Consider the following 226464-nt stretch of genomic DNA (forward strand, 5'->3'; position numbering starts at 1 on the left):
TCACCGCCAGGAGGGTCGTAACATCGGTCTGCTCAATAAGATCCGCGCGTATGCGTTGCAGGATCAGGGCTACGATACCGTTGAAGCGAACCACCAGCTGGGCTTTGCTGCCGACGAACGCGATTTCACCCTGTGCGCGGATATGTTCAAGCTGCTGGGCGTGGACGAAGTACGTCTGCTGACCAACAACCCGCGTAAGGTTGAGATCCTGACCGAAGCCGGTATCAATATCGTCGAACGTGTACCGCTGATTGTGGGCCGTAACCCGAAAAACGAACACTATCTGGATACCAAAGCGGCGAAGCTTGGACATCTGCTTAACAAATAACATCAACAGCCCGGCAGCGTATGCGTGCCGGGCTGGTTTTCTTTTTAAGTCAGCATATTACGAATGACATAGTGCAAAATGCCGTCGTTCTGGTAGTAAGTGAGTTCTGTTGCGGTATCAATACGGCAGCGGCAGTCAACAACTTCGGTTTGCCCATCGGCTCGCGTCAGCTTGACCGGTACCGTTGCACCAGGCGTCAGATTTTGCAGGTCCGCAATATCAATCCGCTCCTCGCCTGTCAGCCCCAGCGTTTTACGTGATGCCCCCTGCGGGAACTCCAGCGGTAAAATCCCCATGCCAATCAGGTTTGAACGGTGGATACGCTCGAATGATTCGGCGATCACCACCCGTACGCCGAGCAGTCGTGGTCCTTTCGCCGCCCAGTCGCGGCTTGAGCCGGAGCCGTACTCTTTCCCGGCTATCACCGCCAGCGGGGTGCCTTCCTGCTGATACTTCATCGCCGCATCGTAGATGGAGATCACTTCTGTTCCAGGCAGATGACGAGTCATCCCGCCTTCCACGCCCGGCACCATCTCGTTGCGAATACGGATATTGGCGAAGGTACCGCGCATCATCACCTCGTGGTTGCCACGACGCGAACCGTAGGAGTTGAAGTCACGACGCTCCACGCCACGGCCCTGGAGATAACGCCCTGCCGGGCTATCGGCTTTAATACTGCCCGCCGGGGAGATGTGGTCGGTGGTTACCGAGTCGCCGAGAATGGCCAGCACGCGCGCGCCGTGAATATCTTCCAGCGGTTTGGGCTGTGCCAGCATGTCATCAAAGAAGGGTGACAGACGAATATAGGTGGAATCATCCTGCCAGCTGTAGGTGTCTGACCGCGCCACCTCGATGGTTTTCCACTCCGGCGTGCCTTCAAACACTTCGGCGTACTCTTTGCGGAACATGTCGGTAGAGACTTTTTCAACCGCAAGGGCAATCTCCTGCGCCGACGGCCAGATATCTTTCAGATAGACCGGATCGCCTTTACGATCGTGTCCCAGCGGATCGGTTGCCAGATTGATGTTCATATTGCCCGCCAGAGCATAAGCTACCACCAGCGGTGGAGAGGCCAGCCAGTTAGTTTTTACCAGCGGGTGAATACGTCCTTCAAAGTTGCGGTTGCCCGAGAGCACCGCCCCTACCGTCAGGTCGCCCTGCTTGATTGCCGTCTCGATAGGATCCGGTAGCGGCCCGGAGTTACCAATACAGGTTGTACAGCCGTAGCCTACCAGGTTAAAGCCCAGCTCATCCAGATAAGGCGTCAGGCGGGCCTGCGCCAGATAATCGGAGACGACTTTGGATCCCGGTGCCAGCGAGGCCTTGACCCACGGCTGGCGTTTCAGGCCAAGCGTAACGGCTTTTTTCGCCAGCAACCCAGCCGCCATCAGCACGCTGGGGTTCGAGGTGTTGGTGCAGGAGGTAATGGCCGCGATGACGACCGCGCCGTCCGGAAGCTGATACTGGTGACCATTCATCACGTAATCAATAGGCCGCCTGTCTTTCTGCGCGGTGTTAACTTCCAGTTCATTGCTGGCAGCAAAGGCTTTGGGCACATCCGCCAGGGCCACGCGGTCCTGAGGACGTTTTGGCCCGGCGAGACTGGCTTCAACTTCGCCCATATCCAGCGCCAGCGTGCTGGTAAACACCGGCTCATCGCCCGTGTTACGCCACATGCCCTGCGCTTTGGCATAGGCTTCCACCAGCGCGACCTGCTCGCTGCTGCGCCCGCTGAGGCGCATATACTCCAGCGTCACACCATCGATCGGGAAGAAACCGCAGGTGGCGCCGTATTCGGGAGCCATATTGGCGATAGTGGCCCGGTCCGCCAGCGGCAGGGAGTCGAGCCCGTCGCCGTAGAATTCCACAAATTTACCCACCACGCCGTGCTTACGCAGCATCTGGGTGACGGTGAGCACCAGGTCGGTGGCGGTGATCCCCTCGCTCAGCTTGCCTGTCAGCTTGAAGCCGACCACGTCCGGGATCAGCATGGAGACCGGCTGGCCGAGCATTGCCGCTTCGGCTTCGATCCCCCCTACTCCCCACCCCAGTACGCCAAGGCCGTTGATCATGGTGGTGTGTGAGTCGGTACCGACCAGCGTATCCGGGTAGGCCACCCACTCTTTATCCTGCAATTCACTCCATACCGCTTTGCCGAGATACTCCAGGTTGACCTGGTGGCAGATGCCGGTGCCGGGTGGGACGACGCTGAAGCGGCTGAACGCCTGCTGGCCCCACTTCAGGAACACATAGCGCTCGTGGTTACGCTCCATCTCAAGCCGTACGTTCTCTTCGAAGGCATCATCATCGCCAAAATGGTCCACGGTCACCGAGTGATCGATAACCAGATCGACCGGAGAGAGCGGGTTCACTTTAGCGGTATCGCCGCCAAGGCGCTTGACCGCTTCACGCATCGCCGCCAGATCGACCACCGCCGGAACGCCGGTAAAATCCTGCATCAGCACCCTGGCGGGACGATAGGCTATCTCCCGGTCGGCATGGGCGCTCTGCAACCATCCGGCCAGGGCATGAATATCTTCAGCCGTAACAGAGACTTCATCCTGCCAGCGCAGGAGATTTTCCAGTAACACTTTAAGCGACTTGGGTAAGCGCGCGATATCCCCAAGTTCCTTTGCGGCCAGCGGCAGGCTGTAGTAGTGATAGGTTTTGTTCTCAGCCTGCAATGTGTCCTTACTGGCTTCGCGTAGGGTTAACGACATAAGCTCCTCCTTAATTACCGGGATTGCGATACCCTGACTTTGATCAGGGCCGTAATTAAAGATAACACATCGTCACCGTAACGATTTGATAACAACTCAAATAGACAAATTCGGCGGGAAAACAAAAAGCCCCGCCGGAGCGAGGCTTTCGTCATTCACTGGAGGGTGAGCCAGATCAGCTGGCACCAGAAGAGGATCGAGAGGGAAAACGCGGCCATCCACGACCAGTATTTAGCTCCGGATATATTATTCATCATTGCGACACCACGCTTTATTTATTCTTTGACAGCTGAGTTTGCCTCAGTTCGATATTGCTGATGTGTATTTATTAAAGAGTACAAAAGCGCATCAGATTATTATCACGCTACGCTGATAATACGAATTATTGTTTTTTGGCTTCGTCTTCTGCGAACAAATCAATAAAGGCTTGCTGCTGCGGTGACAACTTCCAGGACGCCGGAACGTTACCTGTAGCGTCATTACGGACTTTGCGACGCGTGTCACGCTGCTGACACACAGGCTTCACTGCTTCACTACGCCCCTGAACCGCCATAATTAACCCCAGAATTTCCAGACCAGAAACGCCACCACGACCCAAAACAGCGTGGAACCCAGAAACACCGCCAGCCAGGCTTTACGCTTAAGTCCTGGGTCCCTTTGCGGCTCGTGACTTCCTGACGGCATTGCTAACCTCATACAATCGATTTCGCTTATCATTTTGATACCAAACAATTGGTATAAGTAATCGTGACTGAGATAAATCCTAAAGAAACTTTAGTCGAAGATCCAGCGAATTTACGAATCCTGTGGCGTCAAATATTTAATCTTTTGAGCGGAAATATATAAATGAAACGTGGAATTTGCGTAGCGGTTAATTATTTTCTATTTTTGTCAGCTTTGCTGAGCAGTTTCAGGAAAAAAACGCCGTAACCCCATGGTTAATGAGGCATGAGAGAAAACTGGAGGGGATTTTAATTCAGAACGACAACTGAGAAGGGTATCTTTCCCGAGGGAAAGATACCGAAGGTTATTATTTTTCCGGCAGCTTGATATCTTTAAACATCGCTTCGATATCTTCGTTCGAACGTAGCGCCACCGCGGTATCGACCACGTCGCGGGTCAGATGTGGTGCGAATCGTTGAATAAAATCATACATATAGCTACGCAGGAAGGTGCTGCGACGGAAACCGATTTTGGTGGTGCTGTGGCCGAACACCCCCTGGGTATCCAGTCGCACTAAATCGGGATCGGCGACAGGATCCACCGCCATGCTGGCGATAACCCCTACCCCCAGGCCAAGGCGTACGTAGGTTTTGATCACATCGGCGTCGGTGGCGGTAAAGACAATCCTTGGCGTCAGCCCTGCGCGGTTGAAGGCGGTATCCAGCTCCGAACGGCCCGTAAAACCGAAGGTGTAAGTCACCAGCGGATACTGCGCCAGCTCTTCAATGGATACCGAAGTTTTCGCCGCCAGCGGATGCTCTGGCGTCACCACAATCGAGCGGTTCCAGTGATAGCAAGGCAGCATCACCAGATCGTCATACAGATGCAGCGCTTCGGTGGCGATAGCGAAGTCCGCGTTGCCCTTAGATACCGCCTCGGCGATTTGCGTCGGCGAGCCCTGATGCATATGCAACGACACGCGAGGATAGCGCTCGATAAACCCTTTGATGACGCCCGGCAGAGCGTAGCGCGCTTGGGTGTGGGTGGTGGCGATATACAGCGAGCCTTTATCCGGCCAGGTGTGCTCCCCGGCAACGGATTTAATGGCATCGACCTTCGACAGCACTTCGCGGGCGATACGAATAATCTCCTGCCCGGCAGGCGTAACCTGGGTAAGGTGTTTACCGCTGCGGGCGAAAATCTGGATCCCCAGTTCATCTTCAAGCATACGGACCTGCTTGCTGATGCCAGGTTGCGAAGTATAGAGACCTTCTGCGGTGGAGGAAACGTTAAGGTTGTGGTTGACCACCTCAACGATATAGCGGAGCTGCTGTAGTTTCATGCCAGACCATCCGATTTAGCGCACACGGGCAATCGCTTAAGACGATTTGATAATAAGAAAAGGGTTAACTATAACCACTATATCACTTATATCTTTGCTGTATAGTCCGTAACAAAAAATAATAACCGGGCAATAAAAAAGGGCCGGAACCCCGGCCCTTTAAAGGTAACTTACAGTAAATTAAGGTTATTTCTTACCTTCAACCCATTTACCGTCAACATAAAATGCTGACCAACCTGTCGCTTTACCGTCTTTTTCAGCAGCAACATATTGCTGCTTAGTTTTACGGCTAAAGCGCACAACGGTCTTATTACCCTCTGGATCCTGCTGAGGAGCATCGGCCAGATAGCGCAGTTTTTCTGCCAGACGATCGCGGAAGCGATAAAGCTCTTCGACCAGTGGCGCACGCGTTTCACGAGATTTCGGGAAGGTGTTTGCCGCCAGGAAGACGCCCGCAGCGCCATCACGCAGAACAAAGTAGGCATCGGACTTTTCACACGGCAGTTCCGGCAGCGGAACCGGATCTTCCTTCGGCGGTGCCACTTCACCATTACGCAGGATCTTACGCGTGTTTTTGCAGTCGTCGTTGGTGCAGGCCATGTACTTACCAAAACGCCCCATCTTCAGGTGCATTTCAGAACCACACTTCTCACACTCCACAATCGGACCGTCATAGCCCTTGATGCGGAACTCGCCCTCTTCGATCTCGTAGCCGTCGCAGGTCGGGTTGTTACCACAGACATGCAGCTTACGTTTCGGATCGATCAGGTAGCTGTCCATCGCCGTGCCGCATTTGGTGCAGCGACGTTTGGCGCGCAGGGCGTTGGTTTCCGCATCGTCGCCTTCCAGCACGTTCAGCACTTCGTTTTCCGGCACCAGGTTGATGGTGGTTTTGCAGCGCTCTTTAGGCGATAACGCATACCCTGAGCAACCGAGGAACACACCGGTGGTGGCGGTACGAATACCCATCTTACGGCCGCAGGTCGGGCAGTCGATGCTGGTCAGCACCATCTGGTTCGGCTGCATGCCACCCTCTTCAGGGTCTTTTTCCGCTTTGTCCAGTTGCTTGGTGAAGTCGCTGAAGAAGCTGTCCAGCACCTTCTTCCACTCGGCTTCGTGGTTAGCCACCTGGTCAAGGCTGTTTTCCATCTGCGCGGTAAAATCGTAGTTCATCAGCTCGCGGAAGTTATCTTCCAGGCGATCGGTGACGATTTCACCCATTTTCTCAGCATAGAAACGACGGTTTTCGGTCCGCACATAGCCGCGATCCTGAATGGTCGAAATGATCGACGCATAGGTAGATGGACGACCGATACCGCGTTTTTCCAGCTCTTTCACCAGCGAGGCTTCGCTGAAGCGTGCCGGCGGCTTGGTGAAGTGCTGTGCCGGGGTCAGCTCAACAAGGGTGAGTTCATCCCCGGTGTTGACCGCTGGCAGGGTTTTATCTTCATCACCCTTACGCAGCGCAGGCATCACTTTGGTCCAGCCGTCGAAACGCAGGATACGTCCACGCGCTTTCAGGCGGAAATCACCGGCACCCACGGTCAGGGTGGTGGAGTCATACTGCGCAGGCGTCATCTGACAGGCAACGAACTGGCGCCAGATCAGCTGATAGAGTTTCTGCGCGTCGGCTTCCATATCCTTCAGGGATTCCGCCAGTACAGCGACGTCCGAAGGACGAATAGCTTCGTGCGCTTCCTGCGAGTTTTCTTTGCTGTTGTACTGATTTGCGCTCTCAGGCAGGTATTTCTTACCGAAGTTATCGCCAATGTAATCACGCACCATGTTAACGGCGTCCTGGCTCAGGTTGGTTGAGTCAGTACGCATATAGGTGATGTAACCCGCCTCATACAGACGCTGAGCCATCATCATGGTTTTTTTCACGCCATAGCCCAGACGGGTGCTGGCCGCCTGCTGCAGCGTGGAGGTAATAAACGGTGCGCCGGGCTTGCTGCTGGTCGGTTTGTCTTCACGATCCAGTACCTGATAGCGGGCTTTTTCCAGCATCGCCACCGCGGCCATAGTCTGATCGCGGTTTTCAGGGCGGAACGGTTTATCGTTCTGATGGGAGACTTCCAGCGGCAACGTATCGCCGCCTGGCGTCGTTACGCTGGCGTCAATTTCCCAGAACTCTTCCGGCACAAACGCTTTGATTTCGCGTTCCCGTTCAACCACCAGACGTACGGCAACAGATTGCACGCGGCCAGCAGAAAGACCACGCGCAATCTTTTTCCACAGCAGTGGAGAGACCATATAGCCCACGACGCGGTCCATAAAGCGGCGCGCCTGCTGGGCGTTAACGCGATCGATATTCAGCTCGCCCGGCTTTTCAAACGCCTGGCGGATCGCATTTTTGGTAATTTCGTTAAACACCACGCGGCTATAGCGTGTGTCATCGCCCCCGATCACTTCCCGCAGGTGCCATGCAATGGCCTCCCCTTCGCGGTCAAGGTCGGTTGCGAGATAGATGTGGTCGGCTTTTTCCGCCAGCTGTTTCAGCTCGGAGACGACTTTCTCTTTACCCGGCAGTACTTCGTACTGTGCCTGCCAGTTATCCCATGGGTTAACCCCCATGCGATTTACGAGCGCGCTACGTTCATCCTTTTTAGGCTTTTTGGCCCCTTTGGTGGAGGTAGAGTCGGCGCTCTTCTTGGCTGAGCCACTGGTCGGCAGATCGCGGATGTGACCGACGCTGGACTTAACCACGTAGTCACTACCCAGATACTTATTGATCGTTTTGGCTTTTGCCGGGGACTCAACGATAACGAGAGCTTTACCCATATTCACCTTTACCTAATTTGTTTCTTCCAGGAATACGTCGCGTGAGTTCACCTTCCACTGGCGACGAGACAGTTATATAGCGACGCCATCAGTGGATATCAACCCTCTTTTCAGTTCAGTCGCAAAAACGACGTCACACAAGCGGTTGAGATAACGCGCTTTTTCTCGCTTCAGTGTGACTGCACGACGAGACTTAGGTCGAATGTCAAGCAAATCTGTTGCCAGAATGACGAAAGCGCACACTCTACCTGATAAAATCCGTTACGCAACTTTATTAGCATGCAAAAGCAAATCACGCCAGCGCTGTCCGTCTTGCCCGACATGCGCCAAAATGGGGAAAATTTGCTCCCGGGACCGCTGCGGCGTAGACTAATAACACTGTTTAAGGAGTGGATAATGCAGCAAACTACCCAACCAATTGACCGCATAACATTGCTTGCTGAAGCAAATAAACTCATTCGTGAACATGACGACACCATGGCAGGGATCGAAGCCACAGGCGTAGAACAGCGCAATGGTGTGCTGGTGTTCAGCGGGGAATACTTCCTGGACGAACAAGGTCTGCCGACCCCGCGCAGCACGGCGGTATTTAACATGTTTAAATACCTGGCCCATGTGCTCTCCGAAAAGTACCACCTGGTTGATTGATGCGAAAACGCGAGGCAAATGCCTCGCGTTTTTATTCAGAGCAGCGGTTTTTGCCCGCGCTGCAACCAGCGCAGCAGCAGACGATCCGCGCTTTCAGCGGCGCTATTGGTAAAGCGATCCATCAGCTTTTTACGACGCATATAGCGCACGCCAACCAGTTCGCGCCCTTCCATCAGAGATAGCAGCAGATCGTCGCTGGTGCCCACCTGATCCACCAGCCCCTTGTCCAGCGCCTGGGTGCCGTACCAGTGTTCGCCGGTGGCGACCTGGTCGATATCCAGTGAGGGTCGCATCTCTTTCACGAACCCTTTAAAGAGCTGGTGGGTATCATTGAGATCTTCACGGAACTTCTGTCGCCCCTCTTCGGTGTTTTCACCCAGCAGAGTCAGCGTGCGTTTGTACTGGCCTGCCGTATGAAGCTCCACATCAATATCTTTATTTTTCAGGAAACGATTGAAGTTCGGGATCTGTGCTACCACGCCAATCGAACCAATAATAGAGAAAGGCGCCGCGACAATTTTATCGGCCACGCAGGCCATCATGTAGCCTCCGCTGGCAGCGACTTTATCCACCGCGACCGTCAGCGGGATCTGCTTATCGCGCAGTCGTTGCAGCTGGGAAGAAGCCAGTCCGTAACCATGCACCACCCCACCCGGGCTTTCGAGACGCAGAACAACCTGGTCTTCAGCTCTTGCCACCGCCAGCACCGCTGTCACTTCTTCACGCAGAGATGACACTTCATGGGCATCCATGCTGCCTTTAAAATCCAGCACATAAACGCGCGGTTTCGGCACTTCAGGGCGATGCTCCTGTTTTGCTTTCTGCTTTGCCGCTTTCGCTTCAAGCTTGTGCTTTTTCTTCTGCGCTTTGTGCCACAGCTTCTGCTCATGAGCATCAAGCAGCGCCACTGACATCTCTTCCTTCATATCAGTGTACTGCTCGCTTAAGCGGGTAATGCGCAACTCGCCGCGCTGGCGTTTGCGCTGCGTCAGGTTAACAATCAGAACGGCGATCACCGCAATGGCAATCACCACCGTCGCAATTTTGGCCAGAAATAATCCGTACTCAGAAAGTAATTCCACGCGTCCACCTTGGTTTAACCACTTGTTTTCTCACTCAGTGTACAACAGCCTTCAGCAGGCGTCTCTCAGCTGACGATACCCTTGCGAGCCGTCTTCAGAAATGTTTATTTGTGGATGAAATATTTGCAAATTGTTAATTTTACAGCGAACTCACCGGTAGACTGATTGTAATCAGCCGCGCTTTCGGGCATAAAGCCGAAAAGAGACCGCACAGCATGGGCCGCGCCAACGCGCGCCAGAGGAGTGACCTTGCACTATCAACCTAAAAAAGATCTTCTGCAAAATCGTATTATTCTGGTCACGGGAGCCAGCGACGGCATTGGCCGCGAAGCGGCATTGACCTACGCCCGCCACGGTGCGCGCCTTATCCTGCTGGGCCGTAATGAAGATAAGCTGCGCGATGTTGCTCAGGCTATCGCCAGTGAAGGCGGAGCCCCCACCCGCGAGTACATTCTCGACCTGTTAACCTGCACCCCGGAGAGCTGCCGGGAGCTTGCCGGGCGTATCGCCACCGAGTATCCGCGTCTGGACGGCGTGCTCCACAATGCGGGCCTGCTTGGCGAAGTCCGCCCAATGGATGAGCAAAACCCGGAGATCTGGCAGCAGGTCATGCAGGTGAACGTTAACGGCACCTTTTTCCTTACCCAGGCCCTCCTTCCTTTATTACTGCAGTCCGATTCCGGCTCGCTGGTCTTTACTTCATCAAGCGTCGGACGCCAGGGCCGGGCAAACTGGGGCGCGTATGCCGCCTCGAAATTTGCCACCGAAGGGATGATGCAGGTGCTGGCTGAGGAGTACCAGAGCCGCCATCTGCGCGTGAACTGCATCAACCCTGGCGGGACGCGTACCAGCATGCGCGCCAGCGCGTTCCCGAGCGAAGATCCGCTTAAACTAAAAACCCCCGCCGATATCATGCCGCTCTATCTGTGGCTGATGGGCGACGACAGCCGCCGGAAAACCGGCATGACCTTTGATGCCCAACCCGGCCGTAAACCAGGAATATCGCAATGAGTGATGAACGTCATCAACAGCGCCAGCAGCGCCTGAAAGAACAGGTTGATGCCCGCGTTGCCGCAGCTCAGGACGAGCGCGGGATTATTATCGTCTTTACCGGCAACGGCAAAGGCAAAACCACTGCGGCTTTTGGCACGGCAACGCGCGCCGTCGGTCACGGTCAAAAGGTGGGCGTCATTCAGTTCATTAAGGGCGAGTGGCCAAACGGCGAGCGTAATCTGCTGGAACCGCATGGGGTGGAGTTTCAGGTCATGGCCACCGGCTTTACCTGGGATACTCAGAACCGCGAAACGGACACTGCGGCCTGTCTGGCCGTCTGGGAGCATGCGAAGCGTATGCTGGCGGACCCAACGCTGAACATGGTTCTGCTGGATGAGATCACCTATATGGTGGCCTACGATTATTTACCGTTGCAGGAGGTGGTTGAGGCGCTGAACAGTCGTCCGGCACACCAGACGGTGATTATCACCGGGCGCGGCTGTCATCGGGATATTATGGAGATGGCGGATACGGTTAGCGAGTTACGACCGGTCAAACACGCCTTCGATGCAGGTGTTAAAGCGCAAATCGGCATCGACTATTAACAAAAAACCCGGCGTTGCCGGGTTTTTTATTTTTAGCCGTTGTTGTTACGGCTGCCAGAGCGGCGATTGCTGCTGACTTGGCTATGACGTTTAACCGCCCGACGGATCTGGTTCGCTTTCATGCGACGACGATCTTTCTCCACCGCCACTTTCGAAGTGGTTTCCGGGGTCAGTTCCACCAGCTCACGCAGATAGTTGGTCTGGGTTAAATCCAGCTCCGTATAGCCGCCACGTGGCAGGCCCTTCGGCAGAAGGATGTCACCGTAACGGACACGGATCAGACGGCTAACCTGCACGCCAACGGCTTCCCACAGACGACGCACCTCGCGGTTACGACCTTCGGTCAGGGTCACGTTGTACCACTGGTTAATGCCTTCGCCACCGGTGAACTTAATGGTTTTAAACGCTGCCGGGCCATCTTCAAGCTGCACGCCGCGAGACAGTTCACGGATCTTATTGTCGTCAACTTCCCCGAACACGCGGACCGCGTATTCACGTTCCACTTCACGGCTTGGGTGCATCAGACGGTTTGCCAGTTCACCATCGGTAGTGAACAGCAGCAGACCGCAGGTGTTTACGTCCAGACGACCTACCGCGATCCAGCGCGCGCCGCGCAGTTTTGGCAGGCGGTCAAACACGGTTGGACGACCTTCCGGATCGTTGCGGGTGCAGAGTTCACCTTCCGGCTTGTAGTAAGCCAGCACGCGGCAAATCTGCTCGGCAGACTCTTTCACGGAGATCAGGTGGCCGTCGATACGAATTTTCAGGCCAGGTACGATGTCAACACGATCGCCCAGGGTGGCGATTTTACCGTCCACGCTGACACGACCTGCTGCGATAATGGTTTCGATTTCACGGCGTGAACCGTGGCCGGCGCGGGCCAGCACTTTCTGTAATTTCTCGCTCATTGAGCTTCCTTCAGGTGTCGCCTTCACAGGCGTCTGGTGTACTTTATGAAATAATGAGCTAACTTAAAAAGCATCTCATTGTCATGTAAGTACTTATTACATTAAAGGGTGTCTCATTTAGTACACCCGCACAAACGTGACCTGCCATATTACATTAACTTCGAAAGGAATGCTTCTTCACGTTTCATTTGTTTAAGTCTGGCTGCTGATAGTCTGGGCCATGAATCATTGGTTATGAACCTGGTTTCCCTAAACATCCCTCTTGTCCGAAAAGAGTGAACGAGCCTTTGCTACAATTTTACTTTAGTTCGACCATTATTGCTCATGAAGTAATTGTATGTAAAATAGTCACCTCGTTAATATCCATTAAGAATAGAGGGATTTATGGCAATGGGTTTTTACCTTCGGGTGGGTGACCCGACTACCTGCAGAGGGAAGATACTAACTGGGGATGAAACGCTAAGTTGGTATGGTGTAGCCGGAGCGCGGGAAGGTGACCTGGTGTCATGCGGCAATCATCCGGGGACATATAAAATATTAGGAGGCACATCTGAAACGTGGGCCGATGGTAGAAGACTGGCGGGAACACTGGGCAGCGTCAGTTCCTGTCCGTGTAAGGCCACGTTCGTCCCTACTATTCCTGACCGTTATGAACAAGATACCCTATTTTCGTTGAAACATTCAGGTATCACAGAAAAGATCCTTACATCAACATTTCTCCCACAGTCAGATCCTGAACAACATGCACAGGCAGCGAAGAAGCAAAATAGCTTCGCTGACATCTGCAAGCCAGAAGATAACCCGCTACTTAACGGCGTTTACCTCTGGACTGAAACCACAAGTGCAGGTCATGCTTTCGTTTCGGTGCATGAGCATAACAGCATCTATCTCTACACCTATGGTCGCTATGGACGCACTGATAAAAGTACCTTCACTGGGGATGGGATTTTAGACTTTTTCCAAGATGAAGATGCGCGAAAGTATTACCGATACGAACTTTATGAAATGGGTGCTCGTGCTTTCCGCATTGATGATGCTGATCCTAAAAGAATCCGTAAATTCTTCGAAAACCTTTGGATTAGCGGTGTAGCACCAATTCAAACGCCAAACATGCAAGACGGTACAAAGCGAAGAGGCCGCACGATTGATAAGTATGATGTGACTGGTAGCAACTGTACCACCCACTCAGTTGAGGGGATAAAGTTTGCTGGCTCAAAGTTATTCGATCACGGTTACACATCCACGACAACACAGCTACCAATCAACATAGAAGAAGATTTTACTATTCCGGTATCACTGCAAAATTATCTTCAATCAAAGAGTGCAGACTTCTCCTCAATGCTCGTTGTCGAAATGACTAATACATTCAAACAGCAGTACCCTAACACCGAGAACAAAAGCCCTCAACCAATGGGAGGGAGTGCAAAAATTGAACAATCTGCTGCCAATTCCGCTGCTGTTGTAGGCTCAACATCCCCATACTCAGGCGGTACAGTAGGCGGTTCATTGGGAAGCACTTACGATGATGAATAAGAAGTTCTGGATCAGGTGGATGAGTATCGCGCTGATCTGCGTAGCGTATTACGTTATCGTGCTTTATTTCGATCTGGTCTTCGCTCTTAACTTTTCAGAGACAATGAGCCAAGGCGGAGAATTTACCCCTTCTCAATGCACCTGGTTTGTTAAGGAGCTATCGCAAAATCACTCTGATTCGGCTTTAACCTCTATCATTGGTTTCGCTGTCTGCGTCCCTCTGATCCTGCTTGTCTTCAAAAAAGTGAGATGATGCCAAAGGCTGGAGAGATCCAGCCTTTGGCCCTTTTCCGTGATTTTAGACAATAGAAGCTATAAAGGCCCTTTTGCGATACAGCTACATACGGAGTTGTTGAGCAAAAAACGAAGGAAAAGGTGTAAACTCATGATGAGAATCGAGATGTGGCTAATGGTTGTTACGCAAGCTGGTAACAACCACTAATCAAAATAAACTAACTCATTGATTTCAAATGAATTAATATTTATCTTATACGCCTTCACAGGCGTCGAATAGGGTCATTATAGCGGAGAAATTACCGCTAAACTGATGGCCGCGTAGTATAGCGGCTTACACCGTTACAGGAAAGGCTTAACATCCCCCACGCCTTCACGCAGCACGACCGGCGCATCTTCCGTTAAATCAATTACCGTGGTCGGTTGTTGGCCGAGATAGCCGCCGTGAATAATTAACTCCACCTGCTTCTCGAGGCGGTCTTTGATCTCATCCGGATCGGATTCGGTAAATTCGCTGCCCGGCAGCATCAACGAGGTGGAGAGCATCGGCTCGCCGAGGGTTTCAAGCAGCGCCTGGGCAATCGGGTTGGACGGCACGCGCATCCCGATGGTTTTGCGTTTTTCCTGCAGCAGGCGGCGCGGCACCTCTTTCGTCCCTTTAAGGATGAAGGTGTAGTTGCCCGGCGTGTTGTTTTTGATCAACCGAAACGCGACGTTATCCACGTAGGAGTAGGTGGATAACTCAGAGAGATCGCGGCACATCAGGGTAAAGTTATGCCCGTTCGGGATGTGGCGGATCCGGCAGATACGCTCCATCGCGGATTTATCTTCGATCTTACAGCCCAGCGCGTAACCGGAATCGGTTGGATAGACGATAACCCCGCCCTTACGCACGATCTCCACGGCCTGATTAATCAAACGCGGCTGCGGATTGTCAGGATGGATATAAAAAAATTGGCTCATACTACCCTCTCTTCAATTGGCGTTGGCTGCTCCCAGAGTTGCCACACCGGCTCGACGCCAGCAGGTAACCAGAGCTTGCGTCCCAGCTCTATCCAGGGACAAGGCTGATGAAAATCAGAGCCCTGGGAGGCAAGGAGTCCATACTGGCGGGCATATTCAGCCAGCTGACTGCGCTCGTTGGGTGCCTGCTGACACTGGGCGACTTCCATCGCATCTCCGCCGTGTTCGGCAAAGTAAGCCAGCAGACGTTTCAGCCATTTGGCGGAGAGGTTATACCGCCCCGGATGGGCCAGTACCGCCTTGCCGCCAGAATGATGAATGACATCAATAGCTTGTTCTATTGTACACCACTGGGGAGGAACGTATCCGGTTTTCCCGCGGGCGAGGTATTTTTTAAATACATCCGCAATGTTATTTGCCTTACCGGCTTCCACCAGATAACGGGCAAAGTGGGCGCGGGTCACCGCCCCGTCTTTCGCCAGCCGCATGGCCCCTTCCCAGGCACCGGGAATATGGGCTTTCTCCAGGCGTTCGGCGATCATCTCGGCCCGCAGCACGCGCCGCATTTTTTGCTCATCCAGAAACGCGCGCATCTCCGGGTTTTCAATATCGATGTTTAACCCGACGATATGAATCTCATGATTTTCCCAGACGGTGGATATCTCCACGCCGGTTATCAGGGTCAGGGGCAATCCGCTGCGGGTAATCTCTGCCCGCGCGGCTGCAATGGCCTCGGTGGTATCGTGATCGGTAATGGCCAGCGTGCCCACTCGCATCTCATGGGCGCGATGGACAAGCTCTTCAGGCGTAAGCAGGCCGTCAGAGGCCTGCGTGTGGCTGTGTAAATCATAAATCACTGCGTAATTCGTGTCGCTCAAAGCGGCTCCCGTCACTGCTCGTCAATATCTGCGCGGCCATAATAACGGTATGTGGTGAAATTCTGAAATCGGGGGGTTGACAATAAGCCATCGAACTAGTTAACTAGTACGCAAGTTCACTCAACGAGGTATCTGAAAATGACCGCACATTTTACTCTGCACAGCTGGTGGCGCACTTCCTGATTAACGGGCAGTGTCGTACGTCTGCGTCATGCATTCAGATACCTGGCCCGCCACTGAGCGGGCTTTTTTATGAACAGAATAAAGAGAACAACATAATGCAAACAGCCAAACCGAACCTCGAACTGCTGACCCGCGAGGCGGCGTATCGCCACAACCCCACCGTCCTGTTCCATCAGGTGTGCGGCGCGCGTCCCGCCACTCTGCTGCTGGAGTCTGCGGATATCGACAGTAAAGACGATCTGAAAAGTCTGCTGCTGGTCGACAGCGCCCTGCGCATCACCGCGCTGGGCGATACAGTAACCCTGCAGGCGCTTTCTGAAAACGGTGCGGCCCTGCTGTCGCTGCTGGACGATGTCCTGCCTGCAGGCATTGAGAATGAACATCGCCCTGACCAGCGCATCCTGCATTTCCCGCCGGTCAGCCAGCTGCTGGATGAAGATGCCCGCCTCTGTTCTCTGTCGGTGTTTGATGCCTTCCGCCTGCTGCAAAACCTGGTTAATGTGCCGGAAAGCGAGCGCGAAGCGATGTTCTTTGGTGGGCTGTTTGCTTACGACCTGGTGGCCGGTTTTGAAGATCTCCCTGAGCTTGAGCAGGGAAACCGCTGCCCGGACTACTGCTTCTATCTGGCGGAAACCTTACTGGTGATCGACCACCAGAAAAAGTACACCCGTATTCAGGCCAGCCTGTTCACCCCGATTCTGGCGGAGAAGCAGCGTCTGGAGCAGCGCATTGCCCAGCTGCAGGCGCAGATGGATGAAGCCCCGCCGGAACTGCCGGTGCAGCGCGTGGAGCAGATGCGTTGCGACGTCAGCCAGACGGACGATGAGTACGGCGTGGTGGTCCGTCAGATGCAGAAAGCCATTCGCGCCGGCGAGATTTTCCAGGTAGTGCCGTCCCGTCGCTTCTCCCTGCCCTGCCCGTCCCCGCTGGCGGCCTATGACGTGCTGAAGAAGAGCAACCCGAGCCCGTACATGTTCTTTATGCAGGATAACGATTTTACCCTGTTCGGCGCCTCGCCGGAGAGCTCTCTGAAGTACGACGCCACCAGCCGTCAGATTGAAATCTATCCTATTGCCGGTACCCGCCCGCGCGGTCGTCGTGCCGACGGTTCGTTGGATCGCGACCTCGACAGCCGCATCGAACTGGAGATGCGCACCGACCAGAAAGAGATGTCCGAACACCTGATGCTGGTTGACCTGGCCCGTAACGATCTGGCCCGTATCTGCACCCCGGGCAGCCGCTACGTCGCCGACTTGACCAAAGTGGACCGTTACTCCTTCGTGATGCATCTGGTTTCCCGCGTGGTGGGCGAACTGCGTCAGGATCTGGACGTGCTGCACGCCTACCGCGCCTGCATGAACATGGGCACCCTGAGCGGCGCGCCGAAAGTTCGCGCCATGCAGCTGATTGCCCAGGCCGAAGGCCGTCGTCGCGGCAGCTACGGCGGTGCGGTGGGCTACTTTACCGCCCACGGCGATCTGGATACCTGCATCGTGATCCGCTCCGCCTACGTCGAAGAGGGGATCGCCACCGTCCAGGCGGGCGCGGGCATCGTTCTCGACTCTGTTCCGCAGTCTGAAGCTGACGAAACCCGTAACAAGGCCCGCGCAGTACTGCGCGCCATTGCGACTGCCCATCACGCACAGGAGATTTTCTGATGGCTGACATTCTGCTGCTCGATAATATCGACTCCTTTACCTATAACCTGGCGGATCAGCTGCGTGCTAACGGTCACAACGTGGTGATTTACCGTAACCATGTTCCGGCTCAGACCTTAATCGACCGTCTGGCCACCATGCAAAACCCGGTGCTGATGCTCTCCCCGGGGCCGGGCGCGCCAAGTGAAGCGGGCTGTATGCCGGAGCTGTTGACCCGTCTGCGCGGCAAACTGCCGATCATCGGGATCTGCCTGGGCCATCAGGCGATTGTTGAGGCCTACGGCGGTTACGTCGGCCAGGCGGGAGAGATCCTGCACGGTAAAGCCTCCAGCATTGAACATGACGGTCAGGCGATGTTTGCCGGGCTGATGAACCCGCTGCCGGTGGCGCGCTATCACTCGCTGGTGGGCAGCAACATCCCGGCGGGCCTGACCATTAACGCCCATTACAACGGGATGGTGATGGCCGTGCGTCACGATGCGGACCGGGTTTGCGGCATGCAGTTCCACCCGGAATCTATTCTGACCTCCCAGGGCGCTCGCCTGCTGGAGCAGACCCTCAACTGGGCGCTGCAGAAACTGGAGCAGACCAACAGCCTGCAGCCGATCCTGGAAAAACTTTATCAGGCGCAGACCCTGAGCCAGCAGGAGAGCCACCAGCTGTTCTCCGCCGTGGTACGCGGCGAGCTGAAACCCGAGCAGCTGGCCGCCGCGCTGGTAAGCATGAAAGTGCGTGGTGAACAGCCCCAGGAGATTGCCGGTGCCGCCACCGCCCTGCTGGAAAACGCCGCCCCGTTCCCGCGCCCGGACTATCTGTTCGCGGATATCGTCGGCACCGGCGGTGACGGCAGCAACAGCATCAACATCTCCACCGCCAGCGCCTTTGTCGCTGCAGCCTGCGGGTTGAAGGTGGCAAAGCACGGTAACCGCAGCGTCTCCAGCCGTTCCGGCTCGTCGGATCTGCTGGCCGCCTTCGGTATCAATCTGGATATGAACGCGGAGAAATCCCGCGATGCGCTGGATGAGCTGGGCGTCTGCTTCCTGTTCGCGCCGAAGTATCACACCGGATTCCGCCATGCGATGCCGGTGCGTCAGCAGCTGAAAACCCGCACCCTGTTTAACGTGCTCGGGCCGCTGATCAACCCGGCGCACCCGCCGCTGGCGCTGATTGGCGTCTACAGCCCGGAACTGGTGCTGCCGATTGCCGAAACCCTGCGCGTGCTGGGTTATCAGCGGGCGGCGGTGGTGCACAGCGGCGGGATGGATGAAGTCTCCCTGCATGCACCGACCCTGGTGGCCGAACTGAACAACGGTGAGATCAAAAGCTACCAGCTTGAAGCGGCCGACTTTGGCTTAACGCCGTATCACCAGGAACAGCTGGCAGGCGGCACCCCGGAAGAAAACCGTGACATTCTGACCCGCCTGTTACAAGGTAAAGGTGAGCCAGCGCATGAGGCCGCTGTTGCCGCCAACGTCGCCATGCTGATGCGTCTGCACGGCGAAGAAGATTTACAGGTCAACGCGCAGAAAGTGATTGAAGTGTTGCGCTCTGGCGCAGCCTACGACCGGGTTACCGCATTAGCGGCAAGAGGATAAACAATGCAGACCGTATTAGCGAAAATCGTTGCCGATAAGGCCATCTGGGTTGAAGCGCGGAAACAGCAGCAGCCGCTCGCCAGTTTCCAGAATGACGTGGTGCCGAGCAGCCGTCGTTTTTATGATGCCCTGCAGGGCGCGCGCACCGCATTTATCCTGGAGTGCAAAAAGGCCTCGCCGTCAAAAGGGGTGATCCGCGACGATTTCGACCCGGCGAAGATCGCCGCCATCTATAAGCACCACGCTTCGGCGATTTCGGTGCTGACCGATGAGAAATATTTCCAGGGAAGTTTTGATTTTCTGCCCATCGTCAGCGGCATCGCGCCGCAGCCGATTTTGTGCAAAGACTTTATTATCGACCCGTATCAGATCTGGCTGGCGCGTTTTTATCAGGCCGATGCCTGCCTGCTGATGCTCTCGGTGCTGGATGACGAACAGTACCGCCAGCTCGCTGCGGTGGCGCACAGCCTGAAGATGGGCGTGCTGACCGAAGTGAGCAACGAAGAGGAGCTGGAGCGTGCTATCGCGCTTGAGGCCAAAGTCGTCGGCATCAACAACCGCGACCTGCGCGATCTCTCCATCGACCTGAACCGCACCCGCCAACTGGCGCCGCGTCTGGGCGCAGGCGTGACGGTGATCAGCGAGTCCGGCATCAACAATTATGCCCAGGTTCGCGAGCTGAGCCATTTCGCCAACGGCTTCCTGATTGGTTCGGCGATGATGGAGCAGGACGATCTCAGCGCGGCGGTACGTCGCGTGTTGCTGGGTGAAAATAAGGTATGCGGCCTGACGCGCCCGCAGGATGCCGCAGCGGCTTATGAAGCAGGCGCTATCTATGGCGGGCTGATCTTTGTTGATACCTCCCCGCGCAATGTGTGCGTTTCGCAGGCGCGCGAGGTAATCGCCGCAGCCCCCTTACAGTACGTGGGCGTGTTCCGTAATGCCGCGATCGACAGGGTGGCAGAGGTTGCAGACCAGCTCTCCCTCACCGCCGTTCAGCTGCACGGTAGCGAGGACCAGAGCTATATCGATGCCCTGCGCGAGACGCTGAAACCGCAGGTGCAAATCTGGAAAGCCCTGAGTGTGGCGGACACCCTGCCGCCGCGCACGCTCAATCATGTTGATAAATATGTTCTGGATAACGGCCAGGGCGGAACCGGGCAGCGTTTTGACTGGTCGCTGCTCAACGGTGAGAAGCTGGATAACGTCCTGCTCGCCGGTGGTTTAAGCCCGGACAACTGCGTTGAAGCCGCCAAAGCAGGCTGCGCAGGTCTCGATTTTAATTCAGGCGTTGAGTCGCAGCCGGGCATAAAAGATGCCAGCAAACTGGCTTCGGTGTTCAAAACGCTGCGTGCATATTAAGGAAGAGAAGATGACCACATTATTAAATCCCTATTTTGGTGAGTTCGGCGGCATGTATGTGCCGCAGATCCTGATGCCCGCCCTGCGCCAGCTGGAAGAAGCCTTTGTCAGTGCACAAAAAGATCCGCTCTTCCAGGCTGAGTTTACCGACCTGCTGAAAAACTACGCCGGTCGTCCAACGGCCCTGACCAAATGCCGTAACCTGACGGCGGGCACCAACACTACGCTGTATCTGAAGCGTGAGGATCTGCTCCACGGCGGCGCGCATAAAACCAACCAGGTGTTAGGCCAGGCATTGCTGGCAAAACGGATGGGTAAAACTGAAATCATCGCCGAAACCGGTGCCGGACAGCACGGCGTGGCGTCGGCGCTGGCCAGCGCCCTGCTCGGTCTGAAATGCCGTATCTACATGGGGGCAAAAGACGTTGAACGTCAGTCACCTAACGTCTTCCGTATGCGTCTGATGGGCGCGGAAGTGATCCCGGTGTACAGCGGCTCGGCCACCCTGAAAGATGCCTGTAACGAAGCGCTACGCGACTGGTCCGGTAACTATGAAAACGCGCACTATATGCTGGGCACCGCTGCGGGTCCGCACCCGTTCCCGACCATCGTGCGTGAATTCCAGCGCATGATCGGGGAAGAGACCAAAGCGCAGATCCTCGAAAAAGAGGGGCGTCTGCCGGATGCGGTGATTGCCTGCGTGGGCGGCGGTTCAAACGCCATCGGCATGTTTGCCGATTTCATCGATGACACCAGCGTGGGGCTGATTGGCGTTGAGCCTGCCGGCCACGGCATCGAAACCGGTGAACACGGCGCGCCGCTGAAACACGGTCGCGTGGGCATCTACTTCGGCATGAAAGCGCCGATGATGCAGACTGACGAAGGCCAGATCGAAGAGTCGTACTCCATCTCCGCCGGTCTGGACTTTCCGTCCGTCGGACCACAGCACGCCTATCTGAACAGCATTGGTCGCGCCGAGTACGTCTCTATTACCGATGACGAAGCGCTGGAAGCGTTCAAAACCCTGTGCCGTAAGGAGGGGATCATCCCGGCGCTGGAGTCTTCCCACGCCCTGGCCCATGCCCTGAAAATGATCCAGGACAACCCGGAAAAAGAGCAGCTGCTGGTGGTAAACCTTTCCGGTCGCGGTGATAAAGACATCTTCACCGTTCACGATATTCTGAAAGCACGAGGGGAAATCTGATGGAACGTTACGATAACGTGTTTGCTGAACTTAAGGCCCGCAAGGAAGGCGCGTTTGTTCCCTTCGTAACGCTGGGCGACCCCTCTCCTGAGCAGTCGCTGAAGATTATCGACGCCCTGGTTGAGGCGGGTGCCGACGCGCTGGAGCTGGGCATTCCCTTCTCCGATCCGCTGGCTGACGGCCCGACCATCCAGAGTGCCACCCTGCGCGCCTTTGCCGCAGGCGTAACACCCACCCAGTGCTTCGAGATGCTGGCGACCATTCGCCAGAAATACCCGGCTATTCCCATTGGCCTGCTGATGTACGCCAACCTGGTCTTTAACCGTGGGATCGACGAGTTTTACGCTGAGTGCGCCCGCGTGGGCGTGGATTCGGTGCTGGTCGCCGATGTGCCGGTTGAGGAGTCTGCGCCGTTCCGCCAGGCGGCGATGCGTCATAACGTCGCGCCGATCTTTATCTGTCCGCCAAACGCCGACAACGAACTGCTGCGCCAGATCGCGTCTCATGGTCGCGGCTATACCTATCTGCTGTCGCGTGCTGGCGTAACGGGCGCGGAAAACAAAGCCGCCCTGCCGCTGCACCATCTGGTGGAAAAACTGGCGGAATACAACGCCGCACCGCCGCTGCAGGGCTTTGGCATTTCGGCACCTGAGCAGGTTACTGCCGCACTGGGTGCCGGAGCTGCCGGGGCTATTTCCGGTTCAGCGATTGTCAAAATTATCGAGAACAACGTCGATAAGCCCGAGCAGATGTTGAGCGAGCTGAAATCCTTCGTCAGTGCCATGAAAGCAGCCACCCGTCCGCAATAATGGAATCGCCGTCTGGTTTTGCCAGACGGCTTCATGCATAAATTGATCCCTTCGAGCTTTAACGCATTTAACACTTTCCAAAATAGTTTCCCGGCGTATTATCCCCCCGTCTTATAAGTCTTCCTCCTTAATCCTTCTGAGTTCAGAGGTTTAACTATGTCATGGCACCACTTTAAGCAGGCTTATTTAATTAAGTTCTGGTCACCTGTTCCTGCGGTTATCGCTGCGGGGATCCTCTCCACCTACTATTTCGGCATTACCGGCACCTTCTGGGCGGTCACCGGCGAATTTACCCGCTGGGGCGGACAACTGCTGCAGCTGGCTGGCGTTCACACCCAAGAGTGGGGTTATTACAAACTGATTCACCTTGAAGGTACTCCGCTCACCCGCATCGACGGCATGATGATAATCGGCATGTTCGGCGGCTGTTTTGCTGCAGCGCTGTGGGCAAACAACGTCAAGCTGCGCATGCCGCACAGCCGGATCCGCATCGCCCAGGCGGTTATCGGGGGCATTATCGCCGGGTTTGGCGCGCGTCTGGCGATGGGCTGCAACCTGGCCGCCTTCTTCACCGGGATCCCGCAGTTCTCCCTGCACGCCTGGTTCTTTGCTCTGGCCACCGCCGTGGGCTCGTACTTTGGCGCGCGCTTTACCCTGCTGCCCCTGTTCCGAATTCCCGTCAAAATGCAAAAAGTGAGCGCCGCTTCGCCGTTAACCCAGAAACCGGATCAGGCGCGCCGTCGTTTTCGCCTCGGGATGCTGGTCTTCTTCGGCATGCTGGCCTGTGCGCTCTGTACCGCACTCAATCAGCCTAAGCTGGGGCTGGCGATGCTGTTCGGCGTCGGCTTTGGCCTGCTGATTGAACGGGCGCAGATCTGCTTTACCTCGGCGTTTCGCGACATGTGGATCACCGGCCGTACCATGATGGCGAAAGCGATCATTGCCGGGATGGCGGTGAGCGCCATCGGGATCTTCAGCTACGTCCAGCTGGGCGTTGAGCCGAAGATCATGTGGGCTGGACCGAATGCCGTCATCGGCGGACTGCTGTTTGGCTTCGGGATTGTGCTGGCAGGCGGGTGTGAAACCGGCTGGATGTATCGCGCGGTCGAAGGCCAGGTGCACTACTGGTGGGTCGGTCTGGGTAACGTCATTGGCTCCACCCTGCTGGCCTATTACTGGGATGATTTATCGCCCGCGCTGGCGACGAACTGGGATAAGGTGAACCTTCTCAACACCTTTGGTCCACTGGGGGGACTGCTGGTGACCTACCTTTTGCTGATGATCGCCTTTTTACTGGTGCTGGCGCAGGAAAAGCGCTTTTTCCGTCGCGCTGCCGTGAAAACTGAAATCCGTGAGGAAGCCGCATGAAAGAGATCGTACCCGACTACCGCCTCGATATGGTGGGTGAACCCTGCCCTTACCCGGCTGTCGCCACTCTTGAGGCGATGCCGCAGTTGAAGAAAGGCGAGATCCTGGAGGTGGTGAGCGACTGTCCGCAGTCCATCAACAACATCCCGCTCGATGCGAAAAACCACGGCTATACGGTGCTGGATATTCAGCAGGATGGGCCGACTATCCGCTATCTGATCCAGAAGTAATGTCAGGGTGGTGACAGGCCACCCCTTTAAGTATTAATCCCATTTTATTCAGCATCTCCCCGTGGCGTCTATGCTTTACATTGACTACAAAAGGAGAACGTTATGTCAGACCATAATCTTGATAATGATGCACAATATGCTGGTGAAAAGGCCAAGAACAAGCTGGATGAAGCGGCCGGTGCTGCACAGCAGCAGTTTGGTGAATTTGTTGATTCACCAAAACATCAGTTGAAGGGTGCCGGACGTAAATATGCTGCACAGGCCAGCGACGTGGTGACTGAGGTTACCGACGCGGTGAAAAATAATCCGCTTACCGGCCTCATTGCCGCAGGTGCGGTGGGTATTGTCCTTGGCCTGTTGTTGGGTCGTAAATAAAAGACAGAAGGCCCTTCGGGGCCTTCTTTACGTCAGAAGCGATATCCCGCCGAGAACATAAACACCCAAGGATCCAGACGGGTGCTGATACTTTGTTGCTCCCCACCTGCTTTGAAACGGACGTCGGTATCAATATCCATGTACCAGACCGAGGCGTTAATTAACCAGTCGCGGTTAATCAGATAGTCCAGCCCCACCTGACCCGCCATACCCCAGGAATCCTTCAGGCTCAGGTCAGAGAGGCCCGCCGCTTTACCGGTGTCGTTAAACTTCTCATCAAAGAAGGTGGTGTAGTTGACCCCGGCACCCACATAGGGGCGAACCTTGCTCCCGGCATCGCCGAAATACCACTGCGCCATCAGGGTGGGCGGCAGATGGTGAACCGTGGCGATATCTCCGGTTGGGCCCGTCCCGACCCGGTGACGAAACGGCGTGGCCGCCAGCAGTTCAACGCCGACGTTGTCGGTGGCCATCCAGGTGAAGGTCATCCCGGCCTGGGTATTGTTACTGACGTTAAAACCGCCTAAACCCAGAACATTTTCCGAGCCTTCCGTAGGACGTACCGTGGCGGTCCCCAGGCGGAAGAAGAACTCACCTGCTTCGTGGGCAATTGCACTGCCGGAAAGCGTACCCAGAATCAGTGCTGCGAGCGCTGCTTTTTTCATATCCATTCCCTCGTTATGGTTTTATTGGCGACGGGAATATACCTACAAATGATTAATCATGATCCAATCGGGATCACATTGAATTCAGAGATTTAACATTCATTGATCTAAATTAATTTTTTCGGTCGCGGGCAAAAATTGGTAGTAGCCGCCTGGATCAATTTTGCTTTTTCAGGCAAACAGAGCACAGTGCGATAACAACCGCGCAAAATTACAGCGGGGGATTACGGGCGCTTTACAAAGATATGCTTTTCCATACAAGGCTTGATACTGCCACCGTACAGTTATCCAGGGTACAATTGCCCGCTAATTAACACCTGCAATACTCAAGGAGAGTGCATGTCTATCACGGCGAAGTCTGTCTACCGTGACACGGGGAATTTTTTCCGCAATCAGTTCCTTACCTTTTTACTGATTGCCTTGTTGTGCGCATTTATCACGGTGGTACTTGGTCATGCCTTTTCGCCGAGTGAGGAGCAGATTGCCAGCCTGAGCGAAGGCGATCAGATTGCCAGCAGCGTCGGGCTGTTTGAGATGGTGCAGAACATGACCCCTGAGCAGCAGCAGATCCTGTTGCGGGCTTCGGCGGCCTCGACCTTTTCAGGCTTAATCGGTAATGCCATTCTCGCCGGCGGCGTGCTGCTGATGATCCAGCTGGTGTCTGCCGGACAGCGCGTCAGCGCACTACGGGCCATTGGGGCCAGCGCGCCGCTGCTGCCAAAACTGTTTATCCTGATCTTTTTAACCACCATGCTGGTGCAGTTAGGGATTATGCTGGTGGTAGTGCCGGGCGTGCTGCTGGCCATCGTGCTTGCCTTCGCGCCCGTGATGGTAGTACAGGACCGCATGGGGATTTTTGTCGCCATGCGTAGCAGCATCCGGCTGGCATGGTCTAATATGCGTCTGGTTGCCCCGGCGGTGATGAGCTGGCTGCTGGCTAAAACCCTGCTGCTGCTGTTTGCACCGAATCTTGCCGTTCTGACGCCTAACGTCGGTGCTGTGGTGGCAAATACGCTGAGCAATCTGATCTCCGCAGTCCTGCTCGTCTATTTGTTCCGCCTGTACACGTTAATCCGCCAGTAATTTTTCTGATGGCCTGGGCATCACGCGCAGGCCATCGCTGATGATGGAATCGAAGAATGAAGCAGTTTCTTGATTTTTTACCCCTGGTTGTCTTTTTTGCCTTCTACAAGCTGTATGACATTTACGCGGCCACTACTGCCCTGATCGTCGCCACCGCGGTGGTGCTGATTTACAGCTGGGTGCGCTACCGCAAGGTGGAAAAGATGGCCCTGATCACCTTCGTGCTGGTGGCCTTCTTTGGCGGACTGACGGTCTTTTTCCACAACGACGAGTTCATCAAGTGGAAAGTGACCGTCATCTACGTACTGTTTGCCGGTGCGCTGCTGTTCAGCCAGTGGGTCATGAAAAAGCCCCTTATTCAGCGCATGCTGGGTAAAGAGCTGGCGCTTCCGCAGGTCGTCTGGTCACGTCTGAATATCGCCTGGGCGGTGTTCTTTATTCTTTGTGGCCTGGCGAATATCTATATCGCCTTCTGGTTGCCACAGAATATCTGGGTCAACTTCAAAGTGTTCGGTCTGACCGCACTGACGCTGATTTTCACCCTGCTGAGCGGTATCTACATCTATCGTCATATGCCGCAGGATGATAAGAACTGATCTTCCGGCCAGCACAACTCACGCGCTGGCCACATCGTTACAAGCAGAGAAAAGAATGACTACACAAGAAGCCCCTCAGGGTGAACTGGTTTTACGCACACTTGCAATGCCCGCCGACACCAATGCGAACGGCGATATTTTTGGCGGCTGGTTGATGTCGCAGATGGATATGGGCGGGGCCATCCTCGCTAAAGAGATTGCGCACGGCCGCGTGGTGACGGTCCGGGTCGACGGGATGACCTTTTTACGCCCTGTGGCCGTGGGAGATGTGGTCTGCTGCTACGCGCGCTGCGTGAAGCGTGGGAATACCTCGGTGTCGATAAATATCGAGGTGTGGGTGAAGAAGGTCTCTTCAGAACCTATCGGTCAGCGTTATAAAGCCACCGAAGCGCTGTTTATTTATGTGGCGGTGGACAGCGAAGGTAAACCTCGCCCGTTACCTCAGGCATAAAAAAAGCCTCCCGATGGGGAGGCTTTTTTATTATTCCATCTGTGCCCCGCCATTCAGGCGGAAGACAATATTCACGATCATTCCGCTGCCTGGCTTACCGGCTTCGTAACGCCATTTGCGCATCGCGGTTTTCACTTCACGCTCAAACATATTCGATGGCTGCGCGGAGAGGATCTGCACATTATCCACGCGTCCGTCGGCGGTGACGTCAAATTTCACCCGTACACGGCCTTCAATACGTAATGCCTGAGCTCGCGCCGGGTATTGCGGCTGGTTACGGCTCAACGCGCGTGGACCTGCCGGGGCCGCTGCTACCGGCTTCGCGGTGGCGGGCGAAGAGTTCATGACCGGGCGAGCCGGGGCCGCTCGCTCAACGGGCTGGGTGGTGCGAGGCTCAACCGGGCGCTCTTCACGCTTCGGACGCTCCTCCACCTTTTTCACCGGTTTTGGTTTTGGCTTCGGTTTTGGCTTGGGCTCCGGCTTATGAATCACTACAGGCGCTTCTTTAGGCGGTTCAGGAACGATTTCAGGTTCCGGTTCCGGCTCGGGTTCAGGCTCTGCAACAGGTTCCGGTGGTGGCGCCACCTGCACGGGCTCCAGCTCCGCAGGTGTTACCATGGTCACAGAAATCGGCTGCGCGGGCGCTGGCATTTCAATAACCTGATGTACCGATGTGTAAAGCAGACCCGCCACGACGGCTCCGTGAATGCCGACGGACAACAGCGTCGGCCAGGGAAAGCGGCGAGGTAAATCAAGGGTCATTGAAGTCATAATCGTTTCAGTTAAAAAGCCAGGCCTCGATTTTAAATGCAAATAGCAATCATATTCAATAAGCCAGTTAAACTTCGCCCGATTTAACCGTTCAGCTGGCGAAAAAAGGCACGTGTTGAGAAGGGTTTTAACATTGTCGCTATCTTTGCGTTGCAGTCACCTGTACTTTCACATAACGTAATTCCCACTTTTATCGGTTAAGGAGCTCCGCTGTGCTTTATGTGATTTTTGCTGCAGATGTTGCTGATTCTCTTGAAAAACGCCTCTCCGTACGCCCTGCCCATCTTGCGCGCTTACAGCTGCTGCATGACGAAGGCAGATTACTGACCGCAGGTCCAATGCCTGCCGTAGACAGCAACGATCCGGGTGCGGCAGGATTTACCGGCTCGACGGTAATTGCCGAGTTTGAATCTCTCGAAGCGGCACAGGCCTGGGCCCAGGACGACCCCTATGTGGCAGCAGGCGTGTATGATAACGTCGTGGTGAAGCCTTTTAAAAAAGTTTTCTAGGATAAAAAAAGGCTCCGCAAAGGGAGCCTTTTCTCGTCAGTTCAGCGATGCCAGCCGCGCCGCGAACCCAACAAACAGTAAACCAATCAAGCCATTTCCCAGCTTCGCCAGTTTCTTTTTGGTTTTCAGGTAGCGCGTCACAAAGGCTCCGGAGAAGATCAGGAAGCTCATATAGACAAAACTGATGATTTCCAGCGTGACCGCGAGGATCATAAAGGCTACGCCGGTATGCTTCGCCTGAACATCAATAAACTGTACGAAGAACGAGACATAGAACAGTATCGCCTTCGGGTTGGTCATGCTCAGCACCAGCGAGCGTTTCATTATTGTTTTGGCTGGTTCAAGACCGCCCGCTTCGCCCTGCTGATTATGCCTTATCACTGACCAGAGCATCTTGCCGCCCAGCCATAACAGATAGAATGCCCCAAGATAGCGAACAATATTAAACAGCATCGGTGTGGTCTGGATCAGCGCAGCCACGCCCGCCCAGGCCAGAAACATCAGCACCGCATCGCCGATAAACACGCCGCTGGCGGCCAGATAGCCCTTTTTCACGCCGTGACCAATACCGGTCTTTAAGACAAACAGGGTATTTGGCCCTGGCACCAGCACGATAAAAATAGCCCCAACGACATAAGTCCAGAAATTCAGTACACCCAAATCCGCAAACACCTCATCCTCCTTTTCGAAATAGCGAATCATATAAAAACATCGGGCACCTCTGAGGGTGCCCTTGTGTCATTCAGTAATCCTGAACGGCGAACAGCAACGCATTGCGATGACGGTTCATACTGCACTTTCTGATGGCGTGGATACGCATATTACGGCGGGATTGTGCTTCCAGCCAACGCGCTTTGCGACGACCTGTCTGTCGCAACATGCGCCAGCGCCCTACTTCTGTTCTACTGCGCTTCATGTTAACAACTCTTCCCAAAACAGAACGCTCATTATAGTCCCTTGCCTGCGTCAGACCAGTGCTTTTATCTGGCGTTTTTATTTGCCAGAAAAATCCTGACGCGTAAACTCATAACAATACGCTTTCAAAAGGATTTTTTATTATGACAACCTTCTACACCGTGGTGAGTTGGCTGCTCATTCTGGGATACTGGCTGCTCATCGCGGGGGTAACATTACGCATCCTGATGAAGCGCAGAGCCGTTCCTTCTGCCATGGCATGGCTGTTGATTATCTATATCCTGCCGCTGGTCGGTATTATTGCGTATTTATCCTTTGGCGAACTTCACCTCGGCAAACGTCGGGCAGAGCGCGCACGGGCGATGTGGCCTTCGACTGCGAAGTGGCTTAACGATCTCAAATCCTGCAAACATATCTTCGCCGAAGAGAACAGTGACGTCGCCGCGTCGTTATTCAAGCTTTGCGAACGCCGCCAAGGCATTGCCGGGGTGAAAGGCAATCAGCTGCAGCTGATGACCACCTCCGATGACGTCATGAACGCGCTAATCCGCGATATACAGCTGGCGCGGCATAATATTGAGATGGTGTTCTACATCTGGCAGCCCGGCGGCATGGCCGATCAGGTAGCGGAATCTCTGATGGCCGCCGCGCGTCGCGGTATCCACTGCCGCTTAATGCTCGACTCCGCCGGGAGTGTGACCTTTTTCCGCAGCAACTGGGCATCAATGATGCGCAATGCTGGTGTGGAAGTGGTCGAAGCCTTAAAGGTCAATCTGATGCGTGTGTTCCTGCGCAGGATGGATCTGCGTCAGCACCGCAAAATGGTGCTGATCGACAACTACATTGCCTATACCGGCAGCATGAATATGGTCGACCCGCGCTTCTTTAAACAGGATGCCGGCGTGGGCCAGTGGGTCGATCTGATGGCGCGCATGGAGGGCCCGGTCGCCACCGCGATGGGGATTGTCTACTCCTGCGACTGGGAAATCGAAACCGGCAAACGCATTCTGCCTCCGCCGCCGGATGCCAACATCATGCCGTTTGAGCAGGCCAGCGGACACACTATCCACACCATTGCCTCCGGCCCGGGCTTTCCGGAAGATCTGATCCACCAGGCGCTGCTGACCGCAGCCTATTCCGCCCGTGAATACCTGATCATGACCACCCCCTACTTCGTGCCGAGCGACGATCTGCTGCACGCCATCTGTACCGCCGCCCAGCGTGGGGTCGATGTGAGTATCATCCTGCCGCGCAAGAACGATTCGGTGCTGGTGGGCTGGGCCAGCCGGGCGTTCTTCAGTGAACTGCTGGCGGCCGGGGTGAAGATTTACCAGTTCGAAGGTGGGCTGCTGCACACCAAGAGCGTGCTGGTCGACGGCGAACTCAGTCTGGTAGGAACCGTGAACCTGGATATGCGCAGCCTGTGGCTCAACTTTGAGATCACCCTGGTGATCGACGATGCCGGTTTTGGCGGCGATTTGGCCGCCGTGCAGGACGACTATATCTCCCGCTCCCGCCTGTTGGATGCCCGTTTGTGGATGAAAAGACCGCTGTGGCAGCGAATTGCCGAACGACTGTTTTACTTCTTTAGTCCGTTGCTGTAAAACGTGCCCAACGATGTTAAAAGGTAGTCATCATGGAAATGGATCTGAACAATCGCCTGACCGAAGACGAAACGCTCGAGCAGGCCTACGATATCTTTCTTGAACTGGCCGTCGATAATCTCGATCCGGCTGACGTCATTCTCTTTAATCTGCAGTTTGAAGAGCGTGGCGGTGCCGAGCTGTTCGACCCGTCTGAAGACTGGGCTGAACATGTCGATTTCGACCTGAACCCGGATTTCTTCGCCGAGGTGGTGATTGGCCTGGCGGATACCGACGGCGGTGAGATCAACGACATCTTTGCCCGCGTCCTTCTGTGTCGCGAGAAAGACCACAAGCTGTGCCACATACTCTGGCGTGAGTAAAAATCTGGCGCGAATAAAAAAAGGCTGCAAATGCAGCCTTTTTTATTACCTGTTATCCACTCAGAGCGGGTCGACCTTCAGGCAGGAGACCGCATGGCGGAAGCTGCCTTCCAGCACCGGACGCGTCTTCGCGCACTCCGGCCCGGCAATCGGACAGCGGGTACGGAACACACAGCCCGACGGCGGATTGATCGGCGACGGCAGTTCCCCTTCCAGCAGCTGAATAGTTTTATTCTGCTCGAGGTCAGGATCCGGCACCGGCACCGCAGACATCAGCGCTTTGGTGTAGGGGTGTAACGGGTTGTGATAGACCTCATCATAGGTGCCCAGCTCAACCGCATGGCCGAGATACATCACCAGGACGCGATCGGAGATGTGCTTCACTACCGCCAGGTCGTGCGCGATGAAGATCAGCGACAGGCCCATCTCTCGCTGCAGCTTTTGCAGCAGGTTAACTACCTGCGCCTGGATGGACACGTCCAGGGCGGAGACCGGTTCGTCGCAGATGATCAGTTTCGGCTCGAGGATCAGCGCGCGGGCAATACCGATACGCTGACACTGGCCGCCAGAGAACTCGTGCGGATAGCGGTTGATGAGGTTAGGCAGCAGGCCCACTTTCATCATCATCGCCTTAACGCGGTCACGCACTTCCGTGCGCGGCATCTTCGGATGATAGGTGCGCAGCGGCTCGGCGATGATCTCACCGATGGTCATACGCGGGTTCAGTGACGCCAGCGGATCCTGGAAAATCATCTGGATGTCGCTGCGCACTTCGCGCCACTCATCCGGTTTCATCCCCAGCAGATCTTTACCCAGCCAGGCCACTTTGCCGTCGGTGGCTTTCACCAGGCCGATAATGGCACGGGCGAAGGTGGATTTACCGCAGCCCGACTCACCCACCACGCCGAGGGTTTCCCCTTCGTACAGACGCAGGGTCACGCCGTCCACCGCTTTCAGGGTTTTGGCTGGCTGCCAGAACCACTGCTTGCCATCCTTGATGTCGAAATGCACCTTCAGATCGGCGATTTCGAGCAGAACATTTCTTTTTTCGTCGGTCGCGTTCATACCAGCTCCTCGTACGGCTTAAAGCAGGCGCGCAGACGGCCTGGGGCAAACTCTTCCAGCGGCGGAGCGCTGTTGCAGATTTCCATCGCGTGCGGGCACCGCGGCTGGAACGGACAGCCCTTCGGCAGACGCAGCAGGTTTGGCGGGTTGCCTGGAATGGTCAGCAGCGACTCCCCTTCCGCATCAAGACGCGGTACCGCATTCAGCAGGCCAATAGAGTACGGGTGCGCCGGATGGTAGAACACATCGCGCGCTTTACCGTACTCCATAGTACGACCGGCATACATCACCAGCACCTTGTCGCAGATCCCGGCCACGACGCCCAGATCGTGGGTAATCATGATGATCGCGGTGTTAAACTCGCGCTTCAGCTCATTCAGCAGGGTCATGATCTGCGCCTGAACGGTCACGTCCAGTGCGGTGGTGGGTTCATCGGCAATCAGCAGTTTTGGCCGGCACAGCAGGGCCATGGCGATCATCACGCGCTGGCGCATCCCGCCGGAAAACTCGTGCGGGAACATGCGCATGCGCTTACGCGCTTCCGGCATTTTCACCGCATCCAGCATCTTCACCGACTCTTCAAAGGCTTCGCCTTTGCCCATCCCTTTGTGCAGCATCAGCACTTCCATCAGCTGCTCGCCCACACGCATGTACGGGTTCAGGGAGGTCATTGGATCCTGGAAAATCATCGAGATCTGCTCGGCGCGCAGCTTGTTCAGCTCGTTTTCCGGCAGGTTAAGGATCTGTTTGCCGTTAAAGAGCGCAGATCCGCCGATAACACCGTTTTGTGCCAGCAGGCCCATCAGCGCGAACGCCGTCTGGGATTTACCGGAACCGGATTCACCCACGATACCCAGCGTTTCGCCAGCACGCAGGCTGAAGTTAAGATCGTTTACCGCGGTCACGTCGCCATCGGGCGTTTTGAAGGTAACGCGCAGATCTTTCACATCCAGCAGAAGGTTGCTCTGCTGATGCGCTTGTGGGGCAGATGCCGTTTCAATAATAGTCATGGCGGCACTCCTTAACGGTCTTTCGGATCGAGGGCATCACGCAGGCCATCGCCGATAAAGTTGAAACAAAACAGTGTCACCACCAGGAAACCCGCCGGGAACAGCAGCAGCCACGGTGAAACTTCCATAGAGTTGGCGCCATCACTCAACAGCGCACCCCAGCTGCTCAGCGGCTCCTGGGTACCCAGGCCGAGGAAGCTCAGGAAAGATTCAAACAGGATCATGCTCGGCACCAGCAGGGAGGCATACACCACCACTACGCCCAGCACGTTCGGCACGATGTGGCGAACCACGATATTGCCGGTAGAGACCCCGCCGACCTGCGCCGCTTCGATAAACTCTTTGCGCTTCAGACTCAGGGTCTGACCGCGAACGATACGCGCCATATCCAGCCACGACACCATGCCGATGGCCACGAAGATCAGCAGAATGTTCTGGCCAAAGAAGGTCACCAGCAGGATGACGAAGAACATAAACGGGAAGGAGTTGAGGATCTCCAGAATACGCATCATCACCGAGTCGACTTTACCGCCGAGGTAGCCGGACAGCGATCCGTATAAAGTCCCCAGAATTACCGCAACGAAGGCCGCCGCGATCCCGACCATCAACGAAATGCGTCCACCGATGGCCACACGCACCAGCAGGTCACGCCCGGAGGAGTCGGTACCAAAGTAGTGGCCCGATTCGGTATCCGGCGCGCTGGACATCATGCCCCAGTCGGTATCGAAGTAGGTGAACTGAGACAGCATCGGCGCCAGCGTCACAAACAGGGCGATAACCACCAGCACAATCAGGCTGGCAACCGCGGCACGGTTGTGCATAAAGCGACGGCGGGCATCCTGCCAGAGACTACGCCCCTCGACTTCGAGTTTTTCACTGAAGTTTTCCAGCGCCTCGCTGTTTTTCTTACTTAACATCATGGCGAGCTCCAGTGTCAGTAGCGAATTTTCGGATCGATAACGGCATACAGCACGTCGACGATCGCGTTAAAGAAGATGGTGAGCGCGCCAACCAGAATGGTCAGACTCAATACCAGAGAGTAGTCGCGGTTAAGAGCGCCGTTAACGAACAGCTGGCCGATTCCCGGCAGACCATAGATGGTTTCGATAACCATTGAACCGGTGATGATCCCGACAAATGCTGGGCCCAGGTAAGAGAGCACCGGCAGGAGCGCTGGCTTTAACGCGTGACGGAAGATAATGCGGCGCATCGGCAGCCCTTTCGCACGGGCGGTACGGATGAAGTTAGAGTGCAGCACTTCAATCATCGAACCACGGGTAATACGCGAAATACTGGCGATATAGGCGAGAGACAGCGCCACCATCGGCAGGATCATGTACTGCAGCGCCCCGCCGTTCCAGCCGCCGCCGGGCAGCCATTTCAGGGTGATGGCAAATATCATTACCAGTAAGGGTGCGACGACAAAACTCGGTATGACGACGCCGGTCATTGCCACCCCCATCACAGCGTAATCCCATTTGGTATTTTGATTAAGCGCGGCAATAACGCCCGCCGTCACGCCAAGAATAACGGCCAGTAAAAATGCCGCGGCGCCTAATTTTGCCGAAACGGGGAAGCTCGAAGCTACCAGGTCGTTTACGGAATAATCTTTGTATTTAAATGACGGACCAAAATCACCGTGGGCCAGCTGTTTCAGATAGTTGAAATACTGGGTGGAGATAGGATCGTTTAAATGATATTTCGCTTCGATATTCGCCATGACTTCTGGTGGCAGCGTACGTTCACCGGTGAAAGGACTTCCCGGCGCGAGACGCATCATAAAGAAGGAGATCGTTATAAGAATAAATAGCGTTGGGATCGCTTCAAGACAGCGACGTAGGATAAATTTCAACATTGCCCGTACCTTCTGGCGTGTGCCTATATAGTATTACGATGAGTAGACACCGTGGGGCAGGCATCGCCCGCCCCACTCATTGCCATTAATGCTTGATAATATACAAGTTTTTAACGTAGATATTATCCATCGGGTCTTTCCCGGTATATCCACCTACCCACGGTTTCACCAGACGGGCGTTCACGTAGTAGTAAACCGGCACGATTGCAGAGTCTTTATCGAGCTGCTGTTCTGCTTTCGCATACAGGTCAGCACGCTGCGCTTCGTCAGTGACTTTCAGGGTATCGCCAATCAGCTTGTCGAACTCTGGGCTTTTATAGTGCGCAGTGTTGTTCGAGCTGTCGCTCAGCATGGTGTTCAGGAAGGAGGTCGGTTCATTGTAGTCCGCACACCAGCCTGCACGCGCCACATCAAAGGTGCCCTGATGACGGCTGTCGAGGAAGGTTTTCCACTCCTGGTTTTCCAGCTTCACGTTCGCACCCAGGTTTTTCTTCCAGATGGAGGAGACGGCGATAGCCAGTTTCTTATGCAGGTCAGAGGTGTTGTACAGCAGGTTAAAGGTCAACGGTTTCTCAGCGGTATAACCGGCTTCGGCCAGCAGTTTCTTCGCTTCTTCGTTACGTTTTTCCTGTGACCAGCCGAACCACTCTGGCTGGGTCAGTTTTGCGCCATCGGTATACGGTGGGGTGTAGCTGTACGCCGGCAGGTCGCCCTGGTTTTTCACTTTATTAACGATGATGTCGCGATCCAGTGCCAGTTTCAGAGCGGTACGAACGCGAACGTCATTGAATGGCGCTTTCTGGTTGTTGATCTCGTAGTAATAGGTGCAGAGGTACGGGTCAACGTGTACTTCAGCCGGGATCTCTTTTTTCAGCTTCTGGAACAGTTCAATCGGCATGTTGTTATAGGTCATGTCGATTTCGCCGCTGCGATAGCGGTTAACGTCGGTCACTTCAGAAGAGATTGGCAGGTAGGTTACCTGATTGATAACGGTTTTTGCGTTATCCCAGTAGTTGGTATTACGTTCGAGGTCGATACGTTCGTTAACAACCCAGGCTTTCAGCTTATAGGCGCCGTTGGTCACGATATTGGCAGGCTGAGTCCACTTCTCGCCGAATTTCTCAACCGCGGCTTTCGGAACCGGGGAAACGGACGGGTGAACCAGCAGCTTATAGAAATACGGAACCGGCTCGCTCAGGGTCACTTCGAAGGTGTTGTCATCGATCGCTTTTACGCCGAGGTCGGTAACCGGTTTTTTGCCGGTGATGATGTCGTCGATATTGGCGATATGGCCATACTGCAGATAGCTCGCATAAGGAGAGGCGGTGTTTGGATCCGCCAGGCGCTGCCAGCTATAAACGAAATCTTGTGCGGTGACCGGGGAACCGTCAGACCACTTTGCGTCTTTACGCAGGTGGAAGGTCCAGACTTTACCGTCTTTGTTTTCCCATTTTTCAGCCACGCCCGCAACCGGGTGGCCGTCTACGTCAGAGACCAGCAGACCTTCGAACAGATCGCGGTTAACGTTAGACTCAGGTACACCTTCAATTTTGTGCGGGTCCAGAGACTGGACTTCAGCACCGTTGTTACGGACCAGCGTTTGCTTCTCCGCCAGTTGGACCCCAGCAGGTACGTCAGCAGCCATTGCAACGTTGCCTGCGATTAGCGCAGTTAAGATCCCCGCAGCGACCAGACTTTTTTTTGTGATGATGGACATTGTGTTGATACTCCACTCTTTATAATTACTGGTTTTTTACCAGCCTGTTTAATTCCCCTTTTTGGGGTTCCCTGACAACGTAGGAGTTTATGCTGCCGTCAGGCGTTTTTTTACTTCTTGCTATCACCGACTTTACTATTACTGGCGACTCGTCTGGCCGCCTTGCGTCGATTTGTGACACGCCTCCCCTGTCGAGGCGTGTATTAATTCTTATAGGTCAGAATCGTTAATGAAAAAGATTCTCAACTAAAGGAATTACGCTGAAATGGAATGGCCGGAAAGTACCAAATGGCTTACTTAGGTGCCAATACATTTTGCAAATTTGTTAACCAATTCTCTTTTACGAAAGTTACCGTAACGCTGTGGGCTACCCTGCCGCGCATCAAAAGCGGGAAAAGTTACCGCTATTCAATGGGATGTTGAAAATGTTGTCGATGACTGCCTGGCGCTGCCAGAGACGAACCGTTATTTGTACAAAAAATTAACAACTGTCTATTATTTAGCACATTCATCTAAATCATTCAGCAAATTACTAATATCATCTCAGTAATCTTGCAGCAAGCCCCAGAGTATCGTGTGAGTAAAATAACAGTCGCATTGCGCGGATTATGACCAGCACAGGAGGGTGATGGAAGGCAAGTTATTGAAAGTTATAACAACAAAATTATTAATAAAATTTATTATAGATAGAGCGATTTTCAACTTTCATTATATGATTTGCTGATAATGACAAAAAAAACGGAGCCACAGGCTCCGCTCTTTCGTTTGAAATGGCTAACTGAGTAAACCCGGGAAAATGGATTTCAGACCGGTAACAATAAATTCGATCCCCAACGCCATCAGCAACAGACCCATAATTCGGGTAATAACGTTAATGCCGGTCTGCCCCAGTAGACGCACCAGCCAGGGTGCGAGACGGAATACCCCCCAGCAGCAGAACGCAAACAGCGCGATGGCTACCGAGAAGCCAACCAGATGCATCAGATTATGGTAGCGCGTTCCCCATACGATAGTGGAGCTGATTGCCCCCGGTCCCGCCATTAATGGCAGCGCCAGCGGTACTACACCAATACTCTCGCGGATGGCGGTTTCTGATTTCTCCTGCTTGTTTTGTTTGTCCTCACCCAGCTTGCCGCTGATCATTGACATTGCAATAGTCACCACGAGGATCCCGCCAGCAATTCTGAACGAATCAATGGAGATGCCAAAAATTTGCAATATTGAATCGCCAAGATAGAGCGAGGTCAGCAGGATGATTGCCACCGACAAATTTGCCGTCAGGTTGGTTTTATTCCTGGCCACAGCGGTTTGATAGCTGGTCATACTGATAAACACGGGGATGATGCCCACCGGGTTCACCAGCGCAAACAGGCCGATGAAAAACTTAAAATAGGTTGGAAAATCAAAGAGCGATAGGCTCACTGTTAGCTCCGCTGATAAGCAAGACGTAATATAAAATGTGGCAACAACAATAACCGCGCAGAAGATACGCCTTTTATGCCTGCCTTTCATCACATTAATGCTAAATATAGTGATGTTGCACTGTTAAATATTTGTGTACTTTATAGGTGCTTATGGTTCAATTACTTTTGCAATTATTTAACATCTGACGAAATGCCCCAAAATACCCCTGCTGAAAGGTATCAGCTTATGGATAAATTGATACAGATCATGTTTTCGGTACTCAGAAGTGAGTAATCTTGATTACGCCACCACGGAGATGCAGAGTCTGAACCCAGGCTACTGATAGGAGGCTCTTTTAGTAAATCAGGGGAAAGATAAAAACGTTAACACCTTGTTTTTACGTAATTAAAGCAAGTGGCAATGACGCTGACTATACTGTTTTCTTGTCGAGCAGCTGATTTACTAAAAGAGTTTAACATTATCAGGAGAGCATTATGGCTGTTACTAATGTCGCTGAACTTAACGCACTTGTAGAGCGCGTAAAAAAAGCCCAGCGTGAATATGCCAATTTCACCCAAGAACAGGTTGATAAAATCTTCCGCGCCGCCGCCCTGGCTGCTGCAGATGCTCGAATCCCTCTCGCTAAAATGGCCGTTGCCGAATCCGGTATGGGTATCGTTGAAGATAAAGTGATTAAAAACCACTTTGCTTCTGAGTATATCTACAACGCCTATAAAGATGAGAAGACTTGTGGCGTCCTGTCAGAAGATGACACCTTCGGAACCATCACCATCGCTGAGCCAATCGGTATCATCTGCGGTATCGTTCCAACTACCAACCCAACTTCTACCGCTATCTTCAAATCGCTGATCAGCCTGAAGACGCGTAACGCAATCATTTTCTCTCCACACCCACGTGCTAAAGATGCAACCAACAAAGCTGCGGATATCGTTCTGCAAGCGGCGATCGCTGCAGGTGCACCGAAAGATCTGATCGGCTGGATCGATCAGCCTTCTGTGGAGCTGTCTAACGCACTGATGCACCACCCGGACATCAACCTGATCCTTGCGACCGGTGGTCCAGGTATGGTTAAAGCAGCTTATAGCTCCGGTAAACCGGCTATCGGCGTAGGTGCGGGTAACACCCCTGTTGTTATCGACGAAACCGCCGATATCAAACGTGCTGTCGCTTCTGTACTGATGTCTAAAACCTTCGATAACGGCGTAATCTGTGCTTCCGAGCAGTCCGTTGTTGTTGTTGACTCCGTATACGATGCCGTTCGCGAACGCTTCGCCAGCCACGGCGGCTACCTGCTGCAGGGCAAAGAGCTGAAAGCTGTTCAGGACATCATCCTGAAAAATGGCGCACTGAACGCCGCCATCGTCGGTCAGCCAGCGTACAAAATCGCTGAACTGGCTGGTTTCACCGTTCCAGCCAGCACTAAGATCCTGATTGGCGAAGTGAAAATCGTTGACGAAAGCGAGCCGTTTGCGCACGAAAAACTGTCTCCGACCCTGGCAATGTACCGCGCGAAAGATTTTGAAGACGCGGTCGTTAAAGCTGAGAAACTGGTTGCGATGGGCGGTATCGGTCATACCTCCTGCCTGTATACCGACCAGGATAACCAGCCAGAACGTGTTGCTCACTTCGGTCAGATGATGAAAACTGCCCGTATCCTGATTAACACCCCTGCTTCTCAGGGTGGTATCGGTGACCTGTATAACTTCAAACTCGCGCCTTCCCTGACTCTGGGTTGTGGTTCATGGGGTGGTAACTCCATCTCTGAGAACGTTGGTCCTAAGCACCTGATCAACAAGAAAACCGTTGCTAAGCGAGCTGAAAACATGTTGTGGCATAAACTTCCGAAATCTATCTACTTCCGCCGTGGCTCCCTGCCAATCGCGCTGGATGAAGTGATTACTGATGGCCACAAACGTGCGCTCATCGTGACTGACCGCTTCCTGTTCAACAACGGCTACGCAGACCAGATCACCTCTGTTCTGAAAGCAGCTGGCGTAGAAACTGAAGTGTTCTTCGAAGTTGAAGCTGACCCTACCCTGTCCGTTGTGCGTAAAGGCGCAGAGCTGGCAAACTCCTTCAAACCAGACGTGATCATCGCGTTGGGCGGCGGCTCCCCAATGGACGCAGCCAAAATTATGTGGGTAATGTACGAGCACCCTGAAACGCACTTCGAAGAACTGGCGCTGCGCTTTATGGATATCCGTAAACGTATCTACAAGTTCCCGAAAATGGGCGTGAAAGCGAAAATGATCGCCGTCACCACCACTTCCGGTACCGGTTCTGAAGTGACTCCGTTTGCCGTTGTAACCGACGATGCAACCGGTCAGAAATACCCACTGGCCGACTATGCGCTGACTCCGGATATGGCGATTGTCGATGCCAACCTGGTTATGGAGATGCCGAAATCACTCTGTGCATTCGGTGGTCTGGATGCGGTAACTCACGCCCTGGAAGCCTATGTTTCTGTACTGGCGTCTGAGTTCTCTGACGGTCAGGCTCTGCAGGCACTGAAACTGCTGAAAGAGAACCTGCCAGCGTCCTATAACGAAGGCTCTAAAAACCCGGTTGCCCGTGAGCGTGTGCACAGTGCTGCCACCATCGCCGGTATCGCGTTTGCTAACGCCTTCCTGGGCGTGTGTCACTCCATGGCGCACAAGCTGGGTTCACAGTTCCACATTCCTCACGGTCTGGCGAACGCCCTGCTGATTTCTAACGTTATCCGTTACAACGCGAACGATAACCCAACCAAGCAGACTGCATTCAGCCAGTACGACCGTCCACAGGCTCGTCGTCGCTACGCAGAAATCGCTGATCACCTGGGTCTGAGCGCTCCTGGTGACCGCACTGCAGCGAAGATCGAGAAGCTGCTGGCATGGCTGGAAAGCCTGAAAGCTGAACTGGGTATTCCTAAGTCAATCCGTGAAGCAGGCGTTCAGGAAGCTGACTTCCTGGCTCACGTTGACAAGCTGTCTGAAGATGCCTTCGATGACCAGTGTACTGGTGCGAACCCGCGCTACCCACTGATTGCCGAGCTGAAACAGATCCTGCTGGATACCTACTACGGCCGTGAATACTCTGAAGGTGTGGTTGCTGCACCTGCAGTGGAAGCCCTGGTGAAAGCGGATAAGAAAGCGAAGAAAAGCGCTTAATTAATCGCTCAATAAAAAACCCGCTTCGGCGGGTTTTTTTATGTCTGTTAAGAAACAGGGATGTTAGCGACGAAAGGCGTCCTGAATCGCCGTCAGAGAGCCTGTGACCAGCGCCTCTTTGTAATGCTTACGACAGACGGATACATAGCGCTCATTGCCGCCAATAACCACCTGCTCGCCTTCCGCATAGGGTTTACCCGACTGATCGAGGCGCAGCACCATACTCGCTTTACGCCCGCAGAAGCAGATGGTTTTTAATTCCACCAGTTTGTCTGACCAGGCTAGCAAATACTGGCTACCGATAAATAACTCGCCGCGAAAATCAGTACGCAAGCCATAACAGAGCACCGGTATATCCAGTTCATCAACCACTTCTGAAAGCTCATGTACCTGCTGACGCGTTAGAAACTGGCTTTCATCTACCAGCACGCAATGCACCGCCCGATCGGCGGCTTCTGCTCGAATTTCATCCAGCAGATTGGTTAGTGGATTAAATAGCCTGGCGGGTGAAGAGAGGCCAATTCGGGAGCTGACCTTCCCGGTGCCAAAGCGGTCATCGATTTCAGCGGTGTACACCACCGTGCGCATCCCACGCTCCTGGTAATTGTAGGAGGATTGCAGTAATGCGGTCGACTTACCTGCGTTCATTGCTGAATAGTAGAAATACAGTTGTGCCATTGGCCCTTAAACCCTAATCAATGTGTATTATTACCGATGCGCGATTGTACCATATTTTGTCGGGTCTTCCGTGCTCCAGCGCTGTTTACCGGGATTTCAGAAGATTTTATCCCTTAACAAGGATATAGGGATCATACTAAAAAGAGGAAATATCTGAGCTTTATCACCGTGCTAAGTTCAGGAAAAACCTCTTATTTTAATGTCGTCACAGGGTTCAAAATGAATCAATAATAATTAACCATTTTGGCGAGAAACCGTGTTTTCAGTACTAATACGAAAGGTTGATATTTATCCTGAGAAACAATAAACCCTGACAAAATTGCAGACGAAAAAGAGTTCACCGTCAGGTTTACAACGCATCATTGGATAACCGGGGTTACCTTTTGCCCTACCAAATTTAAGTTGGCTTAATTATTAATAGCGTCGAATATTAGGTATTTTTGAATTCCTTACATTATGACCTATTGCATATATCAATTTATGCCTCTATTATTACTTCAACAAACCCCCCACATTATAAGTTTGAGATTACTACAATGAGCGAAGCACTTAAAATTCTGAACAACATCCGTACTCTCCGTGCCCAGGCGAGAGAATGTACTCTGGAAACGCTTGAAGAAATGCTGGAGAAATTAGAAGTCGTTGTTAACGAGCGCCGTGAAGAAGAAAACGCTGCTGCTGCTGAAATCGAAGAGCGTACGCGTAAACTGCAGCAATATCGTGAAATGCTGATCGCAGATGGTATTGATCCAAACGAATTGCTGAACAGCATGGCTGCCGCTAAAACCGGTACTAAAGCTAAACGCGCTGCGCGTCCTGCTAAATATAGCTACATCGACGAGAACGGCGAATCTAAAACCTGGACTGGCCAGGGTCGTACTCCAGCTGTTATCAAAAAAGCCATGGATGAGCAAGGTAAACAACTGGACGACTTCCTGATTCAGGAATAAGTCAGAAACTTATCCGAAAAATCCCGCTTAATGCGGGATTTTTTATGCCTTTATTTTATACAGTGTGACATTCTGTTACATGCTGTCATAACGATTGAACCAGATTATTCTCGTGTCCTGGTAAGAAACGCCTTAAAAAGGCCATAAAAAAACCGGTGTAGCCTGGCTATCACCGGTTTTTGCTTAGCGCGTCATCGCAAAATTAGTTTTTAATGCCCAGCGTATCTTTCAGCCAGCCTTTAAATTCCTCACCCAAAGACTGGTGACGAATACCATATTCAACGAATGCCTGCATGTAACCGAGTTTATTACCGCAGTCATGGCTCTTACCTTTCATGTGGTAAGCTTCAACGGTCTCTTTTTCGATCAGCATATCGATGGCATCGGTCAGCTGGATTTCATCCCCAGCGCCTGGAGGTGTTTTAGCCAGCAGTGGCCAAATCTCCGCGCTCAGGACGTAACGCCCTACTACAGCGAGATTAGACGGCGCTACGTCGGCTTTTGGCTTCTCAACCACGCCGACCATTGGCACGCTGTCACCCGGGTTCATGCCAACGCCTTTGCAGTCAACCACGCCATAAGCGGTAACGTCTTCAACCGGCTCAACCATGATCTGGCTGCTGCCCGTTTCGTCGAAGCGCTTAATCATTTCTGCCAGGTTATCCTGTGAGAGATCGGATTCAAACTCATCGAGAATAACGTCAGGTAAAATAACCGCTACCGGCTCGTTCCCGACGACCGGGTGTGCACACAATACGGCATGGCCCAGACCTTTTGCCAGACCCTGACGAACCTGCATAATAGTCACGTGCGGCGGGCAAATAGACTGAACTTCCTGCAGAAGCTGACGCTTAACACGTTTTTCCAGCATAGCTTCAAGTTCAAAACTGGTATCGAAATGGTTTTCGATAGAGTTTTTGGATGAATGCGTTACCAGCACAATTTCAGTAATGCCAGCGGCAATACATTCGTTGACCACATACTGGATTAATGGCTTATCAACGAGTGGCAGCATCTCTTTTGGAATTGCCTTCGTTGCCGGCAGCATCCTGGTTCCCAACCCGGCAACCGGGATAACGGCCTTTGTCACTTTCGAATTTACGGCAGCCATTGAAACTCTCCTGAACTGTTCATGTTTTGAACTTTTGTCTGCATTAATAACGCGTTCAGTATATCAGCCTGAAGATGGTGTCCGGGTCTGAAAAGGACGCGCTACCGCTTAATTAGGATAAATACGAATGAAAACAGGCACCGATAGTAGCATTGCCCGTAAAACGACGGTAAAGCTATCTACCGTTTAAAATTCAACTGACTATTCTGTGGACAACATTAAGCGCAACCGTCCCCCTGTCCCCCAAATTTGGCATTGCCATGAGGTGCAGCGGTGGCTTATTTGATTAAGATAAGTATTACCTAACGTGCCTAACGGAACGCCGTTACTGACCTGAATATGATGCTCACCTGTATTAAGCGTGGCATTAAGTCCGGCAGACACCAGAATCAAATTTTTCAGGCCGCTGTGGTAATAACCGACCAGTAAAGGAAATTGACCAGGCAGACTGGCTTGTCGCAGCAGCTGGTTAACCTGTTTCAACAAGCTGCCCAACTCAGGCAGACGCTGCCCCTGGTGAGAAAGTTGTTCCTGGAGCAGGCCATTAAATAATGCCCGCAATAATAACGCCGCCAGCACGCCATTATCGCCTGCCCGGGTGACGTCCAGACAATAAAATGCCAGATCGTTTTCAGACAACGGTGCGATATCCAGCACCAGACCTGGTTGATCGGCCGCCATCAGCTGGCGGTAATTCACCTTGCACCCGGAGATGGTCTGTTGCACTGGCGGCTGAAGTTCCTGTAACAGCTTTGCTGCCGCAGATGGGTTATTGACCAGCGCATCCCAGTCCTGAAAAAGTCGCTCTTCTTCTTCAACGCGCGAATTGAACATATTGGGATAGAGGCAGGCGAGCACGGTTTCACGCAGGCGATTGAGATCTTTTACCGGCTTAAGCAATACATCCTGGACTCCAAGACGTAACGCTTTTGCGATATCGGCCATATTTTCCGTCGCGGAAATAACCAGAATCGGAAGCTGGTTACCTGCGTTACGCAGATGCTCCACCAGCTTCAGGCCATTCATACGCGGCATGGCGATGTCGCAAATCATCAAATCGGGCTTAAGCCCTACCATTATTTCCAGAGCGTCGATCCCATCAGCTGCAAGCGCGGTGGTCGCCCCCAGCGATGATAGCCATGAATCCAGTAAAGAGCGGAAAACAGGCTCGTCTTCAACTATCAGAATTTGTTTTCCGGCTAGTGGTTGTGTCATGGTCTCTCCCGGCGCTGACAATAGATAAATAGTGGCATGCTATCGGTACTATCGCCTGTCAGATTTTGCTGAAGTAATCAAAAAAAACGTGCTCAGGCTGTTGCCCGCACTAAAGGTAATAATTCATCCATTTTCTTTTCGACTGCCTGCGCGCCTGCGGTAATGGCCGCCTCTGCACGATGGAAATCGAGCGTTGAAATTTGTGGACAAAAAGGTTGGATCAATATATCCGGCGGATCTCCCGCCATTCGATTGCGCTTCAGGCGATTTTCCAGCACCTGAATTGACGTCGTCATGATTTCCATGGCGGTAGGCGCAGTGACCAGCTTACGGGTAGTCCGCGTGAAGCGTCCTCGCAGGCGTTTATGCCAGGCGAGATCTTCTGGCGCGCCCTCATCAGTATGGGTATTGACCGGCATAAGATCCTGCTGCATCAGGTGGGCATCATGCTGGAGGTCGACGGCAATGACGATATCCGCCCCCATCGCGCGGGTCAGTGAAATGGGCACCGGATTAACAACGCCGCCGTCAACCAGCCAGTAGCCATTATGCGGAACCGGCGCCATCAGGCCAGGCATACTGCAGGAGGCACGTACGGCAAGATGAAGATCGCCTTCGGTGAACCAGATTTCCCTGCCGGTGCTGAGATTGGTAGCTACCGCACCGAAAGGCATCTGACAGCTTGAGAATTCGGTCAGGGGCATGACCTGGCGAAAACGGTTAAAGACGCGCTCACCGCGTAATAACCCGCCACGTTGCCAGGAGAGATCCATCAGGCGCAGGACGTCCCAGTAGCTAAAGGAACGAACCCAAGTTTCCAGCTCCGGGAGCTTGCCACACGAGTAGGCGGCCCCCACCAGTGAACCTATTGAACAGCCTGCAACAATATCAATTTCGATACCTAAACGTTGTAAGGCGTTGATCACGCCAATATGCGACCAGCCCCGGGCTGCACCTGAGCCCAACGCCAGTCCAATTTTTACTTTTCTCATTAGCCCTGTTTAACGTCCCCTGGATTCCTGGCATAGCGTCATTGCACACGCTCAGTTAACATAGTGCCACCCTGGCGTTGTCAGCCATTCATATTTTAATTTCAGGAAGAGAATCGTGTCTCAACTCTGTCCCTGCGGTAGCGCCCTCGAGTATAGCCTATGTTGCCAGCGATATCTTACTGGTGAACAGGTTGCACCGGACCCGGCATCACTTATGCGCTCCCGATATGCCGCTTTTGTGACGCGGGACGCAGACTACCTGATCAGGACCTGGCATCCATCCTGCCATGCTACTGATTTTCGTCAGGAGATCGAGGCCGGATTTGCAAATACGCAGTGGCTCGGCCTGACTCAGTACGAAACGGCAGCAGGCCGGGATGAAAATGAGGGGTTCGTCAGTTTTGTCGCGCGCTTTACCGAACAAGGAAAAGCGGGTGCCATCATCGAACGCTCGCGTTTCTTAAAGGAGGGCGGACAGTGGTACTATATTGACGGTACGCGTCCACAGTTCGGTCGTAATGACCCCTGCCCCTGTGGTTCAGGTAAAAAATTTAAAAAGTGTTGCGGCCAGTAAGGCCTGACGACACCATTTCAGCAAACACTTAAGGATTTTCCGGCAATGCAATCAACACAACGCAAAGTGCTGCGCACCATTTGTCCCGACCAGAAAGGGCTGATCGCCCGTATCACCAATATTTGCTACAAGCATGAACTGAATATCGTGCAGAACAACGAGTTTGTTGATCACCGTACCGGCCGCTTCTTTATGCGTACCGAGCTGGAAGGGATTTTCAATGACGCGACGCTGCTTGCCGATCTGGACGGCGCCCTGCCGGAAGGCTCGGTACGTGAACTGACTCCTGCCGGTCGTCGCCGCGTGGTTATCCTGGTCACCAAAGAGGCGCATTGCCTGGGCGACCTGCTGATGAAAGCCAACTATGGCGGGCTGGACGTGGAGATCGCTGCGGTCATTGGCAACCACGAGACGCTGCGTACTCTGGTTGAGCGTTTTGATATTCCGTTTGAGCTGGTCAGCCATGAAGGCCATACCCGCGAAGAGCATGACAATTTAATGGCTCAGGCCATTGAAGCGCATGATCCGGACTACGTGGTGCTGGCGAAATACATGCGCGTTCTGACGCCGTCATTTGTTGCCCGTTTCCCGAACAAGATTATCAATATTCACCACTCGTTCCTGCCGGCGTTTATTGGCGCGCGTCCTTATCACCAGGCGTACGAGCGCGGCGTGAAGATCATCGGCGCAACGGCCCACTACGTGAATGACAATCTGGATGAAGGTCCAATCATTATGCAGGACGTGATTCATGTCGATCACACCTACACGGCGGAAGATATGATGCGTGCCGGCCGCGACGTCGAAAAAAATGTATTAAGCCGCGCGCTGTATCAGGTGCTGGCTCAGCGTGTCTTCGTGTACGGTAACAGAACGATTATTCTTTAATCCTTTATAAAATGAATTGATTAGCTTTGCGTCTTTATGCGTAAAAATCAGGCAAACGATTCAATTTAGCAAAGGAAGTCTTTACAGAGGCGCGTCATTTGATATGATGCGCCCCGCTTCCCACAAGGAAGCAGGCCAGTAAAAGCATTACCCCGTGGTGGGGTTCCCGAGCGGCCAAAGGGAGCAGACTGTAAATCTGCCGTCATCGACTTCGAAGGTTCGAATCCTTCCCCCACCACCATCTCTCAGCTTTACCTCAAAATTTGAATTACCCCTGGTGGGGTTCCCGAGCGGCCAAAGGGAGCAGACTGTAAATCTGCCGTCATCGACTTCGAAGGTTCGAATCCTTCCCCCACCACCATCTCTCCTGAATCGCTCAAAACCGCATATTTGCACCATGTTCTATATTCTTCCGATGCAGGGAAGGATGAGAAGCTTCGACTAAGGTTCGATTCGAGCGCAGCGAGAAAGCGTTGCCGCAGGCAACGACCCGAAGGGCGAGGCGCAACGCGCCGAGTAATCCTTCCCCCACCACCATCACTTCCTTCATCATAAAAACAAAACCTTCATTATTATCCAACTCCCGCGCACCTGTATTCCCCGGTGGCGCTGCGCTTACCGGGGCTACAAAACGACAACACCGCACCGTATCCGTAGGCCGGGTAAGGCGCAGCCGCCACCCGGCAAAAAACACTACACCGGCGGCAACCGGCGCGTTACCGGTGAACTTTTCACTATCGACGTGTTGCACTGCGCGTGTTCTGCCAGCCCATCCAGCAACGTATCCAGCTGTTCAATCGAACGCACCACCAGCCTGATAACAAAGCAGTCTTCGCCGGTCACTTTGTCGCTCTCTATACATTCGGGCATCTGCTGGATGTATTTATCCACCTTATGCAATAACCCCGGCAACGGCCGCACGCGGACAAGCGCCTGCAGCGTATACCCCAGCGCAGCCAGGTTTACCCGGGCACCGTACCCCTGAACAATCCCCCGCTCCTCCAGCCTTTTTAAACGCTCCGCCGTACTGGGTGACGTGAGTCCAACCCGGGCGCTCAACACCTTCAGCGACATACGCGCGTCTTCTACCAGACAGCGCAGAATATGGCGGTCGATCTCATCAATAACGTAATCCATAGCATCCACCTAATTTATAAAAGCAAATCCTGACTATTACCTTACTTCAGCACTGTAAAACCGGACACGATTTTTGAACAATAAAGGCATTAATCAGGAGGTGTGTGATGAGTGACATTCGAAAAGGCGTCTGGCAAATGAGCCTGGCAATGCTGATATCCGGCTCCATCGGCGCGTTTGTATTGCTTTCCGGTTTACCGGTGACCGAAGTAGTGTTCTGGCGCTGCCTGATCGGTGCCGTTGCGCTGTTTCTCTTTATCCGTTTCAGTAAACACCCTTTCAGCCCCTTAACTAAAGTCACTCTGGGGCTGGCCGTGCTCGGCGGCGTTGCGCTGGTCATTAACTGGCTGCTGCTGTTTGCCGCCTTCGACCGCATCTCAATCGGGCTTTCAACGGTGGTTTATAATACCCAGCCCTTTATGCTGGTGCTGATGGGCATGGTGATGGGTGAACGGGTGAGCCTGGTGAAATGGGGCTGGCTGTTCCTCGCCTTTGGCGGCGTGGTGATACTGCTCTCCAGCGAACTGACCGGCGGGCATAACGCACAATGGCTCACGGGGATCGCCCTCGCGCTGGGCGCAGCCTTTTTCTATGCCCTGACCGCCATCATCACGCGCAAATTGAAGACCATCGCGCCGCAGCATATCGCCTTTATTCAGGTTTTAACCGGGGTGGTGATGCTCCTGCCGCTGGCAACTATGCCAACTTTCTCCGGCGATTTTCCTTGGGCGATTTTACTCACGCTGGGGATTGTGCACACGGGGGTGATGTATCAACTGCTCTACAGCGCCATTCAGAAACTCCCTACGCCCATTATCGGCTCGCTGTCGTTTATCTATCCGGTTGTGGCATTGATTGTCGATAACCTGGTGTTTGGTCACGCGCTGAATCTCACCCAACTGGCCGGTGGGGCGCTGATCCTGTTTGCTGCGGCGGGGAATAATCTCGGCTGGGGCGAAAAAAAACCCCGCGAGTGCGGGGTTCAGATTAAAACGGCTGATTAGCGACGGGCACGCACAATCTGATATCTGCGCGTCAGGTACTCTACCGGCGCGCTCCAGATATGCACCAGACGGGAGAACGGGAACAGCAGGAACAGGGTCATGCCCAGCACCAGATGGACGCGGAAGACAAACGCCACGCCGTCCAGATGTTCAGATGCCCCGCCGTGGAAGGTCACCACCGACTGCGCCCAACCCACCAGCTTCAGCATTTCGCTGCCGTCCATGTGCTGCGCAGAGAACGGAATGGTCAGCAGACCCAACGCACACTGCACCATCAGCAGGGAGAGGATCAGGATATCTGCCCCGGTGGTGGTGGCGCGAACGCGTGGGCTGAACAGACGACGCTTCAGCAGCAGCAGGCCGCCGACCAGGGTCATCACGCCGCAGGCGCCCCCGGCAATCATCGCCATCTTCTGCTTCACGTCCATCGGCAGGAAGGATTCATACATCCAGTGCGGGGTCAGCATTCCGAGGAAGTGACCGGCAAAGATGCCCAGAATACCGATATGGAACAGGTTCGACGCCAGGTTCATCCCTTTGCGATCCAGCATCTGGCTGGACGCGGCGCGCCAGGTGTACTGACCGTAGTCATAACGCAGCCAGCTACCAATCAGAAATACCGAACCCGCAATATACGGATAGATATCGAAGAAGAACATATTCAGGAAATGCATTATTGCTGTCCTCCGTTAGAGATATTCAAATATTGCGGGGCAACGGCACCGGCAAAACGACGCTGGTGAGCGGCGATCTCCGACTCACCGCAGCTCTGGTCAGCAAAGAACTTCACCTGCTCCTCTTCCCAGACCGCATCCAGCGCCTGTGGGGTATCATCGCGCGCTTCATCGGCGATTTTTTCCGCCACTTTTTCACTGTCGACCGATGCGTTTGCCAGTTTCACCAGCAGATCGAACAGCACCGCGTAGCGGCTTTCACGCTGTTGCAGACGCGCGCTCAGTAACGCCAGAATCGGAGCGATATCCTGCAGGCCGCCCAGCGCCTCTGCTTTCGGCAGCTGCGCCAGATACTCCAGGTACAGCGGCAGGTGATCCGGCAGCTCGCGGCTGTCGAGATGCAGGCCGTGCTGCTCGTACTGCGACATCAAATCGACCATCGCCTGACCCCGGTCTCGGGATTCACCGTGAACGTGCTCGAACAGCAGCAGCGAAGTGGCGCGGCCGCGGTCGAACAGCTGACTGTAGTCAGACTGCACGTCCAGCAGATCCCGGGAGAGCAGATCGCGGAGGAAAACGCCCAGGGTCTGGGCATCCTCTTTGTCCAGGTTTTCCGATGACGCGAGTGCATCAAAGAGTTCCTGTTGATGCTGCGCCAGGGCAGCATCCGGGTACTCGAGCAGACGCGAAACAATGACGAGTTCAATCATTGGTGCGGCTCCGTTTTGCTGGTCACATCCATCGCGTCGATGCGACGGCTGTTGAACAGGTTGAATTTGTTGTCTGAACCGTGGCAACCGTCGCCGAAGGTAAAGCCACACCCGCTTTTTTCCGGGAAGGCTTCACGGGCCAGCTCACGGTGGCTGCTGGGTACCACGAAACGATCTTCGTAGTTGGCAATCGCCAGATAGCGGTACATCTCCTGAGCCTGAGCTTCGCTTAAGCCCACCTCTTCCAGCGCGCGGGTGTCGATGACGCCGTCAACGGTTTCCGCACGTTTGAAGTGGCGCATCGCCAGCATACGTTTCAGCGCCAGCAGTACCGGCTGGGTGTCACCCGCGGTGAGCAGGTTCGCCAGATACTGAACCGGGATACGCAGGCTTTCGACATCCGGCAGAATGCCGTTGCTGCCCAGCTCGCCCGCGTCAGCCGCAGACTGAATCGGAGACAGAGGCGGCACATACCAGACCATCGGCAGCGTGCGGTATTCCGGATGCAGCGGCAGGGCCAGCTTCCAGTCCATCGCCATTTTGTACACCGGCGACTGCTGCGCAGCGTCAATCACGCTCTGCGGAATGCCGTCTTTCAGCGCCTGGGCGATCACTTTTGGATCGTTCGGATCGAGGAACACGTCCAGCTGTCGCTGGTACAGATCTTTCTCGTTCTCGGTGCTCGCCGCGTTTTCAATGGCATCTGCGTCATAGAGCAGCACGCCGAGGTAACGGATACGGCCTACGCAGCTTTCAGAGCAGACGGTTGGCATCCCGGCTTCGATACGCGGATAGCAGAAGATGCACTTCTCGGACTTGCCGCTCTTCCAGTTGAAGTAGATTTTTTTGTACGGGCAGCCGGTGATGCACATACGCCAGCCGCGGCATTTGTCCTGGTCGATCAGCACGATACCGTCTTCTTCACGCTTGTAGATGGCACCGCTCGGGCAGGTGGCGACACAGGCCGGGTTGAGGCAGTGTTCGCACAGGCGCGGCAGATACATCATGAAGGTGTTTTCGAACTGGCCGTACATCGCCTTCTGCATGTTTTCGAAGTTCTGGTCTTTGGCGCGTTTTTCGAACTCGCCGCCCAGAATTTCTTCCCAGTTGGGCCCGCTGGTGATCTTGTCCATGCGCTGACCGGTGATCAGCGAGCGTGGACGGGCGATCGGCTGGTGTTTACCTTCCGGGGCGTTGTGCAGGTTCTGGTAATCGAAGTCAAACGGCTCGTAGTAGTCATCGATGCCCGGCAGGTGCGGGTTAGCGAAGATCTTACCCAGCAGCAGCGCTTTGTTACCCATGCGCGGCACCAGCTTGCCGTTGATTTTACGGATCCAGCCGCCCTTCCATTTCTCCTGGTTTTCCCAGTCGGTCGGGAAGCCGGTGCCCGGCTTGCTTTCCACGTTGTTGAACCAGGCGTACTCCATACCTTCGCGGCTGGTCCAGACGTTTTTACAGGTGACTGAGCAGGTATGACAGCCGATGCATTTATCCAGATTCAGCACCATGCCGACTTGTGAACGAATTTTCATTTTACGCTCTCCTGTACCTGGTCATTACCTTCGCCATCTAACCAGTTAATGTTCTTCATCTTACGTACCACCACGAACTCATCGCGGTTCGATCCTACGGTGCCGTAGTAGTTAAAGCCGTAGGCCAGCTGCGCATAGCCGCCGATCATATGGGTCGGTTTCGGCGTAATACGGGTCACGGAGTTATGAATACCGCCGCGCTGTTCGGTTATCTCGGAACCCGGCAGGTTCACGATACGTTCCTGGGCGTGGTACATCATGGTCATCCCGGCCGGTACACGCTGGCTCACCACCGCACGGGCGGTCAGGGCGCCGTTGCTGTTGAACACTTCGATCCAGTCGTTATCTTCAATGCCCAGATCTTTGGCATCCGCTTCACTCATCCAGACAATCGGGCCGCCGCGCGACAGCGTCAGCATCAGCAGGTTGTCGCTGTAGGTGGAGTGGATACCCCACTTCTGGTGCGGCGTCAGGAAGTTCAGCGCCTTCTCCGGGTTGCCGTTGGATTTCGCACCCATTACGGCTTTCACGGAGCGGGTATCAATCGGCGGACGGTAGACCAGCAGGCTCTCACCGAAGTCACGCATCCACTGATGATCCTGATACAGGGACTGACGGCCGGACAGGGTACGCCATGGGATCAGCTCGTGAACGTTGGTGTAACCGGCGTTATAAGAGACGTGCTCATCTTCCAGACCAGACCAGGTCGGGCTGGAGATAATTTTGCGCGGCTGAGCCTGAATATCGCGGAAGCGGATCTTCTCGTCTTCTTTGTTCAGCGCCAGATGGGTATGGTCGCGACCGGTAAACTCGCTCAGCGCCGCCCAGGCTTTCACCGACACCTGACCGTTGGTTTCCGGGGCCAGGGTGAGGATCATCTCTGCTGCATCAATCGCCGTGTTCAGCATTGGCTGGCCTTTGGCCGGGCCGTCCGCTTTGGTGTAATTGAGCTTACGCAGCAGATCCATTTCGCTCTGGGTATTCCAGGCAATGCCCTTGCCGCCGTTACCGATTTTCTCCATCAGCGGGCCGATAGAGGTAAAGCGCTCGTACGTCGCCGGGTAATCACGTTCCACCGGAATAATGTGCGGTGCAGTGACGCCCGGGATCAGGTCGCACTCGCCTTTTTTCCAGTCCTTCACGTCCAGCGGCTGCGCCAGTTCGGCGGCAGAGTCGTGCTGGATTGGCAGGGTGACCACGTCGGTCTCTTTGCCCAGATGCCCTACGCACACTTCGGAGAATTTCTTCGCGATATCTTTGTAGATATCCCAGTCGCTTTTGGATTCCCATGCAGGGTCAACGGCAGCAGACAGCGGATGAATAAACGGATGCATATCCGAGGTATTCATGTCGTCTTTTTCATACCAGGTAGCGGTTGGCAGCACGATATCGGAGTACAGGCAGGTGCTGGACAGACGGAAGTCCAGGGTCACCACCAGATCCAGCTTGCCGTCGAGACCGTTGTCTTTCCACTCCACCTCTTCAGGCTTCACGCCGCCCTGCTTGCCGAGATCTTTCCCCTGGATACCATTTTCAGTACCGAGCAGGTATTTCAGCATGTACTCGTGACCTTTACCGGACGAGCCCAGCAGGTTGGAGCGCCAGATGAACAGGTTACGCGGATGGTTTTTACCGTTTTCCGGCTGCTCAGCGGCGAAACGGATAGAGCCCTCTTTCAGGGACTTGACGGTGTAGTCCGCTGGCGTCATGCCGGCTTTCTTCGCTTCCTCTGCAATGCGCAGCGGGTTGGTCCCCAGCTGTGGCGCAGACGGCAGCCAGCCCATGCGCTCTGCGCGCACGTTGAAGTCGATTAAGTGGCCGCTGTAGCGGGATTTGTCCGCCATCGGCGACAGCAGCTCCTGCGCGGTAACCGTTTCGTAGCGCCACTGGCTGGAGTGGTTATAGAAGTAAGAGGTGCTGTTCATGTGACGCGCCGGACGCTGCCAGTCAAGGGCAAACGCCAGCGGCTGCCAGCCGGTCTGCGGACGCAGTTTTTCCTGGCCCACGTAGTGTGCCCAGCCGCCGCCGCTCTGACCGACGCAGCCGCAGAAGATCAGCATGTTGATCAGCCCGCGATAGTTCATATCGAGGTGATACCAGTGGTTCAGGCCGGCACCGACGATGATCATTGAACGACCATGAGTCTTATCGGCGTTATCAGCAAACTCACGCGCGGTACGGACGATCTGCGCCCGCGGTACGCCGGTGATCTGCTCGGCCCAGGCCGGGGTGTAGGCTTTTACGTCGTCATAGCTGGTAGCGCAGTTTTCGTCGCCAAGACCGCGCTCCAGACCGTAGTTGGCCATGGTCAGGTCATAGACGGTGGTGACTAACGCGGTAGAGCCGTCGGCCAGCTGCAGGCGTTTCACCGGCAGTTTGTGCATCAGGACGTTTTGCAGCTCAACCTTGTTGAAGTGTTCAGATCCTTCGCCGCCAAAGTACGGGAAGCCGACATCGGCGATCTCGTCCTGGCTGCCCAGCATGCTGAGGCGCAGTTCGGTCTCTTCACCGGTCGTGCCGTTACGCTGCTCGAGGTTCCATTTGCCCTTCTCACCCCAGCGGAAACCGATGGAGCCGTTAGGGGCAATCATGTCGCCATTGCTGGTGCAGGCAACGGTTTTCCACTCCGGGTTATTTTCCTGGCCCAGCGCATCCACCAGGTCGGCGGCACGCAGCATACGGCCTGCGGCGTAGTAACCGTCGCGCTCTTCCAGCATCACCAGCATTGGCATGTCGGTGTACTTGCGTACGTAGTCGGTGAAGTACTGGCTTGGTTTGTCGAGGTGGAACTCACGCAGCATGACGTGGCCCATCGCCAGCGCCATCGCGGCATCGGTACCCTGTTTAGGGGCCAGCCACAGGTCGCACAGCTTGGCGATTTCGGCGTAGTCCGGGGTAACGGCGACGGTTTTGGTACCTTTGTAACGCACTTCGGTAAAGAAGTGGGCGTCCGGGGTACGGGTCTGCGGAACGTTGGAGCCCCAGGCAATGATGTAGCTGGAGTTGTACCAGTCTGCGGATTCCGGCACGTCGGTCTGCTCACCCCAGGTCTGCGGGGAGGCAGGCGGCAGGTCGCAGTACCAGTCATAGAAGCTCAGGCAGGTACCGCCGATAAGCGACAGATAGCGCGCGCCAGAGGCGTAGGAGACCATCGACATCGCCGGGATCGGCGAGAAGCCCGCCACACGGTCCGGGCCGTAGGTTTTAACGGTATAGACGTTGGAGGCGGCAATCAGTTCGTTCACTTCCTGCCAGGAGGAGCGCACAAAGCCACCGCGTCCGCGAGCCTGTTTGAAGCTCTTCGCTTTGTCGGCGTCTTCGATAATAGAGGCCCAGGCCAGCACCGGATCGCTGTGCTGCGCTTTCGCTTCACGCCACATCTTCATCAGGCGTTTACGCATCAGCGGGTATTTCAGGCGGTTAGCGCTGTACAGATACCAGGAGTAGCTGGCGCCACGTGGGCAGCCACGCGGTTCGTGGTTTGGCATATCCGGGCGGGTGCGTGGGTAGTCGGTCTGCTGCATTTCCCAGGTCACCAGACCATTTTTGACGAAAATCTTCCAGCTGCAGGAGCCGGTGCAGTTTACGCCGTGGGTAGAACGCACCACTTTGTCATGTTGCCAACGCTGACGGTAACCGTCTTCCCAGTCCCGGTTAGTCTCCAGAACCTGGCCGTGCCCATCGGCAAAAGTTTCACCCTTCTGTTTGAAGTAGCGAAACCGGTCCAAAAATTTGCTCATCGGGTATCTCCTGTGTGGAGCCTGTGGCTCTCTAAATCGACATTGCTGATTTGCTGCGAAGGTAACGCTCTGAAAGATGGCGGGAATTGATAACGATCAAGGGGGATGGGTGTGGGAAGGCTGGATAGAACCGGGATTACCACCATTTAGGTAGTAAAGATAAAATTTTAAACTTCTGTTTTAAAAGAAAATTTACATAATCACATCATTACACTCCGATGACTCAGGGCGTATTAGTTATTAAGTGGTAGGCGTTGTTGGGGTGTTTAAGAACAGTGCATGAGTCTCATTTTTTATTTCTGATCTACAGTCAGATTATCTTCCTGCCGCTGGGTCTGAGGCAAAAACATGAACACTTTTAAATGTAGAAAATGGCCCTTATTACCCTGCAAAAGTGAAAACGATGCGGTTAATATCCGCCGAACATCCGTTGACCTCCCGCTGGATTTAAAGAAACAGCCGCTCTACGCTTTAGCCCTTTCTGGCGGCGGTATCAGAAGTGCAACCTTTTCTCTTGGTCTGGTTCGGGCAATGGCAACAAATCGGGTCTTCAAACGCTTTGATTATATGTCGACCGTATCGGGTGGCGGTTATCTCGGGGGCATGGTGGGCAAGCTCTACAGTCCTGCGAATAACGCAAACGCTGTAGAAGCAGGACTCAGCTCTAAAAACAGCGTCTTACTGTGGTGGATACGCAATAATGGTCGATATCTCACCCCGGCAGGAGCCAGAGATACCTTGATGGCATTGACCCAGATGCTTCGCGCCTTTTTCTTCAACTTTCTGTTAATGACCTGGATGGCAACCCTGGTATGTGCCCCTGCGCTCTGGACAGGTGGAATAGTACAGCCAGAACAGTTTGGCTTTTTCGAATGCGTCCTTTCCGTGGTTATTCTCTGGACGGGTACGATCTACTGGTTTACTGGATTCAACAAAGGGATCTGGGCGCTGATCGCACTTTCTTTATTGTTTCTCCTGTACTGGATATATCGCGAGGGATGGTTATCGCCATTCTCGATTTATGCGTGGTTTTCCGTCCAACTGGCATATGAGCCTTACGCAAAACACATTCTTGCAGGAGCCGGGATATACTCTCTTATCCTCCTGATTCATTGCCTGTGCGTTGACCAGTCCAGACAGAGGAATTTGCTGACGCGATATTTACTTTGTACCTCGCTCTTCGCTATAGGTACCGGTATTTTTTATGGACTCGGTCGAATCGGGGAAGTTTTTTCAAATAAATGCGCTGTCATTGTCATTATCACCACCTTGGTTGCCGGCAAGCTGATAACGATCCTGTTAAACAAAATAGAGCGCGCCAGGAAAACACTTAAGAAAGCGAAACATAATCCCCACACGTTAGGATTTGCCAACCTGGCGGGGCTAGTCGTTGCGGCTATGCTGCTTATCGCTGGCACCATCGGGTTAAGCTGGCTGCAAAATAACCTGGCTCACGATGACAAAAACTGGTCGGGTTATCTGGGCGCTATCGCCTGGCTCGTGGTCATCGCGCTGACCCCTCTCAAGGTAATACCTTCATTATTGAATTTAAGTTCAATGCACAACTTCTATCGCGCACGTCTTGAACGCGCCTGGTTATCTGTCGGCAATACCTCAGCCACTACCAAAAAAGAGCCTCGTTTCCCCCTCAATATTCTTGATCCTTACGATCGCGTTAGTGCAGCACAAATCAATCAAGTTACTGATGTAATGAAAAGCGATGAGACGCAACTTAAAGACTATCAACCCTGGATCAATGGCGGCCCAATTCATCTGATCACGTGCTGTATCAACCAGACCATTGATGACCGTACGGGAATGTATAACGCGGACAGAAAGGGACTTGCGTTAACGCTGGGTCCGCTGGGTGTGGAAACCGGCACGCAGTTACCGCTGATAAATAACCTGGGTGAAATGGGTAAAGAATCGCTCGCTCAGTGGATTGCTATATCCGGCGCCGCTTTCAGTACAGGGCTGGGATCGCGCACTGCACCAGGTATTTCCTTTCTCAGCTTTCTTTTTGGCGTCAGGACGGGATTCTGGCATTCCAACCCTTTACCCCATAAGACCCCCTTCAGTTTATTAAATATTGCCGGGGGCGCGGGTTATATAACGGGAGAAATGTTTGCCCGTTTCCCTGATTTAAAGAGCAAACAACTTTACCTTACTGACGGCGGCCATTTTGAGAATACCGGTGTGTACCCACTGCTAAAACGCGAAATTCCTCTTATTGTGGTAGCTGACTGCGGAGCCGATCCTGAGTTCATCTTTGACGATCTCGAAAACCTGGTTCGTAAAGCCCATATCGATTACGCCGCTGCAATAAATTTTTATGATTTCCGTTATCGCTACGATCGCCGCAAACGCAAATTCACCAGTATGAAAAGAGTGCGTGAGAGCGACGAATCGCCGCCTTATCTGTTGGCACGAATTACCTACAGGTCTGGAATGATTGGGACATTGCTGGTCGTTAAACCACATAAAATTGGCGGTTTATCACTGGATACGCTGGCATACGGTGAGCGCGAAGTTGAATTTCCTCAGCAGACCACGCTTGATCAATTTTTTGATGAATCGCAATGGGAAGCCTATCACCAGCTAGGTTTGCAGATGGGAGAACATATTACCGCTCGACTGTTACGCCATTTAATGGCTTTTACGCAGCGTTTTAAACCCTGAAAAAAAAGCGCGGCCTCAGGCCGCGCAAACGGATAATCAAACTTACTTACTTTTTATTAGAATTCCGTCCGTATACCAGCCAGGTGACAAACACGCAGGCGATATAGAAAACAAGGAACACTTTCATGGCGCCTGCCGGTGAGCCGGTCAGGTCCAGAGAGATACCAAAGGCTTTCGGGATAAAGAACCCGCCAATGGCGCCGATTGCTGAGATAAAGCCCAGCGCGGCTGCGGTATCGGTGGCCGCTTCACGCATTGCCTGCTCCTCAGAGCCGCCCTGCGCTTTAACGCGATCCATCGTCAGTTTACGGAAGATCACCGAAATCATCTGGAAGGTTGAGGCGCTACCCAGCCCGGCGGTCAGGAACAGAACCATAAACACCGCAAAGAAGGCACCGAAGTTGCCGCCCGCACCGTTAACCGGCAGGGTCATGAACAGCAGCGCACAGAAGAGAGCCATCACCACAAAGTTCACCAGCGTGACGCGGGTGCCACCCAGACGGTCGGAGATCATCCCGCCGGTAGAACGTGCCAGCGCGCCAATGAACGGACCGAAGAAGGCGTAGTGCAGGATCTGCACATCCGGGAACTGGGTTTTCGACAGCATTGCGAACCCGGCGGAGAAGCCGATGAACGAGCCGAACGTGGCCAGATAGAGCAGCGCCATGATCCACAGATGGGCACGCTTAAGCACCGGCAGCTGTTCGCTCAGGGAGGCTTTCGAGGCCGCCAGATCGTTCATGCCAAACCAGGCCGCCAGGGTGAAGACCACCAGGAACGGCACCCAGATCCACGCGGCGTTCTGCAGGAACAGGTACGAACCGTCGGCCTGCTCAACGCCTGCGCCACCAAAGGCGGCAAAGATACCGACTGAAATCGCCAGCGGTGCGATCAGCTGCATAACGCTGACGCCCATGTTGCCCAGGCCGCCGTTGATCCCCAGCGCCCCGCCCTGCTTCTGTTTAGGGAAGAAGAAGCTGATGTTCGCCATGCTGGAGGCAAAGTTCGCTCCCGCAAAGCCGCACAGCAGAGAAATAATCACGAAGGTGCTGAATGGCGTAGAGGTATCCTGTACCGCAAAGCCCAGCCACACGCATGGGATGATCATGATCCCGGTACTGAACGCGGTCCAGCGGCGGCCACCGAAAAGCGGCACCATAAAGGCGTAAGGCACGCGCAGCAGCGCGCCGGAGAGCGCAGGCAGTGCGGTTAACATAAACAGCTGGTCGGTGGTAAACGTGAAGCCCACTTTCGGCAGGTTGACGGCGACGGCGCTGAACAACATCCAGACGCAGAACGCCAGCAGCAGGCAGGGAACGGAAATCCACAGATTACGACTTGCTACACGTTGGCCCCGCTGTTGCCAGAACGCTGGATCTTCCGGACGCCACTCGGTAATGACTGCGCCAGAATCCCTTTCGGGGGTAGTTGAGTGACTCATAGACACCTCTGATTCTTAAAAGATGCTACAAAGATCAGGGTTTTAAGCTGGCGGGAAGTTGATATAAATCAATGGGAAGGTGAGCAAATTTCTGGCCCGAAATTCGCCATCCTCCAAAGTGAGTAGCGTTTTTCGCTAAAAAAGGTGTGGTTTTTCACGGCGCTGCTACCCCCGATGCCCCCTCTCCTCCCATTCACCCCTTCAATGGCAATTAGTAGGTAATCCTTTTGGGGTATGGGTATACTCCAGGGGTTGCCTGAGAATAGAGCCCTTGCCGAGTCCAGGCATTGTCAGGAGCCAGACTGCCCTATGTTTAAACGCTGTTTTTCACCCTTAACGCTGGTTAACCAGCTGGTGCTGATTGTCATGCTGTCTACCGCCATCGGGGTGACAGGGATGGCGATCTCCGGCTGGCTGGTGCAGGGCGTACAGGGCAGCGCGCACGCCATTAATAAGGCCGGTTCGCTGCGCATGCAGAGCTACCGCCTGCTGGCGGCAATCCCGCTGGAAGACAAAGATCGGGCATTACTCGACGAAATGGAAGCCACGGCGTTCAGCCCTGAGCTGGAGCTCGCTGCGCGTCGGGATAATCAGCAGGCCCAGCTGAAGGCCCTGCAGACCTACTGGCATACCCAGCTGGCGCCCGGGCTGCGTCAGGCGCGTAACCCGGATGCGGTAGCCGCAGACGTATCGGGTTTTGTCAGCCGTCTGGATAATCTGGTCTCGGCGTTCGATCACAGCACCGAACTGCGTATTGAGCGGGTGGTGCTGATGCAGCAGCTGATGGCGGTCTTCATGGGCCTGCTGCTGGTGTTCACCATCCTCTGGCTGCGCGCCCGGCTGCTGCACCCCTGGCGGCAGCTGCTGGCGATGGCCCGCGCCGTGACCCAGCGTGATTTTACCCAGCGCGCGCATATCAACGGGCGCAACGAAATGGCGATGCTCGGCGAGGCGCTGAACACCATGTCCGGCGAGCTGGCGGAGAGCTATGCGGTGCTGGAGCAGCGGGTTCGCGAAAAAACCGCCGGGCTGGAGCAGAAAAACGAGATCCTCTCCTTCCTCTGGCAGGCCAACCGCCGCCTGCACTCCCAGGTGCCGCTGTGCGAACGTCTTTCGCCGGTGCTCAACGGGTTGCAGAACCTGACCCTGCTGCACGACATCGAATTACGCGTCTATGACCTGGAAGACGAAGAGAACCATCAGGAATTTACCTGTCAGTCCGATGCCAGCTGCGATGAAATTGGCTGTCGCCTCTGCCCGCGCGGCCTGCCGCCGCTGACCACCAGCGGCACCACCCTGAAGTGGCGCCTGGCGGACAACCTGACGCAGTACGGTATTTTACTGGCGACGCTCCCCGCCGGACGCCATCTCAGCCACGATCAGCAGCAGCTGGTCGATACGCTGGTAGAGCAGCTGACCGCGACCCTGGCCCTCGACCGTCATCAGGAAAAACAGCAGCAGCTGATTGTGATGGAAGAGCGCGCCACCATCGCCCGGGAGCTGCACGACTCTATCGCCCAGTCGCTCTCCTGCATGAAGATGCAGGTCAGCTGTCTGCAGATGCAGGACACGGACCTGCCGGAGAGCAGCAAACAGCTGCTGAGCCAGATCCGCAACGAGCTGAACACCTCCTGGGTGCAGCTGCGTGAACTGCTGACCACCTTCCGCCTGCAGCTGACGGAGCCCGGGCTGCGTCCGGCGCTGGAAGCCAGCTGCCAGGAGTTCAGCGCCCGCCTCGGCTTTACCGTCTCGCTGGATTACCAGCTGCCGCCACGTTTTGTGCCGTCGCACCAGGCCATTCATCTGCTGCAGATCGCCCGGGAAGCGTTGAGCAACGCGCTGAAACATTCCGGGGCGACGGCGGTCTCGCTCACCGTGAGCCAGCATGACAACCAGGTCAGACTGGTGGTCCGTGACAACGGCTGCGGGCTCCCGGAGAACGCCGAAAGAAGTAACCATTATGGTCTGATTATTATGCGTGACCGCGCACAAAGCCTGCGTGGTGATTGTCAGGTCCGCCCCGGCGAATCTGGCGGAACTGACGTCATCGTCACCTTTATTCCCGAAAAGCCTCTTTTCACTGCTCAAGGAGAACATCATGTCTAATCAGGAGCCCGCTACAATCCTGCTGATCGACGACCATCCGATGCTGCGCACCGGTGTTAAACAACTTATCAGCATGGCGTCGGATATTACCGTCGTGGGCGAAGCCAGCAACGGGGAACAAGGTATTGAACTGGCCGAGGCCCTCGATCCTGATTTAATCCTCCTCGACCTGAACATGCCCGGCATGAACGGCCTCGAAACCCTGGATAAGCTGCGGGAAAAATCCCTCTCCGGACGCGTGGTGGTCTTCAGCGTCTCGAACCATGAAGAGGACGTGGTCACCGCCCTGAAACGCGGCGCCGACGGCTATCTGCTGAAGGATATGGAGCCGGAAGAGCTGCTGAAATCGCTGCAACAGGCGGCGGCTGGCGACATGGTGCTGAGCGAAGCCTTAACCCCGGTGCTGGCTGCCAGCCTGCGCGCCAACCGCGCCACTTCCGATCGTGACGTCAGCCAGCTGACCCCGCGCGAGCGCGATATCCTGAAGCTGATTGCCCAGGGGCTGCCGAACAAGATGATTGCCCGCCGTCTGGACATCACCGAAAGTACGGTCAAAGTGCATGTGAAACATATGCTGAAGAAGATGAAGCTGAAGTCTCGCGTGGAAGCGGCGGTGTGGGTGCATCAGGAACGCATTTTCTGAGTTTACTCGTCCGGCAGCAGCGTCCAGCGCGGATCGTCCTCTGGCAGAGCCAGGAGCGGCTGCGTCAGCATAAGCGTGATCTCATTGGACGAGACACGCTGCCCCGCCTCATCTTCCACCACCACCGACAGCCGCCAGCGGTTGCTCGCCCCTTCACTGCTGTCCCACGCCGGCAGGATAATGCTCCAGCCCTCGGTATCACTGGCTTTCGCCGGTGAGGTCAGGCTCAGGGCCTGAACATCCCCCTGCCAGTGCAGCGAGCGCACCCCGTGACGGCTGCGAATGTCCAGCTTCAGCATCACCGTTTCACCCGGCTTAAGATCCCAGGGCGGCGTTGCCAGCCAGACGGATAGGGTTTTGCGCTGGCGGAACTCCAGCACCGGCAGATTCTGGCGCTCGGGCGGATCGTAGCGGCTGCCGCGCAGGGAGCGGCTTTCGGCCACTTCGCCGGCGGAGAGTTGTTTTTTAAGCGGCACCCCGAAGCGGTAGTTGAGCTTCAGGCCGAGGTTGTTCTGGCTAACCCCGCTCTCCCCCTGCTTATGCCCGGCGGAAAAGGTCACCAGCGGCACCGGGGTATAATCCAGACCAAGGTTTACCGCCAGCGGGTTGTGGTATCCGGTGCCGGTCTGGAACAGATCCACGCTGTCGCCAAAATATTGCTCAAAGCTGACGCTGGTGTTGAGGTGATGCCAGAACGGCAGCCAGGCTTTGGCGGTGACATCATATCCGCGCGCCATGCGCTGCTCCTGCACCTCTGAGCTGTCACGCCAGCTGGCAAACGGCTGATAGTAGTTAGCCGACAGGCGCAGGTATTCCCCCCAGGCTTCGGCGCCCAGCCCGGCGCGCTGGAGATTTTCATCAAGCAGATTGTCGTAAAAGGTGTTGTAACCGAGCAGCCATTTGCCCGCCACCCAGCGCTGGCCGATGCCCGCATTGCTGACCAGGCCGTCCTCCTGCTGGGTCAGGCCAAGCTGACTCCAGGTAAGGTAGTGGTTGTTATCCTGCCAGGGGATAAACCAGCTGCCTTTACTCCCGGTGAAGCGCCCTTCGTCGTTGACCAGCAGATCGACGCTGGCATTGCCCCACGGCGAGAGCCATGACTCAATGTGCTGGTTCACCTGCTGGCTGACGGCCTCCCGCACCTGGCCCAGGGCAAACTGCCGGGCCTGCTCCTCGGTGGTCAGGCCGTTGTCGGTCATGCTGGCTTCGCCGAACGCTTTCGCCATCTCCGCCAGATGCTTTTCGCCTTCTCCCGTCAGGGTCGCCATGCCTAAGTCCGGCAGGCTGTCGCCATTGTTATCGAACGGGTTTTGCGCCTGATGGATGAAGGAATTCGGGGCACCGTGAACGGCTCCGGCATAACAGAGGAGGAGGAACAGCGAACGAATGCGGGGAGATACAACCATCACCGTCGTGAAAGGTAGCCTGTGTTGTCGGAAACAGAGTTAATACCTTAACGTGATTGAGGAAAAATGACAGCCCAAAGGGAAATTTCAGGAATATCCTGAAGTCTTGTTGCCGGGTGGCGCTGCGCTTACCCGACCTGGGGGGACGGTGCATGATTGTCGGGTGGCGCTGCGCTTACCTGACCTGGGGGGACGGTGCATGATTGCCGGGTGGCGCTGACGCTTACCCGGCCTACGGTCTGCCCTTGTAGGCCTGATAAGCGCAGCGCATCAGGCGTTTACACCCGCACGGAAACCATCGCTTTTAGCTCCGGCACGCAGGAGCCGCAGTTGGTGCCGCAGCGTAGCTTCGCGCCCAGCGCGGCGGCAGAGTCGCATCCCCCGGCAATCGCCTCGCGAATGGCGTTTTCACCCACGCTAAAACAGCTGCAGATAATCCGCCCCTGCTCCACGCGCTCGCCAGGGCTCTGGCCGTTCAGCAGGGCGTGCCGTTCCGCCAGCTCTACCGTCGCGGTGTGAAACGCCGCTTCGATAAAACCATGCGCCAGCGCGGGCACCTGAGTGCCCTGCCAGAAGCCGAGCATCAGAGCCCCCTGATGCCAGGCGAGCAGGCTGCTGCGCTCCCCCGTTTGCGCGATTTGCAGCTGCCAGCCCTGCCCGGTGCAGTGCGCCAGCAGCCACTCCAGCAGCGGCTTATCCCCGGCCAGCGTCAGGCGTGAGACTCCGGTCACCGCCTTGCGCCACCAGTGGACGAACATCGGCAGCGTCATCTCTTCCCGGCTCCAGAGCTCCCCCTGCCAGGCGGGCTGCCACGGCATCAGCCGCACCGCCGTCTGCTTGCTCTCCGGCTGACCGGAATGGGGATCGCAGCGCCCCTCCACCAGAGCGTTCACCTTGCCCTGGCGGGAAAAGCAGCTGTTCCAGTGCATCGGAACGAACAGTTGTCCGACGCGCTGGCCCTCGTTGATCCGCGCCCGGGCCACCATCAACCCGCGCGGGGCGCTGATCCGCGCCAGCTGTCCCTCCTGCAGCCCCAGCCGGGCGGCATCCTGCGGCGAGATATCCACCGTCGGCTCATCGCTGTGCTGCATCAGGCGCGGCACATAGCCGGTGCGGGTCATGGTGTGCCACTGATCGCGAATGCGTCCGCTGTTGAGCGTAAAGGGATAGAGCACACTCCCGGTGGCGCCGTGGGGCTGCGGGTTAACGGGGATCTGGCGTCCACGGGTAAAGGCTTCGCGGTTGACGGGCCACTGCCAGGGCGTCAGCCCGTCCCACTCCTCGCGGGTAAGCTGTGCCAGCGCCGCGAGGTTTAGCATCCGCTCGCCCTGATTTTCGAACGCCGTCAGGGCAGCGTGTTCGGAAAAAATGGCGTGGGGATGGTCCCAGGCGAACGCCGCGCCATGGCCGAGCCGCTCAGCGATGCGGGCGATGATCCACCAGTCGGGTTTTGCCTCCCCAGGTACTGGCAGAAAGGCGCGCTGGCGCGAGATACGGCGCTCGGAGTTGGTGACGGTCCCGTCTTTCTCGCCCCAGCCCAGCGCCGGGAAGCGGATATGGGCGAAGCGGCTGGTGTCGGTGTCGCGCATCACCTCCGAGACTATCACCAGTGGACAGGCGGCCAGGGCCTGACACACCGCATGGCTGTCCGGGAGCGACACCGCCGGGTTGGTGCCCATGATCCACACCGCCTTGACGTCGCCGCGGGCGATGGCCTCAAACAGCTCCACCGCCATCAGTCCCGGCGTCTGCGCCAGCCGCCCGGTTCCCCAGAAACGGGCCACGCGGCTTAAATCATCCGGGGTGAAATTCATGTGCGCCGCCAGCTGATTCGCCAGCCCGCCCACCTCGCGCCCGCCCATCGCATTGGGCTGACCGGTCAGCGAAAACGGCCCGCAGCCCTCGCGGCCGATCTTACCGCTCGCCAGGTGAACGTTGATGATGGCATTGCACTTGTCGCTGCCGCTGGCGGACTGGTTGATCCCCATGGTGTAGAGCGTCACCGCCCGCGGGGCGGCAGTAAACCAGGCGTAGAACGTCGCGACGTCGTCAGGCAGCAGGCCGCAAAATTCGGCCACCCGTTCGGTCGGCCAGTCGCTGGCACGCCCAGGATCGATGGCGTTCAGCAGGCCGACAAACAGCCCCGCATCGCTGCCGGGCGTCAGGGCCAGATGCAGGTCGGCGATATCGCAGGTAGCAGTGCGGCGCGGGTCGATCACCACCACCTTCAGCGCTGGATTAGCGGCGCGCGCCTGCACCAGCCGCTGATACAGCACCGGATGGGTCCAGGCGGCATTGGATCCCACCAGCACCACCAGATCGGTCTTTTCAATGTCCTCGTAGCTGCACGGCACCACGTCTTCACCGAAGGCCCGCTTGTAGCCCACCACCGCCGAAGACATGCAGAGCCGGGAGTTGGTGTCGATATTGGCCGCGCCGATAAAGCCCTTCATCAGCTTGTTGGCGGCGTAGTAATCCTCCGTCAGCAGCTGGCCGGAGGCATAAAAGGCCACCGCCTGCGGCCCGTACTGGTCGATAATGTCCCTCAGCCGCTCTCCGGCGCGATCCAGCGCCTGATCCCAGCTCACCGGCTGGTCGTCCACCTCCGGGTGCAGCAGGCGGCCCGTCAGGCCGGTCGTCTCCCCTAACGCCGAGCCTTTCACGCACAGGCGGCCAAAGTTGGCCGGATGGCTGTCGTCGCCGCGCACGCTCACCCCGCCGTTCTCAACGCGGGCGATCACCCCGCAGCCCACGCCGCAGTAAGGACAGGTTGTCCGGGTTTCCGTCATGAGGCCTCCGCGCGCATCACCAGTTCTTCGCTGCCCACCAGCACGCGGTTGCCATCCACCTTCACCGGCCAGGCGCGCACCGCCACTTCGCCGGTGTCGACCAGACGTCCGTCGCGCAGACGGATCCGGGTTTTATACAGCGGGGAGATCACCACCGGCTCGCCGCCGGCATCCCCAAGAATGCCGCGCGACAATACGCTGGCGCTGCCGCCCGGCTCCCTGTCTTCCAGGGCATAAATCGACTTGCCGAAGCGGAACAGCGCAATCTGCTGCGAACCCAGACGGGCGCCTATCCCGGCCTCCTCGGGGATGTCGTCCAGGTTGCAGATATCCTGCCAGCGTTTTGCTGGTGCCGGGGCGGCGTCGAGCGTGCGGAACTGCGCCAGACGGCCCGGATCCTGCAGCGTGGTCTGCCATTCGCACTGATAGGTATCTACCACCCGCTGCATCTCCAGCTCCAGCTCACCGGCAATGCCCAGGCTGTCGTCGATGATCACCTCGCGCAGATACTCCAGCCCGCCTTCCAGGTTATCCCGCCAGGTGCTGGTGCGCTGCAGGCGGTCGGCGGTGCGGATATAGAACATCAGGAAGCGGTCGACGTAGCGCAGGAGCGTGGCGTCATCGAGATCGCTGGCAAACAGATCCGCATGGCGCGGCTTCATGCCGCCGTTGCCGCAGAGATAGAGGTTCCAGCCCTTGTCGGTGGCGATCACCCCCACATCCTTGCTCTGGGCTTCGGCACACTCGCGGGTGCAGCCCGACACCGCCATCTTGATTTTGTGCGGGGCGCGCAGCCCCTTGTAGCGGTTCTCCAGCGTCACCGCCAGCCCGGTGGAGTCCTGCACCCCGTAGCGACACCAGGTAGAGCCGACGCAGGATTTCACCGTGCGCAGGGATTTACCGTAGGCGTGGCCGGTTTCAAACCCGGCATCAATCAGCTGCTGCCAGATCTCCGGCAGCTGCTCCAGCCGGGCGCCAAACAGGTCGATACGCTGCCCGCCGGTAATTTTGCTGTACAGCTGATAGCGTTTGGCGATCTGGCCGATGGCGATCAGCCCGTCGGCGGTCACCTCCCCGGCAGCCATACGCGGCACAATGGAGTAAGTCCCGTCTTTCTGGATGTTGGCGAAGTAGCGGTCGTTGGTGTCCTGCAGCGGCAGATGGGCCGGTTTCAGCAGGTATTCGTTCCAGCAGGAGGCCAGCACCGAGCCCACCAGCGGTTTGCAGATCTCACACCCGTGACCCTGACCGTAGCGGCTGATGAGTTGCTCAAAGGTGTGGATGCGATTGACGCGCACCAGGTGATAGATCTCCTGCCGGGAGTACGCGAAGTGCTCGCAGATGTCCTTTTTCACCTCCACGCCCTGGGCCGCCAGCTGGAACTCCATCACCTGTTTCACCAGCGCGCTACAGCCGCCGCAGCCGGTGGCCGCTTTGGTGCACTGCTTCACCGCCCCGATGTCGGTCGCGCCGTTGCTCACCGCCTGGCAGATATCGCCCTTGCTGACGTTATGACAGGAGCAGATCTGCGCGCTCTCCGGCAGGGCCGCCACGCCCAGCGCTTTCGGAGCGCTGCCGGCTACCGCAGGTAAGATCAGGGTTTCAGGATCGTTGGGCAGGCTGATGCCGTTAAGCATCATCTGCACCAGGGTGGCATATTCGCTGGCATCCCCCACCAGCACGCCGCCGAGCAGGGTTTTGTTATCGGCGCTGACCACGATCTTCTTGTAGATCTGCTGCGGGCCGTGGGTCCACTGGTAGCTCTGCGATCCGGCCGTGCGGCCATGGGCATCGCCAAACGAGGCCACGTCCACACCCAGCAGCTTGAGTTTGGTGCTCATGTCCGCCCCCATAAAGGCGTTCTCTTCCCCTGCCAGCGCGGCACAGGCGACGCGCGCCATCTGGTAGCCGGGAGCCACCAGGCCGAAGATTTTGTTCTCCCAGAGGGCGCATTCGCCAATGGCGAACACATCCGCATCCGAGGTGCGGCACTGGTTGTCGATAATGATGCCGCCGCGCTCGCCAAGCCCCAGACCGCATTCGCGGGCCAGCGCATCCTGCGGGCGGATCCCGGCGGAGAAGACCACCATGTCGGTGGCCAGTTCGCTGCCGTCGGCGAAGCGCAGCACCATTCCGCCGTCGGTTTCGGCGATCTCCGTTGTCGCTTTGCTGGTATGCACGCCCACGCCGAGCGCCTCGATTTTGCGTCGCAGCATGGCGGCCCCGTCGTTATCGAGCTGCACCGCCATCAGGTTGGGGGCAAACTCCACCACGTGGGTCTCCAGCCCAAGCTGTTTCAGGGCGTTGGCCGCCTCCAGCCCCAGCAGCCCGCCGCCGATCACTACCCCGGTGCGCGAATCTTTGGCGCGGGCGGCGATGTTATCCAGATCGTCGAGGGTACGGTAAACAAAGCAGCCCGGCAGGTCGCGGCCTGGCACCGGAGGCACGAACGGGTAGGACCCGGTGGCGAGCACCAGTTTGTCCCAGTGGGTCTCATGCCCGCCCGCCGTGCGGATCACCCGGGCGTCGCGATCGATAGCCACCACCTGCTGAGAGAGGCGCAGCTCAATGCCATTTTCCGCAAAGAAATCCCCGGCGACCATCGACAGCGAGTCGGCGCTGCGTCCGACAAAGTACTCCGAAAGATGGACGCGATCGTAGGCGGCATAGCGCTCTTCACCGAAGACCACGATCTGATACTGCTGATGCAGACCGCGGTTGACGCAGTCTTCAAGAAAATGGTGGCCGACCATACCGTGTCCAACCACAACCAGAGTAGGTTTTGTCATAGCGTTCTGTCCTGCAACCTGCGGCTGCGTAGTGAATCGATCGAACAGCCAGTCCGCCCGGGCGGGTTCTGACGTTGCCAGTAAATCGGTGAGGGTGGCCGCGCTGCGACACTCCCCCATCAGCAGCACGCCTGCCAGCGTGCCGTTACGAACCAGTAAGCGGCGGTAGTGACGGGTCAGCGGATCCCAGCTGGTCCACACCGCGTCATCCTGTTGCGCGCTCACCTCTCCGGCGCTGAACAGCTCAATGCCAGTGACCTTCAGGCGCATGCCGTTTTGGGTCGGAATGAACGGGGTGACGCAGTCACCGGCGAGACGGGCGGCGAGGATCTCCGCCTGGGCCAGACAGGGCGCCACCAGCCCCCACGTCTGCCCGTCGATTTCGCAGCACTCGCCGATGGCGCTGATGCCCTCAAACGCGGTGCGCATCTCGTTATCCACCAGGATCCCGCGCCCGCACGGCACACCGCTTGCCTGCGCCAGGGTGATGTTGGGCATGACGCCCGTGGCCAGCACTACCCGGGTGGCGGCCAGAGTGCGTCCGCTGCTGAGGGTGACGCTGTCGGGGGTTATCTGCGCAATACCGGCGTTAAGCTCGCAGCCGATACCGCGCGCCGAAAGCGTCTCCTCCAACAGCAGCCCGGCGTGCTGATCCAGCTGTTGCTCCATGAGCCACGGGCCGCGATGCACTAACGTGACGTTGTCACACTGGAGACGTAACGCCGCGGCCGCTTCCACGCCGAGCACGCCGCCTCCCAGAATCACCGCCGGGCCGGACGTCGCCAGAATGGCGTTCACGTCATCCAGGGTGCGGAAGGTAAAGACGTGGGGCAGATTGCTTCCGGGGATCGGCGGCACGAACGGCTGCGATCCGGTGGCGAAGACCAGTTCATCCCACCCCAGCAGGCGTTTATCGGTGCGCAACATCCGCGCCGCGCACTCCACCCCCAGCACCCGTTCGCCGCACAGCACCGTGACGCCGCGCGCCCGATACCAGGCGTCGTCATGCAGCTGCGTCGCCGCCGCCGCTTTCTCGCCCCCCAGTACCGGCGAAAGCTGGATGCGGTTATAGGCGTGCGCCCGTTCGTCACCGATGACGGTGATGTCGAAGCGCCCGGGGGCGCGGTCGGTCAACGCCTCGATCAGCCGCGTTGCCGCCAGTCCGTTTCCAATGATGACCAGGCGCATGGTGGTGCTCCTCAGGCCGCTTTCGGCTGTTTTTCGTAGAGGAAGTGGAGGATCTGCTGGCGCATATGGTGATAGCGGCTCTCTTCCGCCAGCTGCACCCGGTTACGCGGCCGCGGCAGATCGACGCGCAGGATCTCGCCCACCGTCGCCGCCGGGCCGTTGGTCATCATCAGCACCCGGTCCGAGAGCAGTACCGCCTCGTCCACGTCGTGGGTGATCAGCACGATGGTGGTGTTCAGCTCCTGCTGGATGTGCATCACCGAATCCTGCAGATGGGCGCGGGTCAGGGCGTCGAGGGCGCCGAACGGCTCATCCATCAGCAGCACTTTTGGCTTCATCGCCAGGGCGCGGGCAATGCCCACCCGCTGCTTCATGCCGCCGGAGATCTCCCCCGGGCGCTTGTGGATGGCGTGCCCCATCTGCACCCGCTCGAGGTTATGTTCGATCCACTCCCGGCGTTCCGCTTTGCTCATGCTGCGGCGGAACACCTGATCCACCGCCAGCGCCACGTTGTCGAAGCAGGTCAGCCACGGCAGCAAGGAGTGGTTCTGAAACACCACCGCCCGCTCCGGCCCCGGCCCGGCGATCTCGCGGTTATCGCAGAGAAGCCCGCCTTCGGTTGGCAACGTGATGCCCGCGATCAGGTTAAGCAGCGTGGATTTGCCGCAGCCGGAGTGACCAATCAGGCTGATGGTCTCCCCTTCGTGAATATCAAAAGAGACGTTCTGCAGTGCCAGAAACTCGCCGCTGGCGGTGGAAAAACGCTGGCTGACGGCCTGGACCTGAATTAATGGTTTCATGTGCGCTCCTTATTTTTCCTGCCAGCTGAAACGACGGGCGATCAGCATCAGCCCCTGCTCCAGCAGCAAACCCACCACGCCGATAATGACGATGGCGATGAGAATGTTTTCAACGTTGAGGTTGTTCCACTCGTTCCAGATCCAGAAGCCGATCCCCAGGCCCCCGGTGAGCATCTCGGCGGCGACAATCACCAGCCAGGCGATGCCGATGGAGAGCCGCACCCCGGTCAGCACCGCGGGCAGCACGGCCGGGAAGAGAATGCGGCGCATCACCGTCCACTCGGAGAGTTGCAGCACCCGGGCGACGTTGAGGTAATCCTCGGGGATGCGGCGCACCCCTTCGGCGGTGTTAATGACCATCGGCCAGATCGAGCAGATAAAAATGGTCCAGCTGGAGGCGGGCTCCGCCTTCTGGAACAGCAGCAGGCCAATGGGCAGCCAGGCCAGCGGGCTGACCGGGCGCAGCAGGGCAATCAGCGGGGTGAACATGCGCGACATAAAGGTGAAGCGGCCAATCATAAAGCCCAGCGGAATGCCCACGATGGCCGCCAGGCCAAAGCCGATGGCAACACGCTGCAGCGAGGCCAGCACGTTCCAGCCCACCCCCATGTCGTTTGGCCCGTCGCGATAGAAGGGATCGGCAAACAGAGTGAGAGCAGAATCCAGCGTGCTGAGCGGCGTCGGGAAGCCTTTGCTGTTGATGGCCGCCAGCTGCCAGGCAATCACCAGCAGCCCCAGGCCGAGCAGCGCCGGGATCAGGCGTTGCAGCAGGTCGTTAATCCGGCGGGCAAACGCCGGGGTGCGACGGCGCACCTGCACCGGCGGGAGGGTAATCACTTCACCGCTGACCGGCTCGGCGGGTGCGGCTTTGGTGTTAACGTTTTTCATATCAGGCCCCTGTACGGTGAATAGCGAAACTGTTGGCGTAACCCTTCGGATCGGTGCCGTTCCAGACGGTGCCGTCCATCAGGGTGCTGCTGCGCAGCGGCGAAGATGGCGCGCGAATGCCCCCTACTGCGGTGGCGGCGTCCTGCCAGACGTCGGTGCGGTTGATGCGCTGCGCGATGGCGGCGTAGTCAGGATCGGTTTTCAGCAGCCCCCAGCGGCGGAACTGGGTCAGGAACCACATCCCGTCGGAGTGCCACGGATAGCTCACCGCCCCGTCCTCAAAGAAACGGATCGGGTTGGCATCCTGCCAGCGGTGGCCGGTTCCGTTGTCGTACTCCCCCAACATGCGGCCGGTGAGGTACTGCTCCTTGGTGTTGAGCCAGGCGCGACGGGCCAGCAGCTGAGCGGTTTCTTCTTTGTTCTGCGGCGAGGCGTCGATCCAGCGCTGGGCCTCCAGCAGGGCGCTCACCAGCGCCCGGGCGGTGTTCGGATGCTGCCCGACCCACTCGCTGCGGGTGCCCAGCACTTTTTCCGGGTGTTCCGGCCAGATCGACTGAGAGGTGGCGGCGGTAAAGCCGATGCGATCGTTAATGGCGCGGGCGTTCCACGGCTCGCCGACGCAAAAGCCGACCATATTGCCGATGCGCATGTTCATCACCATCTGCGGCGGCGGCACCACCACGGTGCGCACATCGTCAAACGGGTTAATGCCTGCGCTCGCCAGCCAGTAGTAGAGCCACATGGCATGGGTGCCGGTGGGAAAGGTATGGGCGAAGGTATAGCTGCCCGGCGCCTGCCGGGCGATAAGCTTTTTCAGCCCCTCAACGTCGCGCACGCCCTGCTGAGCCAGATCGCTCGAGAGAGTGATCGCCTGCCCGTTGCGGTTGAGGGTCATCAGGTTGGCCATCGGTTTGGGTTTACCGGCGATCCCCAGCTCCAGACCGTACAGCAGGCCATAGAGAATGTGTGCCGCGTCCAGCTCCCCGGCGACCAGCTTGTCGCGCACCGCCGCCCAGCTGGCCTCTTTAGTGGGCACCAGGGTGAAGCCGTATTTTTTATCGAAACCTTTATATGCCGCGATGGCCAGCGGCGCGCAGTCGGTCAGCGGAATAAAGCCGACGCGCACGGTATCGAGTTCCGGTTTATCGGAGCCTGCGGCCCACGCAGCCTGCATCACGCCCGGCAACATGAGCGCCCCGCCGGCCAGCGCGCTGGCCTGTAAAAAACGCCGTCTTGTCCATTCCACCATGCTCACTCCCGAAAAAATGCCAAAAAAAAGCGCCCGGCAGTGCCGGAGCACTGCAGGACGCCTTTATCCTTCGTCACGACCCACCGCCGTTGGCGCGTCGTTAAAATTGTTATGTTGATTAATGCAAGGGTGATGCCAGGTTTTAAACGCTTAAATGACGGGCCTTTTCTGCCTGCGGGCCAGGAAAACGCACCTCAACCATGCAGGCCTTGCCCAGCCAGGGTGCATTCACGGCTGCCAGAGGGCTTTGACCGTCAGCAGCGCCCGGGCGATATCCACCATCCTCTGGTTTTTATCCATCGCCATCTTGCGCAACTGGCACCAGGCCTGCTCCTCGCTCATCTGTTGATGGGTCATCAGCACGCTTTTGGCCTTGTCGATGATTTTGCGCTCCTCCAGGGTGTCGCGCATTGAGGCCAGCTGGCGGGAGAGCTGTTCGATCTCCTGCGCCTGCTGGCGCACCAGCGGCAGCAGGGGTTTCTGCGGGTAGAGCGCCAGCGGCTCATCCGTTTGCGGCTCGGCGGGCGGCTCGTCGTCGGCCCGGCTAATCAGCGACTCTACCGCCAGCATCAGGTCGTCGATGAGCATCTCTTCCAGGGTGCGCAGATGTTCAAGGCGCTCGGTTTGCAGCGAGAACCAGTGCAGCGCCAGCACGCCCTGATCCGCGGCGGGTTGACGGGTACAGGCCAGCCGCCGCAGCTGTTCAACTTCCGCTCCCGGCACGCTGAGTGTGAAGTGGTTATGCAGGCTGGCAGGCGTAAGGGAGAGGAAGACCTCAAAACAGGTTTGCTGCCCGTCGATCCGGTCCACCAGCGTCTGGCGCATTTCGTCGCTGAAAAAGCCCTGGGTAAAGCCAATCGCTCCCAGGGCCCTCTCCTGTCCTACCAGCTCTTTGCCCTGCATCAGGCTGTAAAGGGCGACAAATCTGCCCGCGATTTGCGGATCGTCAATGCTGTCATTAAGTTGCGGCACAATACTGAGCAGGTTACGCAGCATGCGGCCATAGCGCTCCATCGCCGTCGTCGCGGGCAGCGCGCAATCTGTAATTGCCTCGCGAAGCCCGGGAAGTTGCTCCAGACTTTGCAGGGCGTTGGCGACCCGCTCGCACAGGGCACCGCTGGCCATCAGCGGCGTGCCGAGAGCCTGATGCAGCGCCTGCAGATGATCGTCCACCAGCGCGCGGCTGGCTTTACACTCCAGGGCGTACAGCGCCCCCTGTGAGCAGAGCCAGATGTTGGAGGCTCCGCGCTCGCACTGTAGCATGTGGGCAAGATGGCCGATCCGGCTGACCAGGGTGCCCAGCTGCGCCAGTTTGCACAGCTGGGCTTTCCGCAGCAGTCTGGCCTGCTGGTACCATTCAGTGGCGCCGGGTGGACGGCCCGTGTTTATCGTCATGCTTTCTCTCCCGGATCGATATCTAATGATGAGAGAAGCAATTTTCATGCCTTTTCATTGTTCAGGAGTCAAGATGCAGAAGATTGTGATTGTCGCCAACGGCGCGGCCTACGGCAGCGAATCCCTGTTTAACAGCCTGCGGCTGGCCATTGCCTTGCGCGAGCAGGAGAGCGACCTGGATCTGCGCCTGTTTTTAATGTCCGATGCAGTGACCGCCGGACTGCGCGGCCAGAAGCCTGCGGAGGGCTATAACATTCAGCAGATGCTGGAGATCCTGACGGCGCAGAACGTGCCGGTAAAACTGTGCAAAACCTGCACCGATGGCCGCGGCATCAGCGCCCTGCCGCTGATCGAGGGGGTCGAGATTGGCACCCTGGTAGAGCTGGCGCAGTGGACGTTATCCGCCGATAAACTATTAACATTTTAATAATACTTTAACTTAAATATTTTTTTCTTATGAGCGCGGTTCCAGCATCAAGTTTGCCTGCCCGATGCCGATAGGCATTTAACAACAACACAGCAGGTATAACATTTATGTTCAGGTCAATTCGCGCTCGTATTATTGCGGCGACGGTCGGATGTCTGATCGCCGCGCTTGTACTGAATACCGTGATCAATTTCCAGGTCACGCGTCAGGATAATCAACAGTCGCAACGCTCCATGCTCGCCAGTACCAGCGCCAGCCACAGCATGGCGATTGCCGACTGGGTCAGCAGCAAGACTACCATCATCAACTCCCTGCAAAACGTTGCCCTGAGCGACGATCCGGTCCCGGTGTTTAAACAGCTGGCGCAGGCTGGCGGATTTATCAACGTCTATGCCGGATATGCCAGCAAAACCGCGAAGTTCTCCAATCCTGACGGCGTGCCCGCCGACTACGATCCGACGGTGCGCCCGTGGTATCAGCAGGCGGTGAAAGAGGATCGCGCCATTGTCACCGCGCCCTATGTGGATACCGGCACCAAAAAGCTGGTGGTGACCTTCGCCGTGCCGGTGAAAGAGAACGGCGAGTTAAAAGCCGTACTGGCGGGCGACGTGGCGATGGACAGCGTGATCGCCAACGTGCGCGGCATTCATCCGACCCCGGCCAGCAGCGGGCTGCTGGTGGACAGCGATGGCTCGGTCATTGCCGCAAGCGATCCTGAGCTGACCCTGAAACCCTTTAAGGATGTCATCAGCGGCGTCGATCTGGCGGCGCTGAAGAACGGCAACAGCGCCGACGGCCAGTACAACGGCGTGGCAAAAACCTTCTCTGCGACCCCGATTGCCGGCACCCAATGGCAGCTGATTGTGGCGCTCGACAGCGATGACGCCACCTCGGGGATGCGCACCCTGCTGAAAGCCTCCTCCCTGTCGCTGGTGATCCTGGTGCTGCTCAGCGCGGTGGTGGTGCATTTCGTGATCGCCCGTCTGCTGAAACGCCTGTCAGAGATCCGCGATGCGATGCACGCCATTGCTAACGGCACCAACGATCTCTCCCAGCGCCTGCCGGAGAAAGGTGACGATGAGGTGGCGCAGATCGCCCATGCGTTCAACGCCTTCAGCGATAAGCTCTCGGTGGTGATGGTGCAACTGCGCGACGCCAGCGCCTCGGTGAAAAACGCCGCTCAGGAGATCGCCGCCGGTAACCAGGATCTCTCTGGCCGTACCGAGCGGGCCGCCTCCAGCCTGCGTGAAACCGCCAGCGCCGTGGAGCAGATCACTGCCTCCGTCGCCCAGTCCACCGAATCTGCCGCCGTGGCGAACGAGCAGGCGGGCAAAGCCGCCGAGGCCGCGACGCGCGGTGGCGGCGTGGTATCGCAGGCGATCATCACCATGCAGTCCATCGAGGCCGCCTCGACCAAAATTGGCGACATCACCAGCGTGATTGACGGCATTGCCTTCCAGACCAACATCCTGGCGCTTAACGCCTCGGTAGAGGCGGCGCGTGCCGGTGAACAGGGTCGTGGCTTTGCGGTCGTGGCGGGGGAAGTGCGCAATCTCGCCAGCCGCAGCGCCCAGGCGGCAAAAGAGATCAAGAGCCTGATCGACTCTACCACCGACAGCGTGGCGACCGGTTCGCGCTACGTGCATCTCGCCGGACAGAGCATGGATGAGATCGTCACCAGCATCGGCAGCATGTCGGGGATCATGCGGGAGATCACTGTAGCCACCAGCGAGCAGATGAAAGGCATTCAGGAGATTAACCGCGCAGTGCTTAACCTGGACAGCATGGTGCAGCAAAACGCCGAGCTGGTGGTGGAGTCGGCCGCTGCGGCCAGCGCCCTGCAGGGTCAGGCAGGCGACCTCGCTGAAACCGCAGGCCATTTCCGCATTTAATGTTAAAGCAATGCCTGAAAGCCGCGTAAAGCGACGTCAGCTGAACCCTTTCAGGCATATTGTCATTTTTGTTTAAGGTTTATGCCATTTTTTGATCAAAGTCAGCACCTCTGACCTTCCCCTTTGGTGTTATGCCATGAGTGAATTGTGAACAACATCACGCTCAGGATTGGCCGCAAGGAGAGCGTCGTTTTCAGATACGGGGTAATAAAATGGCACTGGTAAAAGCAAGTCTGAAGTTGTTTGGCGGGGATACGGTCGTGGTGCGCTGCTCAGAGCGTTGCCATATTCATCTGATGAGTAACAAAGCACCACGTAAAACGCAGGCGGATATTTTAAGCGTGCAGGACAGAGACAACGCCTGGCTCACGGTGCCCTACACCGGAACCTGGGAGGTGCTCATCGACAGCCACAGCCAGTCTCTTGAGCACTCTATCAGCTACGTCGCAGCCTGATTACTAAGCCCGGTGGCGCAAGGTCACCGGGCGTTTTTTCAGGCAAAGCCCGGACGCAGTTGGCTGTCAGGCGAGGCGTTATCCAGCAAAGCCCGCACCCGCGACACCAGCTCATTCAGACAATCATCCTGCATACCCAGACGCGTTAACTCCTGATCGAGGGAGAAGAGGTACTGCGCGTTGGTGCCAAGCGGGCCGCTGGCGGCGGCAATCAGCGGGGCAATGACCTGCGCGCGGGTATCGGCTTCAAACAGCGGATGGCGCGGATCCATAATGAACACCAGCGCATTAACGGTACGTCCGTCATCCAGTTCCAGCTTACACCAGCTCGGCATATAGCAGCCGGTGATCATCTCGCGCTTCCACAGCAGCGCCAGCTCCTCTTCCAGGCTCGCATCCGGCAGGCGATAGGCCACGCCCGTGGTGCGTCCGCCCTCTTTCAGTGCAAGCATGCGCCCTGGCTGACAGGCGCTGCCGCGTCCGGCGGTCAGGCGCAAACAGAAGGCGCGATGCCAGCCCGGCAGCGTACCGGTTGCCGATTCGACAAACTCCAGCGCCGGGTTCCACATCAGGGAGCCGTAGCCAAACAGCCAGACCGGACCGTTGTCCGGACGGCAGGCAAGGGTTGCGGCCAGCGACGCCGCTCGCTGCTCGGCTGACCACAAAAGCGACTCTTCAATCGCACCGAAGGCCGTTTTACAGTCGGCCTTCATCAGAAAATCACGCGTTAACATATTGCACCTCCGCCACTGCCTGCTTCCATTCGCACACTTTTTTGAACCTTCCGGGTCCTTTTACTGCTCAATTAGAAAGCAGCTACCGTGACGATATGCAATAAACTCGCCGGGTGCAACAGAGCGGCGCGTCGAGAGCCTTAAAAGTCAAAGCGCAGGGTGCAAACTATTAAGCACAGCGCACTAAGCAACGGCTATTTCTTCTTGTGCCACTTATCATCCTCACCCTTTTCATAATCCTGCTTCACCGCCGCCCAGGCCACCTTGTGCGCGGTCTCTTCGCGGCTGTCATCGCCCCGACGGTCCTCTTTGTCTTTGTACTGATCCCAGGCGCTATTGAAAGCTTCTTTGTAGATATCCTGCGCGTGGGCGGGCAGAACGTGCTGAACGTTATCCGGTAAATCACTTTTCGATTTGTATGGCATGGCAAACCCCTCTTTTTAATCAATTACTAAGTGTGGCCCACAATGCCGGAGCCTTCCAGTCAAAATGATAATCGGATAATTCTATTGCTTAATTCACTGTTATTAAGAATATATTTAATAAAATCTTCTTATTATGACGCTCTCACGTAAAAATAACGTGATACCGTAAAATTAAGTAAAAGATAAGCAGAAATTAACGGTAATCTGTTAATTTAACGTCCTCTTTTTCTGTCTACAATAATAAGCACCTGCAACTCTGGAGATATACATGACAACAGCACACGAGGCGGTGAAAACCCGCCATAAGGAGACGTCTCTCATTTTCCCGGTGCTGGCCCTGGCCGTGCTGCTCTTCTGGGGAAGTAGTCAGTCGCTGCCAGTGGTCATCGGTATTAATTTGCTTGCCCTGGTGGGTATTCTGAGCAGCGCCTTTAGCGTTGTCCGCCATGCCGACGTGCTGGCCCACCGCCTGGGCGAACCCTACGGTTCCCTGATTTTAAGTCTTTCCGTCGTTATTCTTGAAGTGAGCCTTATTTCCGCCCTGATGGCGACCGGGGACGCCGCGCCAACGCTGATGCGCGATACGCTCTATTCCATCATTATGATTGTCACCGGCGGGCTGGTCGGCTTCTCGCTGCTGCTGGGCGGGCGCAAATTCGCCACCCAGTATCTGAACCTGTTTGGCATTAAGCAGTATCTGATCGCCCTCTTCCCGCTGGCGATTATCGTGCTGGTGTTCCCGATGGCACTGCCGGGGGCCAATTTTACTACCGGTCAGGCCCTGCTCGTGGCGCTGATTTCCGCGGCGATGTACGGCGTGTTTCTGCTCATCCAGACCAAAACGCACCAGAGCCTGTTCGTGTATGAGCATGAAGATGAGAGCGACGACGATGACCCGCACCACGGCAAGCCGTCCGCGCACAGCAGCCTGTGGCACACGGTCTGGCTGGTGGTGCATCTGATTGCGGTGATCGCGGTCACCAAGATGAATGCGAACCCGCTGGAAACCCTGCTGACCGAGATGAACGCGCCGGTGGCCTTTACCGGTTTCCTGGTGGCTCTGCTGATCCTCTCCCCGGAAGGGCTGGGGGCGTTGCGTGCGGTGCTGAACAACCAGGTGCAGCGTGCCATGAACCTGTTCTTTGGTTCAGTACTGGCGACCATCTCTCTTACCGTGCCGGTGGTGACGCTGATCGCCTTCCTCACCGGGAACGAGCTGCAGTTCAGCCTCGGCGCACCGGAGATGATTGTGATGGTGGCGTCGCTGCTGCTGTGCCAGATTTCATTTTCAACAGGGCGCACCAATGTGCTCAACGGTGCGGCGCACATGGCGTTGTTTGCGGCGTATTTAATGACGATATTTGCGTAGCCTGACGCCCGGCGGCGCTGCGCTTGCACGGGCCTACGGGTTTTGTAGGCCGGGTAAGCGCAGCGCCACCCGGCAAAATCACCCATAAAAAAACCCGCCGAAGCGGGTTTTTTATTAGTTGCTGGTATCCAGCTCTTCAAAGCTCTTAACCAGGTCGTCAATCGCTTTAATCTGCTTCAGGAACGGCTCCAGCTTATCCAGCGGCAGCGCGGATGGGCCGTCGCACTTGGCGTTGGCTGGATCCGGGTGCGCTTCAATGAACAGGCCCGCCAGACCGGTCGCCATACCGGCACGCGCCAGTTCAGTCACCTGGGCACGACGGCCGCCGGAGGCTGCGCCAAACGGGTCGCGGCACTGCAGGGCGTGGGTCACGTCGAAGATCACCGGCGACTGGTTAGAGACGTTTTTCATCACGCTGAAGCCCAGCATGTCGACCACCAGGTTGTCGTAACCGAAGTTAGCGCCACGGTCGCACAGAATAACTTTGTCGTTACCGCCTTCGATAAACTTATCGACGATGTTCCCCATCTGGCCTGGGCTTACGAACTGCGGTTTTTTCACGTTGATCACGGCACCGGTTTTCGCCATCGCTTCGACCAGGTCGGTCTGACGGGCGAGGAACGCGGGGAGCTGGATCACGTCGACAACGTCAGCGACAGGCTGCGCCTGGCTGGCTTCATGGACGTCGGTGATCACTTTTACGCCAAAAGTCTGCTTCAGCTCCTGGAAAATCTTCATCCCCTCTTCCAGGCCCGGGCCACGGTAAGAGTGAATGGAGGAGCGGTTGGCTTTGTCAAAAGAGGCTTTGAACACGTACGGAATGCCCAGCTTCTGGGTCACGGTCACGTAATGTTCGCAGATACGCATCGCGAGGTCGCGGGATTCCAGAACGTTCATGCCGCCGAACAGCACGAACGGCAGGTCGTTCGCCACGTTGATATCGCCAATGCTAACCACTTTTTGTTTCATAGGATCGCCTTATTCAGGGGTGAATCGGAATTAAGATTAATGCAGTGTAATCTGTTTGTGCGCGATGGAATTAATCTGCGCGCGGATCATTTCGCTGATCGGATCTTCCGGACACTGCTCAACAAAATAACTCAAATCATTCAGCGCAACGTGGTCGCACTCAAGCTGGACGTAGATCAGACCGCGGTCGCGGATCTCATACGGATCTTCCGGGTTAAACTGCAGCAGCACCTCACTGGCACGCAGCGCCAGCTCCATCTGCCGCTCTTCCATCAGCGCCGACTTCAGGGTGTCCAGCAGCTTGCGGATCACCTCGGCGTTATCCGCTTCATCCAGATCTTCGTTGTACAGCTCCGCCATCGGACTGATGTTGCCCTTCAGCCAGACATCCAGCGTATGGTCGTCGAGGGTCTCGCCATTGAACGGGTTGATTAACCACATTTCACCGTCGAGCCACTCGGCGCGCAGCAGCATCTGCGTCGGGAAGATGACCGGCACCAGCGGGATATCCAGACGGTGCGCCACCCATAATAAAATCGCCCCCAGGGAGACGGCGCTGCCCTGACGGTTTTTCAGTACCTGATCGAGCCACAGCGCGTCGGAGAGGCGATACACGCCGCGCGTATCGCAAAAGCCCCACTCGCCATAGAAAAGCTCAATCAGTTTTTCCAGTTGCCAGTCCTGAGGGCGCGCCTGATTAATCTCTTCACGCGCCAGACTCACCAGCTGCTCCAGCTCGTCATAGACATACTGCGAAATGAAATCATCGCGGATCAATTCTGATACCTTAATCATCCCATCGCACAGCGGCACTTTGTTAAATTCGAAATCGGCCAAGGACCTCATGACTTACCCCAGTATCGGTATTCTTGTGGTGGCGAGTTTAATGATGATGTACAGCACCACCAGCCCCAGCAGAAAGGCAATAAACCCCACCTGCTGGCTGCGCTGACGATGACGCCCCAGCGCAATAAAACCCAAAACGATGTAGATGATAACGCCAAACAGCTTTTCAGTCAGCCATGAGCCTTCATCTGTAAATGGCAGATAGCCCGTTATCCACATCAGACCCGCGCCGGAGAGAAACAGCACGGTGTCGATGCAGTGCGGCAGCACCCTCACCCAGCGCGCGTTGATTAGGGCATTACTGCTGTAACGCCACCAGTAACGCAGCGCAAAAAAACTGACGGTCAGGGTGACTGCCGTCAGATGCAGGGTGATGAGTAGAGAAAAGCTATTCATGCCATTTGCCAAGGGTCAGGCGCTCATTACCGCCATAGTCGCGACAGGTTTCAACCTGGGTAAAACCGGCCTGCCGGAAGAGGTTACGCACCGGTTCGCCCTGGGTCCAGCCATGTTCCAGCAGCAGCCAGCCGCCGCTCACCAGATGTTGACGAGACTGGATGATAATATGGCTGAGATCCGCAAGGCCCTGATCCGCTGCAACCAGCGCGCTGCGCGGTTCAAAACGCACGTCGCCCTCGCCGAGGTGCGGATCGCATTCATCAATATAGGGCGGGTTGCTGACGATGGTCTCAAACTGCTGGTCAGCGAGGGCCGCAAACCAGCTGCTCTGTCGCACCGTCACGTTTTTAAGTCCCAGACGCTCAAGGTTACGCTGTGCCAGCGCCACCGCGTCGGGCATCACGTCCACCGCCGTTACCTGACAGTCAGGCCGCTCGCTGGCCAGCGCCAGGGCGATAGCTCCGGTGCCGGTGCCTAAATCGAGAATACGCGCGGGCGCGGCGGGCAATCTGGCCAGCGCCTGCTCCACCAGACATTCGGTGTCGGGACGGGGGATCAGCGTGGCGGCAGAGACATACAGCGGCAGCGACCAGAACTCACGCTCGCCCACCAGGTGCGCCACCGGCTCGCCGGTTTTACGCCGGGCCAGGAGAGCATCAAGCTGCGCCTGCTGATCGGCGGTGAGCTCGGTTTCACCAAAGGCGAGAAGAAAGGTGCGTGCTTTGCCGGTCACGTGCTCCAGCAGGATCTCCGCATCGCGACGGGGGCTTTCGCCGCCCGCCAGCGTCGTTATCGCCTGCTGTAACCAGTGCTGAAAATCCATTAATCCTGCTCTGCCAGCGCCGCCAGCTGATCGGCCTGGTACTCCTGCACGATAGGCTCGATCAGCGAATCCAGTTTGCCTTCCATGGTCTCATCCAGACGATAGAGGGTCAGGTTGATGCGGTGATCGGTCACGCGCCCCTGCGGGAAGTTGTAGGTGCGGTTGCGATCGCTGCGATCGCCGCTGCCCAGCAGGTTACGACGGGTTGAGGCTTCCGCCTGCTGGCGTTTTGCCATCTCTGCGGCATGGATACGCGCACCCAGCACCGACAGCGCTTTGGCTTTGTTTTTGTGCTGGGAACGTTCGTCCTGACACTCCACCACAATGCCGGTTGGCAGGTGGGTAATTCGGATCGCGGAGTCGGTGGTGTTAACGTGCTGACCACCCGCGCCGGACGAGCGGAAGGTATCGATGCGCAGATCCGCCGGGTTGATATCCGGCAGTTCGGCTTCCGGCAATTCGGGCATGACCGCTACGGTACAGGCGGAGGTATGGATACGGCCCTGTGACTCGGTGGCCGGTACGCGCTGAACGCGATGACCGCCGGACTCAAACTTCAGACGACCGTACACCCCGTCGCCGCTGATTTTGGCGATCACTTCTTTATAGCCGCCGTGCTCGCCTTCGTTGGCGCTCATGATCTCCACGCGCCAGCGACGCGACTCGGCGTAGCGGCTGTACATGCGGAACAGATCCCCGGCAAACAGGGCCGCTTCATCCCCGCCGGTGCCGGCGCGAACTTCGACAAAGGCGTTACGCTCATCGTCCGGATCTTTTGGCAGCAACAGCACCTGAAGCTGCTGCTCCATCTCTTCAGAGCGGACTTTCGCTTCCTGCAACTCTTCCTGCGCCATCTCGCGCATTTCCGGGTCGTCGAGCATCATCTGCGCGGTTTCGATATCTTCCTGAACCTGTTGCCAGTCGGTAAAGCAGCGCGAAACATCGCTTAACTGTGCATATTCGCGCGACAGGGCGCGGAAACGTTCCTGGTCGGCAATGGTCGCGGCATCGCCGAGCAACGCCTGAACTTCTTCATGGCGCTCGTGCAGCGCTTCCAGTTTGGCGACGATAGAGGGCTTCATAGGCGTAAGTGCACCTTTTAATTATAAAATGGGTATGGCGCGCTATTCCAGCCCGAGGCTGTCGCGCAGAATGTTCAGGCGTTCGTCGTCCCCGTCACGGGCAGCCTGTTGAAGTGATTTGGTTGGGGCATGGATCAGACGGTTGGTCAGTTTCCATGCCAGTTCCTGCATGATGACCTGCGGATCGCCGCCCTGTTCCAGGGCCGCCATCGCTTTGGCAGTGAGTTCATTACGAACCTGTTCCGCCTGACCGCGGTATTCGCGAATGGTCTCGCTGACGCTTTGCGCGCGCAGCCAGGCCATAAATTCGCTGGTTTCCTGCTCGACAATCGTTTCGGCCTGCACCGCCGCCGCTTTACGCTGGGCGAGGTTGTGGGAAATGATGCTCTGCAGATCGTCCACGCTGTACAGATAGGCGTTCGCCAGCTTGCCGACTTCCGGTTCGACATCACGCGGTACGGCGATGTCCACCAGCAGCATCGGCTGGTTGCGGCGGGACTTGAGGGCGCGCTCCACCATGCCTTTGCCGATAATCGGCAGCGGGCTGGCGGTGGAGCTGATGATGATATCCGCCTCGTTCAGACGGGCGTCGATGTCGCTCAGGGCGATCACTTCCGCGCCCACCTCATCCGCCAGCGCCTGGGCGCGTTCACGGGTGCGGTTGGCGATAATCATCTTCTTCACTTTGTGCTCGCGCAGATGACGCGCGACCAGCTCAATGGTTTCACCCGCGCCGACCAGCAGCACGGAGACCGTCGAGAGGGATTCAAAGATTTGGCGCGCCAGAGTACAGGCGGCAAACGCAACGGAAACGGCACTGGCGCCAATGTCGGTTTCGGTTCGCACTCGCTTGGCGACGGAGAAGGATTTCTGGAACATGCGCTCCAGCTCGCTGGCCTTAAGATGGCCTTTTTGCGAGTCGGCAAAGGCTTTTTTAACCTGCCCCAGGATCTGCGGTTCACCCAGAACCAGCGAGTCAAGGCCGCTGGCCACGCGCATCAGGTGGCTGACCGCATCGTTATCCTGATGCCAGTACAGGCTGTTGCGCAGCTCTTCTTCGTTCAGATTGTGGTATTCGCATAACCAGCGGATCAGCGCTTCGTGCAGGTTATCCTGCTCTTCCACGCTGAGATAGAGCTCAGTACGGTTGCACGTCGACAGCACCACGCCCCCCTGCACCATTGGCTGGGCAAGCAGACTTTCCAGCGCCTGGTCGAGCGTGTCCGGCGAAAACGTGACGCGTTCTCGCAGTGAAACCGGGGCCGTTTTGTGGTTAATACCGAGTGCTAAAAGGGTCATATGAGCGGGAGTAGTACCAGCGTTAATAAGGTTAGCAGGCCGCATCATACAGGATGCGCGAGATCAATAAAAGAGACTGCCCCCTTTCGGAGTAATAGGTTATTAGTTGTTATTAACGGTTAAATTCAAGTTTTAAGACAACTTGAGCGTAGACGCTACCGCTACCGGACGCTAGCATTAAGCGATATAACTGCCACGTATCTCAAGGATTTGTCCTCATTATGACCAGACTGATTCGCCTGCTGCCCCTCGCCGCGCTGGTGCTTACCGCATGTTCCATTACGCCGCCCAAAGGGCCAGGCAAAAGCCCCGACTCGCCGCAGTGGCGTCAGCACCAGCAGGAGGTGCGCGGTTTAAGCCAGTACCAGACCCGCGGTGCTTTTGCTTATCTGTCGGATCAGCAGAAAGTGTACGCCCGCTTCTTCTGGCAGCAGACCGGCCAGGATCGCTATCGCCTGCTGCTGCTCAATCCGGTGGGGAGCACCGAGATGGAGCTGATTGCTCAGCCAGGCAGCGCGCAAATCACCGACAATAAAGGGCAGAAATATACCGGCACCGATGCCGAAGAGATGATCGGCAAGCTGACCGGAATGCCTATTCCGATCACCAGCCTGCGCCAGTGGATCCTCGGCCTGCCGGGCGACGCCACCGATTATAAACTCGACGACCAGTATCGTCTGAGCGAAGTAAACTACAGCCAGAACGGCAAAAACTGGCACGTGGTTTACGGCGGCTACGACAGCAACACCAAACCGGCCCTGCCGTCCAGCCTGGAACTGACCGAAGGCGGCCAGCGCATCAAGCTGAAGATGGATAACTGGATTGTCAAATGATGACCCACTGGCCTTCACCGGCAAAACTGAACCTGTTTTTATACATCACCGGCCAGCGGGCTGACGGCTATCACACCCTGCAGACGCTGTTTCAGTTTGTCGACTACGGCGACACGATTTCGATTGAACTCCGTCAGGATGGGCAGATCCGTCTGCTCACCCCGGTGGAGGGCGTGGCAGATGAAGATAACCTGATCGTCCGCGCCGCCCGGCTGCTGATGGCTGCGGCGCAGCAGAGCGGACGCCTGCCTGCGGGCAGCGGCGCGGATATCAGCGTCGAGAAACGCCTGCCGATGGGCGGCGGGCTGGGCGGCGGGTCGTCAAATGCCGCCACCGTGCTGGTGGTGCTCAATCACCTGTGGGGCTGCGGACTTTCGGTGGATGAACTGGCCGCGCTCGGGCTGACGCTCGGAGCCGACGTGCCGGTGTTTGTCCGGGGGCATGCCGCCTTTGCCGAAGGGGTGGGCGAGATCCTCTCGCCAGCAGAACCTGCCGAAAAATGGTATCTGGTGGCGCACCCGGGGGTCAGCATCCCCACCCCGATTATCTTTAAGGATCCGGACCTTCCACGCGATACCCCGGCCCGGTCAATAGAAACGTTATTAAACTGTGAATTCAGCAACGATTGCGAGGTTATCGCAAGAAAACGTTTTCGCGAGGTTGATGTCGCGCTTTCCTGGCTGTTAGAATACGCGCCGTCGCGCCTGACTGGCACAGGAGCCTGTGTCTTTGCTGAATTTGATACGGAATCCGCCGCACGTCAGGTGCTCGAGCTGGCTCCAGAGTGGCTGCATGGTTTCGTAGCGCGTGGTATGAACATCTCCCCGCTACAGCAGGCCATTCTGGCGCAATCTGAGTTTCGGTGACAACGTCACCCTGTTCCAGACGTTGCATCGCGCTCTTTAATACACCGCCTGGATAGCGTTCGCCTGGCCCGCACAGTTTTCGGCGACACTATCCACCACTGGACGCATGCCTGAGGTTCTTCTCGTGCCTGATATGAAGCTTTTTGCTGGTAACGCCACCCCGGAACTAGCACAACGTATTGCCAACCGCCTGTACACTTCTCTTGGCGACGCCGCCGTAGGTCGCTTTAGCGATGGCGAAGTCAGCGTACAAATTAACGAAAATGTACGCGGTGGTGATATTTTCATCATCCAGTCCACCTGTGCTCCAACTAACGATAACCTGATGGAACTGGTTGTCATGGTCGATGCCCTGCGCCGTGCTTCCGCTGGCCGTATCACTGCTGTAATCCCTTACTTTGGCTATGCCCGTCAGGACCGTCGCGTCCGTTCCGCACGTGTGCCAATTACCGCAAAAGTTGTTGCTGACTTCCTCTCAAGCGTAGGCGTTGACCGTGTTCTGACGGTTGACCTGCATGCCGAGCAGATCCAGGGCTTCTTTGATGTTCCGGTTGATAACGTATTCGGCAGCCCAATCCTGCTGGAAGACATGCTGCAGCTGAACCTGGACAACCCGATTGTGGTTTCTCCGGACATCGGCGGCGTGGTTCGCGCTCGCGCTATCGCCAAACTGCTGAATGACACCGACATGGCGATCATCGACAAACGCCGTCCACGCGCTAACGTTTCTCAGGTGATGCACATCATCGGTGACGTCGCTGGCCGTGACTGCGTGCTGGTTGACGACATGATCGACACCGGCGGCACTCTGTGCAAAGCCGCCGAAGCGCTGAAAGAGCGTGGTGCTAAACGCGTGTTCGCCTACGCAACTCACCCGATCTTCTCCGGCAATGCTGTAAACAACCTGCGCAACTCCGTCATTGACGAAGTTGTCGTCTGCGACACCATCCCACTGAGCGACGAAATCAAAGCGCTGCCAAACGTGCGTACTTTGACCCTGTCCGGGATGCTGGCCGAAGCGATTCGTCGTATCAGCAACGAAGAATCCATCTCTGCGATGTTCGAACACTAATCGGCCGCAGTCTGAAAACCCGCTACGGCGGGTTTTTTTGTCTGTAGCATTTATTTGTATGATTAATGCCTCCTTCACCTGCCATTGATATGACAGATGATGCGCAACTGGATAATGATTGTGAAAAACGCTTCCTCTCATGTTCTTCCCTTCCGCGCCCTCATCGACGCCTGCTGGAAAGAGAAATACACCCTGTCACGGTTTACCCGTGACCTGATCGCCGGGATTACGGTCGGCATTATTGCGATTCCGCTGGCGATGGCGCTGGCTATTGGCAGCGGCGTGGCGCCGCAGTATGGCCTGTACACCGCCGCCGTTGCCGGGATTGTCATTGCCCTGACCGGCGGGTCACGCTTTAGCGTCTCCGGGCCGACCGCAGCCTTTGTGGTGATCCTCTATCCGGTTTCTCAGCAGTTCGGCCTTGCCGGGTTGCTGGTGGCGACCCTGATGTCCGGGGTATTTTTGATTCTGTTCGGCCTGGCGCGCTTTGGCAGGCTGATTGAGTACATCCCGCTTTCCGTCACCCTCGGCTTTACCTCCGGGATCGGCATTACCATCGGGACCATGCAGATTAAGGATTTCCTTGGCCTGCAGATGGCCCACGTACCGGAACACTACCTGCAAAAAGTAGGCGCGCTGGTGATGGCGCTGCCGACCGCCAACCCCGGCGATGCCGCGATCGGCGTGGTGACGCTGGGCACGCTGATCCTCTGGCCGCGGCTGGGCATCCGCCTGCCGGGCCACCTGCCCGCCCTGCTGCTGGGCTGCGCGGTGATGGGGGTGGTCAACCTGCTGGGCGGCCATGTCGCGACGATTGGCTCACAGTTCCACTATGTTCTGGCCGATGGTTCGCAGGGTAATGGCATCCCGCAGCTTCTGCCCCAGCTGGTACTGCCATGGGACATGCCCGGCTCCAGCTTCACCTTAAGCTGGGACTCCCTGCGTGCCCTGCTGCCTGCCGCTTTTTCTATGGCGATGCTGGGGGCGATTGAGTCTCTGCTCTGCGCCGTGGTGCTGGACGGGATGACCGGCACCAAACATAAAGCCAACAGCGAACTGGTCGGTCAGGGGCTGGGCAACATCATCGCGCCGTTCTTCGGCGGGATCACCGCCACGGCGGCCATCGCCCGCTCGGCAGCCAACGTGCGTGCGGGTGCCACCTCGCCGGTCTCGGCGGTGATCCACTCGATACTGGTGATCCTCGCCCTGCTGGTGCTGGCGCCGCTGCTCTCCTGGCTGCCGCTCTCCGCCATGGCCGCCCTGCTGCTGATGGTGGCATGGAACATGAGCGAGGCGCATAAAGTGGTCAACCTGCTCCGTCGCGCGCCGAAGGACGACATCATCGTGATGCTGATCTGCATGTCGCTGACGGTGCTGTTTGATATGGTGATTGCGATAAGCGTCGGGATTGTGCTGGCATCGCTGCTGTTTATGCGCCGTATCGCCCGCATGACCCGTCTGGCGACGGTGAACGTTACGGTGCCGGATGACGTGCTGGTGCTGCGGGTGATCGGCCCGCTGTTCTTTGCCGCCGCCGAAGGGCTGTTCAGCGAACTGGAGTCGCGCATCGCGGGCAAACGCATCGTGGTGCTGAAGTGGGACGCGGTGCCGGTACTGGATGCCGGCGGGCTGGACGCCTTCCAGCGTTTTGTGCAACGTCTGCCGGAAGGCTGTGAGCTGCGGGTCACCAATCTCGAGTTCCAGCCCCTGCGCACGATGGCGCGCGCAGGGGTTCAACCCATTGCGGGTCGTCTGGCGTTCTATCCGAACCGCGACGCTGCGTTAGCGGATCTGTGACATCCGCCGCTGCATCATGATCCCGATCGCCTGCTGGAGCCACTCAAGCACGGCAGGCGTCATCCAGGTTCCCTTCATCAGATGCGGCTCCTGCTGCATGGCAAGGCGGAATTTTTGCTGTGTCGCGGGGTGTGTTCCGGCGTAAGACTGGAACAGCTCCAGCCAGTTCTCCGCCAGCCGCTGGGCTTCCGGGCTATCTGCACTCGCGCCGTCCCGGCTCGCCTGATGCAGTTTTGCCACCAGCGCCGGCCACTCCATCATGCGATCAAAATAGTGCGCGCGGGTAAACGCCATCTCCTCGGGCGTCAGGTAGCGCGCCCAGATTGCCAGCTTGCTCTCGGCAAACGCCCGGGTGATGAAATCCAGAATTTCAGCGTTGATCCCCGTCTGCTCGCGCATCTGTGGCTCCACGCTGTGCATCTCATTCAGCCGGGTCAGGAAGGCCGGATTGCTCGCGGTATCCTGCTCAAGCTGCGTCATCCAGCGCGTCGCCAGATCGGTAGCGCGCGGATTTGCAACGTCCACCTTTTCCGCCAGCAGGCTTTGCACTTCCGCCACCAGCCCGGCCCAGATCCCGGCCAGGACGTCACTCTGCTGCGCAAAGGGTAATGCCTGTAACTCTTCTTTACTGAACCAGCGATCGTACATCGTCATTAACTCCAGCGTCTGTAACCAGGATTCCAGATCGGGCTCTGCCCCTGCGGCCATCGCGCCACGCAGGCCCATCAGCTGTTCGCGCAGCGTCTGTATGCCGCGCAGCTGTTTATCCAGCAGGGCGATTTGCACACTCAGTACGTCCACCATGGAGCGGGGATCCCGATCGAGAATCTCTTTGATTTCGGCAAGTTCCAGCCCCGCTTTGGCCAGCACCTGGATTCGGTGCAGCCGCTGTACATCCGCGAGGGTATAAAGACGGTAACCTGCCGCACTTCTGGCGGAGGGAAGCAGCAAGCCGGTTTGCTCATAGTGGTGCAACGTGCGAACGGTGATCCCCGCTCTCTTCGCCAACAGGCCAACCTGGATTAACATTGCTGCTCCTTTTATCTCGCCATCACGGTCACTCTGGAGCCTTACGTTACGTGAGGGTCAAGGAAAAAGGCAAAAAAAAACGGCTTCCGAAGAAACCGCTTTTCGCGCTGTCGCAGGTTAACTGTGCTTATGCTGATCGCGACGGCAGCGTTTATCGTAGTGGCGCACCCACCAGTATCTGTCGCAAACCTGCTCGTGGCCGCTGACGCGAGCCCCCGCGAGCCACAGCACCGCACCCAGGAAGATGCTGAGCACCGCGCCATGCGCGAAGTATTGCGGCAGGTCAAGTTGCGGAAGCTGGTTTAAAATGGAATAACCGACGCCGACAACCATGACGACTAATCCCAACCCCATCAGCACGTTACCGAGTAGCGAAGCGTTTTTGCGTTTCATATGTCACCTCCGGAACTTTGGGTTGTCAGGGAATAATCTCCCTAATCCTTGTGTGTAAAGTATAGACAACACCCTTTTTGCGGAGTGCGTGAGCGATCACAAATACGTACTTCAGTGCAACAAAACTTTACAAATAAGCCTTTGAGTAGCATGAAATTCTAATGGTTCAAAGGCGGTATTATTCAGCTTTTACGCGGCTGCACGCAGAATTTTGTCAACCGACGCGGCAGACAGTACACTACGCGCCAGTCTTAGCACTTTCAGGAACAAAAACGTGACGATTAAACTGATTGTCGGCCTGGCCAACCCCGGCGCGGAATATGCAGCCACCCGCCATAATGCGGGCGCATGGTATGTCGATCTGCTAGCCGAGCGGTTGCGCGCTCCCCTGCGTGAAGAACCTAAATTCTACGGGTTTACCTCACGCATTAACCTGGCCGGAGCCGATGTGCGTCTGCTGGTGCCGACCACGTTTATGAATTTAAGCGGTAAGGCCGTTGCCGCGATGGCGACCTTTTATCGCATCAACCCGGATGAAATCCTGGTGGCGCACGACGAACTGGATCTGCCGCCGGGCGTGGCTAAATTCAAACTGGGTGGCGGCCACGGCGGGCATAACGGCCTGAAAGACATCATCAGCAAACTGGGCAATAACCCCAACTTCCACCGCTTACGCGTGGGTATTGGCCATCCGGGCGATAAAAACAAAGTTGTCGGTTTTGTCCTCGGTAAACCCCCGGTTTCCGAGCAGAAACTGATCGACGAAGCGGTAGACGAAGCGGCGCGTTGCACCGAGATCTGGCTGCAGGATGGCTTAACCAAAGCCACTAACCGTCTTCACGCTTTCAAAGCGCAATAACCGGCGCGAAACGCCTTTTTTGCCCCGCAGGCTGCGGGTTACGTGTATAATAGGCGTAGTTTTTTACTTTTCTTCGACTCGTTAATGTTAACGCGTTGAATATCAAGATATTAAGGTGATTCAGAAATGGGATTCAAATGCGGTATCGTTGGTCTGCCTAACGTTGGCAAATCCACCCTGTTTAACGCGCTGACTAAAGCGGGCATCGAAGCGGCGAACTTCCCGTTCTGTACCATCGAGCCAAACACCGGTGTCGTACCCATGCCCGATCCGCGTCTGGATCAGCTTGCGGAGATCGTAAAACCGCAGCGTATTCTGCCGACCACCATGGAGTTCGTGGACATCGCGGGCCTGGTAAAAGGCGCATCCAAAGGTGAAGGCCTGGGTAACCAGTTCCTGACCAACATCCGTGAAACCGAAGCGATCGGCCACGTTGTGCGTTGCTTCGAGAACGACAACATCATCCACGTGAACAACAAAGTGGATCCGGCTGACGATATTGAAGTTATCAACACCGAGCTGGCGCTGTCTGACCTCGACACCTGCGAGCGCGCCCTGCACCGCGTGCAGAAGAAAGCCAAAGGCGGCGATAAAGACGCGAAAGCGGAACAGGCTGCGCTGGAAAAATGTCTGCCACAGCTCGAAAACGCAGGCATGCTGCGCGCGCTGAAAAACCTGACTGAAGAAGACAAAGCGGCGATCAAATACCTGAGCTTCCTGACCCTGAAGCCAACCATGTATATCGCCAACGTCAACGAAGACGGTTTTGAAAACAACCCGTACCTCGACAAAGTACGCGAAATCGCGGCGGCGGAAGGTTCTGTTGTGGTGGCCGTGTGTGCTGCTGTCGAGTCTGATATTGCCGAACTGGACGATGCCGACCGTGAAGAGTTCATGGCTGAACTGGGTCTGGAAGAGCCGGGTCTGAACCGTGTGATCCGCGCCGGTTATGAGCTGCTGAACCTGCAGACCTACTTCACCGCAGGCGTGAAAGAAGTGCGTGCATGGACCATCCCTGTCGGTGCGACCGCTCCACAGGCTGCGGGCAAGATCCACACCGACTTTGAGAAAGGCTTTATCCGTGCCCAGACTATCGCGTTTGAAGACTTCATCACCTACAAAGGTGAGCAAGGCGCGAAAGAAGCCGGCAAGATGCGTGCAGAAGGGAAAGACTACATCGTTAAAGATGGCGATGTGATGAACTTCCTGTTTAACGTCTGATGTCTTAAGCGAGCCGCACGCTGTGGCTCTTTAAATATAAAAATCCACGCGCTTGCGTGGATTTTTTATTGCGGGGAAACTTACTGGTAGTAAAGTCGGAATGAGTACGCCCCGCCCACTTTCACACCATCTACGTAAGCTGTGCCTTTCGGATATTTGTCACCGGCACCCGGCCCAAATCTGTTAAGTAAAAAGATCGGGGCTTCAAATTCCTGTTTTATGGCCCACCAGCTGACGGCATTATCTGGCGTACACTCATCACAGGTCAGGCGCAATACATATTGCTGATTGTGGGTGATCTTCACCCCATCTAAATCAAACCACGCGTAGGCATTGTCTTTGAGCGTTTCCATTTTGACGACCTGGCTTGCGATAACCTTTCCTGAATTATCCAGCAGCGCAAAGGTTAGCGGGCCATGGTTTTGCCGCGCAAAGGTTGCCAGCATCAACTCGACCCCTCTGAGAGAATTCGTCTCGGCCATGATCGACTGTTCAAACCGACGCCCATTGGTAAGATAGCCATAGCTGGTATTAAACAGAGGTTGCTCAACAATCGTCACGGACTGCCACATGCGGAGGTCTAAAAATTTTACTGTCGCAGGGTAAGTCGCCGTGATTAAACCCGTTACCATCAACACAGCAACCACGCCTTTTATGATCTTACTACGCAGGTACGCGATCACCTTTGCTATGACTAAAGAACAAACGGGTAAAAAACCAAAGAAATATCTGGCCTGCATTGCACCCGTGTAGCCTGTTTTTAGATGCATGTCTCTGATGGTGAACAGGTATATGATGAAGAAAATGAAAAATGCCACAATCAAAGAGGATGTGATAACAAAGTAACTTTCCTTTTTGGAGGATTTTTTGATTGATACATATCCAGCCATCACAGTTAACACAATCAAGATAGCTTTAACGACGACGATTCTGCTTTCACTGTCTGCAATATAAATATGCCCATAGGGAATAGTCAAAGTTACTAAATTCCCGTTGAGAAAATTGCCAACAAAATCTGAAAACGCCAGCCGTTTCGCATCGGGGTTTTCAACAAAAAACCACGTCGCAGGCGTGCCCTGAGGCGCAGGATAAAACCCACCATAAATTTTATGCACGCTAATAAAATAGACAACCACAATCGCGACCGAGGCGACAATGATTAGCCATTGTTTTACAGACAGATTCTTTACAAGCTGTATCACTCGGGAAAAATTGAAAATCGCAACGCTCACCAGCATGCACACGATTGCCAGCGAACCGGTGGCTTTTGTGAGTGAGGCGATAATACCGCCTGCACATATACAAAGTATCCACGATGTTAAGGGCTTCTTTTCTTTGTCAATTTCCATTAACCCTAACAGTCCGTAGATAACCAGAGTACAGCCAAGCGTATTGATCTGATCGTTACTGACCGCACTTCCTAATAGCACAAACATAGGGATAACTAATAAAAAAGCTCCCCCCAGAAAAGTCGCGAGGCTGGATTTGGTCGTCTGATATAACATTCGACATGTTAATGCAATTATGATAACCGAAATAAGCATGTTTACGTAACGGCCTACATTTGCAAAAGCATCCTGCAAATCCAACAGCTTGGCCAGCTCGCCCACAATCACATAATAGAGTGCAGGATGATTCAGATAGTTTAGTTTGTTACTCGAGAAAATAAGGCCTTCCCTGTAATCGGGAAAGTTATTTTTCAGCACATCAACAATGTATCCCATATGAGCAAACTCATCTGGGAAAAAACCTGGATTATAGGATTGTGAATAACCGATGCCCAGCATCAGATAAAACAAACAAAGAGCAATAACAATTAAAACAACGCTGAGTTTTTGTTTAATCATAACAGTCATCTCAGAGTGAGAGAGTATAAATAAAAGAAGCAATCGCCAACTACCGTCGTAATTCGACTTATAATTACCGCCATGACGATATCAATCTCAGCAAAGAAAGGCTTCAACAACAGAATCAACAAAAATTCTCTGATACCCACCCCAGCGGGCGAACCCGGTGTGACAAGCCCTGCAAGCCACGCGATGACATAGGCTCCAATAAGCGGAAATACCATTGCGGGAGTTAGTGTCCAGCTATCGACAATCGAATACAATACGCACAGGAATACGGTGCCTGAGATAAGCAGGAATAAAAAGTACCTGGCTACCACCCTGATTAACCCCCCCTGACCTCGCCATTTAAGGCTCCATGCAAACAACAGCGCGGTAATCACAAAGAGCGACAGGCCATAAACAATGGTTAATGCCGGGTACAACAAGGGCAACATCCACAGAACAAACCCGGCACCGGTCAGAACCAGCAGCAGTAATTCCAAAAATGCGCTTTTGGCTATCGCTTTTCCGGAAAAGCCATATGACATCGCCATAAACTGCCTGCCGGCAAACTGAAAGATATTACCCGGTACATATTTCGCCAGCTGCGTCAGGCCGTATATCCTGGTTGCAACCCGGGCGCTGATAGCCTGCTCAAGCTCAGTCATCAGCACCCGCCACGCTGAGGCAAGTATAATGTTCGCTGCACCGTAAACACATGCCAGCAGCAGAATTAACAACAGCAACTTTACCGTAAAGGTGTTATCCGGAACCTGCGCCCAGTATGCGTGGATCCTGTGCGCAACAAAGAGGACACTCAACAGGGCAATAATGCTACCAGCATAATTGAGCGCCTTGCGTAAATTACTTTTTGTCATACGGCACGCACAGCAGCATGGTCCAGGGGAAAGGAGAAGAGACTTCCAGCACCTTGAAATACCGGCCAGTGAACTTGATAAAGGCATTTTTTGACCAGTGTTGTATATGGCCCGGCGTATTACCAAAGTCTTTTAAGTACTTTCCACGGGCCATATTGAGCGCGCACCACACCGGTTCACGTGGCACGCTGACAATGAGATAGTGTTTAACCAGACTTTGTAAAACCTTCATCGCGCGGTCTGGATCCTCAAGATGCTCCATAACCTCACAGCAGACAATGAGATCCGCGCTGTCGGTTTCAGGCCTGAGATCGTATATACTCTTAGCGTTAAACACATCGGGTATAAGCCCCGCGCTTGCCGCATTCTCTCGCGCTAAAGAGATAACATCATAAGAAAAATCGCTGCCGACAGCCTGTAATCCCTGCCCGTTCCATTTGTTGACCCAAAAACCTTCGCCGCAGCCAACCTCATGAATTGTTTGTGGATTAGCGAGGGTAACGAAGTTTTCAAGAGAGGAGTCAAAACCCTTCATCATCCATTTTACAATGGGATTTTTAGAGCCGTATTTGTCGAAAGCGTTTCCGAAAACAACGCCGTCTTCTGACTTTCCACCCGATACTTTAAAACCCATAATTACCTCTTCTGTTTTTGTTCTTAGTCATTATTATCAGATTTATTTCTCGGGCTGGTCTCCCGTTGAGCGACCTTAAAACGCAGATCTTCAAGCAGCTTTCTGTTGGCGGATAAAAGATCCGTCACAAACGCGACAAGGATGGTCTGAAACCCCATTCCCATCAGTATCGATGCCAGGATTAATGACTGAACATAACCATCACCGTCGCCGGTCAGGTATTTATAAAGGAAACGAAGGCCTAATAAGAACCCGGCCGTAAACAGCACGGTGCCTATTGTGCCAAAAAAGCGGAATGGGCGATAAATAACAAAAATACGGACAATGGTAATAATACTTCTTTTGATATAGGACGAAATACTTTTTACCAGGCGTGAAGGCCGCAAATCTTCGTTGACACGTACTGATACTGAAGTGATGGTAATGTTTTTTTGACCCGCCTGAATAATGGTTTCTAATGTATAGGTGTAGTCGTTAAAGACCATTAATTTTTGCGCGGTCTCGCGCGACATAGCTCTGAAACCGCTTGGCGCATCGGGAATATTGGTGTTACTTGCCACCCGGACAACCCAGCTTCCGAGTTTCTGCAGGTATTTTTTTATGGGAGAAAAATGTTCGATGGTAGTGATGGGTCGCTCACCGATAACCATTTCTGCGCGGTGTTCGAGGATAGGCGCGACAAGAAGCGGTATATCATCAGCGCTGTATTGATTGTCAGCATCCGTATTGACAATGACATCAGCATTCAAATTAAGACATGCGTCCAGACCGGTCATAAAGGCTTTAGCCAGTCCTTTATTACCTGCATGCTTAACGATATGATCAACGCCGTTTTGTCTGGCCACGTTAACGGTATCGTCGGTACTGCCATCATCAATAATCAGCCATTCAACCGTGTCGAAACCGGCAACCTGTCTGGGCAGGGCATTCAAAGCAATTGCAAGTGTTTCAGCTTCATTAAAGCAGGGAATTTGTATGATTAATTTCATTACCCTTCACCTTACATTTCTTTTTGATTGATTTTTTATACCGCTTCCTTATCGAAGGTTACACTTTATATACAAAAAGTTAGCTTTACAAATTTCACATGGCAGAGGTTTTGTTTTAATGATTATTCTCTGAAAAGTGTTATTCGGATCGCAAAAAGGCTGCGATATATTCTGATTAACCACGGTTGTCTGTTTTAAAAAACAGAATAAAGCGAGAATAAAAGTGATATATCCAACGCGTTCAGAGGAATATAAGTGCTATCTACCCAACCATACCTTATATAACATTCTGCCCGTTTTTCGTACTTATCCCGCTGGCTCAGCAAAGCCTTTCCTGTACGCCGCAGGCGTCGTCGACAGCTGGTTTCTGTAGTGATGGCGCATCGTCGCCACGCTGCCAAATCCTACCTCCTCCGCAATCCGTTCTATCGACAACCTGCTGTTCTCCAGCAGATCCTGGCTGCGGCTCAGGCGGGTGTGGAGCAACCACTGGGCGGGCGTTTTACCGGTTGTCGCGGCAAAGCGGCGCAAAAAGGTTCTCGGGCTCATCCCGACAAATTTCGCCAGCGACCCGACGGTATGGGGTTCCGCGAGCCTGGCGTGCAGGTAGTCAAACAGCGCGCCAAGGCGATGGCCTTCGTAGGCAACAGGGACCGCCTGCTGAATAAACTGGGCCTGGCCGCCATCGCGATGTGGCGACACCACCAGCCGACGCGCCACGCGGTTGGCCGCGACACTGCCGTAATCCCGGCGCACCAGGTGCAGGCAGAGATCGATGCCTGCCGCACTACCGGCGGACGTCAGCACGTCTCCGTTATCGATATACAGCACGTCAGGCATTACCTGAATGGCGGGATAACGCTGCTGCAGCAGGTCGGTGTATCGCCAGTGGGTGGTGGCCTGGCGGTTATCGAGTAATCCTGCGGCGGCCAGCACAAATACCCCGGAACAAATCGACAGGATCCTGGCGCCTCGACGGTGCGCCGCGACAAGCTGTTCGCACAGCGCGGCGGGCACCGGGACATCCGCCCCCCGCCAGCCGGGAACGATGATGGTTCCGGCCTCACTCAGCAGCTCCAGCCCGCCGTCGACCACCAGCCTGAAGCCGCCCGTTGCGCGCAGCTCCCCCGGCTCAACGCCCGCTACCGCAAAGCGATACCAGTTATCACCCATCTCAGGGCGGGCAAGGGCAAAAATCTCAACGGCAATGCCGAATTCAAACGTACAGAGCCCGTCATAGGCCAGCGCAACCACCAGAGGATTATTCATCACCGCACTCAATGCTTTTTGTCATGATCTTGATGTTATCTGGCATTTCTGCCAGCTGTCAAAACTGCTGCTCAGCCGTAGAGTAAAGGCTCAATTATGGAGGTGTTTATGAGCTATGTGACTGATTATCCTGCTGCGCCAGCAGAGACGGCGGCGAACCATTTTTTACAGCGACTGAGTGTGGAAACAGACTGCGACGATGTCCACACCGCGTTCAAAGCGGGTGATGTCGATTTTGTGCTGCTGCATGTGGTGGGTAGCCCGGAGGCGTTCGCCCGCCGCCATATTCCGGGGGCGCTGCATCTGCGGCATCGGGATATGAACCCACAAAGAATGGCGGAGTGGCCAGCCGACACGTTATTCGTTGTCTATTGTGCCGGGCCGCACTGCAACGGTGCCGATCGGGCCGCGCTGAAGCTGGCCCAGATGGGCCGCCCGGTAAAAATTATGATTGGCGGCATGACCGGCTGGGCCGACGAAGGTTTTGCTTTCAATCTCACCTGACATTGCAGACACCCTCTTAACGCGAGGGTGGTCTACAGCATAAAAAGCCGAGCTACTGAAAAGGCTGCTAAAGCAGCTATTAATTCATTGATTGCTAAGGTATGCCCCAGGATAACATTTGGAGTTCGTTAGCGACGTTGTCCCTGCAAATGGAGAGCAAAATGAAACTCGCGCTGGTTGGTAACTGTCAGCTGGAAGTATTGGGTGACCTCATTAAAAATTATCCCGCACTTCATCAAGATAAGTTTACTTATGTTTTTAATACCCCTATCTACAAGCTTAATGAAAAAGAGCATCTACTGAATTTTTACCATGAACTCGAGGAATGCGATGTCATTTTCATGCAGTATCATTCAAAGAGATGGGGAACTTTATCAACAGCGTCGATGAGTCAATATTTTGATCTCACGATGCTCCCGACGCTGGAATCGCGTGTGTCGACCCCACAGTTAGGTTATTACGATTTACCGATCCCGGACCTGATGGTGTATGTCGATTTTCGTTTCTTACATCTCTATCTGACCGGCCACAATCATCGTGACGCCGTTTCCCGCTATCATCACGTTCAGCTCTCCAGCACCAGACAGTTAGCCATGCTGGAAGAAGACGCTAAAAAATATAAGACGTTGTTCCAGAAAGGGAATGTTTGCTTCGATTATTCAGAGGATTATTTCCGTCTCGTTAGTGAAAATACTGACAGCTACTCCACCATTAGCCATCCAAACAATGAACATCTGGGGATCCTCCTGCGCGCAATTTACCAGCATATTTTTGGTAGCAGCGAGAAATTCGATCTGCAGGGTAATGATATGCTTCTCAATTACACTGCGCCGAAAATGGGCTCCGGTGATGATTCCTATTTCATGATGCGCAATACCGGCCTTTCACTTGCAGGTAAAATCAACTTTGCCTTTTTTGAACATCAGGACAAAGCAGTGCTCAAAAATGCCTTGCTGAAATCGGCCTATTACCAGTCATTATCCGAGGAGCATATGAATATCTGACCTCTGCTCAGGCAGTTCACCCCTGCCCTACGCAGCTTGGGGTGAACGGTAATTTCTTTACCTTCCCGACGCCGGATAGATCGTCTCTTGCGGCAGTACCCGACGGTCAAAGCGTCGCAAGCCATAGTACAGCGCCGCCGTGCAGAACCAGCCAATCACCCACGAGACATCGTTGTCGGCAAAAATCCAGGTCAGCGAACCGTGATAGAGCGGGTTCTCAATAAACGGCAGCTGGATTAACACCCCAACGGCATAGACGCTGATCGCAAACAGATTCCAGTGTCCGTAGCGCCCCTGGGCATCAAACAGCGCCGGGATATCCACCGCTTTGCGGGAAATAATAAAGTAATCGGTCAGGCTGATGGCGCTCCAGGGTACAAAGAACGCCAGCAGGAACAGCAGGAAATGGGTGAAGTGTTTCAGGAACGCGGGTTCGCTGAGCAGCGCAATCACGCAGGAAATCGTCACCATCAGCACCACGAAAGTGATGCGGCTCTTCTGGCTCAGGGTGGTCTGGTTGCGAAAGCCCGACACGATGGTGGTCAGCGACATAAAGCTGCCGTAGGCGTTCAGGGTGGTAAAGGTGATTTTACCGAAGCAGATCGCAAAGTAGATCACCATCGCCATCGCCTCGCTTTTACCCAGCCCGACGATGTAGCTCACCTCATGGCCCTTAAAGGCGCTGCCAGCGATTGCCGCGGTGATCACCCCGAGGGTCATCGAGGCCTGGGTGCCGAGCACCGTGCCGCTGAAGACGGACAGGAAGGTTTTCATCCCGGAAACATCACGCGGCAGATAGCGGGAGTAGTCCGACACATACGGGCAAAACGCGATCTGCCACGAGGAAGAGAGCGACACCGCCAGCAGGAACATCGGCATCGAGAAGTGGTTGTTTTGCGCGACAGCGCTCAGATCGCTGGACATCAGCAAAGCGATAAACAGGTAGACGAATGCCAGCACCCCCACCACGCTCGCCACCTTTCCGAGTTTGTGGATCACCCGATACCCCAGCACCGCAATCACGATAATAATTGCGCTGAAGAGGATCATCCCGGCCACGTTCGACACCGACAGCAGCCTGGCCATTGCCTGTCCGGCCAGCACCGTACCGCTGGCGGAGAAGCCAACGTACATCACACACACCAGTACCAGCGGGATGACGGCCCCCAGCACGCCAAACTGGGCGCGGCTGATGATCATCTGTGGCAGGCCGAGGCGCGGCCCCTGCAGGGCGTGAAACGACATCACCACGGCGCCCAACACCTGACCCACCAGCAGGCCAACGATCGACCACACCACGTCGCCACCCAGCACCACTGCCAGCGCGCCGGTCACAATCGCGGTGATCTGCAGATTGCCGCCAAACCACAACGTAAACTGACTGAAGGGGTGGCCGTGACGTTCATTATCCGGGATGTAATCGATGGAGCGGGTTTCCGATATCCGCGCCCCGCTTTGCTTTGACTGCTCTTCTGAAGACGAAAAAGACGACATAGTTTCCTCTCTCAATGGATGATTCATGACCGTCAGACACCCTGCCTGTACTACGCAACGCCATATGACAGAACATGTATATACAACCATTGACAACGCCCCACACGGATCTGATGATGGATTTGTGAGCTGAACTGTGAATAATTTGTAATTAATATGAAAATTATCTGTATCTCAGATAGCGCGTCAATCCACACTCAGATGAGGCATCGCCGCGGCTGGCGGCAATGATCGCCATGATAAGCAACCCGCTTTAACAGGAGTGCAGATGAGTAACAACAGACGAGCGGTTCCCGGTATTCACCACTACGCCGGTCCGGCGGGCGGCTGGGGAGCCTTAAAAGCCACGGCGATTGCCGTGCGCACGCAGATGGACGCCTTCGACGCGCCCGCCACGCTGCTGCGCACCAACCAGCCAGACGGCTTTGACTGCCCGGGCTGCGCCTGGCCCGACAAAGAACACAAATCCACCTTCCAGTTCTGCGAAAACGGCGCCAAAGCGGTGACCTGGGAAGCCACCACAAAACGCGTCACGCCGGAATTTTTCGCAGAGCACACCGTCAGCAACCTGTGGGCGAAAAGCGATTTTGAGCTGGAAGGCTATGGCCGTCTGACTCATCCCATGAAGTACGATCCGCAGAGCGACACTTTCCGCCCGGTGGAGTGGGACGAGGCCTTTACCCGTATCGGTGAGGTGCTGCGCAGCCTGGCGCCGGAGCAGGTGGAGTTTTACACCTCCGGACGCGCCTCGAACGAAGCCGCTTTCCTGTATCAGCTGTTTGCCCGCGAACTGGGCACCAATAATTTCCCCGACTGCTCCAATATGTGCCACCAGGCCACCAGCGTCGGCCTGCCCCGCTCCATCGGCATCGGCAAAGGCACCGTCTCGCTGGAGGATTTTGACCACACCGACCTGGTGATCTCCATCGGTCATAACCCCGGCACCAACCATCCGCGAATGATGGGCACCCTGCACGAACTGGCCCGCCGGGGCGTGCCGATTATCGTCTTTAACCCGCTGCGCGAAACGGCTCTGGAACGTTTCGCCGATCCGCAGAGCGTGCGGGAGATGGCGACTTACAGCGCTACCGATATCGCCTCAACTTACTACCAGGTGAAAGCCGGGGGCGACGCCGCCGCCTTAAAAGGCATCGCTAAACATCTGCTGGTGCTGGACGCGCTGGATCACGACTTTATCGCCGCCCATACCCAGGGGTTTGCCGATTTTGCCGCCGATATCACCGCCACCAGCTGGGAGGCCATAGAGCGTGAATCCGGCCTGAAGCGCGCCGATCTGGAGAGTGTGGCGCAGATCTACGCGAAATCCAGCGCCGCCATCATTACCTACGGAATGGGGATCACCCAGCACAACAAGGGCACTGCCAATGTGCGCCTGATTGCCGATCTCCTCCTGCTGCGCGGTAATTTTGGCAAGCCCGGAGCGGGCATCTGCCCGCTGCGCGGCCACTCCAACGTACAGGGTAACCGCACGGTAGGGATCACCGAAAAGCCGACCCCAGCGTTTCTGGATCGGCTGGGCACGGTGTTTGGCTTTACCCCGCCAGCCGCCCACGGCCATGACGCGGTGCAGGCCGCCCAGGCGATGATCGACGGCCAGGCAAAAGCGCTCCTCTGCCTTGGGGGCAACTTCGCGGTGGCGATGCCCGATCACGACAACGCCTTTCCGGCGCTGAAAAGCCTCGATCTGAATGTCTATATCGCCACCAAGCTGAACCGCACTCACCTGCTGGTCGGCAAAGAGACCTATCTGCTCCCCTGCCTCGGTCGCACGGAACTCGATATGCAGCAGAGCGGCCAGCAGTCAATTACCGTCGAAGATTCCATGTCGATGGTACATGCCTCCAGCGGCAAGCTGAAACCCGCCTCCCCGTGGCTGCGCTCGGAACCGGCCATTGTCGCCGGGCTCGCGCATGCCACCCTGCCAGACAGTAAAACCGACTGGCGGGGTCTGGTAGAAGATTACGACCGCATCCGGGAATACATTGAGCAAACCCTGCCCGGCTTTGAGAACTTCAACGCGCGTATTCGGGTTCCCGGCGGATTCCGCATGCCGCTCCCGCCGACAGAGCGCGTCTGGCCCACCGCCAGCGGCAAAGCGATGTTCTCGCTGTTTGATGGCGTGGCGGAGAACAGCCCGGGCGAAGGCGAGAGCGTGCTGCGCTTGGTCACCTTACGCAGCCACGACCAGTACAACACCACCATTTATGCCCTGGATGACCGCTATCGCGGCGTGTTTGGCCGTCGCGACGTGCTGTTTATGAACGAAGAGGACATGCAGCGGCTGGGGCTGGAGCATGGCGATCGGGTGGATATCCACACTGCCCTTGCAGACGCTCAGCAGCGGCTGGATGACATCACCGTGGTGGCCTATAGCATTGCGCCGGGCACGGTTGCCGCCTATTACCCGGAAGCTAACGTGCTGGTACCCCTGAATTATCTGGATAAAGAGAGCGGTACGCCGTCGTATAAATCGGTGCCCGTTCGTCTGACCCTGCGCTCAAAACAGATCCGCTCCCTGTAATTTCCCGCCACCTTCGCAACCTATCCGGCGTTTCGCCCGGATCGGTTGCCTCTGTCTGTCGATCTCCCTGCCCTTCTGTGAGCCAGGCCGGAGTTTTGCAAATCTGCCGCTCATCAATTAGACATATCTTTAATTCAGATATATCTCTATAGATAACTTAACTGTCGAAACGGAGTGGCTTATGGATCTGGGCATCAACGGGAAGCAGGCGTTTATCTGTGCCTCCTCACAGGGGCTGGGGCTGGCCTGTGCCAGCGCGCTGGCCGCCGAAGGGGTGAATATCACCCTCAATGGCCGCTATGCCGACAAACTGCAGGAGACGGTACAGATGCTGCGCCAGCAGTTTCCCCGGTGCGATATCAATGCGATCGCCGCGGATCTTACCCGCCCGGACGGCCGGGAGAAGATCCTCTCCCTGCTGCCGCAGGTGGATATTCTGGTGACCAACAATGCCGGTCCGGCACCGGGCGCGCTGGAGGAGTGGGATGAGATCGCCCTTCTGGCGGCGATGCGGGCCAATTTTGTCCCGGCAGTGCAGCTGATCCGCGCCTGGCTTCCGGGCATGCGCACCCGCGGGTTCGGCCGCATCATTAATATCACCTCGGCGATGGTGAAATCACCGCACTACATGATGGGGCTCTCCACCTCGGCGCGCACCGCGTTAACGGCGATGTGCAAAGCCATCAGCCGGGAGGTAGCCGCCGATAACGTCACCATTAACAACCTGCTGCCGGAGCGCATCGACACCCCGCGCCAGGAGTTCATGCTGCAACGGCTCATGGCGCAGGAAGGGCTCGATCGCGCCACCGCCCGGGCGCGCAACACGCAGAACATCGCCGCAAAACGTTATGGTCTGCCGGAGGAGTTCGGTGCAGCCTGCGCCTTTCTCGCCAGCCGTCAGGCCGGATTTATCTCTGGTCAGAATCTGCAGCTGGACGGCGGTTCCTACGACGGGCTGATCTGATATGAGCAACATCAAAGCCCGGCTCCTGCAGCTGGAGGTGCAGCGTCAGCAGGCGCTGGTTGCCGCCGATATCCCCACGCTGTCTGCATTACTTGACGACGCGCTGATCCACATCCACAGCACCGGGATGGTGCATACCAAAGCACAGCTTCTGGAACATGTACGCCTGATGGGTGGCTTTGTCGCCATCGACCGCGAAGAACCTGCGGTGCGCATCGACGGCGATATCGCCATTCTGACCGGCTTTACCCGCAATACGGTGCGCTCGCTGAAGAGTGGGGAGCTGCTGGTGCGGGAGGGATTTTCAACCCTGGTGTTTCGCCATCACCAGGGATGCTGGCGCATTTTACTGTCGCAACTGACGCCACTCAGCCACTGATAATCAGGAACTCAACATGAAACTTGCTCGCTTTACCGAACAGGGCCGCACGCGGATTGGCAAAATCGAGGGGGATCGCATCGTCGATCTCTCGGCCATCACCGGGGATAACCACTCGATGCGCCGTCTGCTCAACCACTATCGCGACTGGCTCCCCGCCCTGCAGGCCGCCACCGGCCCGATGTTTGCCCTCTCCGGCGTGACGCTGGAAGCCCCCATCGCTGACCCGCAGAAGTTTCTCGGCATTGGCATGAACTATCGCCAGCATGCCGAAGAGGCCCGTCAGGCGGGCATCCCCATCCCGGAGAGCCAGCTGTGGTTTAACAAGCAGGTCTCCTGCATTACCGGCCCCTTTGCCGGGGTGGTGAAACCGGCCGTCAGCGACAAAGTGGATTACGAAATCGAGCTTGGGGTCGTAATTGGCCAGCGCTGCCGCCATGTAAAAGCAGCCGATGCCGCAGACGTGATCGCCGGGTATCTGATTGTCAACGACGTCTCGGCCCGCGACTGGCTGCAAAAATCCCCAACCTTTACGCTGGGCAAGTCGTTCGATACGCACGGCCCCATCGGCCCGTGGCTGACGACTGCCGATGAGATAGCCGACCCGCAGGATCTGCAGATGTCGCTGTATGTTAACGGCGAGCGTCGCCAGCACTGGCGTACCAGCGACATGATCCACACCCTTTATCAGCAGATCGAATACCTCTCGACGGTGATGACCCTTGAGCCGGGAGATATTCTCGCCACCGGCACGCCGTCCGGGATCGGCGCCCCAACCGGTCGTTTTTTACAGGTCGGGGACGTGATGCGCCTGGAGATCGACGGCCTGGGATTCATCGAAAACCCGGTCATCGCCGATTGCGCACAGGAGGTGATGCCATGAACTTTCGTGATTACCTTCTGCCCGCCGACTCTCCGCGCATCGCCGCCGCGCGCGGCGTTACCCCGGCAGAGTATGCACAGCGAATGCTGGCCACGGAAAAAGCGCAGAACTTACAGCGCGAGTGGCAGACGCTGCTGGATGAGGCCTTTCGCGGCATCACTACCCACGGCAAGCCGCAGCCGGATCTGTTTCACCTGCAGGATGAGGGTTTCGACAACACCTGCGCGGTTAACGCCGCCCGGGCGCTGCTGGCAACGCTCTCAGATGAGCATCATCAGCGGGTGTGCCAGCCGGTGGATGCCCAGCAGTGGCGCGCCTGGTATAACCCCGAGATCCCGTTTAACGATTTTGGCGTGCGCCTTGAGCAAACTTCCGTTGCCACCCGGGAGGCATTTCGCCGTCTGTTACGTAGCTGCACCAGCCCCTCGGGCTTTGAAAAAATCAATCACCTGATGGATGCCAACCATTTTTTAGGCGAACTCTACGATCTGACCAATATTATGAATCGCTGGAGTTTCCACTTTATGATTTTTGGCGAACCCTCAGAAACCAGACCCTGGGGCTGGAATATTTACGGTCATCACGTGGCGTTTTGCTGTTTTATTATCGGCAGGCAGCTGGTTATTTCTCCCACTTTTATGGGCGTTGAACCCAATATTATCGACCGGGGCAACGAGCACGACGCCATCTTATTTACCGAAGAGGAGCGCCGGGGGCTGACATTAATGCAGGCGTTAACGCCGGTGCAGCAACAACGCGCCACGGTGTATACCTTAATGGAAGATCCCGCCATGCCGCCGGAGCGCTTTAACTTTGCCGATCAGCGCCATCTGGCCGGTGCGTTTCAGGATAATCGCATCATCCCCTGCGAGGGCATTTGCGCGGCTGAGATGAGCCCGGTGCAGCGCCAGCTGTTGCTCGATACGGTGGCGGCGTTTATCCATATTCTCCCCGAGGGCCCGCGTCAGGCGCGCATGGCGCAGGTTTTGCGCTATCTGGATCAGACCTGGTGGTGCTGGATTGGCAGCTGTGGCGATGACGATGTCTTTTATTACCGCATCCAGAGCCCGGTCATTTTACTGGAGTTCGACCATCACAGCGGAATGTGGTTAACCAACGAAGCGCCTGCGCGTTTTCATATTCACACCATTATGCGCACCCCGAATGGCAATGATTATGGCCAGGCATTATTACAGGCATTTCAGCAGTACACAGAAGCGGAATAAACCCCGTGGAGAAACACCTTATATAAAAAAATAACCCTGTTAACCCTACACTCACCTCAGCGAGGTTATCTGGCAATGGAAGTGAATATCACATCCAGGGTAGCGGCTTGCGCCCTATTCCCCCTGGCGCTATTTTCCGGCACGGCGTTGGCCGCCACGGAAAATCCCCCTCCGGCAGCAGTCAACTCCTTCAGCGACTGGCTGTATCAGGGGGAGTTATTTGGCGAGCTGAAAAGTATGGCGTTCTTTAAAGAGTTCGACGGCACCGTCGAAAATAAAAATACCTTTTCCGCCGGGGGCGATCTGCAATATCGCAGTGCCGATTTTTATGGCTTCAGCGTCGGGCTCGGGGCGTATTCGGCTTTCGATCTGGGCATTAACGACAACGACCCTGAAAAAACCGAGCGCTATGTCCCGGACCAGAGCGTCAATGTGCTGGGCAAAGCGTATTTGCGCTATCACGATTACGGTTTCGATCTGCGCGGCGGCCGCATCGGTCTGGATACCCCCTTTGCTAACGAAGGGGTGGGAAGAACCATGATCCCGGCGCTGTACGAGGGGGTCGGCGGTACCTGGGCCCTGACCGGGGATGAGAATTTTAAACTCAACGCCTGGCAGATATTCCGCTTTAAGCCCTACAGCTCTGACACTTTTGGCAAAGGCGACGCCGGTGCGCCGGAAGTGGACGAAACCAATATCCCCTCCACTGACACCAACGGCTTTTCCTCGTTCGGCTTACGCTACGGCAAGCTCTATAACGCCCGGGCCGAAGCCTGGTATTACGACTTCGACAAGCGCGTTCGCCTGGCCTATGGCGGGCTGGAGCTGCCGGTGTCCGCTCTGCGCGTTGGCTCCTGGACGCCGTTATGGGGCGTGCAGTATGCCCGCGAGTGGGACGCCGACGACCAGGTCGCCCCCTATCACAACATCGACACCAACCTGTATGCGGCAAAACTGGGCGTGCGCTCTCGCAACCACAGTTTTTATCTCTCCGGGACGCACATTCCTGAAAAAGACGGTGCGTTCCTGAACGGCGCATTCTTCGCCCCTTACAGCTATGGCATCTATGACACCTCCCCGCTGGACATCGGCCAGCCGCTGGCCTCGATGATCACCGCCAACCAGCCGGGCAACGCCTGGGTAGCGCGCTACAGCTTCCACAACGATGCCGCGCTGGTGGTGCTCGGCTACACACGGCTGGAGCTGGAAAACTCCCCCGGCATTCGTTACCCACTCCCGGCGAAAGACGTCAATGCCGGGTTTATGATCCTCGGCTACAACGTCACCGACCGCCTGCACCTTGAGCTGGAGCTGGATTACGTCGATACGCCGAACAAAGTGACCGGCGACTACCACGCCGAGCGCCTGCGCATGGTTTATCACTTCGGCAAGATCATGCCGGAATACGAATATTAATCCTGATGGGGCGGCAGCTGCGCGCCCCCTTATATGAGGTAACGAGAATGGCCCGACGCGAAAGTATCTATATTGACGATTTCCCCCACGCCAACCCCGTCCCGGCGGTCTGCCGGATCGACAATATGCTCTACTCCGGCGTGATTTATGGCCGCGACCCGCTGACCCGGCAGGTGCCTGAGGATCTCGACGCGCAGTGTGCCCTGATGTTCAGGCATATCCTCACCCTGGTGACCGCCGCCGGCGGCAGCGCGGATGACATCATCAAAATCACCCTGTGGATGGCGGATAAAAACCAGCGTACGGTGGTGAACCGTCACTGGGAAGCGCTGTTCCCGGATCCAGAAACACGCCCGGCCCGCCACACCCTGCCGGGGACATTTGAGGGCAATATGCTTATCCAGTGTGATTTCGTCGCGGTTTTGCCAGGCTAAGTGCTTGTTTATACCGCAACAGCCGGGCATAAGATTCCGATATATTGTACTCTCAGATAGTCTGGTGTTTAGATACGCGACACCCATCCGATATCGCGCAGAGATAACATGGAGGAACACAATTGACCACCGATTCGAAAGGATCCGCATCCACCCGGGAGGCAGAGCGGGTCAATGAAGCTGAGTCGTCCACCGGCAGCAAAGCGGGCCGCCGTGGCCGGGTCTTTGATTATGGCGAGCTGCGGTTACTGCTGCTGGCAATGATCGCCCGGCAGCCCAGCCACGGTTATGAGTTGATCCATGAAATCAAAACCCATTTTGAAGGTCTGTACAAACCCAGTCCGGGGGTGATCTACCCGGCCCTCACCTGGCTCTACGATCGCAGCTACGCCCATATTGAGCTGGAGAAAGGGGGCCGCAAACGCTACGCCATCACCCCGGAAGGTCAGGCGTTTCTGACCGCCAACCAGGGAGTGATTGACAAGCTGATGGCGCGTAAACCCGCCCGGGGCAAAGGCGAGTCGCCGGAAGTGCTGGTGGCGGCGATGACCCATCTGAAAAACGCCCTCAGCCTGCGCATCAAGCGGGAGCCGGTGGGCGATGAGACGCTCACGCAGATGGCGGCCATTATCCACTCCGCCGCCACGCAACTGGAAACCCTGCTGACCGACCCGCCGGTTCCGGACAATGCGCTGCAAAGCGTGGTGACCTTAACCACCCCGAATGCCGCCCGTTTCTTGCGCCGGATGTGCAGCCACTTCCAGCACCGCACGCCGGTGATCGCAGATGACACCAGCGGCCAGTTCCGCATGAGCATCGGAGAAGTGCGCATGCAGCTTACCGACAACGCGCTGGTGGTGACGGTGATCGCCACCCAATCCGACAAGCTGACCGAGCTGGAGCACATTATGGCGCGCCATCTCGAAGAGGCGGCCGTGCGGGAAACCCTCCACTTTGACTGGACGCGCAGCTAACCCGCATCGGGATCATGGCGTCTCCGTGTAGACAAATAATAGCATTTAGTCCACACTGAGACGTAATGACCTTACCCGTAGCGGGAGCATTCCATGACCAGGCACCTGAATACTGCCTCTGACACGCGCGGCGATCGCGACCTGATCGCCATCCGGGCGGCGATGAACATCCTCGATAAGTGGGGCTGCACCCTCGAGCAGCAGCAGAACATCCTGCAGCTTTCCCGGGCGGCGCTGTACAAGTATCGTCACGGCGACACCAAATCCGCCTCCCTCAGCCACGATCAGTTAACCCGCATCAGCTACCTGCTGAACATGCACTCGGCGCTGCGCATTGTGTTCAGCAACCCCGAGAACGTGTACGGGTTTATGACCATGGCTAACCACAATGCGTACTTCAACGGCGCCACGCCGCTGTCACTCATTGAGGGCGGCGAGTTCGGCAACCTGCACGAAGTGGCAAAACGGGTGGATGTGCTGCGCGGAGGCCTCGCCGGATGATCCATCCCGACGTTCCCCGTACCGCGGTGGTGCCCATCAGGGGCTACCGTCTGTTGCACACAAAGTACCCTGCCATTTATGTGTTTGAAGACGTCGCCACGCCCGAGGCGTTCGACGTGCTGTATGAGATCCAGAAGCTCACCAACCCGCGTCTGTCGGATGAAGTGGGCAATCTCAGTCTGTTGCCGCGCAAGGAGTGGGTGCTGGGGATCCGCGGGGCGCATTACGCGATGGCCGCCTTCACCCACGTCAACCCGGACGGCAGCCGCTTCTCTAATGGCGATTATGGCGTCTATTACCTCGGCGACAGCAAAGAGACGGCGCTGGCCGAAATCGTCTACCACTGCGATCTTTACTGGCATAACGTGCCGGAGCTGAAATTCGAACGTTTCGAGTACCGCTGCCTGGAGACCGAACTGGGCGGATGTGCCTTTGCCGACATCACCGGCCTGCCGGACACACACCCCTGGTATCATCCCACCGACTACAGCGAGCCGCAGCGGTTTGGCGCCAGCCTGCGCGTTGCGGGCGAGACCGGCGTGACCTACCGTTCGGTGCGCAGGCCAGGCGGCATCTGCTGGGCGCTGCTCACCCCGAAACCGATCACCAGCATTATCCAGACCTCCCTGCACCAGATTATCTGGGATAAAGGCATCGTCAGCGTCGGCCTGGTCACACCGATCAGCAAATAGAAACGGGAGCACGCGGCTCCCGTTGTTTATGCTGCTTGCAATCTACTCAATGCCGAACATCCGCATCGCGTTGCCACCGAGAATGTTGCGTTTGTCCTCCTCGGTAATATCCAGGCTGTTAATGGTGTCGATCCCCTGGAAGAACCAGTCTTTACGGATTGGGTAAGAACTGCCGTAAAGAATGTTTTTCCCGCCGATCACCTTCACCGCCGCCTCAAGCTGGGCTTTGCCCCATTGCGGCGCGCCGGAGGTGTCAAAGAAGATGTTGTTCGACAACTGCGCGCGCAGGTTGCCGGTGCCGGTCTGGAAGCGATCTACCGCATCGTTAAACTGGTGTTGCGGCGGTACCAGCATATCGGCAAAGGCATAGAACGCGCCGCCCAGCATGGAGTGGATAAACTTCAGGTTCGGCAGTTCATCGAACATGCCGCTGAACAGTTCACGCCCCACCGCGGTGGCCTGGTCGACACAGCGACCAAACTGGCGGCGCTGGTTGGTGTACGGCAGTACCGAATGGTAATCCACCGGCAGCGGCGTATGGTGAACCACCACCGGCACGTTCAGATCGTTAAGGTACTTCAGGTACGGACGGAACGCCGGATCGTCGAGGTAGATTTGCCCGTAGTGCGCCACAATCTGCGCCCCGCGGAAGCCGAGCTGGTTCAGGCAGCGATCCACTTCGCGCAGGCACTCTTCAGTGCCCCAGGGTGGAACAACCGCCAGCGCCGACATTTTACCGCCGCTGCGACGGATATACTCCGCCATGCGATCGTTTACCTTTTTACAGGTCTCCAGATCCAGCCACTCCTGCCACACCGGCAGACGGAAAATCGCGTGGTCGATGCCCGCCTTTTCCATATCTGCCAGCTGGCTTTCCAGGGTGTATTGCCCTTCGGCATAGTTCAGGTTCACGTAGCCTTTCGGCTGTTCGATGATCAGTTGACGCAGATCCTTGCCCTCAATTTGCTCAACGCGGGTGTGGACACCGTACTGCTTCGGCACGCAGTCCAGAAAGGCGTTCAGCAGCTTCTGGTCAGAGAACAGATCGCCCGGTAACCAGTGCATGTTGGCATCAATAATTTTCATTTTTATATCCTGTTATGTTGTTGGTGTTGATTAATTGCTTGTTGTAAATACAGATTTGTACTTGCGGGCTCCCGCCGACGCGTGTTCGGTCGGGATCTTCATCCCCGCTTTCGCGTGGTACTCGCTGAAGATCGACAGCGCTTCCTCGTACGGGAAAATGGTCTCGATATCCTCAAACGGTTTGCCGCCGCTGCGCTCCTCCACGATGCGGCGCACCACTTCCGGCCCTTCCCCGCGCGAGGCCAGCACCAGCCAGTTCACCTTCTCGCGGCGCTCCAGCTCGTAGGCCTTCAGGGCTTCAACCGGATCGCTGATGGCGGCCAGCTTCTCGGCAATCACCCGGGCATCGACAAACGCCTGACAGACGCTGTTGCCGCCCCGGGGATACATGGCGTGGGCGGCGTCGCCGAGCAAGGTAATGCGCCCGAAGGACCAGGCCGGGAGCGGATCGTGGTCAATGAGCGGGAACAGATAACACTCCCGGGCACTGGCGATCATCTGGCTGACGTCGAGGAAATCGAGCTTGCAGTCGTCGAACACGTGCTCTATCTCCTTCACCCCGGTGTGCTGGTTCCAGTCCTCTTCACTCTGGGGTTTCTCGTTCTGCTCGATAACCCAGTTCACGAGCTGGTTGCCCTGCCCGTCGACGTTGTTCTGAATGGGGTAGACGATCAGCGTGCCCTGACGGATGGGATCGCCGATGTGCAGAATGCTGCCCCCGGTTTTGAACGGCGGCATCACGGTGACGCCACGGTAGAGGGTTAAGCCGGAGAAGTGCGTGCGCACCGATTCCGGCAGAAGATGGCTGCGCACCACCGAGCGGATACCGTCGACGCCAATCACCACGTCGGCGCGGATTTGCGTCGGCGCGGCGGAATTGAGGCTGTTGTCGAACCACACCGTCACCCCGAACTCATCCTGTTCAAAGCGGCTGCAGCGACAGCCGAGCGTGATCGCCTCCTCCCCCAGACGCGCCTGCACCGCGTTGTAGAGCATCATCTGCAGCTGGCCGCGATGGACAAAGCGCTGGTCGTGGTCGTAGCCCATATGGCGACCGCAGTTTTCAGCGAAGATCTGCTGGCCGTGGCCGGTGTAAAAGATAGATTCATGCGCTTCGACGGAGATGGCGCAAAACGCCTCGTACAGCCCCAGCTCGGTCAGCTCTTTCACGGCATAAGGTTTGATGTCCACCCCGACGCCGAGCGGTTTGATTTCAGGCACCGCTTCATACAGACGTGGACGGAACCCCTGCTGGTGCAGGCGCAGCGCGGTGGCAAGGCCTGCCGGGCCTGCGCCGATAATGGCTATGTCTAACATAATGAATGACCTCTGTTTTTTCGGATTGGACGTGCTCTAGCGAACCGCGCCGAGTTTGTCGTTCTGTTTTTGTGTGTCGGCGTTATCCCCGACGTTCTGATCCCCTGGCTTGTGCGTCGGGCCGCGCAGCCAGACGGGGATCGCCACCAGGCATACCGCCAGGCCGATGACAACCATCCACGCCATCCGCGGGATATCGCCGCTATGCAGGGCACCGATAAACAGCGGCGGCCCGAGGAATACCCCCACCAGCGTGATCTGGGTGATCAGCCCGCTGGTCGCCCCGGTGCTTTCGCGCGAGGGCGCCACCACCGGTGCCAGGGCCCACATCCCCACCAGCAGGCCGCTGCTGAACATGAAGATCCAGGAGGCGGCAATGGAGGCGATAAAGCCAATCGGCACCAGGTAGATCAGCAGGGCTGATGCCGCCGCCAGCACGATGCCGGTGCCTGCCACCATCGTGGCTCGGATACCACGGTTAAGCAGTGCCCCGACCATCAGGCAGCCCACCGCGTTGGCAAGCATCGCCCCGACGTTCCAGTGGGCGACCTGCACCGCCGGTACGCCATAGGTTTTGGCTAAAAACGGCGTCAGAGAGGAGATCATCCCGGTCTGGATAAAGGCATCCGCGCCGAACGAGATCCCCAGCAGGTACGGCAGCGGGCTTTTCAGCACCGTGCTCAGTCCCCGGGTACGGGAGAACTGCGCTTTTTGCTCGGCGGTGCGCTGGTCGAGACAGAGCAGCGCAAGAAAGGCCAGCACCAGCGTCAGGACCGAGTGACCAATAAATGCCGCCCGCCAGGTGTGGAAATACTCCGCCACGCCCGCCGAGATAAACGGCAGCAGGAAGCTGGCCGGAACAAACGTCGACCAGAGCGCCATCACCATGGTGCGCTGTTTGCCGGTGGTCATGCGGATCAGCAGCGTGACCGCCGCCACGGCGGTGAGCACGTATCCCACCCCGGTCACCACCCTGCCAGCCAGCAGCAGTCCCCATGACGGCGCGGCGATCACCAGCACATCGCCGATAACGATAATTAGCGCGCCGGTCAGAAGTACCGCCCGGTCACCGGTGCGATCCACCAGATAACCGGCCATCAGCGCCCCGAGCGCCACCATCAGCGAGGGCAACGACATGATGATCCCCACATGACCGTGGTCTTTGAGTTCAAACTCATGGGCAATCGCCCCCAGCTCCGTCACCGCTTCACTGACCGTCATCGCGGCCATAACCCCTAATGCGTAAACCACAAAAATTCTGATACTCGTGCTGTTAATCGCAGCCATGTCCTTTCTCCAGGTTGAGGCTACCCGGGCTCGGCTTCTGCTGAAGCGAACCTGTTGTATCGAACGGGGGTATCAGGCGGGCGACGTTAGCTGTCGTTTGCCATCGCAAGGAACCTTTCCAGCGTCGGGGGATCGACCTTGATCTCCGGTTCGCGCGGCGTCAGGCCGCTGAACGGCGTCGCCTCACGAAACCAGCGATCCCGGGCGGGCAGTCCCCACTGGTCGGCGCGACCGGGGTCAGCCAGATCCCAGCCGATGGCCGGTTCGAGATCGATATGCTGGTAGTGGGTGTTGAACAGCTCGATGCGGTGCCCGTCGGGGTCGCGGAAGTAGACAAACAGCGCCCCGCTGATGCCATGGCGGCCTGGGCCCCGCTCCAGCTGCGGCGCATAGCCCAGCGCCCCGGCCACGTCGCAGGCGCGGATCATGTCGTTGGTGTCCGGCAGCGTGTAGGCTAAGTGGTGCAGGCGCGGGCCGGTACCGCTGGTAAAGACGATATCGTGCGGGTTGCCTTTGCGCTGCAACCAGACGCCCCACAGCTGGGTTTGATCGTCATCCAGTTGGGAGTAAGTGTATTCACTGACGCGAAATCCCAGCGGCTGCCAGAACGACCACGCCCGACGCACATCGTCGGTTTGCAGCTGATAGTGATCCAGCCGCTGGGCGCAGGCCCCGCGGTAGCGATCATAGGCTTTGAACAGCCGCTCGCAGGGATCCATGGTGGCGCACAGTTCCAGCGGGATGCCGCTGCTGTCGGTGACGTGCAGGGTCACCCCCTGATAAGGCCGCGATACGCGCTGGCAGGCGATCCCCTGGCGGAAGAAATACGCTTCGGCTTTGAAGATATCCTCTTCCGTCAGCACCCGCATTCCCAGCCGGGCGCAGGTCTGTTCTGTGGATTTGCAGAGCACCAGGCTGTGATGCCCCCGCTCCTCCAGCCCGCGCAGCCAGACGGTGTTGTCGTCCTCGTCGCTGACCACAAGGCCAATCAGTTCGGTGTAGAAATGTTTACTGGCCGCCAGGTCGCGCACGTTCAGTACCACGTGGCTGGCACGGGTAATGTTGAACGGCGGCTCCAGCACCATCGTGTTGATCTGTTGCATTGTTGTGTTCTCTCTTTCAGTGCTTTGTGTTTGCAGGGCACTCTGTCGTTGCCCTTCGCTTTGCTGCGACGCTGCCTGTAGGGGAAAACAGCGCTTACGACTCATTCTGATATGTCTTTAATCTAGATATATCTGAATACTGAAATTGAGAATAGATGAGCCTGAAAAAAGAACAACTCAAAAAAGAGGGGAAAATGCGGGAACGTGACGCGGTGCGCAAATGCGAGTGATTTTCATATACGAAGACGTGAGGGAGTGCCGAGCGGGCAGAGAAAAGCGGAGTAGTATCCCTTCTTAAGCGGCGATACTACCCGGGTGATGGAGACAACGTGCTTCAGACGGTTTCTGCAGGCTCAACATCTAAAACAGACGTACCGTAAGAGTTATCGATGGTGCACAGCCAGCGGTCGTTTTCCTGACGGAAGACATAGGTCGCGCGACGGGTGATCTCAGTCGTGCCGCCCAGTTCATCCGGGAAGAACAGCTGGGTTTCCATGATCACCAGCGCGTCACCGCCGCCTTCGATGATCTGCATTTCGCCCTGCTTGACGGTGAGCTGCTCCTGAAAATAATCCGCGATGGAAATAAAGGCGTTACGGATATTGTCTTTGCCTCTGACGATCATTCCGGGCTTAACCACCAGCGCGGCGTCCTCGGCGTAATACTCCATCAGCGCGTCGAAATCTTTGGCCGAGATCGCCCTGTCACACGCCTTGATGATCTGGTGAAGCGGATGTTCGTACATGTGCTTTTCTCCTGTTAAGTGACTGCCTGTATTGAATCTACCACCAGACTGCCAAATGTGCAGGCCGGGCACGCATAGCGCGTCCGGCTGGCCTTTCTGGAAGACGCCTCGCAAAGCTGAAAGTAAGCCTATGAAATTCAGGGTTATGGCTTTTCATCCTTTTATCATGGTCATAAAGTGACCGCATTGCGTCACATACGCAATCAGGCCAGGGAAGCGAGTGGGCATTGCATGCAGGGAGCGATATGTGCATATCGAAGAAGAGGTTTTTCTTGACGATTATGGCATGAGGCGGAAGACGTTTTTCTACGATCGTCGGATACATCACAGCTACGTCTTTGCTGCCGGGAACGAGGTTTACACTGTAATTGTGGGTAGTTTGCTGGATGAAGTCACGTTTTCGCGAATCGGATACGAAATGCCGTCTGGTATTCCATTCCCGATCAACGGAATGGCAGAAGTATGTTTTGATACTTTCGATGGTATGGGCGGTTTGGCTGATTTTCGCCATATTAAATTTAAAGGATTAGGTAGCGCTGTCGTTTTGCAATCAGTCTCCCTGGCGTTAATCGCCCATGCGGAGAAACTCAACATTGGTGGTTTTGTTTTCCAGGCGGCTTCAGGAGGTGTGGTTGATAAAGACCGTCGCACTTCCCTGGAAGAGACCTATGACATTCTGCTTGGGTTAAAAAATGTACCGCGCTACAATTCACGAACAGGGTTGCCAAAGCGAATTCCGCGACCACTGATACAGGGAAATTTCCATGCGTACAAGAGAGTTACAGAAGGGAGAGCCAGCTATGTCGTATTGCAATAAGCATGAACATTCCACGCTTCTTGCCCCCGGAGAAAGGGAAAAGAGAGTATTTCAGGCATTAGCGTCTGCTGAATTAAAAGCGCACGGCATCAGCGCAGAGGCCTATATCCGCGACCTCAAAACTGAACTGTCTGCGGTTAAAAAACGCTCCTCAGCCGCCCTGCTTCGCAAAAAACTGAAAGAACCCTTTGGCCGTGTATAAAGCGCATCTGACCAAATCTCTTTCAGCAAAAGGCCCAACGACTGGGCCTTATTTTTTCAGCAGATTACGCCAAAAAATACCCCGCCGCGCAGAACGCCACTACCCCGGCAATCACCGTGGCAAATAGCCCTCGGGTAATAATGCCCACCAGGGTAGCGAAGGCCGCTGCCAGCAGCGAAATGCTAATCCCGGAGTCCGTCATGGCGGGTTTACTCATCAGTTCACCGGCTACCAGCGCGGCCATAATGGCGGTGGGGATAAAGCTCAGCCACTGCAGTAGTACCTCAGGCAGGCGGAAGCGGGAGAGCAGTATTACCGGCACGGTGCGCATCAGGGCGGTGACCAACGCAGAGGCGAGGATCGCCAGCAGAATATTTCGTTCCATCTTATTTTCCTTTCCGGGCGCGTAACAGCAGCGTCGCAAGGGTGGCGGCAAGGGATGCGGCGACAATCACCACCATACTGAGCGACGTGCTCCCGGCCATCAGCAGCGTGATGACCACCGCGACGGCAATGTTCAGGGTTTCCAGTATTTTTCTGCGGCTGGCAAACCACATCATCAGGATCAGGCCGATAAACATCGACACAAGGCTGAAGCCCAGCCCCTCCATCAGCGACGCTGGCAACGCGGTCGCCAGCCAGGCCCCGGCCACACAGGCGATAATCCAGTTCAGCCAGGCGGTGATATTCAGCCCCAGCATCCAGGGATAGCTGATTTTGCCCTGCGGACTGGCGCGCTGCACCGCCACGCCAAAGGTTTCGTCGGTCAGCAGCAGCCCGCTGACCACTTTCTGAAAGGTGGTGTAGTCACGAAAAAAGACGCTCATGGAGGAGCTCATCAGCAGGTAGCGCAGGTTCACCAGCAGCACGCTCAGCACCACCGACGCCATTTCCGCCCCTGCGGCCCACAACGAGTAAAACAGAAACTGCGCCGAACCGGCGTAGAGGGCACTGGCCAGCAGCGCGATTTGCCCGGTAGTAAACCCGGAGAGCGGGCCAATCGCCCCGGCGGCAAAGCCTATGCTCCAGTAGCCCGCGATGGTGGGCAGACAGGCGGCAATACCAGCCCGAAATTCGTCCACGGCGGACGCGGGGTGTCCGGTATTTATCTTCATCAACATCGTTTCATCCCTTATATTACTTAGTTCAATAACTATCTTAAGAATCAGCAGCAATCGCTATAGTAAAATCCTGCTCAGCAGTGAAATTTACGAAGGCCATGGAGACGCGACGTGGGGCAAGTGAAACGCGATGAGATTAGCCTGTGGCGCGACAGCCAGCTGCATGGCGGGATGGAGATCCTGCAGGCCACCTGCTACGAACACAGCTACCCGCCCCATTTTCATGATGAGTTTGTGATTGCCGCCTTTGCTCGCGGGGCGCAGCGCACCCGGGTGTGCAGGCAAAACGGGATTGCCGCAGCAGGGTCGGTGATGATTATCGCCCCCGGCGAAGTCCACACCGGCGAGGCGGTGCAGCGCGATGAAGGCTGGGACTACTGCGCATTCTATCCGGGCGAGACGCTGGTCAACGAGGTGGCGCAAACGGTGCTGAGCGGCAAAGGCGAGGTGAATTTCGGCCAGCAGGGAATTCGCCACGATCCGCTTATGGCCCGCCGCATGTTGCAGGCCGCGAGCGTGATGAAACAGAGCAACGACCCGCTGGAAAAAGAGTGCGTGATGTACCAGATCCTTAATCTGCTGGTGGGTCATTACGGCGAGCGCAGCGTAAAAGGCTCGCGCCAGCCCTTTTTGCGCGCGGATATCCGTCAGGCGATCGACTTCTTGCACGGCAACTACGCCCTGCCCCTGACGGTAAAAGAGATTGCCCAGGCGGCAGGCTTAAGTGAGTTCTATTTTATGCGCACCTTCCAGAAGATGACCGGCCTGTCGGTGCATCAATATCTGACGCAGATCCGCCTGATGCGCGCCAAAGGGTTACTGGCGAAAGGGATCGGCGCCGCGCAGGTTGCCAGCGATATCGGCTTCTTTGACCAGAGCCATCTAATCAAACACTTCCGCGCCCATTTTGGTACCACGCCGGGGGTGTTTGCTGCCGCGTCGATGTGACGATTTTGTAGGCCGGGCAAGCGAAGCGCCCCCGGCAATGCCCTTTCTGGAAGACGCCTCGCAAACCCCAAAGTAACCCTATGTAATTCAGGGCGATGTCTTTTACTTGCGTTCTCAGGGTCGTAAAGTGATCGCGTTGCGGCACATCCGCAATCGGGCGTAGGAACCCGTACTTTCACGACACGGCAATATTTTTTGTCGCGACAGCGCTCATCCCGTTAGAATCACGGTGGCGCTGGCGGAGCAGCCGAAAGGCTGGCCGTTTTGTCGTGTACGGCATTCCTACCTCCGTCAGCGCTACCACTCATGAGCGTAGGAACTCAAGGGTGGTGAGGAGATCTTTTAAAAAGGAACACGACATGACTACCTTATCTAATCTGACTTATATCCCATTTGATGAAAGCGTTTTTCACCCGCTTATCGCCCTTCCCCTTCCTGCTGATGCGGATCTCTTTGAGACCGCCGACCACTGCGCCGCACTGGTGATCGTGCTGATCGAAACTGACGATCCGGCAACATATACTGCGATCTGCGAACGCCTGCTGCATGGCCTGCGCCACCTAAGAGAACTTTGCGATGCCGATCTGCCCCCACATCTGATCGCACAGCTCATCGCGGGTGAGAAAATCACCTCCTGTGTGCCGGAGTGCTGGCAGGAAACCGCGTTACAGGTGGATTATGCGCTGGCGTTAACACAGGCGCTGCTGGCTGGCACACTGCCGCCTGGAGTAACGAAGGAATTAACGGGTTTACTGCATGATATGGTGTGGCTGTTAGCGGATTTTGTGAAAGAGCCGTATATTACTGCGCATTAAATAAAGCGAAAAATTGCTGACATGCACTTAATTTCGAAGTTGTAAAAGGGACTGTGTAAAGTCCCTTAATAATATTACAAATGTGATTACTACTATTCCTTGTGTAAATTAGAAATTTAATATTGTAATTTCTAATCATATTAATTTCAATTAACGCTAAGTTAGTCTCAAAATTATTAAACGAAACAACTATTGTCAGGCAATTTGAATACTGGACCAAAATGCATGGAAATACTGCAATCTCAACTCCGCTTGAAGAATCACCTGATTTACATGAGAAATTAATGCCTAGATACTGGTACGCCATCTACAATGATATCACTTGAGGGGATTTTCAATGAGTACAATTTTTTTCCTACTGGAAACTCCAAAAAAACAGAACTACCTAAATTATATAATGAAACTGTAAGATCATCATACTGCTTATATCCTGGAACAACTTCTGTATGCTGGCCAACGTTATCCCCTTTAATATGTTTCGTTGAATTTGATAGATGACGATCCAATACAGCATCCCAAGGTTGCTTAACAAAAACAGTTACTTTTTCATTACGAATATGTAGGAAAACCATTGTTTTGTTTGCAGCAATACTGATAATACCTAAATAAATCGTCGAAAATATTAATGCTGTCATTGTCACAACAGCATTGGTCAGTTTTATTTCTCCTTTTAATCTTTTGCATTCATCCTTACATACCCCAACATGATCAATTTGCAAATATTTCCGCCTGTTAATATGTAAAAATAAGAAAAGAAAACCTAATGAGATTGACGATAAAATTATTCTCAAATACCAAAAACAATGATCACTCTTAACAGAACTGAAGATGAGTATTAACGTAAATAAGGAAAGCATATGATAAATGAAACTTATCTTTGGGAATCGCACATTGTACATAAACCCTTCTTCTCGTTTATATGCTCTATAGAAAACACCATTTTTCTTTAGCATAGTTTTCATTTTCCTTTCCCTGAAGGATTTCCTTACGCTAATAAAGTATTTCGTCACTCCTGAAAAACGTAAAGCATGGTATATAACGTGACATAGTGAAATACCAAGACAACCGAGGAAAAAATAAACTATGGCCATGCCAAAAGTAAAAACAGATATGATAAGTAGTAACCAAATACCGTCACCTAAGGATAAATCTTCTGGAAAGGCCCCAGAGTTAGAGCAATAAACCAAAAATATGACACCTCCCAAAAACAAAGAAACTTTTGTTACAATACCTAAAGAAAGCCCTAAATTCTCAAGCGATATTTTTGAGTTACCCATTTTTATTCCTTTATAAAACATCACCCTCATACGCGTTAACAATTAGTATCAATTAAATCAGAAAATTACAATCTTCTTTTTTGAGTTAATAAAATAAAAAAGCCACTTAGCTCTCTCTTGGCATCACTTCTTAAAGGTGTTTATCTGAGACAGCGTGATCCGAGAAATTTCCTTTGAAGTATATACATAATTCATTTGCTTAATTTCACAAAAGAACATTAACTTGAACTGTTGTTATGGTGTCCATTCCCTAATATAGATGTATTCCTAATCCAATGTATATTGGAAGTACTATCCATGAATCCTCTCATCCAAAAAAAAACCGGGCCCGCTCTCGCCGGCCCGGCCCTCTACCCTTCCAAACCTACTCCTTCACGCGCGCCCGCTTCCCTCTCTGCTCCTCCTCGCTCTCCGCCGCTTTCACCAGCGTAAAGTTAAAGTTCACCTCCGTATGCTCCCCGTTGAGGTCGCGCTCCCGGGCCACAGCCGCATCGGTAATCTTCACCGGATCCGCAATCAGCTCCGCCCTGGTGGCGAACGCAAAGTCATCCCACAGATACTCATCCCCGTTCAGGTTGATCTGCGTGGTCAGATGTTTATACCCCGGTGCCGACACAAAGAAGTGCACATGCGCCGGGCGGTTGCCGTGGCGGCCAATGGCTGTCAGCAATTTTTGGGTTGGGCCATCCGGCGGGCAGCCGTAGCCGCACGGCACGATGCTGCGCACTGTGTAGCGACCGTCGTCACCGGTGCGGATGCGGCGGCGCAGGTTGTATTCGCTCTGGGACTGATCGAAGAACGAGTAGCCGCCGAGGGTGTTGGCGTGCCAGATGTCCACAATTGCACCCGCCACCGGCTTGCCGTTCATATCCGTTACCTGGCCCTGCAGCCACATAGTTTCCGCCTGCTCTTTACCGTCGTCCATGCGGGAAAAGCCTTCGCTCAGCGGGGCGTTGGCCACGTACAGCGGCCCTTCGATGGTGCGCGGGGTGCCCACTTCGTTGCCGGATGCCGCCTCTTTTTCGTCGGCACGCATATCCAGATAGTGCTCCAGCCCCAGACCGGCTGCCAGCAGCGCCGCTTCCTGGCGTCCGCCCAGCTCGTTGAGGTAGTTCACCGCAACCCAGAACTCTTCATCGGTCACATCGAACTGCTTGATGGTCTTGCACAGGTCGCTCAGCAGCTGGTGCATGATGTTCTTTAAACGGTCGTTGCCGCCGGTGGAATTTAAGCCGCTGCTGATTGCCAGTAAGGTGTCCAGTTCGGTTTGATGTACAGGATTCACAGACATTGCATATTCCTCTTGTAGGGTACGATTGTTGTAGTTATTGCGACGACTATTGTTCGTTGTGAATGGATGACGGATGCGTGCACAGAGGCTGGACGCTGATCTCCATCCACGGGTAGAGCGGCAGCGCGGTCAGGATGTCGTGCAGCTCCTGGTTATCCGCCACGTCAAAAATGCTGACGTTGGCGTACTGGCCGACCACGCGCCAGATGTGCGGCCACTTGCCTTCACGCTGAAGGCGCTGGGAGTAGGCTTTCTCTTTCGCCTTGATGGCGTCGACGTCTGCCGAAGGCAGCGACGACGGGATGTTGACCGTCATTTCAACTTTAAAAAGCATGATGTTTTCCTTTATTGACGCGCGTAATGACGCAGCTTGTCTTCGTCGATATCAATGCCTAATCCTGGCCCCTGAGGTAACGTCACCTCTCCCTGGCTGAAATCCAGCGGACGTACCACGATGTCTTCCTTCAGCAGCAGCGGGCCGAACATCTCGGTGCCCCACTGCATCTTCACCGTCGACCAGGCGTGCAGCGAAGCCACCGTGCCGAGCGTGCCTTCCAGCATGGTGCCGCCGTAGAGCGCCACCCCTGCCGCCTGCGCCAGGTGCGCCAGCTTCAGGGCCTGCACCGGGCCGCCCGCCTTGGCGATCTTCAGGGCGTAAACGCCGGTAAAGCCGCCGCTCGCCAGGGCGTAGCCGTCATGGCTGGTCGCCACCGCTTCGTCGGCGAGGATCGGCACCGTAAAACGCTGGCTGAGGGTGATAAGCCCTTGCCGGTCCCACAGCGGGATCGGCTGTTCCACCAGGTCGATGCCGCCCGCCTGCAGTTGGGTCATCCCTTTGATGGCGGTGGTCAGATCCCAGGCCTGGTTGACGTCCACCCGCACGCTCACCTCATCGCCCAGCGCGGCCTTGATCGCCAGGGCGTGGCGAACGTCCACGTCCAGTCCGCGAGCGCCGATTTTCAGCTTGAAGGTGTTGTGACGCCCCTCCGCCAGCAGGCGTTTGCCCTCATCGATGTCTTTCTGCGTGTCGCCGCTCGCCAGGGTCCAGAGCACCGGGAGGCGCTCCGTCAGCGCCCCGCCCAGCAGCGCGCTGACCGGCTGGCCCAGCGCCTTGCCCTGCGCATCGAGGAACGCGGTTTCGAGGGCAGATTTGGCAAAGGTATTGCCCTTTACGTGAGCGTTCATCTTGTCGGCGAGCGCCGCCACGCCGCTGAACGACTGGCCGCACACCAGCGGGGCCAGATAGGTCTCAATGGCGGATTTGATCGCTTCCGGGCTTTCCGGGCCGTAGCTCATGCCGCCGATGGTGGTGGCTTCGCCCCAGCCGGTGACGCCGTTCGCGCAGGTCATTCTGACGATGGCGAGGGTCTGGCAACCCATGGTCGCCATCGACAGCTTGTGCGGGCGAATGGTAGGAATGTCCACCAGCCAGCAGGCCAGGGATTCAATGGTGAGGGTCATGTCGTGCTCCTGCGGGTTAAAAAGGTCAGCACCTGCTGGTTAAAGGCCTCCGGGCAGGCGACGTTCGACAGATGCGAGGCGGGTAGCGTCACGGACTCCGTCTGCTTGGCCTGGGCCGCGAGCCACCAGGCGTCCTGAACCGTGGTGACCGGATCGTCTTCGCCTGCGATGGCCAGCATCGGGCGCAGCATGGCAGCCACCTCTTCGCGCAGATCGGCGGTGGCCAGCGCTTCGCAGCAGGCGGCGTAGCCTTCGGCGGGCGTGTCGGCCAGACCGTCAATCAGCAGCTTCACCATCCCGGGATTGCTCTGGCGATATGCCGGGGTGAACCAGCGCTCCGCCGCCGTGCTGGCGACCGGGGCCATCCCCTGCTGGCGCACCGTTCCGGCACGCTGTTGCCAGCCTTTCGCCTCGCCGATTCTGGCTGCGGTGTTCGCCACCACGAGGCGTGAGAAACGTGACGGGGCGTGGCGGTTCAGCCACATCCCGGTCATCCCGCCCAGCGAAATGCCGCAAAAACAGGCGCGTTCCACGTCGAGATGATCCAGCAGGGCAATCACGTCCTGCCCCAGCGTGTCGAGCGTGATGCCCGCGTCCGGCACCGGCGAGTGGCCGTGGCCGCGGGTGTTGTAGCGCAGCACGCGAAAATGACGGGTGAAGTCGGCCATCTGCCCCTGCCACATCTGCCAGGTGGTACCGAGCGAGTTGGAGAGCACCAGCAGCGGGGCCTCTTCCGGTCCGTCGAGGCGATATTCCAGATCCATTTACGCCTCCTCGGTTTCAGCGTTCAGGGCAAAGGTCAGCGCCACCGGGGTGACGGACTGCAGATACTCCGCCGTCACGTCGCCAAACAGCTCGCGCACCACGATGCCCTCAGCGGTGATATCCATCACCGCCATGTCGGTGTAGATCCGGTCGATGCAGGCCATGCCGGTCAGGGGATAGGTGCAGGTTTTAACGATCTTGCAGTCGCCCTGACGGGTCAGATGTTCGGTCATCACATAGACGCGCTTCGCGCCAATCGCCAGATCCATCGCCCCGCCAACCGCCGGAATCGATGAAGGTTCGCCGGTGCTCCAGTTCGCCAGGTCGCCGCGCTCGGAGACCTGATAGGCTCCCAGCACGCAGATATCCAGGTGGCCGCCGCGCATCATGGTGAACGAGTCGCCGTGATGGAAATAGCAGCCGCCTTCGAGCAGCGTCACCGGCTGTTTTCCGGCATTAATAAGCTCAGGATCTTCTTCTCCCGGCGCAGGCGCCGGGCCCATGCCGAGAATGCCGTTTTCACTGTGCAGGAAGATCTCGCGATCGGCAGGCAGATAGTTGGCAATCCGCGTCGGCAGGCCGATCCCGAGGTTCACATAGGCCCCTTCCGGGATATCGCGAGCGATACGTTCGGCCAGCTGTTGATGGGTCAGTTTATTCACAGGCTCTCCTTATGCCGTCTGCGGCAGGCGTTGCGGCGCGACCGTCACCACGCGCTGGACAAAAATTCCCGGCGTTACCACCGCCTCCGGATCAAGCTTGCCCAGGCGAACGATCTCGCTCACCTGCGCAATGGTGCAGCTGGCGGCGGCGGCCATGATCGGCCCGAAGTTGCGCCCGGTTTTGTCATAGACCAGGTTGCCCCAGCGGTCGGCCTTCAGGGCTTTGATCAGGGCGAAATCGGCTTTTAACGGGTACTCCAGCACGTAATCCCTGCCGTCGATGTGCCGGGTCTCTTTGCCCGCCGCCAGCTCGGTGCCAAAGCCGGTCGGGGTGAAGATCGCCCCCAGTCCGCTGCCGCCCGCCTGAATGCGCGCCGCGAGGTTGCCCTGCGGAACCAGCTCCAGCTCTACTTCGCCGCGACGGTAGAGGTCGTCAAAGACCCAGGAGTCGGTCTGGCGCGGGAAGGAGCAGATCACCTTTTTCACGCACCCGGCCTTCAGCAGCGCCGCCAGACCGTAGTCGCCGTTTCCGGCGTTGTTGCTGATCAGGGTCAGATCCCGCGGTCTGCGGCGGATCAGGGCATCCAGCAGCTCGGCGGGCTGTCCGGCCGCGCCGAAGCCGCCTACCATTACCACCGCGCCGTCAAAAATGTCCGCCACGGCGGTATCGGTGGCGGCAATCCGTTTATCAATCATTTGCTTACCTCGTTATTATTCGTTGACGGCAGGCTGCGCAGGGCGATCCACGCCAGCAGCGCGTAGGCCATCAGCAGCAGGGAGACCGGCCATGAAGCGTCGAAGTGCATCAGCAGCGCCACCGCCAGCATCGGCCCCAGTCCGCCGGAGAAGATCGAGCCCACCTCATGCCCCAGCGCCAGGCCGGAGTAGCGCACGCGCACCGGGAACAGGTCGCTCATGATGCAGGGCTGGGTGCCGATCATCGCCCCGTGGCAGAACGGCAGGCCGAGCAGCATCGCCAGCATGATCCAGCCGTAGTCCCCGGTGGAGAGCAGCCAGAAGAACGGGAAGGCCATCACCAGCAGGCCGATGACGCCGATGTAGTAGACCGGCTTCAGGCCGATGCGGTCCGAGAGCGCGCCCCAGAACAGGATCGAGAAGAACTCCACCAGCATCGCCAGGGTCACGGCGCTGATGATCTCCCCGGTGCCGATGCCGATGTGCTTCGCGTAAACCACCGAGAAGGTGAAGAAGATATAGGAAGCGCCGTTCTCCGGCAGGCGCAGGGCGATGGCCTGCAGCAGCGCTTTCGGGTGCTCGCGCACCAGCACCATCAGCGGGATCTTCTCGTGTTTCTCTTCGGGCTTCGCCTGAGTGAAGGCCTTGCTCTCGCGGATGTTTTTGCGGATATAGACTCCAACCAGGAAGATGACGATGCTGAGCAGGAAGGGCACGCGCCAGCCCCAGCTCATCAGTTCGTCTTCCGGCAGCTTTTGCACCAGATAAAAGGCAAACGCCGAGAGGACAAACCCGCCGGAGACCCCCATCTGGCTCCAGGCGGTAAAGAAGCCGCGACGCGACGCCGGAGCGTTCTCACTCAGCATCAGCACCCCGCCGCCCCACTCGCCGCCCGACGCCACGCCCTGTAAAAAGCGCAGGGTGATGAGCGATATCGGCGCCCAGATGCCAATCTGGGCATAGACCGGCAGCAGGCCGATGACGAAGGTGGTGGCCCCCATCAGGGTCAGGGTCATGATCAGCGTCATCTTGCGGCTGTAGCGATCCCCGATATGGCCGAAGACGATCCCGCCCAGCGGACGGGCAAGGAAGCCCACCGCAAAGCCCGAGAAGGCCAGCAGCGTGCCCTGCATCGGGTCGCCGCCCACCGGGAAGAACAGCGGTCCAAACACCAGCGCCGCAGCGGTGCCGTAGAGGAAGAAGTCATACCATTCCAGCGCGTTACCCAGCACCGAGGCGAACACCAGCTTGCGCATCTGCCCGGCATCGTGCGGAACGGCTGCCGGGGCGGCGGTGGTTTGAGTCTCAACATGGCTCATCAGCGTTACCCTTATGGTTGGTTTTACGCTTCCACGTCATGCCCGATGGCATGGTAGCGACGGTTGAAGTAGACCAGCCCGCGCGGGGCTTCGCTGATGCGGATCGCCTGCACCTGGCAGTAGAACACCGTGTGGCTGCCCACTTCATGGCAGGTGTCGATCACGCAGTCGAAGCTGGCGACGGACGAGCTCAGCACCGGCGCGCCGCTGGCCATCACCTGCCAGGTGTCGTACTCGAAACGTTGCTCGGAGCGCAGGCTGGCGTTGGCGAAGATCCCGGAGAGATCCTGGTGGTCGCTGGAGAGGACGTTGACGCACAGGACCCGGTTCTGCTTGAAGGGCTCATGGGCGTAGGAGTTGCGGTTCATGCACACCAGCAGCGTCGGCGGCGAGTCCGTGACGCTGCAGACGGCAGAGGCGGTAAACCCAAACTTGCCCGCCGGGCCGTCGGTGGTGATCACGGAGACCGCACTGCCCAGTTGCGCCATGGCATTACGAAATTCGGTTTGCAGTGTCATAAGGAATTCCTCACAGATCGATAACTAAACGGGCGCTCTTTGCCCGGGAACAACACAACAAAATCTGGTCGCCGTCGGCTTTCTCTTCGTCGGTCAGGTAGCTGTCGCGGTGGTCCGGCTCGCCTTCCAGCACGTCGGTCAGGCAGCTGCCGCAGATCCCCTGTTTGCAGGAGACGCACACCTTCAGCCCGGCCAGCGCCAGCGCCTCGACGATGCTCTGGTTCTCCAGCACCTGGACGGTGATGCCGCTCGTGGCGGCGAACACTTCAAAGGCCGCCCCGCCGGTGACTACCCCGGCGCTGAAGCACTCCTGATGCACCTGCTCCGGGCGATAGCCCGCTGCCGCGGCCTGTTCGCTGACCGCATCCATCAGCCGCGTCGGGCCGCAGGTGTAGACGTGGGTGTTGGCCGGAACGTCGCTCAGCACGGCCGCCAGGTTCAGGCGCTGGATATCGCTGAAGTGCAGATGAACGCGGTCGGCATACGGAGCCTGCTCCAGTTGAGAGATAAACGCCGCCTGTTCCCGCGTCCGGGCGCAGTAGTGCAGGCTGAACGAGCGCCCGCTGGCGTGCAGTTCGGCGGCCATCGCCAGCATCGGGGTGATGCCGATCCCGCCGCCAATCAGCAGGCAGTGGCTGGCGGTCTCCTCCAGCGCAAACAGGTTGCGCGGGTCGCTGACCTGAACCCGATCCCCTTCGTTCAGGGCGTGGGCGGCAAGGGAGCCCCCCTGGGATTTACTCTCTTTGAGAATGCCGAGCTGGTAGTGGCGGCGATCGTTTGGGTCGCCGCACAGGGAGTACGGACGCACCAGGTCTTCTGCCAGATGCAGATCGATATGCGCCCCCGCGCTGAAGGGCGGGAGGTCGATACCGTCAGAATGCGCCAGCGTCAGCAGGACTACCTCGCCCTGCAACTCCCGCCTGATAACCTGTAATGTCAGCATGTTGACTCCTTAACGCATAAACAGGCCGCCGTTGATGTCCCAGGTTGCCCCGGTGACAAACGACGCCTGCTCTGATGCCAGCAAGGCCACGGCCTGTGCGACAAACTCTGCTTCACCTAATTTGCCGACCGGGATCATCTGCAGCAGCCCGGCCATCTTCTCTTCCGGTACCAGGGCGTGAACCATCGGCAGATCCATCGGGCCCGGGGCAATGGCGTTTACCGTCACGCCGGATTTACTCAGCTCGCGGGCAAACACTTTGGTGAGGGTCAGGATCCCGCCCTTCGAGGCCGCGTAGTGGGCCCCGGAGGCGGTTCCGCCGTTCTGCCCGGCCAGTGAAGCCAGGTTGATGATGCGGCCATAGCCTTTGCCCGCGAAGTAGCGTCCCATGGTCTGGCAGCCGACAAAGGTGCCGCGCAGGTTGGTGGAAATCACCCGGTCGAACTCGTCGACCTCAATCTCCATCACCGGGGTGGCGAGGGTCAGCGCGGCGTTGTTCACCAGCACTTCAAGGCTGCCGAAACGCTCGAGGGTGGCCGCCAGCGCTTTGGCGAAATCCTGCGGCTGGCGGATATCCAGCCCCAGCGCCAGAACCCGACCCTGTCCGTTATCCAGGCGATCCGCGGCCTGCTGCGCCCGGGCGGCGTCGACGTCGGTCAGCACCACCTGATATCCCTGCTCCAGCAGGTGGGCGGCAATCACGTTGCCCAGACCGGCGGCGGCGCCGGTTACTAATACGGTTTGCGTCATGGACGGCTCCTCAGAGGATGTAGCCGATGCTGTGCAGCACATCGTCGCTGTTGACCAGGCGGATCACCTTTTGGGTAATCAGCAACCTGCCGTCCTGCGGCATGAGGTGCCAGGTGATGTCCGCCGCGTAGTGGCGGCTGTGCCCCTTGCGGTGCTCCCACAGGGACTGCGCCCCGCGCACCACGATCAGGTCCTCGCTGGACGCCAGCAGGCGGAAGCGCGACAGGGTGCGCAGCGTTCTGGCGCGCGGCGTGGTGGAGATGGACTCCCCGCTGTAGAGGCGCTTCACCCGGCGCTCGCGCATGTGGTGATCGTCGCAGGCGTAGTTGAGGGTGTTTTTAAAATCGGTTTCATTCGGGTCGATGGGCACCACGTACAGGCCGTCGCGCTGCCACAGCTCCAGCCAGGCGTTGAACTCGCCCTGGTCCAGCAGATCGCCTTCGAGGTTGATTACGGACATGGCCGCAAACAGGACAGAATCTGGGGTCATCATTTTTCGCTCTCCGTCATCAATTTTTTCCACTGCTGATAGGCTGCGCGCATGCCGGTCTCGGCGCTGACGTCGCTGCGCAGGCCATCGTCGGTGCGGTACTCCCCGGCGAGTCCGCGGTTGAGCATGATCCACAGGTCGTCGCCAGCGGTGGCCCCGCGCTGCACGCGCTCCCAGGCTTCGGAGTCGTCCGGGGTGCCAAAGCCCATCGGCCCCTGGAAGTGTTCGTGCAGACGCAGGCGCGCCTGGTTGGCAATCTCCGGCCCGCCGTCCATGGTGATCACCGCGTGGTGGATTTCGGTTTCCATCACTGAGATCGGCTGCAATACGCGGAAGAAGGCCATCGAACAGGCAACATTCGGGAACAGGTTGAGGTTGAAGCCGGAGCCGCCCACCGCGCGCACGATGCGCTTAACCTGCTCTTCGTCGTGATCTTTGCGCAGCTCGTCAGCCAGTTCGACAAAGCGCTCCGGGATCGGCGCGTCGAGGTTAGCTTCCAGATCCACCAGCTCGGGGATCATCACCATCACGCTGTGGCCGTTGCCGAGATCTTCCACATAGCCGCTGCCGTCCACGAAGTTGAGCATCTCTTCGGTCTGCTTATCCACCGAGCTCAGGAAGGAGCGGTGCACCACCGGGAAGTGGTAGCCGTCGGTGGTGTTCTCCAGCTGAATTTTCCAGTTGCCCGGGAAGCGGAAGCGGTGCGCAGGCCCGGTCTTGATCGGGTAGCCCGCCCCCTGCTTCATAAACAGATCCATCCACTTCTTCGCCGCGCCGAGGAAATCCTCCAGCGGCTCGATCTCCTCGTTAAAGGTGGCGAAGACCATGCCCGCATACTGTTCGGTACGCAGCGACACCAGACCCAGCTCGTTTTTCTCAAGCTGATCGGCATAGCTTTCCGGGTGCGGCACGCCGCGCAGGCTGCCGTCGAGGGCGTAGCCCCAGCCGTGATAAGGGCAGACGAAGCTGTTGGTCTTGCCGCTGCGGTGCTCGCAGACGGTGGCCGCGCGGTGGCGGCAGCGGTTCAGCAGGGTGTGGATCGCGCCTTTACGGTCACGCACCACGATCACCGGCTGGGTGCCGATCTCGGTGGTTTTGAAGCTGCCGGTCTCCGGGATCTCGCTGACGTGCGCCACCCAGACCCAGGTTTTGCTGAAAATACGCTCCAGCTCCAGCTGGAAGAGTTCGTCTGAGGTGTAGAGCGACGTGTGGACGCGGTCATGCTTTACCAGGCCCGCAATCTCTTCCCGGGTCAGCCCCGGCTGCGCGGTGGTATCGATATTTTTGACGTTGATGATGTGGTCACACTGCATAATCTTTCTCCTGCTGGCCATCGAGGTTCTGGTTTTTGTCAGGGACAGGTAACGCATCCGCCGCATGCCAGTGGCTCACCGGCCGGCTGAACAGGTTGCGGGTGGTGAAATGGTGCATGGTCATCTCACCCGCCTCGCGACGGAAAATAATCTGCAGCTCGGCGGCATTCAGATGCGCACCCCCGGCGGTAAAGGCGGAGGTTTGCAGCATCTGCCAGCGGCCATGCAGCTCGCCGTCGGCATCGTGATACAGCGCTTCGGAGCATAAAAAATGGCCGTTCAGGGCGAAATGCGCGGGCGTGCGAACGTAGCCCGCCATCATCGCCACAATCGCCTCGCGTCCCTGATGTCTTCCCAGTCGGGTGGCGTAAGGCTCACCCAGCCCTTCCCAGCAGGCGTCTGCGCTGAACAGGGCCCCGATGGCCTGCACCGTCGCCATGTCGTCCAGCCGATCGCACAACCGCATGTAGGTGCTGATACAGACCCGGGCGGCCTGCTGATCTTCAAGCTGCTGTAAACGCAGCGCATCCTGTGGGCTCATGATCCGCTCCGTTACTGAATGATCAGTTCGCGACCGACGCGGGCTTCGATCTTGCAGTACTTCCACAGCTTGCTGTCGCCGTCGCCCACCGGGGTGGTGCGGAACAGGTTGCAGGCGGCCACCACGCTGTCGAGGGTGTCGGCATCGGCCAGCACGTAGGTGGTCCACGGGGAGGTGGTGGACGGGCCGACCATCAGGCGGTCATCGTCCATGTTGCCGATGACGCGGATCCCCTGGGTTTCGTCGATGCCCTTCATCATCACGCCGAACGCGGCCCACACCTGTTTGGCTTCTGCCGGGGTAGCGTCAAAGAAGTTCTGGTTCACGCCGATGCAAAACAGCACGCGTAAGGTTGTTGTCTGGCTCATCTGTTGCTCCTTTCGTAAAAATTACAAATAACCCGGCAGAGGCTGGCCACCGAAATAGACCGTACCGGCGTTGAGATAAGAGAGGTCGCCCATAAAGGCGTGCTGGGTGATCACCATGGTGTCGCGCACGTAGCGTTGCAGCGGGCTTTTCATGGTGATGCCGCCCATGCCGTTCAGCGCCAGCGCCTGGCGGGTGACCTCGGCGGCCACGCGGGTGACGTGGGTGGACGACAGCCGCAGGGCGTTGATCTGCTCGCAGGCCGGATCATCCCCGGCGAGAATGCACTGCCAGACGTCGTCAATGGCGTCGTAGAACCAGGCCCGGGCGGAGCGCAGATCCGCTTCGCAGCGGGCAATTTGCATCTGCGCCTGCGGGCGGTCGGCGAGGCGCGGCGCGCCGGTGACCGACTGCTGACGATGGGCAATGGCGTAGATTTCATTGAGGGCCGCGCGGGCAACGCCGAGGGCCACTACCGACAGCACCTGGGTCGCGAGGGACAGCACCGGATAGCGATAGAGCGCCCCTTCCAGGTTGAGCGCGCCGCCGCGAACGAAGGTCCACTCCTGCGGCACAAAGGCGTCGTTCACCACCAGATCGTGGCTGCCGGTCCCGGCCAGGCCGACGGTGTTCCACACCGGATCGATCTGCACGCTGTCACGCGGCAGCACCGCCATGCGCGGCAGGGTTTCGCCACTCTCCGGCAGGATCCCGACGCCAAACACCGAGGCGCCCATGCTGCCGCTGGCAAAGCCCCAGCGTCCGGTGACGCGGTAGCCGCCATCCGCCAGCACCGCTTTCTGCGGCGGGAAGATGCCACCGGCAAAGACCACGTCCGGGCCGTCGCGGTAGAGTTCTTTTAAGGTGTCCGGCGGCAATGCGCCGAGGTAGAACGGGCTCATGCCGAAGCTGGCGACCCAGCCTGCGGAGCCATCGGCGGTGGCGATCTGCTCGATCAGCTCACAGAACTGCGCCGGGGAGCACTCTTCGCCGCCGTAGATTTTTGGGACTAATGCGCGATAGACGCCAATCTGCTTAAAGCGGGCGATGATGTCGTCAGAGATATGACGCTGTTGCTCAAAATCGGCGCTGCGGGTGGCGACTTCATTCAGCAGTGGAACAAGTTCCTCACGAACATGAACGGCAGACATAGCTTCCTCCCAAAAGAGTGTGCGGCCCGCAGAGAGACGAGTGCTGCCGCAATGAGTGGTACTCACTGAGTTATGGTTAAAACTGAACGGTAAAACGGGATGGTTAGCGGCGTCGTCGCCCGGACAACCACTCAGCCGCCTGAACCAGCAGACCTTCCTGCCCTTTGGCGGCGACGAGTTGCAGCGCCACCGGGCGTCCGTTTAGCGTGCCCGCAGGCAGGGTCAGCGCCGGATGGCCGCTGAGGTTAAACGGCCGCACCAGACGGGTGAGGTTCACCACGGTCAGCGGATCTTTCGCCTCTTCCAGGGTTGGCGGCAGTTCCGGCAGGGTCGCCAGCGCCAGCAGCGGGGTTTTCGCCAGCTGGGCATCCACCTGGGCGGTAAAGGCCTGTCGGATTTCTTCAGCGGCATGCAGGGCACCGGCATCGATATCGGCCCCGGCGCGGATGCGGGTGGCGACATCGGCGGAGAGCCGCTCATCGCTCAGGAGCGGATTAAACGCCTGCCAGTTTTCGTGGCTGATGATGGTCAGCCCGGCGCGATGGGCATCGCCCAGCAGCGGGAGCTCAACCTGATGGGGACGCAGGTCAGCCTGCGCCAGGAAATTCAGCAGCAGCGAGTCGATGTCGACGAGCGCCGCCGGGATAAAGCCGATGGCGGGCATCGTCTGTAATGGGGCGTCAACCGGCAGCCCCAGACGGGCCAGTACCTCGCGCAGCACCTCGGCGCGGCGGGCGAAGATCCCTACGCAGTCCAGCGAGCTTTGGGCGGGCATTACCCCTTCCCGGCTCAACGTGCCGTAGGTCGGTTTTAAGCCGAGGATCCCGCAGCAGGCGGCAGGCATGCGCACCGAGCCGCCGGTGTCGGTGCCGAGGGCAAAATCGACCTCACCGGAAGCCACTACCGCGGCAGAGCCGCTGGAGGAGCCGCCGGGGATCAGGTCAGGAAACTGCGGGTTAACCGGCGTGCCGCCCCAGGGGTTGATCCCGGTGACGCCAAACGCCAGTTCATGCAGGGTGGTTTTTCCGGTCAGGACGCAGTTCTTCCCGAGAAGAGTCTCAACCACGTCGGCGTGGGTTGCTGCCACCGGGTTTGCCGCCAGCGCCGGGCAGCCGGCACGGGTCGGAAAGCCTGCGATGTCGAGGGTGTCTTTCACCGCGAAGCGCAGGTCGCCCTCACCAAGGGTAAACTGCGCGACATAACCATTGCTCTCAGTAACGGGCTGCATAATTCGCACCTTAACCAGAAAAAACGAATCATATTCGGGCGGGGCAGTCTTCGCTGCGGTTCGACCCACGTTTGCTCAGGTCAATCATGGAATATTTAGATGAATATTCAAGTAATATTTCACGTTAATTTTACGAAAAAATAACACTGAAACATTTTGTTAACACATGTGGATAAGTGGGTCAGGATGATGAAAAATAACAATAAAGCCTGCGCGGGAATCAAAAAAAAGCCGCCCTGACAATCAGGACGGCATGTTTATAAAATCATTTATTTACAGTAGGTTATAACAAATATCTACGGCTGTCACAAAACCGCAATTCTCTCTGTGGCGGCTTCAGAGCTCGTTGAGATTGTCGAGCACCTTCGACAGGGAGAGGTTCATTTTTTCCATCTGGGCGGCGGTCATGCCCTTAAAACCCTTCTCGAAAACCTTGCTCGCAAGACGGTGTGCCTCGGTCACTTTTTCGCGTCCGGCATCGGTGAGCATCACCTCGGTGACCCTGGCGTCCTGTACGCTGCTGGCGGTGGTGACCAGACCGTCATCGCGCAACCGACCGACGATTTTGGTGACGGTGGGCATTTTAGTCATCGCGTATTCGGAGATCTGCGAGATGCTGGCCTTACCGTACTGCTCGGTAATCATCAGCACCCGAAAGCGGGACACATCGAGCTGCACCTTTTTCAGTGTGATTTCCATAACTTGCGTGTAGCGCGCGTAGACGTTGACGATCCAGTAGAACGGGAACTCTTCGCGGTGGAAAGTGGGGCCGGTGTCTGACGATGTCTTCGTTTGACTCATGAAATGACGTTCCAGAAGTGATGCAATGGCCGCAATTATACCCGCTATTGACCGCCCGCTATAGCCCGATCGCACCCTGCCCCGGACTGTTAACAAATCGTCGCGCCGCAAAAGCCGATCGATATCGCATTATGATTCGAAAACGCTACGTGATTAACATTTGCGTATCATTTTTTAAACAGAACATTGACGTTCATATGTGCGGTTTCCTATACGTTAGCGCACGTGTTCAGCTTGCACGAAATAACAACAATACCTCTAACCGCTATGTGGAGCATTTCATGAACGACAGCCCATCGATGGAACAGACACGTGACAACGTGCTGGGTCCGCCTTCGTCTGCTGACGGCACGCTCGATCCGCGTCAACAGCGAGTGATCAAAAAGTTGTTCCGGAGATTGATCACTTTTTTGTTCATTCTTTTCGTCTTCTCGTATCTGGATCGTATCAATATCGGCTTTGCCGGTCTGACGATGGGCAAAGATCTGGGCCTTACCAGCACCATGTTTGGCCTGGCAACCACGCTGTTTTACGTGATGTATGTCATCTGCGGGATCCCCAGCAACGTGATGCTGAGCGTGGTGGGCGCACGCCGCTGGATCGCTATTCTGATGGTGGTGTGGGGGATTGCGTCCACGGCCACTATGTTCGCCACCGGCCCTAACAGCCTGTATGTGCTGCGTATGCTGGTGGGGATTGCCGAAGCGGGCTTCCTGCCGGGGCTGCTGCTGTATTTAACGTTCTGGTTCCCGGCGCACTACCGCGCCCGCGCCAACGCCCTGTTTATGATTGCCATGCCGGTGACGATGGCGCTGGGGTCGCTGGCCTCCGGGTACATCCTGAATCTCGATGGGGTGATGAACCTGAAGGGCTGGCAGTGGCTGTTCCTGCTGGAAGGCTTCCCGTCGGTGATCCTGGGCTTCGTGGTCTGGTTCTGGCTGGACGACAGCCCGGATAAAGCGCGCTGGCTGACCCAGGATGACAAAGCCTGTCTGAAGGAGATGCTGGAGGCGGATCGCCTGAACGCCATCAGCACCCGGGAGCGGGAACAGGCCGCGACGCTGGTACCGCAGCAGCGCAGCGTGATGCGCGAGCTGTTCACGCCGACCATCATGCTCTACACCCTGGCCTACTTTTGCCTGACCAACACCCTCAGCGCCCTGAGCGTCTGGACCCCGCTGATCCTGCGCAGCATCAGCGAAGAGAGCAGCAACGTGACCATCGGGATCCTGAGCGCCATTCCGCAGGTGTGTACGATTGTGGCGATGGTCTGGTGGAGTAAACGTTCCGACAAGCGCAACGAGCGTAAGATCCACACCCTGCTGCCGTACCTGTTTGCCGCCGCAGGCTGGATCCTGACCGCCACCAGCACCAATCCGATGCTGCAGTTCACCGGGATCGTGATGGCCTCGTCGGGTGCCTTTGCCGCGATGGTGATCTTCTGGACCACCCCGGATCGTTCCATCTCCCTGCGTGCCCGCGCGTTGGGTATTGCGGTGATCAACGCCACCGGGATGACCGGTGCCGCGCTGGGGCCGCTGCTGATGGGGCTGATGAAAGATATCACCGGCAACTTCAACGCCGGGATCTTCATGGTGGCCGGTTTCCTCGTGCTGGGTGCGGCGGTGATTGCCTTGATCCCGATGAAACACGCAACGAAGCAGGCAGAGTCGTTGAAAGGGTTGCCGACGAACGGGTAATTTTTAGCACCTGTGCAAGATTGCCGGGTGGCGGCTACGCCTTACCCGGCCTACAAAACCGGGCTTGTGACAATTAACGCAATAAAATTATGCCATGGAATAAAAGGCTTACAGCGGCACCCTGGTCCGGCTGAAAATCGCTGAGGCGTTGACCGCAGGCCGGGGCGAGGCGCAGGGATGCGCCGAGAGGGCGTGACCTACAGGGATGTAGGATCACGCCCGACCCTAAGCCTGCGGGAATAAGCCGAAGGCATCGCGAAGCGACGATTTTCTTTGCCGGGAGCCGGGATTGTAAAGGGGGCGCGATAGCCCCCTTTACACGTTCACAGGTGACGTAGGTTAAAGAGAAGCATCGAAAGCAAGGTGAACGGAATAACCTCCGGTGCGGCATGTTCCCCCTCACCCTAACCCTCTCCCTCAAGGGAGAGGGGATCTATCGTGGACACATTTAGTCCGCTGCGACCGGTTTAACCCGCACCCCGGCAAATACCATCACCATTGCCGCTACCAGCAGCACGCCGCTGGCGGTAAACACCCCGCTCGCCCCGTTGAGATCGAATACTGCTCCACCCCCGGCGGCACCGGCGCTGATCGCCAGCTGGATCGAGGCCACCATCAACCCGCCTGCGCTCTCGGCTTCGTCGGTGACGGTGGTCGCCAGCCAGGTTGACCAGCCTACCGGCACCAGGCCAAACGCAAAGCCCCACAGGCTGACCAGCAGGCCGTCCACCAGCGCCAGATGTCCGAACGCCACCATCAGCAACGCCAGCACGCCCATCGCCAACGGCACCAGCGCCAGGGTCAGGCGCAGGTTGCGGGCCAGCAGATGCCCGGCAATGGAGGTGCCGACGAAGTTCGCCACGCCAAAGCCCAGCAGGATCAGCGAGATGGTCTCCACGCTCACCTGCCCCACCGTCTCAAGGAACGGACGCAGGTAGGTAAAGAAGGCGAAATGGCCGCTGAAGATCAGGATGGTGGCCAGCAGGCCGCCCACCATTCCCGGACGGCGCAGCACCCGCACCAGAGTGCCGAGGCTGCCGCTGTTTTCCGGGCGCATCGACGGCAGCACCCACAGCTGCCACAGCAGAGCCAGGGCGCTGGGCACCACGCAGAGAATAAAGACGTTACGCCAGCCGATCAGGCTGCCGAGATAGCTCCCCAGCGGAGCGGCCACCACGGTGGCAATCGACACCCCGGAGAAGATAATTGCCAGCGCTTTAGGCACATCGCTGGCGGGCACCAGCCGCATCGCGGTGGCGGTGGACATCGCCCAGAAGCCGCCTATCGCTACCCCCAGCAGCAGGCGTCCGCTCAGCAGTACCTCCAGCGACGGTGCAAAGGCCACCAGCAGGCTGGAGACGATCTGCAGCACGGAGAAGAACATCAGCACCCAGCGGCGGTCGATGCTTTTGGTCGCCGGGGTGATCAACAGGCCGGTGACCAGCGCCACCAGCGCGGTGGCGGTCACCGACTGCCCGGCGACCCCTTCGCTCACCCCCAGACTGGCGGCCATGGGCGTCAGCAGGCTGGCAGGTAGAAACTCGGCAACAATCAACCCGAACACCCCGAGCCCCAGGGACCAGACCGCGCGCCAGGCCGGTCTGGCCGGGGCGCTGGCCTCGTTTGCGACGATGGATGAATGCATTTGTAATACTCCCGTTATGAAAATGTGACGTATGTCGCAAAGCATAGGAAGTTCACCGCGGACGATCTATGACATATAATCTTCATTTATTGATTATTCGTCCGGGAATAGAGAAATGACCCTTCGCTCGCCAGATTTGATCAGTGAGTTACTGCGCGGTATGCGCCTGTCGGGGGTGAAATACCGCCGCATTGAGGCCAGCGCGCCCTTTGGCGTGGCCTTCGGCGCGGCCCCCGGCAAAGCGCAGTTCCACTTTATCAGCCGGGGTCCGGCGGTCCTGCGGATGCACAGCGGCGCGCGGTTCGAGCTTAACAGCGGCGACGCGGTCTTTCTGCCGAACGGGGATGCCCACGCCCTTCTCTCCGGAGATGACGCCACCATCACGCCGGTATCTGCCTTCCCCAGCGAGCCGATCTGCAACAGCGTGTGCGACATTCACTGCGAGCCGTGTCCGGACAGCGAGAACGTGGTGATATTCAGCGGGTGCATGGATTTCGATCTGGGCGGGATGCAGCCGCTGATCAAGGCGATGCCGGAAGTGATGATGGTCAGCCGTCTGATGACCACCTGGCCGGAGATCCATCCCCTGCTGGTGGCGATGGAGCGGGAGTCGATGGCGCGCCAGGTCGGTTTTGCCGGGATCCTGGCCCGGCTGGCGGACGTGGTGGCGGCGCTGATTGTCCGCGGCTGGGTTGAAGCCGGGTGCGGCAAGGCCACCGGCTGGATCCAGGTTCTGCGCGATCCGCGCCTCAGCCGGGCGATCTACGCCATGCACCAGCAGCCGGGCATTAACTGGAGCGTGGCGGAGCTGGCAAAAGAGGCGGGAACGTCGCGGTCGGTGTTTGCCGAGCGTTTTCTCTCAGCCACCGGCACCACGCCGGCGAAGTACCTGAGCGAGCTGCGGATGCGGCTGGCGATCCAGTATATCGGTCAGGAGAATCAGGCGATTGAGACCGTGGCATTGCGCCTCGGCTACAGTTCGCTGGCGGCCTTCAGCCGGGCGTTTAAGCGGATTGTCGGCCAGTCGCCGGGAGCACTACGCGAAGCCAGTCAGACCCCACAGGAGATCTGACCGGCCCGGAGAGTTACAGCCAGCTCTGCTGGACAGGCGCGCCTTCGGTGCGCTCCGCCCGGGGCATCTCAATGGCCAGGGTTGACAGGTGTTTGGCCCACAGGTCAGCCACCCATTTTACGCCGCGCGCGGTAAAGCGTGCCTGAGACCAGGTGCGCTCGTTTTCACCCACGCCGCTGTGCAGGGTAAAGTAGCCCGCATCGATGTGGTGCTGCGGCGGAACCAGGTTGCCGCCGACGCGCTGCATGATGTTGCGCTCCAGCAGAAACTCCCGGAACTGGGGCTCTTTGGCCTTGAGGATCTTACAGAGCTGGCGGAAGCCCAGCGACTCCTTCACCTGCACGAACTGATCAAAGAACGCCGCCTTGGGGGCCCAGAGCGCAAGCTGCTCTTCGGCGCGCTGGCGCTTTTCATACTGCTCGGCCCAGGCGCGCGCCGCCGCCGCCGGGTTGGTGAAGTCCGGGATATTGACGTTTCTCTCCTGCTCCTGCCAGCGATCGAGCATGGCGGCAGTGAAGCCGGGGGAGATACGTGAAACCGTCAGCAGGGAGTCCCGTTTGTTCAGCAAAAACTCCTGCCGCGTTTCACCTTCGCGCTCATACAGGCTGGTCGTGACCGGCTGCGAAAGACGCTGCGCCGTTTCCAGGCTTTGCACCATACGCTTGACCTCGGTATGGGCAATACCGGTCAGCTTCGCGATTTCGCGGCTGCTGATGGTGGCAAGCTGGCCACTGGACTGGAAAGTTTCAACAGGAATTACCATAGGTTTCACCCCTCACTCATACATTACTCGGGTAATTTGCTCTAATAGTATACAAATACCTGTTCAAATATCCAGTATAATTTTTAAACGATCATCTTCAATGCCGCGCCACGCCTAAGTTGCGGTAACTAAGGCTGTTTCTGGTTTTCACTTTTTTCAGACGCACCAAAATGCGCAGTGTCGCCGTGCCCGTGTTCTCCGCTGCCCTGCACGCGCTTAAGCTGAATCACCTCCCCGCGCTGCCAGGCGTTGGCCCCTTCCGCTACCGGGTGGGCCAGGATATCGGCCCGCCGGGCTTTGATCTCCTGAGTATCGATCTTCAGGCGACGATCGCGATCCGCCAGCAGCGCCGGATCGAGTTGTCCCTCTCCGGTAAAGCCCATCATCAGCGCCGGGATGCCGAGCGGCAGGGTTTTGTCGCGATCCGTATGCCAGGTGTGCCAGGTTTTGCCGTAGGTGTTGACGATTTTATTCATCAGCGCCTTGTCGGCGACCGCAGGCAGACCGGGTGCCACCAGGCTGCCCGATTTCACTTCGTACTGGTGGCTGTGCCAGAGCTGTTTCTCCTCCGGCGGCAGGGTGTTAAACAGGCGCTCGCTGATGATGTACTCCACCCCCATCAGGCGGGCATCTTTGGTATTGCCGTCATAGATGACCGCCTGCATAACCTCTTCATTGAGCACGGTCACGTAGTGATGGGCCTCCATCTGCCCGTTTTTATCCCCGCTGTAAAAATGAAAACCGTCCAGATACGCACTAATAGCCTCCACCGGCGGCCGCGACTGGATAACCTGAGCCCCCGTTTCCAGGGTACTCAGGGTGGCAGAGGTATCTTTACCGGGGAGAGGAGCCTGTGGCGGGGTGTTGTTCGCGCCGCAGCCGACAAGCAGCAGGACAGCAAGATTCAGAGGTAATGATTTCATTGGCACTCCCTTTCATAAAACCTGGTTATGAAGGTAGTGCAGATGAGGGAATTGATCCGGCATATCTGAGAAAAAACAGCGGCTTCGCTCGTTTTCATCCGCAACGGTAAATTGTCTGTATATGCGCAAAATGTGGTGTCGAACACACGAAGTCACTCAGTTTCGTCTAAGGTTTTCAGGTGATTAATGGCAGCGGTCGCGCTGCCCGGAGAACCCAGGAGAACAACCATGATGAGACCTCAGCAGCACGCAGCACTGCGGCTGGCGATTGGCGGCATCCTGCTTGGGATTACTGCCTTCAGCTATGCGGACGAACCGTCCGGCGCAATGAAACAAGCCCCTGATATTCTGTTTGGTCCACTGTTTAACGACGTGCAAAGCGCCAAACTTTTCCCCGATCAGAAAACCTTTGCCGATGCCGTACCGAAAAACGATCCCCAGACGATCCTCGCCGACTACCATATGCAGCGTAAACAGTCCGGGTTCGATCTGCGCCACTTCGTGGAGATGAACTTCACCCTGCCGACTGAAAAAGAGAAATATGTGCCGCCAGCGGGTCAGACCCTGCGGGCTCATATCGACGGGCTGTGGCCAGTGCTGACGCGCACCACCTCCAGCGCCGGGAAGTGGGATTCGCTGCTGCCGCTGCCGCAACCCTACGTGGTGCCGGGCGGGCGCTTCCGCGAGATTTACTACTGGGACAGCTACTTCACCATGCTCGGGCTCGCGGAGAGCGGCCACTGGGATAAAGTCGCCAGCATGGTGGACAACTTCGCCTATGAGCTCAACAGCTGGGGCCACATCCCTAACGGCAACCGCAGCTATTACCTGAGCCGCTCCCAGCCGCCGTTCTTTGCTCTGATGGTCGAACTGCTGGCGACGCACGATAAAGACGCCCTGAAGAAGTACCGTCCGCAGATGGAAAAAGAGTATGCCTACTGGATGGAGGGGGTGGATGCCCTGCAGGCGGGCCAGGCCAGCCAGCGCGTAGTGAAGCTGGACGATGGCGCAGTGCTTAACCGCTACTGGGATAATCGCGATACGCCACGCCCGGAATCCTGGCTGGATGACATCAACACCGCGAAAAAATACCCCAGCCGCCCGGCGACCGAGATCTACCGGGATCTGCGCTCTGCCGCCGCTTCCGGCTGGGACTTCAGCTCGCGCTGGATGGACGATCCGCAGCAGCTGGGGACGATCCGCACCACCAGCATCGTGCCGGTGGATCTGAACGCCCTGATGTTCAAGATGGAGAAACTGCTGGCGAAGGCCAGTCAGGACGGGGGTGACAGCGAAGCCGCCAGCCGCTACGAGGGTCTGGCCGCCGATCGTCAGAAAGCGATGGAACGCTATCTGTGGAACGACAAACAGGGCTGGTACGCCGATTACGATCTGAAAAACAAACAGGTTCGCGATCAGCTGACCGCCGCGGCGCTGTTCCCGCTGTACGTTAATGCTGCCTCGCAGGAGCGCGCGGACAAAACGGCGAAGGCCGCTGAAGCCCAGCTGCTGAAAGCCGGGGGCATTTCGACCACCACCGTCAACAGCGGCCAGCAGTGGGATGCGCCTAACGGCTGGGCTCCGTTGCAGTGGGTGGCGACCGAAGGTTTGCAGAACTACGGCCATAAAAAAGTGGCGATGGACGTGACGTGGCGCTTCCTCACTAACGTTCAGCACACCTACGATCGCGAGCAGAAGCTGGTGGAGAAGTATGATGTCTCGACGACCGGCACCGGCGGCGGCGGTGGCGAATATCCATTGCAGGACGGCTTTGGCTGGACCAACGGCGTGACGCTGAAGATGCTGGATCTGGTTTGTCCGCAGGCCAATCCTTGCGACAAAGTGCCCGCCACGCAGCCCGCGGCCAATGATGCGTCGGTAAGCACGACGCCATCGACCACCAGCGAGCAACCGGCAGCGAATAGTTCATCGACAACCAGTGACCAGCCAGCAGCAACAACCCCACCGGCCACAACCGATCGGCCAGCGGCCAATGATGAACCGGCAGACGCACAGAAAAGCGTCGGCCAGCAGTAACCTCCAGGCCGCCCGGCGGTGCTATGCTTGCCAGGCCTGGAAGGTCAAAGGCGACATGTAGGCCGGGTAAGGCTTAGCCGCCACCCGGCATGTTGCACCGGTGCAGGCCACAAAAAAACGGCTCTAAACAAGAGCCGTTTTATACGTTTCAGGCGCGTCGCACCATTCTGTAAACAAGTAGCACGATAATGGCACCCACCACAGCCACCAGAAAACTTTGCAGGTTAAATCCGGATACACTGCCGCCGATGCCAAACATCGTTGCCAGCCAGCCGCCGACAACCGCACCTACGACCCCAAGGATACAGGTCACAATAAAGCCGCCGCCATCACGTCCCGGCATGATGAATTTCGCGATAACGCCAGCAATCAGACCAAATACAATCCAGGCGATGATACCCATAGCAATGCCCTCTTGCAGAGTTAAGCCCGTGCGGAACACCGGCCCGCGCAGGTAATACTAAGTATAGGCAATAGCGGGAAAACCAGTTTTACTACACCGACTTAATTGCGGCTGAGGCGAAAAATAATTACCGGTTTGTATTAAGTTCCGCGCCAGCGTGCCGATAACGCATCCACAGACTGTCATCAATGAAGGAGCCCTGGGGCGTGAGTAATTACAGTGAGCAGTTCCTGAAAACGAATCCGCTGGCGGTGCTAGGTGTAATACGCGATCTGCAAAAAAATGACGTACCTGTCCGCATCAGCTGGGGGAGCAACCAGTTCATCAGCAAAATTCTGGATGCGACCCCGGAGCGCCTGGTCATGGATTTGGGCAGTCAGGAGTATGAAAACCGCGCGGTGCTGCGCGCAGAAAACATCACCGTGGCCGCTGATACCCAGGGAGCGAAAGTCGAATTCGAACTGCCGCGCATTGAGCAGGGCAACTACCAGTCTCTGCCCGCCTTTATCACCCCCCTTCCGACATCGGTGTGGAGCATTCAGCGCCGGGAATATTTCCGTATCAGCGCCCCGCTGCATCCGGCCTACTTCTGCAAAGCCAAAATGCCGGACAAGAGCGTGATCCGTTTTCGTCTGCACGACCTGTCGCTCGGCGGCATGGGTGCGCTGATGGATACCGCCAAACCGGAAGGTCTGGTGGAAGGGATGCGTTTTTCGCAGATCGAACTGGATATGGGCGGCTGGGGTCGCTTCTTCTTCGATGCGCAGCTGATCACGGTAAGCGAGCGTAAAGTGGTGGACAGCAAAAACGAAACCATCACCACGCCGCGTCTGAGCTTCCGTTTTCTTAACGTCGGGCCAGGGCCGGAGCGCGAGCTGCAGCGGATCATCTACTCGCTGGAGCGCGAAGCGCGGGAACGTGCTAACAAAGTGCGTTGATCGCCACCGGGCAGCGCGACGCTGCCCGGCAGCCGATTACATGGCGTCCATCGCTTTCTGCACTTTCCAGATATAGCGCGGTGCCTGCGGTGCGGGGTGGTTATTGACGACATGCTCAAAGAACTCGTCTTTATCCATATCGTTGATTTCGGCTATCGCCTTTTTGCGATCCGACGAGAAGGTGCGCAGCAGCGCGCCCGCGCCGTTAACGTACGAGACCACCAGTGCATATTGCATTACTTCCGGATCGTCGATTCCGTTCAGGATCCCGTGCTCAAGAATGCTCAGATAGGCGGTACCCATGGAGATATTGCGCTCCGGGTTTTTTAGCTCGCTGGTGGAGGGTTGCCCGCTCCAGCCCATGTGCCGGTAAACCTCGCGCCCGGCGGTGGAGGCTTTAAGCTGCATCAGGCCCACCGCGTTCGATTTACTGACCAGATTCGGGTTACCGCCCGACTCCACCGCAATGATGGCCGTCACCAGACGCGGACTGACGCCCCAGGCTTCACCGGCTTTTTCACTGATCGGCATCCACTGCATCGCCCGTTTAACCGGGACTTCCGGGTTCCATTCCGGCTTCTGGTAATCCTGCTTTGAACTGCATCCTGCAAGCAACACAATCAAAAAAGCAAACCATCTTAATTTCACGTCATCTGTCCTTATGGTCATTCATCGCTGTTACCCTATCCTCCGCTTGATGAAGGACGCGCTCAGGCGGCATGATATATACATTCAGCTTTATAAGTCAGCAAGGAAATGCCATGTCTCAGTTTCATCTCATCGCACCATCAGGTTACTGCATTAATCAGGAAGCGGCGCAACGGGGCGTGGCGCGATTAATGGAAGAGGGCCATCAGGTACAAAATCAGACGATTATACCCCGCCGCCAGCAGCGATTTGCCGGTACCGAGGCTGCGCGCCTGAATGATATCAACGCCCTCGCCCGCCTGTCCGGGGCCAACCAGATTGTGCTGGCGGTGCGCGGCGGTTACGGTGCCAGCCGTCTACTGACGCAGGTCGACTGGCAGGGGCTGGCGAAACGTCAGCAGCAGGACCCTTTGCTTATCTGCGGTCACAGTGATTTCACGGTGATCCAGCTGGGCCTGCTGGCGCTGCACAACGTCATCACCTTCAGCGGCCCGATGCTGGCGGGCAATTTCGGCGCGCCAGAACTGAACGCCTTCACTGTAGACCATTTCTGGCGGGCGCTGCGTAATTCTACCTACTCCGTCGAGTGGCAGGGCGATGGCCCGCAGTGCGAATGCGAAGGCCAGCTATGGGGCGGCAATCTGGCGATGGTGGTGTCGCTCATCGGCACCCCATGGCTCCCCGCCATTGAGAACGGCATCCTGGTGCTGGAAGACATCAACGAACACCCGTTCCGCGTCGAACGTATGCTGCTCCAGCTGCTTCACGCGGGCATTCTCGACCGTCAGCGGGCGATTGTGCTCGGCAGCTTCAGCGGAGCAACCCCCAACGATTACGATGCCGGATACTCTCTTGCGACCATGATCGATTATCTGCGCGCCCGGGTGTCGGTGCCGATTATCAGCGGGCTCGATTTCGGCCATGAACAGCAAACCGTCACCCTGCCGATTGGCGCACAGGCGACGCTGGTTCATACATCAAGGGGAAGTTCTTTAACGTTGAGCGGTCATCCGGTGTTAAAGGCATAAAAAAAGCCCCTTAAACGCCCGATTTCCGCGCTGTGAGGGGCGTTAATATGTTAGGGTTTTAATAACAGTCACCACGTCGGGCAGGGAGTACGCAAACATTGGATGCCACAGCAATAATCAGTCTTTTTATCCTGGGTTCAGTTCTTGTAACCTGCAGTATTTTATTGAGTTCATTTTCATCACGTCTTGGCATCCCCATTCTGGTTATTTTCCTCGCCATCGGCATGCTGGCGGGGGTTGATGGCATCGGCGGTATTCCCTTCGATAATTACCCGTTTGCGTACATGATCAGTAACCTCGCCCTGGCGGTGATCCTGCTGGATGGCGGGATGCGCACCCAGGCCAGTTCGTTTCGCGTGGCGCTGGGCCCGGCCCTGTCGCTGGCGACGGTCGGGGTGCTTATCACCTCCGGCCTGACCGGGATGATGGCGGCGTGGCTGTTTAAGCTGGACATTATGGAAGGGCTGCTGATCGGCGCGATTGTGGGCTCAACCGACGCCGCGGCAGTCTTCTCGCTGCTCGGCGGCAAAGGGCTGAACGAACGTGTCGGCTCGACGCTGGAGATTGAATCCGGCAGTAACGATCCGATGGCGGTGTTTCTGACCATCACCCTGATTGAGATGATCCAGCAGCATGAAACTGGCCTGAGCTGGATGTTCGCCTGGCACATCCTTCAGCAGTTTGGCTTAGGCATCATCATTGGCCTCGGCGGGGGCTATCTGCTGCAACAGATGATCAACCGTATTTCGCTCCCGGCGGGGCTCTATCCGCTGCTGGCGCTGAGCGGCGGGATTTTGATTTTCGCCCTCACCACGGCGATGGACGGCAGCGGCATTCTGGCGGTCTATCTGTGCGGCTTCCTGCTCGGCAATCGCCCTATCCGCAACCGCTTTGGCATTCTGCAAAACTTTGACGGCCTGGCGTGGCTGGCGCAGATCGGCATGTTCCTGGTGCTGGGGCTGCTGGTGACGCCGTCGGATCTGCTGCCGATTGCCATTCCGGCACTGCTGCTGTCGCTGTGGATGATCTTCTTTGCCCGTCCGCTGTCGGTGTTTGCCGGTCTGCTGCCGTTCCGGGGCTTTAACCTGCGCGAGCGGGTGTTTATCAGCTGGGTGGGGCTGCGCGGCGCGGTGCCTATCATCCTCGCGGTATTCCCGATGATGGCCGGGCTGGATAATTCCCGTCTGTTCTTTAACGTGGCGTTCTTTGTGGTGCTGGTGTCGCTGCTGTTCCAGGGCACGTCCCTGTCGTGGGCGGCGAAAAAGGCCCGCGTGGTGATCCCGCCGGTGGGCTGGCCGGTCTCCCGCGTGGGGCTGGACATTCACCCCGAAAATCCGTGGGAGCAGTTTGTTTATCAGCTCAGCGCCGATAAGTGGTGCGTGGGCGCCTCGCTGCGCGATCTGCATATGCCGGAAGAGACGCGCATTGCCGCCCTGTTTCGCGATAACGCCCTGCTGCACCCGACCGGCAGTACCCGGCTGCGCGAAGGGGATATTCTCTGCGTGATTGGCCGGGAGCATGACCTTCCTGCCCTCGGCAAGCTGTTCAGCCAGTCGCCGCCGGTGGCGCTGGATCAGCGCTTCTTCGGGGACTTTATTCTGGAAGCCAGCGCCAAATTCGCCGACGTGGCGTTGATCTACGGCCTGGACGAGGGGCTGGAGTATCGCGATAACCAGCAGACGCTGGGCGAGATTGTGCAGAAGCTGCTGGGTGCCGCACCGGTCGTGGGTGACCAGGTGGAGTTCGCCGGGATGATCTGGACGGTGGCAGAGAAAGAAGATAACGCGGTGCTGAAGGTGGGTGTCCGCGTGGCGGAGGATGCTGAAGAGTAGGCCCGGTAAGCGTAAGCGCCACCCGGCGTTTGACTCCGGTGCTGATGCCGGGTGGCGGCTACGCCTTACCCGGCCTACAAAACTGCTTTTATATCGTAACCACCGGCACCCGCGGCGCTAGCGCGGTTAACAACTCATACCCGACGGTGCCCGCTGCGGCGGCAACGTCGTCAACTTTCACCTCGTTGCCCCACAGCTCAACCGGCGTACCTATCCCCGCCTGCGGGCACGGAGTCAGGTCAATCGCCAGCATATCCATCGACACGGTACCGACCGTGCCGGTACGCACGCCGTCCACCCATACCGGGGTACCGGAAGGGGCAATGCGCGGATAGCCGTCGGCGTAACCTCCGGCAACAATGCCGATCCGCTGCTCGCCCGGGGCGCGGTAGCGGCTGCCGTAGCCCACGGTATCCCCCGCCTTCAGGGTCTGAACGCCGATAATTTCGCTGCGCAGGGTCATCACCGGCTTCAGGCCGCTGTTGGCAATATCCTGCCACTGCCCGGACGGTGACGCGCCATACAGGACGATCCCCGGACGCACCCAGTCAAAATGCGCCTCCGGATGCCAGAGCGTCGCCGCCGAGTTAGAGAGCGAGCGCGGGCAATCCAGCCCCTCTGCCGCCTGCTCGATGCGCTTCATCGGTTCGGCAATGCCCTCCGGCTTTTCCGCATCGGCGAAATGGGCCATCAGGGTCATCTCCCCGACGTTCTTCAGCGCCCGCAGCTGTTGCCAGACGCTGTGAACCCGCTCCGGCTGGAAACCGAGACGGTTCATGCCGCTGTTCACTTTCAGATAAATATCGAGCGGGGCGTGGAGCCTGGCATTCTGGAGCGCCTTGACCTGCCAGTTGCTGTGCACGCTGGTGGTCAGGCGGTACTTATCAAACAGGGGCAGCTCATCTGCGTGGAAAAAGCCTTCGAGCATCAGGATCGGCCCTTTCCAGCCGCGCTCGCGCAGCAGGATCGCCTCTTCGAGATTGAGTAGCGCAAAACCATCAGTCGCGCTTAATGCACTCCAGACGCGATCCAGACCGTGGCCATAAGCGTTAGCTTTGACCACCGTCCAGACGCGTGAAGCTGGCGCAGCGCGACGGACAATTTGCAGGTTATCCTTCAGGGCCTGCAGATCCAGCTGAGCCAGAACGGGACGGGACATGACGACTCCTTGTTAGTTATGCGCGCCGTGTAAATGCTGTGGACGTGACGGCGTGAACCCCGGACGGTAGCGCGCAACGCTTAAATCATCGAACGGAATAGCGGGTGTGCGCCCGGAGATCAAATCACTGAGTAACTGCCCTGAACCGCAGGCCATTGTCCAGCCCAGGGTGCCGTGTCCGGTGTTCAGCCACAGGTTCTTAAACGGTGTCCGCCCGACTACCGGAGTGCCGTCCGGGGTCATTGGACGCAGCCCGGTCCAGAAGGTCGCCTGTTCAATAAAGCCGCCGCGCGGGAACAGGTCGCCAACGACCATCTCCAGCGTTTCCCGACGCGGTTGCAGCAGCTCAGTGTTAAAGCCGACGATTTCCGCCATTCCTCCCACGCGGATCCGGTTGTCAAAACGGGTGATCGCGATTTTGTATGTTTCATCAAGGATAGTTGAAACCGGGGCGCCGCTGTCCTCTTTCACCGGGATGGTGAGCGAATACCCCTTCAGCGGGTAGACCGGAATATCCACGATGCCTTTCAGCATGGCGGTGGAGTATGAGCCGAAGGCCATGACATAAGCGTCGGCCTTGACCACTTCATCGCCACAGAGCACGCCGTAGATGTTATCCCCTTCATACAGCAGCTTATCGACGGCGGTGTTGTAGCGGAATTTGACGCCCGCCTGCTCTGCCATCTGTGCCAGATTCTGGGTAAAGAGCTGGCAGTCGCCGGTTTCGTCATTGGGCAGACGCAGACCGCCGGTCAGCTTGTGCGCCACCTCGGCGAGGGCCGGTTCCACCTGCGCCAGCTGGCTGGCTTCCAGCAGTTGATACGGGACGCCCGCGTCCTCGAGGACGGCGATATCACGGGTGGCGTTTTCGTACTGCTGGGCGGTACGGAACAGCTGCAGGGTGCCCCCCTGACGGCCTTCATACTGGATGCCGGTGGAGGCGCGCAGCGCTTTCAGGCAGTCGCGGCTGTACTCCGCCAGACGCACCATCCGCCCTTTGTTTTCCATATAGTGCGAGGTGTCGCAGTTGCGCAGCATCTGCCACATCCACTTAAGCTGGAACTGCGTGCCGTCGAGGCTGATCGCCAGCGGCGCATGGCGCTGGAACATCCACTTAATCGCCTTCAGCGGAACGCCCGGTGCCGCCCAGGGCGCCGCGTAGCCCGGAGAGATTTGTCCGGCATTCGCAGCACTGGTCTCCAGTGCCGGACCCGGTTCCCGATCGATAACGGTCACATCGTGCCCGGCCTGACTTAAGTACCAGGCGCTGGTTACGCCAACGACGCCACTTCCCAGTATGACAACACGCATAGCCACTCCATTTATAAGCAAAAGAACAATCTTCTGGTTACATATTGATAACCCAGCTGAAAATATTATTCAACATAGGCATTTTTTATGGTGACTTACCTCACACCTTCCCCATATGACGGGGCTGGAGGGTATTTGGCATCTCCTGCTGCGCGGCATTTTTAACCAGCAGATTATGCTGTTGACCACCCCGTTTTCGCCATCGCCGCGACGGGAAATCGCAAAGAAAAAAAATAGCGTGCCAGCACGCTTTTGAATGCTGTGTTCTATGCTTGAAAAGAGGTTCTCCAGACAGAGAGAGCTACCAACAACGAGGGCGCGCTAATGGCTACTATTGATTCCATGAATAAGGACACCACACGTCTGAGCGATGGACCCGACTGGACATTCGAGCTGCTGGACACCTATCTGGCGGAAATTGATCGGGTGGCGAAACTCTACCGTCTGGACGCCTACCCCCATCAAATCGAAGTCATTACTTCTGAACAGATGATGGACGCTTATTCGAGCGTGGGGATGCCCATCAACTATACCCACTGGTCGTTTGGTAAAAAATTTATTGAGACCGAACGCCTGTATAAACACGGCCAGCAGGGGCTGGCGTATGAGATCGTCATCAACTCCAATCCGTGTATAGCCTACCTGATGGAAGAGAACACCATCACCATGCAGGCCCTGGTAATGGCGCACGCCTGCTACGGGCATAACTCGTTTTTCAAAAATAACTACCTGTTCCGCAGCTGGACCGACGCCAGCTCGATTGTCGATTACCTGATTTTCGCCCGGAACTACATCACCGAGTGTGAAGAGCGCTACGGGGTGGAAGAGGTCGAGAAGCTGCTGGACTCGTGCCATGCGCTGATGAACTACGGCGTGGATCGCTATAAACGTCCGCAGAAGATCTCCCTACAGGAGGAGAAAGCCCGGCAGAAAAGCCGCGAGGAGTATCTGCAAAGCCAGGTGAATACGCTGTGGCGTACCCTGCCGAAACGGGAAGAGGAGAAAGCGGTGCCTGAAGCGCGCCGTTATCCCTCCGAGCCACAGGAGAATTTGCTCTACTTTATGGAGAAGAACGCCCCGCTGCTGGAGCCGTGGCAGCGTGAAATCCTGCGCATCGTGCGTAAGGTGAGCCAGTACTTCTATCCGCAAAAACAGACCCAGGTGATGAACGAAGGCTGGGCGACCTTCTGGCACTACACCATCCTGAATCATCTGTACGATGAAGGCAAAGTGACCGAGCGCTTTATGCTGGAGTTCCTGCACAGCCACACTAACGTGGTGTTCCAGCCGCCTTACAACAGCCCGTGGTACAGCGGCATCAACCCGTACGCGCTGGGCTTTGCGATGTTCCAGGACATCAAGCGTATCTGCCAGAACCCGACGGAAGAGGATAAATACTGGTTCCCGGATATCGCCGGTTCCGACTGGCTGGAGACGCTGCACTTTGCGATGCGCGACTTCAAGGACGAGAGCTTTATCAGCCAGTTCCTGTCGCCGAAAGTGATGCGTGATTTCCGCCTGTTTACGGTGCTGGATGACGATCACAACAACTATCTGGAGATTTCGGCTATCCACAACGAAGAGGGGTATCGCGAGATCCGCTCCCGCCTCTCGGCCCAGTACAACCTGAGCAATCTGGAACCGAATATTCAGGTCTGGAATGTGGATCTGCGCGGGGATCGCTCCCTGACGCTGCGCTATATCCCGCACAACCGCGCGCCGCTGGATAAGGGGCGCAAGGAAGTTCTGAAGCACGTGCACCGTCTGTGGGGCTTTGACATTATGCTGGAGCAGCAGAACGAGGATGGTAGCGTTGAGCTGCTGGAGCGCTGCCCGGCAAAGGGGAATATGTTGTAATTCGGTGCGGCCTGTTTGCCGGGTGGCGCTTCGCTTACCCGGCCTACAAAGATTGCAGATTTTGTAGGCGGATAAGGCGCAGCCGCCACCCGGCAAAAAAAACCTCTCAAGCGAGAGGTTTTTTATTTTAGCGTCCGTGAATTGCCAGATCGCCCGGGAGGGTTTTCTGCATCCGGTGCCAGATCTCGCCGCTTTCATGGCCGTAGCGACGTACGGTTTCATACACCTGGTCGTGCTGACCTTCAGAGCAGAGCTCGCTCAGCTTGTGGTAGAAACCCAGCGCCAGGCTGCGGGCTTCCGGGTTGGCGAAGTAGTGACGACCGATGCGGGTATAGAGCCCCTTCATGCCGTTGAGGATTAGGCCGTAAATCGGGTTGCCGGAGGCAAACGCCAGCCCGCGGAAAACGTTGTAATCCAGCAGGGCAAAGGCGTCGGCGTGATCTTCTACCGCCGTGGCGCGGGCCAGGACCTCCAGCGCCTTATCCGGATGCTGGCGGAACGCCGTACGGATAAAGATGGTGGCGATGTTGGTGCGCACGGAGAGCAGGTTGTCGATCAGCTGCGGCACGCTCTCGTGATCGAGGCGCGCCAGCGTCTCAAGAATATTCAGGCCCGACGTTTCCCAGAAGTTATTCACTTTGGTCGGTTTGCCGTGTTGGATCGTCAGCCAGCCGTCGCGGGCCAGTCTCTGCAACACTTCACGTAAGGTGGTACGTGTGACGCCAATCAGTTCAGAGAGTTCGCGTTCTGCGGGAAGGATCGAGCCTGGGGGAAAACGGTTATTCCAGATGCTCTCGATAATGTACTCTTCCGCGAAACCCGCCGGGCTTTGCGCCTTAATGACCATAGTGAGTTTTCCATTAACTGCTTTTTACAAAATTCACTCATCATACCAGAGGCTGGCAGAGGCAGATAGCGCAGCGAGGCGAGAAAAAAGGGATCGCCGTTTTATTTTTATCATTTAAAAAACATCCCCTGCGCTCCTCCACCGGCCTCATTTGCGTATACTTAGGACGTAATTATGTGACGGGCAAGGAAATCTGTTGTGGAAATGTCTTATCGTCGCGCCCTGTGGCGCAATTTTTTAGGCCAGTCTCCCGACTGGTACAAACTGACCCTGGTTGTCTTCCTGGTTCTTAACCCGCTTATCTTCATCATCAGCCCATTCGCCGCAGGCTGGCTGCTGGTGGCGGAGTTTATCTTCACCCTCGCGATGGCGCTGAAGTGTTATCCCCTGCTGCCGGGCGGCCTGCTGGCCTTCGAGGCGGTGGTTATCGGCATGACCAGCGCAGAACACGTGAAAGAGGAGCTGGCGGCGAACCTCGAAGTGCTCCTGCTGCTGATGTTTATGGTGGCCGGGATCTACTTTATGAAGCAGCTGCTGCTGTTTATCTTTACCCGCCTGCTGCTGAGCATCCCCTCAAAAACTATGCTGTCGCTGGCCTTCTGCCTTGCAGCCGCGTTCCTGTCGGCCTTCCTCGATGCTCTGACCGTGGTCGCGGTGGTGATCAGCGTCGCCGTCGGCTTTTACGGGATTTATCACCGGGTGGCTTCGTCCCAGCCGGAAGCCGGCATGCAGGATGACAGCCACGTTGACGTCCATCAGCGCGACGTGCTGGAGCAGTTTCGCGCATTTCTGCGCAGCCTGATGATGCACGCGGGCGTGGGCACGGCCCTGGGCGGCGTGATGACCATGGTTGGCGAACCGCAGAACCTGATCATCGCCAAAGCCGCGGGCTGGAATTTTGTTGAATTTTTCCTGCGCGTGGCGCCGGTCAGCGTGCCGGTGCTGGTGTGTGGCCTGTTCACCTGCTGGCTGGTGGAGAAGTGTAAATGGTTTGGTTACGGCACCCTGCTGCCGACCCAGGTGCGCGACGTGCTGCGCCGCTTCGACGACGAGAGCCGCAGCCAGCGGACCCGTCAGCAGCGGCTGGCGCTGATTTTCCAGGGCATCATTGGCGTCTGGCTGATTATTGCCCTGGCGTTTCATCTGGCGGAAGTGGGGCTGATTGGTCTGTCGGTGATTATTCTGGCCACCACCTTTAGCGGCGTGACGGATGAACACGCCATCGGCAAAGCCTTTACCGAAGCGCTGCCTTTTACCGCGCTGCTGGCGGTCTTTTTCGCGGTGGTGGCGGTAATTGTCGATCAGCATCTGTTTGCGCCGATTATTCACTTCGTACTGCAGGCTGAACCCGACGCCCAGCTGTCGCTGTTCTATCTGTTTAACGGCCTGCTGTCGGCCATCTCCGATAACGTGTTTGTCGGCTCGGTCTATATCAACGAAGCGAAAGCGGCAATGGAGAGCGGCGTGATCAATCGCGAGCAGTTTGAGATGCTGGCGGTGGCGATCAACACCGGCACCAACCTGCCTTCGGTGGCTACGCCAAACGGTCAGGCGGCCTTCCTGTTCTTACTGACCTCCACCCTCGCCCCGCTTATCCGCCTCTCTTATGGCCGGATGGTATGGATGGCGCTGCCTTATACCCTGGTATTAACCGCGGTCGGTTTGTTATGCGTCAAAATTACCCTCATTCCTTTTACCCAATGGATGCTGCAGGCGGGTATACTGGCGACGCATTAAGTCAGTCAGCCGGGCGATAATTCGCCCGGTTGCGCTTGTGCATGATAAATATCCGATTACGTTATATTTTGCGCGCTGAGGCTGGCGCGCAAATTGTTTTCGTTTACACTGCGCTTTCTATACCTGTTCCAGGGAAATGATTATGTTGAAATTTTTGAACCAGTGCTCGCGCGGACGCGGGGCGTGGTTGCTGTTGGCCCTGACCGCCTTCGTGTTAGAAATGGTGGCATTGTGGTTCCAGCACGTGATGATGCTGAAGCCATGCGTGCTGTGTATCTACGAACGCTGCGCGCTGTTTGGCGTGATGGGCGCGGGTCTGGTGGGCGCTATCGCCCCGAAAAGCCCGCTGCGCTATGGCGCCATCGCCCTCTGGCTCTACAGTGCCGGCAAAGGCCTGCAGCTCGCCTGGGAGCACACCATGATCCAGCTGCACCCCTCCCCGTTCCAGACCTGTGATTTTGCCGCCAGCTTCCCGAGCTGGCTGCCGCTGGACAAGTGGCTGCCGCAGGTGTTCGTGGCTACCGGTGACTGCGCCGTACGTCAGTGGGAATTCCTGACCCTCGAGATGCCGCAGTGGCTGGTGGGGATTTTTGCCGCCTACCTGGTCGTGGCGCTGCTGGTGCTGATTGCACAGCCGTTTAAACCAAAAAAACGCGATTTGTTTGGTAGGTAAAAGCAAAACGGCAACCCTGGGGGTTGCCGTTTTTAATGTTTGCGCCCTCTCCCCGTGGGAGAGGGTTGGGGTGAGGGCATCAGGCCGCACTAATAAAAAAACCCGCCGAGGCGGGTTTTTTATTATGCGCGGTTTGGGTGATTCAATATGTGGTCTTCCCAGTCCCGCACCTCTGACTCTTTCACCGCGATATGACGCACGGAGATCCGCTCGCCGTGCATCGCCGCTTTCGAGCCGGTCAGGAGGGGGTGCCACTTCGGCAAATCTTTACCCTCCGCCAGCAGACGGTAGGCGCAGGTCGGCGGCAGCCATTCAAAGGTCGGAAGGTTGTCGCGGGTCAGCTTGATGCAGTCCGGCTCCAGCTCGAAACGACGCTCGTAGTTGCGGCACTGGCAGGTTTTGATGTTCAGCTGATTACAGGCGACGTTGGTGAAATAGATTTCGTCCGAGTCTTCATCCATCAGCTTGTGCAGGCAGCACTGCCCGCAGCCGTCGCACAGCGATTCCCACTCGGCGTCGGTCATGTTGTCGAGAGTTTTGCTTTGCCAGAAAGGGATTTCGCTCATAAGGATGTCCACACGTAAAAAGAAAGCGCACCTTATAACCAGTCTGGCATCTTGATGCAAGTTTTGCCGCCCTTTTAAGGCGGCAAGCGGGGATTACAGCACGCGGGTTTTCAGTGACAGGCCGTTGACGGAGAGCTCCAGCTCATCGCCACCGTTCAGCGGGCCTACCCCTTCCGGGGTGCCGGTGAGGATCACATCGCCCGGTTTCAGGGTGAAGTAACGGCTCATATAGGCAATCAGCGGCACAATTTTGTGGATCATGTCGGAGGTAGAGCCCTGCTGACGCACTTCGCCGTTAATTTTCAGGCTCAGGGTAGTGTTCTGCGGGTCGTCCTGGAATTCCGACACCGGTACGAAGCCGGAGATTGGACAGGAGTTATCAAAACCTTTGGCTTTCTCCCACGGCTGACCCGCTTTTTTCATTTTGCCCTGCACCTCGCGCAGGGTCAGATCCAGCGCCACACCATAACCGGCAATCGCTTTCTGCACATGATCTTCAGAAGCCTGGCGCAGCGTAGCGCCAATCAGCACCGCCAGTTCCACTTCGTGGTGAACCGAACCCAGCCCCTGCGGGATCGCCAGCGGCTGGCGAATATCACAGAGGGCGGTTTCCGGTTTAATAAACAGCACCGGCTCGTCCGGAACCGCACTGCCCATTTCCTGAATATGCTTCGCGTAATTACTGCCGACGCAGACGACTTTGCTTACCGGATAATCCAGCAAGGCGCCTTGCCAGTTATGATGCTGATACATAATGAGCCCCTAAAGGTTAATGTAACGCTGACAGATAATTCTTAAACTATTTTTTTCCCTGCGCCTCAAGATGCTGTTTAAGTAAATTCTCTTGCGGCGGAGGGAGTTGTAAATAATAGCCCTGTTCGGCTAACGCGCTTTTCACTTTTTCCAGATCGGCGTTCTTCAACTGCTTGCGCCCGTCGAGCGGCATCAGCATCACCATTTGCGGCTTTCCGAAGGTCTTCATCAGTGCCTCAGGCACGCGGGAAAAATCGTCCTTTTTTTCGACATAGAGATAGGTCTGGTCGCGTTGGGTACTTCTGTAGATCACACAAAACATATATTTACTCAGAATTAACGGGGAGGGTGACTTGCCTCAATATAGTTGTGACTATAACATGCCTGATACTCTTCGGAATATCACGACGCACACGCCGTGGTAAAAAGCAAATTGAGTAAGGCCAGGATGTCAAACACGCCAATCGAGCTTAAAGGCAGTAGCTTCACCTTATCAGTGGTTCATTTGCATGAAGCAAAACCCGAGGTTATTCGTCAGGCGTTAGAAGACAAAATCGCCCAGGCGCCCGCATTTCTTAAACATGCGCCCGTCGTCATTAACGTAAGCGACCTCGAAGCGCCGATTAACTGGCAGCAGTTGCAGCAGGCAGTGTTAGCCACCGGCCTGCGGATTGTTGGCATCAGCGGCTGCAAAGATGCCGCACTGAAAGCCGAAATTGACGAGGCAGGTCTTCCGCTGCTCACCGAAGGCAAAGATAAAGCCCCACGCGCCGAGCCCCCTGCCCCGCCTGAACTCCCTGTTACACCCGTCACAAAAACGCGCTTGATCGATCTGCCGGTACGTTCCGGTCAGCGTATTTATGCGCCAAACTGTGACCTTATTGTAACTAACCACGTCAGCGCTGGCGCAGAGCTTATCGCCGATGGCAATATTCATATCTATGGCTCCATGCGGGGTCGCGCACTGGCGGGTGCCAGCGGCGATCGCGATGCGCAAATTTTTTGTACCCATCTGGAGGCGGAGCTGGTCTCCATCGCAGGTGTTTACTGGCTGAGCGATAACATCCCGGCCGAATTTTCTGGTAAAGCCGCTCGTCTGCGTCTGGCAGACAACGCTTTGACCGTTCAACCGTTGAATTGATCCCTTTTTAACAAGGAATTTCTATGGCACGCATTATTGTTGTTACTTCGGGTAAAGGAGGCGTTGGCAAGACCACCTCCAGCGCGGCCATCGCTACTGGTTTGGCCCAGAAGGGAAAGAAAACTGTCGTTATCGACTTCGATATCGGCCTGCGTAACCTCGACCTGATTATGGGTTGCGAGCGCCGCGTGGTGTACGATTTCGTGAACGTGATTCAGGGTGATGCCACGCTGAATCAGGCAATGATCAAAGATAAGCGTACCGACAACCTCTATATTCTCCCCGCTTCCCAGACGCGCGACAAAGACGCGCTGACCCGCGAAGGCGTGGAAAAGGTGCTCGATGAGCTGAAAAAAATGGACTTCGATTTCGTGGTCTGTGATTCACCTGCGGGCATCGAAACCGGTGCGCTGATGGCGCTCTACTTCGCCGATGAAGCGATCATCACCACCAACCCGGAAGTCTCTTCCGTGCGCGACTCCGACCGTATTCTGGGCATCCTTGCTTCAAAATCCCGTCGCGCAGAGAATGGCGAAGAGCCGATTAAAGAGCACCTGCTGCTGACCCGTTATAATCCGGGTCGCGTCAATAAAGGTGATATGCTGAGTATGGAAGACGTGCTGGAGATCCTGCGCATCAAACTGGTTGGCGTTATCCCGGAAGATCAATCCGTGCTGCGCGCCTCTAACCAGGGTGAACCGGTTATCCTCGACGCTAACGCAGACGCCGGTAAAGCGTATGCGGACACGGTAGATCGTCTGCTCGGAGAAGAACGTCCTTTCCGCTTCATAGAAGAAGAGAAGAAAGGTTTCCTCAAACGCCTGTTCGGAGGATAAGTTATGGCATTACTGGACTTTTTTCTCTCGCGGAAAAAAAGCACCGCCAACATCGCAAAAGAACGACTGCAGATCATCGTCGCGGAACGCCGCCGCAGCGATGCAGAACCGCATTACCTGCCGCAACTGCGCAAAGACATCCTGGAAGTGATTTGTAAGTATGTGCAGATCGACCCGGAGATGGTGACCGTACAGCTGGAGCAAAAGGACGGGGATATCTCGATTCTGGAGCTCAACGTGACCCTGCCGGAAGCGGAAGAGTCGCGTTCATAACGGCGTTGCCGGGCGGTGCGATGCTTGCCCGGCCTACATTTGTAGCCCGGCAAGCGCAGCGCCGCCGGGGAATTCACCCTTTACTGCGGATACTCTTCCAGCAGCGCATTCAGGCGTTCTGCCATTAACTCCCCGCGCCATCCGGCAATCAGTTCCGGCGTGCCGTTTTGCGGTTTCAGCTTCCAGTGCGCGTTCAGCAGCTGGTTAATCTGACGGCGTGAAGCCAGCAGCTCGGCGCTGACTTTGCTCTCGGTTGCCACTTCCTGGACCAGAGCTTTAATTGCCTTAAAGGCTTTGCGATAGCCCGGCATATCCATCAGGTTCAACAGTGGCTCCGGCAGCGCCTCTTCCGGCAACTCCTGAGCTTTCGCCACCAGCGCCAGCAGGGTTTTACCGTGGAAACGGATCTCCGAACCCGAAAGTCCGATGCTGTCCAGTTCCCCCAGGCTGCCCGGCATGTAACGCGCCACGGCCCATAGATGCTCCTCACGCACCACAAAGTTCACCGCCAGATCGCGCTCGCGGGCCTTACGCAGACGCCAGTCGGCCAGCAGCTGCAGGCAGGCCAGCTGGCGGGTACGCAGCTGCCAGGCGTTGCTGATATCGCGCCAGGCCTCTTTCGGATCGGTGACTTCCTTACGACGCAGCTGCGTCATCCGGCACTCGTTCAGGGCCGCAGGCAGCCAGCCGGAGGCTTCGGCCTCTTTCATCAGCTGACCGGCAATCGGCAGGAGATAGAACACATCCGCCGCCGCGTAGTCGAGCTGACGTTCGGTCAGCGGGCGCGCCAGCCAGTCGGTGCGGGATTCGCTCTTGTCGATAGCAAGGCCGGTATACTCCTCCACCATGGCGGCAAAGCCCCACGACAGCGGACGCCCGGCAAAGGCGGCGAGGATCTGGGTATCGATCAGCGGCTCCGGCATGATGCCGAAGGTGTTGAGGAAAACTTCCAGATCTTCACTCCCGGCGTGCAGATATTTGGTGATGGCGGTATCCAGCAGCAGCTCGCGCATCGGCGTCCAGTCGGTGATCCCCAGCGGGTCGATAAGCGATACCTTTTTGCCGTCATACAGCTGGATCAGGCCCAGCTGCGGATAATAGGTGCGGGTACGAACAAACTCGGTATCCAGCGCAATGGCGTCTGCATCGCGGGTAACATCGCACAGCGAAGCCAGTTCGTCGTTGGTGGTGATCATCTGGTAGTTCAAATCATATTCTCTTTGGTTTGCGCCCATAAAAAAACGCTGGCCAGGCCAGCGTTTCTGGGTGACTAACACGAAGCTCAGCCTTTATTGTCCACTTTGGCGCGCGCTTCGTCACGTAATTCTCGTCGTAATATCTTCCCGACGTTCGATTTTGGCAGTTCGTCGCGAAACTCCACCAGCTTCGGCACTTTATACCCGGTGAGCTGGCGACGGCAGAAGGTGATCAGCGCGTCTTCGCTCAGGGCAGGATCTTTTTTCACCACAAAGATTTTAACCGTTTCACCGCTGCTGCCCGCCGGAACCCCGACCGCAGCCACTTCCAGCACGCCGTTGTGCTGCATGACCACGTCTTCGATCTCGTTCGGATAGACGTTGAAACCGGAGACCAGGATCATGTCTTTCTTACGATCGACGATGCGCAGGAAGCCTTCGTCATCCATCACCGCGATATCCCCGGTGTGCAGCCAGCCGTCCTTGATGATTTCATCGGTGGCGTCCGGACGCTGCCAGTAACCCAGCATCACCTGCGGGCCTCGCACGCAGAGCTCGCCCGGCTCGCCATGCGGCACTTCGTTATCGTCGTCATCCACCAGTTTGGCTTCGGTGGAGGGCACCGGCAGGCCGATGCTGCCGCTGTGATAGTCGATATCGTGCGGGTTAACGCTCACCAGCGGGGCGCATTCGGTCAGGCCATAGCCCTCCAGCAGATACTGGCCGGTCAGTTTCACCCAGCGCTCGGCCACCGCCTGCTGTACCGGCATCCCGCCCCCCGCAGACAGATGCAGGGTGGAGAAATCGAGCTGCTGGAACTCTTTATTATTGAGAAGCGCGTTAAACAGGGTGTTTACCCCGGTCATGGCGGTGAACGGATATTTCGCCAGCTCTTTGACCAGGCCCGGAATATCGCGCGGGTTGGTGATCAGCACGTTCTGCCCGCCGAGCTCAATAAACAGCAGGCAGTTCATGGTCAACGCGAAGATGTGATAGAGCGGCAGCGCGGTGATCACCAGCTCTTTGCCGCGATGCAGCAGCGGCCCGTAGGTGGCATTCACCTGCTCGAGGTTCGCCAGCATGTTGCGGTGGGTGAGCATCGCCCCTTTCGCCACGCCGGTGGTGCCGCCCGTATACTGCAGGAACGCCAGATCCTGGGAGACGATTTCGGGCTTAACGTACTGCATCCGGTAGCCCTGGTGCAGTGCACGGCGGAAAGAGATGGCATCCGGCAGGTGGTATTTCGGCACCAGCCGTTTGACGTACTTGACGACGAAGTTAACCAGCGTCCCCTTGGCGGTGGAGAGCTGGTCGCCCATTCGCGTCAGAATGACGTGTTTGACCTGGGTTTTATCAACCACTTTTTCCAGCGTGTGGGCGAAGTTGGAGACAATCACAATCGCCGAGGCGCCGCTGTCGTTCAGCTGATGTTCCAGCTCGCGCGGAGTATAAAGCGGGTTGACGTTAACCACGATCATCCCGGCGCGCAGAATGCCGAACAGCGCCACCGGATACTGCAGCAGGTTCGGCATCATCAGCGCCACGCGATCGCCCTTCTGCAGGCCTAACCCCTCCTGCAGATAGGCCGCAAAGGCCCGGCTGCGCTCTTCCAGCTTACGGAAGGTCATCACTTCGCCCATGTTCACAAACGCAGGCTGATCGGCGTAACGTGTTACGGAGTTTTCAAACAGTTCAACCAGGGATTGATAACGGTCAGGGTTTATCTCTGCGGGAACATCCGCAGGATATCGGTTAAGCCAAACCTTCTTCACTACATCACCTCTGAAAAGCGTGTTCGTCGTCATCACAACCCCGGTTAATAAACAAGTCGTTAACATAATATTAACTCAGCGTACCAGTTTATTAATTGCCCGGATTTAAGGTTGCGAAGCGCGTCACTATTTATTTTTCTTATTACCGTGTAAAAAACGAAACAGCGGACGGGCCGCTGTTTCTTATTCAATAATAACAGTCACTTACTCTGTTACTATCGTCCGGACCTGTGCAGGGCCGGGGCCATAACCTGGCCAGCCGCCGTAGCCGTATCCATAGCCATAACGCCATGGATGGGGTCCCCAGTACCAGGGATCCGGTGGCGGCATCATCACCTGCTGCTGTACCCGCCAGCGTTTATAGCCGTTGACCTGCATGGTCATAAATTTATAGGGGGTGTTGCCGACTTTGCCCTGCTCTGCGCCGGTAATCGGTCCTACTACGGTGATCAGCTGCCCACGGAAATCCACCGGATCGAGGAAGCCGTTAACATCGGCATAGATCCGGCCCCGTGAGGCTTCACCCAGAACCGGACGCGCGCCGCTGTCCAGGGGCACGGTGGCAATCTCCAGACGGGTTTTGCCCTGCTGGTTGATGACCTCCACCACTTTGCCGCCGAAACGCGACTCCTGGCCCACGTAGAGTTCCGGGGCGTTCATCACCCGGACCAGATCCTGCTGCGGCGTCGGGCTGCTGCCCTGGATCGCATCAGGCACTGAAACACATCCTGTTAATGCCAGGGCCAGCGCCCCGACGGTCAGCAGACGAACTACATATTTTTGAACCGCCATGATGCGACTCCTTTTTCTCAGGCTCTTATACTGAGATTCACTCCCGGCCCGGAAGTTTCTTCCACGCTACGGTGTTTCGTAAATAAACCGGCTCGGCTTTCTCGACCGCCACGGTTTTACCTGCCGCCAGCATCTGACAGGCAATAGGGAGCATATCTTCAGCCGCCGGCAGCAGCACGTTGCCGTCGACCAGGGTCAGACCGCTGTCGTTCGCCATATCCGGCCACGCCGGCCAGCCGGTGCCGACCGTCGCCCATTCACCGGAAAGCTGCTTCATGCGCTCGCCTGCCGCTTGCGGCGTAAGCACGGCTTCGCTCTCTTCACCGTGCCAGACGCCCTGCTCGTCGCGGGTATATTCCGCCCAGTAGACTTCGCCCATGCGGGCATCGATGGCCGCCAGCACGCGGGTCGCGCCGGTATTGCGCCATGCGCCCTGGGCCATGGTCGCCAGGGTCGAAACGCCGATCATCGGCAGTTCGGCACCCAGCGCCAGCCCCTGGGCAATGCCGATGCCAATGCGCACGCCGGTAAAGCTACCCGGGCCGCGGCCATAGGCCAGCGCGTCGAGATCGGTAAGGGAGGTATTGCCCTCGGTGAGGATCATCTTCACCAGGGGCAGGATCCGTTGGGTGTGTTCCCGGGGGCACTCTTCGAAATGCGCACAGGTCGTGCCGTCATTCCACAGGGCAACAGAGCAGGCCTCTGTCGCGGTATCGATAGCCAGAATTCGCATGTGTTGTCGCGCTCTCGCAGTGGTCAGTCACAAAAAGGCGCGCATTTTAGCACACCCATCAATAAATTACTGCGCCTGCGGCGCGGCAAGGAAACGCACCGCGCGATCGATATCCCGGGTGCGCGGTGCCGGAGGCAGGCTGGCAATAAAGGTGGCGCCGTAAGGGCGCATCACCAGGCGGTTATCGCAGATCACCAGTACCCCGCGATCGTCCACGTCGCGGATCAGACGCCCTACCCCCTGCTTGAGGGTAATCACCGCATCGGGAAGCTGTACCTCATCAAAGGGATCGCCCCCGCGCAGGCGGCAGTCTTCCATGCGCGCCTTCAGCAGCGGATCGTCCGGGGAGGTAAAGGGCAGTTTGTCGATGATCACCAGCGACAGCGCGTCGCCGCGCACGTCCACCCCTTCCCAGAAGCTGCTGGTCGCCACCAGCAGGGCATTGCCCGCGGTGACAAACTGCTGCAGCAGCTGGCCTTTACTGGTTTCACCCTGCAGCAGCACCGGCAGGGTCATGGTGGCGCGGAACTGCTCCGCCAGGTCACGCATCATCGCGTGGGAGGTGCAGAGCATAAAGCAGCGGCCATTGTTGGCCTCAATCATCGGCTTGAGCATCGCCGCCAGATGACGGGCGGCGCCGGGCTGATTGGGCAGCGGCAGGTTGCGCGGCACGCAAAGCAGCGCCTGGGTAGCGTAATCAAACGGGCTCGGCAGCAGCAGGGATTTGGCCTGCTCAATCCCCAGGCGTTCGGTGAAGTGGTGCAGATCGTCATTTACCGACAGCGTGGCGGAGGTGAAGATCCAGCTGCCCGGTTTTTGCACCATTACCTCTTTAAACTTATCGGCCACGGTGAGCGGCGTCAGGGCGAGGGTGAAGTGGCGCGAGTTGCATTCGTACCAGTAGCTGTAGCCCGGCTGGTTAAACTCTTTCAGCCGTTTCAGGCGCGCGCGGTAGAGCGTGGCGCGTTCAAAAGCGGCATCGAGCAGCGCAGAGCGGCCGAGGGACAGCTTCGCCACGTCGTAGCAGAGCTCCAGGGCGTCATCGAGCAGCAGCAGCGCGCGCTGAATATGCTGATCGGCCAGCAGTTCGCGCAGATTGCCACGAAAGCCCGGATCCCCCAGCTGCATGCGGAAATCCTGGGTGCTTTGCGCCAGGCGGTCGGCACACTTCTGCAACTGCTGGGTATCTTTCAGTTCGGTGCGGTAGGCGATGGTGAAATCTTTCGCCAGATCCAGCAGCTGGCGGCTGGAGAGCGACTGGCCAAAATACTGGCTGGCAATGTCGGGGAGCTGATGGGCTTCGTCGAAAATCAGCACTTCCGCTTCGGGGATCAGTTCGCCAAAACCGCTCTCTTTCACCACCATATCCGCCAGGAACAGGTGATGGTTGACCACCACCACGTCGGCATCCATCGCCGTTTTACGCGCTTTCACCACAAAGCAGTCTTTGTAGAGTGGGCAGTCGCTGCCCAGACAGTTATCGTTGGTGCTGGTGACCAGCGGCCAGGCGGGCGAGTCTTCGGCCACGCTGGCGCAGGTGCTGATATCGCCATCCAGAGTCTGGTTGGCCCAGCTGCGCAGGATGATGACGTCGCTGAGGGTCTGCACCGGCAGATCGCCACCCGCCAGCGCCTGCTGTTCGAGCCGCTCAAGGCAGAGATAGTTGGAGCGCCCTTTCAGCAGGGCCAGACGGCCTTTGTACTTGAGGGCTTTGGCGACGGTGGGCAGATCGCGGCTATAAAGCTGATCCTGCAGCGCTTTCGAACCGGTGGAGATGATCACCTTTTTTTTAGCCCGCAGCGCCGGTGCGAGATAGGCGTAAGTTTTACCGGTGCCTGTACCCGCCTCGACCACCAGCGGCTGAGCGCTGTCGATGGCATCGGCGACCGCGTGCGCCATCTGGCGCTGCGGCTCGCGCGGCTTAAAGCCTGGAATTGCCTTTGCTAACTGTCCGTCTGCTGCGAAATCGTCTGCCACTCTGCCCCCTGTATTTTTGCACAGGGGATTATGTCAGGCCGCTGCCCCTCGCGCCAGTCGATAGTGACGCAGGCAAAACAATATGGCAGTCTTGCCCGCGAAACTCACAATAACGAGGAAACGTGTATGACAATTGTGCGCATTGATGCCGAAGCCCGCTGGTCAGATGTGGTGATCCACAATCAGACCCTGTACTACACCGGCGTGCCGGCGAACCTGGATGCCGACGCTTACGAGCAGACGGCCAATACCCTGGCGCAGATTGACGCGGTGCTGGAGAAACAGGGCAGCGACAAATCCCGCATTCTGGATGCGACCATTTTCCTTGCCAGTAAAGAGGATTTTGCGGCGATGAACAAAGCCTGGGATGAGTGGGTCGTGGCAGGTCACGCGCCTGTACGCTGCACGGTACAGGCGACGCTGATGAAGCCGCAGTATAAGGTTGAGATTAAGATTATCGCTGCGGTGTAAGAGGGGTTACTCCTCTTCGTCATCCTCAAAACGCGCCACGATCCGCTCGCCGGTATGGGTGGCGCGAAGCTCTTCAGCCACCTGGGAAATCGCCTGTCCGCTGCTCATCCCCTGGGACATCAGCTCCTGAATGCGCTCGACGGCCTTTTGCTGCTGCTCGTGGCTCAGTGAAGGTAAACCTGCAAACATCGTCAACTCCTGCTAAATTATCAGCGCTAATTATTTCACGCTGCCCGGTAGTCTACCACCCATGAACTCGTTATCCCCCACTGTTTTGACATTACCCTGGCGTCCTGACGCCGCAGAATTCTGGTTTGCCCCCCTGAGCCATCTGCCGTGGGCAATGCTGCTGCACTCGGGTCATGCGGATCACCCTTACAGCCGCTTTGATATTCTGGTGGCCGACCCGCGCACCACCCTGGTCACACAGGGCACAGAAACCCTGTTCAACGGCGTGTCCTCGGATGCCTGTCCGCTGAGCCTGCTCCAGCAGGCCATTGACGATATGCACCTACCCTGCACGCCAGACCCGGATCTGCCCTTCCAGGGCGGCGCGCTGGGGTTGTTTGGCTACGATCTGGGCCGCCGCTTCGAGCAGCTGCCGGACATAGCCGAGCGCGATATCGACCTGGCGGACATGGCGGTGGGCCTGTACGACTGGGCGGTCGTGGTCGATCACCACAAACAGCGGGTGTCGCTGGTGTGTCATGGCGATGTTGCAGCGCGTCTGGCCTGGCTGGAAGCACAGCGAACGCCTGCGAACCTGTCCGCGTTCCGGCTGACCTCCGCCTGGCAGGCCAATATGACCGCAGCGGAGTACAACGACAAATTTGACCGCGTGCAGGCCTTCCTGCACAGCGGGGACTGCTATCAGGTGAACCTGGCCCAGCGTTTCCAGGCGCATTACGAGGGCGATGAGTGGCAGGCATTTACCCGGTTGAACGCCAACAACCGCGCCCCGTTCAGCGCCTTTTTGCGCCTCGACGAGGGTGCCGTTCTGAGCCTCTCCCCGGAGCGTTTTATTCACCTGGCGGAAGGGACGATCCAGACTCGCCCGATTAAAGGCACGCTGCCGCGACTGGCGGATGCCGGGGCCGATCGCCAGCAGGCTGAGAAACTCGCCGCCTCGCCGAAGGACAGAGCGGAAAACCTGATGATCGTCGACCTGATGCGCAATGACATTGGCCGGGTGGCGGAGCCGGGAAGCGTGCGGGTGCCGGAGCTGTTCGTGGTGGAGCCCTTCCCTGCCGTACATCATCTGGTGAGCACCATTACCGCCCGCCTGCCGTCGACCAGGACGGCGTGCGATCTTCTGCGCGCCGCCTTCCCCGGCGGGTCGATCACCGGCGCGCCAAAAGTGCGGGCGATGGAAATTATCGACGAGCTGGAGCCCCATCGCCGTAACGCCTGGTGCGGCAGCATCGGCTATATCAGCCTGTGCGGCGGCATGGATACCAGCATCACCATTCGCACCCTGACGGCAGTGGCCGGACAGATTTACTGTTCCGCAGGCGGCGGGATCGTGGCGGACAGCCAGGCCGCGGCGGAGTATCAGGAAACCTTTGATAAAGTGAATCGTATTCTGCAACAACTGGAGAGTTAACTGGTGGATACCCACGACCTGACCCTGGACAATTTTTTATCGCGTTTTCAGCTTTTGCGCCCGCAGGTGAATAAAACCGCGCTGAACCAGCGTCAGGCGGCGGTACTGATCCCGGTGGTACGCCGGGCGCAGCCGGGCCTGCTGCTGACCCGCCGCTCTGCCCGGTTGCGTAAACACGCCGGTCAGGTGGCGTTTCCCGGCGGGGCGGTAGACAGCACCGATGCCTCGTTAATTGCCGCCGCCCTGCGCGAGGCCGAGGAAGAGGTGGCAATCCCGCCGCACAAGGTCGAGGTGATTGGCGTCCTACCGCCGGTGGACAGCGTGACCGGTTTTCAGGTGACGCCGGTGGTGGGCATTATTCCGCCGGATCTGCACTATCACGCCAGCGTCGACGAAGTGGAGTCGGTCTTTGAAATGCCGCTGGCGGAAGCCCTGCGTCTGGGCCGTTATCATCCGCTGGATATTCAACGTCGTGGTCACGATCACCGGGTGTGGCTCTCCTGGTATCAGCATTATTTTGTCTGGGGCATGACGGCGGGAATTATTCGTGAGCTGGCGCTACAGATCGGCCTGAAACCTTGACTATACTTTACATTCGCCCTTTTTTTGCGCCTTTGAGATCTTCCTCCCGCTATTAGTTTATCCGGCGTTAACCATTAGTTTAATTCATGTGAATAGTTGAGCTGACGACAGGGTTCCCTCTTACACTATGCGAAGTTATTACATCGTTACTGGAAACCCGGTAACCCTGTCAGGAGTGTTAAAGTGATTAGTATATTCGACATGTTCAAAGTGGGGATTGGTCCCTCTTCTTCCCACACTGTAGGGCCGATGAAGGCCGGTAAACAGTTCGTCGATGACCTGGTCGAAAAAGGATTACTGGATAGCGTTACCCGCGTGGCCGTCGACGTTTACGGTTCACTGTCGCTCACGGGTAAAGGCCACCACACCGATATCGCCATTATTATGGGTCTGGCCGGGAATATGCCGGACACCGTAGATATTGACGCCATTCCGGCGTTTATCCGCGACGTGGAAACGCGCGGTCGTCTGCTGCTGGCGAATGGCCGGCAGGAAGTGGATTTCCCCCAGGACGACGGCATGCGTTTTCGCAGCGACAACCTCTCGTTGCATGAAAACGGGATGCAGATCCACGCCTTCAGCGGCGAGAAAGTGGTCTACAGCAAAACCTATTACTCCATCGGCGGCGGCTTTATCGTCGACGAAGAGCATTTCGGCCAGGACGTAACGGGCGATGTGAAGGTGCCTTACCCGTTCAAATCGGCAACTGAGATGCTGAATTACTGCAAAGAGACCGGCCTGTCCCTCTCAGGCATGGTGATGCAGAACGAGCTGGCGCTGCACAGCAAGAAAGAGATTGAAGACTATTTCGCCAACGTCTGGCAGACCATGCGCGCCTGTATCGATCGCGGCATCAACACCGAAGGCGTGCTGCCGGGTCCGCTGCGCGTGCCGCGTCGCGCCTCTGCCCTGCGCCGCATGCTGGTCACAACGGACAAATACTCCAACGATCCGATGAACGTGATCGACTGGGTTAACATGTTTGCCCTGGCGGTGAACGAAGAGAACGCCGCCGGTGGCCGCGTGGTGACTGCCCCGACGAACGGCGCCTGCGGGATCGTTCCGGCGGTGCTGGCCTACTACGATCACTTTATCGAATCGGTGAGCCCGGATATTTATATACGCTACTTCCTCGCCGCGGGCGCGGTCGGTGCGCTGTATAAGATGAACGCCTCTATTTCCGGCGCTGAAGTCGGCTGTCAGGGTGAAGTCGGCGTGGCATGTTCCATGGCGGCGGCCGGTCTGGCTGAGCTGCTGGGCGCCAGCCCGGAGCAGGTTTGCGTGGCCGCAGAGATCGGCATGGAACACAACCTCGGTCTGACCTGCGACCCGGTCGCTGGCCAGGTTCAGGTGCCGTGCATCGAGCGTAACGCCATTGCCTCGGTGAAAGCGATCAACGCCTCGCGCATGGCGATGCGCCGCACCAGCGAACCGCGCGTCTCGCTGGATAAGGTCATCGAAACCATGTACGAAACCGGTAAAGACATGAACGCCAAATACCGCGAAACCTCCCGCGGCGGCCTGGCCATTAAGGTGCAGTGCGACTAAGCCTCTGAAAGCGCTTCTGCGACTTTCGTCTCTCATGCTTTTTTCGCCCATCTGATACGGATGGGCGAATTTCATCGACTTTTCTCGTTACCTGAAATAATGCCTACTACAATAGCCAGGTTGCCACGGGCACTCACGCCAGTGGCTCTTCGGGTGGCCGTGGCATGCAAACAGCTCACAGGATAATTAAAAATTATCGCCGCAAACGGATAATCGTCTGCCTTGTGCTGTCACTCTCTACCCTCGTTTGCACGCTAATTATTGGCTTCATTTCGCAGCGCAATGTAAACCAGCAGTCCACCGTTGCCTTTGTATCCCACGCTGTCGACACCCTGGACAAGATCCTGCAGCCGCTGGAAACCGGGCGCGACGTGGTGCAACCCCTGATTGGCCTGCCCTGCGTGGAGGTCAATTTTTTACTGCGCAAACAGGCCGCGACTCTGCAAACCGTCCGCTCGATCGGCCTGATTAAGGACGGCGTGCTTTACTGCTCAAGCATGTTCGGCAATCGCGATCTTCCCATCAGCCAGTTCCAGCCCCAGCTCCCCTCTTCCCAGCCTTTACTGCTGCTTACCGCCGATCAGCCGTTTTTGCAGGGTAATCCGGTGCTGATCCAGTGGTATCCGCTGCCCGGCAAAAGTGAAGACGGGGTGATTGAGATTGTGAATATCGAGCTTATCGCCAGGCTGCTGCTGGAGCCCCAACTACCAATAATCAGTGACGTTAATCTTACCGTGGGCGATAAGCATCTGAATCATGAGCGCCAGCTCACGGATTCGCTGGTATTCGGCGATGACGACAACATCTACCAGCAGGCCTCAACTAACTTTCCTTTCACCATCACCGTTAACGGCCCGGGGCTCACCGCGCTGGCGCTTAAAACGCTGCCGTCACAGCTGCCGCTGGCGGTGATCTTCAGCATGCTGGTGGGGTATATCGCCTGGCTTGCCACCGCCAGTCGCATGAGCTTTACCCGGGAGATCAACTTTGGTCTGGCGTCCGGTGAGTTTGAGCTTTTCTGCCAGCCGCTGATCGATGCGAAAAAACAGGATTGCATCGGCGTGGAAATTCTTCTGCGCTGGAACAATCCGCGCCAGGGGTGGATCGCCCCGGATATCTTTATCCCGCTGGCGGAGGAGCATAACCTGATTGTGCCCCTCACCCGCTACGTACTCATCGAAACCGTCCGGCATCTGGCGATGTTCCCAACCGCACCGGGCTTTCATATTGGGATCAACGTGGCCGCCAGCCATTTTCGCGGCGGCGAGCTCCTTCACGACCTGAACCGCGTCTGGTTCAGCGCCGAGCCCGCGCAGCAGTTGGTCATTGAATTAACCGAGCGCGATACGCTGATGGAGATGGATTTCAACATGGTGGAGGAGCTGCATCAGAAAGGGGTGAAGCTGGCGATTGACGATTTTGGTACCGGCAGCAGTTCGCTCTCGTGGCTGGAGAAGCTCAATCCCGAGGTGCTGAAAATTGATAAATCCTTTACGGCCGCCATCGGCACTGACGCCGTCAACTCGACGGTGACGGACATTATTATTGCCCTGGCTCAGCGTCTGGATATTGAACTGGTGGCTGAAGGGGTGGAAACCAGCGATCAGGCGAGTCATCTGCGCCTGCACGGCGTGAATATACTGCAGGGGTTCTTGTACGCGCGGCCCATGCCGCTGCGGGATTTCCCGCAATGGCTGGCGGAGAGTTCACCTCCGCCAGCCTCTCACAACGGCGATATGATGCCGTCGATATCCTGATTACTCTTCTTCGTCGTGGGCGGACTGCTCTTTAACAATGCGCACCAGGTCAACGCGGTAATCATTGGCGGTCACGATCGTTATCTTCAGCGGCGGTAATTCCAGTACATCACCCATACGCGGGATCTGACCGTTTACAGCAATCACCAGGCCGGCAACCGTCGCGATATCTTCATCATGGTTGGTGAGGTGTTCCAGCCCCAGGGTATGCTGCAGCGCGTGCAGATCCGTGGTGCCTTTCACCAGCCAGCCATCGTTATCGTTGATGATTTCCGGCGTTTCGTCGGCATCCGGGAACTCACCGGCGATGGCTTCCAGCACGTCAAGCGGGGTTACAAGACCCTGCACCACGCCAAACTCGTTGGTGACGATAACAAAGCTGCCGCGGGCACGGCGCAGCACGCCAAGTAGGTTGATCGGGTCGAGCGTTTCCGGTACCACGATAGCAGGCGACGCGGCGGCAATGGCTTCAACGTTTGCACCCTCTTCCAGCGCCACCAGCATCTCCTTCGCACGCACCACGCCGATAATCTCATCCAGTTCACCGCGACACACCGGGAACAGGCTGTGCGGGGAGGAGAGCAGCTGCTGGCGGATTTCCGACACGCTCAGGCTGGCATCAACCCAGCTGATTTCACCGCGCGGAGTCATAATGCCGCGCAGGGAGCGCGAGGCCAGCGACAGCACGCCGTTGATCATATAGCGCTCTTCTTCAACGAAGGCACCTTCCGGCACCGGCACAGGGACATGGTTTTCGCTGTCCTGCTGCGCTTTGGCTTCGCGGCGGCCACCCATCAGACGCAGAATCGCATCAGCGGTACGGGCACGCAGCGGCTGGTTCGACTGCTGGCGAATAAAGTTGCGACGGGCAATCTGGTTAAACATCTCTATAATGATGGAGAAACCAATTGCGGCGTACAGATAGCCTTTCGGAATATGGAAGCCGAAACCTTCTGCAACCAGGCTCAGACCAATCATCAACAGGAAGCTCAGACAGAGCACCACGACGGTCGGATGCTGGTTGACGAATCGAGTCAATGGTTTCGAGGCGAGCAGCATCACCGCCATCGCAATGATCACAGCAGCCATCATCACCGGCAGGTGGTTAACCATACCGACGGCGGTAATCACCGCGTCGAGGGAGAAGACGGCGTCCAGCACCACGATTTGCAGTACCACCACCCAGAAGCTGGCGTAGCCTTTGCCGTGTCCATCATCATGCTGGCGGTTTTCCAGCCGTTCATGGAGTTCGGTTGTGGCCTTGAACAACAGGAATATACCCCCCAGCAGCATGATCAGGTCACGCCCTGAGAAGGTGAAGTCGAAAGCGGTGAACAGAGGTTGCGTAAGCGTAACCATCCACGAGATCACCGACAGCAGCGCAAGACGCATAATCAGCGCCAGCGACAGACCGATTAAACGTGCTTTATCACGTTGTTTAGGCGGAAGTTTATCCGCAAGGATAGCGATAAACACCAGGTTATCGATGCCGAGAACGATCTCAAGCACCACCAGCGTGAGCAATCCTACCCAGATTTGCGGGTCCATTAAGAATTCCATGACAAGCTCCTGCTAAAGGAATGGCAAAACGGCGCCGCGAAAGATGCGGGCGAAGCGGTAAAAGACGTAAACAGTGAGTGGCGCGAATCGCCGATTAGGCTGGCCAGAGCTGGCCGGGTGTGTGACTGGCGTCGGTGACGGTCCATACAGTGGGCTGCTGCCCAATACTCCTGACAATTAAACGGATGGTAAACATATCAGAGACCTGTGCTTTTTGGCAAAGATTTACTTTCCTTTGCAAACAGATGTTTCAGGGCTTTTTTTGATCACAGAAATATCTCATCTGCTTAGGCTAAATTACGGATCTTCATCACATAAATTATTTTTTCGATGTCTAAAATAAATCGCGTAAGAATTAGTTAATTGAACTCTAACCCTTATCTGAATCGATTCGTTCTTTCGAAGATGATCTCTAATGCTCTTCTCACCCGGGGGCGTTAACGATAATAAAAGGAGGTAGCAAGTGACTATTGCTATTGTTATAGGCACACATGGTTGGGCTGCAGAGCAGTTACTTAAAACCGCAGAAATGCTTTTAGGCGAACAGGAAAACGTCGGCTGGATCGATTTCGTTCCCGGTGAAAACGCCGAGACACTGATAGAGAAGTATACCGCTCAGCTGGCAAAGCTGGACACCAGCAGCGGCGTGCTGTTCCTTGTTGACACATGGGGCGGCAGTCCGTTCAACGCCGCAAGCCGCATTGTGGTTGATAAAGAGCTGCATGAAGTCGTGGCCGGGGTCAACATCCCGATGCTGGTTGAGACGCTGATGGCCCGTGACGACAACCCGAGCTTTGACGAGCTGGTTGCGCTGGCCGTCGAAACCGGTCGCGAAGGCGTGAAAGCGCTGAAAGCGAAACCGGTTGAAAAAGCCGCTCCTGTCGCTGCCGCCGCCCCTGCTGCCGTCGCGAAAACCGCCACCCCGCTTAAGCCAATGGGCCCCAATGATTATATGCAGATTGGCCTCGCGCGTATCGACGACCGTTTGATCCATGGTCAGGTCGCCACCCGCTGGACCAAAGAGACCAACGTGCAGCGCATCATTGTCGTCAGCGATGAAGTCGCCGCCGATACGGTTCGCAAAACCCTCCTTACTCAGGTCGCTCCGCCGGGCGTAACCGCCCACGTGGTGGACGTCGCCAAAATGATCCGCGTTTACAACAACCCGAAATATGCGGGTGAGCGCGTGATGCTGCTGTTTACCAACCCAACCGACGTCGAACGTATTGTTGAAGAAGGGGTGAAGATCACCTCCGTTAACATCGGTGGTATGGCTTACCGTCAGGGCAAAACGCAGGTGAACAATGCCGTGTCGGTGGACGAGAAAGACATTGAAGCGTTCAAAAAACTCAACGATCGCGGGATTGAGCTTGAAGTGCGTAAAGTCTCTACCGACCAGAAACTGAAAATGATGGATCTGATCAGCAAAGTGGCGAAATAAGCCGGAGCTGGTTGACAAATTTCACACTTAAGTCTGTTTAAGCTATAGGAGAAGTACAATGGAGATTACCACTCTTCAGATTGTGCTGGTGTTCATCGTCGCGTGTATAGCGGGTATGGAATCCGTACTAGATGAATTTCAGTTTCACCGTCCGCTGGTCGCCTGTACGTTAATCGGCGCCGTTCTCGGCGATATGAAAACCGGTATCATCATCGGTGGTACCCTGGAAATGATCGCCCTCGGCTGGATGAACATCGGTGCGGCTGTAGCGCCCGATGCGGCTCTCGCCTCCATCATCTCTACCGTGCTGGTTATCGCCGGCCACCAGAACATCGGTGCCGGTATTGCGCTGGCTATCCCACTGGCAGCAGCAGGCCAGGTACTGACCATCATCGTGCGTACTATCACCGTCGCTTTCCAGCATGCGGCAGATAAGGCGGCGGAAAATGGCAACCTGACGGCACTGTCTTGGATCCACGTTTCGTCCCTGTTCCTGCAGGCCATGCGTATCGCTATCCCGGCGGTCATCGTGGCAATCTCCGTCGGCACCAGCGAAGTTCAGGGCATGCTGAACGCCATTCCAGAAGTGGTCACCAGCGGTCTGAACATTGCAGGCGGCATGATCGTGGTCGTTGGTTATGCGATGGTCATCAACATGATGCGCGCAGGCTACCTGATGCCGTTCTTCTACCTCGGCTTTGTTACTGCGGCCTTCACCAACTTCAACCTGGTAGCACTGGGCGTGATTGGTGCGGTAATGGCTATCCTCTACATCCAGCTCAGCCCGAAATATAACCGCGTAGCCGGTACAGCGCAGGTTGCTGGTAATAACGATCTCGATAACGAACTGGACTAGCAGGTGAGCGAAATGGTTGATATGACTAAAACTACCCCTCAGAAAAAACTGACTCCGGGTGATATTCGTGGCGTGTTCATCCGTTCAAACCTGTTCCAGGGTTCATGGAACTTCGAACGTATGCAGGCGCTGGGCTTCTGCTTCTCCATGGTGCCGGCAATCAAACGTCTGTATCCGGAGAATAACGAAGCGCGTCGTCAGGCGATTAAGCGTCACCTGGAATTCTTCAACACCCATCCTTACGTTGCGGCGCCGGTTCTGGGCGTAACGCTTGCGATGGAAGAGCAGCGTGCCAACGGCGCAGAGATTGACGATGGTGCCATCAACGGTATCAAAGTGGGTCTGATGGGGCCGCTGGCAGGCGTGGGTGACCCAATCTTCTGGGGTACCGTGCGTCCGGTCTTCGCTGCACTCGGTGCCGGTATCGCCATGAGCGGTAGCCTGCTCGGGCCTCTGCTGTTCTTTATCCTGTTCAACGTGGTGCGCCTGGCCACCCGCTACTACGGCGTGGCGTACGGCTACCGTAAGGGCGTGGATATCGTTCAGGATATGGGCGGCGGCTTCCTGCAGAAACTGACTGAGGGGGCGTCAATCCTCGGCCTGTTTGTCATGGGGGCGCTGGTGAACAAGTGGACGCACGTGAATATCCCGCTGGTGGTATCAACCATCACCGGCCAGGATGGCCAGACCCGTGTGACCACCGTGCAAACCATCCTGGACCAGCTGATGCCGGGCCTGGTGCCGCTGCTGCTGACCTTCGCCTGTATGTGGCTGCTGCGTAAGAAAGTGAACGCGCTGTGGATCATCGTCGGCTTCTTCGTTATCGGTATCGTTGGTTACGCGATCGGTCTGCTGGGTCTGTAAGTTTTAACTGAATACACCGGGGGCATGAAGGCCCCCGTTTTTTTTATCCGGAGGATGAATGACGATCACGGACATCGTACTGGTTGTTTTTATTGTTGCCCTTCTGGCGTATGCCATCTACGACGAATTGATCATGCCCCGCCGCAACGGCGCGACGCTACTCTCAATCCCCCTTCTGCGCCGCGGTCGCGTTGACGGCATCATCTTTACCGGCCTGCTGATGATCCTTATTTATAACAACGTGATGAGTCAGGGAGCATTACTGACCACATGGTTATTATGTGCCCTGGCATTAATGGGGTTTTATCTCTTCTGGATCCGGGCCCCGAAAATAATCTTCAAATCCACTGGATTCTTTTTCGCCAACGTCTGGATAGAATATAACCGCATTAAAGAGATGAATTTATCGGAAGATGGCGTGCTGGTAATGCAATTAGAGCAGCGACGCCTGCTTATCCGGGTACGGAATATTGACGATCTGGAGAACATATACAGATTACTTGTTAAAACTCAATGAGATAGAATAATAGCACTGGCTATATCTGGACAAATATTTAGCAATGCCATATAGCCATGGCTATATTATTTCACGAAATTCACGCCTTATTATTAACGTTATTTTCACAACAAAATCTAAATGAAAATCGTTATCAATAAGTAAACTGAATAATACATTCCTGTTGTTGTTTTATATTCTCAAAATATGTTAAGGTTGCGCCCGTCGTTGGGGAGTAGCCGATTTCCGGTTTGCCGGAAATGTGCGTGTCAACATACTCGTTGCAAAACGTGGCACGTACGGATTGTTTCTGCACTACGCAGAGGGGTCAGGCGAGACCATAGATGCATCTACTGCTGTTTACTGGGGGCAGTGATGTGTCATATGGATATTCCCGGTCTGGACGCATCTATGAACCTCTCTGCAACACTTCTTCTGGCCTTTGGCATGTCGATGGACGCGTTTGCCGCCTCCATGGGTAAAGGCGCCACGCTGCATAAACCTAAGTTCTCTGAAGCCCTGCGTACCGGTCTTATCTTTGGTGCTATCGAAACCCTGACTCCGCTGATTGGCTGGGGACTGGGGATGCTCGCCAGCCAGTTCGTGCTGGAGTGGAACCACTGGATCGCCTTTATCCTGCTGACCTTCCTCGGCGGACGTATGGTTATCGAAGGCATTCGTAATGATGTCGATGAAGAAGAGCCCATCCACCGTCACGGCTTCTGGCTGCTGGTGACCACGGCAATTGCCACCAGTCTGGATGCAATGGCCGTCGGCGTGGGGCTGGCGTTCCTGCAGGTGAACATTATTGCCACCGCGCTGGCGATTGGCTGCGCGACCTTTATCATGTCCACCCTCGGGATGATGATTGGCCGGTTTATCGGCCCGCTGTTAGGGAAACGCGCCGAGATCCTCGGCGGTATCGTGTTGATCGGTATTGGCGCACAGATTATGTGGAGCCACTTCGCCGGTTAACTGACTCGCTGCCAGCAGTGGAGACTGAAATCTGTCTGGCAGCTGAAATGTTCCTGTTTTGCCAGGGCTTCCCACACCTCCGGTTTTGCCCGCCACGCGAAAGGCGTCATCTGTAACAGCGCCACCGCCTCTTCTCCGCTCAACGACATGCCATAGCCCAGCGACTGCTCTTCTCTGAGCGCAAAACCCGTCAGCTGCTCCGAATGCGGCGCATGCAGCAGAACCTCGTCGTAAATCAACCCTTTCAGCTCCATCAGATGGCGCGGCCCTGGCGTAACGGTAATAACCCATCCGCCCTCTTTAACTACCCGCGCCAGCTCTTCACCCTTGCAGGGAGCGTAAATGCGAACGACCGCCTCCATGCTGTTCTCTTCAAACGGCAGACGGTGACTGGATGCCACGCAGAAAGTCACCTGCGAGTAGCGTTTTGCCGCGGCGCGGATAGCGGATTTCGAGACGTCCAGACCAAAGGTCGTTGCGCCCTTCTCCTGCGCGGTTTGTGCAAAAGCGGCCGTGTAGTAACCTTCGCCGCAGCCAATATCAAGTATCGACGTCGCGCCATCGGGCAATAACGCCGCCAGCTTTTCGGCGACCGCATCACGCAGGGGCTGATAGTGACCGGCATCAAGGAAGGCTCTGCGCGCCTGCATCATCTCTGCGCTGTCGCCCGGATCGCGCGACCGCTTATGCTGCACCGGCAGCAGATTGACGTAGCCCTCTTTCGCCATATCGAACCGGTGCCCCTGCGGGCAGGCGTAACTTTTATCCGTTTGCGCCAGCGGCGCGTGGCAAAGAGGACAGCAGAAGGTCATGGTAACTCCGGGCAATCATAAAGGGCGAAAGTGTACCGCTAATCGCCCCGCTATAAAACGGCCTTAACGCATTACGATTAGATGGCTTGAGTCGGCCGGGAGTCCATCCGGCTTGATGTTTTCGATGCGCAGCACGTCGCCCATGATCTGGCTGAATACAGGCGCCGAGACCGCCCCGCCGTAATAGGCTCCGTTTTGCGGATCGTTAATCACTACCGCCAGGGCAAAGACAGGCTTGCTGGCCGGCGCGACGCCCGCAGTATAAGCCACGTATTTGTCGACATAGTTGCCGGCATCATCAATTTTCTTCGCGGTACCGGTTTTCACCGCCACCCGGTAATCACGCACTGCCGCTTTGATCCCGCCCCCGCCCGGCAGGGCCACACTCTCCATCATATGTTCCACCTCCTGCACAATCGACGCAGGCATGACCTGGGTGCCGACAACCGGCGGATCGATGCGGGTGATAGATAGCGGACGCTCCAGGCCGTAGCTGCCGATGGTGGCGTAGACGTGCGCCAGCTGCAACGGGGTGACCATCAGTCCGTAACCAAACGCGAAGGTGGCGCGATCGAGCTGGCTCCAGAATTTACGCTCCGGCAGCAGGCCGCTGCTCTCCCCCGTTAACCCCAGACCGGTGGAGCGGCCAAAGCCAAACCCGTGGTAGGTGTCCAGCAGGCGCTGGATCGGCATCGCCAGCGAGAGGCGTGATACGCCCGTGTCGCTCGATTTTTGCAAAATGCCGGTCAGCGTCAGCTCCGGGTAGTAACCGACGTCGCGGATACGGTGTCCGGCCAGGGTGTAGGGATGCGTATCAATAACGCTGTCCGGCTGCACCAGCCCCTGCTGAAGGGCGGTCATCAGCACCAGCGGCTTGACGGTTGAGCCCGGTTCAAAGGTGTCGCTGATGGCGCGATTGCGAAAATCGTTCAGCGTGGCGCCTTCACGGTTATTGGGGTTGAAATCCGGGAAGCTGGCCATCGCCAGGATCTCGCCGGTCTGAACGTTGATCAGCACCGCCGCCCCCGACTCCGCTTTATTCCAGGCCACGGCGTTGTCCAGGGCATCTTCCGTGATGGTCTGCAGTCGCTCGTCAATGCTTAACTGGATATTGTGCGCCGGAACGGGCGGGACTTCGGTGATGTTTTCGATCACACGCCCAAAGCGATCTTCGCGCACGCGTCGCAGGCCGGGTTTACCGGTGAGCTGGGCATTAAAGCTTTTTTCGATCCCCTCTATGCCCTGCCCGTCGATGTTAGTGAAGCCGATAAGGTTGGCTGCCACGTGACCGGCCGGGTAAAAACGCCGGGACTCATCGCGCAGGCTGATCCCCGGCAGCCGGAGCTTCTCGATCCACTTAGCCTGAGAGGGGTCAACCTGGCGGGCGAGATAGATAAACCGGCCGTGCGGATTGCCTTTGATACGCGCCGCCAGCGTGGGGAGCGACAGATGCAGCGCACTGGCTAGCGCCTGCCAGCGATCGTCATACCCGACGCCTCCTTTTGCCAGCACCGTTTTGGGATCGGCCCACACCGCCTGCACCGGCACGCTCACGGCCAGCGGCCGCCCTTCCCTGTCCATTATCATTCCCCGGGGGGCGTTAATCGCCACTTCCCGCAGCGAGCGCATGTCCTCCTGCTTAACCAGCGGGTCGGGCTTGACGATCTGCAGCCAGGCGACGCGGCCCAGAAGAAAGAGCAGACTACCAAGAATGACCATGCAGAGAAGAGCAAAACGTAACGGAGTGAAGTTTGCTGCGGGGTTGACGGGTTTCTTTTTCACCAGGGCTCCAGGGGTTGGTAACAACGCCCTGATTTAACGGCAAATATGAGCTGGAGGGGTGAAAACAATGCTAATACTCTCGCAGCTTTGAAACAAACTGCTAACAGAGACGCATGTGGTAACACTTTGAAAAACATACATTAAAAAGCCCCGCATAAGCGAGGCTTTATATCTCTGCAACTGAAACGTCGGAACGCTTCAGATCAGGCAGGGGTTCGATCAGATAGCGGTTACGTTAACAGCAGCCGGACCTTTCTGGCCGTCCTGAATTTCGAACTCAACGTTCTGGCCTTCAGCCAGAGTTTTGAAGCCGTTACCCTGGATTGCAGAGAAATGTACGAATACATCTTTGCTGCCGTCAGCAGGAGTAATGAAACCAAAACCTTTAGACTCGTTGAACCACTTAACTTGACCTTTAATCTTTGCCATTTGCAAAATTCCTTAGAATGATTTCTTCGCCCGCGGGCATTCACTAGATAAAACTGAGACATTACTGCATGAGGCACTAATATAAGGTTCGGCAGAGAAGCGGTATTCAACGACAACGTGTTTACTCAGGACTTCTATACTGAAAATGCCACACATAAACAGAACTGTACCTCGTTTGACCCAAACCGTGTTATCACACACAACTTAAATAATGGCAAGCCATTTTTAAACGTGTCTCGATCAGCCGCACAAATTCAGGGACTGATTTGCCACAATCTGCACAGTAATCCACTTATGTGTATAGCTGGCCCGTATGTTGCTCGATCAGTGACCGTCAGGGTAGACGCTGTTATCAAAGACTTTTTTACCTTAGACCAATAACTTCGTATCGTCCAGCAAGCAAGGCGGATTTCCTGCAACATCTATTTCCATTAGAACATTTGGTAAAAAGTTATGCTGATTTGATCGCAACGGCAGGCATTTGTTTATCAGTAAAAAAACAGACTATATCGCTTCGCTTGTTTAAGTTATATACACCCTGACCCTGAAAGTCGCCATGCACCAAAATAATGATATTTTTATGAACCTGCTTCAAAAAAAGGCAATCAAAACGTTTCGATTAAAATAAAATATGACCCGCGTCGGTTTAATACAGAATAAGTACTAAGCGAACACATAATAGTTTATAAGGATAAATATTGACCAATACGAAGAGGCTGAAAGTTATCGCCGGGTAAAGATATATTCTTAAGTGCCTGAGCCAACTCTTTTACAGGCTCATCCAGGGATTCATCTGCCAGTTCAAATACCCCCCAGTGGATCGGGATCGCCCGCGGCATGCTCAACTGCTGCCAAAGCGCCACCGCCGACTGCGGATCCATATGATGCACCGACATGAACCAACGTGGTGCGTACGCCCCTACAGGTATGGCAACGGTATCCAGTTTTCCCAGCCGTTCGGGGATGGTCAGGAGCTCCGGAGTATAACCGGTATCGCCGCTGAACCAGAAGCGCTGGTTTTGTCCTTCAAAGACCCAGCCGCACCATAACGAGCGATTACGATCCCAGAGGCTACGCATGCTCCAGTGCTGCGCGGGAACCGCCGTAAACACCACCCCTTCGAAAACGTAGCTTTGCCACCAGTCCAGCTCAATAACCTGTTTCGCCCCCCGACGGCGACACCAGGCGCCCAGTCCTAAGGGCACAAAAAAAGTGAGCTGCGGGAAGCGTCGCAAAAGCTGGCGCACCGTTGCGGAGTCGAGATGATCAAAATGATTATGGGAAATGACGACGGCATCGAGTGACGGTAGCGCCGCGACGCTCGTTACCGGAGGCGTTTTTCGTGTCGGCCCGGCAAAGGATACCGGCGAGGCGCGCCGGGAAAAGACCGGATCGGTAAGGATGTACTTTCCGCTCAGGCGTAACAGCAGGCTGGCGTGTCCCAGCCACCAGACACCGTCTTCTTCGAGGGTATTCAAGGTGACAGGCTGCCACCACTGGCGGATAAAGGCGTCGTAGCCTTCTGCTGGGGGTTTTGGCAATCCGGCAGCTTTGCGCTCTTTGCGCCAGCGTTCAACGTCGCCGGGTTGATGACCAGAGTCATTCGTATTGCGAAAGCCATGCGGGGTATGATGCGCGAGGGAGGCGTTATACCAGGGATTACTCCAGGCCACACACACCTCCCTTAACGGATTAGCGTTCGGCTACCAGACGAATAAAGTCATCGTCCTGGCTGTCAGCCGTCACTTCTGGCGCTTTTGGTGCTTCTTTCTCTTCCGGCTCATTGGCTTCGCACAGGCGACGCAGCAGGACATTCTGTCGTTTCTGCAGGTCGACCAACTTCTCCAGCAGCTCAATCTGCTCGCTGGTACGGGAGCTTGCACGATTCACAAAAAACCACAGCACCAGGCCCACAACCAGCAGCACGACCGAGATTGCCAGAGATGCCACGCTGAACATCCCGGAATTCACTAACTCACCCATTTCACCCCCCAATAAAAACGCTCATTTTACCACTCGCGTTAAGGAAGGAAATCATTTGCGATAAAAATGACAGCTACCAGGGGATAAACTTATTGATAGAACAAATACCGCTAAAGAACTGTACATCCTGATCGCACATCACGTTAATGGTCTGCGTCCAGAGTAAAACACAGGCCAGCAACACTAAGACCAGAATAACCCAGCGTATTTTTTTCACTCCACTCTCCGTACCCTAACTGCCTGATGCCAGGTTATCATGCGCAACTTAAACCATGCCTAACTGTAACGTGAAGGCGATGCTTTCGGAATCATATACTTGTTAAAGTGATTGTATCGATTACCCTAAGCGGCAGTTATTCAAAAAATGAGGTAATGATGCGCTTTTTTATTCGCACATTGATTGTTATAGCACTCGTCTGGACGGGTTTGCTGCTCGCAGGCTACGGCGTGCTGACCGGCAGTAAAGAGAATGCGGGTGGGCTGGGTATTCAGTGCCAGTATCTTACCGCGCGTGGCATCAGCACGGCGCAGTATATTCATTCAGACAGCGGCTTCATTGGGCTGTCCCGCTGCCCGCTGCTGAGAAAAACCGAGACCGTCATCGATAACGGCTGATTCAATACATAAAAAACGCCGCCATCAGGCAGCGTTTTTTTATGGCGCTAACAATCAGAACGGATAGTCGTTGTAACCCATCTGCTCAGAAATCTTACGCGCCGCCGTGTGCAGCATTTCTACGTACTCGTGCAGATGCTCTTCAGAGAAACGCAGCGTCGGGAAGGAGATACTCAGGCCGGCGATCACCACACCGAAACGGTCAAAGACAGGTACGCCGATGCAGCGCAAGCCTTCTTCCTGCTCCTGGTTATCTTCGCCATAACCCTGCTCACGCACTTTATCCAGCACCTGCAACAGCTCCTCGGTGGTGGTAATAGTGCGTTCGGTGCTGCGTTTGTATTCCACGTTCTCGAGGATCTGCTTCACTTCGTCACGGTCGCGCCATGCCAGCAGGACTTTACCGATAGCGGTACTGTACAGCGGGTTGCGACGACCAATGCGTGAATACATGCGCAGGTTGTACATAGAGTCGATTTTATGGATATAGACGATACTGTCTTCATCCAGCGCCCCCAGGTGCACCGTCTCTTTCGTCAGACGCGACAGTTCACGCATCTGAATATCTGCGCTGCGGATCAGGTCGACGTTCTGTAGCGCGCGCGCGCCCAGTTCAAATAACTTCAGGGTCAGAGAGTACTTTTCAGACTCCCCTTCCTGTGCAACATAACCCAGTGATTTCATGGTCTGTAAAAAGCGATAAACGGTGCTTTTTGACATCATCACACGCTGGGACAGCTCAGTAATACCAATTTCGCGCTCTTCACCAAGCGCCTGCAGGATGCCGAACACCTTTAACACGGATGAAACAGAATCTGGCTGTTTATCCAAATCCGCGATTGCCATTAATCACCTCAACGCAAGTGTTTTATAAAATTCAGAACCGGTTTTTATTATAAATTCGCAGCCGCGTTGCTGCAATCAATCCTGGCTTACCTGGTTACAAATCTGCGACATACAACCGAAATAACAGTGATAATATCGTTACCCTGTTAATAATAACCTCCAATGCTAATTAATTCTCATGACTACAACCCCCACTGACGGCCTGCCGATACCGCAACGCTATGGTGCGATTGCGACCATTATTATCGGTATTTCAATGGCTGTACTGGATGGCGCCATCGCCAACGTGGCTCTCCCGACTATTGCCAGCGACCTGAATGCCTCCCCCGCCAGCTCGATCTGGATTGTGAACGCCTACCAGATAGCCATTGTCATCTCGCTGCTATCATTCTCTTTTCTCGGGGATATGTTTGGTTACCGCCGGGTCTATCAGTGCGGGCTGGTGGTATTTACCCTGACGTCTCTCTTTTGTGCCCTTTCGGACACGCTACACATGCTGACCCTGGCGCGCATCGCGCAGGGCTTTGGCGGCGCGGCGTTGATGAGCGTGAATACGGCGTTGATTCGTCTGATCTACCCGCAGCGGCATCTGGGCCGGGGCATGGGGATTAACTCCTTTATCGTTGCCGTGTCGTCTGCGGCGGGCCCGACCATCGCCGCAGCGATCCTCTCCGTAGCTTCCTGGCAGTGGCTGTTTCTAATCAACGTTCCGCTGGGGATCGTGGCGTTGCTGTTCGCCCTGCGCTTTTTACCCGCCAACGGGCCGAAAAGCAGCATGCCCAAATTCGACCTCCCGAGCGCGGTGATGAACGCCCTCACCTTTGGCCTGCTGATCACCGCCCTGAGCGGGTTTGCCCAGGGCCAGTCGCTTATGTTGATAGCGGGCGAGGTCGTGGCGCTGCTGGTGGTCGGCTTCTTCTTCGTGCGCCGTCAGCTGGCGCTGCCGGTGCCGTTACTGCCGGTGGACCTGTTGCGTATCCCGCTCTTCTCGCTATCGATCTGTACCTCCATCTGCTCCTTCTGCGCGCAGATGCTGGCCCTGGTCTCCCTGCCCTTCTTCCTGCAAAGCGTCATTGGTCGCTCGGAAGTGGAAACGGGTCTGCTGTTAACGCCCTGGCCGCTGGCAACAATGGTGATGGCGCCGCTGGCGGGTTATCTGATTGAGCGGGTACATGCCGGATTACTGGGTGCGCTGGGGTTGGTGGTGATGGCAACAGGACTTTTCGCGCTTGCCCTGCTGCCTGCAGCGCCTCACGATCTGGATATCATCTGGCGCATGGTGCTGTGTGGGGCAGGCTTTGGCCTCTTCCAGTCGCCGAATAACCACACCATTATCACCGCCGCTCCCCGCCATCGCAGCGGTGGTGCCAGCGGGATGCTGGGCACCGCCCGCCTGCTGGGACAGAGTACCGGCGCGGCGCTGGTGGCGTTGATGTTCAACCTTGCCGGGCAAAGCGGCACGCACATGGCGCTGTTGACCGCCGGCACGCTGGCCACCGTCGCGGCCATCATCAGCGGACTCAGGGTCACCCAACCTCGTTCGCAGGCATAAAAAAAGCGCGTCGAAAGACGCGCTTTTTTATTATCCAGCCGAAGCTGTTACTTCAGGTATTCACCGTTACGCAGCGCTTCAATACGCTTATCCAGCGGCGGGTGAGACATGAACAGCTCGCTCAGCGATTTCGATTTACCGTTGATGCAGAAGGCCATCATGGTTGAGGCTTCCTGCGGCTCGTAGCTGGTTTTCAGACGCTGCAGCGCAGCAATCATCTTCTCACGGCCAACCAGTTTGGCGGAACCTGCATCAGCGTGGAACTCACGGTGACGGGAGAACCACATGGTGATGATGCTCGCCAGGATACCAAATACCAGTTCCAGTACCATTGAGACCGCAAAGTAGATCAGCGGGTTACCGTTGCTCGACTCGCCTTCCTCACGATCGCCACCCATAAAGCCTGCGGCGATCTGGGCAATGATACGAGAAATGAAGATAACGAAGGTGTTGACCACACCCTGAATCAGGGTCATGGTCACCATATCGCCGTTGGCAATGTGGCTGATCTCATGGGCGATAACTGCTTCCGCCTCATCACGGCTCATGTTCTGCAGCAGACCGGTGCTCACCGCAACCAGAGAGGCGTCACGACGCGCACCGGTGGCGAAGGCGTTAATATCCGGGGCGTGATAAATTGCCACCTGCGGCATGGCAATACCTGCCTGACGGGACTGGTTGGCAACGGTGGTCATCAGCCACTGTTCCATATCGTTACGCGGTTGCTCAATAACCTCGCCGCCAACGGACTTAAGTGCCATCCACTTGGACATCAGCAGTGAGATAAAGGAGCCACCAAAACCAAACAGCAGCGCCATAATCAACAAACCTTGAACGCTGCTCGACTGAATTCCTGTCAGGCTGAGAACCACCCCGAAGACCACCATGACCGCAAGGTTGGTGAGCAGGAAGAGCGCGATTCGCATCATAATATTCTTTTAACCTCAGTTTAACAAAACGCACTATGCGATTACCCACATCGTATGGGTATTCCGCATATTTTCAAGGATTGGAGAGGCGTAAGTCACCAGAAAGACACAACTTTACATAATGAAATGACTGCCTGACGGCAGAATGCGGTTTAAAAAAAAACAGGCACAATTTCTTGTGCCTGTTGGGGGAGATTATTTTGCCGGAGCGGGGTTACCGGCAGGCTTGTCTTTTTCCAGTTTCGCCAGGTCGATGGCGATTTTCACCGTCTCATCGAGATACGGATCCGGCTCCTGGTAATCCTTCGGCAGGTCATCCAGCTTTTTGAGGACTGGCTTACCTTCACGTTTGAAGCGGTCGTTGATACGCGCCAGACGTGTCGCATCATCCTCTTCGTTCTCTTTCAGACGCTGCGCGTAATTCAGAGAGACGATATTGCGTTTCGCCTTCAGGGCATTGAAACGGGCAATATCCTTGACGATGTACTGGAACTCCGGATCTTTAGCGATGCGGTCGTCGTGCTGCTTCAGCAGCGCCGGACCAAACTGGGTCATGTCGCCCGACTTCACGTAGGTGGCAGCGTTCACGCTATCCCACGGCAACGCGTTGTCTTCGAACTTCTCACCGGTTTCCGTCTCTTCGGTACCCGTCGGCATGATGATATCCGGGGTCACGCCTTTCCGCTGGGTACTGCCGCCATTCACGCGGTAGAACTTCTGAATGGTGTACTGAACCGAACCCAGCGCTGGCCATTCCGGACGCAGCATCTGATCGTAAATGCGGTTCAGGGAGCGGTACTGCTGCACCGTACCTTTACCGAACGTCGGTTCGCCAACAATCAATGCACGGCTGTAATCCTGCATCGCGGCGGCAAAGATCTCCGACGCCGAGGCACTGAAGCGATCGACCAGCACCACCAGCGGGCCTTTATAGTACACAACGCCATCGGTATCCGCGTCTTCACGCACTTTACCGTTGTTGTCGCGCACCTGTACCACCGGTCCGGACGGGATAAACAGACCGGAAAGCGAAACCGCTTCGGTCAGGGCGCCGCCGCCGTTGGTACGCAGATCGATAATCACGCTCTTAACGTTCTGTTTTTCAAGTTTCTGCAGCTGGACTTTGACGTCGTCCGTCAGGCCCACGTAGAAACCAGGAATATCCAGCACGCCAACCTTGTCTTTACCCACGGTTTTCACCGACATCTTCACCGCGCGGTCTTCCAGACGGATACGCTCGCGGGTCAGGGTAACGATACGGGTTTTGGTGCCTTTACCAGCAGGCAGAATTTCCAGACGGACTTTGCTGCCTTTTGGCCCTTTGATCAGGGCAACGACGTCATCCAGACGCCAGCCGATCACATCAACCATGTTCTGGCCAGGTTGACCGACACCGACAATGCGATCGCCTACGCTAATCGCCTTGCTCTTGGCCGCCGGGCCACCGGCAACCATGGAGTTGATCACGGTGTAATCATCATCCATCTGCAGCACCGCGCCGATCCCTTCAAGGGAGAGGCTCATTTCGGTGTTGAACTGCTCGGTGTTGCGCGGAGAGAGATAGTTGGTGTGCGGATCGATTTCGTGCGCGAAGGCCGTCATCGCCAGCGAGAAGACATCTTCACTGTTGGTCTGGGCCAGGCGACGAATGGCAAATTTGTAGCGGCGGGTCAGCGTTTCGCGGATCTCTTTCTCATCTTTACCGGTGAGTTTGAGGCTCAGCTCGTCGTATTTAACTTTGCTGTCCCACAGCTGATTCAGCTCGGCTTCATCTTTTGGCCACGGCGACTTACTGCGGTCAAGATTAAAGGTGTCGTTACCCGTGAAGTCCATTGGACGTTCAAGCACCTTAAGCGCGTACTGATAGCGCTCAAAACGGCGTTTCTGCGACAGGTTATACAGGTCGTAGAACAGGTCCAGCTTGCCGCTGCGTAACTCATCCCCGACCTGGGTCTGCTTTTTGGCAAACTGTTCGACATCGCTCGCCAGCAGGACGTTATGGCTGTAGTCCAGCAGGTTCAGGTAGCGGTCGAAAATCTTTGTCGAAAAGGCCTGGTCGAGATCGAACTGGCGATAGTGCGAACGGGTGAAGCGCGACGTGACGCGCTCACTGACCGTCGCGTGCTGAGTCTCTTCCTTCAGAACCGGAATCTGATCGACACGCGTAATCTCGTCCACAGCGAAAGCGTGGCCTGTTATTGCAAACAGGCCAGCCAGCGCGGTGAGCTTAAAAAATGTGTTCATGCCGGGCTTGGCCTCCGTTTTAGAACAACAAGTGTTCTGCGCGTACAATCATTGACAGACCAGAAGTCAGCTGTACACGAACGCCATCTTTGGTGATTTCCAGTACGGTGGCATCCATAGCATTGTTACCCGCTTTTACCTTCAGAGACTGACCCACGCTCAGGGCGGTGATGTCAGAAACCGGAGTGTGGCGCGGCTCTTCACGAGGCGCACGCGGGGCTTTTGCCGCCGGTTGCTCAGCACGTGGCTTACGCTCGGTATTCTCTTTGCGACGCGGTGCAGGACGTGGCTTGCGTTCACGGCGAGGCGCTTCTTCCTGGCCATTGGCCGCGGCTGCTTCGCGTTTTTTAGCCTGCTGTTCAGCACGCTGAGCCTGAACTCGCGCTTTGGCTTCTTCAAGCTGCTTACGGGCATGCTCAACATGCTGCTCATCCAGCACACCACAAGGGTTGCCATCGAGATCAACACGCGTCGCGCCCGCTTTGATACCGTAAAGGTAACGCCAGCTCGAAGTATAAAGACGTAAGGCGGAGCGGAGTTGGGTTTTGCTGAGGTTCATCTCACCTTCAACACGCTCTACCAGATCCTGAAAAATACCAATTTTCAGGGGACGAGCTTCGCCTTCGGCACTAAAACATTGAGGAAAACGTTCGGCCAAAAACGCGATAACTTCTTTACTGCTATTCAACTTAGGTTGATTTTCCATGAAATTTCCTGATTACAACGGACGTTGCCGACAAGCCGCAGGCATGAACAGGCGACATTATAATGACGCCATCCGTAAATGCTACGTTATCCGTTGATTATCCTGCGACGCTCGCAAAGAATTTGTGATAATCGGTCGCGGCGAGAACGTTTTCAAGATTCGCCACCAGCTCGCGCAGCCCCTGTTCATCATCGGCTGTAAAGCGATTAAAGACAGTGCTGTCGATGTCCAGAACACCAATAATCTGATTGTTTACTTTCAGAGGAAGGACGATTTCAGCGTTGCTGGCGCTGTCGCAGGCGATGTGCCCGTCGAACGCGTGAACGTCATCCACACGCTGCACCTGGTTTTGCGCCACCGCGGTGCCGCATACGCCGCGCCCGACCGGAATACGCACGCAGGCGAGCTTGCCCTGGAAGGGTCCGAGTACTAAGGTTTCACCTTCCAGCAGATAAAAACCGGCCCAGTTCACATCGGAAAGACGCTCAAAAAGTAATGCGCTGGTATTCGCCAGAGTGGCTAAGAAACTGGTTTCACCTGCCATCAATGCCTGAAAGTCACGGGTTAGGTCCGTGTAGAATTCTGTTTTGTTCATTATTCAATCACTTGGTTGTCTTACAAAATTACAGCATAGCCTATTAAAATAAGCATTATTTACGTTCATGCTCAAGATGAATCCATTCATGAGTTAAGATAACTATTAACTATCCTTTTTTAGCGCGACCGATGGCTCTTAAATCACCGAAAATAACGCCGACGAAAAAAATCACCGTGCATACGGTCGGCGATGCGCTGCCTCGTGCACATTATCAGCGTTGCCCGCAATGCGATACGCTTTTTACGTTGCCAAAGATGAAATCATACCAAAGTGCTTTCTGCCCGCGCTGCAACGCAAAAATTCGCGACGGCCGTGACTGGTCACTGACCCGGCTGGCGGCGATGGCGGTCACTATGATGCTGCTGATGCCCTTCGCCTGGAGCGAGCCGCTGCTGCGCCTGCACCTGCTGGGCGTGCGCATTGATGCCAACCTGTTACAGGGGATCTGGCAGATGACCCGCCAGGGCGATCCCCTCACAGCGTCGATGGTTCTGTTCTGTACCGTCGGCGCGCCGGTGGTGCTGGTGGCGGCTATCGCCTACCTGTGGCTCGGCAATATCCTGGGAATGAACCTGCGCCCGGTACTCCTGATGCTCGAGAAGCTCAAGGAGTGGGTGATGCTGGATATCTACCTGGTGGGGATTGTTGTCGCCTCCATCAAAGTGCAGGACTACGCTTACCTGCAGCCGGGCGGCGGTCTGTTTGCGTTTATTGCGCTGGTGATCCTGAGCGTGCTGACGCTTATTCATCTGAACGTGGAGCAGCTCTGGGAACGCTTTTACCCCCAGCGCCCCGCCACCCGTTACAACCCTGAACTGCGCGTCTGTCTTGGCTGTCACTATACCGGCCTGCCCGACGCGCGCGGTCGCTGTCCGCGCTGCCATATCCCCCTGCGCGTACGGCGGCACAACAGTCTGCAAAAATGCTGGGCGGCGCTGATCGCCTCGCTGGTGTTTCTTATTCCGGCCAACCTGCTGCCTATCTCGGTGATTTACGTCAACGGTGGACGGCAGGAGGATACCATTATGTCGGGCATCGTCTCGCTGGCGCACAGCAATATCGCCGTAGCGGCGGTGGTGTTTATCGCCAGTATTCTGGTGCCCTTTACCAAAGTGGTGGTGATGTTTACCCTGCTCGTCAGCATTCATTTTAAATGTGAACAAGGGCTGAGAACCCGCATACTGCTGTTGCGTTTCGTTACCTGGATTGGCCGCTGGTCAATGCTGGATCTGTTTGTTATTTCGTTGATGATGTCGCTGATCAATCGCGATCAGCTCCTTGCTTTTACTATGGGACCCGCAGCGTTCTATTTCGGCACTGCGGTGATTTTGACTATTCTTTCAGTGGAATGGCTGGATAGCCGCTTACTTTGGGATGCACATGAGTCAGGAAACGCCAGCTTCGCCGACTGAAGCGCGAGTTAAAACAAAACGTCGTATTTCGCCATTCTGGTTACTGCCGGTTATCGCTCTGATGATCGCCGGTTGGTTAATCTGGACCAGCTACGAGGATCGCGGCAATACCGTTACTATCGATTTCCAGAGCGCCGACGGCATTGTGGCAGGCCGTACGCCGGTGCGTTTTCAGGGGGTTGAAGTAGGGACCGTCCAGGATATCTCACTGGATAAGAACCTCAATAAAATCGAGGTTCGCGTTAGCATCAAATCCGATATGAAAGATGCCCTGCGCGATGAGACGCAGTTCTGGCTGGTTACGCCCAAAGCTTCGCTGGCGGGTGTTTCCGGTCTGGATGCGCTGGTCGGGGGTAACTACATCGGCATGATGCCAGGTAAAGGTGAACCAAAGGATCACTTCACCGCCCTGGATACGCAGCCGAAATACCGGCTCAACAATGGCGATCTGATGATCCATCTGCACGCACAGGATCTGGGCTCGTTGAACAGCGGTTCGGTGGTCTATTTCCGTAAGATCCCCGTCGGTCGGGTTTATGACTACGCCATCACCCCTAACAAGCAGGGAGTGGTCATCGACGTGCTGATCGAAAGACGCTTTACCTCGCTGGTGAAAAAAGGCAGCCGCTTCTGGAATGTGTCCGGCGTGGATGCCGACCTGAGCCTGAGCGGTGCCAAAGTGAAGCTGGAGAGCCTGGCGGCGCTGGTGAACGGGGCTATCGCCTTCGATTCACCGGAAGGTTCTGAGCCCGCCACCCAGGAAGATGATTTTGGCCTGTATAAAGATCTGGCCCACAGCCAGCGCGGCGTGATTGTGAAGCTCACCCTCCCCTCTGCGGATGGTCTGAAGGAAGACTCCACCCCGCTGATGTATCAGGGGTTACAGGTTGGGCAGCTCACCAAAATGACCCTTAACGCTGGCGGCCTGGTCACCGGTGAGATGACCGTTGACCCGAGCGTGGTCGATCTGCTGCGCAAAAACACGCGCATCGAATTGCGTTCGCCAAAACTGTCGCTGAGCAACCCCAGCGTCAGTAGCCTGCTGACCGGCAGCACTTTTGAACTGATCCCCGGCGGCGGCGAACCAATAAATCAGTTTGTGATCGCCCCGGCCGATAAGGCGCTGCTGCAAAAACCGGGCGTCATCACCGTCAAACTCAACGCACCGGAAAGCTACGGTATCGATGCCGGTCAGCCGCTGATCCTGCACGGCGTGCAGATTGGCCAGGTGCTTGAACGCACCTTAAACAGCAAAGGCGTTAGTTTTGAGGTGGCGATCGATCCGCAGTACCGCGAGCTGGTGCATGGCGACAGCAAATTCGTGGTCAACAGCCGGGTGGATGTTAAAGTCGGGCTCGACGGCGTCGAGTTCCTGGCGGCCAGCGCCAGCGAGTGGATCAGCGGCGGGATCCGTATCCTGCCGGGTGACAAAGGCGCCATGCGCGACAGCTATCCGCTGTATGCCAACCTCGATAAAGCTCTGGAAAACAGCCTGAGCGATCTGCCGACCACCACCCTCACGCTGGTGGCCGACACCCTGCCGGACGTGCAGGCAGGTTCGGTGGTGCTGTATCGCAAATTCGAGGTGGGTGAAGTGATCCTGGTTCGCCCGCGCGCCAATGCCTTTGATATCGAACTGCATATCAAGCCGGAATACCGCAAGCTGCTTACCAGCAACAGCGTGTTCTGGGCTGAAGGCGGGGCCAAAGTGCAGCTTAACGGCAGCGGCCTGACGGTACAGGCCTCTCCGCTCTCCCGCGCCCTGCGCGGGGCCATCAGCTTTGACAACCTGAGCGGGGCGAGCGCCAGCCAGCGTAAAGGCGACAAACGGATCCTCTACCCTTCCGAAACCGCAGCCCGTGCGGTGGGCGGCCAGATCACCCTGCATGCTTTTGATGCGGGCAAGCTCGCCGAAGGGATGCCGATACGCTATCTGGGAATTGATATCGGGCAGATCCAGAATCTGAAGCTGATCACCGCCCGCAACGAAGTGCAGGCCACGGCGGTGCTGTATCCGGAATATGTCGATAACTTCGCCCGCGCCGGGACGCGTTTCTCGGTGATCACCCCGCAGATTTCCGCGGCAGGCGTTGAGCATCTCGATACCATTCTCCAGCCTTATATCAACGTCGAACCCGGCCAGGGCAAGGCGCGTCGCGACTTCGAACTGCAGGAAGCGACCATCACCGATTCACGCTATCTCGATGGCCTGAGCATCGTGGTGGAGGTGCCGGATGCGGCGTCGCTCGCCATCGGTACGCCGGTGCTGTTCCGCGGTATGGAAGTGGGTACAGTGACCGGGCTGACGCTGGGAACGCTCTCCGACAGGGTGATGGTGGCCCTGCGTATCAGCGATCGCTATCAGCATCTGGTGCGTAACAACTCGGTGTTCTGGCTGGCGTCCGGTTATTCCCTGGACTTTGGTCTGACCGGCGGCGTGGTGAAAACCGGGACCTTTAATCAGTTTATCCGCGGCGGTATTGCCTTCGCGACGCCGCCGGGTACCCCGCTGGCGCCGAAATCCCAGCCCGGCAAGCACTTCCTGCTGCAGGAGAGTGAGCCGAAAGAGTGGCGCAACTGGGGAACCGCCCTGCCACGCTAACCCTTACGCTCCGGTGTCAACCCACCGGAGCGTTTGTGGTACACTGCGCGCCTCTTTGACTCCCTGTGGTGCGCTCGTGTCTCAACGTTCCGTCTATCTGCCAGAAGAATTTCTGGCTCAAATGCGCCAGGCCCTGCCTGATCCTCTCTCTCTCGATGCGTTTATCGCCGCCTGCCAGCGTCCGCTGCGCCGCAGCCTGCGCGTCAACACCCTGAAAATCAGCGTGGCGGATTTCCTCTCGCTTGTCGCCCCCTACAACTGGCAGCTCACGCCGGTGCCCTGGTGTGAAGAGGGATTCTGGATCGAGCGTGACGACGAAGAGGCGTTACCGCTGGGCAGCACAGCAGAACACCTGAGCGGGCTGTTCTACATTCAGGAAGCCAGCTCCATGCTGCCGGTTGCGGCGCTGTTTGCCGATGGTAATACCCCCGCCCGGGTGATGGACGTAGCGGCCGCGCCCGGCTCCAAAACCACCCAGATCGCCGCACGGATGAACAATCAGGGCGCGATCCTCGCCAACGAGTTTTCTGCCAGCCGCGTCAAGGTGCTACACGCGAATATCAGCCGCTGCGGGATCAGCAACGTGGCCTTAACCCATTTTGATGGCCGCGTGTTTGGCGCGGCCCTGCCGGAAGCCTTCGATGCGATCCTGCTGGACGCCCCCTGCTCCGGCGAAGGAGTGGTGCGCAAAGATCCTGATGCGCTGAAGAACTGGTCCGTCGCCAGCAATCTGGAGATCGCCGCCACCCAGCGCGAGCTTATCGACAGCGCCTTCCACGCCCTGCGCCCCGGCGGGACGCTGGTCTACTCCACCTGCACCCTGAACCGCGACGAAAACGAAGCCGTCTGCCTGTGGCTGAAAGAGCAGTATCCCGATGCCGTTGAATTCCTGCCGCTGAACGACCTGTTTACCAGCGCCGCTGACTGCGTCACTCCCGAAGGGTTCCTGCACGTCTTCCCGCACATCTACGACTGCGAAGGCTTCTTCGTGGCACGCCTGCGTAAAACCGCCGCCATAGCGCCGCTGCCCGTGCCAAAATTCAAGGTTGGCAACTTCCCGTTCACGCCGCTTAAAACCCGTGAAGCCCAGCAGATCGCCACCGCCGCACATCAGGTGGGCCTGCGCTGGGACGACAACCTGCGCCTGTGGCAGCGTGATAAAGAGGTGTGGTTATTCCCGACGGAGATTGAGCCGCTGATAGGCAAAGTGCGTTTTTCTCGTCTCGGCATCCGCCTGGCGGAGACGCACAACAAAGGTTACCGCTGGCAGCATGAAGCGGTGATCGCCCTGGCGGGCGAGCACAACACCTTTGCCTTAACCCAGGCAGAAGCGGAAGAGTGGTATCGCGGACGCGATGTGTGGCCAGAGGCAACCCCAACCGGGGATGATGCGGTCCTGACGTATCAGGGCTTTCCGGTAGGGCTGGCGAAAAAAGTGGGCTCGCGGCTGAAGAACAGCTACCCGCGCGAGCTGGTTCGCGATGGCCGCTTGTTTACCGGTAACGGCGAAGAGAGCTAAAAATAGCACTTTTTTACTGGCGCTTTTGCTCTCCATTGACCAGGCTGAAAAGTGGGCGACTACACTGGTCGTACCAGACCACAGCATGATCCTGGAGAGCATTATGACGAAAACCAATGTGCGCATTGGCGCATTCGAAATCGATGATGCCGAGTTAAACGGCGATACGCAGGGCGAGCGAACGTTAACTATCCCTTGTAAATCCGACCCCGACCTGTGCATGCAACTCGACGCCTGGGATGCAGATACCAGCGTCCCCGCCATTCTCGATGGAGAACACTCAGTCCTGTACCGTAAGCATTACGACCAAGGTTCCGATGCCTGGATCATGCGCCTTGCCTGATTCAGAGAGAACCCGCCCGCAGGCGGGTTATTTATTCCCAATTTCTCCCCTTCCCTGAATCATCCCCTACAATATCAATACGGTAGTAAATGCTGAGGGGCATGATGTACGCACTGGTATTGTTTATCTGTTATCTGGACGCAGGCTGTGAAGATCTGGTGGTGGACGTGTATCGCACCGAACCCCAGTGCGAGGCATCGATGGACGACCAGCGTATCCGCCACGGCGGCTGTTATCCGGTAGAAGATTTTATCGACGGCTTCTGGCGCCCGGCGCAGGAGTATTCTGACCTGTAATCACTGCAGCTGCGCCAGCGTCAGGCTGCCGCCAAACACCGCCCCGGTATCGATGTAGTGCAGGTTCTGGCAGTCATAGCGTTTTCTGAGCGGCGTATGGCCGAACCAGAAGTGATCTGCCCCGCCAATCCCCTCCTCGCTGCCGTTCATTAAATCCTGCAGGCGATCCCGGTTCCACAGAACACGCTGCTTCTGTACCGGCTTATTCCACACATAGTGCGATGACGGGTAGTCTGCATGGGCAATGACATTCAATCCGTTAGCGCAGTTGATTTCGATAATCCACGGCAGCGTTTCACAGCGGCGGAACAGGTCGATAGCCTGCTGCTGTTGTTCACCTTTTAATTCAGCGAACCAGTTGCCGCCATTCATCATCCACAGGCCAAACTGATTATTATGTAGGGCGTCCAGCGCCATCTGCTCATGATTACCGCGCACGGCATAAAACCACGCTTCATTTAATAACTGCAGGCATTTCACGCTATCCGGGCCGCGATCGATTAAATCGCCGACGCAAATAAGTAAATCCTCATACGGATTAAGATGCCGGCGCTTTAGCGCCTCCATAAGCATCTGATAGCAGCCGTGAAGATCGCTTACCACCCAGACGTGCCGCCAGTTGTGACCATCAAGTTTGAGATACATAGCGCCTCCTCAGGATCAGTATAGTCCTTGCGGAGTACGGCAATAATATGAGTGAAACCGCCGTTCGAAATAACCTCAATCGTTATTAAACAAAGCGGAAATAAAGGTTTAGCAACTCTTAAATCAATATCCGATGGCCTTTAAGATAATTGCAGAATTATAAAGAGGTCTTCATCGTGTCAAATACCATCCTGCCTGTTGAGGTGCCATCAGCGCACCGTTCTTCTGTTATCATCGCCCTGGCGAAGGGTGAGCTAATGCCGGGCCCGCTGTGGCATAAACGCGACTACCGGCTGAAATTCTTCCTGCGCACGTTGCTGTTCTGGCCCTCCACTACCCGTATGCTGGAGACGCTCTCCCGTCGCGACGATTTTCCCCTGTTACTGAAAGCACAGAGCACCCTGCCGGTGAAAACCCAGCGTCAATATCTGACCCGTGGGTTAAGTGCAGGGGAGCGTGCCGACGCCATTCTCCATCATTACGCCTGGGTTGATGCGCTGCCGGACGCCAGCCTGGCCCGCATCTTTACCAGCCCGACGCCGCTTGCGCTACTGCAGTTCGCCACCAAAGACGACGCCAGATATACAATCTACGCCACCAGCGCGGTTAAGGCTGAACGCGAGGGGGAAACCACGCTCTGGCTGCGTGCCGGGGATAATACCCTGCTGGCGAGCCTGACCTTCAGCGTTACCCGCGATAACGGGCAAAGCGCGCTAGTGATTGGCGGCCTGCAGGGACCGCGCCGGGATGTCGGCCGGGAGACGATCAAGAATGCCACCCGTGCCTGCTATGGCCTGTTCCCTAAACGTATTCTGCTGGAAGCGATCTTCAATCTGGCGAAACAGGCAGGCATCAGCGCTATTTACGGCGTCAGCGATGAAGGCCACGTTTTGCGCGCCCTGCGCTATCGCTTCAGTAAAGGGCGTCATCTCCACGCCAGCTACGACGAATTCTGGCAATCGCTGGGCGCGACAAGGTACGGGGCTTTCCGCTGGACCTTGCCAGCCGGTATGGAGCGTAAATCACTGGAGAGCATTGCCAGTAAAAAACGCGCCGAATACCGCCGCCGTTTTCAACTGCTTGATGAGATTGAACTGGCCCTCAGCCAGCGGTTTAGCCGCTAATACCTGCTTTCACCCCTGACAGGCAAAAATTTAACACAACCGCTAAAAAGCGCTGGACTTCCGCCGGGCGTAGTGTGGTATGGTTTAGCGAAGAACAGAGAATGTTGCCCAACTGTTAAAGCCCGCAAAAGGAAAAGGCGTTGACTTTCAACAGATAAAAAGAGACCGAATACGATTCCTGTATTCGGTCCAGGGAAATGGCTCTTGGGAGAGAGCCGTGCGCTAAAAGTTGGCATTAATGCAGGCTAAGTCGCCTTGCACTTTAAGAATAGATGACGACGCCAGGTTTTCCAGTCCGCATCAAAAGTGGCCTGAAAAAAAGCGTTAGCCTGTCCTTAAACACAAAAACCGCAATGCTTCCGAAGAGAAGCCTGCGGTTTTTTTTATTGGAAGCGGGATGCTAGCAGAGCGTATTCGCGCGCTCGATAAACGGCGCCAGGCTCATCTTCTGTCCCGGGTTTGCCGGGTCATCAATCTGGATAATCGCGATCGGCTGGCCGTTGCTCTTACCGCTGTCGACCTGCTGCTGCGCCACGTCGTTCAGGGGATACTGCACCAGGGTGCTGGGATTAATGGCATACAGGGCATGGCCCGGACGGCAGGTCAGCATCACCTCTTCACGGTTGAACGCCCATTTGTCTTTGCCCACTTCAAACCGGCTGACGGTAATCACCTGGGGTGCTGCCAGCGCCGTGCCGGAGCAGGCCAGCAATAATAAAGAAAGTACTGTTTTTTTCATTGTGTTCCACCTCGTCAGAAGGGTTCCCAGGTCGCGAACAGGCTGACTGCCGCCAGAACCAGCGCCCCCAGCACAACCTCAGTCTGCGTCATCCTGATAAAATACCGTTGCGCACGTCCGTCGTCAGAACGAAACCGCGGCACCAGAACATACCGATTCACCAGGGCAATTACCACCATCATTGCCACCAGCGCACATTTCAACAACAGCATACGTCCCCAGGCGGAGTGCCACGGCAGCGCCCAGCCCTGAATCAGCAGCGTATTCATCACCCCGGTGAGCACCACGCCCGCCACCGCCAGATGGCCGTAGCGAGAAAAACGCATCATGGTGTATACGGCGGCACGCTGCCAGCGTCCGCGGGACAGGCGCAGGCAAAAGAGCAGAGGTAACAGGCCGCCCAGCCAGCCTGCGGCACATAAAAGATGCAGACCCTGATTGCTGCGCTGGAACAGGCCCGTCACGCCATCATGCAACGCCGCATGTCCGGTTCCTGCCAGCAGGAAAAACTGCGCGGCGGTGAACAGCAAAATCAGCGACACGGCTTTTCGCGGCTGCAGCCAGGCGATCCAGAGGGTAATCAGGGCCAGGATCATCTGCCATAACCAGATCTGGCCAAACTGTGTCGTGAGCACCGCTTGCCAGATGGACGGGTTGATCACATCCGGCCAGCCGTTGCCCATCATTCCGCCCTGTAGCGCCAGCAGCAGCATCGCGGCGAGCAGGCTGGCGAACGCGGCCTTTTTTTGCTGTTCGCGAAAACGACGCGCCATGACACGCCGCAGCGAAACAGGCGCCAGCCATGCGCCGTACAGGGCATTGCCAAACAGCACCATCAGAGCGGCAAAATGGGTGAAGCGCAGCGTGACGTAGCAGAACGCCAGCATCTTATTTCACGCTAAAACGGTAGCTGCCCTCGGTCTTGTGACCATCCACGGAGACCACGTGCCACTTCACCGTATAGTTCCCTGCCGTCAGCGGAGCGGCCATCGGCACAATCATCTGGGTCGGGTCTTTCTCGTTGCGTTTTACCGCCCCGAGCGCGACGGGTTGCTGTTTTTCATCCGTGACGCTCACGCCGCTGAACCGGGGCTCGATCCCCTCGGAGAAGTTGAGGGTCAGCGCCTGGGGTGCTGCATCAACGGCGGCATCGGCAGCGGGATACTGGTGCTGCAGATGGGCATGAGCAAAGACAGTCGGGGTCGCGAGAGTGGTCAGCAGCAAAGTAAGAGTGCTGAACGTACGGGAAAGGCGGAGTGCCATCGCATATATTCCTTTTTGTTATGCCTGATTGTCAGAGGATAACTCTGTATAATGATCCAGTCGAGGATCATCCCGTCCGGACTTGTCAACGCCCCGCCGTTTGGGTAACGTTGGCCCGCAAATGAAGGAGACGGTTATGCATATTAATCTCGCCACCCTCCCCCAGGAGGAGATGGACAAAGTGAATGTCGATTTGGCCGCCGCAGGTGTGGCATTCAAAGAGCGCTACAACATGCCGGTGATCGCCGAAGTGGTAGAACGCGAGCAGCCCTCGCATCTGCGCGACTGGTTTCGCGAGCGGCTCATTGCTCACCGATTAACCTCCGTCAACCTCTCGCGCCTGCCGTGGGAGCCGAAAGTTAAGTAACCTTACCCGCGGTTACAGTTCCTTACACTGTTTATGCCAGGATGAAAACCCCTGATACATTCAGGGGCTTTATGAATTTCTGCGACTCCGTGTATAAGGAAATCACGATGTCCCACTGGAATATTGCTGCCGCACAGTACCGTCCAAATCATCATTGCGTTGATGACCACATCACGCACCATCTGCGTTTTATAACCGCCGCCGCTCGCCTGCAGTGCAATTTAGTGCTCTTTCCGGAGCTGTCGTTAACCGGCCCGGCCCTGCCCGATGGCCAGCTTCCTGCACCGCCTGACGCTCAGCAGCTGACGCCTCTTATTGATGCCGCCCATACCCATAACGTCTCGGTGATTGCCGGGATCACCGTGGAAGTCTGGGGCCAGCGCCAGCCCGGACTGGCCTGGTTTACCCCGAACCAGCCCCGGGCCACGTTTTACCCCCATGGTGCCGGTGCCTGTCTGGAAAGCAGGCTCGGCGGCCTGAGTATCGTTGATTCTCAGCCCGATCAACCCAATATTGCCCCTGATGCCGCCCTGTTCACCCGGGGCATGGCGGTGAGTGAAACCGGCTGGTCTGCCACGTTTTCGCAGTTGCAGCGTTTTGCCCATCGCTATGCTATCGCTGTTCTGATGGCGAACCGCGACGGCGGAAGCGCCCTGTGGGATGCTAAAGGGCAATTAATCGTCCGCGCCGATCGTGGCGAGCTGTTATTGACCGGGCGCTTTGTTGAGCAGGGTTGGCAAGGTGAGATCATTCCATTACGCTAAACCTTTTACGGCCAGGAGAGAGCCATGCTACGTGTCATCGACACCGAAACCTGTGACCTGCAGGGGGGCATTGTGGAAGTCGCCTCTGTCGACGTTGTAAACGGGCAGATCGTCAATCCACGCAGCCATCTGGTCCGTCCGGATCGCCCTATCAGCCCGCAGGCGATGGCTATCCACCGCATCACCGAGGCGATGGTCGCCGACAAACCCTGGATTGAAGAGGTGATCCCGCACTACCACGGCAGCCCATGGTATGTGGCGCATAACGCCAGCTTCGATCGCCGCGTGCTGCCCGAGATGCCCGGGGAGTGGATCTGCACCATGAAGCTGGCGCGGCGCTTATGGCCGGGGATCAAATACAGCAATATGGCGCTCTACAAGTCGCGCAAGCTCAGCGTAAGAACGCCGGAAGGGTTGCACCACCACCGGGCCCTGTACGACTGCTATATCACCGCCGCGTTGCTCATCGACATCATGAACACCACCGGCTGGACCCCGGACGAGATGGCCGACATTACCGGACGCCCGGCGCTGCTGACCACCTTTACCTTCGGGAAATATCGCGGCAAAGCGGTGGCGGAAATCGCGGATAAGGATCCGGGCTATCTCCGCTGGCTGTATAACAACCTCGAGCGGATGAGCCCGGAGCTGCGTCTGACGCTGAAGCACTACCTGGGTGGATCCTGATCGACCTCTGCCGCCTGGCTGGTTAACGTCTCCTGAGCCAGGCCCACCAGAAACGCGTACTCCAGGGCCACCCCTTCATAGGATTTGAAGCGTCCGGACTTCCCGCCATGCCCGGCGTCCATGTCGGTGCAGAGCAGCAGTAAATTATCGTCGGTTTTCATTTCGCGCAGCTTCGCCACCCACTTCGCGGGCTCCCAGTACTGCACCTGGGAGTCATGCAAACCGGTGGTGACCAGCATGTGCGGATAGGCCTTCGCCCCGACGTTGTCGTAGGGACTGTAGTCTTTCATGTAGCGATAGTAGGTCTCATCCTGCGGATTGCCCCACTCTTCGTATTCGCCGATGGTCAGCGGGATGGACTCGTCCAGCATGGTGGTCAGGACATCCACAAACGGCACCTGGGCGATCACTCCTTTAAACAGCCCCGGGCGTTCGTTAATCACGGTGCCCATCAGCATCCCGCCCGCGCTGCCACCCATCGCAAAGCACTGTTTACGATCGCCATAGCCCAGCCCCAGCAGCCCCTCGCAGACGTCGAGGTAGTCATTAAAGGTGTTCTTCTTTTTCAGGAATTTGCCGTCTTCGTACCATTTTTGTCCCAGCTCGCCGCCGCCCCGGATGTGGGCGATAGCGAAGACAAACCCCCGGTCGAGCAGGCTTAAGCGGCTGCCGCTGAAATCCGCGTCGATGCTGGAGCCGTAGGAGCCATAGCCGTAGATCAGGATCGGGTTTTTGCCCTTGCGGAAATGGTGCTTGTGGTAGACCAGCGAGACCGGAACTTCGGTACCGTCGCGGGCGACAATCCACACGTGCTCGCTGCGATAAAGTTCGGCGTCAAACCCTTTCACCTCGGCCTGCTTCAGCACCCGGCGCTGTCCGGTGTCCATATCCAGCTCAAACAGGGTGTCAGGCGTGGTCATGGAGGAGTAGCCGTAGCGCAGACGTGAGGTTTCCGGCTCGGGGTTGTAGCCAATCCAGGTGACGTAGGCGGGATCGTCGAAGGCGATACCAATCACTTCCCGGGTTTTGCGGTTGATCTGCCGCAGGCTGGTGAGTCCGCGCTGGCGCTCTTCCACCACCAGCCAGTCGGTAAACAGGGTGAACCCTTCGAGCATCACCTGATCCCTGGGCGGGATCAGCACTTCCCATTTGCGTTCATCGCGGACCTTGGTCTTGTACAGGCCAAAGTTTTTGCCTTCCCGGTTGGAGCGCAGATAGAAGGTGTGCTGGAAGTGATCGAGACTGTACTCATGATCCTTGCGCCGCGGCATAAAGCACAGCGGCTGGGCGTCCGGCAGTTCGGCATCCAGCAGCAGCACTTCGGTGGTGGTGGCGCTGGCAAGGAAGATAATCACATAGTGCTTTGAGGTAGTCTTATGCAGGCTGACGTAAAAGGTTTCGTCTTTCTCCTCATACACCAGTTCGTCGCTCTTCGACGAGGTGCCCACCGTATGCCGCCAGACCTGATAAGGGTGCAGGGTGGTGGCGTGCTTTTTGATGTAGTAGACCGTTTCGGAATCGTTGGCCCAGATAAAGTCGGGTGAGACGTTATCAAGCATCTCCGGGAACCAGTTCCCGGTCTCGAGATTGCGAAAACGTAAGCCATACTGCCGTCGGGAGAGGTAATCTTCGGCCAGCGCCATAGTGGCGTTATCCGGCGATACCGCCATTCCGCCCAGGGTATAAAACTCGCTGTGCGCCGCGCGCTGGTTCGCATCCAGCAGCGTCTCCCAGTCCTCCCACTCGGCGCAGAGTACCGACTGGCGCTGATAGATGGCGTATTCGTTACCGGGTTCATAAACGTGCCGGTAACGATAGCCATTTCGACTCCAGGGGGCTGAGACGTCACGCTGCGGGACGCGTTCGACCATTTCACCAAGCAGGCGATCCTGCAGCGCCTGCTGCGTCGCCATGACCCTGCGGCCATAGTCGTTTTCCGCGTGGAGGTAGTCCAGCACCTCCGGCTGCGAGCGGGTGTCGTCCCGCAACCAGTAATAGTTGTCGATACGCGTGTCACCGTGCGCGGTGAGAGCGTGCGGTATGCGTTGGGCTTTAGGTGGCATGGCGGTATGATTCTTTTACGTTTAACACCCTATAAGGTTGGCAAAACATGCGCACGATGCAAGCGAAACGGTGCTGACAGGGGTAAAAAACTAGCCGGGTAGCGCTTGTTTTTGCTGGCGAATATCCTGCTCAATCCCTTCCCGCACGTCCGCCGGGATTTTCAGCGCATCGCCCAGCGCATTGAGATAGCTGCGCTCCATAAAGTGATCGATATCGATGGCCGCACAGCTCAGGAAGTAGAGTTCCAGGGCCTCCTCTTCATTCTGGATCCCCTGGGCCAGACGCGCAGGATCGAGCGGTTGTTCGATGGCGCGCGCCACCAGCGCCCTGCCCTGCTCCTCCACGCCCGCTTCCCGCAGCTGCTGTTCAATGGCGGCCCGCTCCTGGTCGTCGATATGGCCGTCACTCTTGGCGGCAAAGACCAACGCCAGGATCAGCCTTTCGGTGCGCACGTCCAGCGGCGAGGCCTGCTGTCCAAACTGTGGCTCGTCCTGGTGCGCGCTGCGTATTCTGTCTTTGTACTTGTTCCACAGCACGGTACCGGCAATGGCACCACCGCCGGCAAGCAGGGCACCGGTGCCGTATTTGCTGAGTAACTTACGCGAGGATTTATTCGCCACCAGCAGCCCGGCGAGGCCGCCAAGCGCCCCCGGCGTCAGCATTTTACTTAAGCCTTCACCGGACGATGACGACCCTTTTTGCCCGAGCAGAGACTGTAGTTGATTCAACCAGTTTGACATGTTTACCCTCACTAAACGGTGGATGAATTTCTCAGCGTAAGCGAGGGGATGTCAGGAAATGTCTGCGTCAGCAAAAGAAGCGAAAATTCATCTCTTCGACGACAGATACTGCGCGCTGCCCGCTTTACAGTCGATCTTAACCTGATAGTGAATATCGGTGTTTTTGCCGCGCACCGTCAGCGGTACCGTCCAATGGTCGTTCTCCCCTTTCACCTGCTTAGGATTGATCCAGGCGACCGGATCGGCCTGGCCCAGCGTTTTCTGATCGTCCGCCCATCGCACAATGCGGTTTTGCAGATAATCCCGCTTCACGCTGGCGGCAATCCCTTCGGCATCCTGACCTTCGCAGGCCGGAAATTTCACGGTTTTTTCATCTGCAGCCTGGGCCGTCAGGCTGGCGGCCAGCAGTGCTATCGCTACCCCTGTTTTGTTCATCATGCTCTCCTGTTTTGGTTCAACAAAAGCATGGTCGAAAAATGGCGCGATGCAAATAACCGCCTGTCAGCCTGATGGATTTTCGCAACACAAGACAGACGCAAACGTTTTCGTTTATACTGCGCGCAACTTTTTCAGGGGAATTATTATGACTCGTTTAGGAACTGCGCTGCGTCCGGCAGCGACGCGTGTGATGCTGCTGGGCTCGGGTGAACTGGGCAAAGAGGTGGCCATTGAGTGCCAGCGTCTGGGTGTCGAAGTGATCGCCGTTGACCGCTATGCCGATGCGCCAGCGATGCACGTTGCTCACCGCTCACACGTCATTAATATGCTAGATGGCGATGCCCTGCGCGCCCTGATCGCCAAAGAGCAGCCGCACTTTGTGGTGCCGGAAATCGAAGCTATCGCCACCGACACCCTGCTGGCGCTGGAAGCTGAAGGCCAGCGCGTGGTGCCCTGCGCCCGCGCCGCGAAGCTGACCATGAACCGGGAAGGTATTCGTCGTCTGGCGGCGGAAGAGCTGGCTCTGCCCACCTCAAGCTACCGTTTCGCCGACAGCAAAGCTGATTTTCTGCAGGCCGTCGCCGAAATTGGCTACCCGTGCATCATTAAGCCGGTGATGAGCTCCTCCGGTAAAGGGCAGAGCTTTGTGCGCAGCCCAGAGCAGCTGGATAAAGCCTGGGATTACGCCCAACAGGGCGGCCGCGCCGGGGCCGGACGCGTGATCGTTGAGGGGGTGGTGAAGTTTGATTTTGAGATCACCCTCCTGACCGTCAGCGCCGTCGATGGCGTCCATTTCTGCGATCCTATTGGTCATCGCCAGGAAGATGGCGACTACCGTGAATCCTGGCAGCCGCAGCAGATGAGCCCGCTGGCCCGGGAACGGGCCGAGGAGATCTCCCGCAAAGTGGTGCTGGCCCTGGGCGGCCACGGCCTGTTTGGCGTGGAGCTGTTCGTCTGCGGTGACGAGGTGATCTTCAGCGAAGTCTCTCCGCGTCCGCACGACACCGGTATGGTGACCTTAATTTCGCAGGATCTCTCTGAGTTTGCCCTGCACGTTCGTGCTTTCCTCGGCCTGCCGGTCGGCGGCGTGCGTCAGTACGGCCCGGCGGCGTCGGCGGTGATCCTGCCGCAGCTGACCAGCCAGAACGTCATCTTTGATAACGTCGATGCCGCAGTGGGCGCAGGCCTGCAGCTGCGTCTGTTCGGTAAGCCGGAGATCGAGGGCTCGCGTCGTCTGGGCGTGGCGCTGGCAACGGCCGACAGCGTAGAAGACGCCGTTGAGCGGGCAAAAAAAGCCGCCGCCAGCGTGCAGGTTGCAGGATAAAAAAACGGGCCGCCTGGCCCGTTTTTATTGGCGTAGGCCGGGTAAGGCGAAGCCGCCACCCGGCAAAACAAAACCTTACTGCTGCGCGCCTTCTACCGCTTCGCGCGCCAGCTTGGTGATGCGATCCCAGTCGCCCGCTTCCATCGCGTCCGCCGGAACCAGCCAGGAGCCGCCGATGCACAGCACGCTCTTCAGCGCCAGGTAGTCACGGTAGTTCGCCGGAGAGATACCGCCAGTCGGGCAGAAACGGACGTTAGCGAACGGACCTGCGATAGCCTGCAGCGCTTTGGTGCCGCCGTTGGCTTCCGCCGGGAAGAATTTGAACTCCTGCAGGCCGTAGTCCAGACCCAGCATCAGCTCAGAAACGGTGCTGATGCCCGGGATCAGCGGGATGGAGCCTTCGGTAGCGGCTTTCAGCAGAGGCTCGGTCAGGCCCGGGCTGATGGCAAACTGCGCACCGGCTTCGGTCACTTCAGCCAGCTGCTGCGGGTTCAGGACGGTGCCTGCACCGATGATGGCTTCCGGTACTTCTTTGGCGATGGCGCGAATGGCATCCATTGCACAGGCAGTACGCAGCGTGACTTCCAGTACGCGTACACCGCCCGCAACCAGCGCTTTCGCCATCGGGACTGCGTGTTCCAGCTTATTAATCACGATAACCGGCACTACCGGGCCAGTTTTCAGGATTGCTTCTGCACTTGTATTCCAGTTTTTCATCAGAGTTTTTCTCTCGCCAGATCGATAATTCTTGTCGTCTTAAAACGTAATACAGGTCGCGCCCTGTTCTGCACCCGAGAGGTTCTCGCGTAACGCGCTGAACATTTCGCGTCCCGTTCCCACGCGCGATGCGCTCAGGTCAGGAATATGCGGCTTACGTGCGGCCAGTACCGCCTCATCCACCAGTAAGGTCAACTCGCCTGTCTGACCGTTAACGCGGATGATATCGCCATCGTACACTTTCGCCAGCAGTCCACCGTCATAAGCTTCCGGGGTGACGTGGATGGCGGAAGGCACTTTACCCGATGCACCGGAGAGGCGTCCATCGGTAACTAACGCAATTTTGAAACGGCGGTCCAATAATACACCAAGTGGCGGCATTAGTTTATGTAATTCTGGCATTCCGTTCGCTTTGGGTCCCTGATGACGGACAACAACGACGCAATCTTTGTCCAGCAGACCGGCTTCAAAGGCTGGCAGCACGTCATGCTGGCTTTCGAAAACAACCGCCGGGGCTTCAATAACCTGATTTTCCACCGGAACCGCAGAGGTCTTCATCACCGCACGGCCCAGGTTGCCGTTCAGCACTTTGGTGCCGCCGTGGTGGGAGAAGGGCTTGTCAAAGGTGGCTATTACGCTGTCATCCAGCGAGGCCTGCGCCCCTTCGCGCCAGTCCAGCTCGCCGTCGTTCAGCCACGGCTCTAAGGTGTAGCGTTTCAGGCCGAAACCGGCCACGGTATTAACATCTTCATGCAGCAGGCCGCCTTTCATCAGCTCACGCATCAGCACCGGGACGCCGCCCGCGGCCTGGAAATGGTTGATATCGGCCGGGCCATTCGGATACAGACGGGTCATCAGCGGAACCACTTCAGACAGGTCAGAGAAATCATCCCAGTTGATCTGGATCCCGGCCGCACGCGCCATCGCCACCATGTGCATGGTGTGGTTCGTTGAACCGCCCGTCGCCAGCAGGGCCACGATACCGTTCACCACCACTTTCTCGTCGACCATTTTACCGAGCGGCATCCACTCGTTGCCGTTACCGGTCAGGCGGGTCACCTGGCGGGCAGCGGCTGCGGTCAACGCTTCGCGCAGGGGGGCGTCAGGATGGACAAACGACGAACCGGGCAGCTGCATCCCCATAAACTCCACCACCATCTGGTTGGTGTTGGCGGTGCCGTAGAAGGTACAGGTACCCGGAGCATGGTAGGAGGCGGCCTCGGACTCCAGCAGCGCCATGCGATCCACTTTGCCTTCGGCATAGAGCTGGCGAATACGCACTTTCTCTTTGTTGGCAAGGCCGCTCGCCATCGGGCCTGACGGTACGAACAGCGCAGGCAGATGACCAAACGACAGCGCCGCCATCGTCAGGCCCGGGACAATCTTGTCGCACACGCCGAGGTAGAGCGCGCCATCAAACATGTTATGGGAAAGCCCCACCGCCGTGGACATGGCGATCACTTCCCGGCTCAGCAGGGACAGCTCCATCCCGTCCTGGCCTTGAGTTACACCGTCGCACATGGCAGGCACACCGCCCGCGACCTGGCCTACCGCATTGGCCTGGTGCAGCGCTTTACGAATGATATCCGGGTAGGTCTCGTACGGCTGGTGCGCCGAGAGCATGTCGTTGTAGGAGGTGATGATGGCGATATTGTTACGCAGCATGCTTTTCAGCGAGGCTTTATCTTCTGGCTGGCAGGCAGCAAAACCGTGCGCCAGATTGCCGCAGGCCAGCTGCGAACGATGAACCGTATCGGACTTCGCCTGCTGGATGCGAGCGAGGTAGGCAGAACGGGTCTGTTTTGAACGCTCAACGATGCGCTGTGTTACCCGTAACAATGTCGAATTCATAGAAGCTCCTGTCATTTATCTGTCCGCGCTCTGGAATTAACAAAGTGTTTAGCAGGTAGTAACATCGCTGAAACGCTTGATTGCCGGAGCTCTGGGGCAAAATCGCTGCAGGCAGTGTAATAAAAAAAGCTCCGGGTGGAAATCCACCCGGAGCTTAAATGATTAATTATTGTGCGCTGGCCTGAGCCAGATCATGTTACCGGTAAAATACCCCGTAGGGATTAGCGGTAAACCTTATTCGAACTCGTTCCAGGAACGGCCATCACGGGTGATCATCGCCACCGAGGCAACCGGTCCCCAGGTGCCCGCCTGATACGGTTTCGGTGCGTCCTGATCCGCCGCCCATGCTTCAGTGATGGAGTCGACCCACTTCCACGCCTCTTCCACTTCGTCACGGCGTACGAACAGCGCCTGAATACCGCGCATGGTTTCCAGCAGCAGACGCTCGTAAGCATCCGCCAGATGCGTCTGGTTGAAGGTTTCGGAGTAGCTCAGATCCAGCTTGGTGGTCTGCAGGTTGTGCTTGTGGTCCAGGCCCGGCACCTTGTTCAGTACCTGAATGTCCACGCCTTCGTCCGGCTGCAGACGGATGGTCAGTTTATTCTGCGGCAGCTCCTGCCAGGACTCTTTGAACAGGTTCAGTTCCGGGTTTTTGAAATACACGACCACTTCAGAGCATTTCGCAGGCAGACGTTTACCGGTACGCAGGTAGAACGGAACGCCCGCCCAGCGCCAGTCATCAATATCCACGCGGATCGCCACAAACGTCTCGGTGTTGCTGGTTTTGTTCGCGCCCTCTTCCTCAAGGTAGCCCGGTACTTTTTTGCCCTGGGCAAAGCCGGCGGTGTACTGGCCGCGGACCGTTTTTTCGCGCACGTTGGAGCGATCGATACGGCGCAGGGACTTCAGGACTTTCACTTTCGCATCGCGAATGCTGTCCGCGCTGAGATCCGACGGCGGAGACATGGCAATCATGCACAGAACCTGCAGCAGGTGGTTCTGGATCATGTCGCGCATCTGACCGGCCTGGTCGAAGTAGCCCCAGCGCCCTTCAATACCCACCTCTTCCGCTACCGTGATCTCCACATGATCGATAGTGCGGTTATCCCAGTTATTCACGAACAGGGAGTTGGCAAAGCGCAGCGCCAGCAGGTTCAGTACCGTCTCTTTACCGAGATAGTGGTCAATACGGTAAACCTGGCACTCTTCAAAGTATTCGCCGACCTGATCGTTGATTTCGCGGGAGGTCGCCAGCGAGGTGCCCAGCGGCTTTTCCATCACCACGCGCGCAGGCTTGGCGTTCAGCTTCGCTTCGCCCAGCCCTTTGCAGATGGCGCCGAAGGTGCTTGGCGGCATGGCGAAGTAGTTAATGGTGACGCGATTTTTTTGATCGAGCATTGCGCTCAGGTTGGCAAATGCCGACGTGTCGTTCACGTCGAGGTTGCAGAAATCGAGACGTCCGCTCAGCGTATCCCACAAACTTTCATCGATTTTCTCTTTCATGAAAGTTTCCAGCGCTTCACGCACGATTTTGGTATACGCGTCTTTATCCCAGTCCGCACGGCCTACGCCCAGGATGCGGGTGTCCGGGTGGATTTGACCCGCTTTTTCCAGTTGATACAGGGAAGGCAGCAATTTACGGCGTGCAAGATCGCCTTTCGCGCCGAAAATGACCAGGTCACATGCCTGGGCTGTTTGCGTTACCGCCATGTCATTCTCCTCAGTTGGATACCCTGGTGCTTTTGCCAGAATATCGTTGTAATTTTATTACATGCACTGTACTGCTTTTACGTCATTCCCGAAACCATTTGCGCTTATCCTCGCGTGCGATACGGCGATATTTCGCCCGCGGCGCGCATCGGGTCGGGTCATGGCGGTGAAACAGGTGAAACTTTGTTCTGCCAGGCCGTTGCTAAAATCCGACAGCGATCAAGTAATGAAAAAAAACAACAACATTTTTTCCACGGTTTGACCCTTTCGGCATATCACAGGCGTATATTCTTGCTAATTCGAATCGCGATTTCACCCATTAATGAAATCGCTTCCACCGATGAGCGTCGTGTTAAAAATGAACATGCTGGAAAAAATCCAGTTTCAACTGGAACACCTTAGCAAATCCGAGCGAAAAGTGGCTGAAGTAATTCTCGCCGCCCCCGCTCAGGCCATTCATTCCAGCATTGCCGCCCTGGCGCAGGAGTCCGGGGTTAGCGAACCGACCGTCAACCGGTTCTGCCGCAGCATGGAGACGCGTGGATTCCCTGATTTTAAACTGCATCTGGCGCAAAGTCTGGCGAACGGTACGCCTTATGTGAACCGTAACGTTGATGAAGACGACAGCGTAGAGGCGTATACCGGCAAGATTTTCGAATCGGCCATGGCGACGCTGGATCAGGTGCGCCAGTCGCTGGATATGACCTCGGTTAACCGCGCTGTGGATCTGCTGACCCAGGCAAAGAAAATTGCCTTCTTTGGCCTCGGGTCATCCGCCGCGGTCGCCCACGATGCGATGAACAAATTTTTTCGCTTTAACGTCCCGGTTATCTATTCCGACGACATCGTGCTGCAACGCATGAGCTGTATGAATTGTAACGAAGATGACGTGGTGGTCTTGATATCGCATACTGGCCGCACCAAAAGTCTGGTTGAACTGGCGCAGCTGGCGCGTGAAAACGATGCCATGGTGATTGCGCTCACCACCACCGGTACACCGCTGGCGCGTGAAGCGACCCTGGCGATCACCCTCGACGTGCCCGAAGACACCGATATCTATATGCCGATGGTGTCGCGTCTGGCGCAGCTTACCGTCATCGATGTGCTCGCCACCGGCTTTACCCTGCGCCGCGGGGCGAAATTCAGAGATAACTTGAAGCGCGTCAAGGAAGCGCTTAAGGAATCGCGTTTTGATAAAGAATTGTTCATTAAGGGCGATGTTCCCTGATCGTCAATAACTTAGTTGTTTCTTTTTTCGGCATTCGGTAAGTTTCCAGTTTCAATAAAGACGGACAACGTGCCGAATCATCGTTCACGCAACACCAGGTTGTTTCAGACAACGGAGTATTACATGTCCAGAAGGCTTCGCAGAACCAAGATCGTTACCACCTTAGGCCCGGCAACTGACCGCGATAATAACCTCGAGAAAATCATCGCCGCAGGCGCCAACGTAGTGCGTATGAACTTCTCTCACGGTACGCCGGAAGATCATAAATTACGTGCAGACAAGGTCCGTGAGATCGCGGCAAAACTGGGACGTCATGTTGCTATCCTCGGTGATCTGCAGGGTCCAAAGATTCGTGTTTCCACCTTTAAAGAGGGCAAAGTTTTCCTCAACATCGGTGATAAGTTCCTGCTCGACGCCAACCTGAGCAAAGGCGAAGGCGATAAAGAGAAAGTCGGGATCGACTATAAAGGACTGCCTGCTGACGTGGTGCCGGGCGATATCCTGCTGCTCGACGACGGCCGCGTTCAGCTGAAAGTGCTGGAAGTGAATGGCATGAAGGTCTTCACCGAAGTGACCGTTGGCGGCCCGCTCTCCAACAATAAAGGCATTAACAAGCTGGGCGGCGGCCTCTCTGCCGAAGCCCTGACCGAAAAAGACAAAGCTGACATCATCACCGCCGCTGAAATCGGCGTGGATTACCTGGCCGTCTCCTTCCCGCGCTGCGGCGAAGATCTGAACTATGCCCGCCGCCTGGCGCGCGATGCAGGCTGCGATGCCAAAATCGTGGCAAAAGTAGAGCGTGCTGAAGCGGTATGCAGTCAGGATGCGATGGATGACATCATCCTGGCCTCCGACGTGGTGATGGTAGCCCGTGGTGACCTGGGCGTTGAAATTGGCGACCCGGAACTGGTCGGGATCCAGAAGGCGCTGATCCGCCGCGCGCGTCAGCTTAACCGCTCCGTGATCACCGCGACCCAGATGATGGAGTCGATGATCACTAACCCAATGCCGACCCGTGCGGAAGTTATGGACGTGGCGAACGCCGTGCTCGACGGCACCGATGCCGTGATGCTGTCAGCCGAAACCGCTGCAGGTCAGTATCCGGCAGAGACCGTAGCCGCGATGGCGCGTGTCTGCCTGGGTGCAGAGAAGATCCCAAGCATCAACGTCTCCAAGCACCGTCTGGACATTCAGTTCGACAACGTGGAAGAAGCGATTGCGATGTCCGCCATGTATGCGGCAAACCACCTGAAGGGCGTTACCGCCATCATCACCATGACCGAATCCGGCCGCACCGCGCTAATGACCTCCCGTATCAGCTCCGGCCTGCCGATCTTCGCTATGTCCCGTCATGAGCGCACCCTGAACCTGACCGCCCTGTACCGTGGCGTGACGCCGGTGTTCTTCGACAGCAACAGCGACGGCGTGGCTGCGGCCAACGACGCCGTGAACCTGCTGCGCGATAAAGGCTACCTGGTCTCCGGGGATATCGTTATCGTGACTCAGGGCGATGTGATGAGCACCATCGGTTCGACCAACACCACCCGCGTGATGACCGTCGAGTAATTCGCCGCCCGGCAATAAAAAAAATCCCCCGAAACCGGGGGATTTTTATTTCTTTATTTCTTCGGATACAGCTCTTTGCGCTTGTACGGCTCTTTCTCGCCGGGCTTACGCGTCTTCAACAGCTTCAGGATCCAGGTGTACTGCTCCGCATGCGGCCCCACCAGAATCTCCACCTCTTCGTTCATCCGGCGCGCAATCGTATTGTCGTCAGCGGTGAGCAGGTCATCCATCGGCGGGCGCACTTCAATCGTCAGGCGATGGGTTTTACCATCGTAAATCGGGAATAACGGGATCACCCGCGCCTGGCATACTTTCATTAACCGGCCAATGGCGGGCAGGGTCGCCTTATAGGTGGCAAAGAAATCGACAAACTCGCTGTGTTCAGGCCCGTGATCCTGGTCCGGCAGATAATAGCCCCAGTAGCCCTGGCGAACGGACTTAATAAAGGGTTTGATGCCGTCGTTACGGGCATGCAGACGGCCACCAAAGCGACGACGCACCGTATTCCACACGTAATCGAAGACCTTGTTCCCCTGATTGTGGAACATCGCCGCCATTTTCTGCCCCTGGGAGGCCATCAGCATCGCCGGGATATCCACGCCCCAGCCGTGCGGCACCAGGAAAATCACCTTTTCGTCGTTGCGACGCATCTCCTCAATGATCTCCAGCCCTTTCCAGTCGACACGGCTGGCCACTTTTTCTGGCCCGCGAATAGCCAGCTCGCCCATCATCGCCATCGCCTGCGGTGCGGTGGTGAACATCTCATCGATGATCGCTTCACGCTCCGCTTCGCTCTTTTCCGGGAAGCAGTAAAAGAGGTTGATCTGCGCGCGACGGCGGGCGCTTTTACCCAGCTTACCCGCCAGACGCCCTACTTTGCCGAGGAGCGGATCGCGCACGGACGCCGGGAGCATCGCAATACCCGCAAAGGCATAGACTCCCAGCCAGGCGCCCCAGAAGCGCGGGTGACGAAAGGATTTCTCAAATTCCGGAATGTATTCACTGTTGTTTTTTTGGGTTTCCATGCTTTTTCCAGGGCGGGTGATGCTTAAAAGAGTAATGCGTTAGTTTAGCGAGGCCATGCGCAAGGCACAAAAGAAAAAGCCGGTGCAGTCATGCACCGGCTTTGATTGCTGCAGAATTAATCCAGCGTCAGCTGCGGAATAACCTCTTTGACCTGCGCCAGGTAATCGCTGCGGTCTTTGCCGGTCAGCCCTTCCGTACGCGGCAGCTTGGCCGTTAACGGGTTGACCGCCTGCTGGTTGATCCATACTTCATAATGCAGGTGCGGACCGGTTGAACGGCCGGTATTACCGGAGAGCGCAATGCGGTCGCCACGTTTAACCTTCTGGCCCGGCTTCACCAGCAGCTTACGCAGGTGCATATAGCGGGTGGTATAGGTACGCCCGTGACGGACGGCGACATAATAGCCTGCCGCGCCGCTGCGTTTTGCCATTACCACTTCGCCGTCACCGACTGCCAGAACCGGCGTGCCCTGCGGCATGGCGAAGTCCACGCCACGGTGCGGTGCAACGCGACCGGTGACCGGGTTCAGACGACGCGGGTTAAAGTTCGAAGAGACACGGAACTGTTTTGAGGTCGGGAAGCGTAAGAAGCCTTTCGCCAGACCGGTACCGTTACGATCGTAGAATTTGCCGTCTTCGGCGCGGATGGCGTAATAATCTTTACCGTCCGAGCGTAAACGAACCCCCAGCAGCTGGCTCTGCTCGCGCTTGCCGTCCAGCATTTCGCGGGACATCAGCACCGAGTATGAATCGCCTTTTTTCAGCTTACGGAAGTCCATCTGCCACTGCATGGCTTTGATCACGGCACTGATTTCACCGCTGGTGAGCCCTGCGTCACGGGCGCTGGCAACAAAGCTGCCGTTGCCTAAGGTGCCTTTGATGGCGTTGTTAACCCAGTCGCCCTGCTGCATTTCGCTGCTCATCTTGAAACCGTTTTCAACGCGATCGTAGGTACGGGTTTCACGACGGGAGACTTCCCAGGTCAGGCGCTGTAAATCACCGCTGTCGGTGAGGGTCCAGGAGAGCTGCTGGCCAATTTTCAGGTTTCGCAGATCTTTATCAGAGGCAGCAAGACGGCTGATTTCGCCCATATCGATACCGTACTGATTCAGCACGCTGCTTAAGGTATCGCCCGTTGACACGACATATTCGTGCACGCCGACTTCGGCTTCGGTTTTTTCATCCAGCTCATCCTGAGGGATGGCTTCTTCTTCCTGTGGCGCCTGATCGATAGGTTCACTGGCTTCCGGCAGCAGCGAGCGGATTTCGTTCTTTTCCAGCTCGATGGTCCTGATAACCGGTGCGGAATTAGGGTGATAGACAAAGGGTCGCCAGACGGCGACCGCTAAGGTGAGAACTGTAAGCGACCCCAGCATGACGCGGTGGGGCCGGGGCAGATTGTTAAATGCCAGGGCGACAGAGCGGGCTATCTGTTGCACGTAATCACTTCCTCGTTAATCTCCTTTCAGGCAGCTCGCATACTGGTTCGCCAGTTGGCTGAGGAACTGCGAATAGCTCGCTTTGCTCAACTGGATAGAGGTTCCCAGTGGGTCAAGGGTGCCCATACGCACGGACGTACCCCTTGCCACGGCTTCAACGACCGCTGGCCTGAACTGTGGCTCAGCAAAAACGCAGGTCGCTTTTTGCTCAACCAACTGTGTTCTGATTTCATGTAAACGCTGCGCACCAGGTTGAATTTCTGGATTCACGGTGAAGTGGCCAAGCGGCGTAAGACCGTAGTGTTTTTCGTAGTAGCCGTAGGCATCATGAAAAACGAAATATCCTTTACCTTTCAATGGTGCGAGCTCGGTACCCACCTGCTTGTCGGTTGCGGCAAGTTGTGCCTCAAAATCCTTCAGGTTGGCGTCTAGTTTGGCTCGACTTTGCGGCATAAGTTCCACTAATTTTTCGTGGATTGCAACCGCCGAAAGCCGCGCTATTTCTGGTGAGAGCCAGAGGTGCATATTGTACTCACCATGATGGTGATGCTCGTCACCTTTTTCCGCGCTACCATGGTCATGATCGTGGTCGTGATCGTCGTCGTCTTCCCCTTTCATGAGAAGCGGTTTCACGCCTGCCAGATTAGAAATATTAACCTGTTTAGCCTCAGGCAACTGATTCGCTGACTTCTGCATGAAGGCTTCCATGTCGGGACCAATCCAAACAACTAAGTCCGCGTTTTGTAAGCGTTTTACATCGGAAGGACGCAGGGAATAGTCGTGTTCTGAGGCGCCATCAGGCAGTAAAACCTGCGTTTCAGTGACCCCATCAGCGATAGCTGAGGCGATAAAACCGAGCGGTTTAAGCGAAGCGACTACGGCGGCGTTAACATCTTGTGCTGTTGAACCCCAAAGTGCAGCGGATAGTGCTGCGAAAAGAAGCGTATTTTTCTGTAACATAATGCGACTTATCATCGTAATGAACGTGTGAAATGTGATATTATAACATTCGATGACTTCTGCAAGCATAAATTGACATGACGAATCTGGTATCTCTCGAAAATATTTCGGTTTCATTTGGTCAGCGCCGCGTCCTCTCTGACGTTTCGCTGGATCTGAAACCCGGCAAAATTCTGACGCTTCTGGGTCCAAACGGTGCGGGTAAGTCCACGCTGGTGCGGGTTGTACTGGGCCTGGTAGCACCGGACTCAGGCCTGATCAAGCGTGACCGGCAGCTGCGCATTGGCTATGTGCCTCAGAAGCTGCACCTTGACGCCACGCTGCCGCTGACGGTCAGCCGCTTCCTGCGACTGCGCCCCGATACGCGCAAAGAGGATATTCTTCCGGCGCTTAAACGTGTGCAGGCCGGACATCTGATTGAAGCGCCCCTGCAAAAGCTCTCCGGCGGCGAGACTCAGCGCGTGCTGCTGGCCCGTGCGCTGTTGAACAAACCGCAGCTGCTGGTGCTCGATGAACCGACTCAGGGTGTGGATGTTAACGGACAGGTTGCGCTGTATGATCTGATCGATCAGCTGCGTAAAGAGCTGGACTGCGCCGTGCTGATGGTGTCCCACGACCTGCATCTGGTGATGGCGAAAACCGACGAAGTGCTCTGCCTGAACCACCACATCTGCTGCTCCGGCACGCCGGAAGTGGTCTCCATGCACCCTGAATTTATCTCGATGTTTGGCCCACGCGGCGCTGAACAGCTGGGCATTTATCGCCACCATCACAACCACCGCCATGATTTGCAGGGACGCATTGTCCTTCGCCGGGGAAACGGTAACTCATGATTGAACTATTACTGCCCGGCTGGCTGGCCGGGATAATGCTCGCCTGCGCGGCGGGTCCACTGGGCTCGTTTGTCGTCTGGCGCCGGATGTCCTACTTTGGCGATACGCTGGCCCATGCTTCTCTGCTGGGGGTGGCATTTGGTTTACTGCTGGATGTGAATCCTTTTTACGCGGTGATTGCGGTGACGCTGCTGCTGGCGGCGGGTCTGGTGTGGCTTGAAAAACGCCCGCACCTTGCGGTGGATACGCTGCTTGGGATCATGGCCCACAGCGCCCTGTCGCTGGGTCTGGTGGTGGTGAGCCTGATGTCCAACATCCGCGTGGATCTGATGGCCTATCTGTTTGGCGATCTGCTGGCGGTCACGCCGGACGACCTGATTGCCATCGCCATCGGAGTGGTGATTGTTCTGGCTATCCTGCTGTGGCAGTGGCGCAACCTGCTGGCGATGACCATCAGCCCGGATTTAGCCTTTGTTGATGGCGTGAAACTGCAGCGCGTAAAACTGCTGCTGATGCTGGTGACCGCGTTGACCATTGGCGTGGCGATGAAGTTTGTCGGGGCGCTGATCATCACCTCCCTGTTGATTATCCCTGCCGCCACCGCACGTCGTTTTGCCCGTACGCCGGAGCAGATGGCCGGTGTGGCTGTGGGTGTGGGGATGATCGCGGTGACCGGCGGATTAACCTTCTCGGCATTTTATGACACCCCTGCCGGGCCGTCCGTGGTGCTGTGTGCGGCTACGCTGTTTATCTTCAGTATGATGAAGAAGCCTGCCAGCTGAGGTATTGCCCGGTGGCGCTACGCTTACCGGGCCTACGGAATTGCGCTTTTGTAGGCCGGGTAAGGCGCAGCCGCCACCCGGCAATGCCCAAAGTGATTAAGGCATCTGTGGCGGCGTAATGCCAAAGTGGTCCCAGGCTCTTACCGTCGCCATGCGCCCGCGCGGCGTACGCTGCAAAAAGCCCTGCTGGATCAGATACGGCTCCAGCACATCCTCGATGGTTTCCCGCTCTTCACCAATCGCCGCCGCCAGGTTATCCAGCCCCACCGGCCCGCCGAAGAACTTGTCCAGCACCGTCAGCAGCAGCTTACGGTCCATATAGTCAAACCCTTCGGCATCGACGTTCAGCATATCCAGCGCCTGGGCAGCGATATCCAGCGAGATGGTGCCGTCGTGCTTCACTTCGGCAAAATCGCGCACCCTGCGCAGCAGGCGGTTGGCGATACGCGGCGTGCCGCGGGAGCGCTTCGCCACTTCGAAAGCCCCCTCTTCGCTCATATCCAGCCCCATGTAGCGCGCACTTCGGCTCACAATGTGCTGGAGATCGGGCACCTGGTAAAACTCAAGGCGCTGCACGATGCCGAAACGATCGCGCAGCGGCGAGGTTAAGGAACCCGCGCGGGTGGTGGCGCCAATCAGGGTGAAAGGCGGGAGGTCGATTTTAATCGAACGCGCGGCCGGGCCTTCGCCAATCATGATATCCAGCTGGTAGTCTTCCATCGCCGGATAGAGCACCTCTTCCACCACCGGTGACAGGCGATGGATCTCATCGATAAACAGCACATCGTGGGGTTCGAGGTTGGTCAGCATCGCCGCCAGATCGCCCGCCTTTTCCAGCACCGGGCCGGAGGTGGTGCGCAGATTGACGCCCATCTCGTTGGCGACGATATTGGCGAGGGTGGTTTTCCCGAGCCCTGGCGGGCCGAAAATCAGCAGGTGATCGAGGGCGTCGCCGCGAAGTTTCGCCGCCTGGATGAAGATCTCCATCTGCGAGCGCACCTGCGGCTGGCCAATATACTCATCAAGCAGCTTCGGGCGGATCGCCCTGTCCACCAGATCTTCTGTCTGAACGCTGCCTGCTGAGACCAGACGGTCTGCTTCAATCATCCTTTACCTCACAATGCGGCGCGCAGCGCTTCACGAATCAGGGTTTCACTGGTAGCGTCCGGTTTAGCCACTTTACTGACCATTCGGCTCGCTTCCTGAGGTTTATAGCCCAGCGCCACCAGCGCGGCAACCGCTTCCTGTTCCGCATCATCTGTTGCCGGGCCCGCCGGCGAAGTCAGCACGAGGTCGGCAGCAGGGGTAAACAGATCGCCATGCAGACCTTTGAAGCGATCTTTCATCTCGACAATCAGGCGCTCGGCCGTTTTCTTACCGATGCCCGGAAGTTTAATCAGGGCGGCGGGATCTTCACGCTCAACGGCGTTAACAAACTGCGCAGCCGACATCCCGGAGAGGATCGCCAGCGCCAGCTTTGGCCCCACGCCGTTGGTTTTGATCAGCTCTTTAAACAGGGTGCGTTCCTGCTTGTTGTTAAAGCCAAACAGCAGCTGGGCATCTTCACGCACCACGAAGTGGGTAAAGATAATCGCCTCTTTGCCCGCGTCCGGCAACTCATAGAAGCAGGTCATCGGCATGTGCACTTCATAGCCCACGCCTGCGGCCTCAAGCAGCACTATCGGGGGTTGTTTTTCAAGGATGATGCCTCTGAGTCTGCCTATCACGTGACGCTCCTGCGTTAAGGGCTAAAAGTTACCGCTGCCATAATAAAAAAAGGCTGGATAAACATCCAGCCTGATTTCACACATTTAGCGTAATCGACCGCGCGCCAGGTTGAGCCGCGACTCGCTAATCTGCATCGCGTTCTGGCTAACGTGGCAATGGGTAATGGCAATTGCCAGCGCATCAGCGGCATCCGCCTGTGGATTGGCGGGCAGTTTTAGCAGGGTACGCACCATGTGCTGCACCTGGCTTTTATCTGCCCCACCGTTCCCCACCACGGTTTGCTTGACCTGCCGCGCGGCGTATTCAAACACCGGCAGATCCTGGTTCACCGCGGCGACAATCGCCACGCCGCGCGCCTGACCCAGCTTAAGCGCCGAGTCGGCGTTCTTCGCCATAAACACCTGTTCGATGGCGAAATAGTCCGGCTGGAACTGAGTGATGATCTCCGTCACGCCCGCGTAAATGAGCTTCAGGCGCGACGGCAGATCGTCCACTTTAGTACGGATACAGCCACTGCCCAGGTAGGTTAACTGACGCCCGACCTGGCGGATAACGCCATAACCGGTGATGCGTGAGCCCGGGTCAATACCGAGAATAATCGCCATCACGCCGCTCCGGTTATCGGTTTAGGTTGGGCCATTACAGCGTAGCCGCAACCTCGTCGGAGATTTCACCGTTGTGATACACTTCCTGCACATCGTCGCAATCTTCAAGCATGTCGATCAGACGCAGCAGTTTCGGTGCAGTTTCCGCATCCATATCCGCTTTGGTGGATGGGATCATGGTGACTTCGGCTGCGTCGGCTTTCAGGCCAGCGGCTTCCAGCGCATCACGCACGGCACCCATCTCTTCCCATGCGGTATAGACGTCAATCGCGCCGTCGTCATAGGTCACAACGTCTTCAGCACCGGCTTCCAGCGCCGCTTCCATGATCGCGTCTTCGTCGCCTTTCTCGAAGGAGATCACGCCTTTCTTGCTGAACAGGTACGCAACGGAACCGTCGGTGCCCAGGTTACCACCGGTTTTGGTGAAGGCATGACGCACTTCGGCCACGGTACGGTTACGGTTGTCGGACAGGCATTCAATCATCACCGCCGTGCCGCCAGGACCGTAACCTTCATAAATGATGGTTTCCATGTTCGCGTCTTCATCGCCGCCTACGCCACGGGCAATAGCACGGTTCAGGGTGTCACGGGTCATGTTGTTGCTCAGCGCTTTATCGATCGCTGCGCGCAGACGCGGGTTAGAGCCGGCATCGCCGCCGCCCAGACGAGCTGCGGTAACCAGCTCACGAATGATTTTGGTGAAGATCTTACCGCGTTTGGCATCCTGTGCCGCTTTGCGGTGTTTGGTGTTGGCCCACTTACTATGACCTGCCATAAAAAACTCTCCAAAAAGCGCGCCCTTTCAGGCGGCGTTAATTACAAATTCTTCAATCGCCTGCCGGTTGCTCCACGACTTGGTTAACGCTGCGGCTTCGGCTGCATTAACCCAGCGGTAGGTCAAATGTTCGGTGAACACGATCTCCCGCTCGTGGGGAAGCGCAAGACAGAACCAGGATTCTGTATTGCGTTCGGTCCCCGGCGCATAGCGATGACGTAAATGGCTAAAGATTTCAAAATCCACCGTGCGCTGACAGTCCTTCAGGGTCAGTTGCTCGCGAGCAACATCAATGGCGACCTCTTCCTTTACTTCGCGCGCGGCGGCCTGCAACGCGGTTTCACCCTCCTCCAGGCTGCCGGTAACCGACTGCCAGAAAGCGGGATCGTCGCGTCGCTGCAACATCAGCACCCGCTTCGTGTCTTCTGCATAAATGATCACTAACACGGAAACGGGAAGCTTATATGCCATATCAGTTTTTCTCTTCCTTTTTCACCACTTCGATACCCAGTTCGCTCAGGGAAGCCGGGTTAGCGAAGCTTGGCGCTTCGGTCATCAGACACGCAGCGGCGGTGGTTTTCGGGAAGGCGATAACATCACGAATGTTGTCGGTGCCGGTCAGCAGCATGGTCAGACGATCCAGACCAAACGCCAGACCTGCGTGCGGCGGTGTACCGTACTTCAGGGCATCCAGCAGGAAGCCAAACTTCTCGCGCTGTTCCTGTTCGTTAATGCCCAGAATACCAAATACGGTCTGCTGCATGTCGCCGCTGTGGATACGCACGGAACCGCCGCCCACTTCGTAGCCGTTGATCACCATGTCGTAGGCGTTAGCGACGGCCTCTTCCGGTGCTGCTTGCAGCTCTGCCGCGCTCATCTCTTTCGGGGAGGTGAACGGGTGGTGCATCGCGGTCAGACCGCCTTCGCCGTCATCTTCGAACATCGGGAAGTCGATAACCCACAGCGGCGCCCATTTGGCTTCGTCAGTGAGGTTCAGATCTTTGCCCAGCTTCAGACGCAGTGCG

At 56.7% G+C, this 226464-nt stretch carries 218 protein-coding genes, 2 tRNA genes, 1 other RNA gene, 3 pseudogenes and 1 other annotated feature (2 of these 225 running past the window's edge); of the genes and pseudogenes, 95 read left to right on the forward strand and 129 right to left on the reverse strand.

Translation table 11 applies throughout. From position 1 onward, the window contains the following. Nucleotides 1-328, forward strand: the 3' portion of a protein-coding gene (ribA, locus tag ACOYA6_RS08610) for a GTP cyclohydrolase II (RefSeq protein ID WP_039031856.1). The gene continues 263 nt to the left of window position 1, outside the view; the window shows 328 of its 591 coding nt (coding positions 264-591); its start codon lies off the left edge, out of view; its stop codon occupies nucleotides 326-328. 44 nt (nucleotides 329-372) lie between these two features. Here the strand turns inward: ribA and acnA are convergent, their stop codons facing one another. The 6 genes from acnA to topA all read right to left on the reverse strand — a co-directional run bounded on the left by acnA (nucleotide 373) and on the right by topA (nucleotide 7834). Beyond that, nucleotides 373-3048, reverse strand: a complete 2676-nt coding sequence (acnA, locus tag ACOYA6_RS08615) for an aconitate hydratase AcnA (protein ID WP_138369202.1) — start codon at nucleotides 3046-3048, stop codon at nucleotides 373-375. A 155-nt stretch (nucleotides 3049-3203) separates the two neighbouring features. Then, the gene (gene ymiC, locus ACOYA6_RS08620; protein ID WP_231568169.1) at nucleotides 3204-3305 is read right to left on the reverse strand and encodes a small membrane protein YmiC; all 102 of its coding nucleotides are present in this window, start codon (nucleotides 3303-3305) and stop codon (nucleotides 3204-3206) included. 125 nt (nucleotides 3306-3430) lie between these two features. Continuing rightward, a complete protein-coding gene (locus ACOYA6_RS08625; protein ID WP_072036729.1) occupies nucleotides 3431-3601 on the reverse strand; it encodes a hypothetical protein in 171 nt (56 codons plus the stop codon). A gap of 2 nt (nucleotides 3602-3603) precedes the next feature. Further along, a complete protein-coding gene (locus ACOYA6_RS08630; RefSeq protein WP_218015341.1) occupies nucleotides 3604-3744 on the reverse strand; it encodes a YmiA family putative membrane protein in 141 nt (46 codons plus the stop codon). A gap of 334 nt (nucleotides 3745-4078) precedes the next feature. Beyond that, nucleotides 4079-5053, reverse strand: coding sequence for an HTH-type transcriptional regulator CysB (gene cysB / locus ACOYA6_RS08635; protein WP_032611190.1), 975 nt, complete (start codon nucleotides 5051-5053; stop codon nucleotides 4079-4081). Nucleotides 5054-5239: 186 nt separating this feature from the next. Next, a complete protein-coding gene (topA, locus tag ACOYA6_RS08640; RefSeq protein WP_039031854.1) occupies nucleotides 5240-7834 on the reverse strand; it encodes a type I DNA topoisomerase in 2595 nt (864 codons plus the stop codon). Between the two features lie 396 nt (nucleotides 7835-8230). On the opposite strand from topA, the gene ACOYA6_RS08645 reads away from it, so the two are divergent. After that, a complete protein-coding gene (locus ACOYA6_RS08645) occupies nucleotides 8231-8482 on the forward strand; it encodes a YciN family protein (protein WP_422654541.1) in 252 nt (83 codons plus the stop codon). Nucleotides 8483-8517: 35 nt separating this feature from the next. Here the strand turns inward: ACOYA6_RS08645 and sohB are convergent, their stop codons facing one another. Then, nucleotides 8518-9564, reverse strand: a complete 1047-nt coding sequence (gene sohB / locus ACOYA6_RS08650; RefSeq protein ID WP_138369204.1) for a protease SohB — start codon at nucleotides 9562-9564, stop codon at nucleotides 8518-8520. Between the two features lie 249 nt (nucleotides 9565-9813). On the opposite strand from sohB, the gene ACOYA6_RS08655 reads away from it, so the two are divergent. Next, a complete protein-coding gene (locus tag ACOYA6_RS08655) occupies nucleotides 9814-10575 on the forward strand; it encodes a YciK family oxidoreductase (RefSeq protein WP_039031851.1) in 762 nt (253 codons plus the stop codon). Further along, entirely contained in the window at nucleotides 10572-11162 is a 591-nt protein-coding gene (gene cobO / locus ACOYA6_RS08660; protein ID WP_039031850.1) for a cob(I)yrinic acid a,c-diamide adenosyltransferase, read from the forward strand. Before ACOYA6_RS08655 ends, cobO begins: the two co-directional genes overlap by 4 nt. A 32-nt stretch (nucleotides 11163-11194) precedes the next feature. Here the strand turns inward: cobO and rluB are convergent, their stop codons facing one another. After that, nucleotides 11195-12070, reverse strand: coding sequence for a 23S rRNA pseudouridine(2605) synthase RluB (gene rluB, locus ACOYA6_RS08665; protein WP_039030662.1), 876 nt, complete (start codon nucleotides 12068-12070; stop codon nucleotides 11195-11197). Between the two features lie 384 nt (nucleotides 12071-12454). Here rluB and ACOYA6_RS08670 point away from each other — a divergent pair, with 384 nt between their 5' ends. Both ACOYA6_RS08670 and ACOYA6_RS08675 read left to right on the forward strand, forming a co-directional pair. Next, entirely contained in the window at nucleotides 12455-13603 is a 1149-nt protein-coding gene (locus ACOYA6_RS08670) for a PAAR domain-containing protein (RefSeq protein WP_422654542.1), read from the forward strand. Beyond that, complete coding sequence (locus ACOYA6_RS08675; RefSeq protein WP_138369207.1) at nucleotides 13593-13856, forward strand: hypothetical protein; 264 nt, start codon at nucleotides 13593-13595, stop codon at nucleotides 13854-13856. Before ACOYA6_RS08670 ends, ACOYA6_RS08675 begins: the two co-directional genes overlap by 11 nt. Before the next feature lie 323 nt (nucleotides 13857-14179). Here ACOYA6_RS08675 and ACOYA6_RS08680 read toward each other — a convergent pair whose 3' ends face one another. Beyond that, nucleotides 14180-14800, reverse strand: coding sequence for an L-threonylcarbamoyladenylate synthase (locus tag ACOYA6_RS08680; protein WP_138369208.1), 621 nt, complete (start codon nucleotides 14798-14800; stop codon nucleotides 14180-14182). Further along, nucleotides 14797-15678, reverse strand: a complete 882-nt coding sequence (gene rnm, locus ACOYA6_RS08685) for an RNase RNM (protein ID WP_138369209.1) — start codon at nucleotides 15676-15678, stop codon at nucleotides 14797-14799. The genes ACOYA6_RS08680 and rnm overlap by 4 nt, the downstream gene beginning before the upstream one ends. 159 nt (nucleotides 15679-15837) lie before the next feature. Further along, nucleotides 15838-15932 (forward strand) — a sequence feature (Trp leader region). Nucleotides 15933-15956: 24 nt separating this feature from the next. On the opposite strand from rnm, the gene ACOYA6_RS08690 reads away from it, so the two are divergent. From ACOYA6_RS08690 to ACOYA6_RS08725, 8 genes are all read left to right on the forward strand, one after another. After that, entirely contained in the window at nucleotides 15957-17519 is a 1563-nt protein-coding gene (locus tag ACOYA6_RS08690; protein WP_138369210.1) for an anthranilate synthase component 1, read from the forward strand. Further along, nucleotides 17519-19114, forward strand: a complete 1596-nt coding sequence (gene trpD / locus ACOYA6_RS08695; RefSeq protein ID WP_039030666.1) for a bifunctional anthranilate synthase glutamate amidotransferase component TrpG/anthranilate phosphoribosyltransferase TrpD — start codon at nucleotides 17519-17521, stop codon at nucleotides 19112-19114. Before ACOYA6_RS08690 ends, trpD begins: the two co-directional genes overlap by 1 nt. A 3-nt stretch (nucleotides 19115-19117) precedes the next feature. After that, complete coding sequence (gene trpCF, locus ACOYA6_RS08700) at nucleotides 19118-20476, forward strand: bifunctional indole-3-glycerol-phosphate synthase TrpC/phosphoribosylanthranilate isomerase TrpF (RefSeq protein WP_422654543.1); 1359 nt, start codon at nucleotides 19118-19120, stop codon at nucleotides 20474-20476. Between the two features lie 10 nt (nucleotides 20477-20486). Further along, on the forward strand, nucleotides 20487-21680 hold the full coding sequence (trpB, locus tag ACOYA6_RS08705; RefSeq protein ID WP_139565331.1) for a tryptophan synthase subunit beta: 1194 nt from the start codon (nucleotides 20487-20489) through the stop codon (nucleotides 21678-21680). Next, on the forward strand, nucleotides 21680-22489 hold the full coding sequence (gene trpA / locus ACOYA6_RS08710) for a tryptophan synthase subunit alpha (protein ID WP_422654544.1): 810 nt from the start codon (nucleotides 21680-21682) through the stop codon (nucleotides 22487-22489). The genes trpB and trpA overlap by 1 nt, the downstream gene beginning before the upstream one ends. A gap of 156 nt (nucleotides 22490-22645) precedes the next feature. Then, nucleotides 22646-23857, forward strand: coding sequence for a selenium metabolism membrane protein YedE/FdhT (gene yedE, locus ACOYA6_RS08715; protein WP_422654545.1), 1212 nt, complete (start codon nucleotides 22646-22648; stop codon nucleotides 23855-23857). Beyond that, nucleotides 23854-24087: a sulfurtransferase-like selenium metabolism protein YedF gene (yedF, locus tag ACOYA6_RS08720; RefSeq protein WP_039030671.1), complete on the forward strand. Its 234-nt coding sequence runs from the start codon at nucleotides 23854-23856 to the stop codon at nucleotides 24085-24087. The genes yedE and yedF overlap by 4 nt, the downstream gene beginning before the upstream one ends. Nucleotides 24088-24189: 102 nt before the next feature. Continuing rightward, nucleotides 24190-24462, forward strand: a complete 273-nt coding sequence (locus ACOYA6_RS08725) for an ElaB/YgaM/YqjD family protein (protein ID WP_052246198.1) — start codon at nucleotides 24190-24192, stop codon at nucleotides 24460-24462. Between the two features lie 32 nt (nucleotides 24463-24494). Here ACOYA6_RS08725 and ompW read toward each other — a convergent pair whose 3' ends face one another. After that, entirely contained in the window at nucleotides 24495-25127 is a 633-nt protein-coding gene (gene ompW / locus ACOYA6_RS08730; protein ID WP_039030672.1) for an outer membrane protein OmpW, read from the reverse strand. 221 nt (nucleotides 25128-25348) lie between these two features. Here ompW and ACOYA6_RS08735 point away from each other — a divergent pair. The 4 genes and pseudogenes from ACOYA6_RS08735 to yciA form a co-directional block, all read left to right on the forward strand. Beyond that, a pseudogene (locus tag ACOYA6_RS08735) lies at nucleotides 25349-25441 on the forward strand (YkgJ family cysteine cluster protein); the annotation flags it as partial. A gap of 25 nt (nucleotides 25442-25466) precedes the next feature. After that, complete coding sequence (locus tag ACOYA6_RS08740; RefSeq protein ID WP_039030673.1) at nucleotides 25467-26210, forward strand: YciC family protein; 744 nt, start codon at nucleotides 25467-25469, stop codon at nucleotides 26208-26210. Between the two features lie 56 nt (nucleotides 26211-26266). Beyond that, entirely contained in the window at nucleotides 26267-26806 is a 540-nt protein-coding gene (locus ACOYA6_RS08745; protein ID WP_039030674.1) for a septation protein A, read from the forward strand. 55 nt (nucleotides 26807-26861) lie between these two features. Continuing rightward, complete coding sequence (gene yciA, locus ACOYA6_RS08750; protein ID WP_138369213.1) at nucleotides 26862-27257, forward strand: acyl-CoA thioester hydrolase YciA; 396 nt, start codon at nucleotides 26862-26864, stop codon at nucleotides 27255-27257. A 30-nt stretch (nucleotides 27258-27287) separates the two neighbouring features. Here the strand turns inward: yciA and tonB are convergent, their stop codons facing one another. Next, a complete protein-coding gene (gene tonB, locus ACOYA6_RS08755) occupies nucleotides 27288-28019 on the reverse strand; it encodes a TonB system transport protein TonB (RefSeq protein WP_422654789.1) in 732 nt (243 codons plus the stop codon). A gap of 221 nt (nucleotides 28020-28240) precedes the next feature. Here tonB and ACOYA6_RS08760 point away from each other — a divergent pair, with 221 nt between their 5' ends. Next, nucleotides 28241-28537, forward strand: a complete 297-nt coding sequence (locus ACOYA6_RS08760; RefSeq protein WP_032611245.1) for a YciI family protein — start codon at nucleotides 28241-28243, stop codon at nucleotides 28535-28537. A gap of 36 nt (nucleotides 28538-28573) precedes the next feature. Here ACOYA6_RS08760 and leuE read toward each other — a convergent pair whose 3' ends face one another. Together leuE and ACOYA6_RS08770 are read right to left on the reverse strand one after the other, a co-directional pair. Beyond that, complete coding sequence (gene leuE, locus ACOYA6_RS08765) at nucleotides 28574-29209, reverse strand: leucine efflux protein LeuE (protein ID WP_138369214.1); 636 nt, start codon at nucleotides 29207-29209, stop codon at nucleotides 28574-28576. Nucleotides 29210-29279: 70 nt separating this feature from the next. Then, entirely contained in the window at nucleotides 29280-29453 is a 174-nt protein-coding gene (locus tag ACOYA6_RS08770) for a YciY family protein (RefSeq protein ID WP_098946243.1), read from the reverse strand. Nucleotides 29454-29595: 142 nt separating this feature from the next. Here ACOYA6_RS08770 and cls point away from each other — a divergent pair, with 142 nt between their 5' ends. Together cls and ACOYA6_RS08780 are read left to right on the forward strand one after the other, a co-directional pair. Then, nucleotides 29596-31056 carry a cardiolipin synthase gene (gene cls, locus ACOYA6_RS08775; protein ID WP_039030676.1) on the forward strand — a complete coding sequence of 487 codons (1461 nt, stop codon included), beginning with the start codon at nucleotides 29596-29598 and terminating at the stop codon, nucleotides 31054-31056. Between the two features lie 32 nt (nucleotides 31057-31088). Beyond that, nucleotides 31089-31418 (forward strand): HI1450 family dsDNA-mimic protein, encoded by a 330-nt coding sequence (locus tag ACOYA6_RS08780; protein ID WP_039030677.1) that lies wholly within the window; start codon nucleotides 31089-31091, stop codon nucleotides 31416-31418. 60 nt (nucleotides 31419-31478) lie between these two features. On the opposite strand, the gene oppF is transcribed toward ACOYA6_RS08780, so the two are convergent. The 6 genes from oppF to ACOYA6_RS08810 form a co-directional block, all read right to left on the reverse strand. After that, nucleotides 31479-32483: a murein tripeptide/oligopeptide ABC transporter ATP-binding protein OppF gene (gene oppF / locus ACOYA6_RS08785; RefSeq protein WP_039030678.1), complete on the reverse strand. Its 1005-nt coding sequence runs from the start codon at nucleotides 32481-32483 to the stop codon at nucleotides 31479-31481. Further along, nucleotides 32480-33493 (reverse strand): ABC transporter ATP-binding protein, encoded by a 1014-nt coding sequence (gene oppD / locus ACOYA6_RS08790; RefSeq protein ID WP_039030679.1) that lies wholly within the window; start codon nucleotides 33491-33493, stop codon nucleotides 32480-32482. Before oppD ends, oppF begins: the two co-directional genes overlap by 4 nt. An 11-nt stretch (nucleotides 33494-33504) precedes the next feature. Further along, nucleotides 33505-34413: an oligopeptide ABC transporter permease OppC gene (gene oppC / locus ACOYA6_RS08795; protein WP_138369216.1), complete on the reverse strand. Its 909-nt coding sequence runs from the start codon at nucleotides 34411-34413 to the stop codon at nucleotides 33505-33507. A gap of 14 nt (nucleotides 34414-34427) precedes the next feature. Beyond that, entirely contained in the window at nucleotides 34428-35348 is a 921-nt protein-coding gene (gene oppB, locus ACOYA6_RS08800) for an oligopeptide ABC transporter permease OppB (RefSeq protein ID WP_039030681.1), read from the reverse strand. 85 nt (nucleotides 35349-35433) lie between these two features. Beyond that, nucleotides 35434-37065: an oligopeptide ABC transporter substrate-binding protein OppA gene (oppA, locus tag ACOYA6_RS08805; protein WP_039030682.1), complete on the reverse strand. Its 1632-nt coding sequence runs from the start codon at nucleotides 37063-37065 to the stop codon at nucleotides 35434-35436. Nucleotides 37066-37839: 774 nt separating this feature from the next. Continuing rightward, nucleotides 37840-38487: a YchE family NAAT transporter gene (locus tag ACOYA6_RS08810; RefSeq protein WP_039030683.1), complete on the reverse strand. Its 648-nt coding sequence runs from the start codon at nucleotides 38485-38487 to the stop codon at nucleotides 37840-37842. Nucleotides 38488-38963: 476 nt separating this feature from the next. Here ACOYA6_RS08810 and adhE point away from each other — a divergent pair, with 476 nt between their 5' ends. Next, nucleotides 38964-41639, forward strand: a complete 2676-nt coding sequence (adhE, locus tag ACOYA6_RS08815) for a bifunctional acetaldehyde-CoA/alcohol dehydrogenase (RefSeq protein ID WP_039030684.1) — start codon at nucleotides 38964-38966, stop codon at nucleotides 41637-41639. 63 nt (nucleotides 41640-41702) lie between these two features. On the opposite strand, the gene tdk is transcribed toward adhE, so the two are convergent. Next, nucleotides 41703-42317 (reverse strand): thymidine kinase, encoded by a 615-nt coding sequence (gene tdk / locus ACOYA6_RS08820; protein ID WP_223073930.1) that lies wholly within the window; start codon nucleotides 42315-42317, stop codon nucleotides 41703-41705. 536 nt (nucleotides 42318-42853) lie between these two features. Between tdk and hns the strand changes: the two genes are divergently transcribed. Continuing rightward, nucleotides 42854-43267 (forward strand): histone-like nucleoid-structuring protein H-NS, encoded by a 414-nt coding sequence (hns, locus tag ACOYA6_RS08825; RefSeq protein ID WP_039030686.1) that lies wholly within the window; start codon nucleotides 42854-42856, stop codon nucleotides 43265-43267. 202 nt (nucleotides 43268-43469) lie between these two features. On the opposite strand, the gene galU is transcribed toward hns, so the two are convergent. The 3 genes from galU to rssA form a co-directional block, all read right to left on the reverse strand. Then, nucleotides 43470-44378, reverse strand: a complete 909-nt coding sequence (gene galU / locus ACOYA6_RS08830) for a UTP--glucose-1-phosphate uridylyltransferase GalU (RefSeq protein ID WP_039030687.1) — start codon at nucleotides 44376-44378, stop codon at nucleotides 43470-43472. A gap of 201 nt (nucleotides 44379-44579) precedes the next feature. Next, complete coding sequence (gene rssB / locus ACOYA6_RS08835) at nucleotides 44580-45593, reverse strand: two-component system response regulator RssB (RefSeq protein ID WP_039030688.1); 1014 nt, start codon at nucleotides 45591-45593, stop codon at nucleotides 44580-44582. A 92-nt stretch (nucleotides 45594-45685) separates the two neighbouring features. Next, a complete protein-coding gene (gene rssA, locus ACOYA6_RS08840) occupies nucleotides 45686-46585 on the reverse strand; it encodes a patatin-like phospholipase RssA (protein ID WP_039030689.1) in 900 nt (299 codons plus the stop codon). A 115-nt stretch (nucleotides 46586-46700) separates the two neighbouring features. On the opposite strand from rssA, the gene ACOYA6_RS08845 reads away from it, so the two are divergent. The 5 genes from ACOYA6_RS08845 (at nucleotide 46701) to ACOYA6_RS08865 (ending at nucleotide 48584) form a co-directional block, all read left to right on the forward strand. Then, nucleotides 46701-47159, forward strand: coding sequence for a YchJ family protein (locus tag ACOYA6_RS08845; RefSeq protein WP_422654546.1), 459 nt, complete (start codon nucleotides 46701-46703; stop codon nucleotides 47157-47159). Nucleotides 47160-47204: 45 nt separating this feature from the next. Then, the gene (purU, locus tag ACOYA6_RS08850) at nucleotides 47205-48047 is read left to right on the forward strand and encodes a formyltetrahydrofolate deformylase (RefSeq protein WP_039030691.1); all 843 of its coding nucleotides are present in this window, start codon (nucleotides 47205-47207) and stop codon (nucleotides 48045-48047) included. A 156-nt stretch (nucleotides 48048-48203) separates the two neighbouring features. Continuing rightward, a tRNA-Tyr gene (locus ACOYA6_RS08855) sits at nucleotides 48204-48288 on the forward strand. 35 nt (nucleotides 48289-48323) lie between these two features. Then, nucleotides 48324-48408, forward strand: a tRNA-Tyr gene (locus ACOYA6_RS08860). A gap of 45 nt (nucleotides 48409-48453) precedes the next feature. Continuing rightward, nucleotides 48454-48584: non-coding RNA, RtT sRNA (locus tag ACOYA6_RS08865), on the forward strand. A 156-nt stretch (nucleotides 48585-48740) separates the two neighbouring features. On the opposite strand, the gene ACOYA6_RS08870 is transcribed toward ACOYA6_RS08865, so the two are convergent. Then, on the reverse strand, nucleotides 48741-49184 hold the full coding sequence (locus tag ACOYA6_RS08870) for an Lrp/AsnC family transcriptional regulator (RefSeq protein WP_039030692.1): 444 nt from the start codon (nucleotides 49182-49184) through the stop codon (nucleotides 48741-48743). Between the two features lie 107 nt (nucleotides 49185-49291). Here ACOYA6_RS08870 and ACOYA6_RS08875 point away from each other — a divergent pair, with 107 nt between their 5' ends. Then, nucleotides 49292-50188: a DMT family transporter gene (locus ACOYA6_RS08875; RefSeq protein ID WP_422654547.1), complete on the forward strand. Its 897-nt coding sequence runs from the start codon at nucleotides 49292-49294 to the stop codon at nucleotides 50186-50188. Here ACOYA6_RS08875 and narI read toward each other — a convergent pair. Genes narI through ACOYA6_RS08895 form a run of 4 tightly spaced genes read right to left on the reverse strand, consistent with a single transcriptional unit; the run spans nucleotide 50185 to nucleotide 56844 of the window. Further along, on the reverse strand, nucleotides 50185-50862 hold the full coding sequence (narI, locus tag ACOYA6_RS08880) for a respiratory nitrate reductase subunit gamma (protein WP_039030694.1): 678 nt from the start codon (nucleotides 50860-50862) through the stop codon (nucleotides 50185-50187). The two genes, ACOYA6_RS08875 and narI, sit on opposite strands and share 4 nt — an antisense overlap. Then, nucleotides 50862-51572 carry a nitrate reductase molybdenum cofactor assembly chaperone gene (gene narJ / locus ACOYA6_RS08885; protein ID WP_039030695.1) on the reverse strand — a complete coding sequence of 237 codons (711 nt, stop codon included), beginning with the start codon at nucleotides 51570-51572 and terminating at the stop codon, nucleotides 50862-50864. Before narJ ends, narI begins: the two co-directional genes overlap by 1 nt. Then, entirely contained in the window at nucleotides 51569-53104 is a 1536-nt protein-coding gene (gene narH, locus ACOYA6_RS08890) for a nitrate reductase subunit beta (RefSeq protein ID WP_039030696.1), read from the reverse strand. The genes narJ and narH overlap by 4 nt, the downstream gene beginning before the upstream one ends. Further along, a complete protein-coding gene (locus ACOYA6_RS08895; RefSeq protein WP_422654548.1) occupies nucleotides 53101-56844 on the reverse strand; it encodes a nitrate reductase subunit alpha in 3744 nt (1247 codons plus the stop codon). Before ACOYA6_RS08895 ends, narH begins: the two co-directional genes overlap by 4 nt. A 348-nt stretch (nucleotides 56845-57192) precedes the next feature. Here ACOYA6_RS08895 and ACOYA6_RS08900 point away from each other — a divergent pair, with 348 nt between their 5' ends. Beyond that, nucleotides 57193-59523 (forward strand): patatin-like phospholipase family protein, encoded by a 2331-nt coding sequence (locus ACOYA6_RS08900; protein ID WP_422654549.1) that lies wholly within the window; start codon nucleotides 57193-57195, stop codon nucleotides 59521-59523. A 46-nt stretch (nucleotides 59524-59569) separates the two neighbouring features. Here ACOYA6_RS08900 and ACOYA6_RS08905 read toward each other — a convergent pair whose 3' ends face one another. Further along, the gene (locus ACOYA6_RS08905; protein WP_422654550.1) at nucleotides 59570-60964 is read right to left on the reverse strand and encodes a NarK family nitrate/nitrite MFS transporter; all 1395 of its coding nucleotides are present in this window, start codon (nucleotides 60962-60964) and stop codon (nucleotides 59570-59572) included. 309 nt (nucleotides 60965-61273) lie between these two features. Here ACOYA6_RS08905 and narX point away from each other — a divergent pair, with 309 nt between their 5' ends. After that, nucleotides 61274-63070 carry a nitrate/nitrite two-component system sensor histidine kinase NarX gene (gene narX / locus ACOYA6_RS08910; protein ID WP_139565342.1) on the forward strand — a complete coding sequence of 599 codons (1797 nt, stop codon included), beginning with the start codon at nucleotides 61274-61276 and terminating at the stop codon, nucleotides 63068-63070. Further along, entirely contained in the window at nucleotides 63063-63713 is a 651-nt protein-coding gene (gene narL / locus ACOYA6_RS08915; RefSeq protein ID WP_039030700.1) for a two-component system response regulator NarL, read from the forward strand. Before narX ends, narL begins: the two co-directional genes overlap by 8 nt. A 2-nt stretch (nucleotides 63714-63715) precedes the next feature. Here the strand turns inward: narL and ACOYA6_RS08920 are convergent, their stop codons facing one another. The 7 genes from ACOYA6_RS08920 to nasR all read right to left on the reverse strand — a co-directional run bounded on the left by ACOYA6_RS08920 (nucleotide 63716) and on the right by nasR (nucleotide 76217). After that, nucleotides 63716-65119, reverse strand: a complete 1404-nt coding sequence (locus ACOYA6_RS08920) for a YchO/YchP family invasin (RefSeq protein WP_422654551.1) — start codon at nucleotides 65117-65119, stop codon at nucleotides 63716-63718. Nucleotides 65120-65397: 278 nt separating this feature from the next. Then, the gene (locus ACOYA6_RS08925; RefSeq protein ID WP_422654552.1) at nucleotides 65398-67908 is read right to left on the reverse strand and encodes a nitrate reductase; all 2511 of its coding nucleotides are present in this window, start codon (nucleotides 67906-67908) and stop codon (nucleotides 65398-65400) included. After that, complete coding sequence (gene nirB, locus ACOYA6_RS08930) at nucleotides 67905-71885, reverse strand: nitrite reductase large subunit NirB (RefSeq protein WP_422654553.1); 3981 nt, start codon at nucleotides 71883-71885, stop codon at nucleotides 67905-67907. The genes ACOYA6_RS08925 and nirB overlap by 4 nt, the downstream gene beginning before the upstream one ends. A gap of 11 nt (nucleotides 71886-71896) precedes the next feature. Beyond that, nucleotides 71897-72685 carry an ABC transporter ATP-binding protein gene (locus ACOYA6_RS08935; RefSeq protein WP_103179937.1) on the reverse strand — a complete coding sequence of 263 codons (789 nt, stop codon included), beginning with the start codon at nucleotides 72683-72685 and terminating at the stop codon, nucleotides 71897-71899. 9 nt (nucleotides 72686-72694) lie between these two features. Continuing rightward, the gene (gene ntrB, locus ACOYA6_RS08940; RefSeq protein ID WP_422654554.1) at nucleotides 72695-73573 is read right to left on the reverse strand and encodes a nitrate ABC transporter permease; all 879 of its coding nucleotides are present in this window, start codon (nucleotides 73571-73573) and stop codon (nucleotides 72695-72697) included. A 1-nt stretch (nucleotide 73574) separates the two neighbouring features. Then, on the reverse strand, nucleotides 73575-74822 hold the full coding sequence (locus ACOYA6_RS08945) for a CmpA/NrtA family ABC transporter substrate-binding protein (RefSeq protein ID WP_138369261.1): 1248 nt from the start codon (nucleotides 74820-74822) through the stop codon (nucleotides 73575-73577). 228 nt (nucleotides 74823-75050) lie between these two features. Continuing rightward, nucleotides 75051-76217 (reverse strand): nitrate regulatory protein NasR, encoded by a 1167-nt coding sequence (nasR, locus tag ACOYA6_RS08950; protein ID WP_422654555.1) that lies wholly within the window; start codon nucleotides 76215-76217, stop codon nucleotides 75051-75053. Nucleotides 76218-76290: 73 nt separating this feature from the next. Between nasR and ychN the strand changes: the two genes are divergently transcribed. The 3 genes from ychN to ACOYA6_RS08965 all read left to right on the forward strand — a co-directional run bounded on the left by ychN (nucleotide 76291) and on the right by ACOYA6_RS08965 (nucleotide 78991). Then, nucleotides 76291-76644 (forward strand): DsrE/F sulfur relay family protein YchN, encoded by a 354-nt coding sequence (gene ychN / locus ACOYA6_RS08955; RefSeq protein ID WP_039030707.1) that lies wholly within the window; start codon nucleotides 76291-76293, stop codon nucleotides 76642-76644. A gap of 107 nt (nucleotides 76645-76751) precedes the next feature. Further along, on the forward strand, nucleotides 76752-78536 hold the full coding sequence (locus ACOYA6_RS08960; protein ID WP_422654556.1) for a methyl-accepting chemotaxis protein: 1785 nt from the start codon (nucleotides 76752-76754) through the stop codon (nucleotides 78534-78536). A gap of 212 nt (nucleotides 78537-78748) precedes the next feature. Beyond that, nucleotides 78749-78991: a DUF1883 domain-containing protein gene (locus ACOYA6_RS08965; RefSeq protein ID WP_039030709.1), complete on the forward strand. Its 243-nt coding sequence runs from the start codon at nucleotides 78749-78751 to the stop codon at nucleotides 78989-78991. A 38-nt stretch (nucleotides 78992-79029) separates the two neighbouring features. On the opposite strand, the gene ACOYA6_RS08970 is transcribed toward ACOYA6_RS08965, so the two are convergent. Then, complete coding sequence (locus ACOYA6_RS08970; protein WP_039030710.1) at nucleotides 79030-79725, reverse strand: gamma-glutamylcyclotransferase; 696 nt, start codon at nucleotides 79723-79725, stop codon at nucleotides 79030-79032. 194 nt (nucleotides 79726-79919) lie between these two features. After that, the gene (gene chaB, locus ACOYA6_RS08975) at nucleotides 79920-80150 is read right to left on the reverse strand and encodes a putative cation transport regulator ChaB (protein WP_039030711.1); all 231 of its coding nucleotides are present in this window, start codon (nucleotides 80148-80150) and stop codon (nucleotides 79920-79922) included. Between the two features lie 268 nt (nucleotides 80151-80418). On the opposite strand from chaB, the gene chaA reads away from it, so the two are divergent. Next, nucleotides 80419-81519 carry a sodium-potassium/proton antiporter ChaA gene (chaA, locus tag ACOYA6_RS08980; RefSeq protein ID WP_039030712.1) on the forward strand — a complete coding sequence of 367 codons (1101 nt, stop codon included), beginning with the start codon at nucleotides 80419-80421 and terminating at the stop codon, nucleotides 81517-81519. Nucleotides 81520-81633: 114 nt separating this feature from the next. On the opposite strand, the gene kdsA is transcribed toward chaA, so the two are convergent. From kdsA to hemA, 6 genes are read right to left on the reverse strand one after another with little or no spacing between them, the layout of a single operon-like run. Then, nucleotides 81634-82488, reverse strand: coding sequence for a 3-deoxy-8-phosphooctulonate synthase (gene kdsA, locus ACOYA6_RS08985; protein ID WP_039030713.1), 855 nt, complete (start codon nucleotides 82486-82488; stop codon nucleotides 81634-81636). 36 nt (nucleotides 82489-82524) lie between these two features. Continuing rightward, the gene (gene sirB1, locus ACOYA6_RS08990; RefSeq protein WP_039030714.1) at nucleotides 82525-83334 is read right to left on the reverse strand and encodes an invasion regulator SirB1; all 810 of its coding nucleotides are present in this window, start codon (nucleotides 83332-83334) and stop codon (nucleotides 82525-82527) included. Between the two features lie 3 nt (nucleotides 83335-83337). After that, nucleotides 83338-83730 carry an invasion regulator SirB2 gene (sirB2, locus tag ACOYA6_RS08995; RefSeq protein ID WP_223073918.1) on the reverse strand — a complete coding sequence of 131 codons (393 nt, stop codon included), beginning with the start codon at nucleotides 83728-83730 and terminating at the stop codon, nucleotides 83338-83340. Next, nucleotides 83723-84556, reverse strand: coding sequence for a peptide chain release factor N(5)-glutamine methyltransferase (gene prmC / locus ACOYA6_RS09000; RefSeq protein WP_039030716.1), 834 nt, complete (start codon nucleotides 84554-84556; stop codon nucleotides 83723-83725). Before prmC ends, sirB2 begins: the two co-directional genes overlap by 8 nt. After that, complete coding sequence (prfA, locus tag ACOYA6_RS09005) at nucleotides 84556-85638, reverse strand: peptide chain release factor 1 (protein WP_138369267.1); 1083 nt, start codon at nucleotides 85636-85638, stop codon at nucleotides 84556-84558. Before prfA ends, prmC begins: the two co-directional genes overlap by 1 nt. Nucleotides 85639-85680: 42 nt before the next feature. Beyond that, nucleotides 85681-86937 (reverse strand): glutamyl-tRNA reductase, encoded by a 1257-nt coding sequence (hemA, locus tag ACOYA6_RS09010; protein WP_039030718.1) that lies wholly within the window; start codon nucleotides 86935-86937, stop codon nucleotides 85681-85683. Nucleotides 86938-87158: 221 nt separating this feature from the next. Here hemA and lolB point away from each other — a divergent pair, with 221 nt between their 5' ends. From lolB to dauA, 4 genes are all read left to right on the forward strand, one after another. After that, on the forward strand, nucleotides 87159-87770 hold the full coding sequence (lolB, locus tag ACOYA6_RS09015) for a lipoprotein insertase outer membrane protein LolB (protein ID WP_039030719.1): 612 nt from the start codon (nucleotides 87159-87161) through the stop codon (nucleotides 87768-87770). Then, on the forward strand, nucleotides 87767-88636 hold the full coding sequence (gene ispE / locus ACOYA6_RS09020) for a 4-(cytidine 5'-diphospho)-2-C-methyl-D-erythritol kinase (protein WP_138369268.1): 870 nt from the start codon (nucleotides 87767-87769) through the stop codon (nucleotides 88634-88636). The genes lolB and ispE overlap by 4 nt, the downstream gene beginning before the upstream one ends. Before the next feature lie 124 nt (nucleotides 88637-88760). Then, nucleotides 88761-89708 (forward strand): ribose-phosphate diphosphokinase, encoded by a 948-nt coding sequence (prs, locus tag ACOYA6_RS09025; RefSeq protein WP_003856663.1) that lies wholly within the window; start codon nucleotides 88761-88763, stop codon nucleotides 89706-89708. A 120-nt stretch (nucleotides 89709-89828) separates the two neighbouring features. After that, nucleotides 89829-91505: a C4-dicarboxylic acid transporter DauA gene (gene dauA, locus ACOYA6_RS09030; protein ID WP_422654557.1), complete on the forward strand. Its 1677-nt coding sequence runs from the start codon at nucleotides 89829-89831 to the stop codon at nucleotides 91503-91505. Here dauA and ACOYA6_RS09035 read toward each other — a convergent pair. Together ACOYA6_RS09035 and ychH are read right to left on the reverse strand one after the other, a co-directional pair. Next, nucleotides 91491-92534 carry a MerR family transcriptional regulator gene (locus tag ACOYA6_RS09035; protein ID WP_422654558.1) on the reverse strand — a complete coding sequence of 348 codons (1044 nt, stop codon included), beginning with the start codon at nucleotides 92532-92534 and terminating at the stop codon, nucleotides 91491-91493. The two genes, dauA and ACOYA6_RS09035, sit on opposite strands and share 15 nt — an antisense overlap. Nucleotides 92535-92651: 117 nt before the next feature. Continuing rightward, nucleotides 92652-92927 carry a stress-induced protein YchH gene (gene ychH / locus ACOYA6_RS09040; protein ID WP_039030722.1) on the reverse strand — a complete coding sequence of 92 codons (276 nt, stop codon included), beginning with the start codon at nucleotides 92925-92927 and terminating at the stop codon, nucleotides 92652-92654. Nucleotides 92928-93201: 274 nt separating this feature from the next. Between ychH and pth the strand changes: the two genes are divergently transcribed. Then, nucleotides 93202-93786, forward strand: a complete 585-nt coding sequence (gene pth / locus ACOYA6_RS09045; RefSeq protein WP_039030723.1) for an aminoacyl-tRNA hydrolase — start codon at nucleotides 93202-93204, stop codon at nucleotides 93784-93786. Between the two features lie 126 nt (nucleotides 93787-93912). After that, nucleotides 93913-95007: a redox-regulated ATPase YchF gene (ychF, locus tag ACOYA6_RS09050; protein ID WP_032611353.1), complete on the forward strand. Its 1095-nt coding sequence runs from the start codon at nucleotides 93913-93915 to the stop codon at nucleotides 95005-95007. A gap of 80 nt (nucleotides 95008-95087) precedes the next feature. Here the strand turns inward: ychF and ACOYA6_RS09055 are convergent, their stop codons facing one another. From ACOYA6_RS09055 to ftrA, 5 genes are all read right to left on the reverse strand, one after another. Next, entirely contained in the window at nucleotides 95088-96854 is a 1767-nt protein-coding gene (locus ACOYA6_RS09055; RefSeq protein ID WP_422654559.1) for a hypothetical protein, read from the reverse strand. A 5-nt stretch (nucleotides 96855-96859) separates the two neighbouring features. Continuing rightward, complete coding sequence (locus ACOYA6_RS09060) at nucleotides 96860-97714, reverse strand: hypothetical protein (RefSeq protein ID WP_138369284.1); 855 nt, start codon at nucleotides 97712-97714, stop codon at nucleotides 96860-96862. Further along, nucleotides 97701-98348, reverse strand: coding sequence for a class I SAM-dependent methyltransferase (locus ACOYA6_RS09065; protein WP_138369285.1), 648 nt, complete (start codon nucleotides 98346-98348; stop codon nucleotides 97701-97703). Before ACOYA6_RS09065 ends, ACOYA6_RS09060 begins: the two co-directional genes overlap by 14 nt. Before the next feature lie 23 nt (nucleotides 98349-98371). Further along, a complete protein-coding gene (locus ACOYA6_RS09070) occupies nucleotides 98372-99337 on the reverse strand; it encodes a glycosyltransferase family 2 protein (RefSeq protein WP_138369286.1) in 966 nt (321 codons plus the stop codon). A 306-nt stretch (nucleotides 99338-99643) separates the two neighbouring features. Continuing rightward, nucleotides 99644-100606 (reverse strand): transcriptional regulator FtrA, encoded by a 963-nt coding sequence (ftrA, locus tag ACOYA6_RS09075; RefSeq protein ID WP_139565355.1) that lies wholly within the window; start codon nucleotides 100604-100606, stop codon nucleotides 99644-99646. 108 nt (nucleotides 100607-100714) lie between these two features. Here ftrA and ACOYA6_RS09080 point away from each other — a divergent pair, with 108 nt between their 5' ends. Both ACOYA6_RS09080 and ACOYA6_RS09085 read left to right on the forward strand, forming a co-directional pair. Then, on the forward strand, nucleotides 100715-101110 hold the full coding sequence (locus ACOYA6_RS09080) for a rhodanese-like domain-containing protein (RefSeq protein ID WP_138369288.1): 396 nt from the start codon (nucleotides 100715-100717) through the stop codon (nucleotides 101108-101110). Between the two features lie 161 nt (nucleotides 101111-101271). Further along, nucleotides 101272-102114 (forward strand): WcbI family polysaccharide biosynthesis putative acetyltransferase, encoded by an 843-nt coding sequence (locus ACOYA6_RS09085; RefSeq protein WP_039030730.1) that lies wholly within the window; start codon nucleotides 101272-101274, stop codon nucleotides 102112-102114. Nucleotides 102115-102171: 57 nt separating this feature from the next. Here the strand turns inward: ACOYA6_RS09085 and ACOYA6_RS09090 are convergent, their stop codons facing one another. Further along, on the reverse strand, nucleotides 102172-103557 hold the full coding sequence (locus ACOYA6_RS09090) for a purine-cytosine permease family protein (protein WP_039030908.1): 1386 nt from the start codon (nucleotides 103555-103557) through the stop codon (nucleotides 102172-102174). Nucleotides 103558-103876: 319 nt separating this feature from the next. Here ACOYA6_RS09090 and ACOYA6_RS09095 point away from each other — a divergent pair, with 319 nt between their 5' ends. The 10 genes from ACOYA6_RS09095 (at nucleotide 103877) to ACOYA6_RS09140 (ending at nucleotide 113619) form a co-directional block, all read left to right on the forward strand. After that, nucleotides 103877-106150, forward strand: a complete 2274-nt coding sequence (locus ACOYA6_RS09095; RefSeq protein ID WP_422654560.1) for an FdhF/YdeP family oxidoreductase — start codon at nucleotides 103877-103879, stop codon at nucleotides 106148-106150. Between the two features lie 181 nt (nucleotides 106151-106331). Further along, nucleotides 106332-107114, forward strand: coding sequence for an SDR family oxidoreductase (locus tag ACOYA6_RS09100; protein ID WP_422654561.1), 783 nt, complete (start codon nucleotides 106332-106334; stop codon nucleotides 107112-107114). A gap of 1 nt (nucleotide 107115) precedes the next feature. Next, on the forward strand, nucleotides 107116-107493 hold the full coding sequence (locus ACOYA6_RS09105; RefSeq protein WP_422654562.1) for a nuclear transport factor 2 family protein: 378 nt from the start codon (nucleotides 107116-107118) through the stop codon (nucleotides 107491-107493). A gap of 16 nt (nucleotides 107494-107509) precedes the next feature. Then, entirely contained in the window at nucleotides 107510-108376 is an 867-nt protein-coding gene (locus ACOYA6_RS09110) for a fumarylacetoacetate hydrolase family protein (RefSeq protein ID WP_422654563.1), read from the forward strand. Continuing rightward, the gene (locus ACOYA6_RS09115) at nucleotides 108373-109602 is read left to right on the forward strand and encodes a DUF3500 domain-containing protein (RefSeq protein ID WP_422654564.1); all 1230 of its coding nucleotides are present in this window, start codon (nucleotides 108373-108375) and stop codon (nucleotides 109600-109602) included. The genes ACOYA6_RS09110 and ACOYA6_RS09115 overlap by 4 nt, the downstream gene beginning before the upstream one ends. A 75-nt stretch (nucleotides 109603-109677) precedes the next feature. Next, nucleotides 109678-111018, forward strand: coding sequence for a hypothetical protein (locus ACOYA6_RS09120; protein ID WP_422654565.1), 1341 nt, complete (start codon nucleotides 109678-109680; stop codon nucleotides 111016-111018). A gap of 47 nt (nucleotides 111019-111065) precedes the next feature. Then, nucleotides 111066-111452, forward strand: a complete 387-nt coding sequence (locus ACOYA6_RS09125) for a RidA family protein (RefSeq protein WP_422654566.1) — start codon at nucleotides 111066-111068, stop codon at nucleotides 111450-111452. A 122-nt stretch (nucleotides 111453-111574) separates the two neighbouring features. Next, nucleotides 111575-112426 (forward strand): DUF2218 domain-containing protein, encoded by an 852-nt coding sequence (locus ACOYA6_RS09130; protein WP_422654567.1) that lies wholly within the window; start codon nucleotides 111575-111577, stop codon nucleotides 112424-112426. Nucleotides 112427-112519: 93 nt separating this feature from the next. Beyond that, the gene (locus ACOYA6_RS09135) at nucleotides 112520-112927 is read left to right on the forward strand and encodes an MbcA/ParS/Xre antitoxin family protein (protein ID WP_422654568.1); all 408 of its coding nucleotides are present in this window, start codon (nucleotides 112520-112522) and stop codon (nucleotides 112925-112927) included. After that, nucleotides 112924-113619 carry an RES family NAD+ phosphorylase gene (locus ACOYA6_RS09140; RefSeq protein ID WP_422654569.1) on the forward strand — a complete coding sequence of 232 codons (696 nt, stop codon included), beginning with the start codon at nucleotides 112924-112926 and terminating at the stop codon, nucleotides 113617-113619. Before ACOYA6_RS09135 ends, ACOYA6_RS09140 begins: the two co-directional genes overlap by 4 nt. Nucleotides 113620-113661: 42 nt before the next feature. On the opposite strand, the gene ACOYA6_RS09145 is transcribed toward ACOYA6_RS09140, so the two are convergent. From ACOYA6_RS09145 to ACOYA6_RS09165, 5 genes are all read right to left on the reverse strand, one after another. Then, nucleotides 113662-114705 carry an amidohydrolase family protein gene (locus tag ACOYA6_RS09145; RefSeq protein WP_422654570.1) on the reverse strand — a complete coding sequence of 348 codons (1044 nt, stop codon included), beginning with the start codon at nucleotides 114703-114705 and terminating at the stop codon, nucleotides 113662-113664. Between the two features lie 30 nt (nucleotides 114706-114735). Continuing rightward, nucleotides 114736-116022, reverse strand: coding sequence for an FAD-dependent monooxygenase (locus ACOYA6_RS09150; RefSeq protein WP_422654571.1), 1287 nt, complete (start codon nucleotides 116020-116022; stop codon nucleotides 114736-114738). Nucleotides 116023-116058: 36 nt separating this feature from the next. Next, the gene (locus ACOYA6_RS09155) at nucleotides 116059-117309 is read right to left on the reverse strand and encodes an MFS transporter (RefSeq protein WP_422654572.1); all 1251 of its coding nucleotides are present in this window, start codon (nucleotides 117307-117309) and stop codon (nucleotides 116059-116061) included. Nucleotides 117310-117395: 86 nt separating this feature from the next. Beyond that, a complete protein-coding gene (gene hpaD, locus ACOYA6_RS09160; RefSeq protein WP_422654573.1) occupies nucleotides 117396-118412 on the reverse strand; it encodes a 3,4-dihydroxyphenylacetate 2,3-dioxygenase in 1017 nt (338 codons plus the stop codon). A gap of 334 nt (nucleotides 118413-118746) precedes the next feature. Beyond that, on the reverse strand, nucleotides 118747-119157 hold the full coding sequence (locus ACOYA6_RS09165; protein ID WP_223073905.1) for a YybH family protein: 411 nt from the start codon (nucleotides 119155-119157) through the stop codon (nucleotides 118747-118749). A gap of 247 nt (nucleotides 119158-119404) precedes the next feature. Here ACOYA6_RS09165 and ACOYA6_RS09170 point away from each other — a divergent pair, with 247 nt between their 5' ends. After that, nucleotides 119405-119974, forward strand: coding sequence for a hypothetical protein (locus ACOYA6_RS09170; protein WP_039030910.1), 570 nt, complete (start codon nucleotides 119405-119407; stop codon nucleotides 119972-119974). 266 nt (nucleotides 119975-120240) lie between these two features. On the opposite strand, the gene ACOYA6_RS09175 is transcribed toward ACOYA6_RS09170, so the two are convergent. Both ACOYA6_RS09175 and ACOYA6_RS09180 read right to left on the reverse strand, forming a co-directional pair. After that, nucleotides 120241-120561, reverse strand: a complete 321-nt coding sequence (locus ACOYA6_RS09175) for an AzlD domain-containing protein (protein ID WP_422654574.1) — start codon at nucleotides 120559-120561, stop codon at nucleotides 120241-120243. 1 nt (nucleotide 120562) lies between these two features. Continuing rightward, nucleotides 120563-121297 carry an AzlC family ABC transporter permease gene (locus tag ACOYA6_RS09180; protein ID WP_422654575.1) on the reverse strand — a complete coding sequence of 245 codons (735 nt, stop codon included), beginning with the start codon at nucleotides 121295-121297 and terminating at the stop codon, nucleotides 120563-120565. Nucleotides 121298-121408: 111 nt separating this feature from the next. On the opposite strand from ACOYA6_RS09180, the gene ACOYA6_RS09185 reads away from it, so the two are divergent. Next, the gene (locus ACOYA6_RS09185) at nucleotides 121409-122245 is read left to right on the forward strand and encodes an AraC family transcriptional regulator (RefSeq protein ID WP_422654576.1); all 837 of its coding nucleotides are present in this window, start codon (nucleotides 121409-121411) and stop codon (nucleotides 122243-122245) included. Between the two features lie 359 nt (nucleotides 122246-122604). Then, nucleotides 122605-123060, forward strand: coding sequence for a hypothetical protein (locus ACOYA6_RS09190; protein ID WP_422654577.1), 456 nt, complete (start codon nucleotides 122605-122607; stop codon nucleotides 123058-123060). Between the two features lie 281 nt (nucleotides 123061-123341). On the opposite strand, the gene ACOYA6_RS09195 is transcribed toward ACOYA6_RS09190, so the two are convergent. The 18 genes from ACOYA6_RS09195 to ACOYA6_RS09280 form a co-directional block, all read right to left on the reverse strand. Next, nucleotides 123342-124337, reverse strand: coding sequence for a hypothetical protein (locus tag ACOYA6_RS09195; protein WP_422654578.1), 996 nt, complete (start codon nucleotides 124335-124337; stop codon nucleotides 123342-123344). A gap of 364 nt (nucleotides 124338-124701) precedes the next feature. Then, a complete protein-coding gene (catA, locus tag ACOYA6_RS09200) occupies nucleotides 124702-125628 on the reverse strand; it encodes a catechol 1,2-dioxygenase (RefSeq protein WP_422654579.1) in 927 nt (308 codons plus the stop codon). A gap of 46 nt (nucleotides 125629-125674) precedes the next feature. Beyond that, nucleotides 125675-125962, reverse strand: coding sequence for a muconolactone Delta-isomerase (gene catC, locus ACOYA6_RS09205; RefSeq protein WP_223073894.1), 288 nt, complete (start codon nucleotides 125960-125962; stop codon nucleotides 125675-125677). Nucleotides 125963-125973: 11 nt separating this feature from the next. After that, entirely contained in the window at nucleotides 125974-127089 is a 1116-nt protein-coding gene (locus tag ACOYA6_RS09210; RefSeq protein ID WP_422654580.1) for a muconate cycloisomerase family protein, read from the reverse strand. Further along, nucleotides 127086-127853: a 3-oxoadipate enol-lactonase gene (gene pcaD / locus ACOYA6_RS09215; RefSeq protein ID WP_422654581.1), complete on the reverse strand. Its 768-nt coding sequence runs from the start codon at nucleotides 127851-127853 to the stop codon at nucleotides 127086-127088. Before pcaD ends, ACOYA6_RS09210 begins: the two co-directional genes overlap by 4 nt. Beyond that, on the reverse strand, nucleotides 127854-128516 hold the full coding sequence (locus ACOYA6_RS09220; protein WP_422654582.1) for a 3-oxoacid CoA-transferase subunit B: 663 nt from the start codon (nucleotides 128514-128516) through the stop codon (nucleotides 127854-127856). A gap of 9 nt (nucleotides 128517-128525) precedes the next feature. Next, nucleotides 128526-129212 (reverse strand): 3-oxoacid CoA-transferase subunit A, encoded by a 687-nt coding sequence (locus ACOYA6_RS09225; protein ID WP_422654583.1) that lies wholly within the window; start codon nucleotides 129210-129212, stop codon nucleotides 128526-128528. Next, entirely contained in the window at nucleotides 129209-130468 is a 1260-nt protein-coding gene (locus ACOYA6_RS09230) for an MFS transporter (RefSeq protein WP_138369402.1), read from the reverse strand. Before ACOYA6_RS09230 ends, ACOYA6_RS09225 begins: the two co-directional genes overlap by 4 nt. Nucleotides 130469-130554: 86 nt before the next feature. Continuing rightward, nucleotides 130555-131049, reverse strand: a complete 495-nt coding sequence (locus ACOYA6_RS09235; protein WP_039030748.1) for a flavin reductase — start codon at nucleotides 131047-131049, stop codon at nucleotides 130555-130557. Between the two features lie 10 nt (nucleotides 131050-131059). Beyond that, on the reverse strand, nucleotides 131060-131992 hold the full coding sequence (locus ACOYA6_RS09240) for a PDR/VanB family oxidoreductase (protein WP_422654584.1): 933 nt from the start codon (nucleotides 131990-131992) through the stop codon (nucleotides 131060-131062). A 9-nt stretch (nucleotides 131993-132001) separates the two neighbouring features. Continuing rightward, the gene (locus ACOYA6_RS09245) at nucleotides 132002-132742 is read right to left on the reverse strand and encodes an SDR family NAD(P)-dependent oxidoreductase (RefSeq protein ID WP_138369307.1); all 741 of its coding nucleotides are present in this window, start codon (nucleotides 132740-132742) and stop codon (nucleotides 132002-132004) included. A gap of 10 nt (nucleotides 132743-132752) precedes the next feature. Beyond that, nucleotides 132753-133232 (reverse strand): aromatic-ring-hydroxylating dioxygenase subunit beta, encoded by a 480-nt coding sequence (locus ACOYA6_RS09250; protein WP_422654790.1) that lies wholly within the window; start codon nucleotides 133230-133232, stop codon nucleotides 132753-132755. Then, a complete protein-coding gene (locus ACOYA6_RS09255; RefSeq protein ID WP_422654585.1) occupies nucleotides 133232-134545 on the reverse strand; it encodes an aromatic ring-hydroxylating oxygenase subunit alpha in 1314 nt (437 codons plus the stop codon). The genes ACOYA6_RS09250 and ACOYA6_RS09255 overlap by 1 nt, the downstream gene beginning before the upstream one ends. Continuing rightward, nucleotides 134535-135086: a nuclear transport factor 2 family protein gene (locus ACOYA6_RS09260; RefSeq protein ID WP_422654586.1), complete on the reverse strand. Its 552-nt coding sequence runs from the start codon at nucleotides 135084-135086 to the stop codon at nucleotides 134535-134537. Before ACOYA6_RS09260 ends, ACOYA6_RS09255 begins: the two co-directional genes overlap by 11 nt. 11 nt (nucleotides 135087-135097) lie before the next feature. Continuing rightward, the gene (locus ACOYA6_RS09265; protein ID WP_039030753.1) at nucleotides 135098-135454 is read right to left on the reverse strand and encodes a hypothetical protein; all 357 of its coding nucleotides are present in this window, start codon (nucleotides 135452-135454) and stop codon (nucleotides 135098-135100) included. A gap of 21 nt (nucleotides 135455-135475) precedes the next feature. Next, nucleotides 135476-136603 carry an acyl-CoA dehydrogenase family protein gene (locus ACOYA6_RS09270; protein ID WP_223073887.1) on the reverse strand — a complete coding sequence of 376 codons (1128 nt, stop codon included), beginning with the start codon at nucleotides 136601-136603 and terminating at the stop codon, nucleotides 135476-135478. A 103-nt stretch (nucleotides 136604-136706) separates the two neighbouring features. Continuing rightward, nucleotides 136707-137831, reverse strand: a complete 1125-nt coding sequence (locus tag ACOYA6_RS09275) for an amidase (RefSeq protein WP_422654587.1) — start codon at nucleotides 137829-137831, stop codon at nucleotides 136707-136709. Nucleotides 137832-138167: 336 nt separating this feature from the next. Beyond that, a complete protein-coding gene (locus ACOYA6_RS09280) occupies nucleotides 138168-138632 on the reverse strand; it encodes a MarR family winged helix-turn-helix transcriptional regulator (RefSeq protein ID WP_039030756.1) in 465 nt (154 codons plus the stop codon). A 281-nt stretch (nucleotides 138633-138913) separates the two neighbouring features. On the opposite strand from ACOYA6_RS09280, the gene hpaX reads away from it, so the two are divergent. Continuing rightward, nucleotides 138914-140332 (forward strand): 4-hydroxyphenylacetate permease, encoded by a 1419-nt coding sequence (hpaX, locus tag ACOYA6_RS09285; RefSeq protein WP_138369311.1) that lies wholly within the window; start codon nucleotides 138914-138916, stop codon nucleotides 140330-140332. Nucleotides 140333-140780: 448 nt separating this feature from the next. Here hpaX and ACOYA6_RS09290 read toward each other — a convergent pair whose 3' ends face one another. Next, a complete protein-coding gene (locus ACOYA6_RS09290; protein ID WP_422654588.1) occupies nucleotides 140781-141977 on the reverse strand; it encodes an MFS transporter in 1197 nt (398 codons plus the stop codon). Nucleotides 141978-142092: 115 nt separating this feature from the next. On the opposite strand from ACOYA6_RS09290, the gene ACOYA6_RS09295 reads away from it, so the two are divergent. Next, nucleotides 142093-143049 (forward strand): AraC family transcriptional regulator, encoded by a 957-nt coding sequence (locus ACOYA6_RS09295; protein WP_139565383.1) that lies wholly within the window; start codon nucleotides 142093-142095, stop codon nucleotides 143047-143049. 13 nt (nucleotides 143050-143062) lie between these two features. Here ACOYA6_RS09295 and ACOYA6_RS09300 read toward each other — a convergent pair whose 3' ends face one another. Next, nucleotides 143063-143812, reverse strand: a complete 750-nt coding sequence (locus tag ACOYA6_RS09300) for a phage antirepressor KilAC domain-containing protein (protein ID WP_039030760.1) — start codon at nucleotides 143810-143812, stop codon at nucleotides 143063-143065. Between the two features lie 128 nt (nucleotides 143813-143940). Continuing rightward, the gene (locus ACOYA6_RS09305) at nucleotides 143941-144735 is read right to left on the reverse strand and encodes an OBAP family protein (protein WP_223073881.1); all 795 of its coding nucleotides are present in this window, start codon (nucleotides 144733-144735) and stop codon (nucleotides 143941-143943) included. Nucleotides 144736-144963: 228 nt separating this feature from the next. On the opposite strand from ACOYA6_RS09305, the gene treA reads away from it, so the two are divergent. Beyond that, nucleotides 144964-146772 carry an alpha,alpha-trehalase TreA gene (gene treA, locus ACOYA6_RS09310; RefSeq protein ID WP_139565385.1) on the forward strand — a complete coding sequence of 603 codons (1809 nt, stop codon included), beginning with the start codon at nucleotides 144964-144966 and terminating at the stop codon, nucleotides 146770-146772. Between the two features lie 148 nt (nucleotides 146773-146920). Here treA and ACOYA6_RS09315 read toward each other — a convergent pair whose 3' ends face one another. Then, a complete protein-coding gene (locus ACOYA6_RS09315; protein WP_039030762.1) occupies nucleotides 146921-147175 on the reverse strand; it encodes a GlsB/YeaQ/YmgE family stress response membrane protein in 255 nt (84 codons plus the stop codon). 206 nt (nucleotides 147176-147381) lie between these two features. Between ACOYA6_RS09315 and ycgR the strand changes: the two genes are divergently transcribed. Next, nucleotides 147382-148113 carry a flagellar brake protein YcgR gene (gene ycgR, locus ACOYA6_RS09320; RefSeq protein ID WP_138369316.1) on the forward strand — a complete coding sequence of 244 codons (732 nt, stop codon included), beginning with the start codon at nucleotides 147382-147384 and terminating at the stop codon, nucleotides 148111-148113. A 36-nt stretch (nucleotides 148114-148149) separates the two neighbouring features. Here ycgR and emtA read toward each other — a convergent pair whose 3' ends face one another. Then, on the reverse strand, nucleotides 148150-148761 hold the full coding sequence (gene emtA / locus ACOYA6_RS09325; RefSeq protein WP_039030763.1) for a membrane-bound lytic murein transglycosylase EmtA: 612 nt from the start codon (nucleotides 148759-148761) through the stop codon (nucleotides 148150-148152). A 113-nt stretch (nucleotides 148762-148874) separates the two neighbouring features. Here emtA and ldcA point away from each other — a divergent pair, with 113 nt between their 5' ends. Continuing rightward, nucleotides 148875-149789: a muramoyltetrapeptide carboxypeptidase gene (ldcA, locus tag ACOYA6_RS09330; RefSeq protein WP_039030764.1), complete on the forward strand. Its 915-nt coding sequence runs from the start codon at nucleotides 148875-148877 to the stop codon at nucleotides 149787-149789. A gap of 98 nt (nucleotides 149790-149887) precedes the next feature. Next, nucleotides 149888-151555, forward strand: a pseudogene (locus ACOYA6_RS09335) (potassium/proton antiporter); the annotation flags it as partial. Here the strand turns inward: ACOYA6_RS09335 and ACOYA6_RS09340 are convergent. The 3 genes and pseudogenes from ACOYA6_RS09340 to ACOYA6_RS09350 all read right to left on the reverse strand — a co-directional run. Beyond that, nucleotides 151556-151609, reverse strand: a pseudogene (locus ACOYA6_RS09340) (hypothetical protein); the annotation flags it as partial. A 100-nt stretch (nucleotides 151610-151709) separates the two neighbouring features. Then, a complete protein-coding gene (dadX, locus tag ACOYA6_RS09345) occupies nucleotides 151710-152780 on the reverse strand; it encodes a catabolic alanine racemase DadX (protein WP_039030766.1) in 1071 nt (356 codons plus the stop codon). Between the two features lie 12 nt (nucleotides 152781-152792). Next, on the reverse strand, nucleotides 152793-154091 hold the full coding sequence (locus ACOYA6_RS09350) for a D-amino acid dehydrogenase (protein ID WP_039030767.1): 1299 nt from the start codon (nucleotides 154089-154091) through the stop codon (nucleotides 152793-152795). Between the two features lie 324 nt (nucleotides 154092-154415). Here ACOYA6_RS09350 and ACOYA6_RS09355 point away from each other — a divergent pair, with 324 nt between their 5' ends. Next, nucleotides 154416-155948 (forward strand): SpoVR family protein, encoded by a 1533-nt coding sequence (locus tag ACOYA6_RS09355; RefSeq protein WP_039030768.1) that lies wholly within the window; start codon nucleotides 154416-154418, stop codon nucleotides 155946-155948. 127 nt (nucleotides 155949-156075) lie between these two features. On the opposite strand, the gene fadR is transcribed toward ACOYA6_RS09355, so the two are convergent. Continuing rightward, nucleotides 156076-156795, reverse strand: a complete 720-nt coding sequence (gene fadR / locus ACOYA6_RS09360) for a fatty acid metabolism transcriptional regulator FadR (RefSeq protein WP_422654589.1) — start codon at nucleotides 156793-156795, stop codon at nucleotides 156076-156078. Nucleotides 156796-156993: 198 nt separating this feature from the next. Between fadR and nhaB the strand changes: the two genes are divergently transcribed. Both nhaB and dsbB read left to right on the forward strand, forming a co-directional pair. After that, nucleotides 156994-158532: a sodium/proton antiporter NhaB gene (gene nhaB / locus ACOYA6_RS09365; protein ID WP_039030770.1), complete on the forward strand. Its 1539-nt coding sequence runs from the start codon at nucleotides 156994-156996 to the stop codon at nucleotides 158530-158532. Between the two features lie 142 nt (nucleotides 158533-158674). After that, nucleotides 158675-159205: a disulfide bond formation protein DsbB gene (dsbB, locus tag ACOYA6_RS09370; protein WP_039030771.1), complete on the forward strand. Its 531-nt coding sequence runs from the start codon at nucleotides 158675-158677 to the stop codon at nucleotides 159203-159205. A 122-nt stretch (nucleotides 159206-159327) separates the two neighbouring features. Here dsbB and ACOYA6_RS09375 read toward each other — a convergent pair whose 3' ends face one another. The 3 genes from ACOYA6_RS09375 to ACOYA6_RS09385 form a co-directional block, all read right to left on the reverse strand. Next, entirely contained in the window at nucleotides 159328-159771 is a 444-nt protein-coding gene (locus ACOYA6_RS09375) for a YcgN family cysteine cluster protein (protein ID WP_039030772.1), read from the reverse strand. Between the two features lie 93 nt (nucleotides 159772-159864). Beyond that, nucleotides 159865-160524: a fumarylacetoacetate hydrolase family protein gene (locus tag ACOYA6_RS09380; RefSeq protein ID WP_138369320.1), complete on the reverse strand. Its 660-nt coding sequence runs from the start codon at nucleotides 160522-160524 to the stop codon at nucleotides 159865-159867. A 46-nt stretch (nucleotides 160525-160570) separates the two neighbouring features. After that, nucleotides 160571-160846 carry a YcgL domain-containing protein gene (locus ACOYA6_RS09385; RefSeq protein WP_139565391.1) on the reverse strand — a complete coding sequence of 92 codons (276 nt, stop codon included), beginning with the start codon at nucleotides 160844-160846 and terminating at the stop codon, nucleotides 160571-160573. A 126-nt stretch (nucleotides 160847-160972) separates the two neighbouring features. Here ACOYA6_RS09385 and minC point away from each other — a divergent pair, with 126 nt between their 5' ends. Genes minC through minE form a run of 3 tightly spaced genes read left to right on the forward strand, consistent with a single transcriptional unit; the run spans nucleotide 160973 to nucleotide 162774 of the window. After that, a complete protein-coding gene (gene minC / locus ACOYA6_RS09390; protein ID WP_039030775.1) occupies nucleotides 160973-161665 on the forward strand; it encodes a septum site-determining protein MinC in 693 nt (230 codons plus the stop codon). Between the two features lie 23 nt (nucleotides 161666-161688). Further along, entirely contained in the window at nucleotides 161689-162501 is an 813-nt protein-coding gene (gene minD / locus ACOYA6_RS09395; protein ID WP_032611473.1) for a septum site-determining protein MinD, read from the forward strand. Between the two features lie 3 nt (nucleotides 162502-162504). After that, a complete protein-coding gene (minE, locus tag ACOYA6_RS09400; RefSeq protein WP_032611475.1) occupies nucleotides 162505-162774 on the forward strand; it encodes a cell division topological specificity factor MinE in 270 nt (89 codons plus the stop codon). Between the two features lie 80 nt (nucleotides 162775-162854). On the opposite strand, the gene rnd is transcribed toward minE, so the two are convergent. From rnd to ACOYA6_RS09425, 5 genes are all read right to left on the reverse strand, one after another. After that, nucleotides 162855-163982 carry a ribonuclease D gene (gene rnd, locus ACOYA6_RS09405; RefSeq protein WP_138369322.1) on the reverse strand — a complete coding sequence of 376 codons (1128 nt, stop codon included), beginning with the start codon at nucleotides 163980-163982 and terminating at the stop codon, nucleotides 162855-162857. A gap of 74 nt (nucleotides 163983-164056) precedes the next feature. Then, nucleotides 164057-165742, reverse strand: coding sequence for a long-chain-fatty-acid--CoA ligase FadD (gene fadD / locus ACOYA6_RS09410; protein WP_156126896.1), 1686 nt, complete (start codon nucleotides 165740-165742; stop codon nucleotides 164057-164059). Between the two features lie 204 nt (nucleotides 165743-165946). Further along, nucleotides 165947-166534, reverse strand: a complete 588-nt coding sequence (locus ACOYA6_RS09415; protein WP_039030777.1) for a Slp family lipoprotein — start codon at nucleotides 166532-166534, stop codon at nucleotides 165947-165949. Nucleotides 166535-166571: 37 nt separating this feature from the next. Then, nucleotides 166572-167267 carry a tRNA (adenosine(37)-N6)-threonylcarbamoyltransferase complex dimerization subunit type 1 TsaB gene (gene tsaB, locus ACOYA6_RS09420; protein WP_138369325.1) on the reverse strand — a complete coding sequence of 232 codons (696 nt, stop codon included), beginning with the start codon at nucleotides 167265-167267 and terminating at the stop codon, nucleotides 166572-166574. Nucleotides 167268-167333: 66 nt separating this feature from the next. After that, on the reverse strand, nucleotides 167334-169244 hold the full coding sequence (locus ACOYA6_RS09425) for a DNA repair helicase YoaA (RefSeq protein ID WP_422654590.1): 1911 nt from the start codon (nucleotides 169242-169244) through the stop codon (nucleotides 167334-167336). A gap of 126 nt (nucleotides 169245-169370) precedes the next feature. Between ACOYA6_RS09425 and ACOYA6_RS09430 the strand changes: the two genes are divergently transcribed. Then, nucleotides 169371-169715 (forward strand): RidA family protein, encoded by a 345-nt coding sequence (locus ACOYA6_RS09430; protein WP_039030780.1) that lies wholly within the window; start codon nucleotides 169371-169373, stop codon nucleotides 169713-169715. Nucleotides 169716-169721: 6 nt separating this feature from the next. Here ACOYA6_RS09430 and ACOYA6_RS09435 read toward each other — a convergent pair whose 3' ends face one another. Beyond that, the gene (locus tag ACOYA6_RS09435) at nucleotides 169722-169904 is read right to left on the reverse strand and encodes a YoaH family protein (RefSeq protein ID WP_039030781.1); all 183 of its coding nucleotides are present in this window, start codon (nucleotides 169902-169904) and stop codon (nucleotides 169722-169724) included. A 61-nt stretch (nucleotides 169905-169965) separates the two neighbouring features. Between ACOYA6_RS09435 and pabB the strand changes: the two genes are divergently transcribed. The 4 genes from pabB to ACOYA6_RS09455 all read left to right on the forward strand — a co-directional run bounded on the left by pabB (nucleotide 169966) and on the right by ACOYA6_RS09455 (nucleotide 175205). Further along, nucleotides 169966-171318 (forward strand): aminodeoxychorismate synthase component 1, encoded by a 1353-nt coding sequence (pabB, locus tag ACOYA6_RS09440; protein ID WP_422654591.1) that lies wholly within the window; start codon nucleotides 169966-169968, stop codon nucleotides 171316-171318. Between the two features lie 3 nt (nucleotides 171319-171321). Then, nucleotides 171322-171900 (forward strand): CoA pyrophosphatase, encoded by a 579-nt coding sequence (locus tag ACOYA6_RS09445; RefSeq protein WP_138369327.1) that lies wholly within the window; start codon nucleotides 171322-171324, stop codon nucleotides 171898-171900. Between the two features lie 183 nt (nucleotides 171901-172083). After that, nucleotides 172084-173448 carry an L-serine ammonia-lyase gene (sdaA, locus tag ACOYA6_RS09450; protein WP_039030784.1) on the forward strand — a complete coding sequence of 455 codons (1365 nt, stop codon included), beginning with the start codon at nucleotides 172084-172086 and terminating at the stop codon, nucleotides 173446-173448. Nucleotides 173449-173612: 164 nt separating this feature from the next. Further along, nucleotides 173613-175205: an EAL domain-containing protein gene (locus ACOYA6_RS09455; RefSeq protein ID WP_422654592.1), complete on the forward strand. Its 1593-nt coding sequence runs from the start codon at nucleotides 173613-173615 to the stop codon at nucleotides 175203-175205. Here ACOYA6_RS09455 and yoaE read toward each other — a convergent pair whose 3' ends face one another. Together yoaE and ACOYA6_RS09465 are read right to left on the reverse strand one after the other, a co-directional pair. Further along, nucleotides 175206-176765, reverse strand: coding sequence for a CNNM family cation transport protein YoaE (yoaE, locus tag ACOYA6_RS09460; protein WP_039030786.1), 1560 nt, complete (start codon nucleotides 176763-176765; stop codon nucleotides 175206-175208). It abuts the gene before it with no gap. Then, on the reverse strand, nucleotides 176753-176911 hold the full coding sequence (locus tag ACOYA6_RS09465; protein WP_375540626.1) for a protein YoaL: 159 nt from the start codon (nucleotides 176909-176911) through the stop codon (nucleotides 176753-176755). Before ACOYA6_RS09465 ends, yoaE begins: the two co-directional genes overlap by 13 nt. 317 nt (nucleotides 176912-177228) lie before the next feature. Between ACOYA6_RS09465 and manX the strand changes: the two genes are divergently transcribed. The 5 genes from manX to mntP all read left to right on the forward strand — a co-directional run bounded on the left by manX (nucleotide 177229) and on the right by mntP (nucleotide 181397). Continuing rightward, a complete protein-coding gene (gene manX, locus ACOYA6_RS09470; protein WP_039030787.1) occupies nucleotides 177229-178206 on the forward strand; it encodes a PTS mannose transporter subunit IIAB in 978 nt (325 codons plus the stop codon). A 58-nt stretch (nucleotides 178207-178264) separates the two neighbouring features. Then, nucleotides 178265-179062, forward strand: coding sequence for a PTS mannose/fructose/sorbose transporter subunit IIC (locus tag ACOYA6_RS09475; RefSeq protein WP_039030788.1), 798 nt, complete (start codon nucleotides 178265-178267; stop codon nucleotides 179060-179062). 12 nt (nucleotides 179063-179074) lie between these two features. After that, nucleotides 179075-179926, forward strand: a complete 852-nt coding sequence (locus tag ACOYA6_RS09480) for a PTS mannose transporter subunit IID (RefSeq protein WP_039030789.1) — start codon at nucleotides 179075-179077, stop codon at nucleotides 179924-179926. A gap of 58 nt (nucleotides 179927-179984) precedes the next feature. Next, the gene (locus ACOYA6_RS09485; protein WP_422654593.1) at nucleotides 179985-180443 is read left to right on the forward strand and encodes a DUF986 family protein; all 459 of its coding nucleotides are present in this window, start codon (nucleotides 179985-179987) and stop codon (nucleotides 180441-180443) included. 390 nt (nucleotides 180444-180833) lie between these two features. Continuing rightward, nucleotides 180834-181397, forward strand: a complete 564-nt coding sequence (gene mntP, locus ACOYA6_RS09490) for a manganese efflux pump MntP (RefSeq protein ID WP_138369404.1) — start codon at nucleotides 180834-180836, stop codon at nucleotides 181395-181397. Here the strand turns inward: mntP and rlmA are convergent. The 7 genes from rlmA to mgrB form a co-directional block, all read right to left on the reverse strand. Continuing rightward, nucleotides 181394-182209 (reverse strand): 23S rRNA (guanine(745)-N(1))-methyltransferase, encoded by an 816-nt coding sequence (rlmA, locus tag ACOYA6_RS09495; protein WP_422654594.1) that lies wholly within the window; start codon nucleotides 182207-182209, stop codon nucleotides 181394-181396. The two genes, mntP and rlmA, sit on opposite strands and share 4 nt — an antisense overlap. A gap of 63 nt (nucleotides 182210-182272) precedes the next feature. Next, nucleotides 182273-183991 carry a peptidoglycan glycosyltransferase FtsI gene (ftsI, locus tag ACOYA6_RS09500; protein ID WP_422654595.1) on the reverse strand — a complete coding sequence of 573 codons (1719 nt, stop codon included), beginning with the start codon at nucleotides 183989-183991 and terminating at the stop codon, nucleotides 182273-182275. 219 nt (nucleotides 183992-184210) lie between these two features. Then, the gene (gene cspE / locus ACOYA6_RS09505; protein WP_001062678.1) at nucleotides 184211-184420 is read right to left on the reverse strand and encodes a transcription antiterminator/RNA stability regulator CspE; all 210 of its coding nucleotides are present in this window, start codon (nucleotides 184418-184420) and stop codon (nucleotides 184211-184213) included. Between the two features lie 12 nt (nucleotides 184421-184432). Further along, the gene (locus tag ACOYA6_RS09510; protein WP_072036694.1) at nucleotides 184433-184576 is read right to left on the reverse strand and encodes a DUF2627 domain-containing protein; all 144 of its coding nucleotides are present in this window, start codon (nucleotides 184574-184576) and stop codon (nucleotides 184433-184435) included. Nucleotides 184577-185103: 527 nt separating this feature from the next. Then, the gene (locus ACOYA6_RS09515) at nucleotides 185104-186093 is read right to left on the reverse strand and encodes an MBL fold metallo-hydrolase (protein ID WP_422654596.1); all 990 of its coding nucleotides are present in this window, start codon (nucleotides 186091-186093) and stop codon (nucleotides 185104-185106) included. A gap of 19 nt (nucleotides 186094-186112) precedes the next feature. Further along, nucleotides 186113-186403, reverse strand: coding sequence for a YebO family protein (locus tag ACOYA6_RS09520; RefSeq protein ID WP_039030794.1), 291 nt, complete (start codon nucleotides 186401-186403; stop codon nucleotides 186113-186115). A gap of 73 nt (nucleotides 186404-186476) precedes the next feature. After that, a complete protein-coding gene (gene mgrB, locus ACOYA6_RS09525; RefSeq protein ID WP_039030795.1) occupies nucleotides 186477-186620 on the reverse strand; it encodes a PhoP/PhoQ regulatory lipoprotein MgrB in 144 nt (47 codons plus the stop codon). 158 nt (nucleotides 186621-186778) lie between these two features. Here mgrB and ACOYA6_RS09530 point away from each other — a divergent pair, with 158 nt between their 5' ends. Beyond that, nucleotides 186779-187018, forward strand: coding sequence for a YobH family protein (locus tag ACOYA6_RS09530; protein ID WP_039030918.1), 240 nt, complete (start codon nucleotides 186779-186781; stop codon nucleotides 187016-187018). A 54-nt stretch (nucleotides 187019-187072) separates the two neighbouring features. Here ACOYA6_RS09530 and kdgR read toward each other — a convergent pair whose 3' ends face one another. Next, nucleotides 187073-187864, reverse strand: coding sequence for a DNA-binding transcriptional regulator KdgR (gene kdgR / locus ACOYA6_RS09535; protein ID WP_039030796.1), 792 nt, complete (start codon nucleotides 187862-187864; stop codon nucleotides 187073-187075). A 178-nt stretch (nucleotides 187865-188042) separates the two neighbouring features. Between kdgR and ACOYA6_RS09540 the strand changes: the two genes are divergently transcribed. After that, on the forward strand, nucleotides 188043-189416 hold the full coding sequence (locus ACOYA6_RS09540; protein WP_138369335.1) for an MFS transporter: 1374 nt from the start codon (nucleotides 188043-188045) through the stop codon (nucleotides 189414-189416). Between the two features lie 47 nt (nucleotides 189417-189463). On the opposite strand, the gene htpX is transcribed toward ACOYA6_RS09540, so the two are convergent. From htpX to ACOYA6_RS09560, 4 genes are all read right to left on the reverse strand, one after another. Then, on the reverse strand, nucleotides 189464-190345 hold the full coding sequence (gene htpX, locus ACOYA6_RS09545; protein ID WP_039030798.1) for a protease HtpX: 882 nt from the start codon (nucleotides 190343-190345) through the stop codon (nucleotides 189464-189466). A 195-nt stretch (nucleotides 190346-190540) separates the two neighbouring features. Continuing rightward, entirely contained in the window at nucleotides 190541-192589 is a 2049-nt protein-coding gene (gene prc, locus ACOYA6_RS09550; RefSeq protein ID WP_138369336.1) for a carboxy terminal-processing peptidase, read from the reverse strand. Nucleotides 192590-192608: 19 nt separating this feature from the next. After that, nucleotides 192609-193295, reverse strand: coding sequence for an RNA chaperone ProQ (gene proQ / locus ACOYA6_RS09555; RefSeq protein WP_039030800.1), 687 nt, complete (start codon nucleotides 193293-193295; stop codon nucleotides 192609-192611). Nucleotides 193296-193392: 97 nt separating this feature from the next. Continuing rightward, nucleotides 193393-193890 (reverse strand): GAF domain-containing protein, encoded by a 498-nt coding sequence (locus ACOYA6_RS09560; RefSeq protein ID WP_223073866.1) that lies wholly within the window; start codon nucleotides 193888-193890, stop codon nucleotides 193393-193395. Nucleotides 193891-194021: 131 nt separating this feature from the next. On the opposite strand from ACOYA6_RS09560, the gene yebS reads away from it, so the two are divergent. The 5 genes from yebS to ACOYA6_RS09585 all read left to right on the forward strand — a co-directional run bounded on the left by yebS (nucleotide 194022) and on the right by ACOYA6_RS09585 (nucleotide 200065). After that, complete coding sequence (gene yebS / locus ACOYA6_RS09565; RefSeq protein ID WP_039030802.1) at nucleotides 194022-195305, forward strand: membrane integrity lipid transport subunit YebS; 1284 nt, start codon at nucleotides 194022-194024, stop codon at nucleotides 195303-195305. Further along, a complete protein-coding gene (locus tag ACOYA6_RS09570) occupies nucleotides 195274-197907 on the forward strand; it encodes a PqiB family protein (RefSeq protein ID WP_223073865.1) in 2634 nt (877 codons plus the stop codon). The genes yebS and ACOYA6_RS09570 overlap by 32 nt, the downstream gene beginning before the upstream one ends. Before the next feature lie 76 nt (nucleotides 197908-197983). Further along, nucleotides 197984-199426, forward strand: a complete 1443-nt coding sequence (gene rsmF, locus ACOYA6_RS09575) for a 16S rRNA (cytosine(1407)-C(5))-methyltransferase RsmF (protein ID WP_138369339.1) — start codon at nucleotides 197984-197986, stop codon at nucleotides 199424-199426. 103 nt (nucleotides 199427-199529) lie between these two features. Beyond that, on the forward strand, nucleotides 199530-199769 hold the full coding sequence (locus tag ACOYA6_RS09580) for a YebV family protein (protein ID WP_039030919.1): 240 nt from the start codon (nucleotides 199530-199532) through the stop codon (nucleotides 199767-199769). Nucleotides 199770-199873: 104 nt separating this feature from the next. Further along, entirely contained in the window at nucleotides 199874-200065 is a 192-nt protein-coding gene (locus tag ACOYA6_RS09585) for a YdfD/YebW family protein (protein WP_039030805.1), read from the forward strand. On the opposite strand, the gene pphA is transcribed toward ACOYA6_RS09585, so the two are convergent. Continuing rightward, nucleotides 200066-200710 (reverse strand): protein-serine/threonine phosphatase, encoded by a 645-nt coding sequence (gene pphA / locus ACOYA6_RS09590; RefSeq protein WP_039030806.1) that lies wholly within the window; start codon nucleotides 200708-200710, stop codon nucleotides 200066-200068. Nucleotides 200711-200886: 176 nt separating this feature from the next. Here pphA and ACOYA6_RS09595 point away from each other — a divergent pair, with 176 nt between their 5' ends. Further along, nucleotides 200887-201834: a VirK/YbjX family protein gene (locus ACOYA6_RS09595; protein WP_422654597.1), complete on the forward strand. Its 948-nt coding sequence runs from the start codon at nucleotides 200887-200889 to the stop codon at nucleotides 201832-201834. A gap of 400 nt (nucleotides 201835-202234) precedes the next feature. Here the strand turns inward: ACOYA6_RS09595 and ACOYA6_RS09600 are convergent, their stop codons facing one another. Genes ACOYA6_RS09600 through yobA form a run of 3 tightly spaced genes read right to left on the reverse strand, consistent with a single transcriptional unit; the run spans nucleotide 202235 to nucleotide 203836 of the window. Continuing rightward, on the reverse strand, nucleotides 202235-202573 hold the full coding sequence (locus tag ACOYA6_RS09600; RefSeq protein ID WP_039030807.1) for a YebY family protein: 339 nt from the start codon (nucleotides 202571-202573) through the stop codon (nucleotides 202235-202237). Nucleotides 202574-202587: 14 nt separating this feature from the next. Continuing rightward, nucleotides 202588-203460 (reverse strand): copper homeostasis membrane protein CopD, encoded by an 873-nt coding sequence (gene copD, locus ACOYA6_RS09605; protein ID WP_422654598.1) that lies wholly within the window; start codon nucleotides 203458-203460, stop codon nucleotides 202588-202590. Nucleotide 203461: 1 nt separating this feature from the next. Next, the gene (gene yobA / locus ACOYA6_RS09610) at nucleotides 203462-203836 is read right to left on the reverse strand and encodes a CopC domain-containing protein YobA (RefSeq protein ID WP_422654599.1); all 375 of its coding nucleotides are present in this window, start codon (nucleotides 203834-203836) and stop codon (nucleotides 203462-203464) included. 136 nt (nucleotides 203837-203972) lie between these two features. On the opposite strand from yobA, the gene ACOYA6_RS09615 reads away from it, so the two are divergent. From ACOYA6_RS09615 to exoX, 3 genes are all read left to right on the forward strand, one after another. Further along, entirely contained in the window at nucleotides 203973-204203 is a 231-nt protein-coding gene (locus ACOYA6_RS09615; RefSeq protein WP_039030810.1) for a DNA polymerase III subunit theta, read from the forward strand. Nucleotides 204204-204310: 107 nt separating this feature from the next. Then, complete coding sequence (locus tag ACOYA6_RS09620) at nucleotides 204311-204967, forward strand: nitrilase-related carbon-nitrogen hydrolase (protein ID WP_422654600.1); 657 nt, start codon at nucleotides 204311-204313, stop codon at nucleotides 204965-204967. A 24-nt stretch (nucleotides 204968-204991) separates the two neighbouring features. Then, the gene (exoX, locus tag ACOYA6_RS09625; protein WP_039030812.1) at nucleotides 204992-205654 is read left to right on the forward strand and encodes an exodeoxyribonuclease X; all 663 of its coding nucleotides are present in this window, start codon (nucleotides 204992-204994) and stop codon (nucleotides 205652-205654) included. On the opposite strand, the gene ptrB is transcribed toward exoX, so the two are convergent. From ptrB to yebF, 3 genes are all read right to left on the reverse strand, one after another. Continuing rightward, nucleotides 205636-207717, reverse strand: a complete 2082-nt coding sequence (ptrB, locus tag ACOYA6_RS09630; RefSeq protein ID WP_422654601.1) for an oligopeptidase B — start codon at nucleotides 207715-207717, stop codon at nucleotides 205636-205638. The two genes, exoX and ptrB, sit on opposite strands and share 19 nt — an antisense overlap. Before the next feature lie 90 nt (nucleotides 207718-207807). Then, nucleotides 207808-208458 carry a tellurite resistance TerB family protein gene (locus ACOYA6_RS09635; RefSeq protein WP_039030814.1) on the reverse strand — a complete coding sequence of 217 codons (651 nt, stop codon included), beginning with the start codon at nucleotides 208456-208458 and terminating at the stop codon, nucleotides 207808-207810. A gap of 87 nt (nucleotides 208459-208545) precedes the next feature. Then, nucleotides 208546-208893, reverse strand: coding sequence for a protein YebF (gene yebF, locus ACOYA6_RS09640; RefSeq protein WP_039030815.1), 348 nt, complete (start codon nucleotides 208891-208893; stop codon nucleotides 208546-208548). 148 nt (nucleotides 208894-209041) lie between these two features. Here yebF and purT point away from each other — a divergent pair, with 148 nt between their 5' ends. Next, on the forward strand, nucleotides 209042-210220 hold the full coding sequence (purT, locus tag ACOYA6_RS09645; RefSeq protein WP_138369346.1) for a formate-dependent phosphoribosylglycinamide formyltransferase: 1179 nt from the start codon (nucleotides 209042-209044) through the stop codon (nucleotides 210218-210220). A 75-nt stretch (nucleotides 210221-210295) separates the two neighbouring features. Here purT and ACOYA6_RS09650 read toward each other — a convergent pair whose 3' ends face one another. From ACOYA6_RS09650 to zwf, 3 genes are all read right to left on the reverse strand, one after another. Next, the gene (locus ACOYA6_RS09650; protein WP_039030817.1) at nucleotides 210296-210937 is read right to left on the reverse strand and encodes a bifunctional 4-hydroxy-2-oxoglutarate aldolase/2-dehydro-3-deoxy-phosphogluconate aldolase; all 642 of its coding nucleotides are present in this window, start codon (nucleotides 210935-210937) and stop codon (nucleotides 210296-210298) included. A gap of 39 nt (nucleotides 210938-210976) precedes the next feature. Next, nucleotides 210977-212788 (reverse strand): phosphogluconate dehydratase, encoded by a 1812-nt coding sequence (gene edd, locus ACOYA6_RS09655; protein ID WP_039030818.1) that lies wholly within the window; start codon nucleotides 212786-212788, stop codon nucleotides 210977-210979. Between the two features lie 234 nt (nucleotides 212789-213022). After that, nucleotides 213023-214498: a glucose-6-phosphate dehydrogenase gene (gene zwf / locus ACOYA6_RS09660; protein ID WP_039030819.1), complete on the reverse strand. Its 1476-nt coding sequence runs from the start codon at nucleotides 214496-214498 to the stop codon at nucleotides 213023-213025. Nucleotides 214499-214820: 322 nt separating this feature from the next. On the opposite strand from zwf, the gene ACOYA6_RS09665 reads away from it, so the two are divergent. Both ACOYA6_RS09665 and pyk read left to right on the forward strand, forming a co-directional pair. Continuing rightward, on the forward strand, nucleotides 214821-215726 hold the full coding sequence (locus tag ACOYA6_RS09665; protein ID WP_072036696.1) for a MurR/RpiR family transcriptional regulator: 906 nt from the start codon (nucleotides 214821-214823) through the stop codon (nucleotides 215724-215726). 123 nt (nucleotides 215727-215849) lie between these two features. Then, on the forward strand, nucleotides 215850-217292 hold the full coding sequence (pyk, locus tag ACOYA6_RS09670; RefSeq protein WP_039030820.1) for a pyruvate kinase: 1443 nt from the start codon (nucleotides 215850-215852) through the stop codon (nucleotides 217290-217292). Nucleotides 217293-217345: 53 nt separating this feature from the next. Here pyk and lpxM read toward each other — a convergent pair whose 3' ends face one another. The 3 genes from lpxM to znuA all read right to left on the reverse strand — a co-directional run bounded on the left by lpxM (nucleotide 217346) and on the right by znuA (nucleotide 220716). Then, nucleotides 217346-218317 (reverse strand): lauroyl-Kdo(2)-lipid IV(A) myristoyltransferase, encoded by a 972-nt coding sequence (gene lpxM / locus ACOYA6_RS09675; protein WP_312187523.1) that lies wholly within the window; start codon nucleotides 218315-218317, stop codon nucleotides 217346-217348. 116 nt (nucleotides 218318-218433) lie between these two features. After that, on the reverse strand, nucleotides 218434-219756 hold the full coding sequence (gene mepM, locus ACOYA6_RS09680; RefSeq protein ID WP_422654602.1) for a murein DD-endopeptidase MepM: 1323 nt from the start codon (nucleotides 219754-219756) through the stop codon (nucleotides 218434-218436). A gap of 15 nt (nucleotides 219757-219771) precedes the next feature. Next, nucleotides 219772-220716: a zinc ABC transporter substrate-binding protein ZnuA gene (gene znuA / locus ACOYA6_RS09685; protein ID WP_223073997.1), complete on the reverse strand. Its 945-nt coding sequence runs from the start codon at nucleotides 220714-220716 to the stop codon at nucleotides 219772-219774. Nucleotides 220717-220793: 77 nt separating this feature from the next. Here znuA and znuC point away from each other — a divergent pair, with 77 nt between their 5' ends. Together znuC and znuB are read left to right on the forward strand one after the other, a co-directional pair. After that, complete coding sequence (gene znuC, locus ACOYA6_RS09690; RefSeq protein ID WP_039030823.1) at nucleotides 220794-221549, forward strand: zinc ABC transporter ATP-binding protein ZnuC; 756 nt, start codon at nucleotides 220794-220796, stop codon at nucleotides 221547-221549. Further along, nucleotides 221546-222331: a zinc ABC transporter permease subunit ZnuB gene (gene znuB / locus ACOYA6_RS09695; protein WP_138369351.1), complete on the forward strand. Its 786-nt coding sequence runs from the start codon at nucleotides 221546-221548 to the stop codon at nucleotides 222329-222331. Before znuC ends, znuB begins: the two co-directional genes overlap by 4 nt. A 96-nt stretch (nucleotides 222332-222427) precedes the next feature. On the opposite strand, the gene ruvB is transcribed toward znuB, so the two are convergent. From ruvB to aspS, 6 genes are all read right to left on the reverse strand, one after another. After that, nucleotides 222428-223438 (reverse strand): Holliday junction branch migration DNA helicase RuvB, encoded by a 1011-nt coding sequence (gene ruvB, locus ACOYA6_RS09700; protein WP_422654603.1) that lies wholly within the window; start codon nucleotides 223436-223438, stop codon nucleotides 222428-222430. Between the two features lie 8 nt (nucleotides 223439-223446). Continuing rightward, nucleotides 223447-224058, reverse strand: coding sequence for a Holliday junction branch migration protein RuvA (gene ruvA / locus ACOYA6_RS09705; RefSeq protein ID WP_039030826.1), 612 nt, complete (start codon nucleotides 224056-224058; stop codon nucleotides 223447-223449). Between the two features lie 84 nt (nucleotides 224059-224142). After that, nucleotides 224143-224664, reverse strand: a complete 522-nt coding sequence (gene ruvC, locus ACOYA6_RS09710) for a crossover junction endodeoxyribonuclease RuvC (protein ID WP_039030827.1) — start codon at nucleotides 224662-224664, stop codon at nucleotides 224143-224145. A gap of 34 nt (nucleotides 224665-224698) precedes the next feature. Further along, nucleotides 224699-225439, reverse strand: coding sequence for a YebC/PmpR family DNA-binding transcriptional regulator (locus tag ACOYA6_RS09715; protein WP_039030828.1), 741 nt, complete (start codon nucleotides 225437-225439; stop codon nucleotides 224699-224701). Nucleotides 225440-225466: 27 nt separating this feature from the next. Next, the gene (gene nudB / locus ACOYA6_RS09720) at nucleotides 225467-225910 is read right to left on the reverse strand and encodes a dihydroneopterin triphosphate diphosphatase (RefSeq protein WP_039030829.1); all 444 of its coding nucleotides are present in this window, start codon (nucleotides 225908-225910) and stop codon (nucleotides 225467-225469) included. 1 nt (nucleotide 225911) lies between these two features. Further along, on the reverse strand, nucleotides 225912-226464 hold the 3' end of the coding sequence (aspS, locus tag ACOYA6_RS09725; protein WP_039030830.1) for an aspartate--tRNA ligase. 1220 nt of this gene lie beyond the right edge of the window; only the last 553 of its 1773 coding nucleotides appear in the window; its start codon lies off the right edge, out of view — the gene reads right to left on this strand; the stop codon is at nucleotides 225912-225914.

This window comes from Leclercia barmai (assembly GCF_049312895.1).
In the GTDB taxonomy this organism is placed as follows: domain Bacteria; phylum Pseudomonadota; class Gammaproteobacteria; order Enterobacterales; family Enterobacteriaceae; genus Enterobacter; species Enterobacter barmai.

What these genes read in the sequence shown, in the direction of transcription:
- acnA (WP_138369202.1), bottom strand. Translation starts at nt 3,048, where the DNA reads ATGTCGTTAACCCTACGCGAAGCCAGTAAGGACACATTGCAGGCTGAG.
- ymiC (WP_231568169.1), bottom strand. Translation starts at nt 3,305, where the DNA reads ATGATGAATAATATATCCGGAGCTAAATACTGGTCGTGGATGGCCGCG.
- ACOYA6_RS08625 (WP_072036729.1), bottom strand. Translation starts at nt 3,601, where the DNA reads ATGGCGGTTCAGGGGCGTAGTGAAGCAGTGAAGCCTGTGTGTCAGCAG.
- ACOYA6_RS08630 (WP_218015341.1), bottom strand. Translation starts at nt 3,744, where the DNA reads ATGAGGTTAGCAATGCCGTCAGGAAGTCACGAGCCGCAAAGGGACCCA.
- cysB (WP_032611190.1), bottom strand. Translation starts at nt 5,053, where the DNA reads ATGAAACTACAGCAGCTCCGCTATATCGTTGAGGTGGTCAACCACAAC.
- topA (WP_039031854.1), bottom strand. Translation starts at nt 7,834, where the DNA reads ATGGGTAAAGCTCTCGTTATCGTTGAGTCCCCGGCAAAAGCCAAAACG.
- ACOYA6_RS08645 (WP_422654541.1), top strand. Translation starts at nt 8,231, where the DNA reads ATGCAGCAAACTACCCAACCAATTGACCGCATAACATTGCTTGCTGAA.
- cobO (WP_039031850.1), top strand. Translation starts at nt 10,572, where the DNA reads ATGAGTGATGAACGTCATCAACAGCGCCAGCAGCGCCTGAAAGAACAG.
- rluB (WP_039030662.1), bottom strand. Translation starts at nt 12,070, where the DNA reads ATGAGCGAGAAATTACAGAAAGTGCTGGCCCGCGCCGGCCACGGTTCA.
- ACOYA6_RS08670 (WP_422654542.1), top strand. Translation starts at nt 12,455, where the DNA reads ATGGCAATGGGTTTTTACCTTCGGGTGGGTGACCCGACTACCTGCAGA.
- ACOYA6_RS08675 (WP_138369207.1), top strand. Translation starts at nt 13,593, where the DNA reads ATGATGAATAAGAAGTTCTGGATCAGGTGGATGAGTATCGCGCTGATC.
- ACOYA6_RS08680 (WP_138369208.1), bottom strand. Translation starts at nt 14,800, where the DNA reads ATGAGCCAATTTTTTTATATCCATCCTGACAATCCGCAGCCGCGTTTG.
- ACOYA6_RS08690 (WP_138369210.1), top strand. Translation starts at nt 15,957, where the DNA reads ATGCAAACAGCCAAACCGAACCTCGAACTGCTGACCCGCGAGGCGGCG.
- trpD (WP_039030666.1), top strand. Translation starts at nt 17,519, where the DNA reads ATGGCTGACATTCTGCTGCTCGATAATATCGACTCCTTTACCTATAAC.
- trpCF (WP_422654543.1), top strand. Translation starts at nt 19,118, where the DNA reads ATGCAGACCGTATTAGCGAAAATCGTTGCCGATAAGGCCATCTGGGTT.
- trpB (WP_139565331.1), top strand. Translation starts at nt 20,487, where the DNA reads ATGACCACATTATTAAATCCCTATTTTGGTGAGTTCGGCGGCATGTAT.
- trpA (WP_422654544.1), top strand. Translation starts at nt 21,680, where the DNA reads ATGGAACGTTACGATAACGTGTTTGCTGAACTTAAGGCCCGCAAGGAA.
- yedE (WP_422654545.1), top strand. Translation starts at nt 22,646, where the DNA reads ATGTCATGGCACCACTTTAAGCAGGCTTATTTAATTAAGTTCTGGTCA.
- yedF (WP_039030671.1), top strand. Translation starts at nt 23,854, where the DNA reads ATGAAAGAGATCGTACCCGACTACCGCCTCGATATGGTGGGTGAACCC.
- ACOYA6_RS08725 (WP_052246198.1), top strand. Translation starts at nt 24,190, where the DNA reads ATGTCAGACCATAATCTTGATAATGATGCACAATATGCTGGTGAAAAG.
- ompW (WP_039030672.1), bottom strand. Translation starts at nt 25,127, where the DNA reads ATGAAAAAAGCAGCGCTCGCAGCACTGATTCTGGGTACGCTTTCCGGC.
- ACOYA6_RS08740 (WP_039030673.1), top strand. Translation starts at nt 25,467, where the DNA reads ATGTCTATCACGGCGAAGTCTGTCTACCGTGACACGGGGAATTTTTTC.
- ACOYA6_RS08745 (WP_039030674.1), top strand. Translation starts at nt 26,267, where the DNA reads ATGAAGCAGTTTCTTGATTTTTTACCCCTGGTTGTCTTTTTTGCCTTC.
- yciA (WP_138369213.1), top strand. Translation starts at nt 26,862, where the DNA reads ATGACTACACAAGAAGCCCCTCAGGGTGAACTGGTTTTACGCACACTT.
- tonB (WP_422654789.1), bottom strand. Translation starts at nt 28,019, where the DNA reads ATGACCCTTGATTTACCTCGCCGCTTTCCCTGGCCGACGCTGTTGTCC.
- ACOYA6_RS08770 (WP_098946243.1), bottom strand. Translation starts at nt 29,453, where the DNA reads ATGAAGCGCAGTAGAACAGAAGTAGGGCGCTGGCGCATGTTGCGACAG.
- cls (WP_039030676.1), top strand. Translation starts at nt 29,596, where the DNA reads ATGACAACCTTCTACACCGTGGTGAGTTGGCTGCTCATTCTGGGATAC.
- ACOYA6_RS08780 (WP_039030677.1), top strand. Translation starts at nt 31,089, where the DNA reads ATGGAAATGGATCTGAACAATCGCCTGACCGAAGACGAAACGCTCGAG.
- oppF (WP_039030678.1), bottom strand. Translation starts at nt 32,483, where the DNA reads ATGAACGCGACCGACGAAAAAAGAAATGTTCTGCTCGAAATCGCCGAT.
- oppD (WP_039030679.1), bottom strand. Translation starts at nt 33,493, where the DNA reads ATGACTATTATTGAAACGGCATCTGCCCCACAAGCGCATCAGCAGAGC.
- oppC (WP_138369216.1), bottom strand. Translation starts at nt 34,413, where the DNA reads ATGATGTTAAGTAAGAAAAACAGCGAGGCGCTGGAAAACTTCAGTGAA.
- oppB (WP_039030681.1), bottom strand. Translation starts at nt 35,348, where the DNA reads ATGTTGAAATTTATCCTACGTCGCTGTCTTGAAGCGATCCCAACGCTA.
- oppA (WP_039030682.1), bottom strand. Translation starts at nt 37,065, where the DNA reads ATGTCCATCATCACAAAAAAAAGTCTGGTCGCTGCGGGGATCTTAACT.
- adhE (WP_039030684.1), top strand. Translation starts at nt 38,964, where the DNA reads ATGGCTGTTACTAATGTCGCTGAACTTAACGCACTTGTAGAGCGCGTA.
- tdk (WP_223073930.1), bottom strand. Translation starts at nt 42,317, where the DNA reads ATGGCACAACTGTATTTCTACTATTCAGCAATGAACGCAGGTAAGTCG.
- hns (WP_039030686.1), top strand. Translation starts at nt 42,854, where the DNA reads ATGAGCGAAGCACTTAAAATTCTGAACAACATCCGTACTCTCCGTGCC.
- galU (WP_039030687.1), bottom strand. Translation starts at nt 44,378, where the DNA reads ATGGCTGCCGTAAATTCGAAAGTGACAAAGGCCGTTATCCCGGTTGCC.
- rssB (WP_039030688.1), bottom strand. Translation starts at nt 45,593, where the DNA reads ATGACACAACCACTAGCCGGAAAACAAATTCTGATAGTTGAAGACGAG.
- rssA (WP_039030689.1), bottom strand. Translation starts at nt 46,585, where the DNA reads ATGAGAAAAGTAAAAATTGGACTGGCGTTGGGCTCAGGTGCAGCCCGG.
- purU (WP_039030691.1), top strand. Translation starts at nt 47,205, where the DNA reads ATGCAATCAACACAACGCAAAGTGCTGCGCACCATTTGTCCCGACCAG.
- ACOYA6_RS08870 (WP_039030692.1), bottom strand. Translation starts at nt 49,184, where the DNA reads ATGGATTACGTTATTGATGAGATCGACCGCCATATTCTGCGCTGTCTG.
- ACOYA6_RS08875 (WP_422654547.1), top strand. Translation starts at nt 49,292, where the DNA reads ATGAGTGACATTCGAAAAGGCGTCTGGCAAATGAGCCTGGCAATGCTG.
- narI (WP_039030694.1), bottom strand. Translation starts at nt 50,862, where the DNA reads ATGCATTTCCTGAATATGTTCTTCTTCGATATCTATCCGTATATTGCG.
- narJ (WP_039030695.1), bottom strand. Translation starts at nt 51,572, where the DNA reads ATGATTGAACTCGTCATTGTTTCGCGTCTGCTCGAGTACCCGGATGCT.
- narH (WP_039030696.1), bottom strand. Translation starts at nt 53,104, where the DNA reads ATGAAAATTCGTTCACAAGTCGGCATGGTGCTGAATCTGGATAAATGC.
- ACOYA6_RS08895 (WP_422654548.1), bottom strand. Translation starts at nt 56,844, where the DNA reads ATGAGCAAATTTTTGGACCGGTTTCGCTACTTCAAACAGAAGGGTGAA.
- ACOYA6_RS08900 (WP_422654549.1), top strand. Translation starts at nt 57,193, where the DNA reads ATGAACACTTTTAAATGTAGAAAATGGCCCTTATTACCCTGCAAAAGT.
- ACOYA6_RS08905 (WP_422654550.1), bottom strand. Translation starts at nt 60,964, where the DNA reads ATGAGTCACTCAACTACCCCCGAAAGGGATTCTGGCGCAGTCATTACC.
- narX (WP_139565342.1), top strand. Translation starts at nt 61,274, where the DNA reads ATGTTTAAACGCTGTTTTTCACCCTTAACGCTGGTTAACCAGCTGGTG.
- narL (WP_039030700.1), top strand. Translation starts at nt 63,063, where the DNA reads ATGTCTAATCAGGAGCCCGCTACAATCCTGCTGATCGACGACCATCCG.
- ACOYA6_RS08920 (WP_422654551.1), bottom strand. Translation starts at nt 65,119, where the DNA reads ATGGTTGTATCTCCCCGCATTCGTTCGCTGTTCCTCCTCCTCTGTTAT.
- ACOYA6_RS08925 (WP_422654552.1), bottom strand. Translation starts at nt 67,908, where the DNA reads ATGACGGAAACCCGGACAACCTGTCCTTACTGCGGCGTGGGCTGCGGG.
- nirB (WP_422654553.1), bottom strand. Translation starts at nt 71,885, where the DNA reads ATGCGCCTGGTCATCATTGGAAACGGACTGGCGGCAACGCGGCTGATC.
- ACOYA6_RS08935 (WP_103179937.1), bottom strand. Translation starts at nt 72,685, where the DNA reads ATGAAACCATTAATTCAGGTCCAGGCCGTCAGCCAGCGTTTTTCCACC.
- ntrB (WP_422654554.1), bottom strand. Translation starts at nt 73,573, where the DNA reads ATGAAAAACGTTAACACCAAAGCCGCACCCGCCGAGCCGGTCAGCGGT.
- ACOYA6_RS08945 (WP_138369261.1), bottom strand. Translation starts at nt 74,822, where the DNA reads ATGGTGGAATGGACAAGACGGCGTTTTTTACAGGCCAGCGCGCTGGCC.
- nasR (WP_422654555.1), bottom strand. Translation starts at nt 76,217, where the DNA reads ATGACGATAAACACGGGCCGTCCACCCGGCGCCACTGAATGGTACCAG.
- ychN (WP_039030707.1), top strand. Translation starts at nt 76,291, where the DNA reads ATGCAGAAGATTGTGATTGTCGCCAACGGCGCGGCCTACGGCAGCGAA.
- ACOYA6_RS08960 (WP_422654556.1), top strand. Translation starts at nt 76,752, where the DNA reads ATGTTCAGGTCAATTCGCGCTCGTATTATTGCGGCGACGGTCGGATGT.
- ACOYA6_RS08965 (WP_039030709.1), top strand. Translation starts at nt 78,749, where the DNA reads ATGGCACTGGTAAAAGCAAGTCTGAAGTTGTTTGGCGGGGATACGGTC.
- ACOYA6_RS08970 (WP_039030710.1), bottom strand. Translation starts at nt 79,725, where the DNA reads ATGTTAACGCGTGATTTTCTGATGAAGGCCGACTGTAAAACGGCCTTC.
- chaB (WP_039030711.1), bottom strand. Translation starts at nt 80,150, where the DNA reads ATGCCATACAAATCGAAAAGTGATTTACCGGATAACGTTCAGCACGTT.
- chaA (WP_039030712.1), top strand. Translation starts at nt 80,419, where the DNA reads ATGACAACAGCACACGAGGCGGTGAAAACCCGCCATAAGGAGACGTCT.
- kdsA (WP_039030713.1), bottom strand. Translation starts at nt 82,488, where the DNA reads ATGAAACAAAAAGTGGTTAGCATTGGCGATATCAACGTGGCGAACGAC.
- sirB1 (WP_039030714.1), bottom strand. Translation starts at nt 83,334, where the DNA reads ATGAGGTCCTTGGCCGATTTCGAATTTAACAAAGTGCCGCTGTGCGAT.
- sirB2 (WP_223073918.1), bottom strand. Translation starts at nt 83,730, where the DNA reads ATGAATAGCTTTTCTCTACTCATCACCCTGCATCTGACGGCAGTCACC.
- prmC (WP_039030716.1), bottom strand. Translation starts at nt 84,556, where the DNA reads ATGGATTTTCAGCACTGGTTACAGCAGGCGATAACGACGCTGGCGGGC.
- prfA (WP_138369267.1), bottom strand. Translation starts at nt 85,638, where the DNA reads ATGAAGCCCTCTATCGTCGCCAAACTGGAAGCGCTGCACGAGCGCCAT.
- hemA (WP_039030718.1), bottom strand. Translation starts at nt 86,937, where the DNA reads ATGACCCTTTTAGCACTCGGTATTAACCACAAAACGGCCCCGGTTTCA.
- lolB (WP_039030719.1), top strand. Translation starts at nt 87,159, where the DNA reads ATGACCAGACTGATTCGCCTGCTGCCCCTCGCCGCGCTGGTGCTTACC.
- ispE (WP_138369268.1), top strand. Translation starts at nt 87,767, where the DNA reads ATGATGACCCACTGGCCTTCACCGGCAAAACTGAACCTGTTTTTATAC.
- ACOYA6_RS09035 (WP_422654558.1), bottom strand. Translation starts at nt 92,534, where the DNA reads ATGTTAATCCAGGTTGGCCTGTTGGCGAAGAGAGCGGGGATCACCGTT.
- ychH (WP_039030722.1), bottom strand. Translation starts at nt 92,927, where the DNA reads ATGAAACGCAAAAACGCTTCGCTACTCGGTAACGTGCTGATGGGGTTG.
- ychF (WP_032611353.1), top strand. Translation starts at nt 93,913, where the DNA reads ATGGGATTCAAATGCGGTATCGTTGGTCTGCCTAACGTTGGCAAATCC.
- ACOYA6_RS09055 (WP_422654559.1), bottom strand. Translation starts at nt 96,854, where the DNA reads ATGATTAAACAAAAACTCAGCGTTGTTTTAATTGTTATTGCTCTTTGT.
- ACOYA6_RS09060 (WP_138369284.1), bottom strand. Translation starts at nt 97,714, where the DNA reads ATGACAAAAAGTAATTTACGCAAGGCGCTCAATTATGCTGGTAGCATT.
- ACOYA6_RS09065 (WP_138369285.1), bottom strand. Translation starts at nt 98,348, where the DNA reads ATGGGTTTTAAAGTATCGGGTGGAAAGTCAGAAGACGGCGTTGTTTTC.
- ACOYA6_RS09070 (WP_138369286.1), bottom strand. Translation starts at nt 99,337, where the DNA reads ATGAAATTAATCATACAAATTCCCTGCTTTAATGAAGCTGAAACACTT.
- ftrA (WP_139565355.1), bottom strand. Translation starts at nt 100,606, where the DNA reads ATGAATAATCCTCTGGTGGTTGCGCTGGCCTATGACGGGCTCTGTACG.
- ACOYA6_RS09080 (WP_138369288.1), top strand. Translation starts at nt 100,715, where the DNA reads ATGAGCTATGTGACTGATTATCCTGCTGCGCCAGCAGAGACGGCGGCG.
- ACOYA6_RS09085 (WP_039030730.1), top strand. Translation starts at nt 101,272, where the DNA reads ATGAAACTCGCGCTGGTTGGTAACTGTCAGCTGGAAGTATTGGGTGAC.
- ACOYA6_RS09095 (WP_422654560.1), top strand. Translation starts at nt 103,877, where the DNA reads ATGAGTAACAACAGACGAGCGGTTCCCGGTATTCACCACTACGCCGGT.
- ACOYA6_RS09100 (WP_422654561.1), top strand. Translation starts at nt 106,332, where the DNA reads ATGGATCTGGGCATCAACGGGAAGCAGGCGTTTATCTGTGCCTCCTCA.
- ACOYA6_RS09105 (WP_422654562.1), top strand. Translation starts at nt 107,116, where the DNA reads ATGAGCAACATCAAAGCCCGGCTCCTGCAGCTGGAGGTGCAGCGTCAG.
- ACOYA6_RS09110 (WP_422654563.1), top strand. Translation starts at nt 107,510, where the DNA reads ATGAAACTTGCTCGCTTTACCGAACAGGGCCGCACGCGGATTGGCAAA.
- ACOYA6_RS09115 (WP_422654564.1), top strand. Translation starts at nt 108,373, where the DNA reads ATGAACTTTCGTGATTACCTTCTGCCCGCCGACTCTCCGCGCATCGCC.
- ACOYA6_RS09120 (WP_422654565.1), top strand. Translation starts at nt 109,678, where the DNA reads ATGGAAGTGAATATCACATCCAGGGTAGCGGCTTGCGCCCTATTCCCC.
- ACOYA6_RS09125 (WP_422654566.1), top strand. Translation starts at nt 111,066, where the DNA reads ATGGCCCGACGCGAAAGTATCTATATTGACGATTTCCCCCACGCCAAC.
- ACOYA6_RS09135 (WP_422654568.1), top strand. Translation starts at nt 112,520, where the DNA reads ATGACCAGGCACCTGAATACTGCCTCTGACACGCGCGGCGATCGCGAC.
- ACOYA6_RS09140 (WP_422654569.1), top strand. Translation starts at nt 112,924, where the DNA reads ATGATCCATCCCGACGTTCCCCGTACCGCGGTGGTGCCCATCAGGGGC.
- ACOYA6_RS09145 (WP_422654570.1), bottom strand. Translation starts at nt 114,705, where the DNA reads ATGAAAATTATTGATGCCAACATGCACTGGTTACCGGGCGATCTGTTC.
- ACOYA6_RS09150 (WP_422654571.1), bottom strand. Translation starts at nt 116,022, where the DNA reads ATGTTAGACATAGCCATTATCGGCGCAGGCCCGGCAGGCCTTGCCACC.
- ACOYA6_RS09155 (WP_422654572.1), bottom strand. Translation starts at nt 117,309, where the DNA reads ATGGCTGCGATTAACAGCACGAGTATCAGAATTTTTGTGGTTTACGCA.
- hpaD (WP_422654573.1), bottom strand. Translation starts at nt 118,412, where the DNA reads ATGCAACAGATCAACACGATGGTGCTGGAGCCGCCGTTCAACATTACC.
- ACOYA6_RS09165 (WP_223073905.1), bottom strand. Translation starts at nt 119,157, where the DNA reads ATGTACGAACATCCGCTTCACCAGATCATCAAGGCGTGTGACAGGGCG.
- ACOYA6_RS09175 (WP_422654574.1), bottom strand. Translation starts at nt 120,561, where the DNA reads ATGGAACGAAATATTCTGCTGGCGATCCTCGCCTCTGCGTTGGTCACC.
- ACOYA6_RS09180 (WP_422654575.1), bottom strand. Translation starts at nt 121,297, where the DNA reads ATGTTGATGAAGATAAATACCGGACACCCCGCGTCCGCCGTGGACGAA.
- ACOYA6_RS09190 (WP_422654577.1), top strand. Translation starts at nt 122,605, where the DNA reads ATGACTACCTTATCTAATCTGACTTATATCCCATTTGATGAAAGCGTT.
- ACOYA6_RS09195 (WP_422654578.1), bottom strand. Translation starts at nt 124,337, where the DNA reads ATGGGTAACTCAAAAATATCGCTTGAGAATTTAGGGCTTTCTTTAGGT.
- catA (WP_422654579.1), bottom strand. Translation starts at nt 125,628, where the DNA reads ATGTCTGTGAATCCTGTACATCAAACCGAACTGGACACCTTACTGGCA.
- catC (WP_223073894.1), bottom strand. Translation starts at nt 125,962, where the DNA reads ATGCTTTTTAAAGTTGAAATGACGGTCAACATCCCGTCGTCGCTGCCT.
- ACOYA6_RS09210 (WP_422654580.1), bottom strand. Translation starts at nt 127,089, where the DNA reads ATGACCCTCACCATTGAATCCCTGGCCTGCTGGCTGGTGGACATTCCT.
- pcaD (WP_422654581.1), bottom strand. Translation starts at nt 127,853, where the DNA reads ATGGATCTGGAATATCGCCTCGACGGACCGGAAGAGGCCCCGCTGCTG.
- ACOYA6_RS09225 (WP_422654583.1), bottom strand. Translation starts at nt 129,212, where the DNA reads ATGATTGATAAACGGATTGCCGCCACCGATACCGCCGTGGCGGACATT.
- ACOYA6_RS09230 (WP_138369402.1), bottom strand. Translation starts at nt 130,468, where the DNA reads ATGCGCAAGCTGGTGTTCGCCTCGGTGCTGGGTAACGCGCTGGAATGG.
- ACOYA6_RS09235 (WP_039030748.1), bottom strand. Translation starts at nt 131,049, where the DNA reads ATGACACTGCAAACCGAATTTCGTAATGCCATGGCGCAACTGGGCAGT.
- ACOYA6_RS09240 (WP_422654584.1), bottom strand. Translation starts at nt 131,992, where the DNA reads ATGCTGACATTACAGGTTATCAGGCGGGAGTTGCAGGGCGAGGTAGTC.
- ACOYA6_RS09245 (WP_138369307.1), bottom strand. Translation starts at nt 132,742, where the DNA reads ATGACGCAAACCGTATTAGTAACCGGCGCCGCCGCCGGTCTGGGCAAC.
- ACOYA6_RS09250 (WP_422654790.1), bottom strand. Translation starts at nt 133,232, where the DNA reads ATGACCCCAGATTCTGTCCTGTTTGCGGCCATGTCCGTAATCAACCTC.
- ACOYA6_RS09255 (WP_422654585.1), bottom strand. Translation starts at nt 134,545, where the DNA reads ATGCAGTGTGACCACATCATCAACGTCAAAAATATCGATACCACCGCG.
- ACOYA6_RS09260 (WP_422654586.1), bottom strand. Translation starts at nt 135,086, where the DNA reads ATGAGCCCACAGGATGCGCTGCGTTTACAGCAGCTTGAAGATCAGCAG.
- ACOYA6_RS09265 (WP_039030753.1), bottom strand. Translation starts at nt 135,454, where the DNA reads ATGAGCCAGACAACAACCTTACGCGTGCTGTTTTGCATCGGCGTGAAC.
- ACOYA6_RS09270 (WP_223073887.1), bottom strand. Translation starts at nt 136,603, where the DNA reads ATGTCTGCCGTTCATGTTCGTGAGGAACTTGTTCCACTGCTGAATGAA.
- ACOYA6_RS09275 (WP_422654587.1), bottom strand. Translation starts at nt 137,831, where the DNA reads ATGCAGCCCGTTACTGAGAGCAATGGTTATGTCGCGCAGTTTACCCTT.
- ACOYA6_RS09280 (WP_039030756.1), bottom strand. Translation starts at nt 138,632, where the DNA reads ATGAGTCAAACGAAGACATCGTCAGACACCGGCCCCACTTTCCACCGC.
- hpaX (WP_138369311.1), top strand. Translation starts at nt 138,914, where the DNA reads ATGAACGACAGCCCATCGATGGAACAGACACGTGACAACGTGCTGGGT.
- ACOYA6_RS09290 (WP_422654588.1), bottom strand. Translation starts at nt 141,977, where the DNA reads ATGCATTCATCCATCGTCGCAAACGAGGCCAGCGCCCCGGCCAGACCG.
- ACOYA6_RS09295 (WP_139565383.1), top strand. Translation starts at nt 142,093, where the DNA reads ATGACCCTTCGCTCGCCAGATTTGATCAGTGAGTTACTGCGCGGTATG.
- ACOYA6_RS09300 (WP_039030760.1), bottom strand. Translation starts at nt 143,812, where the DNA reads ATGGTAATTCCTGTTGAAACTTTCCAGTCCAGTGGCCAGCTTGCCACC.
- ACOYA6_RS09305 (WP_223073881.1), bottom strand. Translation starts at nt 144,735, where the DNA reads ATGAAATCATTACCTCTGAATCTTGCTGTCCTGCTGCTTGTCGGCTGC.
- treA (WP_139565385.1), top strand. Translation starts at nt 144,964, where the DNA reads ATGATGAGACCTCAGCAGCACGCAGCACTGCGGCTGGCGATTGGCGGC.
- ACOYA6_RS09315 (WP_039030762.1), bottom strand. Translation starts at nt 147,175, where the DNA reads ATGGGTATCATCGCCTGGATTGTATTTGGTCTGATTGCTGGCGTTATC.
- ldcA (WP_039030764.1), top strand. Translation starts at nt 148,875, where the DNA reads ATGTCTCAGTTTCATCTCATCGCACCATCAGGTTACTGCATTAATCAG.
- dadX (WP_039030766.1), bottom strand. Translation starts at nt 152,780, where the DNA reads ATGTCCCGTCCCGTTCTGGCTCAGCTGGATCTGCAGGCCCTGAAGGAT.
- ACOYA6_RS09350 (WP_039030767.1), bottom strand. Translation starts at nt 154,091, where the DNA reads ATGCGTGTTGTCATACTGGGAAGTGGCGTCGTTGGCGTAACCAGCGCC.
- ACOYA6_RS09355 (WP_039030768.1), top strand. Translation starts at nt 154,416, where the DNA reads ATGGCTACTATTGATTCCATGAATAAGGACACCACACGTCTGAGCGAT.
- fadR (WP_422654589.1), bottom strand. Translation starts at nt 156,795, where the DNA reads ATGGTCATTAAGGCGCAAAGCCCGGCGGGTTTCGCGGAAGAGTACATT.
- dsbB (WP_039030771.1), top strand. Translation starts at nt 158,675, where the DNA reads ATGTTGAAATTTTTGAACCAGTGCTCGCGCGGACGCGGGGCGTGGTTG.
- ACOYA6_RS09375 (WP_039030772.1), bottom strand. Translation starts at nt 159,771, where the DNA reads ATGAGCGAAATCCCTTTCTGGCAAAGCAAAACTCTCGACAACATGACC.
- ACOYA6_RS09380 (WP_138369320.1), bottom strand. Translation starts at nt 160,524, where the DNA reads ATGTATCAGCATCATAACTGGCAAGGCGCCTTGCTGGATTATCCGGTA.
- ACOYA6_RS09385 (WP_139565391.1), bottom strand. Translation starts at nt 160,846, where the DNA reads ATGTTTTGTGTGATCTACAGAAGTACCCAACGCGACCAGACCTATCTC.
- minC (WP_039030775.1), top strand. Translation starts at nt 160,973, where the DNA reads ATGTCAAACACGCCAATCGAGCTTAAAGGCAGTAGCTTCACCTTATCA.
- minD (WP_032611473.1), top strand. Translation starts at nt 161,689, where the DNA reads ATGGCACGCATTATTGTTGTTACTTCGGGTAAAGGAGGCGTTGGCAAG.
- minE (WP_032611475.1), top strand. Translation starts at nt 162,505, where the DNA reads ATGGCATTACTGGACTTTTTTCTCTCGCGGAAAAAAAGCACCGCCAAC.
- ACOYA6_RS09415 (WP_039030777.1), bottom strand. Translation starts at nt 166,534, where the DNA reads ATGGCGGTTCAAAAATATGTAGTTCGTCTGCTGACCGTCGGGGCGCTG.
- tsaB (WP_138369325.1), bottom strand. Translation starts at nt 167,267, where the DNA reads ATGCGAATTCTGGCTATCGATACCGCGACAGAGGCCTGCTCTGTTGCC.
- ACOYA6_RS09430 (WP_039030780.1), top strand. Translation starts at nt 169,371, where the DNA reads ATGACAATTGTGCGCATTGATGCCGAAGCCCGCTGGTCAGATGTGGTG.
- ACOYA6_RS09435 (WP_039030781.1), bottom strand. Translation starts at nt 169,904, where the DNA reads ATGTTTGCAGGTTTACCTTCACTGAGCCACGAGCAGCAGCAAAAGGCC.
- pabB (WP_422654591.1), top strand. Translation starts at nt 169,966, where the DNA reads ATGAACTCGTTATCCCCCACTGTTTTGACATTACCCTGGCGTCCTGAC.
- ACOYA6_RS09455 (WP_422654592.1), top strand. Translation starts at nt 173,613, where the DNA reads ATGCAAACAGCTCACAGGATAATTAAAAATTATCGCCGCAAACGGATA.
- yoaE (WP_039030786.1), bottom strand. Translation starts at nt 176,765, where the DNA reads ATGGAATTCTTAATGGACCCGCAAATCTGGGTAGGATTGCTCACGCTG.
- ACOYA6_RS09465 (WP_375540626.1), bottom strand. Translation starts at nt 176,911, where the DNA reads ATGGACCGTCACCGACGCCAGTCACACACCCGGCCAGCTCTGGCCAGC.
- ACOYA6_RS09475 (WP_039030788.1), top strand. Translation starts at nt 178,265, where the DNA reads ATGGAGATTACCACTCTTCAGATTGTGCTGGTGTTCATCGTCGCGTGT.
- ACOYA6_RS09480 (WP_039030789.1), top strand. Translation starts at nt 179,075, where the DNA reads ATGGTTGATATGACTAAAACTACCCCTCAGAAAAAACTGACTCCGGGT.
- ACOYA6_RS09485 (WP_422654593.1), top strand. Translation starts at nt 179,985, where the DNA reads ATGACGATCACGGACATCGTACTGGTTGTTTTTATTGTTGCCCTTCTG.
- mntP (WP_138369404.1), top strand. Translation starts at nt 180,834, where the DNA reads ATGAACCTCTCTGCAACACTTCTTCTGGCCTTTGGCATGTCGATGGAC.
- rlmA (WP_422654594.1), bottom strand. Translation starts at nt 182,209, where the DNA reads ATGACCTTCTGCTGTCCTCTTTGCCACGCGCCGCTGGCGCAAACGGAT.
- cspE (WP_001062678.1), bottom strand. Translation starts at nt 184,420, where the DNA reads ATGGCAAAGATTAAAGGTCAAGTTAAGTGGTTCAACGAGTCTAAAGGT.
- ACOYA6_RS09510 (WP_072036694.1), bottom strand. Translation starts at nt 184,576, where the DNA reads ATGTGTGGCATTTTCAGTATAGAAGTCCTGAGTAAACACGTTGTCGTT.
- ACOYA6_RS09520 (WP_039030794.1), bottom strand. Translation starts at nt 186,403, where the DNA reads ATGGGTGAGTTAGTGAATTCCGGGATGTTCAGCGTGGCATCTCTGGCA.
- ACOYA6_RS09530 (WP_039030918.1), top strand. Translation starts at nt 186,779, where the DNA reads ATGCGCTTTTTTATTCGCACATTGATTGTTATAGCACTCGTCTGGACG.
- kdgR (WP_039030796.1), bottom strand. Translation starts at nt 187,864, where the DNA reads ATGGCAATCGCGGATTTGGATAAACAGCCAGATTCTGTTTCATCCGTG.
- ACOYA6_RS09540 (WP_138369335.1), top strand. Translation starts at nt 188,043, where the DNA reads ATGACTACAACCCCCACTGACGGCCTGCCGATACCGCAACGCTATGGT.
- htpX (WP_039030798.1), bottom strand. Translation starts at nt 190,345, where the DNA reads ATGATGCGAATCGCGCTCTTCCTGCTCACCAACCTTGCGGTCATGGTG.
- prc (WP_138369336.1), bottom strand. Translation starts at nt 192,589, where the DNA reads ATGAACACATTTTTTAAGCTCACCGCGCTGGCTGGCCTGTTTGCAATA.
- proQ (WP_039030800.1), bottom strand. Translation starts at nt 193,295, where the DNA reads ATGGAAAATCAACCTAAGTTGAATAGCAGTAAAGAAGTTATCGCGTTT.
- ACOYA6_RS09560 (WP_223073866.1), bottom strand. Translation starts at nt 193,890, where the DNA reads ATGAACAAAACAGAATTCTACACGGACCTAACCCGTGACTTTCAGGCA.
- yebS (WP_039030802.1), top strand. Translation starts at nt 194,022, where the DNA reads ATGGCTCTTAAATCACCGAAAATAACGCCGACGAAAAAAATCACCGTG.
- ACOYA6_RS09570 (WP_223073865.1), top strand. Translation starts at nt 195,274, where the DNA reads ATGAGTCAGGAAACGCCAGCTTCGCCGACTGAAGCGCGAGTTAAAACA.
- ACOYA6_RS09580 (WP_039030919.1), top strand. Translation starts at nt 199,530, where the DNA reads ATGACGAAAACCAATGTGCGCATTGGCGCATTCGAAATCGATGATGCC.
- ACOYA6_RS09585 (WP_039030805.1), top strand. Translation starts at nt 199,874, where the DNA reads ATGTACGCACTGGTATTGTTTATCTGTTATCTGGACGCAGGCTGTGAA.
- pphA (WP_039030806.1), bottom strand. Translation starts at nt 200,710, where the DNA reads ATGTATCTCAAACTTGATGGTCACAACTGGCGGCACGTCTGGGTGGTA.
- ACOYA6_RS09600 (WP_039030807.1), bottom strand. Translation starts at nt 202,573, where the DNA reads ATGAAAAAAACAGTACTTTCTTTATTATTGCTGGCCTGCTCCGGCACG.
- copD (WP_422654598.1), bottom strand. Translation starts at nt 203,460, where the DNA reads ATGCTGGCGTTCTGCTACGTCACGCTGCGCTTCACCCATTTTGCCGCT.
- yobA (WP_422654599.1), bottom strand. Translation starts at nt 203,836, where the DNA reads ATGGCACTCCGCCTTTCCCGTACGTTCAGCACTCTTACTTTGCTGCTG.
- ACOYA6_RS09615 (WP_039030810.1), top strand. Translation starts at nt 203,973, where the DNA reads ATGCATATTAATCTCGCCACCCTCCCCCAGGAGGAGATGGACAAAGTG.
- ACOYA6_RS09620 (WP_422654600.1), top strand. Translation starts at nt 204,311, where the DNA reads ATGTCCCACTGGAATATTGCTGCCGCACAGTACCGTCCAAATCATCAT.
- exoX (WP_039030812.1), top strand. Translation starts at nt 204,992, where the DNA reads ATGCTACGTGTCATCGACACCGAAACCTGTGACCTGCAGGGGGGCATT.
- ptrB (WP_422654601.1), bottom strand. Translation starts at nt 207,717, where the DNA reads ATGCCACCTAAAGCCCAACGCATACCGCACGCTCTCACCGCGCACGGT.
- ACOYA6_RS09635 (WP_039030814.1), bottom strand. Translation starts at nt 208,458, where the DNA reads ATGTCAAACTGGTTGAATCAACTACAGTCTCTGCTCGGGCAAAAAGGG.
- yebF (WP_039030815.1), bottom strand. Translation starts at nt 208,893, where the DNA reads ATGAACAAAACAGGGGTAGCGATAGCACTGCTGGCCGCCAGCCTGACG.
- purT (WP_138369346.1), top strand. Translation starts at nt 209,042, where the DNA reads ATGACTCGTTTAGGAACTGCGCTGCGTCCGGCAGCGACGCGTGTGATG.
- ACOYA6_RS09650 (WP_039030817.1), bottom strand. Translation starts at nt 210,937, where the DNA reads ATGAAAAACTGGAATACAAGTGCAGAAGCAATCCTGAAAACTGGCCCG.
- edd (WP_039030818.1), bottom strand. Translation starts at nt 212,788, where the DNA reads ATGAATTCGACATTGTTACGGGTAACACAGCGCATCGTTGAGCGTTCA.
- zwf (WP_039030819.1), bottom strand. Translation starts at nt 214,498, where the DNA reads ATGGCGGTAACGCAAACAGCCCAGGCATGTGACCTGGTCATTTTCGGC.
- ACOYA6_RS09665 (WP_072036696.1), top strand. Translation starts at nt 214,821, where the DNA reads ATGAAATCGCTTCCACCGATGAGCGTCGTGTTAAAAATGAACATGCTG.
- pyk (WP_039030820.1), top strand. Translation starts at nt 215,850, where the DNA reads ATGTCCAGAAGGCTTCGCAGAACCAAGATCGTTACCACCTTAGGCCCG.
- lpxM (WP_312187523.1), bottom strand. Translation starts at nt 218,317, where the DNA reads ATGGAAACCCAAAAAAACAACAGTGAATACATTCCGGAATTTGAGAAA.
- znuA (WP_223073997.1), bottom strand. Translation starts at nt 220,716, where the DNA reads ATGTTACAGAAAAATACGCTTCTTTTCGCAGCACTATCCGCTGCACTT.
- znuC (WP_039030823.1), top strand. Translation starts at nt 220,794, where the DNA reads ATGACGAATCTGGTATCTCTCGAAAATATTTCGGTTTCATTTGGTCAG.
- znuB (WP_138369351.1), top strand. Translation starts at nt 221,546, where the DNA reads ATGATTGAACTATTACTGCCCGGCTGGCTGGCCGGGATAATGCTCGCC.
- ruvB (WP_422654603.1), bottom strand. Translation starts at nt 223,438, where the DNA reads ATGATTGAAGCAGACCGTCTGGTCTCAGCAGGCAGCGTTCAGACAGAA.
- ruvC (WP_039030827.1), bottom strand. Translation starts at nt 224,664, where the DNA reads ATGGCGATTATTCTCGGTATTGACCCGGGCTCACGCATCACCGGTTAT.
- ACOYA6_RS09715 (WP_039030828.1), bottom strand. Translation starts at nt 225,439, where the DNA reads ATGGCAGGTCATAGTAAGTGGGCCAACACCAAACACCGCAAAGCGGCA.
- nudB (WP_039030829.1), bottom strand. Translation starts at nt 225,910, where the DNA reads ATGGCATATAAGCTTCCCGTTTCCGTGTTAGTGATCATTTATGCAGAA.